The organism is Turicibacter sanguinis (assembly GCF_013046825.1).
Lineage (GTDB): Bacteria > Bacillota_I > Bacilli_A > MOL361 > Turicibacteraceae > Turicibacter > Turicibacter sanguinis.
Window position 1 is genome coordinate 390,515 of the sequence record NZ_CP053187.1, and the last position, 230,686, is coordinate 621,200.

Genomic DNA, 230,686 nt, shown 5'->3' on the forward strand with positions numbered 1-230,686 from the left:
AAGGTGTTCGTTAATGTATCCACATCTTGCTTCGCTTTAATCTCATTCGATAAAGCTTTAATTCGAGATTGCTTCTTGAAAATAATACAAATAAGAACTCCTACACCCCCAACCAATAGGGTACCTATTATACTCACGATTAATTTCATCATGATCTGATTTTGTTTAATCTGATCTAATATCATCTCATAAAATTCACTAATATTAAAGGAATCATTTTTAATATCAGTACTTTTAAAATTGCATAATCTTTCATTTAGATATTGATATCCTAATTCATAATTATTAATCTCAATACTCTGTTTAACCACCTGCTCCAATAAATTGATCTTAGCTGTGACATAAATTTCTGAATCAACAATTTCTTTATATAATTGGTCATATCTATCTGCAATTTCTTGATTTCTTATTCCAGTTTGCACTAAATAATCTAATTCAACTTTCTCTTTCCAAAGATACAATGTTGTCTCTTGCAACTCCTCGTTACTTGTATAAACTTTATCCAAGTGTTGAATAAGGTCATTTGCTTCTGCAACTTTTCCTTCATTAATTGCTAAACTAGCACGAATCCATGTATACCAAAAGTCTAACCATTCTGATGATTCAACAGATAATTGACTCACATAATCATTCAAAAATTCAATTGCTTTATCGTATCCCTGAACCACTCGATAAGATTCTACAAGCTGAGGAATATATGAGATAAAATCGTCTTTTTTGTTTCTTGGAAAAAGACTTTCTAAAATTGAAATAGCTTGTTCATAATCCCCATTTAAAAAATAAGCTTGTCCTAGCTTAATTGAAACTTCCTCTTGAATAATTTTATAATCATTCCATACACTCACCTTATATGCATCCAGTAAGTACATGATACTCTTTTCATAATATCCACTAAGCAGATAAACATTAGTTAATAAGCGATGAGCTTCTAAATAATCATACTCATTCACATTTTTATCTATCACAAATTCTAGTAGTGGGATACTAGACTGAGGATTACTAGAAAACTCAACGATTCCTTGAGAAAAACGTCGATAAAGACTTGATTTAAGTTTTATCATATAAAATTTTGAAACATTTTTTTCTGCTAATTCAAAATAATAATTAGCACTTTCTTCATCGTTTAAAGCTAGGGCATTATAAGCCAACTCTTTGTATAAATTAATACAAATAGTTGAACTTGAATCTTCCCCAATACTTAAGGCTTTTAAATAATAATGAGTTGATTCTTCAAAATTCCCATCTAAAGCCTCTAAAAAGCCAAGTGCATAAAATCCTTTTTGAAGATCTGATCGCCTTGTCATCTGTGATAATTCAGCTAAAATCTGAGACTTGTATTCCTCGACTTGATTTTCTTCCCATGAATAAATAGAAAAATGATCAATTTGATTAACGACTTCCTTTGTAACTGTTGAACGGTTCCATTCTATCAGCATAAAGACAAAACATAAGCATAAAAGTGCAGTCATTATTTTAATTGATCCCTTTAAATATTTTATCTTCAATCAAACACCCCCTTCTCAAATGTCAACAATCCCATGAGCACATCACACCTAGCTTCGCTAGGATGGGGACATTTTAAATTCTAATGATACTGATCTATAAAAAGATGCACATGGAGTTAAAAATTGACATGAACTTAAGTCTCATTGCTTTCCTCCCCTAATAAATCAGATTTCAAATGATTTAATTCCATATTGCCTGTTATATTTATTACAAAATTATACAAAAAACATCTTTTATTATCTTAACATTTCTAACAAAATACATCAATATGTGTTCCTAATTTATTCCATTTTAACATCAATATGGATACTTTTTTAAAAAAATCGGGTAAATGATTACATTAAGCCGATTTTATCCATTATTGTGGCTTTTCTAATGTAATTGAAAATACAAATTGATGTCGACACTCATCATAATCAAAATATGTACTTCCATTATACTTAGCCACAGCACGTTTAATATTTTCAACTCCATAACCATGCTGACCCTTTTGAATCTTTGTACTTTTCAATTTCCCCTTCGAAATAATAGGGGCCACATCGCAACTATTCACCACTTTGATGATGACATACGTCTGATTAAAAGACGACATCGTAAATTGAATTTCCTTTTGTTCACTTTTCTCACAACTCTCAATCGCATTATCAAGCATATTCGTCAAAATAATCGTCATCTCTTTAAAATCCACAAAATCTAGTGACACGTGTTCAATCCGTTTCGTAAAGGTAATGCCTATTTTCTTCATCTGAGAAATCTTATCATTCAAAATAATATCTACCAATCGATTTCCCGTAATCACAATCGACGACAACTGATTCAAATCTTCATAAACACTATCAATATAATGACTTGCCTCTTCCGGTGTCTGTTGATTAATAAAACCTTTTATACAAATAAGATGATTTTTAATATCATGAGCTAGCTGATTAATTTGATCATTCTTTCTTAATAGTACCTTGTTGTGCTCGATAATCATCCGATTTTGTTCACGTTCGTTCTCAATTTCCTTTGATTTCATGTACTTAAATGTTGCAATCCCACCTAATATAGCGATGATAAATGAAGCACACGCAATTCCTATTGCAACATGAATCTGGGTTTCAAAATTTTGTTCAAAAGCCTTAAATTCAGACATTGTTTGCCGATAAAAATCTTTCATGGGGGTACTAGTTAACACAACTAAATCATACGGAGCATACAACTCAGCATATAACATATCCTGATTGTCATTGTTTTGAACATAACCAAAATAAGTTCCATTATCCTTTAGCCCCCCTAGCATTTCTTCTAAAACATAACGTCCCCTATCATCTTGATAGGTTGTATTAATATAGCATCCTTGTCTTGCACAACTTGGTGAGACACTTATCCCTTGAATGACTTTAGCAAATTTATCTCCACCTTTATAATCAACAATTTCGATTAAGGTGTAAATCGATGTTAAATTAGGATTTTCGTCGAACGCGTCTTTTAACATTCCTTTATACATTGTCTTTAAATCGGAATCTGAAATCCCAATAATTACAATATACCGATCCTCTCCCACCATATGCTGCCTCCATAGTGCAAGATCAAAGAATAAATCACTATACAGGATATCCTGTGCAAGTATCATATTATTTTGTTTAAATTCAGCTACCACGGTTTGATGGTGTTGATCGTAGACCCTAATTTGTAAATCTTTGTAGACAGAAGTTAAAAAAATAAACATCTCCATAATATCCTTGTCTTGTTCAGATTTTTCAATGATATATTCATGGAGGATTGAATCGACAACATTTAACGATTTATTATAATCTTCAATCAGATAATCAAAATCAATATTCACTCTAATCATCAACTCATTAACATCATTTTTCAATTTACTTTGTTCCACTTCAATTAAAGATTGCGTTAAACAATTAATATTGTTTTGATAAGCCACCTGCATAATCCTAATATAAATCCATATTAAACCAAAAACGACGATCCCAATAATAAGAATAGCATTAAGGTAAATTCGCTTTTCCGAGTTGTTTTTTTGCATTCTTATCATCCTTTCTAAATAAAAAAAACGCCCATTGCTCTCAAGGGGCGTTTTTATTAAAGTTGACTAATATAACGAACAAAACTCGTTTTAAAACCTTTATATTTCCTTAATGACATATAAACTTCTTCACCTGTTGTCAATGTCACTTTATCCCGAGCAACTAATTTTACATATTTTAAATTTACTAAATAACTTGAATGGGTATATTCAAAATGATGAATCGCTAAACGATGATACCAACTATTTAAATTATAGCTACTTGTATAGATTGCTTCAGGTGTATGAATTAAAACTTTTCGACCTGATATTTCTAAATATGTGATATCCTCAATTAATACTTTCTCTAATGCCCTTTCACTACGAGCAGAAATATATTTTTTTGCAGTATTTAATTCTTCAATTAAGGAAGTCAACGCTTCAGTTAATTCATCCTGCTTTAACGGTTTGATTAAAAATCTTGATGCCATGACCTTATATCCTTCTGGCCAATAATGTTCATAAGCTGTAACAAAAATGATTTTACTTTTAGGACACGTTTTTCTAATTTCTTTGGCCACTTCTATCCCATTAATCCTAGGCATCTCAACATCTAGAAAGATGACATCATATTCAAAATAATTTTTTTCTAAAAAATCTTCACCACATTCAAAATAATCAATCTCAAACTTAATTCTACACTCACTTCCATAAGCCTTTAAACTGTCAATTAACTCAACTGCTTGAATTCGCGAATCTTCACAAATTGCAATTTTATACATTATTTCACCACCATTAATCCGCAAACTCTCCTAAGTTAACATTTTAACAAGCAAACTATACCTAATCCAAGTTTAAATCGTCAACCTATTTTTTCCTTTTTCTTTTGAGATTAAGACTAAATCCTGTGCTTTTTTTAGATATTTATCTAAATTAATCGATGAATCTAAATTACCACAAACAATTCCCACACTTAACGTCATACGTAAATCTCTTAAATTCGTCACATGTTCAATATTTAAAGCATATGTTTTATCAATCAATTGTTGTGCACGCTGTGCTGCTCTCATTTTATCATCTTGTGTCACAATAATAAACTGTTGTCCATTATGTCTCGTCAACAATCCTTCTTTAAACTCACTCTTAATTAACTCAAATACTTGCTCAATCACCTGATCTCCAGCAATATATCCATATGTCTCATTGAACTTTTTAAAATTATCTAAATCAACAACAAAAACACTTCCATTTGGATATTTCTCCGAGCATTGATCATATAACTGTTGTAACGTTAAAGCTTCCATCTCTTTATCAGGTAAGTCTTGTTTTTTAGAACGTAAACTTTTTCGTTTTTTATTATAACAAACAAACAAAATCGTTGCGAGTAATCCCCCAACAAGAATCCATCTGCCTATTATTAAGGATGGATTCTTATCGTCAACTTTATCACTCATCGTATTTTTAAGATTTTCTTCAATCAAATTAATTTGAATCAAACTTTCTGATTTTAATGGGGTAGGGATTTGACTTGCAAAGTAAAAAGCTTGTTCATAATTTTCTAACTCAAGATTTTTTTGAATGATATCCTTTAACAATAAAATTCTTAATACCGAATCAATATCCCCTTTCATTACCTCTTCATAAAAATCTGTATAAAAATCAAGCAGTTCTTGCCCCTCGAACTTAATGTCACCATAGAGCTTATTTTTAAAAACATTTAGAGACTGAATTTCATAGTTCCCCTCCGCCTCAAATTCGGCTGCCAATAATTGTTCTAATGCTTTTTCCTTTTGTCCATCCTCAATATATAACTTGGCTCTAATGAGTGACTTGTAACCCTCTTCATACTCACTCTCTTCTAATACTGAGTTAACTCTTTCATCTTCAATCAACTCTAAGGCTTTCTCAATCCCGTGCTCGTTAGCAATACTATAAATATACGGCCCGAACATATAAAAAGGAATTTCCTCTTGCCTTGCCACAATTAAATCTTCATAGATCGAAATCACATTCGTATAAGATTCATTGACATACTCATTAATAACTAAACTACTAATGCCACAACTTAGTAAGTCTTCATAGCCATAAGTTTGAGCCAGTGTGATAGCTTTTAGGGCATACTGATTCGATAAATCTATCTGTAAAGTTCCTAAATAAAGATTCTTTAAGATTAAGCAACTCATAATATTTTGATAAACATCTGAACTAAGTTCTATAGACTCTTGTAATAATTGGACTGCTTGATCAGTATTCACAAGTAGATTAATGTAATCTTTAGCTCGCATCTGATAAATCAGCGATAACAACTGATCATTCTCACTCTCAATAGCAAAAGATTTAGCGTATTCAAAATACTCATCTGATTTAGGATTATTCTCAAGATATAAATAATTTTTAGAAATCCCCATCAATACGATTGCTTCTACTTCTTCAGGTTGATTTTTTCCAATAGATAATTCCTTTACAAAGTAATTATTTGATTCTTCATACTCTCCTTGATAAAAGTTCACATATGCTAGATAAGAATAAGCTTTTTTTAATTCATTCCGATTTTTACTGTCATCGAGCCTCTCAATGACCTCTTTCTCATAGCTTACTAACACATCTGGGGTTAGACTCATGAGCTGATGATCTAAATTCTCAATAAACTCACTTAACTCTAACGATTCTGTTGTTTCCTTATGATGAATACCGATTCCAACGAGTGTTCCCAAAAGGAGAAGGACGAATAAAATCCTCTGCAAAATGATCCACCTCAATATATAAATTTTAGACAACCATCCCCTGTTGTCTACGTCTCTTAGCTTCTAAAAAGTTAGCACTAAATAAATAGGTCTTTTAAAATTGTAAGTTATGATTTAAAAGATAGTTTATCAAAATAAACACCTAAAATGTAACTCCCTACTCTGCTACAATAAATTATATTCCCCACCATCATATCACCATAAAAAAAAACAAAACAACAATTCACGTAATAATGTCATAAAAACCGACAAAAAAGAATGTATTATTTCAATTAAGATATAACGCTTTCCCAACATATATCATATTAGGATTAGTGATCCCATTCAACTTCACTAATTCGGAAACCGTTGTACCATATTTAGTCGCAATCGCCCACAACGTATCCCCTGCTTTCACTGTATATTCAGTCGCTTCAACTCCACTCAATTCACCTGGCATTTGTAATACTTCCCCGACATAAATCACATTAGGATTACTAATATCATTCAATTTCACTAATTCAGAAACCGTTGTACCATATTTAGCCGCAATCGCCCACAACGTATCCCCTGCTTTCACTGTATATTCAGTCGCTTCAACTCCACTCGATTCACCTGAAATTTGTAATACTTCCCCGACATAAATCACATTAGGATTACTAATATCATTCAATTTCACTAATTCAGAAACCGTCGTACCGTATTTATTCGCAATCCCCCACAACGTATCCCCTGCTTTCACTGTATATTCAGTCGCTTCAACTCCACTCGATTCACCTGGCATTTGTAATACTTCTCCGACATAAATCACATTAGGATTACTAATATCATTCAACTTTACCAATTCAGAAACCGTCGTACCGTATTTATTCGCAATCGCCCACAACGTATCCCCTGCTTTCACCACATAATCAACCGTCGTCTGTGGTTGAGACGGAATCTCAGGTTTTGAAACCTCAACTGAAGATAAGAAAATACCATCCGTAAAATAATCTAAATCAACTGAATTCGTTTCAATCCCATTAACTTCTCCTGCATCACTATATTGAAAACCAACCCAGTTGGACCATTTTCCATTATCCTGTGGCTCAGATCCCCCGTAATCTGCTACCCATAGTGGATAGCTGGCTATCTCATCATTCCAAATGTTAATCGCATTATAACTATCACTATATACGACGACCTCTTTCCCACTCAAAGCTTCAACCTCTTGAATAAACGCTAATCCAACCTCATTAATCTCCTCATTATTCAACAATCCAAACGACTCAAAATCCATCGCTAACCGGCAATCATATGAATAATCTTCAACAAGTGACACAAAAAAAGACGCCTGATTCTTTGCTTCCTCCACACTCATCGCTGTCACATAATGATAAAAACCAACTTTTAACCCTGCTTCATTCGCCTTCTTGGCATTTGCCTCAAACTGCTGATCCACATAATCAAAACCCTCACTACTTCGAATATACACCACCTCAACCCCAGATTCCTTAACTGCCTCAAAATCAATATCACCTTGCCACTCACTCACATCAATTCCATTATATTTCAAATCACTAGACGGAGACAAAGCTAATGCCTTTATATCAGAGCCTAAGATAACACTCACCATCACCACAATAGATACCATCCACTTTTTCAACTAAAAACACTCCTTTCAATGATTAAATAGATACTATAACTTATGACAACAACAAAAAAACGGTCCTGCTTACGCAGAACCGCTATCTTAAATAACGCATTTAAATGTTTGTTGAGTGACCGCTAACTGTTCTCTTGCCAAGAAATTAACCATCTTCACATCATTTATTAACTCATGTAATTGAATATATGATAAGAAATATTTTTTTCCCCAAGCGCGCACTGCCGTAAACAACTCGTGACCATAATAATTTAAATCAAGCTCAGGCACAATATAAAAGGACATCAAATCCAAATACTTATACTTCACGCTTCCGGGAACCGAATACGTCTCCTTAATTTCAACTAAAGCCATTCCCTTAATCTCGTTATCAACCTCTAATAAAATATAATCTCGATAACGAGTTTTAATATTTTCCTCAATCCATTCCTCATCCATACTTTTTCCTTGATAATTCGTTGGTTGTAAACTGTGACGATGACGATTTAAGGCAAAATGCAGATTATGTAAAGTTTCTACATCTTCAAGCGTTGCCATTCTAATATTCATATTTCATTCCTCCTACTTCATTCAAGGTATTACTAACCTATGAACGATAAGTAATCAAATATGAACGAATCGACAAAAGCTCTTAAATAAACTGTCCCTCTTTCAAAATAAAAATCCAAATAAACATCGTGAGGACCGAAAACATCGAGCCAAACACAACAAGTTGTCCTGCCAAATCTGCATCGCCATCCATTTGCTTCGCCATACTAAACGACGAAACCGCCGGAGGAGATCCAAAAATCGCAAGTAAGATTGCTAAACTCGTCCCTTTAAGATCAAACATAATCGCCAGGGGTAAAAAGATAACAGGTGCTAACACCAATTTTCCAAGTAATCCAATGCACAAGTTTCTTAAATTGCCTCGAACGCTCGAAAACGTAAATGATGCTCCTAAAATAACGAGTGCCAATGGCGTTGTCACCTTTGATAAATCGCTAATTGTTTTCTCAATAGCCGATGTTAACTTAATGCCTATAGCCAAAAATAACAGACCGAGTAGCGACCCGATAATTAATGGATTCGTGACAATTCCTCTTAGAATTTTCCTCACATGGATGCGACTTCCACGAAATGTTTCGAGGGTGATGACCGCTAAAATATTAAATAACGGCACAATAACTGCAACTAATAAAGCAGCTGCTCCTGTCGATTCAGCCCCACATAAAGAGGTAGCAATTGGAATCCCAAAAATCACAAAATTACTTCGAAAAATAGCCTGAATCAAAACACCACGCTTAGGATTTTCTTTCTCAATTAAACAAATAATGCCCCAAGTGATTAAGAAAATAAGTATCACACTGAAAATCGCAAACAACATGAGTTTTAAATTAAAAACTCCTGCGATGTCTGTTTGATACACATTAATAAATAATAACAATGGTAAAAATACTTTGAAAACTACCGTATTCATTCCATTAATCGTATGTGTGTCCCAAATCTTTAAAACCTTTAATACATATCCTAGTACAATCATTAAAAACAGTGGTAGCACTACGTTTAATGATAAAATTAAATTCTCCATACGTCTCCCCTACAAACTCCCTTTAGTTTGAGTACTCTCCTTTTAATGTGAAGCAATCTAAAATATGACCGTCCATCGCACGATAAAGCTCGTTCATATAAAATCCTGGTTTCAAATCAAGTAATGTATCTAATGCATAAACATGTGTCTCATAAAGATGAGGGGCATTGGGTGGAGCCATTCCTCCATAGTAACTAGAGGCTTCAATACTTTGATTATCTCCTTGAATGCTAATCCAACTATTGACACCTTGAATAAAATCAGTAGCTGTTTGAGATTCACCTGCTAATAACTCATCGCGCGTTAAGTTAGCGACTAACCAATGAATCCATGAAAAACCACAAACTGGAACTGCGTCTTTATCTTCCATCACAATGGCAAAAGACTTCGTACCTTGTGGTGCATCTTCAATTTTTAACGGTAACGAATATAAAGGCATCTCATTCTCATTAAATTGAGTCCCTTTTGCTCCATACTCATCGGCAATGATTCCATCAATAATACCTGTACTTGTCACTTTCATTTAATCATCTCCTTTTAAATACATTATAACGTTTTCCACATCAAAAAAATAGGGAGATTCCCAATCATTGTATTAGGATTCTCTCTATTTTTATCTGAACACCCACTTTTTATGCGATTAAACTAAAGGACGAACATAACGCTCGTCCTTTTTTATCTTAAAGTTGTTTGATACCCCGTATAAATCATGCCCACTAACAAAATAAGACAGGCTAAAATAATTAAATATGTCATCCGATCCGGGCGATATGCACGCTGTTCTTTGACTGCCTTTTTCACACGATTTTGTTCTAAAAATAGGCCTACCATATTTAAAAAGATATACGGTAAAATAAACAAAACTAATTGACCTGCTTCTACTGTATTGTTACTAATATTGAAAGCTAATTGAGTCACGATTGTTGCAATCACCATAATCATAATCGAACTGACAAATACAAGGACAATCCACATCCCAACTCGTGCTTCTTCTTGTTCAGATGGCTCTACGAATATCTCTTGACGATATTTAACATTAATCAATAAAATTCCACCGATAAATTGAATCATAAAGACAACGATTAACAACATAAAAAGCCAAGAAATCTCTAACTGCATCAAACTTAGGATGATATAAATCAAACTGTAACTAAGCGTCGTAAAGAGACAATAAAACTCAGTGATATACGCCATTTTTTTTAAACTTGAATCATGATAATGAACTCGTTTATCGTATCCGGCCACTAAGGTATAATCACCTGTTTTAATGCCATGTGTAAACACAAAATAAATGCTAGTTGCCATCATTAAAAAAGTTAACAAGATGATGAGAATACCAGAAACTTCATACCTTGGACTAAGTACAACAAAGACGAAATAACCAATCAAAGAAAACAGCTGTGTTAAGTACATCCACTTCATAGGCTTTAAATTTAACTCAACGGGTTCTTCTTTAATATCTGACTTTATGCCCATTAATCCATCTAAATCTGTTTCAAAGATAGCCGCTAACTTCATCAACATCTCAAGATCAGGCTGCGTCATACCTCGCTCCCAATTTGAAATGGCCTGCCTCGTCACACATAGTTGGTTTGCCAACTCTTCTTGAGACATTCCCCTACGTTTTCTTAATGTTGCAATCTGAGTTCCTAACTGATGATGCTCCATTTCTCCATCTCCTCTTTGTCTCTATCTGATGATATCTTACTAAATTCTACATCAGTATGCTACTTTTTATGCGCTGCAGTCACGCAATAATCTGTTGCCTCTCTCCTTTGTGCATTTAATAAAGTGTCAGGCTTTAAAAGTGGATGATCCCACTAAGCCCACCCCATCAAATGAAGATGGCTAATATAACAATCTTCGATTGTTCTTCTTAGCATGGGGGCTGCACCCCTTTTCCTAGGAAATATTTTGAGATATTTTGTTGGTGTGATGTTGAAAAACAGTGGATGAAAAAGAGAAATTGTCATAGTTAGATAAAATATGTTAGTTAGTTATGAGTTTTGATTTAATGTGTCTTTTTGACTGTTTTTATTGTAGATAAAAATAAAAGACAAATCGATGTGATTTGCCTTTTTAAAAGAAATGAGACCCTATATTTAGAATCAAATAAAATAAACTATATGCACTAATTAAACCAATCAAAAGCCTTCGTGATAATCCACTATCCATCCGAATCAACCCCTCATCATTTCATTATACGGATAAATTAAACGGAATATGTCAAAATTATAGATTAACTTAATAAAATGACGTTATTTTTTAAACAAGATGATTTAAAGGTCCACGACCATGCCCTAAATCAAGATTAGCCTTTAACGCTTTAGTAATATACAACTTCGCATTTTTTACACTCGTTTGAACATCATAGCCTAATGCTAAATTACTCGTAATCGCAGAAGAAAGTGTACATCCCGTTCCATGTGTATTAGGATTTTCAATCTGCTCTCCTAAAAACCATGTCACTTCTCCATCAACGTACAATAAATCATCTGCACAATCATCCAAATGACCACCTTTAATTAAGATATGTCCTTTATAAAAGGATGCAATCTTTTTAGCGGCTAAAACCATTTCTTCTTTTGACTGAATGTTAAATCCACATAAACACTCAGCTTCTTGTAAATTTGGCGTAATCATTGTAGCCAGTGGCATCAATTTTTTAATTAAGACGCTCATTGCTTCTTCATTTAATAAGCGACTTCCACTCGTAGAAACCATCACAGGATCAAGAACAATAGAAACAGCTGGATACTCCATTAACTTTTCGACAATTGCTTCAATAATAACTGAAGATGAAACCATTCCAATCTTTACACTATCCGGTACAATATCCGTAAAAATAGCATCCAATTGAGCACGTACCATCTCAGGGCTCACTTCTTCAACCATTGTAACTCCTAATGTATTTTGCGCTGTTAATGCCGTAATCGCACTCATTCCATAAACACCGTGTGCGCAAAACGTCTTTAAATCCGCTTGAATTCCAGCACCTCCACTACAATCTGATCCCGCAATACTTAACACTTTTTTCATAATACCCAATCCCTTTTTAAGTTTTTTGCAGCTTGCGTTATATCATCTGACGCTAAAATAGCTGATACGACTGCGACTCCACAAATTCCGCTACCAGTTAACTCGTCCACATTATCTTCATCAATTCCCCCAATCGCAACGACTGGAAGATTCACAGCCTCGCAAATTTCTTTTAATACCTGTAGGGGAACATGTTTCGCATCCTTTTTGGTGTCAGTAGAAAATACAGCACCAACACCTAAGTAATCCGCACCTTGTCTTTTGGCAATTTGAGCTTGTTCAACAGTTTGAACTGATACTCCAAGTATTTTTTCTTCACCTACTAACTTTCTAACTTCATCCGCAGGTAAATCATCTTGGCCAATATGGATTCCATCTGCATCAGACTGAATCGCCACCCAAACGTTATCGTTAATCATAAAAGGAACTTTATACGTTGTAGTCAATTCCTTTAACTCTAAAGCTTTTAATAAAAACTCTTCATCGCTTAAATTCTTTTCTCTTAATTGAACCATGGTCACACCACCTTTAAGTCCTGCTTCAACTTGTTCAACTAATGATTGATCTTTAGTCCAATGTCGGTCAGTCACTAAATATAGACTTAAATCTTGCTTATTTAGTTTCAATCTTCATTCCTCCTTCAAGAATGGTTTCATTTAATGTGCTCATTGCATCAATTAAATGCATTTTAAAACTTGAAGTTCCTTCACATTTGGTTGCTGCGATTTCTCCACATAATCCCATTGCACAAATTGCAGTAACTGTTGCCTCTATTACCTGATTTGGATTAGCTCCACAATATGCTCCAATCACCGCAGTTAACATACAGCCTGCCCCTGTAATTTTAGACATTAACGGATGCCCATTTCGAATCATAAAAACTTGGTTTATATCTACTACTAAATCAATAACACCACTGATGGCAATCACAGCACCTGTTTTTTCACTTAATGTTCTCGCCATTTCGATTACTGAATCTATGTTTTTATCAGTGACTAAATCGGCTGCACTAGCATCTACCCCAAGTGTCTGACCTGTTCCAGCCGCTAACGTCTTAATCTCAGAAATATTCCCACGAATAACTGAGAACTTCACCTCTTTAATCAATCGTTCGACTGTTTCAGTCCGAAGTGTCGATGCTCCAGCCCCAACTGGATCTAAAATAACCGGATGATTTAATTGATTTGCTTTTTTACCAGCCGTAATCATTGCCTCAATTGTACGCGAATTTAAAGTTCCAATATTAATGACAAGACTTTGACAGATCGTCGTAATCTCTTCAACTTCAGTCATTTCATCTGCCATGATTGGAGATCCACCACAAGCTAAAATAATATTGGCACAGTCATTAACGGTCACATAATTCGTGATATTGTGTACAAGTGGTGTTTGGTTTTGAACATTCTTTACGATTTTTTTTAACATTAAAATTCCCCCCATCATCAAAAAAGGGATGGACCATAGGCCCATCCCTTACATCAAAACGATATACGTTAAAATTCCAGTACATTCCCTACGTTGGCATTATCCAAATCAGGTTATAGGTCGACGCTCCATTTCGCATCCTCTCAGCCGGCTTGGGCCAGCTCCCTTTCCATATTTAATTATACTTAACTTTATCATACGACTTAAACTCCGTCAACAACATAACTCTAAAAATCAAAATGAGCATCAGGTTCAGTCCAATGGTGACTAAAACGAACATACTATCCTTTGGCTCCGACGAATAAAATACAAGATATAAAAGAGGGAGTTGCAACACATATAAAGGAAGTGAAAGTTGCTTCACTAACTTAAATACCTTTGATTTGAATTGAACCTTCATCAACACGACCATAATGCCTAGTACACTAGCAATCGGTAATAAAAAGTTCCAACTAATAGAAAGCAACAATAAAATCCCACAAATTAAACTCAGATTTAATAAATGCTTTCTTAATATCATAAATACAACTTTTTGATAACGTGCAACCCACATCCCAACCATAACAAAGATCCCTGGCCACCCAGCTAACAAACCAAATAGACTCAAAATTTTTATATTTTGTGTGAATCCCATTAATAAATAAAACACAAACAACGTCACAATCAAAGACGCCTGACTTCCATCTAAAAACTGTCCCATTATCGTATGCTGTAAGATTTTAAACAACGAAACTTCCTCACCAAGATAAACCTGAACCAATCCCATTAAAACGTTACCTGATACAAACATCAAAAACAAGCGTATTGCCCTTTGAAATATTCTCTTTTTAATCAATCGATTTGCTTGAATTGAAAAATTCCTAAATTCTACCCCCACCAAAAACAAATAAACAGCTAAAGCGCCAGTTCCTAGGGTTTGAAGAAACTGAAGTATTAAATCAGGATGGCTCACTCGTTCAATCACTTGGTGAAACAAAATTAAAATCAGACAGACGCCTTGAATACATTCAATATTCGATTTATTTAAAAATGCATAGCTTCCGCGGCCATAAAAATATGATTTATATGCCAAAAGCACTGGCATCAAAAATGCTACAAACATAACTAAAATCGTTGAGCTACTTATATTTAGAACCATAATCCACCTCTTTTCTCACATTATATAACGAACAAAAATTATTGTAAAAACAATCTATCCGACAAAAATTATTCAAAACAAAAACCATGTCGAGCGACATGGTTTTATTTTAATGTTGATAATATTAGTTATCCTTTAGGGTTATGCCTTGGTTTAGCGTCACTCTCAGCCTTTTATTTAATCCAGCTTCGAGCGACAATCTTTCTATAAAGTCTCCTAATGCTACTAAACTCATAAACCGAGTTTTGAGCATTAGCTACGACTTTTACGCAAGATTACCCGTCACTCTCAGCTTTTTATTTAATCCAGCTTCGAGCGACAATCTTTCTATAAAGTCTCCTAATGCTACTAAACTCATAAACCGAGTTTTGAGCATTAGCTACGACTTTTACGCAAGATTACCCGTCACTCTCAGCCTTTTATTTACCTGATGATCCGAGTGCTCCTGTTCCGCGTTCTGATTCGATTTTTAATAAGTCTTCGTAGCTGATTTCTTCAATCGCCATTTTCGGAACTTCAACCATCATACACTGTGCAATTGCTTTTTCATATGGATAAACGATGCAATCTTCAAAGTTTTGTGCGACACTTTCCTTTGCGATCACTAGACGTTTATTATTATGATTCGTCATCGGAACGAACCATTCTCCACGGTATCCAGAATCTACCACTCCGCAGCGCTGTCCGATTCCTTTTGTTCCTGTTGAGCCGCGTTCTTTTAAAATTGCCACATAATCTGTTGAGAATGCTGATGCTAATCCTGTTGGGACTAACTTCGTTTCATGCGGTTCAAACGTGATAAAATCTTCTTCAAAGCACGCATACACATCAAACGCACCGTCTTCTAGGCGTTTTGATGGAATGATTGCGGATGGTTTTACCTTCGCAAAATTAATTTTTAACATGTAAATTCACTCCTAAAAATCTTCTAGCAAGCACACTTGCCCCTTTTCCAATGACTGTGCAACATTAATAATGCGTTGGTTGCTACTACCACGGAACCTAAGTTTTAAATTTTTCAACTCTTGAATAAATGGACCATCGACTAAAACATCGCAATACATAAGGATTGCCTTTGTTTTAGGATGTGCCATAATTTCCTCAAATGTATATCCTGAATAAATCCAAATATTTTGATTTGTTTCAGATTTTATACGTTGAATTAAATGCAACAAATCATTATCGCGCACCTGATCCATCGGCTCTCCGCCTAAAATCGTCACACCCGCTACATTTGGATTTTTTAAATGCTTAATAAAATCATCCTCAACTTCTTTCGTCCAAGCATGACCATACTTAAAATGTTGATAATCTCTATTAAAACATCCCGGACAACCATGAGTACACCCTGATACAAATAAACTCGAACGAATCCCTACACCGTTAGCTGTATCAAACTTTCGAATCTGTGCATAGTTCATTCAATTCACCACTTTTCAACAAAATTTAATCTGTTATTAGTGTATCACAATATTCATTATACTAATAATTATGTACTCTTAAAAGGGGATGCCTTCAAAAGACATCCCCTCTCATTATTATTCTTCACAAATTAACTCAAATATTTCTTCTTTTGAACTAGCATTTAATAATTTTTCTCTAAAGTCCTCGTGAATGAGTTTTCGCGAAAGAGCGGCTAGTGCCTGAAGATGTAAATCGGCTTCATGTCCTTCAATGGCTAGCATAAAGATTAAATGAACCTTTTCTCCATCAATCGCATCATAATCGATTCCCTGTTTCGATACTCCTATCCCAATGCAACACTGCTTCACATACTTTGATTTCGCATGAGGAATTCCGATTCCAAATCCAATGCCTGTATTTCCTTCAGATTCACGTTTATATAAATCTTTTTTAAATTTTTTAACGTTTTTAATATAACCATTTTGATTTAATTGTGTTGCCATCTCTTCAAATAATTCATCTTTTGTTTGAGCCTGTAAATCCAAATTAATGTTCTCTAACTTAATTAACTCTGCTAGCATCGCTTTTCTCCACCCCTATTATTTTTTTAACAATCGTTGACGATATCCTCCATAGATAATAGCTCCCACTAATGAACCAATAAAAATAGCTAATACCCATTGGAAAGCACCTGTTACGACTGGTAAAACTAAGAATCCACCATGAGGAGCTGGAACTTGTACTTTCATTAAATAAGTTAAAACAGCTGAGATAGCAGAACCAAACATTAACATTGGAATCACACGTAATGGATCTTTGGCTGCAAACGGAATGGCACCTTCTGTAATATGAGTAAATCCTAGAATATAGTTAACGAGTCCAGCTGCTCTTTCTTCTTCATCAAATGCATTTTTAAATAAGGTTGTTGCTAAAGCAATCACAAGTGGTGGTGTAATACAAGCAGCCGAAACACCCGCCATAAAGTAATAATTTCCTTGGGCTAAAAGCATGGTTCCTGTTACATAAGCCGCTTTATTAACAGGTCCTCCAAAGTCAAAAGCACACATACATCCAATTACAATTCCTAAAAGAATGGCATTACTATCTTGAAGATCTGCCAACCAACTCATAACAGCATTATTAATTGCTGCGACTGGTTCCCCTAAGAAAAGCATTAACATTCCCGTTAACAATACCCCAATAATCGGTAAAATAAAAATGGATTTTAAGCCTTCAAATTGGCGTGGAAGACCTTTTAATAAATGGATTAAACCAAGAACTAAATACCCAGCAAAAAACCCAGCCACGATTCCTCCAATGAATCCGGCACCCGTATCATTTGCAATCATCCCACCAACAAACCCAGCAATTAACCCTGGGCGCCCAGAAATTGAAGACGCAATATACGCTGTAAAGACTGGCACAATAAATCCAAACGCAACGCCCCCAATTTGTTTTAGCATCGCCGCGAACTGGTTATACGTTTCATGAGTTGGATCCGCAGAATGGATTCCCCACAAGAATGAAATAGCAATTAAAACACCACCTGCTACAACAAGTGGTAGCATATGAGAAACCCCGTTCATCAAATGTTTATAAATACTGTGTCCAACGCCTTGCTTTGCAACAGGTTCTTCTTTACTTGAATGAGTTGGTTTACTTCCACCTTTAATCGGAGCAGTTTCCGCTAAAATTTGTTCAACTAAATATTTCGCTTTATGAACTCCATCTTTTACAGATACTTCGATGACACGTTTTCCAACAAAACGATCAACTCTCGCATCCTTATCACAAGCAATAATAACGCCAACTGCTTCTTCGATATCTTGAGGTGTTAACTCATTTTCAACGCCAACTGCTCCATTTGTTTCAACCTTAATTTCTACTCCTAATTCTTTTGCTGCCTTTTTCAACGCTTCTTCCGCCATATAAGTATGCGCAATTCCCGTTGGACATCCTGTAACAGCTACAATTTTCTTCATACACGTACCCCTCCGTATTTTAGATTTATATTTTAATAGAGACTCCTTTTCACAACGATTAAACTTTGTGAGATTATCTCTAAGTAATGCCTTGACTCAGTAAAACGAATTTTTCCCCACTAGAGGAGAATAGCTAAGAGCCTTTTGGCTACTTAGCATGGGGGCCCGCCCCATTAAAGGATGATAACTAAGAGCCTTTCGGCTACTTAGCATGGGGGCCCGCCCCATTAAAGGATGATAGCTAAGAGCCTTTCGGCTACTTAGCATGGGGGCCCCACTAGTATCTGCGTAACATTTATTTCTTTCATGTAAGCTTTATATTCATTAAAATCACCTAGTCCGTAAGACTGTGCAACATTCGCTCCTACGGCCGATCCTTTTTTCAAAGCAAGCTCAACATTCGTCTTCCACTCACTCAAAAACGCCGCCAAACAGGCATCTCCTGCACACGCCGAGCTCACAAGTTTTACCGGTTTTGCTTCACAGAAATACATTTTTTCACCATTGAAAAAATACATCCCCCTCTCACCAAGCGTCAGTAAAATATTTTGAGCCCCTTCTTGGTATAAAAACGTCAAAGCTTCTTTTATATCGTTTTCCGTCTCAAGCGTTAATCCAAAAATATCTGCTAACTCTTCATCATTTGGCTTAATCAACTTAGGTCGATACTTCAGTAAATCTTTTAACTTCTTAGAACTGATATCGAGTACGACCTCAATATCTTGAGCCTGACAAAACTTTATAATCTCATCATAATAACTTTCATCAATACTTGGTGGTAAACTACCACTAATCACAAGCGTCTCGCAATCTATTGCATATCTAAGTTCCTCTAACAACTCCTGTTGGACACCCAAATTAATAAAAGGCCCCTTATTCACAAACTTATACTCTCCATCAGGCACTGTAATAAACGTATTAATTCTTGTATTTTCTTCAATCCAACACGGTCGAACTACAATCTCTCTTTTCTTTAATTCATCCACAATATAACGTCCTGTAAACCCTCCGAAGAAACCTAAAACAGTACTATCAATGCCAAAATACTTTAAAGTCAAACTGACATTAATGCCTTTTCCATTCGGTGAATATACAATATCAGATGTGCGATTCACTTTATTTAAATCCGATGTCTGCGATAAAAAATTCATATCAATAGCTGGATTCGCAGTCAATGTATAGAGCATCATTCATCCCCCTTTTTTTAAATCTTACCTTCTCTCTTACACTTTCATTGTACGCCAAACTCTCACGAAAATGTTTTCTTTATTTAGCGCTTACAAACTTAAATCTTTCTGATATAACCACGCTTTTTAGATTTTCAATATTTTCAAAAAAATAGCTACCTCTTCGAGATAGCTATTTCTTAATAATCCTTATTTCTCTAATAATTAGAGATTGTGCTTCATATCGCCCCACTAAAGGAGGATAGCTAAGAGCCTAACGGCTACTTACCGCGGGGGCACACCCCACCAAAGGAGAATAGCTAAGAGCCTAGCGGCTACTTAACGCGGGGGCACACCCCACCAAAGGAGAATAGCTAAGAGCCTAGCGGCTACTTAACGCGGGGGCCTGCCCCAACAATTGAGGATTTCTAAGAGCTCTTTTCATTCGCTACTTAGGTTGGGGTCCCCATATTCAATTAAATAATCTATGATGACTCGCGAGATGACTTGGAGTGGGATTCTTGAGGTGACCTCGAATTCTTTAATTGAAATATCGCGATGCTTCTCTCCAACAATCATGATATCTGCTAATGAATTTAGGGTACTATTTTTTTCACAACAACATCCTACTACCTTGACGCCATTTTCTTTAGCATTTTTAACAGCGTCTATAATCGATTCTGTTTCTCCCCTTAATGAAAAAACGATCACTAATTCATTATACTTAATGTTCTTAGCCAGCTTCACCATAATATTTGGGTCATTAATTAAAAAAGCATTATATCCCATTAACTTAATTTTTGCATCAAATTCCTGTGCTACTAATTCACTTAATCCACGCGCAAATAGATAAATACGTTTCGCTCGATCAATGGAATTCACAACTTCTACTATATCTCGTAACGAAATGTTTTCAATCGTTCGGCTAACTTCAATCAACGATTTTTCTAAAATTCGGTTCACGCCTTGATAAGCCATGATTTCTGTATCTTGCTTATTTTGATTTAATAACCGATATCTTAATTCAGTAAATCCATTCATCCCAATTTTTCGAATCGTACGACTCACCGTCGCAGGTGAAGTAAAGGTTAAATCTGCAATATCGACAATGGACATATTCATTAGCTTTGATTCATTGTCATTTAGAAAATCAACAATAATTTTTTCACTTGTCGTCAATTTTTCTTCTACCTCTTTTACTAGTTCAATTAACACCGAAATCGCCCCCTAGTCAAATATATGCTTAACGTTTACAAATTATAAAAGTAGGAATGATATTTAATCGTTCGAACGAATATATTGATAATAACTAGATATGAAACGAGGTGTTTATTATTAATTGGCGAAATGTAAATTCAGTTAAAGAATTGAAAACTCTTGGAAGCTTTAAAGAAGTTAAAGAATGTATTAGATTGGATACTAAACAAAAAATTACTGCCCGTGGTTGGGATGATCTTTTCAAAAAAATAAAAGAAATCACCACACCATCAGAGCAATACTTTATCTCTCCGTCAATCGAATACATTTTCTACTTAGTTGAACTAGATGGCGAAATACGAATGAACAAGCTAAATATTACAAGTAAACTATTTAAAGACAAAAAAGAAGCTAAATCATGGCGAGATAAAATCTCAAAACTGATCCATCCAGACGTATGCCCTCATGCAAAATCTAGTGAGGCTATGATGAAACTCAATGAACTTTATCAACAAATGACAGGAAGGGAGTAATTCATATTAGTAATGATCTGATTCCTTATAAAACAGGAAAGGACTTAAACTATAACGAGCCTGAACTATCAGATAAAGTCACCCCTAAAATGAAAACAGAAATCTCAAATGCTTGGAAAAATAGTGTCCTAATAGATGGAAAAGGATGGATATGGGTTAAAAAGGAAAAGCTACATAGCATTTTAAGAACAACAAAGGATAACATCAACTTTATTGTGATGAAAATGCCTGATGAATACAAACGAACTTATGATGGTAAACTTTACATCAGAGGATTTAAAGTTATGGAGCAAATTATTAAATCTGAAGAAGAAAATGGAACTGGAACTAAGGGAATTAACCTTCAAGCCTCTAAACAATATTACGAACAAATACACATGTGTGATACCGTTAAAATGTTACGGCTTGATTATGATAACCAGCTGAAAAGCGATCGCTCCAAACTTAAGAAAAAACGTCGTAGTACCTATAAAATTACGCACGACGAGCTAACTGGTGAAAAACTAAAAACAAATTATGAATTTTCTCATATTCGTAGTTATTCTATGTTTCGAGAAATTGCCAACAATATTGATAACGGTCTACTCGTTAACAAGGACATCCATCGCCAAATTACTGAGCGGGGAATTAATAACGAAGATCAACTATTAAAATTCTGTGAAGAGCACGGCTACAAAACCGACTGGTATCTTCCCTATAAAAAACTATTTCCATAAAAAAAATGGCGAGGACTTACGTCCACGCCATTTTTTTTATTAACTTTTCAAAAACGTTTGATTTCGCCTTTTTTTACTCAATCTAGCTTCCTCATGCATCCTGGCTATCAAATTCGATAAATCTCTTTGAACAAAAACGTTCAATTGGCTTTCTCTTCATTTGTACGCCAGGATAACCGCATGATTCAGCCTTTTATATTCAATCCAGCTTCCTCAAACAGAAGCCCTATAAAGTTTCTTTCCCCTAGATGACTAAAAAACAGCCATCTGTGAAAGTTCACTTTTACGGGCTTCTAAGCGTTTGATTCAGCCTTTTATATTCAATCTATCTTCATCAAACAGAAGCTCTATAAAGTTTCTTTCCCTAGATGACTAGAAAACTGTCATCTGTGAAAGTTCACTTTTACGGGCTTCTAAGCGTTTGATTCAGCCTTTTATATTAAAGATGCATAACACGACATTTAATTTCCGCTGTTTTCCCTTTATTCCAGAAATTGTCTCCCAAATAACCACAGGTACGACGAATAACATTCATCTTCGCTTGATCCTTATTATGGCAATTCGGACATTCCCATGATAAGTCATCATTTAACGTAATTTCACCTTCAAAGTGACAAACATGACAGCAGTCAGACTTCGTGTTAAATTCAGCGTATTGAATATTATGATAAATATAATTTACTAATTGTTTTAATGCTTCTAAATTGTGTTGCATATTTGGAATCTCAATGTATGAAATGCATCCACCTGTTGAAATCGGTTGGAATTGAGATTCAAATTGTAACTTACTGAACGCATCGATTTCCTCACGAACATCGACATGATAAGAATTTGTATAATATCCTTTATCAGTAATATCCTCGATTTGACCAAATTTCTGTAAATCAATTTTTGCAAAACGATAGCACAATGATTCAGCCGGAGAACCGTATAATCCAAATCCAAGACCTGTTTCAGCCTTCCACTTCTTCGTTGTCTCTTCTAATCGTTTCATTACCTTAAGTGCAAACGCCTCACCTTTAGGATCAACGTGAGAAACACCTGTCATTAACTTCGTCACTTCATATAACCCGATATATCCGAGTGAAATGGTTGAATATCCATCCATTAATAACTTATCAATCGTCTCACCTTGTGGTAAACGAGCAATGGCTCCATATTGCCAATGAATTGGAGATTCATCTGCTAACGTTCCTTTTAAGGCATTGTGACGGCACATAAGTGCTTCAAAACATAAGTCTAAACGATTATCTAGTAAATCCCAGAACTTCTCTTCATCTCCTGCCGCTACAATTCCGATTTGCGGTAAATTTAAGCTGACAACCCCTTGGTTGAAACGTCCTTCAAATTTATACTCACCATTTTCATCTTTCCATGGTGATAAGAAACTTCTACACAAACGAGGGTATATTTCTATACTGGTTACTCGCTCTGACTATATCTTCGCTCAGGACTCCCACATCCGTCTACGCGCCCTGCACTTCCAGTAGGTGCATCCCCTACTGTACTCTACTCGCTTCTTCACTCAATCACGTTGAGCTATGCTTTCGATAGTCGATTGACTTTCTATATAATCTTCATAATATTTAAAATAATAACCCCTATAATCTGATTTTGTTCTTCCTCTACATCGGTTACTTACCATCCCTAGTGTTGTCACATTAAAATGATTTTTTAGCTCCAATAAAGTATCAAATATTGACACCTCGTTTGTGAGCTTAGATATTGCAACACATTTTCTAGCAGATGGAGTTTCTTTACCTCTTTTTCCAAACATTCCATTTCTTGAACCTCTTAAACCGCCGTTCCTTCTCATCGGATTTTTATCTCCGATTTTACTCAGTCTAATCTTCTCTGAAATGGCAGTTTTATTAGGATGACTAGATAATGTATCGCCGCCGCATTTCCCTTTACTTGATTTTGTATTGTATCCCTTATTTACAGCATCAAAATAATTAATCCAATACAGTTCCTTTTCATCAAGTTCTTCTTGAGTTACAGCAACATCAATTTGCTCAATACAAAATTTATCTGGCCCATATTTCCTTATTGCCCTATAAAATTTTGTATCATGCTCATCCTTTTGATATCCAATATGACGACTAAATCTCTTTTCAAGAGTTTCACTTGTTTGGCCAATATAAATTTTTTGATTTGAAGTACAAGTTATTTTATATATTATGATTTTTATCACTCCATTTTGATGGAGATTATATAGCTTAGCACTGGATTACCATATGCCATAGCACTTAGGCTTCCCAGTTAGCACACTCTCAAACAGTCATTTCCTACTGTTCCAAATAAAATTGTAGAATGCACACCTGTTACGCACATAACAGTTCACAAGGTTTTACATGAGCCGAGAATTGACCCATTGGGCTAAATACATTTCCTTCATAAATCTTACGCATTTCTTTAGCAGAAATATAATCCGGATATAAACGTTTAGAACTACATTCAACCGCTAACTCCGTAATATAATCATACTTACCACCCTCTAAACAGTTATGCTCATGTAACACATAAACTAATTTAGGGAACGTTGGCGTCGTATAAATACCTTTTTCATTCTTAATTCCTTGAATACGTTGTTTCAAGATTTCCTCGATAATTAAAGCAACCTCTTCAGCATACTCATCATCTTCATTTAAATTTAAAAATAATGTAACAAATGGGCTCTGCATTACCCTCCGCCTTATTTCTAAGGGGACTGACTATCTCTTCATCCGGTCTGGATGGGTGGCGCTTCGGAAAAAGGACTTTCACCTTTAACCTACTCCCATTACGGGATAGTCGATACACCTTTCCTTGATCAAATAACATCACCTTTATTTAATCTAGCTTTCCCATATATTACAACTATAAAATTAGATTAACCCAATATGAGTAAAAAACACTCATACCGGCTTTCTCTTCATTTTTACGTCGCAATATTCGCATGGTTCAACTTTTTAGGACTTGGCACGATATTGGCATATTACTCTATAACTTTAAAATAAACTCCTCTATAACAACACTCTGTTTTACCCTTCATACATCGACATAAACTTCCATTAGATTTTCCATTTTTAGAAACTGAAATTTCTGCAAGTTTCATTGAGTCAAAAACCTCACCGGTATTTAAATTAATTATTTTTTTCACCTTTCTTTTTGAAGGTTTTTCTGGCTCGATAATATTATTATTCTCATCTAACCATCTAAAAACCAATCCCCCTGTACTCCCTCGTGTACCTCGACATACAGCGGAAATATGTGAAAAATTTAAATCAAGTATTTTAGAACACTCCATTGCAGACTCATAAATCTGATTATTAGTTAAACAAATAATTGGTTTAGAAGTAGGACTCAACTTTCCCGTCTTTCCATACGCATGATTCAACACACCTTTTTGAGACTCACCAATTTTACGTTTAGTTTCTTCTGAATGAGACCCTATAGAATCTCCTCCACCTTTAACATTGTATCCCCATCCACCTTCAATTAAAGAATTATATTTTTGAATATAACCTAATTCTTTTTGATTTAATTCTTCAACAGAACTAGCTATATCTATTAATTCTTTATCAAAGTTATCCCATCCATATTTTTTAATAGCTCTAGCAATAGGATAATCTTTAGTATGTTTAAAGTTTGGTGAGTTTTTATGAGCTAATAATCTTTTATTTAAATCTTTTAACGTTTGACCTATATAAACTTTATTATTTAATTTATTGGTAAGTTTATAGATATACATTTGAATATTCCTTAATGAGTTATTATAGAGTAACTTAGCGTTCATCGTTAGCATTTCTATACGAAACACACCCTACATTTGTAGGTTCACCACCTGTTCATCTTATTATTCCTAATAAGCGCGGCCAATTTTAACCGTTTGTTGTCATTAATGTATTAATTTGGTATTGAATTGTTTGTACTCCAGATGCGAGTTCTTTTTTCATTAAAGCCTCTACCGTTTGGTCAAGCTCTACTTGTGATGAGATACACTCTTTTAACATATTATAATACTTCATCTTACTACGGCGCAGATACTTACCTAGATGGCGAATATCAATTGACTGTCCACCATATTGACTGCTTGCTACTTGAGCAATAATCTGAGTCATTACTGTACAAGCGACTTGGAATGACTTAGGACTTTCAATCATACGCTTATTAATTACAGTTCCGTTATCTAACATATCTTTGATATCGATTAAACAGCAGTTAAAAATAGATTGCATGAAATAATCCATATCATGGAAATGAAGAACTCCCTCATCGTGAGCTTGAACGATACGAGCCGGCAACTTCTTACGACGTGTAATATCTTTTGAAACTTCCCCTGCAATTAAATCACGTTGAGTTGAGGCCATCATTGGATTCTTATTCGAATTCTCATTCATAACCTCTTCGTTATCTAATTCAATTAAACTTAAAATACTATCATCCGTTGTATTTGTTTCGCGCTTAAATTGTTGAATCGCACGGTAACCTTCATATGCCTTAGCTGTTAACTCATGTCCATTTTCAATTAACTTTAAATAGACAAACGTTTCAATCTGAAAAATCGTTGGAGTGGTATTTAATGTATCAAAAATTAAATTAATTTCATGGGCAATCTTCTGTGCTAATTCTTCATCAACTACCCCGCTTCCAAACTTCATTGCTTTTAAAATGGCTTGATAAATTTTATTTTCATCAAACACTACATGACTTCCATCGCGCTTAATTACCTCACGCATTAGACCATCTCCTATACCATTAGACATAAAAATCTCCATCCCTTCGTTTGTCCAATATGCTCGAAAAAAACAAAAAGATGAAGATTTAATATCTCATATAATACTAGAAAAAAACAGATTATTCAAGCAAGATGTTTATGTAAATTCAGGACATTATTTTCATTAAATTTGAAAACATTTACTCCTTTACTTTTAAGAAATTCATGTTATAGAGCTAAAACAAATAGCTTAAATTTTATGTTTTTTTAATCTAGCTTCAAGTGGCAACATCCTGGCAAATTCTCGATAGTCACTTGTGCCTATGCCACTACGGACTCTCATCAAATTTCAGCGGATGTTAATCGCCTCTTTCAGCCTTTTTTTTGTAATCTAGCTTCAAGTGGCAACATCCTGGCAAATTCTCGATAGTCACTTGTGCCTATGCCACTACGGACTCTCATCAAATTTCAGCGGATGTTAATCGCCTCTTTCAGCCTTTTTTGTATAATCTAGCTTCCACAACCTAACGCTTGAGAAAAATCGAAAGCAACTTAGGTTTCACACATCGAAACCCTATTTACTTTCTTGCATTTTTTCAAGCATCAAAACGGTTGTCTCAGCTTTTTTTGTAATCCAGCTTCAAGTGGCAACATCCTGGCAAATTCTCGATAGTTACTTGTGCCTATGCCACTACGGACTCTCATCAAATTTCAGCGGATGTTAATCGCCTCTTTCAGCCTTTTTTGTATAATCTAGCTTCCACAACCTAACGCTTGAGAAAAATCGAAAGCAACTTAGGTTTCACACATCGAAACCCTATTTACTTTCTTGCATTTTTTCAAGCATCAAAACGGTTGTCTCAGCTTTTTTTGTAATCCAGCTTCAAGTGGCAACATCCTGGCAAATTCTCGATAGTCACTTGTGCCTATGCCACTACGGACTCTCATCAAATTTCAGCGGATGTTAATCGCCTCTTTCAGCCTTTTTTGTAATCTAGCTTCAAGTGGCAACATCCTGGCAAATTCTCGATAGTCACTTGTGCCTATGCCACTACGGACTCTCATCAAATTTCAGCGGATGTTAATCGCCTCTTTCAGCCTTTTTTGTATAATCTAGCTTCCACAACCTGACGCTTGAGAAAAATCGAAAGCAACTTAGGTTTCACACATCGAAACCCTATTTACTTTCTTGCATTTTTTCAAGCATCAAAACGGTTGTCTCAGCTTTTTTTGTTAAACGGATAAACTGGGATGAAAGTTGCTACTAAAATAAATACTACTCCAACCATAGCCAGTCCGATATATCCTATATTAAAAACGGCTGGATATTGTTCAGACACGCGAAATAGTGTTAATTTTCCTAAATTCATGATTTCAAAGAAACCTTGATTGGCTAACCATCCATAACTTATTGAAAATAAGAAAGCTCCAACTAGTCCACCTAGAATGGCACTGATTGCTTTTTTAAATCCACCGGTCATCGCACCTGCAACACAAGTTCCAGGACACGTTCCAACTGATCCAAATCCAAGCCCAAAAATTAAACCACCGATTACAACGCCTAAATGAAGTGGCTTAACACTTAAATGAGAAACATCAAACCATCCGAATCCATAAAAAATAGATAATAAAACACTCGCCAATCCAATTGCAAACACAATAATTTTCATCAAAGTTAAATTTTGAAAACTCAACATTGAAATTAGATTATCCATATTAGCTGCTCCCACTTTATATAACGCAAATCCAAAAAATCCACCTAATAAAATAGCTAAGACAATCATCATCTTACAGGCTCTCCTTTCTTTGACGTAATCGAGTCACAATCAGTGCTGTCGGTATGGCAACCACAAATACTGAAGCCGCAAAAGCATAACCACTCACACTTCCTTGCATCATCCCACTCATCATATGACCACTCGTACAACCGCCTGCCATACGCGCTCCATATAACAATAAGATTCCACCAATAAACGGTAGCACATAAGTACGCCATACATTTTGCTTCACTGAACAAGAAGCGTCCTTTTTAATCTCACGACGTTTTGAATCTAATCGATAACCTATATATCCTCCCACCGGAATCGCTAATACAAACACAAAATTATAGTTCCAGGGATGTTGAATTTCCTCTGCAATCTTCCCATTGTCCTTTTGATAGTATGCATTTTCCTCTAAGGCGTCAGGATTAATCGCGGTATGAATGATTCCACTTAGTACACTAAACTGAGTTGAAACCCCGACTGGCTTTACCAACCAAATCGCTAAGAAAAACGATAAAGCTAAAATTATAGCTGCCTTCATCCATTTTGGCATCTTCATCACTCCTTTATGAATCTAGTATATACAAAATAAAAAAAACATTCCGTGACAAAGTCACAGAATGCTCTCCATCTCTAGTACCACAATTTTTCCACGCTCTAGTTGAATCAATCCTTTACGCTCCATCGCTTTTAACGTCCGACTCACGACCTCACGTGACGTCCCAATATCAAATGCAATCTGTTCATGCGTCTTATAAAACGTCACACGCCCCGATTGCTTATGACTATTTTGCTTCAAATAACCAAGTACCCGTTCCTCAACGCTTGAAAAACTAATCTGCTCAAGTGTCGTGACCACACTCGTAAACTTGCCATATAAATTTTGAAATAAAAACTGTAAATAAGTCGGATGATTCATTAAATACTTCTCAAAAATCGGCATTGGAATAATCGCCAACTCACAATCTTCCTCCACCTTCACATACGCATATGTCTGTGATTTAGCTAACGCACAAATCACGGTCATAAAACAACTATCCCCTTTTTCTAAACGATAAAGCGTCACCTCACGCCCTTCCTCATTCAATCGATAGACACGAAGCTTCCCACTTAGGATAAATGAAAATCCCCAACAAGCCTGACTTCCATTGATTAACATCTCACCCGCTTTAAATTGACGTCCGTTAAGATGTTTTTGAATTTGGTTTAGAGCCTCTTCATCTAATTTCTTTAAAAATGGATAATCCTTTTTTAACAACTCTAACATCTCGACCCCTCCTAAACAAAATAGGATTGCACCTTGCAATCCTATTATATACCTTTTATTGATAAACTAACACTTCACCGACTTCATCTTTAACCGTTATACTGATGACATCTAAATACAAATAATCCCTGTACTCTCCTTCCTCTATTCTTGGCGTTCCAATCACTTCAATCCAATCATCCACTGCTGGCCACTCTCCCTCATAATTTAAAAAGAAGCCACCCCAGCCATCATCCCCACAACAACCAGGTCCGAATCGATACACAACATGAAATTCTGGTTCATCACTATCATAATCAACACCATAAAGACCTTCTACCTTGACAACACGATCCTTATACAAATCAAAATTAAAGAAAATATCAGAAATCTGAAGTAAGAAATACTTTTCTCGAATCTCTAAAATTCCTTTTTCCTCAACCTCAGTTCCTAAAGTTAAAGAGTCAGCTTCTAATACTTCTGGCTCAACAAATTCAAGTGTCTCAGTTATATGACTACATCCTGAGCAACTAATCATCGTCAACATTAAAAATAAAACCAATCGTTTCATTACCTTTTCACCCCTTTACTCACAAAAGATAGTAACGAATAAATAAAGAACATCACAATATTCATCGCAACTACACTAGCACCTGGCGGTGTTGCGGCTAAATAAGACATCACTAACCCTAAAAAGAAACAAATAAATGAAATAAAAATCGAATGAATCATGACCCATTTAAATGAACGACATAATCGCATCGCTGTTAAGGCAGGAAATACAATTAAACTAGAAATCAACAAATTTCCCATCAAGCGCATCCCAAGCGTAATCGTTAATGCTGTTAACACAGCAAGTAACATTTTATAAAAGCCAACCCTAATCCCCGTTGCCTTCGCGAATGTTTCATCAAACGTAATCGCAAACATTTTATGATAAAACAAAATAAATAAAAGTAAGACTAAAGCTGAAAGAACCATACTCAAATAGACGTCTGACTGTGTCATTGCTAAAATGCTTCCAAACATATAATTACACACGTCTAAATTCATCCCCGTCGTTAAAGACATCACCAAAACCCCAATAGATAATGAGCCTGTTGAAACTAATGCAATCGCAGCATCGCCTTTGATTAAGCTATTTTCATTCATTCGCAGCAAGAAAAATGCTGCCGCTACCACAACCGGAATCGCAAATGATAAGGGTGCCACATTTAAAACAGAGGCAACAGCCAACGCCCCAAATCCAACATTCGATAATCCATCCCCAATCATCGAATAGCGTTTCAAAACTAAGCTTACTCCAAGCATCGCACAGCAAAGTGAAACCAATAGACCGACAACCATCGCCCGTACTAAAAAGGGATACGAAAACATCTCAACTAAAATCTCAATCATTTAGAATTCCCCCTTTTTCAGATGAACGACCTGTGTTGCATGCTCTATTTTGTTTTCTATATCATGGGACACCATCACAATTGCAATCTTATTTTCTTGATTAATTCGATGCATTAAGCGATAAAAATCTTGCGTTGCCTTCGGATCTAAATTAGCTACCGGCTCATCTAAAATCAATAATTTCTTCGTTGCACATAACGCCCTTGCTAACAAGACACGTTGTTGTTGTCCGCCTGATAATTCACGATAACAACAATCACGCAACTCATAAATTCCTAACTCTTTCATCCACTTTACAGCTCGCTCTTTATCTGATTTCTTATACAGCGGTAGCCATCCACACTGATTCAAACATCCTGATAAAATAATCTCCCAAACACTAGCCGGAAACTCTTTTTGAATCACGGTTTGTTGAGGTAAATACCCTACTTCAGATTGTTTTAATGTCTCATTAAATATAATCTGCCCACTACTTGGTTTCTTTAAATTTAATAACCCCTTTATCAACGTACTTTTCCCTGTTCCATTTTCTCCAATCACCCACACATAGTCACCTTCATGAACTTTAAAACTAAGATTTTTAATGACTGTATACTGATCATATGAAAATGAAACACCTTCAACATGTAATAATTCCACGTGTCTAATACCTCCCTTTTTAATCACATTTATCAGTTTAAAATCATGCTCACTTTAGCATCTTGACTTTTAATGTAATAGGAGTAAAGACTTTGATAAGTTGGTTATCTATAGTCCCCCTCATCAGCAAGAAATAAACAATGAGTAGCGTAACCCTTAGAAGAGGATTTGGGGGCAGTAGCGATTCCATCTTATCTTTTGTTAAGGAGCAGACCACACAAGTGACTTCCTCACAGTGGTGATTTGGTTCAATAGACAGATGTAAACTCACCATTAGATAAGAAAACAAAACAAAAAGACATATTAAAAACGCCCATCTGTCTTTATATTGTCTCATCATAAGCTCTCCCCCCCTTCATAAAAAAAGGATTGCCCTTTAAGGGCAATCCTTTTATATACGTTTTGTTACCCATCCTATCAATGAAAATAGAATAAATACAACGGCATTCACAATGACAACACTCGCTCCTGCTGGGAGTGAGTATAAAAATGACAATGTCATTCCAATAAAGAAACAAACAACTGAAACAAATCCAGCAGAAATAATCACTGACTTAAAACTATTAAACACACGCATTGAAGTTAAAGCTGGGAAAATAATAAGCGAAGAAATCAACATTGTTCCCATAATACGCATGCCTAATACGATTGTAATAGCCGTTAAAAAAGCAATCAACATATTATAAAGTTCTACCTTAACACCTGTTGCTTTAGCAAAGTTTTCATCAAATGTCGTTGCAAAAATACGATCATAAAATACCACAAACAAAATAAATACCACTGCCGATAACACAATACTAATATTTACATCATTCTTCGTCATTGCCAAAATACTTCCGAACATATAGCTATTAATATCTGCATTCAAACCAGTTGTTAACGACGTTACCGTTACCCCAATCGCAATGGATGTACTCGAAATCAATGCAATGGCTGCATCCCCTTTAATCTTACTATTTTGACTAATACGAAGTAAGAAAAAGGCTGCCACGACCACAACCGGTACTGCTATCTGAAGTGGCGCTAAATTCATCGCCATTGCGATGGATAAGGCTCCAAACCCAACATGCGATAATCCATCACCAATCATTGAATAACGCTTTAGCACCAAACTCACCCCAAGTAAAGCTGAGCATAGTGCCACCGCGCTCCCAACAATAATCGCACGAACCATAAAACTATACGAAAACATTTCCTGCCAAATACTAATCATGCTTAATATCTCCTACATGACGGCACGCATTCGTGTGACACAAATACTCTGCCGGCGTCCCATAAAATAATACTTCTTTTTTCAATTGTAAAATCTTTGTTGCATGATTAAGTCCACTATTCATATCATGTGTGACCATAATAATACTCATGCCATACTCTTTATTCAATTCCTCAATCAATTGATACAAATTCGCGGTGGTGATTGGATCAAGTCCCGTCACCGGTTCATCAAGTAATAACACTTTCTCAGAAGCACAAAGCGCCCTTGCAATTAAAACACGTTGCTGTTGACCTCCTGATAAATCGCGGTAACACTTATTCTTTAAATTTTCAATCTTCAATTTCTTTAAATTCTCCATCGCGCGTTGCTTATCTGCTTTTGAATAGAAGGGACGCCATCCGCGCTTATTTAAACAACCTGATAACACGACTTCATAAACTGATGCAGGAAAATCACGTTGTACAATCGTCTGTTGTGGAAGATATCCAATTTCATTTTGCTTTAACGAAGAACTAAACTCAATACTTCCTGACTTAGGAGAAACCAATCCTAAAATTGATTTCATTAACGTACTTTTACCAGACCCGTTATCCCCAACAATACAGAGATAATCCCCTTCATTTAATTCAAAACTGACATCTTTTAAAGCTTGTGTTTGATCATACGAAACATTAAGCTCTTTACAGGTTAAAATACTCATCTTAATCAAGTCCTACTTTTAAATTTTCAATATTTTGTTGCATTAATGAGACATACGTTACCCCATTATTAAAATCTTCTTTTGAAACATTATGCGTAGAATGAAGTAATAACAACTGCGCACCTGTTTCTTCACTAATCATCTGACCAATCTTTGGATCAATTAATTCTTCATAATAAATAGCCGGAATATTATTAGCTTTAATCTCACTAATCATCTGAGCTACTAATGCTGCACTTGGTTCTGCTTCAAATGGAGCTGATACATAATCAATTCCATAGTCTTTCATTAAATACTGCAGGGCAAATCGTCCTGAATGATAAATCGTTGTACGTTTAGCATTCGCTACTACATCTTGTAACTCCTGGTCTAATTTATCTAATTGTAATTGATAAGCCTCTGCATTTGTTTCATAATAATCTGCATTCTCTGGATCAATCTCACATAAAGCTTCTAAAATATTATTTGCCATCACTTTTGCATTCTTAGGACTTGTCCAGATATGTGGATCATACGTATGATTATGTCCATCATTTGCCGTATGTTCTTCTTCCTCGTGATCGTGATCTTCTGCTTCATGGTCATGATCATCTTCTTCCTCAATTCCTGTTCCAAGTAAAGTCACACCTTGTGAAACATCTAAAACATAAACATCCTGACTGTCAATACTTTCAACAATTTTATGAGCCCATGTCTCCATCGATTCCCCTGTATAAATAAATAAATCTGCCTTATTGATTTTAATAATATCCGCCGGTGTCGGTTCATAAGAATGGGACTCCATCCCTGGAGGTAATAATAATGTTACCTCTGCTTTATCACCCGCAATTTGACGCGCAAAATCGTACTGTGGAAATAACGTCGTGACAATTTGTAATTGATCAGTATCTGATGTTGACGTGGTTTTAGACTCTCCACTACATCCGACTAAAATTAAACTCATCATGATAGACATCATATATATCAATTTCTTCAACTTTAAATACCTCCTAAAAAAAGTCATACTCTCTATGTTATGTCTATTATAGCATAACTTCATTCAAATGATAGACATTATCAATTAAATGAATATATGTGCAATCACTCATACAACGTCAAAAAAACTAGGAAATTAGCTTCCTAGTTTGAAACAGAAATATTTTTTTACCGATGAAATAGATAAGTCGCGTTAATTTTTCAAAGTGTCCAAAACTAATCTGGGCTTATATCATTTTAAGTTTTCTTAATAAAAGAATGATGACATTTTGGACAAGTAATCTCAATTTTTCCTTTTCCTTTTGGAACACGTAATTCTTGTCCGCATTCCTTGCATTTATAATATCGATACTGACGCTTTGTTTTAAATTGGCGGTATTTATTTATCATTTTCGTCTGAATCGGATACCAATATCTTAAAAACAAGATATTTTCTTGATGTCTCTTCATTTTATTTTTAGATAACATACGGTAATAACAATAAACTAATGGAATCCAAGCTAAGATGATTAGCCATTTCCATCCTAATAATTGACCAATTAATGTGATAAAAATACTTAAAAACAGTAGTCCAATCGAGAAATGATCAACCCCTGTTCGTCCTTCCATAAATCGTTTAAACCACTCCACAATAACACCTCACTTTATTCACTTAAAATCATTATACACCTATCATGTTAAAAAAACCGCGATTTTTTTCGCGGTTTTAATTTTTATTCAGTCAAGCTCTCGCCATTTGTGGCAATCACTTCTTTATACCAATAGAATGATTTCTTTTTATAACGTTCTAACGTTCCTGATCCATCATCATGACGATCCACATAAATATATCCGTAACGTTTTTTTAGTTCAGCAGTTGAGGCACTGACTAAATCAATACATCCCCAAGATGTGTAGCCCATTACCTCTACTCCATCTTCGATGGCTTCACGTACTTGAACTAAGTGATCGTTTAAATAATTAATACGGTAGTCATCCATAACTGTTTTATTTCCATGTTCATCTTCAACTAACACATCGACTGCTCCTAATCCATTTTCAACAATGAATAATGGTAATTGATAGCGGTCGTAGAATTGGTTTAAGACATAGCGTAATCCTTGAGGATCAATTTGCCATCCCCATTCAGATGCTTTAAGGGTTGGATTTGGAACTCCCCCCATAATATTTCCTTTACCAGCTACCTTTTTGGCTGGATCAGCGGTTTCGCAGATACTCATGTAGTAACTAAATGAGATAAAGTCCACCGTATGTTTAAGGATTTCTTCATCACCTTCTGCAAACTTAATTTCGATATTATTTTCACGGAAATAGCGTTTCATATAACCTGGGTATACCCCTCGCACATGAACATCTGAGAAGAAATAGTTCATATGTTCTGCTTTCATCACCGCAATCATATCATCTGGATTGGGTGTCAGTGGATAAGTTGGCATACTCAAAATCATACATCCAATTTTAAAATCTGGATTGATTTCATGACCAATTTTCACGGCTAAGGCACTAGCCACTAATTCGTGATGCACGGCTTGGTATAAATCTTGTTTTGTCAATTTTGATTTATCTGTGTAAATTCCACCACTTAAGAATGGCGCATGTAACACGGAGTTAATTTCATTGAATGTTAACCAATACTTTACTTTATCTTTATAACGTGTAAAAATCGTACGAACATAATTTTCGTAGAAACCGATTAAATCACGACTCACCCATCCATCGTATTTTTTTGATAAGTGTAATGGCGTTTCGTAGTGAGAAATAGTGACTAATGGTTCGATTCCGTACTTCGCTAATTCATCAAACACGTTATCATAAAATTGTAATCCCGCTTCATTTGGCGTTGCCTCATCCCCCTGCGGAAAAATTCGCGACCAAGCGATTGATAAACGGAAGGTTTTAAATCCCATTTCAGCAAACAGTTTAATATCTTCTTTATATCGGTGATAGAAGTCTATTCCCACTAACTTCATATTATCAACAGTTGGCTCTTCTGTAATCGGCCCCATGATTCCTTTAGGTGCGACGTCTTGTGTTGAAAGACCTTTTCCGTCTTCGTTATAAGCTCCTTCAAATTGGTTAGCAGCTGTCGCTCCTCCCCATAAAAACCCGTCTGGGAAACGTTTCGTCATGTCTGACACATCCTTTACTTTTGTGATGCTTCCCTTATATCACACCCAATTCCTTCGTTTCAATAGATGTCAAAAGACCTGGTTGAATGATTCAAAATCATCAACTAAATAGGATTTAAAACTGAAACAGTGTTACAAAAACTTTTTGTATAAATCGTGATATTCATTAATCTCTTCGTATCTTTTATTTTGTCTGATACTATTTTCAAAATTTTGCGAAAAAAGAATCGCAAATAATAACTCAAAAATATATTCAGCTGACGTTTGAAAAAGTAAAGTTCCCATATCTGAAAAACGGTGAACGTTATACACATAAAGGTGTTCAGTGCTTAAACCCGCTAATGTTGAATTTTTAGATTCTGTTATCATGATGATTGGGATATTCTTTTCTTGAAGAAGTTTTGCTATCCGAGCGAGCATGACGTTTTCTCCAGTCCGACTGATCATCATGGCAACATGACCTTCACTTGACACCATAGCCTGCATGAACTGAGCGTTACTTCCGTCTTGAATCGCGCTATTTTTCCCTGCATAAAGAAAATTGGCAGCTGCATATTTTGCTAGATGCAAGTTGTTATCAAAAGCATAAAGGTCGATAAAAGTTGAGTGATTTAAAAGTTTAGCCACTCGTGTCAATTGATCAAGGTCAATTCCTTTTTTGGTTTCTTCGATAGCGGTCATTTTTAAGGCGGCTACTTTGTTTAAAATAGTATGAATGGACTCATTTGAGGTAATTGGATTTTCTCGATTAATGTGTCTTGGGGTTTGACTAATTTCTTGAAGGTATTTTAATTTAAATTCCCCATAACCACTCATGCCGACTTTTTGACAAACTCGAACAACGGTTGCAGCTGAGGTATGCGTTAAAGTGGCTAATTGACGTGATGATAGTTTAGCAATTTCTTGTGGATAGTCAAGGAGGTAATCGACCACTTGAATTTCGGAGTTCGTTAGTTTGTTGAGTTGCTTTAGTTCTTTTAATTCCGTTACTAGCTTCATGATTTCACCCGTTTCTTTTCTCTCTTTATTTTAACTGAAATGATGACTGGCTGACAACGTTATCTCATCTGATATCTGTTTACGGGAGTCTTAAGTTTTGCTATAATATCTTTCCATAAGGTGTTAATTTTCAATAGTTTCAACCAATTAAAGAGGAGTTGAATGAATGAGAAAAACATTAAGAATATTACTTGGACGTGTTGGCTTTTGTGGGATGCTGATCGCCCTACAAGCCTTAATCTTAATCGTTGTGATTTGGCGGTTCCAAGAATACTTTGTTTACTTTTATGCTTTTTGTGTCTTACTGAGTGTAGTCGTTGTGATGGGAATCTTAAATAATCGTTTAAATCCAGCTTACAAAATTGCTTGGATTATTCCAATTATGCTGGTTCCGATTTTTGGGGGATTATTTTATATTCTCTTTAGTAGTGATCAAACTCGTAAAAAGTTTTTAAATGAAATGAAGCCTATCAATGAGAAGATGAGAGAATGTTTAATACAGGATGCTGACATTACTGAAAAACTTAAAACTCTTGATAAGCGGGCCTTTAATCAATCCAGATATATTTTGGATTATGCACAGGGGCCTATTTATGAAAACACCACAACTGAGTACCTTACACCCGGAGAAAAAAAGTTTGAACGTTTACTTGAAGAATTAAAAAAAGCAAAACATTATATCTTCCTAGAATACTTCATCATTGATGAAGGGATGATGTGGGATACGATTTTAGAGATTTTAAAAGAAAAAGCGGCGCAAGGGGTTGATGTACGCGTCGTTTATGATGATTTCGGTTGTTTATTTTTACTTCCTTCTGGCTATGATAAAAAGCTTGAAGCAATGGGAATTAAGTGTTGCGTATTTAATCCATTCGTTCCGTTTTTAACACTTCGTATGAATAATCGTAATCACCGTAAAATTGCGATTATTGATGGACATACTGCTTTTACAGGCGGCATTAATATTGGAGATGAGTATATTAACGGCTATGAAAAACATGGGCATTGGAAAGATGCTTCGATTATGATTAAGGGCGATGCGGTTTGGAGTTTTACCGTCATGTTTTTAACGATGTGGGATTTCCTTCGTAAAACGAATGAAGATTACGAACCTTTCCGTCCTCATATTCATCACAAAGAATCGTTTGAAAGTGATGGATTTGTTCAGCCGTTTACGGATAGTCCACTAGATAATGAATCGGTTGGGGAGACCGTTTATTTAAATTTAATTAATTCGGCTAAAGATTATGTTTATATCAATACGCCTTATCTGATTTTAGATAATGAAATGATTACGGCTTTATCACAAGCCGCTAAACGTGGAGTCGATGTCAGAATTGTGACTCCGCATATTGGTGATAAATGGTTTGTTCACGCCGTAACTCGTGCTAACTATGCTTTCTTAATTGAAGATGGTGTGAAGATTTATGAATATACACCTGGATTCATTCATTCTAAAACATTTGTGGTAGATGGCGAGTATGCCGTTGTTGGAACGATTAATCTTGATTACCGCAGTTTATACTTACATTATGAGTGCGGAGCTTGGTTATATAAAAATAGTAGTATTAAAACCATTTACGATGATTATGTTGAGACCTTGAAAGTCTGCCAATTAATCACGTTACAAGATTGCCATAATATTAAATGGTACAAAAAGTTCATTTATGCTTTCTTACGAATTTTTGCCCCATTAATGTAGGAAAAGGAGTTCCGATTTGGAACTCCTTTTTTTATGAATCCTCTTTAGATATATTTTAAGATTTCTTGGTATTGTGTTTTAAGTTCTTCATCTTTTATTCTGCGATTAGCAGGGCTTGGAGATGGGAGCACGATACAAGGAATGTTTGTTTTAGGGTAACAAAATTTTGTATAGAATTCGGCTGCTTTTTTTCCGGTTGTAAAGACGGCGTGAATAGGCGCTTGTTTTAGGATCATGCTTAAATCATTTGGAATTGGATTTTTAATGCTAGCATCAGAGGCTCCTTCTATGTCACAACTTTTTAATACGTCCCAAAGGGCAATATGGTGACGATGTAGGAAAGCTAGTCTATCTTCATTGGTAAGTGGTAATTCTTCATGAAAGATGTCTGCTAGGACAGGCCAAAATCGATTTTGGGGATGACCATAGTAAAACCCATTTTTTCTAGACTTTGGAGAGGGCATGGTCCCTAGTATTAAGACTCTTGAATTTTCATCATACACTGGCTTAAAGATATGTTCGACGACTGCCATCTAGTTCACCTTCTTCATTAGAAATTTCTTTTATTATAGCATGTTTTCTAATGAATTTTTTTAAGGTTAAGGCTTCATCTATCATGAAGGCACCGCAAATGAAAGGACAGATGACGAACCACGAAGAAAAGTGTTGATTGATAAATGGATCGACGAGCATTGGTTGAAAATAGTTAACTCCGATAAATGTGAGAATCATCCAACAGATTGAAAATTGAGGGCAGATTAGTCCTTGTAAATTGAATTTTAGCATAGAGTAATCCCAGTAGTCCTGATGAAAAATATGACGCGTCAGAAGTCCTGATAAATATTCAACCGTTGTTGGTACGATAAGGCACAGTATTAAAATGGAAATTGGCGATAGTAAAAACGTATCTTTCATTAAGATGAGCAAAGCCATTGCGATTGCATACATCGGTTTGAAAGGTCCATATAAAAAGCCATCTTTTTTCATTTGTCCTGTTAGCATATAAGAATAAAATTGTTCGATCATCCATCCAATGACACCATATAAAAAGAAGTTAAATAAAAAGTACCATGCGTAATACATACTAGACACCACCTGTTTTTAGTGATAGTTTGTTCCCTCTCCCCTAAATTCATACTCCACCTCTTTTTATTTTTTCCTTTTATCGTTAAACTATAAATAAATTGGAATTTTATTGTAACAAATAGTTTTTTCCACTCATTAAAAAGAATGGAAGAAGGTTAACAAATATGGTGATTAATAAAAAAAACATCTATTCAAGTCACCTTGATAGATGTTTTTTAGTGTGTGTGCTTATGTTTTAAATTAGATTAATGATCTATATAACCCAATAATATCTTCAAGGCTTGCCTCTTTTGGATTTCCAGGAGCACAAGCATCAGCTACTGCTGATTCAGCTAAGAACTGAATATCTTCTTCTTTCACGATTTCTTTTAAATCGGCTGGAATATTGATATCTGCTGATAATTGACGAACAGCATCAACTGCAGCTTGGCGATACTCATCTTGTGTCATATGATCAACACCCTCTACTCCCATTGCACGTGCAATTTCACGGTATTTTTCACCTGTTGCATCTGCATTAAATTCCATAACTGTTGGTAATAAAATTGCATTTGCAATCCCATGAGGTGTATCATAAACAGCTCCCAATGCGTGAGCCATTGAATGAACAATTCCAAGACCTACGTTTGAGAATCCCATTCCTGCAATATATTGTCCAAGTGCCATTCCTTCGCGACCTTCTTTTGTATTAGCAACTGCTCCACGTAATGATTTAGCAATGATTTCGATGGCTTTTAAATGGAACATATCCGTCATCTCCCAGGCTGCCTTTGTAATATATCCTTCAATCGCATGTGTTAAGGCATCCATTCCTGTTGCTGCCGTTAAACCTGCTGGCATTGAAGACATCATTTCAGAATCAACAATTGCAATGACTGGAATATCATGTGTATCGACACATACAAATTTACGCTTTTTCTCAACATCTGTGATAACGTAATTGATGGTCACTTCAGCCGCTGTTCCAGCAGTGGTTGGAACGGAAATAATTGGGACACTTGGATTTTTAGTTGGGCTGACACCTTCTAAACTACGAACATCCAAAAACTCTGGATTATTAATAATAATTCCAACTGCTTTGGCTGTATCCATTGATGATCCTCCACCAATCGCGATGATATAATCAGCTCCTGATGCCTGATACGCTGCTACTCCATGTTGAACATTTTCAATTGTTGGATTTGCTTTAATATCTGAATAAATTTCATAAGGTAATCCTGCCTCATCTAGAACAGCTGTGACTTTACCTGCTACCCCAAACTTAATTAAATCTGGATCGGTACAAACAAATGCCTTTTTAAATCCACGGCGTAACACTTCATCTTTAATCACTTGAATAGATCCTGCCCCATGGTAAGATGTTTCATTCAAAACAATACGATTTGCCATTTTCCAATTCCCCTTTTCTCATCAGTAGCCTCTCGCTACTTAAAATAATACTTAGCAACTTCATTATGCTTTAATTCTATCACTAAGATAAAGTTATCCCTTCTTTTTAGTTAATAAAGTCCATATTCAAGTCATCAAAATCTATCACCTTATCAACTAAAAGCAAGACTATTATAATGCTTTCTCAGTAAAGAAAATCGTCAAAAAATAAAGGAAACATCCGACTTTATTATTTTAATCTCTTTTTAAATGAATCAAATTGGAAAGGTTAAGAAATGAACCTGTCATTCATTTAGACGTATCGCTCTTCGAGTGAATTAAATTAATAGAACCTACGTACTCAGTCTTTCTCGGATAAAGCCTAGATTAGAAAATATATCAAGAAAATTAAGCTAATAAAAATCCTAGTCACAAAGCGACTAGGATTTTTATTTAATTGGAATCACTTATTGGATTTTAAAATTTAATTAACCTATCGTTATTTGTTCTTCGGGATAATTAAATCTTGGTGCTGCTGTTTGATAAGCCCATAAGCAGGCAATACTAAATGGACCTAAACGCCCAATAAACATGATGATACACAAGATGAGTTTGTTCGCTATATTTAAGCTCGGTATAATTCCAGTTGATAATCCGACTGTTCCTGTTGCGGCAATCACTTCAAATAAAATACTCTGAAGTGATAACTCAGGTTGAATCAATAAAATAAAAAACGTTCCAACAAATACAACTGAGATTGCTAGTAAAAAAACACTAAATGCCTTAATAATACTTTCAGCTGGAATTCGGCGATAAAAGGCTGTAACAGGACGATTAGTGGCAAAAGATTTAATAGTTTTTATAATGGTAAATAACGTCGTTGTTTTAATTCCACCACCGGTCGAACCAGGAGATGCCCCAATAAACATTAAGACCATTAAAATAAGAAGTCCAGCTTGTGAAAAATCATCAATAGGAATGGTAGAAAAACCAGCTGTACGTGCCGAAATACTATGGAAGAAGGCATCAAACCAACTAAAGCCTTCTGATAATTTTAACAAAATGGTTCCGATGATTAATAAAGAGGCTGTTGTTACCATGACAATCTTTGTATTCATACTACATTTTTTGAAATTTCTTTTATGATAGATATCAAGCATGGTGACGAATCCAATCCCTCCTAACCCAATTAGAGTAGCTGTTGTCAATAGCAACACATAATGATGTCGGTATGGAATTAAATTCTGTCCTCCACCTAAAATATCAAATCCCGCGTTATTAAAGGAAGCAATCGCATGAAAGGCACTGATTCCTAAAGCTTCCCAAAACGGATAATGTTGAATGAATGTAAAAAAACTAAGAATCATGCCTACTAACTCAATCACCAGAGTTAATTGTAAGACCGATTTAACTAATCGAACCACTCCACTCAACGAATTAAAATTCAGCCCTTCCATCAATAATAATCGATGATAAACTCCAAATTTCCTTTGCATCACTAAGATAAAAATAGCACCTACTGAGGTTACCCCTAACCCACCTATTTGAATCAGTAATGCAATGACTAGACGACCAAAAGCATTAAACTGTTCAGCTGTTTCAATGGCAATCAAACCGGTCACGGTAACTGCACTGGCTGAGGTAAATAAAGCATCGATATAACTGACATAAGTCCCTGGCATATGCGCAATTGGCAAGGCAAGTAAAACAGATCCTATTAGAATAACTGACATAAAACCTAAAGCAACATATTGAGTCGGTCCTAAACGTTTAGTCCGTAACACAAATCTTCCCTCCAACTTATACTCTCTTCTCTTTTATGATAATATGACACTATTATAACTCTGACAAATGTCGAAAATAACCAAATTTTTACTAAATTCATTTTTTGTTATCATATCATGGACCTATAAAAAAAGCTAGAATGTATACCTCTAGCCTTTGAAAAATTTTATAAATAGTTAACTGAGTTTTATCTTTTACTATCTTCTCGCGAAATCAACAAAAATAAATTTATCCGGTCGATGGCGAGATTCAGTATATTGGAACAAGCTTGTATCCACTAAATAGGTATAACTTCTAACAACCGCCACCATATCAAAGTTTTTTAAATCTAAGTACTTTCGATCCTCATCGGTTGCCATTTGAACTGTGATTTCTTTATTAGCATATGCCACTTTCAAACCAAGTTCACCTTCAATATATTCATATAATGAATCTTGACAGGCTTCCTCTGTTAAATGATCAACATATTTGCAAACCACATAATCTTTATCTAAAATAACCTTTTCGCCATCAATGGTTCTAGAACGGACAATTTTCCACACAGGTTCTTCAGCATTTAATTCCAAGTTTTTACGAATCGATTCTCGTGGAATTTGTTTCTCTAAAAGTTCAACAGTTGTCTTTGCATTACGACCTGAGCGCTCGGTAATTTCTTTAAAACTGACAACTCCCGAAACTGGGAAATTTAATTTATTTATATCAAGTACAAAAGACCCTTTTCCTTTTGTCTTTTGTATATATCCATGTTGTTCTAACATACTTAACGCTTTACGGACGGTATCTCTTGAGACTTGATAGTGGTTAATTAAGTTTTTCTCAGAAGGTAACATACTTGTTGGCTCATAAATACCACTTTCAATTTGACTTACAATGTCATTATAGACTCTTAAATATTTTTTATCCATCGTCATCACCGTAAAACATTTTAACACATATACGGATAAGATAAAAAGCAGTAAAACTTTTTCAAAGAAAAAATTTACTGCTTTTTGTGGGATAACTCATTGTTTCTTATTAAAATTCTATCGAAATGACTTATTATTTTTCTAATTAGTTTTCAATATAGTAAGCAATTGATTCATATGGACGAAGTGTGATTTTTTCTGCTAACTGCTGGCTATCTTTGTAGTTTGAAATTAAAATTTTAGCATCACTCACTAACTCAGCTGGCATTTCAACTTCTGTTTCTTTTCCATAGTAATTATTTAAAACAATTAATTTTTGATTATCTAAGGTACGCATATAGGCTAATACTTGTGGATGATCCATTAACATCATTTCAATATTACCATCTGAGATAATGTCATACTCTTTACGTAAAGTAATTAATTTTTTGTAATGATAGAAGACTGAATCTTGATCTTTTAAAGCTGCTTCTGCATTGACTTCTTCGTATGATGCACCCACTGGAATCCAAGGTGTTCCACTTGTAAATCCAGCATTCTCTGTCGCATCCCATTGAACCGGCGTACGAGAATTATCACGTGATTTAGCACGTAAGATTTCTAAAATTTCTTCTTCTTCAATTCCTTGCTCTTTTAAAATATTGAAGTAATTAATGGCTTCGACATCACGGTATTGTTCAATTGTTGTGAAATAAGGATTTTTCATTCCGAATTCTTCACCTTGATAAATGTATGGTGTTCCACGCATTAAGTGAATCGTTGATGCTAACATCTTAGCACTTTCCTTATGATAATTCACGTCGTCTCCAAATCGTGAAATCGCACGTGGTTGATCGTGGTTACACCAGAAGACTGCACTCCATCCATTTCCAGCTTGCATACCTTCTTGCCACTCTTTGAAGATATCTTTTAACATGGCAAAATCAAAGTCCATTAATGTCCACTTATCTCCATCTTTATAATCCACTTTTAAGTGGTGGAAATTAAACACCATTGATAATTCTTTTTCATCTGGATTTGAATATCTTATACAATTATCAACAGATGTTGAAGACATTTCCCCTACTGTAATCACATCAGGATGTTTACCAAATGAGTTTTCGTTTAATTCTTTTAAGTACTCATGAATTTTAGGTCCGTCTGTATAGAAACGACGTCCATCTCCGATTGTATCATCTTCAAAAACTTCAGGTTTTGAGATTAAGTTAATAACATCTAAACGGAATCCTTTAACCCCTTTTTCTAACCAGAAGTTAACTACTTTATAAATTTCTTGGCGTACTGCTTCGTTTTCCCAGTTTAAATCACCTTGTGTGACATCGAATAAATGTAAATAGTATTGATCAAATTCTTCAACGTATTGCCAAGCAGATCCACCAAATTTAGAAATCCAGTTTGTCGGAGCTTGCCCCTCTTTTCCGTCTTTGAAAATATAGAAGTTTTTATAAGTTTCATCACCTGACATCGCCTTTTTAAACCATTGATGCTCAGTTGAGGTATGGTTAAATACCATATCAAGCATAATCTCAATTCCACGAGCTTGTGCTTGTTCCACTAATAATTCGAAATCTTCCATCGTTCCAAAACGTGGATCAATGTTGTAATAATCAGCTACGTCATATCCGTTATCTTTTTGTGGCGAGATATAGAATGGAGTTAACCAAATGTAATCGACTCCAAGTTCTTTTAAATAATCTAATTTCTCTACTACCCCAATTAAATCCCCGAGTCCATCTCCATTCGAATCATTAAATGATTTTGGATAGATTTGATAAACAACGCTTTGTTTAAAGTTTTTCATGATGTAAGCCCTCCTATTTTTCATGAGAATGCGAGAAAAGGGAACAACTTCTTAAAGAAGTGAACCCTAAACCCAAAATTATTTTCTTATAATATTATTTCATACCCGAGTATTTCCTAGCTAGTAAGGATTGTACCTTTCCATATCAAGAGACTCGATTTTTATTTTTTTAATTTACGTTTTGCTAGTACAACAGTTAAGATGAATGGAACAACAATCGCAACCACCATTGCTACTGCAAACATTAACATGTGTGCTGGTTGAATTGATAAGATACCAGGTAATCCACCAATACCTACCGAGTTAGCCATAACACCTGTTGCAACTGAGATAACTGCTGCAATTCCCGAACCGATCATTCCGGCAATGAATGGGAATCCGTATTTCATATTGATACCGAAGATAGCTGGTTCAGTTACCCCTAAGTAAGCTGAGATACAAGCAGGAACTGAAACTTGTTTTTCTTCTTCATTTTTGCGATTTACATAAATCATACCAAGAACAGCTGAACCTTGAGCAATATTTGATAAAGCGATCATTGGCCATAACATTGTTCCACCAAACTCAGCAACTAACTGTAAGTCGATTGCGTTTGTCATATGGTGTAATCCTGTAATAACTAATGGTGCATAAGCAAATCCAAAAACTCCAGCAAATAACCATGAGAATGATGATGTTAATCCAGCATATACAACACCTGAAATCCAAGAACCAATTGCCCATCCAATAGGACCAAGTACTGTGTGTGCTAATAATACAGTTGGTACTAATGAGAAGAATGGAACAATAATCATTGAGATTGAATTTGGTGTAATTTTTTTGAAGAATCGCTCTAAGTAAACTAAAGTAAATCCGGCTAACATGGCTGGGATAACTTGTGCTTGATATCCAATCATATTAACTTGAGCAAATCCAAAATCCCAAACTGGAGCGACTGCATCTCCACCAACTGCGTAAGCATTTAATAACTGTGGTGAAACTAATGTAATCCCTAGAACAATACCAAGAATTTGTGTCGTTCCCATTTTCTTAGTTACAGCCCATGTAATTCCGACCGGTAAGAAGTGGAAGATTGCTTCCCCAATTAACCATAAGAAGCTATGAACACCTGACCAGAATTGTGAGATTTCAACTAATGTCTTTGTTCCATCTTCGAACATTTTAATGTCACCAATGACATTTCTAAATCCTAAAATTAACCCACCAATGATGATAGCTGGAATTAATGGTGAGAAAATTTCAGCTAAGTTAGCCATTAAACGTTGAATCCAACTCATATTTGATTTAGCAGCTTCTTTTACATCTTCTTTACTTGCATCTTGAATACCTGCTACAGATTTGAATTCATTATAAAATACGGCAACGTCATTTCCAATAATAACTTGGAATTGTCCTGCTTGTGTAAATGTTCCTTTTACGCATGGTAAAGCTTCAATTTTTTCTACTTCAGCTTTTTTTGGATCATTTAAAACAAATCGCATACGTGTCATACAGTGTGTGACAACGGCAACGTTTTCTTTTCCACCAACAAATTGTAAGAGTTGTTGAGCCTCTTGAGTAAATTTCCCCATAATGTACCTCCTTAAATTTTTTATTATGAATCGTTCATGTCCTTCATCCCCAAACATGTACGTATATGTTTGTTGCTACACACTTATTCTAACCTGTACGTATATGTTTGTCAACACACTTTTTACACCGTTTACATTTTTTATGTATACATTTTCAAAAAAAAACTCCTTCGACAAAACACGACAAAACCATTGATATTATCACGCTTTCATCATCTTTATTTTTATTATTTTTCCCTAAAAATTTTTTTAAAAAATAAAAAAATCATCAGCATAAACTGATGATTTTAACTATAATTTTTTTAAATCTTTCGCTATCTCATTCATACAATCTTCTGCTTGCGGATAAACGCCACACTTATCTAAAAAGGCATGATCCATCCCCTTATACTGAATATACCTAACTTCAACTCCGGCTGCGTTTAAACGATTAACGTATGCCTCATCCTGTAAACGTAAAAAATCATACTCTGCACTCACAATCAAAGTTTTTGGAAATTGACTCAAATCCTCTACCATTAATGGAGATAATTCTGGATGAACAAGTGGTATTTCATCACGAACATATAACTCATTGATTAACGGCATGCAATTTTTTATACTATGAATCGTACGCTTAACTAATTCATCATCAGACTCAAATGTATACTGATCTAAACTAAATTGATAACCTTCTTCTGATAATGAAACAACTGGATATAATAAAGCCATATACTTAATTCTTCTTAAACTTTTGACATCTCTTAATACACAACCTGCAGCCAAATTACCACCTGCACTATCACCCGAAATTCCAACACGATTGGAATCAATTCCTAAATCATTAGCATGATTAAAAATATAATTTACAACAGTGTCACAATCATTTAATCCATGTGGAAAAGGAGCCTCAGGAGATAAACGATAATCAATTGAAACAACGACTACGTGCGCTTTTTGAGCCATTGCTTTACATGGATTTTCAACTACATTTAAGTCTCCACCATAAAATCCCCCACCATGAATAAAAATAAGCGCTGGTAATAACCCTTTATGATTGATAGGATAATAAATTCGAACTGGGACACCATCTAAGATTTCATGTTTTACGATAATTCCTTCACTGATATCCAAGTTATCAAATCCCATTCCCTGTCTGATACGACCAATTTCAATTCCTTCAAATACCGTATCATCAACTTTTGAGAATTCTACTTTTGGTTTTAATCGCTGAATCTTTACACGTGGGTCAAGTCCCTTCGTTAATTCCGGTACTTCTTTTATTTGTGTTGGTACGCCATTAATCGTAATCATTTTAATTTTCGATAATTTGTCTAAGCATTGTTGATAATTTAAAATCATGATGGCCTCCTAAAAATAATCATCTATAATGTATACCTATCTTTATATTTCCGTTAGTCTAACATGTAGATAATTAATTGTCAACGATTTCAAAAAAGGAGCTATTTCTAGCTCCTTTTACTATGTCGTAACTAAATCTTTTAACTGACTTATCTCCTGAGATGCATTTGGCTGGTTAGCAAAATTTGAAGTTTCCTTAAGATTCTCAAAAGCAGTTGAAATCATTAGTTTGATACGATTCAGTTGATTGACCTCACTCGCACCAGGATCATAATCGATAGCCACAATATTAGTTCCTGGATACAGTCGTTTAAGTTCTTTAATCATTCCTTTCCCCGTCACATGATTTGGTAAACAGGCAAAAGGCTGCATACAAATAATATTTTTTACATCCATTTCAATCAGTTCAATCATTTCCCCTGTTAATAGCCAACCTTCTCCTGTTTTATGACCTAAAGAAACAACAGATTCAGCACCTTGTGCTATTTCTTTAATGGTTTTAGGTGGTTCAATCAAGTGACTATTTTTAAGAGCCTCTTTCATTAGACGTCGGTACTTCTCAATGACCTGAATGACTGATTGTCCCAAGAGCTTAGACCATTTTGATTTCAATAATAATTTATCTTCTTTGGAATAGGAACAATATAATAAGAAATCAATGAGTCCTGGGACTACAGCTTCTGCTCCTTCAGCCTCAACCAATTCTACAACATTATTATTAGCCGTTGGATGAAACTTTACTAAGATTTCTCCTACTAATCCAACACGTGGCTTTCTAATACGACGAATTGGTAAAGCTTCAAAATCTTTAATCATATCCTCAATATTTTCTTTATATTGTGTTTGATTAGGTGCCATTAAAGCCGTACTACAAATCTGTTCCCACTTTATATATAGTTGATTAGCTGACCCCTTAACGATTTCATACGGACGTGTTCGATATAATAAACTCATTAATAAATCACCGTAAACTAACGCCATTAAAGCACGGTTAATCAGTGGCCAACTTATTTTAAATCCTTCATTTTTTTCAAATCCTTGGGCACTTAATGAAATAACTGGAACTTGTTCAAAACCTGCATCCTGAAGTGCCTTTCTTAAAAATCCAATATAGTTCGTTGCGCGACATCCTCCACCTGTTTGCGTAATTAATAAAGATGTCTCATTTGGGTTATACTTACCAGATTTTAAGGCGTGAATCATTTGGCCAACAACTAAAATAGCGGGATAACAGGCATCATTATTTACATATTTTAACCCCTCATCAACCGCTTCATGGTCAAGAGATGGAAGAACTTCTACTTGATACCCTGATGCTTGAAAAGCAGCTTGTAAGAGGCCAAAATGAATCGGTGACATCTGAGGAGCTAAAATAGTATGTGTTTTTTTCATTTCTGTTGTAAATTCAATCGGATGATAAGTATTATCCACTTTAAGACGTTTAAAATGATTTTTTTCTCTCTCAAGCATCGTTGCTTTTAAAGAGCGTAATCGAATTCTTGCAGCCCCTAAATTATGGCCTTCATCAATTTTTAATGTCGTGTAAACTTTTGAATGAGCAGCTAAAATATCATGTACCTGATCTGTTGTCACAGCATCAAGTCCACATCCGAAAGAATTTAATTGTACCAATTCTAAATCATCTCTAGTTGCAACATAACTTGCGGCATTATATAAGCGAGTATGGTAAGTCCACTGATCCATTACACGAAGTGGTCGCTCTACTTCACCTAAATGAGAAATTGAATCCTCTGTCAATACAGCCATTCCAAGTGAATTAATCATCTCAGGAATTCCATGATTAATATGCGGATCAACATGATAAGGACGACCTGCCAATACAATCCCTTTCATGTTATGGTCCTCTAAATAGGCCAGTGTTAATTGACCATTTTCACGAATATCTCGTTTAAAATTCTCAAACTCTTTCCATCCCTTATCAACACTTTCACGAATTTCTTTCCAGGGGATATTAAAATCTTTAAAAACTTCGTGCAATCGTTTAGCTAATTTATCTTTTTGATCAAATGGCAGAAAAGGTTTAAGGTATAAGATATCTTTTTCACGTAAGACGTCTAAATTATTTTTAATCACTTCTGGATATGAAATAACAATTGGGCAGTTGTAGTGATTATCTGCCTTTTTATCTTCTTGTTTAGAATAAGTTAACGATGGATAAAAGATAAAATCCACCTTTTTTTCAACGAGGTTCATGATATGACCATGCACGAGTTTTCCAGGATAACAAACCGATTCAGATGGAATGGTCTCCATCCCTTTCTCATAAAGCTGATTAGAAGAAGGATCGGATAAAATCACACTAAAGTTTAAATTTGTAAAAAAGGTGACCCAGAATGGATAGTTTTCATACATATTTAAAACACGTGGAATTCCAACAGTTCCTCGTTTCGCAACCGATGGTTCAATGGTTTTGTAATTAAATAAACGATTATATTTATAACGAACTAAGTTAGGAATAGGACGTACTTCTGCCATTTTACCGGCCCCTCGTTCACATCGATTTCCCATCGTAAAACGTTCGCCATCTTTAAATTTATGAATAGTCAGTAAACAGTTATTTGAACATAATCCACATCTTGCACTTCGACTAGTTAACTCAAAATGTTCTAATGATGCTTGATTAATTAACGTTGAGACTTCCCCTTCTACATAACGCTCTTTTGCAATTAAAGCAGCTCCAAAAGCACCCATAATTCCTGAAATATCCGGTCGAATAGCTTGACGATTTGATAACTTTTCAAAAGCTTTTAAAACAGCATCATTATAAAAAGTTCCACCTTGAACCACAATTTTTTGTCCCAATTCTTCAGGATTTCTAAGTTTAATCACTTTAAATAGAGCATTTTTAATAACTGAATATGAAAGCCCTGCAGAAATATCCCCTACTTTGGCACCTTCTTTTTGTGACTGCTTGACTCTTGAGTTCATAAAAACCGTACATCGCGATCCTAAATCAACCGGATTCGAAGCATTGATAGCAGAATTCGCAAAGTCTTCGATGCTCAAATTCATTGATTTTGCAAAAGTATCTAAAAAAGACCCACAACCTGAAGAACAAGCTTCATTTAATAGGATACTTTCAATATTTCCATTTTTAATTTTTAAACATTTCATATCCTGTCCACCAATATCTAAAATACAATCGACACCCGGACAAAAGAAATCTGCCGCCTTATAATGGGCAATCGTTTCAATTTCACCAATATCCACTTTTAAGGCAGCTTTTAATAAGGCCTCTCCATATCCTGTAACAGTAGCTTTAACAATATGAGCCTCTAAAGGGAGTTGGTCATACAATGTTTTTAAAACACTAATCGTTGATTGCAAAGGACTGCCTTCATTACTTCCATAATAAGAAAAACAAAGGTTCCCGTCTTCATCAATGAGGGCAACTTTTGTTGTCGTGGACCCAGCATCAATTCCTAAAAAACAGTTGCCCGTTAAAGTAGATAACTCTCGTCGTCCTACTTTGGCCATTTGATGACGTTTTATAAAAGAATCATACTCATCATCTGATTCAAATAACGGTGTTAATCGAACCGATTCAGACGTGTGAACCTCTTTAATCGTTTGTAAAGAGTTCATAAACTGAGAAAAAGAGATCACTTTAGAATCCATTGAGGATAAGGCAGCTCCTTTTGCTACATATAGTTGAGAATCATTAGGAAGAATGACCTCCTCAGGCTTTAATTCCAGAGTTTCAATAAATCGATTTCTTAATTCTGATAAGAAGTATAAAGGTCCCCCTAAAAAGGCAACATTTCCACGAATTGGACGTCCACAGGCAAGCCCACTAATCGTTTGAATGACAACAGCTTGCAAAACTGAAACAGCAATATCTTCTTTTGCGACTCCTTCATTGATGAGAGGTTGCACATCGGTTTTAGCAAACACCCCACAACGGGCAGCAATAGGATGAATGACTTTATAATGTTTTGCAAGTTCATTTAACCCAAGGGTATCAACTTGTAATAACGATGCCATTTGATCAATAAATGCGCCGGTTCCACCTGCGCAAGTTCCATTCATGCGTTGTTCAATTCCATCTTTAAAATATGTGATTTTAGCATCCTCTCCCCCAAGTTCAATTGCAACATCAATTTGAGGATAGTAACGTTTTGTCACTTTTGTTGAAGCCACAACTTCTTGAATGAACGGAATATTTAGATGTTTAGCTATTGCAATTCCACCAGAACCTGTCATATTCACCGTAATATTATAATCTTTAAACTGTTCATACGCCTGTTTTAAAACAACGGTTAATGTTTTTAAGATGTCAGCAAAATGACGCTCATATGAACTAAATAGAAGCTCTTCTTTTTCATTTAAGATAACGGCTTTTACCGTTGTTGATCCCACATCAACCCCAATATGAATAAGTTTTTGTGTCATACTTACGCAGCTAACCTGCTCCCCTCCTTTATTGATACAACTTTTCCTTAACTCCTTTTTATCAATTTTCGATTCATATTTTCCATTTACAGTATATGGATGGTTTTTTCAATTTAGACTAAAAAAAGCTAACTCAAGATTTGAGTTAGCTTTTTTATATTTTTACTATAGGGTATTTTTAGACATGTTTTTTTGTAAAGTTTAAAACTATATTATTTGTTTTGAATATATTGTGCAGCATTTTCTCCTGCAATACGTCCTGAAGTATAAGCAAATCCACATGCTAATCCTTCATATGGAGGATAACTTCCGTTTGAATAATATCCACCTGCTGAAGAACCAACCACATATAATCCTGGAATAGCATTATAATCTAAATCAATGACTTCTAATTTTTCATTGACTTTAACTCCACCTACTGTTCCCAAATAAACAGCACGTGCTTCAAACGCATAGTAATTTCCTTCAGATACTTCATAAACTAATGAATCTGCTGATTTACCGTAGTCAGTATCTTTTTTATTTTGAACCATTGTATTATAGCGTGCAACAGTTTCTTCTAATTCTTCAACTTTCATTCCAGTTGAAGCTGCTAATTCTTCTAATGTACTTCCTTTGAATGCTGAACCAGCTTCTACAGCTGCATCTGCCATAGCAACGAAGTCTCCCGTTCCTGCTGTATATCCAGGTCCTGCGTCAGATAATTTAATGTTTGCTCCATTTGAGAAATCTTCTAATGTTGCTTCATCGACAATGATGTAGTAACGTCCACCTGCTGAATAGGCAACATTTGACCAGAATACTGTATCATAGATAGCATCTTCATTTCCGATACGTGTTCCTGAGGCATCAACCCATAATAATGGTGCCATTAAAACTTGTGTTAATAAGTCTTCAGAATGTCCTTGAGCTCCTGTTGAAGAGTTTGCCAATTGAGCGGCATGTAATAAAGCAGTTGATGAATCCCAAGGAATTCCTCCTGCTTCAATTGCAGCATCAATTCCTTCACCAAAGTTGGCAACACCTAATGAATAAACTAAATCTGTATGTAAGTTTTCATATACTTTTTCAGTATTTGCTCCATATCCACCAGTTGCAATAATAACAGCATCCGCATTAACAGTTAAAATTCCACCATCTTCTTTAGTTGCTGTGATTCCTGTTACAGTTCCATCTTCAGCTTGTAAAATTTCATTTAAGCTTGTATTCGTACGAACTTCAGCTCCCATTTCTTCTAAATGAGTATAGAAATTCTCAAATCCTGCTTGTGAATCAACAAACTTGTGATAAGCTTTCCATTTGTATAAGTTATCTTCATGCGCTGCTTGAGTTGTTGTTGACGGTAAATAGAACTCCATTCCATATGACTCTAACCAATCAACTGTTGAAGCAGATTTTTCAACAATAGCACGTGTTAATGGTCCATTTGATAAATATTGATTAAATTCTAAAAGTTGAGAAACAGCTTCATCAACCGTTAAGTTTAATCCTTCTTCTTTTTGTAAAGTTGACTCAACCGCAAACATTCCTGATGCTAACATTGAGTTTCCACCAACTGAGTTAGTCATTTCAATAATTAAAACATCAGTTCCAGCCTCCGCAGCAGCTAAAGCAGCAGCGGTTCCAGAACCACCTGCTCCAACAACAACTAACTCAACTGTTACTTCTTCATCAACACCTGTTTTTGTTACTTTACGATTTTTCATTAATTCTACATCAAAACCAGCTTGTCCTAACGCATCTTCTACTGCAGTTAAAACACTGTTACTCGTTCCAGTGGCACCTGAAATCGTATCAACTGCAAGACTTTGATGTTCAACGATCGATGCTGCTAATTTAGGTGCAGCTGCTCCCCCAATCGTTGGTGTTTCTCCTGATGCATCAACGTCAATTGAAAGAATTGTTCCTTCATCGTCAACCTCAACTGTTGCGACAACATCTCCTCCAAACCCTGCTGCCGTTCCAGTGTATGTTCCTGCAATCACATTAGCTGTTGTTGCACCTGTTGTAGCATCATTCTGTTGCTCTTCCGTTACATTATTTGACTGACATCCAAATAAAACTGATGCCGCTAACATGATAGACATCAAGCTAAATGTCGTCTTTTTGAAAGCTTTGTTCATCATTAAGACGAACCCCCTTAAATATGTTATTTTTTTCACGATTTACACAGATATTATAACAAAATTTCACAATGTGGTAAGTTGAGTCTAATAAGTAAAAAAGTGGTTTATTTTAAGAAATGTTGTTTAATTTAGTTTGATATTGTAGAATGAGGGGGCGAAAGGATGAGATTGATTTGATCATTAACAACGAGACTTTTATACCATTTCATAAAGCATTACAAATAAAAAACCATCAAGGTTTTACTTTCAATGAATCAAAAAATATTTATACCAAAAAGAATTCATTTAATAAGTTATTTCATTATCAAATCTGCACGATACCTGATGATATCTCATCAATTATAGCTAAATCATCCTGTTTTACCATGTTGATATTTTTCAATAAATGTAAACTTATAATTGGTAATGAAACCATTATTTGCATGCCTTATTCCATTATGTTTATAAAAAAAGGATGCCATTATAAACTTCAAAAAAAACAGTCAACTGACGTGGTTTTTATCTTTGACTGTCATGAAGATTTTTTTGATAACTTCATTGTTTCACAAATTGCAGACTGCCCTATTTTTTACGATTTATTAAATTTAACAGATGCAAAAAATGAGTATCTATTATTTGATTATCAAAAAGATTCATCCATTCTCTCAACCCTTCATTTGTTCTTAACTGAATTGACACAATATAAACAGGCTGTGCATTCCGCTAAAAACTATAAACTGTTGTTAGTGATTCTAATGTCACAACTCGATCGAAATCATATTCCCTACCTCGTTATTCATGACTCCAGTATGATGCAATGCTATGATGAAGGGAAAATTTTAAAATATTTAAGTGATAATTTTTGCACCGCAACGCTATCTTCAACAGCTGAATATTTCAATTTTCATCCGGCCTATTTTTCAACATTATTTAAAAAGCTTTTCCACCAGTCCTTTTCGAAAAAACTTCTCTCACTTAAACTTGAGCATGCTAAACGGTTATTAATAACCACTAATTTAACAACAACTGAAATCATGCATTGTGTTGGCTTTAATGATAAAAGTTATTTCTTTAAATCCTTTAAAACTTACTATCAAATCACGCCTTTACAGTATCGAAAAACGTATTCTTCTTTATATCAAAACAAAAAAAATCCTACTGAGTAGGATTTTTTTTATTCATCAAAATAATTAAGATACTTATAACCACTAAAGCAACTTATCGTTTTAATGCCTGTAACACATTAGCGTAATTCGGTTCTTCTGTGACTTCTTCACAGTACTCTACATAAGTAATCGTATCAGTTTCATCTACAACAAAAACAGCACGAGTTAACAGTCCTAATTCTTTAATATACGTTCCAAACTTCATACCAAAGTCATGTTTTTTATAATCAGATAAAACTTGTATGTTATCAATTCCAGCCGCTCCACACCATCTAGCTTGTGCAAAGGGAAGATCCATTGAAATGACATAAACACTTACATTATCAAGCGCTGCTGCTTCTTGATTAAACCGACGAACCTCTGTATCACAAACGGGTGTATCAATGGATGGAACACTAACATAAACCTTCTTACCTGTAAAATTTTTAGATTCAACCGCATTTAATTCTTGATCAGTCACAACAAATTTCGGAGAAGGGTGTCCTACTTTAACATGAGTTCCTTCAAGTGTCACATAATTTCCTTTAAATTTAACATTCATACAACTACTCCTTTATTTAAACTTATCTATCTTAATATGGCTAAAAAAACTGTTTTTAATGTTACCTTTTTTTATTCTTTGTATATTTTATTAAGAGATACGTTAGGACAATGTCCTGTAGGAGGCGATCTATCATGGTGACTTCACATCATCCTTCATCATTTGCTAAAGGATTAAACTTTTATAAGCTTTTTTGGCTTTTTTTTGTCGCATCCTTCTTAGGAGTCGTCATTGAAACGATATGGTGTATGATAACCCGTGGTGTTATTGAGAGTCGAACTGGCTTAATTCTTGGGCCTTTTAATCTAGTTTACGGATTAGGTGCTTTATGCATGACCGCTGGCCTCTATCCTTTAAGAGAAAAACCAGACCGAATCATCTTAGCAGGAGGATTTGTGATTGGAAGTATTTTTGAATATATTTGTAGCTATTTTCAAGAGCAATGTTTTGGGACTATATCTTGGGACTATAGTAATTTTTGGTTCAATTTAAATGGTCGAGTTAATTTACTTTACTCATTATTTTGGGGATTATTAGCCATTGCTTGGATTCGATATATTTTCCCGAAAGCTTCTATCTTAATCGAAAAAATCCCAAATCATATTGGTATTCCATTAACTTGGATATTGGTTTTCTTTATGGTGTTCAATACATCGGCATCTGCTATGGCTCTTTACCGTCAATCTGAAAGAAGATTAGAAATACCTCCAAGCAATAGAATTGAAGCATTTTTTGATGATTATTATCCTGACGAAGTCATGGAAAAAATTTATCCTAATATGGTTTATATTGAATAAAAAAATGCTCTATAAAAGAGCATTTTTTTATTAGATACGTCAGACTAAGACCTATTTAACAGTCAAAATAATTTTGGAAATTAGACATTTGATCATCTCCATCTGATTCTATTTCATGTTTTTTATGATGTGCACGTGATAAAACTTTCAAGACAATAAATAAAAGAAAACAGCAAAGTAAAATAGAATATTTTGAAACGAGATGAACTAGAAATGTCCCGCAAAATGCACCTATACAAAATGATCCGATAATCGCATAGTATCGCCCACTAATTCGACCGGATTCCTTATCCTTCGTGGATAAATACTGAAATAAATGGCGTGTAGCCGAACGAAGATTTCCGGTACAGGTCATTGTCACATAAGATTGTCCAACTAAGTTTTTAAAGGTGCATCCCTGCATAGCAGAAATAAATGAAATTGAAACATTAATGATACTTGATGGAAATAAATCAGCAGTAAAAGCAATGATTGCTAGTAATATGATTTCAATGGTTAACATGCGCATACGCCAAATCCCTGGACCGATTGCCTTATAGTGTTTTCGAATCGCTTCGGTAACTAAAATTCCAATAAAATATGATAAAATCGGTGCTAGATAATATAAGGCATCTAACCAAAGTCCTTCTGCTAAAAGTATACATAAAAGGACGATATTTCCAGTCTGGGCATTCGCAAATACATGCCCCTCCAAAAGATAGGTATAAGCATCTAAAAATCCCCCAACAACAGCTAGCATCATGCCTACTTTTAATGTTTGATGAATAGGGATATACACTTTTTCTTCCATCGCCCTCCCCTCCTTTTATTAGATAAATCCAAATATTTTTAAATGAGTCTTAGCAGTTCAATCTTGTTGATGAAGATCATAATTGTCCTCAACCTAAAAGTTTTTATACAGATAAATTCTTTCTAGACTCATCTATATATTCTTGTTTTATCATATGCTGAAGTAAGAGACTAAAAGCATTATAAATCGCTAGAAAAATAAAAAAAGGAGCTATCTTTTTTCAAGATAACTCCTAAAAATAACAATATCCAAACTCAATTTTTTAAATAAATCCAAACATTTTTTATCAACTTATTCCATATAGACCCGTCGTTGGATCTTGAAATAGTGGGATATGAATCGGATTAAAAGTGAACCAAATAAAAAGTATCACAATGACTGCAATCAAAAACAAAGCAATCATTTCATGAATTCCTTTTCCATATTTATAATTTCGATATCCAACGTACTGTCCAACTAGAAAAGCTAAAAAGACGATAAAGATATCAATTGCCATATTTTCAATACCAAAGGCACCAGTATAAAAGTAATACATAACCGGAACAGCAAGTATTGCAACGACTAAAGAGATAAATTGGCTCGTAAACCATTTCGCAGCATCAATTCGATACGTATGACGTTTTACAAAATAATAAATGGTCCACCACAAAATAGTCGGCCATAAAATAACCTTACAATGCTCCCATGTACTTTCATTCACTGGTGAGAAGATTCCCGCTACCATATTTTGTCCTGTTAAATCATAGATAAAATGAAATCCAACTGCTAAAACAAATAGCCCGATAATCCCTTTTAAAATCCATTTTTGAGGGGGGACAGTATCAAAGTATGACATGAAATCACGACTCCTTTAAACAAGGTATTTTTGAGTAATTTCTTTTAATTGTTCTTCATTTTGCTTAATATAACTTTCAAAGTCTAGTCCTGACTCTTCAACTAAAAGAGCTAGTTCATATAAAAATTCTGGAATACGTGTTTTTTGAATTTCACCAAAGACTTCACCAAGACGAGTTTTTCCTACTTCATATTTACCACCAATCCATAATGTGAAGCATTCTTCTACAGTAGCACCAACCTTTTTCTTTTTACCCGTAAATCCGATTCCACTAATTTGATGTACTCCACAAGAATTTCCACACCCTGAAAAATGAACAGCGGGAAGTAATTCTGTTTTACATTGTTTTTCCTTAAAATATTCCATTGTCTGTTTTAATACACCTTGACTATTACATAATCCAATTTGACAAGTTGGAATTCCGATACAAGCAACACTATGCTCAAACGGAGTGTCTCCTCCCATCGATTCAGTTAATTCTAACAATCCTTTTGCTTCTTTACCCGTTAAGTTTCTAAAATAAACACCTTCGGTCATAGCCAAACGAATGTCTACCCCTTCAATATTAGCTAAATAATCTAAGATTTTTTTCAAATCTGCTACTTCGAATTGTCCACCAATCGGGTGAAGATAAACACTATATAACCCTTCTTGTTTTTGTGCAAAAAGGCGTTTTGATTCTACGTCACACTCACAACCAATTTTATGAATTTCTTGTGGTGTAATATTTAATTCTAAACCACCTTTATTTTTTGCCTCATCTAAATGCTTTTGATAAGCTTCAATAAAAGCTTCTTCACCCATTCGTTCTACGATATATCGAACACGGGCCTTATTACGATTTTCATAATCACCTTCAGCTTTAAATAAATTAACCATTGCTTCTAAATGATAAAGAACATCATTTGGATTAATTAACGTTGGATATTTAACTGCTAGTCTAGGATTTTGTCCAAGACCCCCACCTAAATAAACTTCAAAATAATGCTGACCTTCCTGAGTTACCGCTAAGAAACCTAAATCTTGTACGGTACAATGTCCCTCATCCGCATTACTGCTTGAAAAAGAGACTTTTAATTTACGAGGTAAATGATACGTATAAATTTGTTTTAAGAAGTAATCACCTGCGGCCCATGCATACGGTGTCACATCAAAAGCCTCAAGTGGATTTACACCAGAGAGTGGAGAAATAGCAACATTTCGTGGAAAGTTTCCACCAGCACCTCGTGTGTAAATATCATGGTCAAGTGCTTCTTCCATTAAATCACATACTTCATCAATTGATAAACCATGCAGTTGAATGGCTTGACGTGTTGTTAAATGAATTCGTTCCATATGATATTTTGTAGCCAGATTATAAACTGTATTCAACTGATCAAATGTTAACATCCCAGAAGGAATACGAAGTCGAATCATGAATTCTTTTCCACCTTTATGGGCATAGACCCCAAATCCTCCTGAGACATGTTTAAATTGCATCATATTTAGTTCACCATTAACAAATTGATGCCCCTTCTCACGAAAAACCTTCATTTCGTTACGAAGCACTTCTTTTAACTGACTCATTCTACTACCACCTTATTTTTTTATAATCTACTTTTAATTTGTCTCAATAGAGGAATTTTATTCCTAGCACGTTGAGAAAAAAGCACCTTATCAGGTGCTAGACAGGTAAATCTCTTTTCGTAAATAGATATCCCCCTAATGCATATAGAGCCAGTGCAATCATCAACAAGATGCACATAAAACCATATGCACTTTTTTCACCTGATGCTATTTGACTAGAAGGGTATAAACTAAAAATCGTAAAATATTTAAAGATTTCTAACTTTTCTCCAACATTAGATAACATCTGGATTAAGAAAAATAAAATAGGCACACCGGCTCCTATTGAATAGGATAATTTAATTTCATTGCTGATGCAAGAGGCAAAAAAACAAATTCCGCTAATAGCTAAATGTAGGACGTATAAACCAATATTCATCCTAAAAAGAATCATCATATCTAACTCTCCTGGGAACATCAACTGTGCAAAACCTATCTCACCAAGTGTTATTAACATAATTAAAGCACCTAGACTTGTCCACATCACAGTTGCTTGAGTTAAGATAATTTTTCCTCTCGTGAGAGGAGAGGCTAATAAATAAGCCATTGATCCTTGATCAACATAACGCGCAACCAAACGATTGGCCAAAATGATTTCAAAAATCATGGGGAAAACGAGAAACAAAAATCCATAAAGGTACGAAGCTAGAAATTCAATTAACGTTGTTCCAGGATTCGTCATTCCAAAGGCACTCATTAACTCTGGCATTACCTGTGTAAATTGTTCTAGCACTTCTCCAAGTTTTGGATCAAACATTCCTGTAATAATCCCTGTATACATCATTAAGACAGCAAAAATAATAAGAAAAACTTTGTAGCTAGCTTTAAGTTCTCGTTTAAACAAGGTCAAATTTATCACGTTCTATCCCCTCCCATAAAAATGTAAAAACAATTCTTCTAGTGTTGGTGTTGTTGTATCTAAGTCCATAATTTTATACTCTGAGATGAGTTTTAAAAATGGAGGTAGCGTCCCCTGATAATGAACCTTAACTTTTATAGGCGAGATAAGCTTTGCATCTGTCACGTCAGTTGTGAATCTGCTAGCCTCTTCTTCTGTTGCAAATGTTAAGACATAGGATTTATGCTTTGATGCCTTAATTGAATTCACATCCTCAACCGCAATCAGATGTCCATCTTTAATCATTGCCGTTCGATCACATGTTCTTTCTATTTCTTCAAAAATATGTGATGACATAAAAATTGTTTTCCCTCTTTCTTTCTCTGACAAAATAAGTTCAATAAAACGATTTTGCATAAGAGGGTCTAGACCACTCGTCGGTTCATCTAAAATTAAAATTTCTGGATCATGCATAAAAGCACAAACAATCCCAACTTTTTGTTTCATTCCTTTAGACATCTTTTTAATTTTTCCACTCGCATTAAGCTCAAACATTTCCATTAATTCATAGGCTCGGCTTAAATCTTTCATTCCCCGTACACTAGCCGCAAATTTAATAAAGGCGATTCCTGTCATATCATCCATAAAAGCAATTTCCCCCGGAAGGTATCCCAACTTTTTTTGAATACGTGATCGATCTTCCATACAGTCTAATCCATTAATTTTACAACTCCCTGAATTACCATGAATAAAACCCATTAAGTGACGAATAGTCGTCGATTTACCAGCTCCATTTGGTCCTAAAAAACCAAAGACCTCACCCTTAGATACTGATAATGACACATTGAAGATCCCACGTCCTCCCCCGTAATCTTTCGTTAATTGATTAATTTCAATGACACTCATGTTCTTCCCCTCCTGATAAAAATCACCTTCTTAATTGCCTTTTATTCCTAAGGAAATTATATCCTCCTTAAATAGACTGGTCAACCTTATCACAGTCATTTAGACTCTATCTTCTCACTTTTAAAAAAATTATTAATCATCAAAAAATCAGCCAAATTGTCTTTGATTAAGATTACTAACACAAGACTTAAAACACCACTACAAATCCAGACTGCATAAATACTTAAATAACTAATCAAAGTTGAACCCATAATAGCACCAAAACAAAAAGAACCAATAATAATGATATAACTCAAACATTTTATTTTAGATTCTTGATGATGGTGCAAACAGTAAGCTGTCAAATTTTCCGCTGCCGAACGAAGATTCCCCGTACAAACCGTTGTCGCATAAGCAAAACCATGAAGTTTCTTAAAACTACTAATTTGCATCGCACAAATAAAAGATACCATTGAATTAACAATGATTGGAGGATAACTTAACGGATATAAGCCAACGCCAAATAACAGAATAATCTCAATCACTAAAACATATTCATGCCAATAATCATGCTTCTTTACAATTTCTGTTACAACTGCTCCCATAAAAAAAGCAATAATTGGGACAAGATAATAAAGAGCTTGAACAAAATGTCCCTGAGAAATTTGTAAGGTCAATAAAACCATGTTCCCTGTCTGAGCATTAGCAAAAACGCCCCCTCTTAATAAATAAGTATACACATCCAAAAAACCTCCAACAAAAGCTAATAAAATTCCAACTCGCATTGTTTCATGCATTTTTACTTCCTGATTCATAAATCCCCCTCCTACCTATATACAAACAGAAATGTATTTCACTATTATAAATGAGTCTCAATATTGAAGTCTTTTTGATCCTTAGGCGTCACTATAGTCCAGTTAAAAGTTTTTCAAGTGTGAAAAACTTTTAACTGGACTTATATATATAAGTTATGAGACAATATACATCAATTTTCTCAGAACACGTTTTCAATAACAAAAAAGAGGATGACTTTTAACAAAGTCTCCTCTTTTTATTCTTATTCTTCTATCTTTTCAAATCGTTTAAACCTTTGACCATCCCTTGTAATAGTCTCAGTCCACATGGGGCCCCCTGCCTTTGCGAACAGCAAAGGTATCCTCAATTACTGGGGTTATTCTTCTATCTTTTCAAATCGTTTAAACCTTTGACCATCCCTTGTAACAGTCTCAGTCCACATGGGGCCCCCTGCCTTTGCGAATAGCAAAGGTATCCTCAATTACTGGGGTTATTCTTCTATCTTTTCAAATCGTTTAAACCTTTGGCCATCCTTTGTAACAGTCTCAGTCCACATGGGGCCCCCTGCCTTTGCGAATAGCAAAGGTATCCTCAATTACTGGGGTTATTCTTCTATCTTTTCAAATCGTTTAAACCTTTGGCCATCCTTTGTAACAGTCTCAGTCCACATGGGGCCCCCTGCCTTTGCGAATAGCAAAGGTATCCTCAATTACTGGGGTTATTCTTCTATCTTTTCAAATCGTTTAAACGTTTGACCATCCCTTGTAATAGTCTCAGTCCACATACTAGCCGGACGTACCCAAGTACCAAATTCACCATATAAGGCTTTATACACAACCATTTCTTCAAGAGTTTCTGAATGTTTAGCAATAGCTAATACTTCATACTCCTGCCCTTTAAAATGTCTATACTTTCCTAATTGAATTGTCTGTGACATCTCTATGCCTCCTAATACATTTATATTTCTAATAATTTTTCAGCAAACTTATTCATAAACCATCGAATACCTGACCCTACAACTACTTATAAACGAGAAACTCCCCTAGTCGTAAAGAATTTTTAAAAACTACATTCATTTTTCTTTAATATCATTTCAGGCCTTCATTTTTTATTGCCCCTCTATTGTGGATACATAGCCTCTCTAGGATGGGGCTATGAAGCCCTAGCTATTGAGGATTGCTAAGAGCTAACGCTTCTTAGTCTAGGGGATTCACTTTTGTAAATCTAGTAATTCATCTACGCGTTCGATCATATATCGCTGCGCATCTTCTAACCCTTTATTATAAAAATGTGGCCCCATTGTATCAATCAAAAAATCGAGCATTAATTCTGCCGATAAGTGTCCTAACTCCTCATCACGTTCTTTTAAAAAATAGGTTTGAAGCTTTGAAATCATTTCCTCTTTTTGTTTCTTACTTATACAGTCCTTCATAAAAAAACCTCCCTTATCACACTCTAACCAATAGTATATACCCAATCAACCTTATCCTTTTAAATCATTTCATCTTAAATCTTCAACTTTCTTATTCTATTTATATCATAAAGTATTCATCAATTACCAGTTCTACTTTTGACAGGGCCTTTGCTCCCCTCTAAAGCTCAAGTTTATAAAGAAGGTAAAAATCATAAAGAATTCGCCGATAATCGGTATAAAAGTCACGATAACTGACAACTATCAATTAGCATAAGAATACACTATCATTAACAAAGGAGGGTCAGTACAATGAAAAAAGCCTATACTTTTATTTTAATTGGAATGGTCTTCATTTATCTTAATCTACCATTGGTTGGATGGCTTGTTAACATAGCAGGTTACTTATTAATCGTGACTGGAACCCATCTCTTGACTCAACATAAACAAAATAAAGGTCTTGAACTGTCTAAATATCTCTGTATCGGACTAGCCTGCTTTGAACTGTTACAACAAGGATTTTATAATTTAATTGGAAACAACTCTACATACGCTTATATACTGATTATCGCTCTACTACTCATTCAATTTTTTATCTTCTACCTGATTATAAAAGCAGCAGCTGATGAAACTGAATCGCTCGATATTCAAACATACCAACAAGTTTACTTAATCATAGCAATCGTTGGGCTTATCTTATATATTCTCACTTGTTTCTTCTCAGGATTTTTTGCCTTACTCATGGGATTACAAGTCATTGAATTTTGTTTTCTCTGTTATGTCTTCCAATATTTCCGAACACACATCAAATAAAAAATCAACCAGTAACTGGTTGATTTTTTATATCTAGTTATAAATTGCTTTAATTGGTTCTAAATTTGCAGCTTTACGGGCTGGAACAATTCCAAATATAATTCCGATAATAATCGAAGTTGAAGAAGCCCCAACAAAGGCAGATAGTGATAAAATTGGAGTAAATGGTAAGAATAATCCAACGATCTGAGATAATACAAAACCAGTTAAAATCCCGATAATCCCACCGATTAATGTCACAAACATTGCTTCAAATAGAAATTGTAACAGAATAGAATTTGGAGTTGCTCCAATGGCACGACGAATTCCAATTTCTCGTCTACGTTCTGTTACCGAAACGTACATGATATTCATGACACCAATTCCACCTACAAGTAATGAAATCGCCGAAATAAAAGCAATAAACAGGGTAATCGCTGAAATCATCTCATTCATTTCTTTAACCATATCACCTGGATTCCAAGATTCATAGCTTCCATTAATTCCTTCATGCGCTTCTTCAAGTGACTTAATAACCTCACTGATTACGGCATCGTAGTCAAAACCATTTTCGATATAGATATAGGCACTTCTAGGCGCAAACTCTGTCTCATCCACTAAAGTAACAGGGGTTCGATCAAGTGAAGCCTGTTGAACTAAATCATAACTCCAATCAAAGATACTAGCTGGTTTAGCTTGTACACCGATAATCTCATACATAGTTGAATTTATATCGATAGCGACTCCAATAGCCTCTTCTGGACTACTAAATAAACTTAATGCATTTTGATAAGTAATGACGATAACATCATTTAAAACATCACTACTCTCAAAATATCTTCCTGCCGCAAGTTCTGGCTCTGGATAATTTTCATATGCTTCGGCAAAAATCGATGTACTTTGTCCAAAGATACTAGCCGATCCTGATAGGTAAGTAGGAGAACTATCTGAAGAAGATTCTCCATAAAAATCTTTATTAATTTCAGCTTTGCTAACACCTTTAATTTCTTCAATCATAAGGATATCATCATCTGTGATTGGCTTTATCGTTGCCAAATCGTCATAATTATTCGGATAAAAACTGACTTCAATTTTATTTCCCCCAAGTTCAGATGTCGTCTCAGCAAAGTAGGCCTTTACCCCATCACCAATTGCTAAAATAACAACAACAGAACTAATCCCAATAATAATTCCAATCATCGTCAAGAATACGCGGACTTTATTCGCCTTAATATTAATCAAAGCTCCTTGAATAATATTAATTAAATTCATGACATCACCTCTTCATTGAATACCCCATCACGCAGGTAAATGACTTTAGAGGCATACTTCACTAAATCAGGGTCATGTGTCACCATGACGATTGTTTTTCCTGCTTGATTTAAATTATATAAAATGTTCATAATTTCATTACTTGTATTTGTATCTAAAGCCCCTGTTGGTTCATCTGCAAAAATTAGTTGTGGTTCATTAATTAGGGCACGAGCAATCGAAATACGTTGTTGCTGTCCCCCCGATAATTCATGTGGATACTGATTTATTTTTTCTAAAAGGCCGACCATTTGAAGTTGGTGTTTTACTCTCTCAAGTCGCTCTTTTTTTCCAAGTCTGTTGTCGTACTGAAGCGGTAATTCGATATTTTGTCCAATTGTTAACGTTCCAATTAAATGAAACTGTTGAAAGATAAATCCAATATTTCGATTTCTAAAATGAGATCGTTCAACTTCAGTTAAATGCGTGACATCTTTACCATCAAAGATATACTCACCTTCCTCAAATCGATCTAAAAGACCAAGGACATTTAATAACGTCGACTTCCCACCTCCTGATTTCCCCATAATGACAACAAAATCACCTGTTTCAATGTTCAAATTCACTGACTTTAAAACATGTAGCTTATCTTTTCCCACATCATAATACTTTTGAATATTTCTTAATTCAATTAAATTACTCACTAGTTTCACCTTCACTTGGGTTGATTAAAATCTCATCCTTCTCTTTTAATCCAGATTTAACTTTTGTATAGCCTTGTTCTTCTCCTGCAACCTCAATCTTTTGTTTGGCAAACTCTCCCCCATTTTCTACATAAACATAATGACTATCACCCTCAACTACAATCGCCTCGGTTGGAATACTAATTAATTGATCGGCTAATTTGATAGAAACTTGAGCTTGATACCCATTCACGAGTTCAGATTGATCATCTAAACTAACTTTTACAAGATACGTCGATGATGTTGAAGTACCTGAAGTATTTGTCGCTTGAAGTGGATCTTCATCAATAAAGGTAATTTTGCCACTCACCGTTTTATTCGTCGCAATTAATAAGGTCTCAGCTTCCATTCCAACACTGATCTTCGCATAATCCTTTTCTCCAACTGATGCTGTGACATAAAAATCAGGGCTCTTTAACTTTAAAACAACTGGATTTTCTGAACTTGAATCTTCAACAAGTGAAACAACACCACTAAATGGAGCAACTTCTTTGATATATTCTTTTTCTTCAAGTTTTGTTTTTTCTTTAACTAGCGTGTTAATTTGCTCGTCTAAATTATTAAATGTTTCTTGATCTTCATCACTTAGCTGACTTCTTAAATCACTAATCTGTGTATCAAATTCTGCTACCTGTCCGGGTAAATTATATTCTAATTCATTCTTTTGAACATAGCAGCTTTCAATTTGAGCGTCAAGGTCTGCCACTAATGCGGCATCATTCTCATCATCTGGGTTTAACTCATTTTTTTGTTTTACTAATTCATCAAGTTTCTTTAAAATCTGATTCACTTGAGATTTAGTTTCTTGTTGTAATTTTGACTTTTGGTCCTCAATCGATTTAATTTGTTTATTCACCGACTTTGCTGCAGGTGTCCCTTCACTCGATAATTTTGCTTTCTTAGCATTCAATGTCGCAATCTGTTCATTTAAATCATTAATTTGACTCGTGATTTCAGCATTATGATAAGTGATTAACACATCACCAACTTGAACTGAATCTCCATGACTCACATTAATCGTCATTTCTTCACCTTTCGTCACATCCTTTGTGAACGTCGTATATTGTGATGGAATCACACTTCCTGATAAAATAACTTTCTTTTGATTTGGAACAACATATGTATTTTGAAATTGCATTTGCGGTTCCACTTCTGGTTGTGAATTAAATTTCATAACGCCTACTATTAGCATGAGTGTAAGAAGACTAGCTCCCACCCCAATAACGATTTTTTTCTTCTTCAACATCATAACCTCCACTTTATTCTCTAATTAACTTCGAAAGTAATTCTTACTTTTTTTGTACCTTTATCTTAACAAAATAATCTTAAGATATTACCTAAGAAGTTCTTAAGATTATTGTATTTTCTACAAAAAAATCCTCTAGTCGCAATGCCACCTATCATTGCTTAACTAGAGGATTTTAACTTATTCCATCATTGAAAGTAATTCTTCAATCTTTTCGACAACACCATTCTCATCATTACTTTTCGCCATGAATCTTGAAACTTGTTTTAACTGTTCGTGAGCATTTGCCATCGCAAAACTATGGTAAACACTTTGCATCATCTCTAAATCATTCAAGTAATCCCCAAAGGCGGCCGTTTGTTCATGCTCTAACTTAAATAATTTTTTAACGTGTTCAATCGCATATCCTTTATTAGCACCTTTAGCAGTAATATCTAACCAGATTTCGCCCGATACCGACACCTGTTGGGTTTCATAATAATCTTTATAATATGGATACGCATTTTTTTCTGAGCCTGAGAAGTCGCAAATCGTTACTTTTAAAATATCATCGTCCACTTCATCAAAACTCTTCACGACTTGACGACTTTCATAATATTTTTGAACTTGTTCCACAAATCTTTCATCTGTATTCTCAATATAGGCTGCCTTTTTTCCGCAGACAATAATATAAGCATTATCAATTTGACGTCCCACTTCAATTAATTCTTTGGCGACTTGTTTGTCTAAAGCGTTAATTAATACCTCTTCACCTTTATACATCACAAACGTTCCATTCTCTGCGATAAACATTAAATCATCCTTTAATTCTTCAAAACGTTTGGCTAGGTTATAGTATTGGCGTCCACTTGCAATCGCAAAAATAATATCTTTTTCCTTTAACTTTTTAAATGTTTCATAAAATGATGGGTGAATTTCATTTTGACTATTTAATAAAGTCCCATCCATATCAGTCGCAATAAATTTAATCATAATCCCTCTCCTATTCACAGCTAATGTTAAGACCTGTTTGTTCTAACTTTTCTTTAATACGCCCTTCTAACTTAGCATCCGTCATGAGATGCGTAATATCTTGTAACGTGGCAAATTGATAAGATCCATCACGGTTAAACTTTTCATTTTCTATTAGGACGAAAACTTCCTTAGATGATTTAATAATGGTTTTCTTCGTTATCGATTCTTCCGCATTAAAATTGCTAATAAAGTTCTCATCCACATTAATTCCACCAACACCGATAAAGCTTTTATCGAATTTACACATCGCAATTTGCTCATTGGCAAGGGCCCCAATCATCCCACCAAGTGTCGCATTATATTGACCACCAACCATAATAACTTCAACAAATATGTTAGCTGAAAATAAAGGGGGGATTTCAATCATATTTGTCACAATCGTTAAACGTTTATTTAATTTAGATAATTGTTTAGCGAGAGCAAAGTTTGTACTTGAAATATCTAAAAAAATAACTTCTCCTTCATTAATAAATGGAATCGCACGTTTAGCAATTAGCTCTTTTTTATCTAAATCATGATGCATTCGAGTATTAACTCCCTGATCGTGAACGAGTGGACGGATGCTAATAGCACCTCCGTATGTTCGCTTTAAACGCCCCTGTTTTTCAAGCATTTGCAAATCTTTTCGAATCATGCTTTCTGAAACCTTAAATTGTTCACTTAAATCTCGAACTAAAACTTTTCCCTCAATCAATAATAGTTCCTCAATTTTATCTAATCGCTCTTGTAAAAACACTATCTCACCCGCTTTCATTCCCATTTCATATCATTTATTATCGATTATTATTATAAAATATCTTATCTGTTGATACAAGTCCTAATATTGAAAATAAATTTAATAATATCAACCTATTTATTTAGTAATATTACGAATTTATTTTAGTAGATAAACTTAGCTATATATGGTAAATTAAAGATGATAGCGTTTTTAAAATGTAAGAGGGGGAAATCAAGTGTACTTACTAAATAAGAGTAAAAAAGTAATGCTAGCTGCAATCTGTAGTACATCTATTTTTGGTATAACAGCCTTAGCAGAAAATGATTTAGTTAGCAATTCAAGCTTCAATGATGCTTTGAACAACTGGCAAATCGAGGGGGATTCTACGGCTGCTAGTATTAGCAACGCATGGGGATACAACGACTCATCAAGTCTAAATTATTTCTCAAATCAGGATTATGAAGTTCGCACCGAACAAACAATCACTGGACTTGAAAATGGATTTTATCGTTTAGAACTTTATTCTTCAAGTAGTGGTGGTCAAGAAGAACACTATGTTTACGCCAATAATGGTGCAAGAACAAGCATTCCTGTCTCTGATGACTTTATTAAAGTTATATTAGATTTTGAAGTTTTAAATAATGAAGCAACCATTGGAATTTACTCAAATGGTCTACCAGGCACTTGGTCAAACTATGATGAGGTATCCCTACAGAAAAAGGATACTGAGTATCGCATGTTAAAAGGCGGAGACCTGACAATGGTTAACTTTATTGAAGATCTCGGAGGAGAATACTTTGATGAAGATGGAAATGCACGGGATGTTTTTCATATTTTAGCTGAGAATGGATTTAACTTCGCCAGGCTCCGTACTCATAATAATGTCGGACGTGATTTTTTATCACAATCAAGTCCTAGATACTATCTACCAGATGGGTATCAAAATACTGAAGATTTATTAAAAAGTGCAAAACGTGCAAAAGACGTTGGTATGGCAATTGAAGTGACATTAAATTACAGTGACTGGTGGCCAAATGCTGCAAATCAAGAAATTCCTGCCGATTGGCGTGAAGCGATTGAAGGAATGTCAGATAAAGAAGCGGTTGATAAATTAGAGACGTTAGTTTATGACTATACAAAAGAAGTGATGCAAGCGTTAGCGGATCAAGGGACGACGCCTGAATATATTTCACTTGGAAATGAGATGCAATATGGAATTTTATATCCGTATGGGAATGTTGTTAATTTTCAAAATCTAGCGCGCTTTCTAAATGCCGGCTATAAAGCTGTTAAAGAAGTCTCGACAAATACACAAGTCATTCTCCACTTAGACGAGGCAGGAGATGACGATCGCTATTTTTATTTCTTTGATGAGTGTGAAAAATATGGGGTGAACTATGATATTATTGGTTCATCATACTACCCATTTTGGTCAGAGGTAACGGTTGAAGATGTGATGCCTTGGTTTGAGATGCTCGGTGAAAAGTATCAAAAGAAAATTGTGATTATGGAGACAGGATATAAATGGTACCCTGTTACGGCCGATAAAAAACCAGGACAATTAATTACAAATGGGCCTGAAAGTCATGATGCCTCACCACAAGGACAAAAAGAATTTTTAGATGAATTATTTAATGGAATTCGAAACATTGAAAATAACTGGGTGATTGGAGATTTATACTGGGACCCAGTGATGATTAATCATGAGGGTGTTGGCTGGGCAATGATTCGCGGTGCCGCAGAAGATGGAAGCCAGGACATGTCTTTAAACAACGTTGTTTCAAACACGACTTTATTTGATTTTGAAGGAAAAGCACTGCCTGCTCTAAAATCATTTAAGGATACATCTGAAGGAAGTACAGAAGGGATGATTTCAGGTATTGTCTATGATGAAGAAGGCAATATTTTAACGGATGCGACCGTTATCCTAACCGTTGGAAAAGAGAAAGTCACTCGCTCAACTGACAAGTATGGACGCTTCTTCTTAACAAATGTAGAAGCTTCAACAACTTCAGAAGTAAAAGTAAGTAAATCTGGATTCAAGTCCGTCATTACAGCAGTTGATGTCCTCCCAAGTGAAACAACAACGATTGAGTTATCGCTTGAAGCATCGTCAGGAATTATTCCAATTGTGATTGGCGGTATCGTTTTAGTTCTTGCTGTTTTAGGGACGATTTTCGTTCAATTAAAAAAGAAAAAATAACTAATTCTTCAAAAAAATGAAACCCACCAAATTTTAAGTTTGGTGGGTTTCATTTTTTTGAATTGACGGAAGATTTATCAAAATGCTTGTCCCTATTCCAACTTCGCTTTGAATTTTAATTCCAAAGTCATCCCCATATAACAATTTAATTCTTTCATCGACATTATTGATTCCAATACCAGTAAAATGATATTTTTTTCGTCCCATCACCGTATCTGAGCATTCCATCCCAATTCCATTATCAATAATTTCAATATTCAATACTCCATTATACTGATTAATATATACCGTTATTGTCCCACTGTCTAAACCAGCAAAGCCATGGAAAAAGGAATTTTCAATAAACGGCTGAATAATTAATTTAGGAATCATAAATTCTTTACAGTCCTCTGAAATTTGGTAATTAACCTTAATGCCATCCCCATATCGAACTTGATTAATATAAACAAAATACCCTAAATTTTTGATTTCATCGCGAACCGTTGTCATCTCATCAGCTGTTCCAATCACATTTTGTAAGATAGAAATGAGTGAATGAATGGTTTCATCAACCTCGTCGATTCGTTGCTGCTTCGCTAAATATTTAATTGAACTCAATGTATTATATAAAAAATGAGGATTAATTTGCATTTGCAATGCGGTTAATTCAGCTTTACGACGCTGTTCTTGCTCTGAGATGAGATTCGTTACATGTTTATTAATATTATCTAACATCGTATTATATGCTTCTGTAATGAGCTGAATTTCCTCACTTCCTTTATTATCTAAAATATAGCTCTTAAAATCATGTGTTTCAGTAAAAGTCATGTGTTTAGCTAAATGTCGCAACGGATTCGTAATATATCTAGAAAAAATAAAAACAAAAATTCCAGTCAAAATTAATGTTATAAAAATAATTAAAATAATATAATCTCTCAAATATTCTAATGATGAAAATACAATTTCAGGATATATTTCTCCAATTAAATAAGCATCATAAAATGGAAGATACAAACCAATGATTGTCTTATCTACGGTTTTCAATAACTTAATAGGACTTGTTTCAGTTTCATCGATCTCATCTATGGTTTCAAATAGCTCTAATTTATTCAAATATAATTGCGACTTATCACTGCTCGAGAGAACAACTCCACCTTGTGTAATTAAAGAAATTGTCATTCCATCTGTTACATAATCTTCATAGGTTGATGCCACATATGCTTCATCAACAATAACAACTATATAACCTATCAACTGATCTTTTGGATTATACAATGGTTTGGTAACCATTATATTATTCAAATATGGGGATGACTCTTCAAATAACCCCTTTTGCGAATGATAAACTATCTGATTAATAACTTTTCCGTCTTTCATTAGATATTTTTCAAAAAAATGATTAGGAATCGTATCCCATTTTGATGGATTGCTCGTATAATAACGCCCCTCGTTACCCAATGCACTCGACACAATATAATAAGATGATTCTGGTGTTATATACTCCTCATAATCATCTCTAAAATGTCCTATATCCGTCACTAAATTAAATGACTCTAACGTAGATGGTTCGGATGCTAAGATATAATTTTTAAATTCATTACTACTTGAAATTTTACTAATTGCTATCGCAATCTTTGAGTTATAATCTAATAAACCTTTTTGAGCTTGTGTAAAATTCCGCTTAGCGATACTAATGACTTCATCTAACAAGACATGTTTTGAAATAAATAAACAACTAAACCCAATTGTAATTAGAGATACAAAAATAGCAGGTAGCATAATACATAGAATTCTTAAAAAAATCGTGTTATACTTTTTCATTTTTTAAACCAACCTAATTCTTTTCTACGATACATCGATGGGGTCATGCCGACATGCTTTTTAAATACCTTTGAAAAGTAATTATGATCTGAAAATCCAACAATTTTACTAATTTCTGCAATCGTATCTTGGCTATCTCTTAAAAGTTTCTGAGCTTTCTCAATTTTAATTCGGTTAATATAAGTCGTTAGATTTTCACTTGTTTGATTTTTAAAATAGGTGGATAAATAATAATAATTGATATGTAATTTATCTGCAATATCAGATAAGGTAATATCCTCGTTGTAATGTTCTTCGACATACTGGATAACTTTTTCTAAAATAATAGAATTTTTTCTTTCAATTTGCTGATTCATCAGGTCTGATATTTCATTTAATAAAACATTAATTTTATTTAGGATGTTATTAACATCGTGACATTGATCAATTTCTTTAAATAATTTAATTTTTCCCCTATTAATGTGACTAACATCAAACCCTAATGTACTGCTTGTGTTGATAATATTATAAATAATATTTTGAACTAATCGTTTAAAATCATATTCATCGTATAATCTTCTAAATTTAATATTCTCAAAATAATATTCAATATATTTCTTCGCCTCATCCATATGAAATCCTTTAATTAATTTGATGAGTTGTGACATATCAAATTCAAATTCTCCCTGAATACCATCGTTAATTTTAACCGTTTTTTCAAAAACAACAGATTCATTCCAAAAATAAAATAATCGTCCTATTTTACTAGTCAGTTGTTCATTTATTTTTTCTAATTCCTGAACTGTTTTAAACGTTGAACTCACAATAAATTTAATTGAATTTAACTCCTTGTTAAGGGCATCATTTAATATGCTAAGTGAAGCATAAAGATCATCTTCTACAGTGGGTGAGATATTAACTAATAGATAGTATTCACGATCACTACAAACCTCAATATACTGATACCTATTTAAATGAGCCTCCACTATCTTCGATAACTTATCTTTAACATTTTCTTTTTCTTGCTGTGGGATATTTTGTAGTGAACTCTTTATCAATATAAAGATAGATTGATCCATATAACTTGATAACTCTTCAAGATCCCCATGCGAGTTGTTTTTATCAATCAAAATAGATTTCAACAATTGTGATGGATTAAATGGAAGTCGTTGGGAAAAATCATGTTCTCTTAATTCAGTACTAATTTTCGTTAATAAATTAATCAACTGTTCACTTTTTAACTGAGGCTTTAACAAATAGTCTACTGCACCATATTTAAAAGCTTCTCTGACGTAATCAAATTCACTGAAACTACTTAAAATAATGACTTTAATGTGCGGATATCGCTCCTGTACCACTTTCGTAAAATCTATTCCATTCATGAGTGGCATCACAATATCCACAATCACAATATGAGGATTTAATTCTTCAATTAGCACCAAAGCTTCTTCCCCATTAGCTGCTTCCCCTACTATATTAAAACCATAGCTGTTCCAATCACATAAATATTTAAATCCATTTCTTAAAATCAATTCATCATCGACAATAAGCAATTTGAACAAATCTTTCATTGTCATCCCCCACCTCTATTTATTAAAATTGCATCTAATCACTAATATTTTATACTTTATAAAATTATTACTCTATTTCTAATTCTATCAGAAATCGCTTCCAAATATAATCCTATTATTGGTAAATTTTTTACTATAAACGCTTTCTTCATTCTGATAGTATACAAGTATAAGTTAATTATCATATAGGGGGACTTATCAATGAATAGAAAGAAATTATTTACTTCATTAACTACTTTATTTTCAGTCGTGTTATTATCAACCACTGCGGGTTGTAGTTCTTCAAATAATACATCTGATACAACCACCTCATTGAATTCAAATAAAGTAACGGTTTGGTGTTGGGATCAATCTTTTAACGGAAAAGCTTTATCATTTGCCGAGGAGATTTATCAAAAAGATCATCCAGATTTTGAATTAGAAATCATCGATCTTTCAAAAACTGACTTAGAACAAAAATTAACAACTAACCTAGCTTCAGGTATAACGAATTCATTACCAGATATCATTCTTGTTAACGATACAAATGCTCAAAAATATGTTGAATCATATCCAAATACATTTGCTGACTTAACAAACGCTGTTGACTATTCTAACTTCGTTCCATATAAAGTAGCAAGTGTAACAGTTGAAGACAAAGTATACGGAGTTCCATTTGATGTTGGGGTTGCTGGATTATTCTATCGTACAGATTATTTAGAAGAAGCAGGATTTAGTGCTGAAGACTTACAAAACATCACATGGGATCGCTTTATTGAAATTGGAAAAGTAGTCTATGAAAAAACAGGAAAATACTTATGTACAATTAATCCTAATGATGAAACATTAATTTCAATTATGCTTCAGTCAGCAGGTTCTTGGTTTATTACCGGTGAAAATAAAGGAAACTTCACAGACAACCCTGTTATGGATGAATCATTACAAGTTTATTATGAGTTAGCTTCATCCGGTATTGTAAAACCTGTTACAGGTTGGAGTGAATTTGTAAATAGCTTCAACAATGGAGATGTAGCAACGGTTATTTCTGGAGTATGGCAAATTGCAACAATTATGGATGGTACAGATCAAAGTGGTAAATGGGGAGTTGCACCGATTCCAAGCCTCGATGTCGCTGGGGCAACAAATGCTTCAAATGAAGGTGGATCAAGTTGGTTTGTTTTAGATAATGCTGCAAATAAAGAAATTGCCATTGATTTCTTATCTTCAACTTTTGGAAACAATACTGAACTTTACGAACAATTTTTAACAGAATGTGGTGGTGTGGCATCATACTTGCCAGCATTTGAAAGCGATGTTTTTGCTCAACAAGTAGAATTCTTTGGTGGACAACAAATCTATAGCTTATTCTCTAATTGGTTAACTGAAGTACCTAGTATTTCTTTTGGAACTTACACACAAGAAGCTAAAGATGCACTAAAAAATGAATTACCTAGCATTATTAATGGTTCATCAATTAGTGATTCTCTAGAAAATACTCAAAAATTATTCACACAGCAAGTTCAATAGTTTTACATTGTAGAAAGACTGCTTTGAGTGAGTCGCAAAGACAGCTTAAAGCAGTTTTTCTTTAAGTTAAATAGAAAGCTTAAGGTGATTATGATGAAATTAAAGAATTCTAAATTTAGTAATAATTTAACGGGATGGCTATTTATCATCATTCCAACACTATTGATTTTCATTTTTTCGTTTTATCCAATGATTCAATCATTTATTTTATCTTTTTATTCGGGAAAGGGATTAGTAACAAGTTTTGTTGGAATTAATAACTACATTCGATTGTTCTCAGATCCAATGTTTTTACAAGCCGTATCAAATACATTCCTATACTTAATTATTCAAGTTCCAATCATGCTAATTCTTGGATTAGTGATTGCAAATCTGTTAAACTCTCCTAAATTAAAATGTCGTAGCTTTTACCGTACAGCTATTTTCTTACCATGTGTGACATCACTCGTTGCCTACTCTATCCTATTTAAAAGTATCTTTGCATTAGATGGCGTGATTAATAACTTCTTACTATTTATTCATGTCATCGATGAACCCATTGCTTGGCTTCTAGATCCTATTTGGGCAAAAGTTGTTATTATCATTGCCATCACATGGCGATGGACAGGGTATAATATGATTTTTTATTTAGCTTCTATGCAAAATATTGATTCAAGTGTTTATGAAGCTGCTGAAATTGATGGTGCATCAAAGTTTCAACAATTCACCAAAATTACAATTCCTTTATTGAAACCAATTATTTTACTAACAACGATTATGTCGACAAATGGGACCCTTCAATTATTTGATGAAGCCATGAATATTACCAATGGTGGACCAGGTAATTCAACCATGACAATTTCTCAATATATTTATAACTTATCCTTTGTCTATACACCAAACTTTGGTTATGCTGCAACAGTCTCTTACGCCATTGTATTTATGGTGGCGATATTAGCTATTATTCAATTTAAATTGGCGGGTGGTAAAAATGAATAAAATCAGAACAGTTTGCACACATGTATTTCTTTCAATTGCTTCTTTTATTTCAATCTTCCCATTCTTTTGGATGATTGTCGGAATGACGAACTCTTCAACCGATATAGTTAAAGGTAAATTAACATTCGGAAGTGAACTTATCACTAATATTTCAAATTTTTTATCTTCAGTAAATCTAGGTAGTGTCTTATGGACCTCTATTAAAATTTCCGTTTGTGGGACATTTTCAACACTCTTACTTTGTTCAATGGCGGGATATGCATTTGAAATCTATAAGTCAAAATTTAAATCTCGATTAATGGCTTTATTAATGCTTTCAATGATGATGCCTTTCGCAGCATTAATGGTTCCACTCTTTAAAATGTTTAGCGGACTAAACTTAATGAATACAGCAATTGCAGTTGTTTTACCATCTGTCGCAACAGTCTTTATGATTTTCTTCTTCTTACAAAACACGAAATCATTTCCAACTGACCTATTACAATCTGCACGCGTTGATGGCCTAAATGAGTTTCAAGCATTCTTTTACATCTTTATGCCAACGATGAAATCAACTTATGCAGCCGCAGCTATTATTACCTTTATGAGTTATTGGAATAGTTACTTATGGCCTTTAATTGTATTACAAACTCAAGACAATAAAACAATGCCCCTAATTATCTCTTCTCTTGCATCTGCCTACAGTCCTGATTATGGAATGATTATGGTCGCTATCGTTATAACAACAATTCCAACGCTACTTATCTTCTTCTTAATGCAAAAACATTTCGTTGAAGGAATGGTTGGAGCAGTTAAGTAAAATTCACTTTAAGTTAAAATTCCATCTTACTTTCATGCAATTTTTTCATCTCATATTTATTATTTTTAATCTTTTATTATTCAATTTTCTGTAGTCAATAAATCTTCAAGCGTTATTTTTTTATCTACGACGAATTGTCAATACAAATGCGACAGTTTCTCATGAAATAGCTCGAATGAAGTTTTCCACCCTAAACATTTTCGTGGTCGATGATTAATGAGGCAGAGTGCCTCATTAATCTCTTCGTCACTGACTCGTGCTAAATCTGTCTTCTTCGGGAAAAACTCTCGAAGAAGACCATTGGCATTTTCATTACTTCCTCTTTGCCAAGACGAATAGGCATCTGCGAAGTAAACAGGAACCTTTAAATCAGCTTCTACTTTGGAATAACAAGCAAACTCTTTTCCTCGATCAACCGTATAAGTTTTAAAGGTGTCTTTAGGAAAGAGTTTATATAACTCACTAATCGCTCGGTACATTTCTGTTGCTGAGCGATTTTCTATTTTAATGGCCACATAAAAACGTGTTTGACGTTCAACAAAGGTCGCCAAGCAACCTTTACTCTTTCCACGACTTGAAACAACCGTATCTAATTCCCAGTGCCCAAACGTTTCACGTCTTTTTACTTCTTTGGGACGTTGATGAATCGACGTTCCAATGTTAAATCGTCCGCGTGTTTCTCGTGGTTTTCGTCGCTTTCCTTTTTGTCTTAAACAACTTAAATCTCCTAACAAAATGGTTTCATCATAAATCCAACGATAAATGGTTTTAAATGAAAGAACACCCTTTAAAACGGTATTAGAAATTTGTTCAGGCGACCAGGTTAACTTTAAATAATGTTGGATGGTCTGAATGACTTGTTCAGATTTCTTCTCTGGACAACGACAACTTAATCGACGTTGTCCAGCTAATTCTTCTGCTAACTCAGCCTGATACGTCTTTTGAGTATTTCGTTTCAGTTCACGAGCAATCGTTGAATGATGGCGATTTAGTTGTTGAGCGATTTGTCTCGTTGAATAGCCCATTTTTGAAAGAACTTCTATACGTGTGCGCTCAAATGTGTTAAGATGTTTATAACTCATAAATAGATCTCCTTGTTAAGAATTTTGTGTGGTAACTTCATTCTATAACAAAGATCCTATTTATGAGTTTTTTTTTGTGTCGCACTTAATATTACAATCTATCCTACTAAAAAAAATATTTTTTTACTCAATTTTACTTTATTTAATCGCTTTCATCTGATAATATGAGGATGTTAGGTTAACATTTAAGGGGGGACTTAAAAATGGAATCAAATAAAATGAATGTTGCTAGCTTCTTACACGGAGCAGATTATAATCCAGAACAATGGTTAGATCGTCCTGATATCTTAGCTAAAGATATTGAATTAATGAAAGAAGCGAACTGTAATGTCGTTAGTATCGGGATGTTCTCTTGGGCAATGCTAGAGCCAGTTGAAGGTGTTTATAACTTCGATTGGATGGCTAATGTCATTGATCGTTTATATGAAAATGGAATTTATACAATTTTATCTACACCAAGTGGAGCACGACCTAACTGGTTAGCACAAAAATATCCAGAAGTTTTACGTGTTGAAAAAAATCGTGTCCGTAACTTATTTGGACTTCGTCATAATCACTGTTACACTTCACCTATTTACCGTGATAAAGTGGCACAAATTAATGGAGAGTTAGCAAAACGTTTTGCCAATCATCCGGGTGTTATTTTATGGCACTTATCAAATGAATACGGTGGTGAATGTCATTGTCCACTTTGCCAGGAAGCATTCAGAAATTGGTTAAAAGAAAAATATAAAACATTAGATGCTATTAATGATGCCTGGTGGACAACATTCTGGAGTCATCGTTATACATCTTGGGATCAAATCGAAAGTCCCGCACCACATGGTGAAATGATGGTTCATGGTTTAAACTTAGATTGGAATCGTTTCGTTAGCGATCAAACAATCGATTTTATTCGTCACGAGCGTGATAGTGTTAAACCATTTAATCCAAAATTACCAACAACCATCAACATGATGTATTATTTCTTTGGAATTAATTACTTCGATTTAAAAGATGAAATTGATATCGTTTCTTGGGATAGCTACCCGGTTTGGCATAAAGCAACATCAAGTGATTTAAATATCAGTTGCGATACAGCCATGATGCATGATATTATGCGCTCAATTAAAAATGAACCTTTCTTATTAATGGAAAGCACGCCAAGTATGACAAACTGGCAAAATGTCGCGAAACTAAAAAAACCTGGTATGCATATGCTTTCTTCTATGCAAGCTGTTGCTCACGGTTCAAACTCTGTTCAATACTTCCAGTGGCGTAAGAGCCGTGGATCATCGGAAAAATTCCATGGTGCGGTAGTCGACCATTATGGAAAAAGTGATACACGAGTATTCAATGACGTCAAAGAGCTAGGGGCCCGTCTAAAAGGATTATCAGATATTTTAAAAACCAATACTCATCCTGAGGTTGCCATTTTATTCGATTGGGATAATCGCTGGGCAATCGATGATATGCAAGGACCTCGTAATATCGGAATGCACTATAAAGAAACGGTTCAAGAACACTATAAGGCATTCTATGAAATGGGAATTCCAGTTGATTTCGTGGATATGAGCTGTGATATCTCAAAATATAAAGTATTTGTCGCTCCGATGATGTACATGCTTAAATATGGATTTGAAAATAAAATTAAAGAATTCGTTGCAAATGGTGGAACACTCGTGACTACTTACTGGAGTGGCATCGTGAATGAAACTGATCTTTGCTTCCTTGAAGGAACCCCTCACGGTTTAATGGAGGTTGTGGGTCTTCGCAGTGAAGAAATTGATGGATTATTTGATGGAGAAACCAACAGTGCTTCTTCTATCTCATCTCATTGGTTAACAGAAAAAGACTGCTACACCTCATCAGAACTTTGTGACTTAGTCATCCCAAGTACCGCACAAACGTTAATGAAATACAATGAAGACTTCTACAAAGGAATGCCTGCCCTAACCTTAAATCATTTCGGTAAAGGACAAGCGTTCTATATCGCAACTCGTTTTGAAGAATCATTCTACCATGACTTCTACTCTCAATTAGTACAGGAACTTGAATTATCAACGATCCCTGATTTCAATGTTCCTAAAGGAGTTATCGTTTCAACGCGTGATAACTATCGATTCATCCAAAACTTTAACAATCATGAAGTAGAAGCGGAGGCTTTACCAACTCATTACACTGTCGTAGATACTGATAAAGATATCCACCAAAACTTTATTTTAAAACCATTTGAAGTTTTAATTGTAAAAGGCTAAATATCAAAAGGCTAGTTACCTATCCCTGTGGTAACTAGCCTTTTGATTAACTTTCAATATTTAAAATAGTTAATACCTCTTCAAGAGATTTCACACGATAATCTGCTTGCAATTCAGGTTCTCTATTTCCACTTTCATAAAAACAAGTTTTAACCTTGGCCTTTTGTCCTAGAAGAGTTTCAATTTCTCTATCTCCAACAATCATCGCTTCCTTTGGATGAATCTGATACTTGTCTAGTAAGTAATATATTGCCTCAGGATCTGGTTTTCGCGCAAATTGATTATCTTTTGTCACGATCTCTGTGAATAATTCGACCATTCCATTCTTTCTTAAAATGTCGTAAGTAGTACTCCCTCGATGCGTCAAAATGTAATTATATCTTCCCGCCTCTTTAATTCTTTGACAAACCTCTTTAGCATATGGAAATGGTAACATGTTTGATAAATCAATGTGACTTTTTTCATCTTGATATACCTCAGTTAATTCTTCACCTAATAAAAACTGATTTTGATAATATTGAACGGCTGTTTTTTCAGAATTCAAAAATAGCTTTAAAACCTCATCATACTCAGCTTCAATTTCATACTTTTTTAATGCTCTTAAAAAGGCATTGACCATTCCCGGATAGGAATCAAATAGTGTGCCGTCAAAATCCCAAATAATATGTTTAATCATCATCATGGTCCCTACTCATTTATCCTTAAATTAATTCAATATGATTTAAATCTAATTTATATTTAACATCCTTACGCTCCACAATCACATTAATTTTTTCTTTTAATTCAGGATCTTCCATTAGCTTCATCATTAATTCTTTTGTTGGATTAATCGCATATGGTGTTCCAACATGATGGAACATTGTTAAATCCCCTGTCGTATCTCCATAGGCGTAGCTTTGGCTTAAATCAATATCATACTTTTCAACTAACTCACGAAGTGCTTTTTGCTTACTAACCGCATCCCACATTGGAATCACTTCACCATTATATCTTCCTGCTTCATCCGTTTCATAAATCGTTCCTCTGAAATCATCCATTTTATATTTAGCCGCCATTTTACTAACTAATTCAATTGGCGAACCTGAAATAGCAATCACAATATGACCTTGCTCCTTGTGCCATTTCATACGCTCACGAGAAAATGTATAAATACGATCACCTTTTTGGTTAATGACTTTTTGTGCAACGTGATCGATATGTTCTTTACTAACTCCTAAAATAGCTTGTTTATAAGCATCGACCATCTTCAATAAGTACTCATCATAGTCTCCTTCACGTCGGTCCCATTTTAAATAGACGGGCTTGATTTCGTTATGCCAAACATCTTCTTCAATTAATTCATATTTAATAATTTTTTTAAAAACCTCCGTAATTAAACCTTCTCGATAAATCGTTCCATCTATATCAAAAAATGCTGCAATTTTAGTCATAAAATGACCTCCTATCTTTTTAATTATATTTCATTTTAGTACTAGTCTTCCCAAGGTATTTCGACTATTATAACAAAAATGAATCAATAATGAAACCTTTATTTCATGATACGTTTATCTCCCAAAAATTTTTAAAAATTTCACCTTTAACTTTAAAACGCTTACATAAAGTGTATCATATTTTATAGATGAAGAAAATAAAAAAAATCTCCTAACACTTTATTTTGAAAGCTATAGGAGATTTTTTTATTATGCACTAATTTTTTCTACCGATTCAGGAAGTAATACCTTTACTTTCTGGATACGCATTTCTTGAATCTGATCAATTTTAAAGACAATATTTTGATATTCGATCACTTGGTGATCTTCTTCCGTTGGGATATAACCGATTAAATTAATCAATAATCCACCTAACGTATCATAATCTTCACACTCTTCGTCTAATTGTAAATGTAATCTTTCATTTAAATCCCTAATACTAATCAATCCATCGACTAAATACGTTTCATTATCAATTTTTTTGATGTCAGGTTCATCTTCATCGTATTCATCGTTTATATCCCCCATAATTTCCTCAATTAAATCCTCTATCGTAACAATTCCTGAGAAACCACCATATTCATCAATTAAGACAGCTAAATGATGTTTAGATTTTTGAAGTTCTTTGAATAGCTGATCAATATTTTTTCGTTCTGGAATCAGATAAGGTTTGTGCATAATCTGTCTAATATCCACATTTTCAAACCCTACTTTGTAAGCTTCCATAAAAAAGTCTTTCATGTACAAGACACCAATAATATTATCGATATCTCCTTCATAAATCGGAATACGAGAATACTTTTCTTCTAATAATTCATCAATATAAGTTTCGAGAGGTTGGTCGATATTAATTAAATAGACTTTGGTTCGAGGAGTCATGACTTCTTCAGCTAATTTATCATCAAACTCAAAAATACTATTAATCATTTCTTTTTCAATTTCATTTATGACCCCATGCTCCTGTCCCGCTTCAATTAATGACTTAATTTCTTCACGAGAGACATTTTCCTCAAGGTCATCACTATTCATTCCGCTAATTCGAATTAAACAATTAGTGGATAACGATAATAGCTTAACAAACGGTCTCGTTAGCTTAGAAATCATAACAATCGGTTTAACAGCGAACATAGCAATCGCTTCTGATTTTTTTAGTGCCACCCGCTTTGGATATAACTCTCCAAATACTAGCGTAAAATAAGATAAAATAAGCGTCACCACAACCAAAGAAATTTCCCCTGCATAAGGAATTCCTATCTGCATCAGCTGTTTTCCCATTATATCTGAAATTCCAGTTGCAGCTGAAGCACTAGAAAAGAATCCAGCTAACGTAATTCCAACTTGAATCGTGGATAAAAACTTATTTGGTTCATCTAACAACCCTAGTAATAATTCTGCTTTTTTATTTCCTTCATCTGCGAGCATTTTAATCCGATTACGATTTAAAGAAACAATCGCCATCTCAGCTGAAGCAAAAAAAGCATTTAAAGCAGTTAACACTCCAATCAAAATAAACTGTGAAATTAAATGACTCGGTTCCGGGTCCATCTCTATACTCTCTCCTTTAGATTTAAAATTTATAGATATTCTAGCATGTTTGAATCTAAAAATTAAGATATAACCCATTAAATTCCACAAAAATTACAAAAAGACTATCTTAATTTCGCATCAATTCTATTTTATTTTATGAGCTCAACTTCCATAATGTAACGAGTTTTTCCTATCGCTTTTATCACTTCAAAACCAAATGATTGATATAAAGAAATGGCTCTCCTATTTTGAGAAAACACATATAAAAAAAGATTTCGTTTTCTCTGTTTTGATTGTGTCAAACAATCTCTTAAAACTTGACTTCCAATTCCCTGTCCACGATAAGTTTCTAAAATATATAAATCATCTAGCTCCATTTTGCCATCTTTATCATGCAAATAAAAATACCCCACTTTATTCGTTCCTAAAAAAATAACTTGGTAATCTTGAATATGGGTTTCAATCTTTTGATATACCCACTTTAAAACCTGCTCATAATCAATGATTTTAATATCCTCATATTGATCGATTAATTGTTTATTTAACTCAAAAATGGAGGGAATATCTTCCTCTTGCGCTGCCTGATAAATTAACTTCATTTTAATCTCCCCCTATCCAATTTCTGTTACTGGTGGCTCAACATATTCAACAAACTCCCAAGTCATTCCTAAATCATTTGATTTAAATTTAGCCATTAATCGTCCGCCTTTATAATCACTATCTGGTCCTTGTCCAACCATTAAATATAATTCATCATTTTCAAAGTATGGAATTTCAGGTTGAACAAATGGTGTAAGTCCATCAACTTCAATGACAGGTAGATTAATTTCACTGTATATATAACCATTATCCGTGCGATAAAAGTTTGTATCAGCTCCCTCTACAACAGGATATGTAAAAAATCCAATCGTTTCGGTAATAAATCCCGCTGCTTGTAATAAACTCGTGCGCGGAGTAGAACCAAAATATTCCCACGTTATACCACCATCTACTGTTTTAAAAATAGCTTGTGCCTCCTGAGACATTGTTCTTCCAAAAGCCGCCACAACATATCCAACAGATGAAGTCGGAAAACTTATAAATTTCACACGAACACCTGAAACCTCAGAACTTATGACACTCGTCTGCCAAGACTGTCCTTGATCATTCGAATAAATTAATTTTAATGGAGAAAATCCTTTTTCCTCTGCGTTATAAGCTCCTCCAAAAACAAAAGCTGTTTTATTTGGAGAAATCAAATAACTCCCCTCTTGGAGCTTATTATAAGATGAATGTCCATCCGAAACCTTAACTAAAGTTTCTAAATCTATCGGTACCTCTACCCACATCTGCCCTCCATCATAACTCACATAACATTTTTCATTATCAATTTTGTACGTATACATGGTTTGTGTATATGGAATCTCCTCAATAAATTCTTGCTCATACTCATCTTTTTCCTGTTCTCCACTTTCATAGTAAATCTCGGCATCATATGGTGCCCGACGTCCAACTCGAGTGATGATATATGTCTCCTCTTGTGCTACACTTTCCTTCAACCATAAAACCCACTGACAATGAATCTCACCCTTTTCTTCAAATCCTTCAAAGGCTAATGTTAAATCCTGATTCTTTACTCTTGGAGAAATAGTGAAATCAATTTGCACGACCGGGTTATCTCCAGTCTCTAATGTCGTATACGACTTAACTTCATATCCCTTAATCTGTTGTTTAACAGGAATTAAAAAAGATTCATACCCTTCCATATATGATTTAAACCAGACTTGAATCATCGATTCTAGATTATCCCCTCGATGAACGACAATCTCAGTGCCTACAGGTTCTATCATCGGCACAGTTCCCCAAAAATAAAACCCAATAGCACTTAATATTAAACATCCAACTAACCCGAGCGCAACCACAAGGCCTTTATCTTTGTGCCATAAATTTTTAAACATCTTTCCACCCCTTTACAAAGTAATCATATCGCTAAACTTAACCTGATTCAATCATTACTTTTTATTCCTCTCTAACAGGAAAAAGATTATTGATATTTTGAGTATGAGACTATTAAGCAAAATCCGTTCCTCACCCAAATTTCTATATTAGCGTGAAACGTTTAGCCACCAAAAATTTAATGCCATTTATATATATAATAAACGTTAAAAATGACTCAAAGAAAAAAGGAGATATTCCACTCGATATCTCCTTTTTCTTATTCTCCATTTAATGAAAAAGATGCTCAAATTGATTTATTTCGTTCTACCTAGTGGTTCGACTGGAATCAGTCTTTCATAACGTTTGGGGTTTGACTTTGAGCCTTTCATCAACTTCACCATCTCAGACTGAGCGTGTACTTGATGTAATTCATCCTGAACTCTCACATAACTTCCATCTGCTTGGAGTTCATAAGCCTTCGTATTATCTTGAAGATATAACTCTAAAATCTTCTTCATTTGTTCCAAAATTTCTTTATCTTCAACAATCCCCATTGTCTCAACCCGTTTACTTAAATTGCGATACATCCAATCTGCACTCGAAATATAAACTTCTTCATTTCCATCATTATAAAAATAATAAATACGACTATGCTCTAAATATCGACCCACGATACTTCGTACCGTAATATTTTCACTTAACCCTGGAACTTGTGGACGAAGTGAACAAACACCACGCACAATCAACTCAATTTTCACACCTGCCTGTGAAGCCTCATATAGCTTTAAAATCGTTTGCTTATCATATAGCCCATTCATCTTCGCAATAATATTAGCCTCTCTCCCCTTTTTCGCATGTTCAATCTCACGATTAATTAACTGCTCAAACTTAAGACGAAGCTTATGAGGGGCAATCGTAATTTTTTTCATCTCATGTGCAGATGCATAACCTGATAACATATTAAATAAAATAGACGCATCTTCCCCAAACTGCATATCAGATGTCATAATCCCAATATCCGTATAGAAATTAGCCGTTACATCATTATAATTTCCTGTTCCAAAATGAACATAGCGCATCAATCCTGTTTTCTCTTTACGAACGATTAATAAAATCTTACAATGTGTCTTTAATCCAATCATTCCATAAATGACATGACATCCTGATTTTTCAAGTTTCTTTGCCCAATGGATATTATTTTCTTCATCAAAACGCGCTTTTAACTCTACTAAAACAGTCACTTGTTTCCCATTCTCAGCAGCTCGTGCTAATGCTTCAACAATCGGTGAGTTTCCACTGACGCGATATAGCGTTTGTTTAATGGCTAAAACTTTCGGATCATCTGCTGCCTTTTGAATCATCTTAACAATAGGATCAAATGATTGAAAGGGATGATGTAACAAAACATCTCGTTCCTTCAGCACTTGAAATATATTCCGTTCCTTTAATTCAGGAATATAAAGAGGTTTTAATTTTTCAAATTTTAACTCTTCATAACCTTTAATTCCAGACAATTTAGATAAGAAGGTTAAATCAATTGGCCCATCAACACGAAACACATAATCCTCTTCAATCTCTAACTCACTTTCTAAAATCTCAATCATTTCTCTCGGAGGAGCATCCTCTATTTCGATTCGAATAATCTCACCCCACTTACGTTGCTTTAAAGATTGTTCAATGGTCTCTAATAAATCTTCAGCATCCTCTTCATCTAAATGCATCGCTGCATTTTTAGTAATTCGGTAACATGATGAATGTAAGACATAATGACTACTAAATAATTCAGACAGTTTTGCCTTAATCAAATCTTCTAATAATAAATGATAAATGCCCTCTTCACTTGGTACCCTAACAAGTCGCGGTAATACAGATGGAACCTGAATGGTTGCAAAAACTAAATCACCATCTAGTTTCTCTTTAAGTAACAATCCAATATTCAATGTTTTATCTGAGATAAGTGGAAATGGTCTTGCTTGATCAATCACCATCGGCGTCAAAACAGGATAAATTTCATGACGATAATAGTCATCCATCTCTTTTTTAGTCTTTTCATCTAACTGTTCATACGTCACTAGATAAATTCCTTTATCTTTTAAACTTTCCATTAACAAATCATAGGTTTCATATTGTTCTTTTACTAATTGCCGAGTCTTTTCTAAAGACTCTCTCAATGTCTTATAAGGTAATCGTCCTGAAATATCTTCACTCACAACACTGGCTTGACACAAATCATACAAACCGGCAATCCGAACCATAAAAAATTCATCTAAATTAGAACTGACAATAGATAAAAATTTAATTCGTTCTAATAAAGGATTTTGAATATTTTTCGCTTCTTCTAATACTCGCTGATTAAATTCAAGTAAACTTAACTCTCGATTTAAAAAATGACTCGGTTGATCCATCATCAGTGTCATCTCACTACCTCCCAATCATATCGTGATTATTATTCATTCCTAGACAGACATTACTACTAAATATGACATTAAATGTTAATTATCTGTTATATTTTTGTCTATTTTTCATTAATCATTCACCTTAATGAGTTTTGACGAAATCTTTCGCAAATATTTGTTATAATATATAATCATCAGACAATTAACTTCATTAAAATCAAATAAAAAAGGTGTGATTCATTTGAAAAAACTAGGTATTATGGATATTGGATCAAACTCTATCAAATTATTAATTGCCAATCTTTATTCTGAGCGTTATTTTGATATTACTTATGAAGAAAAAATTCAGTTTCGAATGGGTCAATTTATCGATTCCAAGAAAGATTTAACAACTGAGGGATTTTATAAATTAAGAGATATTCTAAGCTACTTTAAACACATTTGTGAAGTAGAAGAAGTAACTGATATCAAAGCAATTGCTACTGAGACAATGCGTCGATTAAAAAATTCAGAAAACATCATTCATCAACTTCAACATCAGCTCCATATCACGATTGAATTAATACCTGGTGAACTTGAAGCCTACTATGGCTATTTAGCGACTCACCACACCATTGATTTATCAGACTATCTACAAATCGATATTGGCGGTTCAAGCATGGAAATTGTTCTCGTTAAACAAAAACAGCTCATCCATGCGATTAGCCTACCGCTTGGAGCAATCATCACCACTAAAAATTTTGAATTAGATTCATCACTCACCAAAGATAAAGAGAAATTATTTAATGCTCATATGAAACAAACCTTTGAGGAAATTAGCTGGTTAAAAGATGCCATCCATCTTCCAGTCATCGGAATTGGTGGTACCATTCGTACCATCAGTAAACTCTATCGAAATCGAATAGGAGATTCTTTAAAGTTACAACATCAGTATCACCTATCTGACACTAACCTTGAAGAAATGTATCAGTTATTAGCTCCATTAACTTTAAAAGATCGTCAAGAGTTAAAAGGACTTTCTAAAGATCGAGCTGATATCGTATTAGGATGTTTAATGACAATAAGATCACTTTTTAATTACATTGATTCAAAATCATTAATTATTAATCGCTACGGTATTAGACAAGGTGTTATCTTTAATCAACTGAACATTCCACCACAGTCAGTCCTTGATTACTCACTATCAAATCTTTTATATCACTATCGATTGCCAATTCATCATAATGATCGATTAAAGCAGTCATCCATCACTTTAGCGAATCAACTTCAGATAAACGATTTATCATCCACAAACATTTTAAAAGCCAGTAGTAAATTGTCTGACATCGGGCAAATTATTTCATACCAAAACAATTCAAAACATACCTTTTATCTCTTGATGAACATTAGCATCAATGGACTCAATGTCAAAGAACAATTAATGACAGCTTACACAATACGTGCAGGCGAAAAATATAATCTTAAAATAGAACCTGAACATCAAATGTTACTATCAACTGAAGAATTTGAACACTGTAAAAAACTAAGTTTGATCGTTCAACTCTGTTCTTACTTAAATGCACTTAAATCAGAATTTAATTCAATCGATGTATCAGAAGAGACTATCAGTATTAAATTTTCTAAAACCATTCCAAGCCCATACTTAATCCGATTAAATCAATTATCCACACTATACCTTGAGCAATTTAATCGACCATTAAAATTAATCATAATTTAACCTTAAAAGAGAAGCCTCTGATGAGTGCTTCTCTTTTTTTAGTCTTATTGAAACAAAAGGAGCTATCTTCTAAGAAGATAACTCCTTTTGGCTTTAGTTAAGAGATTAGATAACTGGAAATAAGAAAGATTGGATTAGAACATTTAATAAAAGTAAATCTCAATAAAAAGATTGAGGTTATTTTTCACTTTATAGCTTCAAGACGCAACTCCTCTAGAAAGTTATTAAAGATAATTTCTACTAAGTATCTAGACTTTATCCCCCAGCAATTGAGGAGTGTTCGCTTCCCTCACTGCTGGCCCCCCCATCTTATCCTGCGTTATTAATATTTCAATCCGAGTAATCGAGGATTAGAAATATTTAATGCAGGGTTATCTATCAATCTAGCTTCAAAACACAACTCCTCTAGGAAGTTATTAAAGATAACTTCTACTAAGTACCTAGACTTTATCCCCGGCAATTGAGGAGTGTTCGCTTCGCTTACTGCCGGGGCCCCCCATCTTATCCTGCATTATTAATATTTCAATCCGAGTAATCGAGGATTAGAAATATTTAATGCAAGGTTATCTATCAATCTAGCTTCAAGACGCAACTCCTCCATATATCGCCCCAACTTAGTACGTAGAAATCTCCCCATCTATAGTGGAAACCTGCTTCGCAGGATGGGGCCCCCCGCGTCTTTTAGCTTTTTAGATGGTCTAATTGAATGATATGAAATTTAGACCATCTTATCCTGCATTATTAATATTTCAATCCGAGCAACCGAGGATTAGAAATATTTAATGCAGGGTTATCTATAAGATGTTTTTAGTGCATTTTTTAGTACTTTTGGGTTCTTTTTGAATGGTGTTACTGGACAGATTTCTTTTTCGTGATAGTTCATTAGTGTATAAACGGCCATGCGTGCAGCACGAACTGAGAATTCCTCTGTAAAGACCATATCTTCTGGAATTTCAACATATTGACTAATCATTGCAAAGTTAGTTGAGCCTACTGGAACAACTTGAGGACGATCAGTCATTTTACGTGGTTGGAATTGTGAAACGATATATGGCATCATACATGGAATGACATTCACGACTGAATCCATAATTTCATCCATTTCATCTTCAAAATGTAAGTGGTGAATTAATTCATATAATATCTCTTCCCCTGTACACTCGCGCATTGGTTTTTGAACATAATCTCCAACTTTATCTGTGTATAATCCATATCCCCAGAAAATTGTTGTATCCATTGGTTGATTTTTAAAGTGTGGTTGTGCAGCCACTACAATACTCATTAGCCAGTTTGAATCTTTAAATGTCATTAAAGCTCCGCTACCTGGAATATTTCCTGAGAATTTCTCAATCATTTTCAATAATTTATTCCCTTTACATGTAACCGTAAAGCTTTCCCAATTTGTCTCTTCAGGATTTCCAAAGAAAGGTTCTGGATTTCCAAGACCCGGTTTTTTATCTGCAATTTTAGACCATAATTCACCTGAAATTGGGTTTTGTGGTGCATATTCTGGAGCAGTATTTAAATCACCAAGCGTTGCGCAATCTGTCATACAACCATTTGTCATAATACATAAATCCTCAGGTTTTAACTCAATCACTTCTTCACCATTTGCCGTTTCAATATGAATTGCTGTAGCAGTAATACCTTCTCCTTTAGCGAAATCAATATCGGTTACCACAGCATTGATACTGAAATCAACGCCATGTTCTTCTAAGTAAACTTTAAGTGGTAAAATAACTGATTCATATTGATTATATGGCGTACGTGTTACCCCTTCTAATGTTTCAATACGTGAAAATTCAAAAATCATACGTTCCATATATCGTTTGAATTCAAATAAGCTTGACCATTTTTGGAATGCAAATGTTGTCTGCCACATATACCAGAAATTCGTTGTAAAGAAGTGTGGTGTATGAGCAAACCATTCTTCAATTGTCATATCATCTAACGCTTCTTCTGGTGTTACCATTAATTTACCAAGCGCTAATCGGTCTTCCGTATTGAATCCCATACTTGTGACATCTAAAATCGTTCCTTCTTTATCAATTAAACGGGCCTGAGCATGCGTTGGATGTAAATGATCAAAATTTAAGATTTCTTCTGTCACACTCATATGAGGCATATCAAGTGATGGAATTGTTGAAAATAACTCCCAGAAGTTTTCATACGTTTCCTCATTTAACATACGCCCTCCACGGCAAATAAATCCATTACTAACATCACCGGCTCCATCATTACTTCCGCCTAAAATATGCATTCCTTCAATAATATGAATGCGATTACCTGGTAACTTGCAATCTCTAATTAAATAAGCAGCACCTGCTAAAGAGGCGAGTCCTCCACCGACAAAGTAAACGTCACGATTAACATCAAGTTCTAAATTTGAACGATTACCTTCTTGTTTCATTTCATAATATTTTCTAGCACCGTAAATAGCAGCTGAAGCGGCACCAGCAAATGCTGCCCCTTTGACTAAATTAGATTTTTTACTCATGGATTATAACCCCCAGTATTTGTTTTGTTCACACTGTTAATGTATCACTAAATTTCTAAAAATAAATTAGACAAATTAACCGTTTTGTCCAAATACTAGACATCCATATAACATTGTCTAAATACTAGACAGATAGGCCCTTTTGTCTATATTCGTAATCTCTAATTTTTCATAAAATAAATTATAAAATTCATTTAAAGTAGGCGATATCATGTCCTTAGATCAAAAAATAAAACAACGTTTATTCGAAACAGCTTTCAAACGTTTGAATCGCCATCAAATAAAAAAAACAGATCGTACAGCTCGCAATATTCTTGAAGCCTTACAATTGCTCTGTGGAAGAGAAATCACAGAGCCTGACTTAAATTTAATATACCATGAATTACGCCTTCGCCTTCAACATCATGAAGCACCTGATGTTACACTAGCGTGGTTACTTCACTTATTAGAGGCCTATCAATCCTAATGATTTACTTTTTTAAAATCGATTTTCTCTTTAACTAAAAAATAGTTCTTGAAATCTCAAGAACTATTTTTTAGTCAGATGCGGCACTCATATAACGATGATAAGCCAACTTTTCACAATTAATGGCAATATATTTCAAATTCATGGCTACTATTTTAGGATCTTCTCTCATTCCACTTTTAACCCAAGAAATAATGGTACCACATACCCCGTGGGCAAAAAAATGAGAAATAAACGTTTCATCTTCCGGCTGTACGGTATGAGACTCATCTAATTTTTCAATTGCTTCTTTAAATAAAGTCGCCGTAATATTAAATAGATACTCTGTCATACCACGCTCGTCACAACTAATGGTGCTATAGTAAAACGATTGCTCTTTCTTCATCAACACTAATAAATCCTCAACTTTTAAATACCAATTTTCAAAAGTCACCCCTTCCATTAAAGGTGCAAATCCTTCCTGATAATAAATCCAATTCACTAACTCATACTTATCTTGAAAATGATAATAAAAAGTCTGACGATTAAGTCCACATTTTTCCGTAATATCTCGAATGGAAATCTTATTAAAAGGCTTCTCATCCACCAGTTCCTTAAGGCCCGTCGCAATGGCTCTTTTTGTAATTAATGCATCTGACATCTTTAAACCTCTCCACCATAGACTCTTTTTATTTATCATAACATCAATTGACATTTTGATAAATATTAAATATACCTCATTATCCCTTGTCTGTGTATCAGCAACAAGGAGATTAACTGCAGCTTTTAAATGATTCATCAATTTCTTTCTATTAAATTACAGACCCAATAAAAAGAAACACGCTCCCATCATTTTTTAACCTTTGTAAAACTTGTTCAATAGACTTCTTTTTTAAAGAAATAAAAAAAGCTCAGAAACCATCTGAGCTTTAAAAATCTGTTGTATCTAGATTGCGTGAATAGCCGACACATCCTGTTAAATTTGCAATCAGTTCCATATCATAAGAATCGAATTTAAAATCAAAAACTTGCGCATTCTCATCAATTCGAGCATAATGAACCGACTTAGGTAATGGTAAAAATCCCATTTGCAAACTCCAGCGAATACAAATTTGCGCGACACTTTTTCCATACTTCGCTGCCAACTGTTGCCTCTCATGAACTTCAAAAATTTTTCCAGTCCCAAGCGGACTATAAGCTTCAAGTAATATTCCAAGTTCACGACAATACTTCACAACCTCCTCTTGAGTATCCCCAGGACACAATCGAATCTGATTGACCATCGGCACAATCGTTGCTGTTTTTAATAACTCCTCAATAGGGTGAGGAAGAAAATTACTAATACCAATGGCACGAATTTTCCCAACAAGGTAGAGCTCTTCAAATGCTTTCCAAGTCCCAACATTTGCTTCTTGTCAATAATGACGATGTATAATGGGATTAGCCAGTGTATTAAATATAAATCTAAATAATCAAGCTCCAATTCTTTCATCGTTTTATCAAAAGCTGCCAAATTTTCTTCGTACCCATGATCAAAATTATTAAGTTTACTCGTAATAAATAAGTCTTCTCGTTTAATACCACTGCGTGCAATAGCAGCTCCGACACTATGTTCATTTCCATAAGCTGCTGCCGATAACCTAAATGAAGGGCTGTTGTAACAGCATCTGCTGCTTCTTTCCCACTTTTAGCTTGCCATGTTCCAAAACCAATGCACGGAATGAATCCCCTGGCGATTGCTAAAAGCAATCTAATCCTCCGCTACTAGGGTATAAAACACCATTAGATAACGTGTAACAATCAGTTAATGATTCCATAAATATCCTCCTCAATCAAACTGTCCTTAGTTTAACCACATGATAAAAAATTATTTTGTTGCTATTTAAAGGCACAAGTCATGGATCCTCTATCATATCCTATAACATAATATTCCTTTTAATGGAGAGACGAGGGATTTGAATGACCAAAAGAATTGAAGAATATGAAACTCTGATTCAAAAATATAATGCTTTACAACGACTCATCGACGAAGAATTCCTAGAAGCAATAGATGAATTAGATTCAGCAATCTCCCATATGGAATCAACTACAAATTACATTAGAGCTCAAAAAGTCATCCGTTCAAAAATCAATTGCTGGTTACATGAATATGGTGACATGTATGAATTTAACCAAAAGTGCTCTCGTTGTGTGACACTTGCAAATAAAATTGAATGCTTAACTAACGAGTTAATGGCTCTTGATTTTCAGGCACAGTGTATCAGTCAAAAGACTAAAAAAATGCTCAAAAAAGCTCAAAAAATAAATGTACAATTATCTAAATTGAAAAAGGAATATCAATGTTGTATTGAATCTAATCCACCCCATTCTTCCCCCCACAACGAATAAATCTAATAAAAAATCCCGTAAGATTTACCTTACGGGATTTTTTGACTTTACTTATTCACATTTATAAATCTTTTGAACGCTCTATTGCACGTTTTGCAAAGTTTTGCATTTCATTTTGAAGTGACGTTTTAATCTCTGTCTGATTAAAAATTGATTGTTTCTCTTTTAAAACGGATACCCCATTAATCCAAACACTGTGGACATTAGATGAATTGGCACTATACACAATCGCTGAATAAGGATCATAAATTGGAAACATATTTAAAGATTCTGTTTCAATTAAAACAATATCGGCCTGTTTTCCAACTTCAAGTGAACCAATTTTATCATCCATTTTTAAGGCACGGGCTCCACTAATCGTTGCTAGTTTTACAATTTCCTCTGCTTTAAATAGTGAACGATCCTTATAGTGAGTCTTTTGTGCATAAACTGCTGTTTTCATTTGCGTAAATAAGTCTAACGTATTCCCACTACTCGGCCCGTCTGTTCCAAGACCAACAGTTAACCCATGCTCAATCATTTCTTTAACAGGGGCAATTCCTTTTCCGGCTTTCATATTTGATCCAATACAATGTGCAACTTTTACGCCACGGTTTGCCATTAATAACATGTCATTTTCATTCACATGGATACAATGAGCAGCCACTAATCGATCACTTAAAACACCAATTGAATCTAAATATTCTACTGGTGTCATATCATACTTTTCACGAAATTCTGTCATCTCATAATCCATCTCTGCAACATGCATTGAAATTAACGTGTCATATCTAACCGCAATCTCATGAGCATCTTGTAGTGCTTTTGTATCATTAGTATTGGTTGCATGTGGTGCAATGATTGGCGTCACCAACGGATGATTGCTCCATTTACTCATAAACTGTTCACTATAAGCTAACCCTCCATAAGCTTCTTCGCAATCACATGTCGGAAAATTAATAACTGTCTCCCCAAGTACTCCACGCATCTGCATCTCATCACATGCACGAGCTACTTCTTCTTCAAAATAGTACATGTCTAAAAAAGTAGTCACCCCACTACGTTGCATCTCTAAGATTCCATAACGGGCAGCCTCATAGACTAATGGTGCTCTCATACATTCAATTTCTAGAGGGAAAAGGTAACGACGAAGTCGATCTGGACAATCATCTCCTAATGAACGAAATGGAATCATTGAAACATGAGCATGTGTATTGATCATTCCTGGAATCAAGATACCACCTGATGCATCAATCACTTCATCCACATACTTTTCAATATCTGAATCATACTCACCGACATACGAAATCTTATCATCTTCTATGACTAACATACCTTGTGGATAAGTTGATAGCGTTTTATCCATTGTTAAAATCCAAGCATTTTTAATTAACGTCTTCATGATAAACCTCCGCAATTAATGGCACAATTTCCTGTGTTAATGTATTAATCATTCCCATATCAGTTACCTTTAACTGTGGGGATACCGGTAATGATAATGTCGAGAATGACATAATTTCATTATCATGAACATATCCGAGTTCTTGCATAGCAGATCGAACGTCCCTAAGTTGTTGTGCTAATACTTCAATTGGCTGTGCACTAACAATACCACCAATTTCTAAATAAGCTTTTGCTAAAACTTGCCCCTCTTTTACAACGACATAGCCCCCTTGCATTTCACAAATCATCTGTTGAGCGAGCATCATATCTTCTTTATCATTTCCCATCACCATGACATTATGATGATCATGAGCCCAAGATGTTGCAATCGCTCCTCTCTTTTTAATCGGGGTATCTAACAAAGCGTGAGCGATATTACCATTCTTTCCATAACGCTCATAAACCGTTAATAAACATAGATTTTGTGATTCATAATCAAGTATTCCATTTTTAACCGGAACCTGTTTTTGAATATGTTTAGTAAATGTTGAGTGTGGTTGTGTTTGAATAATGTTACATAACACTTTATTCCCTGAAATCTTAATATCAAAATCTTCAGGCTCAGCCTTTTTACATTTTATTGAGTGGTAGAAATGGTCTGGGAATATTTGATTATGATTTTCTTGATGCGATTCCCTATCATTAGCTACGCAACACCCACCCTTGTAAACGGAATGAATCTTAAAGTTATCCACATCAGTCAGTAAAATAAAATCTGCTAGACGGCCAGGCGCAATCATTCCGCGATCTTCTAAATGCATTCGACGAGCTGGCGTATAAGTCGAACAATAAATTGCCTTCTCAACTGGCATTCCAAGTTTAACGGCATATTTAATAATTTCATTTAAATGACCCTTAGGTAACTTGTCTCCCATGACATCATCTGTGACAAATGCAAAATAATCATAAAAATGATAATCCATTAACGTTTGAATGGTCTGTTTAGTCATCGATTTTTTTTGAATTTCTAAAAACATTCCACTTTTAATTTTTTCAATAATACTTTCAGGTGTTTGCTGAGTATGATCTGCTGTAACTCCTGCTGCAATAAAATCTGCTAAATCTTTACCACTAATTTTTGGACAATGACCTTCAATCGGTAAGGACGGTCTAAATTCTTGACATAGTTTAATAATATCTTTAATAGTTGAGCTTTCTTTTTTGCATAAATCTTGAAAGTTCATCACTTCTCCCAAACATAAAATATTTTGATGATTGAGAAGTTCCTTCACTTCATCTACTCCAATCAACCCACCTGTTGTTTCTAAATGTGGGGATGTTGAAGGAACAGACGATGGAATTCCATAAAAAATATCCAATGCAGTTGCATTGGATAAAAATGATTGAATTCCTTCGATTCCAAACACGTTTGCAATCTCATGTGGATCTGCAACAACAGTTGTAACCCCATGAGGCAAAACAGCCTGTGAAAAACGCGAAGGTAGAGTCATAGAACTTTCAATATGCATATGAATATCAATTAATCCTGGTACCATATATAGACCAGTTCCATCAATAACTGTTTCTTCTGTTACCGATAAAGAATCTGCGATCTGTGCAAATCGACCATTTTTAATGAAAACATCTTTTATTTCAAATTGTTGAGTAAATGTTTGATACACTGAAATATTTTTAATGATCATATCCATATTGAGCACCTATCCTAATTAACGGTTAACAATACGGTTCCATTGATCAATCCAATTATTTAATAATGGATTAACAAATGAATAATCAATTGTTTTAGCATTTGCTGCAACTTCACCATATGTTTTGTTTAATGCTGTTTCTTCATCTAAAACAACATCTTTATTAGTTGGAGCTTCATTTAAAGTAATCGCTGTTGAGCTTTGTAATTCTTGGCTTAAACGGAAGTTTACATATTCGTAAGCTAACTCTTTATTTTTTGAGTTTTTATTAATATCGATTGTATTGAAGTTTGCGTAAGTTCCTGATGCTGGTACAACGAATTTCACATTAGGTTGAGCTTGTTCAATCGTTGGGATTCCGAAATCCCCCACAACAGCAACAGCAATCTCACCAGATGCAAACATATTAGCTAAATCACTTGATTTTGAATAAGTTTTAACAATGTTCGGTTGTAATTCTGCTAATGCTTTGAATGCTGCTTCACCTTGATCTTCTTTAATATCTCCATTTGCATAATCATTTGCTACATAAACCATAGCAGGCCCAAATGTTGTTGAGATATCTGGAATTGAAATTTTACCTTTTAATTCTTCATTCCATAAATCTGACCAATCATTAATTTCAAATCCAACCTCATCTGGATTGTAAATAATTCCGATACTATTTACTGTGTAAGCAGCCCCGAATCCATTTTCAGCTAATTCTGCTGCAGGCTCAATTAATGAAGAAGCATTTGAAATCTTTGAGTAATCAATTTGTTCAAATAATCCTGCCTCATATCCATTTGCTGCCGCTGATTGTGATAATTCAATAATATCAACCTCTGAATTTGGATTATTAGCTAATTTTGTATAACGATCATTTGTTCCACCTGTATCTAATACTAATTCACAGTTGTACTTTTCTTCGAATGGAATTTTCACTTCTTGTTCCCAAACATCTTGACTTAATCCCCATGTTGAAACAACTAGTTTTTGTTTCCCTGAATCTTCAGAACCTGTTGAACATCCTGTAACAAGGGTTAATGCCATTGCAGCACCTAATGCTAATTTCCATGATTTTTTCATATTCTTCGTCTCCTTTTTGCCTGTTTAAACTAATACGATTTTATTTGCTGGTAAATGTAATGTTAATTCATCATTAATTTCATATACATCTGCACCGTCATGATTTACAACGATTTTCCCTAACTTTGTTTCAACTTCATATTGATAACTCTTACCTAAGAACGTACGAACACAAACTGTTCCACTGACACAGTTTTCTTGCGAGCTTTGAACAATCTCAATATCATCTGGACGAATAGTTCCTAATGTAATAGTCGTATCAGGTAATTCATCAACACTAAATGTTAAATCATCACTTAAGAATGTATTTCCTGATTTATGTTTCATTGGAATGAAGTTTTCGAACCCAATAAATCTTGCAACGAACTCAGTTTTTGGTTTAGCATAAATATTTTCAGGTGTATCGTATTGCTCGATAACGCCTTTATTCATAACTGCAACACGGTCTGAAATCGCAAAACATTCCTCTTGATCGTGAGTAACAAAGACAGTTGTAATTCCTAACGCTTTTTGAATTCGTTTAATTTCAACACGCATTTGGATGCGAAGCTTTGCATCTAAATTACTTAATGGTTCATCAAGTAATAATAATTTAGGCTCAATTACTAAAGCACGTGCTAATGCGACACGTTGACGTTGACCTCCCGATAATTGCTTTGGTAAACGATCTTTATACTCTAGTAATCCACAGACTTCTAACATTTTATCGACTTTTTCTTCAATTTGTTGTTTATCCATTTTACGTAGCTTTAACCCAAAGGCTACGTTATCCTTTACAGTTAAATGTGGGAATAAAGCATAGCTTTGGAAAACCAAACCGAAGTTACGTTTATGTACAGGAATCTTAGTAAAGTTTTCATTATCTACTAAGAAGTCTCCGTCAGCTATATCAATAAAACCAGCAATGACACGTAAAGTTGTTGTCTTACCGCATCCACTTGGACCAAGTAATGACACTAACTCACCTTCATGCATCTGTAAATTTAATCCCTTTAAAATATCATTTTTTCCATCGTAAGTTACACGAATATCATTTAATTCTACGAATGCCATGGTGTCTCCTCCTATTTTGCTAATGAATTAATTCCAAGTGTCTTTTCAACAACAAACATAATAACGATTGTTGCAACCATTAATAAAACTGATACAGCCGATACGGTTGGATCATAATAATATTCAATATAGTTCATTAATGCTGTTGGTAAGGTTGTGACTCCTGGACCCGTTAAAAACATTGAAACTGGAATATTATTAAATGAATTAATAAAGGCTAATAAGAAACTTGAAATAATCCCGCTAGAGATGTTTGGTAAAACAATCTTAAAGAATGTCTGGATTTTATTACACCCTAAACTCCACGCTACTTCTTCAATCGAGAAATCAAATTGCTCAAGTGAAGCCCCAACAATGCGGATAATATAAGGCAATACAACTAAGAAATGCCCAAATAATAATCCTTGAAAAACTGGAATACGTAATTTAATCACTAAGAATTGGAATAATGCATATCCAATCACGACTCCAGGAACAATGGTTGGAGATAAGAAGAAACTTTTTAATAATTTCTTCCCTTTAACTGAGTAACGTGACATTCCATAAGCTGCTGGAATCCCAATGACTAACGCAATTAAAGTTGATATTAATGCTAATTTAAAACTTAAAATGAAAGAATTCATAAATGTTTTTGACGTTAATGCCTTCACGAACCAATCAAATGTAAATCCTTTAATTGGGAACGAGATTGTATTTTCAGTTCCAAAAGCCGTCACTGTAATAATTACTAATGGAAAGAAAAGAAAAGCAAAAACGAACATTGATACCAATGTTAGCATCTTATGTTTACGCATCTAGTTCACCTCGCTTATCTACTTTTGCTGCAATGAAGTTTAATCCCTTCATGACAATTAAGGTCGTCACAATCATAATGGCTGCGATAACACTTGCTCCCGTCCAATCATTTAAAGTCATTGAACGTTGATAGATTAAAGTTGGTAAAACTAATGCTTTATTTCCACCTAAAAGCTGTGGAGTTGTATATGCTGTTAGAGATCCAGTAAAAACAAGAACTGCTCCCGTAATAATACCTGGAATACTCATCGGTAAAACAACTTTTATAAAAGCTGTTAAACGATTTGCCCCTAAACTCTCAGCTGCCTCCATCATATCGTTATCGATATTATCCATCACTCCAACTAACGTAATAATCATAATTGGCAAGAATAAATAAATCGTTCCGACTAAAACGGCAAACTCAGTGTACAGCATACTAATTGGTTGCTCAACGATTCCCATATTCACTAATAAATTATTGATTATTCCATTTTTACCTAAAATATTAATCCAAGCAAAACTACGAACAACAGAATTCGTTAATAACGGGAAAATAGAAATAGCAATTAATAGACCTTTCCATTTTTGTGAACAACGCGAAATAAAATAAGCGGTCGGCACTCCAAACAGTGTACAAACCAAGGTAGCAATCAAGGAGATTTTCAGCGTTCGATAGAAGATTTCTAAATAATACTCATCTTGGAAAAATGAGATGTATTGATTTAGAGAAAATCCATCATTAAAGACCGTTGGCCATAATATTGAACATAATGGCAACATTAAAAATAATAATAATAGTACAAATCCTGGAACCATTAAAACATAAGCTGAATTTTTTTTCATGTCGTTACCTCCTTGCGATAGAACGAATGGCCTTGTTCTATCTCTTCTCATAGTCCGATTTTTTACGGAAATCGGGTAGAAACTTACGCACCATATTTGCGTTATATATGAAAATAACCTTGATAACCACCGTCATTATACCAAAATTTTATAGATTTTACCTCATTTTTTTGTAAAAATATGTCGTTTTTTAACTTAAATATATAAATATAAAAAGTGATAAATTTTTACATTTATCACCTTTTATATGCTTAATATCAATAACCTGATTTAATGAGCACTGCTTCCTCTTACTAGAGCTCTCAATTAAGGTTATATTAAAATATTGTTCTAATCGCTTAATATGTAAACTCATAGCTAGTTAAGCTAAATACAGTTTATATCCTACCTTTATTTGGACTCCTTAAATAAAGAATTTTAACGCTTCTAATCCTCACATATAATCGATCTTAACATTGACATTTCTAATCATGAAATGTGATTTTGAATCGGATGCTCCAATGAGTACCATTGAGGTTTCTTCTCTCATGGATTGAAAATCTTTTAACGTAAGAAATTGGACTTCAGCATATCCCCAATCATCTACTAATGTCGAAGGCACAACTTGCTCAAATTCTTTTTTCGTTGTTCCATAACTAATACTTAAAGATTGTCCAGAGAGATTAAGGTATTCACAACTTACGGTCACAACATCCCCTTTATATAATTGAGGTAGATTAATTTCTAATGTTGCAGGTGCTTGTTTTGTTCCTTGCATTTCAAAAATATGACTCTCATCATGCCATTTAAAAGTTCCATCTTGAATTATATTCCCATGGCTCTCAATTAAAAATGGATTTAAACATCTCAAATAATCAATTCTATTTTTCATGCTATAACTTTCACACTTCCCATTACCCCTAATACTTTGACGGTACAGTAAGCTATTAGTTGTAATAAAGTCAGTTCCCATCTCAATTAAGTTAACCATTTCTTTTGCTTCATCGACTGTCCAGACGTTCACCAAAACACCAACAGAATGAGCGTAATCAATCAAATCCTTTGTGACATTTTTTTTATGACAATCGATATTCATTTGATGCTTCGCACAGTAATCAATATTTTCTTTTGTTAAATCAGCAAGCCATTGAAGGCCGATATTTTTATCTAGCTTCCTAATTTCAGTGGCGACCTCTTGATGAAACGTAATGATGATACAATTAGAAAGTAGCCCCCATTTTTCAATCTGATTTAATAATGTCGCAATACTTTGGATTCCAATTCGCTTCACCTCAATGACAGGAACAAGCCCCTGACATTTACATACGTTTAAATACTCCTGCAACGTTGGGATTTTTAGATGTGGATAGGTCGAATCTGCAATTTGAAATGCCTTGAGCTCATCTTTCGTATAATGACTCGGACTCCCTGATCCATTTGTCATTCGATTAATCGAGTCATCATGCATCAAAATGAATTCACCATCCGCCGTCTCATGAATATCGCATTCTGCCCCAAAGTATCCATACTTCCCAGCCAACTCATAAGCCGGTAACGTATTTTCAGGTGCGAGTGCACTAAGTCCTCGATGTGCAATCATGCGGATTTCTGTTTTGTGGAATAGGCCCTGTGGATTTTGAACTAAATTCCGATTCATAACCTCTTCTTTTTTCTCAAATTCAACCTCAAAGCTCGTTGTAACTCGCAGCAATTCCTGTTGATAAATATTTAATTGTAACTTAGAATCCTTATTCATTGAATCAAGTATTTTAATTAAAATCGTACCCATTCTATCTTTTAAAATTTCAACACTTTCTTGAGAAGGAATAATTTCGACCTGACAATGACTTAAATTAATCGGTTGATTATTTTCAACCAATAAAACTTCAAGATATCGACTAGTCTCATTGGATGGCAATTTACATTTTCCTCGTTGTTTCAAAACATCTAATAAAAAATATTTTTTATACATGTCCTCACCTCAAGACAGTATAATCTTAAAACGCTGAGAATATGTTTTCTGCTCTTTAGAAACAAAATGTTTTTACATTTTTTGAGTCAGACTCAGTATCTAAAATTTTGTCATATAAAAGCTAACAACTATGAAAAACAGGCTAGTAACTAGCCTGTTAAAGTAAATCTTCTAATGTATAGTTTGAGAATTCTTCAATAAATTTTTGTAAAGCATCTGAAGTAATACTTTTTAGTTTGCAGCCACTTGATAATAGCGGGCACCCAGCTGATTTATTAAAGCATTCTAAAATATTTAAATTATCTTCCGTAATTTTTAGAATCTCACCTAAGTTTATCTCTTGAGGCTCACAACCAAGTCGAAGTCCACCTCCACGTCCCTTTATTGAAGTGACATAAGGCGTTTTACCTAACTTATGAATGACTTTTTTCATATGTTGTTCTGATGTATTTAGATTCATTGATAATTCTTCAACGGTACACAGTTGGTCACGATGTTGTGCTAAATAAATAAGTGCACGAAAGCTATAATCACTGAATTTGGATAGTTGCATCGAAATCCCACCTTTTTTAACTTATTCTTATTATACAACATAAAGTATCTATTGTTTTGACTATTTCTTGGTGATTATTGATTGTTATCTTCACGATTTAATAGATGGCTACTAAATGATAATCTCTATAAAAATTTATTAAAAATAAGACGAGACGCTTTAAATGAAAACTTTTCTCATTAACATTTTCTTCTGTTATCTTTGTTCTTCCGCAGTCAAATCTTTAAATTCATGTTTTTTTAAAAAAAATAAATGTGCATATTATTTGAACATTATATTCGATTTATGATATAGTTACCTCAACAAACAATAAGGAGAGATGATTATGTTAGATCAACAAACAATTGAAATTATTAAAAGTACAGTACCTGCTTTAAAATCACACGGTATTCAAATTACAACAACATTCTATAAAAATATGTTTGAACAAAATCCTGAAGTGGCACCACTCTTTAATATGGAGCGTCAAAAATCAGGTGAACAACCAAAAGCTTTAGCTCTGACTGTTTTAGCTGCTGCTCAAAATGTTGATAACTTAGGGGCAATTATGCCTGTTGTTAACAAAATCGCAGTTAAACATTGTGATTGTGGCGTTTTAGAAGAACATTACCCAATCGTTGGAGCGCATTTACTTGGGGCAATCAAAGAAGTTTTAGGAGAGGCCGCAACTGATGAAATCATCGAAGCTTGGGCTAAAACTTATGATGTAATCGCACAAGTTTTCATTAATGTTGAAAAAGAAATCTACGCATCACGCGCTTAATAAAAAAATTCCTATGACCAATGAGGTTATAGGAATTTTTTTATTAAAATGATAAATAACCAAGTGGTTCACATGACATATACTAATATTACGATTTGGATAAGGGAGGAGACTCATTATGAATAGTGATTGTACTTCTGAAGAACAAAAGGAAACACTCACAGAACAAAAACTTGCTATTATTCAGCTAGGGCGTTTTGCAACATGGATTTTTATTATGGGGTCTTTTTTCTATCTTTATGGTTTTGATGAAGAAGAAAAATCGCTTTTCTCACCTACTACAGCAGAAGCAAATTTTCATCAAAAAACTGCATCTAATGTGATCGTAGAGGGAAGTAGTTTATTCTTAGTTGCTATTATTCTCTTAACCCTTATGACTTGGGAAAAGCTATAAATTTTAATGACTACCTCAAATTCAAACAATGAGATGATAGAGGGTGAAATGCCTGTTTTTAAATCTAATCTGATAAAAATTGTAGGTTTCTTAGGCGCAACAGTTGGTTATATTGATATCGCAGATGCAACTAATCATCTATCTGATTGAACTTTTTGCGAGGTATAAATTCCACTTTTCCCCGCAAATACATAACTAATGACACATGTAATAAAAAGGTATTTAAGATTACCTCCCCCGAATAATTCAAGCCCCATCGCAAAGGAAGCGAGGGGAGTTTTGGTTCCACCACAAAATACACCAATCATTCCAAGTCCCGCTACAAAGGACAGTGGCAAATTAAATAAGGGAGCTAAAAAGTTGCCAAATGTTGCTCCTACAACAAACAGCGGCGTCACTTCTCCACCTTGAAATCCGGTTGCAAGAGTAATAGATGTTAACAATAATTTAATCAAAAATGCATACCCCACAACTGGTGATTCAAATGCTTCTTTTAATAAAGGTAAACTTAATCCTAAATACATTCGATTTCGTATCATTAACATTAATCCAATGATGATTAATCCACCAACGAAACTTTTGACATAACTCTTTTTAAGTTTATCAGAAAATATCTTTTTTAAATAATGCGTTAACTCAGCAAATAATTTGCTCATTAATCCAAATAAGATTGAACACGCCATAACTTTATAAAATAAAAAAGGATTCTGTGATGATAAAGTTTCCATTTCGTAATGACTATGACTCACGTTAAATAGAGTTGAAACATAGGTTCCGATATAGCTCGATAACAAGCAAGGAATAATGGATTCATATCTCATTTTTCCAATGGTACTCACTTCAAGACCGAATATCGTTCCGGCTATTGGCGTTCCAAAGACAACACCAAATCCACTACTGACGCCGCTAATAATCAAAATAGTGGCATCTTCTTTGTTTAAATGAAGGAAATGACTAAGTTTTGAACAAATACTGGCACCAATTTGAACGCCTGTTCCTTCTCTTCCGGCAGATCCCCCAAATAAATGAGTCACAACGGTTCCTAAAAAAACAAGGGGGGCCATTCTAAAAGGAATCTCTCCCACTCCTTCGTTGATTCGTTCGATAATTAAATTATTCCCTTTAGCAGAATCCTTACCAAATTTTAAATATAAATAACTAACGAAGGCTCCGCCAAATGGTAGTAAATAAAGAAGCCATGGTCGGTGTTCACGTAAGTTTGTAACATACTGTAAACTATTTAAGAAAAACGAAATAAAAATTCCAACAAGGGTGCCCGAAACAATAGCTAATAAGAACCATTTCAAAAAATGTCTTGCAACACTTGCAATGTCTTTAACGTACTCTTGTAATAAATCCATTTCATCACCTCTTGATATATGATTTCCAAAAAAACAAGAAAAAACTCCTCAGATAGGAGTTTTAAAAGTCTTCTGATAACAAATGATTTAGGAAATAATCTCGATTATTAATAAACATCTCAGTGATTTGATAAACTGATGTTTCGGTATAATCACAGGGTTCAATGGTTCCATGATCAAATGATAAAATACTTGCTTCTGGAATAGCCAAAAGAATGGGTGAATGCGTTGCAATAATAAATTGAGCACCACGTTTTGCTAGACGATGTATTTCAATTAATAAGGTGAGTTGGCGTTGAGGAGAAAGTGCGGCTTCTGGTTCATCTAAAATGTAAATTCCATCTGCAGATAATGCCCCCTGTAGAAGGGAAAGAAAACTTTCACCATGTGATTGTTCATGAAATGACTTTCCACCATATCTATCATAGTAAATTTCGATTGGATCATTCCCACGATATTCTTCAGCCTGACTGGCCACATTATAAAAACTTTCAGCTCTAAGAAAATAACTATTTTTCGGACGTTTAATGCCTCGAGTAAAAGAAATAGCTTTATGTAATTCAGAATGTGATTCATACGTAGAGAAGTTATAATTTCGTGTTCCACCTTCTGCACTAAATCCATAGGCAACAGCAATCGCTTCGATTAAAGTCGATTTTCCTGAACCATTCTCTCCTACAAAAAATGTAATGTTGTGATTGAAGGATAGCTGATTAAGTTGATTTAATGCTTTGATATGTCTAACATAACTGTCTTCACCGATCTGACTCCAGTCAATCTTAATATGATTAATAAATCGCTCTTTCATCTTAACATCCACATCCTCGTTTACTTATCTACTGTCATTATAACAAAAAAATCCCTCAAACGATTGGTCTGAGGGATTTAAAAAGGATTTTATCACGATAGTCACTAATAGGGGTCTTATGTTAGGTTAAGTTTTAAAAAAGTTATTTCTATTCAAGTCCTCTAACTTGAATTTCATAAATACGTACAGCTGAATCTGAGTTTTGTGTTGGTTTGATGGCACTAACTCTTACATATTGAGCCTCAACAGCTTTGAAGGTATCAACGGTTGTCGCCGCAGAATTTCTTGTGATATTCACCACTTCTTCAAAGTTTTCTCCATCTTGACTCACTTCAATTGTATAAGCTTTGGTGTTCATTCCATCACTTTCTCCACCCGCTTCGGCATGAGCCATGTACACTTCACTGATTGTCTTTAATTCTCCAAGATCAATCACAATCCAGTGTGGCGCAGTCCCTGTTGCACACCATTTCGTATCAAGTAATCCATCAACCGCAAATTGAGGCGCCTCATTGTTATTTACAAATCCTGACGCTTCTGTCGCTTTTCCTTCTGATAAATTCACAAGTTCTGTTGCAGCATTAGAAACGGTAATAATTTCTTCTTTTGTGACACTGACTTCTCCTGATTTATTTTTAGCAGTTAATGTAACAGTATAGACACCTTCTTCTGCAAAATTGATCGTCGGTGTTACATCTGTACTACTTTCAATATTAGCACCTTTAAATTCCCATACAAATTCTTCAGCATTTTGAGATGAAAGATTTGTAAACGTCACATCATCCCCTGGTGCAACTAATGTTCTTGAAACACTGAACTCAGCTTTTGGCATACTGTTATCAGGCCATTCCATTGTTGCTTTTGCACTTGTTCCTTGCTCTCCTAAGTTATTAACTGCTACAACTTCAAAGTTCGTTTGATTTGACTCACCCTCGCGTGGAAGTGCGTTATAGAAGAATGCAGTTGTTGCAGACGTTCCTAAGAATGATTTTGTTCCATCTTGGTTAATTTGATAAATTTCATAATGTCCATTTGAATCAGCATTTCCTTCCCAAGATAACTTAACTCCAGCATACATTGCATCTTCATCAAATAAATAATCTTCAACTTTTAAATTGCTAGCTGTTGCATTTGTTGCATCAGACTCTCTTGCAATCGTCATATTACCGATGCTTAGTCTTAATCCGCTCACTTCTTCTTTTGAAGAGATAGCATATGAAATATTTTTAATAGCTTTTCCTGATAACTTAGACACATCATAAGATAATGTTGTCCACTCATCCACTGATACTTTTTCTTTAGATTTTAACGTTTCAGTTGTTCCATCATGGAAATCTAACACCAAATCAAAATCAACATTTTCAGATGACTTAATCGCTGTTGTAAATGACACCTTATCTTCAAGTGTTAAATCGGCACTAAATAATTTAATTGTAGATTTTTTTCCTGCTTCCATATTTCCAAGGAGTTTGATTGAGTTTCCACCATAAAAGGCATTTGCGTAATCAATATCGGCACTTAAAGTATTCGCCCCTTCGTTTTCAATCATCCAGCGGTAAGTAGGTAAAACATCTGCCATACTACGGTTATTCCAATCTGTTTCAGACACTTTTTCACCATCAATGAAGAAATTATACCCATGTCCTAAATTGAAGTTCGTCATAAATGGTAACGAATTAACAACGCTTTTCTCAACAATATATGTTGAAACTCCTCGCCATTCACGATCAGTTGCACTTGTTGAAACTGACGGATCTCCATTTTCATTTACCCATAAACGATTTTCTTTGGCATGGAAATCATCAATTGAACTAGCAGAAGCATATGTCCAACTTGGGCAATATAAACCTAAAGATGTATTTCCTGCCTCAAATAATTCCCAGCGAATTGGTGTATTAACTCCATTGGCTTGAACATCAATTCCGGCATAAATAACATTTGGATTAATTCCTAACTCTTGTGCTTTTTGTGTTGAAGCTTCAAGTAAATTTTCTGGTGCTAATGTGTCTGTTGTCCACCAGAAGTTTAAGAACATACTATCGGCAATCATTTCTTGGTTATCACCAACTAAGAAGAATTCATTTTCTTCAGTTAAAGCATTTTGCCAATCCATTTCCCCCTCTTTAGTCATTGAATCATACCACATGATTTCAAGACTATCCCCTGCTTTTGCTTTAAATTCAACAATTAACTCTTTCATTAACTGTGCATGTTCAGGTGTCAGAGGTGTTTCTTCGTTTCCTTCTGTTTCTTGATTGATAAACCATCCATCAAATCCATAAGACTGTGCGACTTCGATTAATTTATCAACAATCGGGAAGCTTCCATTTTCATCTTTTGTTAAGAATTCATCTAACCAAGCCATTTTTCCACCATGTGCTTCCATTGGGAAAAAGACTGTTCCAAGAACCGGAACTCCATTTTTATGAGCAGCATTTGTAACATCAGCCGTTGGAGGAACAATTAACCCCTCACCTGAAGATCCTCCCCAATAAACCATCTTGTCAACATATTGCCAATATGAGAAGACATTTGAAGAAATTTTATTACTTCCTTGAGATGGATTTCCACTTGTACTATTATTCATAATAGAAATCGCAACAACTTCACGCTCTTTGTCTTGCGTTGCGTTAACTGTCTCTAATCTATCTTTACTTACACGGTCTGCTAAGGCGACTGTACTTCTATTATATTCAAAATGCTTATCACTACTTGGCGTCCATTCTAATAATTCAGCTGGGAACCAATGAGGAGCCGTTGCTAAGTTATTCATAATTAATTCTGTGTTTGCAACTTCTGGACTAATGGTATAAATACTTTGAGGTTTTATTTCATGAACTTCCTCAGTTGTACTTTGTCCTTGCTCAACTGAAGCACATCCTACTAGTGCAGTCCCAACCGTAAATGTTAAAAAGACAGGCATTAAAACTTTTGATCCAGTTAGATTTTTCTTTGAAGACTTTTTAATTCTTTTATAACGTGTCATAATGTATTCCCCTTCAAGTATAAATTTAAAAGTTAAAACAAAACATTAAGTTGATTAATCTTTCCTTAATTTAATGCTTGATACTCTACAAGTGCTAAAGCAATTGCACCGACAACGCCAGCTTTTCCACCTAATTGTGCTTTTTCAATTTTACAGTTTTCACGAATAGGTGCAAGGCATCTTGCATTCATTTCTTCATTAATTTTTTCAAAAACGATTGGCCCTCCGTTTGTAACCCCACCGCCAATCACAATTTTATCCGGATCAAAAATATTAGCGCAGTTAGCAACTGCAATTCCTAAATACGATAAAGTTTCAGAAAGAATTTGATTAGCAACTGCATCACCATTTGTTGCTTCAGTGAAAACTTCTTTAGCTGTCACGGTTTCATACTTACTTAACGTTGTTTCCATTCCTGAACTAACACTATCCCTAGCCATTTTTTCAATATAAATTCCTGAACTCATCGATTCGACACATCCACGATTTCCACACCCACATGCTCTACCATTACGATCAACTGTCGAATGTCCAACTTCAAGTGCATTAGATGTACTTCCTCTGTACAGTTTTCCATTTAAAATAGCTCCGCCACCAACACCGGTACTTGCTGTAATATAAACCATATTTTCGCATCCTTTACCAGCTCCGAAAATATATTCACCAAGAGTTGCAGCATTCGCATCATTATCTAAAAAAGTAGGTATTTGAAATTCATTTTTAATCGCTTCAACGACATTAAAATTTCTAATTGGTAAATTAGGAGGTGAAACAATTAATCCATTTTTCACATCTAGTGGACCTGGAGATCCAATTCCAATCGCCTTAATTCTATCTAAATTAATACCTGTTGAAACTTTTTTAATCGAACTAATCATTTTCTCAATAATTTGTTCCGGTCCTTTACTTGCTTCAGTCGGAACAACTTCTTCATTTAAGATTTCCCCGCGTTCATTAGCGATAGCCGTATAAATTTTAGTTCCACCTAAATCGACACCAATATATAGTGGCTCCATATAATCCCCTCACAAATCACATTTTATTTACTTTCTAAGTTATTCGATTGATGTTCACTTATAAAATTAGCTAATGCTCCTATTAGGTTTGCATCTCCTTTATGGGTACAAGCCCCTAAGACAGGTTTAACTTTAGCAATTTCAATTTTTTCTAATAAATAATCGATTTTTTCGTTAATCTTTTCGATGAAATCTTCTCGTTGTGAAATAGCTCCACCGATTAAAATAATTTCTGGATCATAAAAGTACTGCATATTAAAAATTCCTTTAGCCAAGTTTAAATAAAATCGGTCTAAAATATTTTGACAAAATTCATTTCCCTTAGTGGCTTCTTCAAATACTTTAATTCCATCATAGCTATCATCTTGAAAATGGGCTCTGGCTTTTCTAACAAAAGACATTGTTGAAGCAACATTACTGAAATTATAAAACTCTCCATCTCTTTCTTCCATTAACATATAGCCAAATTCTCCACCATGAAGGTTTTTTCCATGATGAATTTTTCCATCATGAATAATAGCTCCACCAAGTCCTGTCCCACAAACTAAAAATAAAACATCACTAAATGATTGACCTGAGCCATTAAACACTTCGGCAAGTGCTGCACAATTCGCATCATTTTCTATACTGATTGGTAAGTTTGTCGCTTCCCCCATAATTTTTTTCCAATTATGACCATGAATGCATGGGATGGCACTTGAACCATTTACCATGCCAGTCTTGGAATCAACAGCGCCTGGTGAACTAATACTAACTCCCGTAACCTTATACTGTTGTTTAGCTTCTTCAACAAAGCTTACTAAACTATTAATCAAACCATTAAAGTCATGATTTACTTCTAGAGAAGTTTTTTCTACTATCTTCCCCTGTAAGTCTAAAACACCAACTTTGATTGCTGTCCCTCCGATATCTATACAAGCTATCACGACATGCTCCTCCTCGACACATTTTGCATGAACTACTTTTTAAAAAGGAGATATTCTCATATCTCCTTTTTATTTTTTAATCCTTACTTAGAAGCTTTCCATTCATCAATTTGTCGTTGCATTTCTTCAATGATTTTATCTAAACCTTGTTGTTTTAATTTAGTATTTAATTTTTCTAAATACTCATCTACATCCACTGATCCACTGTAGATAGTCGCTTTAAACTCTTCTAAAACGTTGTTAACAGCCGCAATTTCTGTTGAAACTGATTTTGAATTGAATTTGAATCCAAGTGCTGGTGATGATTTTGCAGCATCATTGAAATCTTGGAATTCATCCCATTTAGTTTCAGGTTCGTTTTCTGTTACATAAGTAATAAATAAGTTTCCTAAAGAGAAGTAAGGAACGTCATATCCTTTTTTATTAATTAATTTGATTTGATTATCTCCAATTTTTTCATAGTGAACACCTTCAAGACCATAGTTAATCATATTACGGATTGTTGGGTCAGTATTTAATAAGTTTAAGAACTCAATTGCTTTTTCTTTATTTTTTGAGTTAGCAGAAACAGCAACCATTGATCCAGTTGTTGAACCATTTGTAATCCAAGTGTTAGTAATAGGTGTAGAAACAACTCGGTAACCTAAGCTTTCACTCCAGATTTCATCTGCATATGGTTGACCATCCGCTTTTGTTACAAGACGTTTGATTGATTTATCATCTTGAGCTGTTGCAGCATCAGCGTTGATATATCCAGCTTGATAGTATCTTCTTAATGTTTCTAAATCACGTTTCATTTCATCTGTTTCAAACATGTTCATGACTTTTAATTCACCATTGTCATCTAAAGAAATTCCAACAGGATCTACTAATTGATCGAAGAATACTGTATATGAGAATCCTTTTGTGATGTATAAAGGTACAACATCAGGTTCATTTTCTTTAATCACTTTTAACCATGGTTCTAAATCTTCTAACGCATGAATTTCATCGACTGGAATATCATACTTATCAACATACTCCTGAGTGAACACCCACATCGGTGCTACTCCTAATTCTTTTTGAGTTGGAACAGCATAAGTTTTTCCATCTACTTTAGCTCCATCCCAGAATCGTTGGTCGATCGCTTCTTTCATATCTTTTCCTATTGTATCTAAATAAGGATCTAAGTCTAAAAAGGCACCTTTACGAGCATTTCCCAAATAATCTCCTGCCCATGAACATGTGAAGGCTAAGTCAAAATCTTCACCAGAGTTCACGATGACAGACATTTTTTGACTGTAATCATTGAAATCAATGAATGTCATATCTAGATTTACCCCGATTTTTTCTCCTAAATATTCATTCGCTTTTTCAATAACTTGAGCGTAATCTTTTGGTTCCCCTCCAATAGTGTAATACTTTAATGTGGTGATTTTTTCACCATTAGATGAAGTTGAAGATGATGATGATGTTGAGTTTCCACTACATCCAGCTAATAATGCAGTAGCAGCCATCATGCAGGTTGTAAATGAAATAAGTTTTTTAAATTTCATAAATTACTATTCCTCCCCGAACAATATTTAGTAACGCTTACAATTTAATTTTAGTATATATCGCTTTCATTTCATAGTGTAGATTTTCCACATTTACTTAAATAAATCTCACTATTGAAATACAGATTTCATACTTTTAGGGTACCGTTTACACAAACGGATAAAATACTCTATATTCTTCGCAAAAATTTACATAGATATTTAATCACTTCACTAATACGGATTAATTCACTTTCTTTATTTCTTTCCCTCCAAATAATCTGATACTCATAAAACCATCGCTCTATTTTTAGTGCCAAATTGTTAGCTTCACTCACAGGATCAGCATCCTCACGATTAAATTCATGTCTTAACAAATACAAAGAAAAATCATTTAATAGCTCAATGCCTTGAGCTGAAATTAAAAATTCTCTAAAATCTAACTGATTTTCTGATTTGATTTTCGGTAAATAAGTATTAATTTTTCGATAAATTTCTTGAGCCTTTAGAACATCTTCTCTAATTTGTTGTGGATTAAAACGAGTATACTCCTCAATGATAATATCTCGCATTGGAGTATTAAATTTCTCTTTCCACTTCACAATCTCATACCATGTCATCTGCTGACACTCAGATAAATCCGCTAATAATGAAACAATACGACACGATTGATCTCGGTACTCTAATAAAGAAATAGCTTTAAAATGCTCGTCTTTACTTCTTTCATCTAATGGATTCCAGCTAGTGGCAGCTGCATAAATCATCAATGGCATCGAGTTTGCAAATAAATTAAGATGTCCATAATCTCCCCAATCTGTTGTTAAGACCCCCTCGGCTTCATATTTAACCGCATAAGTTACCATTCTTCTAATGTTCTCATATCCTTTGTTCATTAAATTCATTAAATGGTTCCATCCCGCTACACCAGGGCAGACATACTGTGGCATCCCACTTTTTGCAATTTTTTTCGTATCTGTTTCTTCCACTAAATAATCATAATTCCAATTCAAACAAGTTGGGTGTGACTCAATTTTAGATAGTAAATGCTCATACCTTAAAACCACATCTCCCCAAAATAAAACATCTTTATCGTGATTTTTAGCAATTTGAATAATCTTGTTTAAAAACTCAACATAAAGTTCACCATCATTCAATGTATTTAATAAATGATGACTCTTTCCCTTCCCTAAATCAAAGGTTTCATCACAGCCAATATTAAACTTCTTCGAACTAAACAGCGGTAAAACATCCGCCATCATCTTTTCAACAAGCTCTAAACTAGCCTCATTACTCACATCAAGCGTATGATGTGCCATACGATCATAAAACGAAAACTCAGACTCATCATCTAGCTCACATAAATGCTTGTAACTCTCACTTCGCAATACCTCATACAAATGCCCAAATAACGCAAATGATGGCACCAATTCCACATGTCGCTTTTGACAATAATCATCTAACAAAAGAATTTCCTCAGCCGTTAACGGATCTTTATCATACCAAATCTCACTAAACCCGGTGAAGGCAAAACTATGCTCAATATAAAGCTGAAGCTGATTTATTTTATAGTGGGCCAGTTTATCAACCAATGACTTTAACGTTTCTAAAATCGGAACCTTCCCTCGCGTCACATCGTGATAAAAACCACGGTTTCTAAAATAAGGGCAGTCCTTAATTTCAACACCTGATAATTCTACACCCTCATTCTTAATGATTTGGAGCAACGTTTGAGTCCCATAAAATAACCCTTTTGATGTCGTTGCCTTAATCTCAATATAAGTTTCTTCAATAATTAAATCATATGCTTCTTCCTCTAATTCATCTACTTTAATGAATCGAATGGATGGCGTACTATAATTTCTTTCAAAACATTTTGTCACGCTCAAACGAAACCCGATTAACTCATGAAGTTGTTGCTGTAATAATAAAGCTGACTCTAAATCCTGACTATTACACTGACTCGATAAAATGATTTCAGTATTCGTCCCTAAAAAGAACTTCGTTGCTTCCTTTTTCACATAACTTCTTGGCATTGGTTGTAAATACAAATGACTCATCCCCTTTTATAAAATTGAAATCTGATCCACAAATAAGAATGTTGGCCCCTCACCTGGCAAAATGCTCCACGGTGGACACACTCTTTGATTTTTAGCAAAAACTCTAATATACCTGTAATTCATTGCTTTTTGAACCTGAATATTTGTGACGGCAATCTCTTTTCTTTCAATCGATTCATCACAATTAATCATCTCGATTATCTCAAAGTTTATCCCATCAAGTGACCCCTCGACTAAAACATCTTTGGGATAATAAATCCAGGCACGAGTATCTTGTAAAAAGCCTACTGTTATTTGATTAAACTGTGTTGCCTTTTCTAAATCTACCACAACATCTAAATCATCATGATAGCCAAGCCATGCACCGTCTCGATAATCCTTTGTTCCTTTTTTACCATCAATTAACGTCTCTACTCCATTTGGATTATATTTCTTTATCTCCACCGGTAATGTTTGTCCTTTAATCTTTTTAATCGGTTGAGACTGGAAATAGCCCGCATCTTCTTCCACACTTTCCTTCATTCCATCAACAAAGATTTTAGCCCTAATCTGCCCTTCCTGTGTTAAAACAATCGGTTTTTGATAAAGTAAGGACTGTTTGGTTGGAGGTGTCCCATCTAACGTATAATAAATTTGACCTTCATTATTAGGATTTTTAATCCTAAAAACTTCCGATTCATAAATTCCTGTTAATGATACTTTAGGATCAATGACCGGTTTGAATGCTCGTTTCATAAAATGATTTTGTTTATTTCGAGGCGTATAATCCTCAATCATATTTGAATTTAAAAAAGCTTGCGATACTAAAGACTGCTGTTCACTAAATCTCATTTCTAACCCTTCATTTTCTGAGGCAATGGCTAAATCAAAGTCAGCTAAATTTAAAATTTCACCTTGATCTACAAACAAAGAATAATCAAATTGTTCATGTGTGAAATTGAAAACATTGTTTTTAATCCCTTTTAAAACTGGACAATATTTCATGGCTAATAAAATTCTTGAATGTTCAAACGCCTGATTCGTTTTAATCTGAAGCTTATTTTCTTCACACGTAATCAAGACGCTTATGCCATTATTTAATAGCCAGGTGATTCGGTAATCACAATCATTTAATTTCTCGAAACGAATTGGATTCCCTTCAAGTTCCGTTAGTAATCCTTGAGACTTGAGCTCAAAGAACTGAATTTTTGCTCGAACGTCATCTGTACTAAATTGATGCCCATCCACAACAGGTAGCGTATCAAAAATACTTTCTTCTTCCGTTAAGACGTCTTCATAATAGCGTGAGCGATAGTTTTCATTGAAGAGATGTAAATCTCGAATAATTAAGCTGCCATTTTCAAAAAGGAAACTTAATCGATAAAAACGACTATTATACCAAAGGGTTTTTAAATTCTCTTCGGTATTCCAATCTTTTGTGGCCGCATAGGTTGTGACCGGTGTTAGCTGATATTTTCGTTTATACCAAGCGGCGCTTTCAGCTAACGTTTGAATTCTTAACTGATAAGGTTCTTCAATTTCAGCTAGATGTTTCATTTGAAGCTCATATCCTTTTGACATCGTATCCCATAAAAACGTATTTTCTTGTCCTGTTTGAACATATGAAAATCCAATCGTACTTTCCATCACTTGCCTTTGAAAAAACCACTCCACCCAATCTCTATTTTGAGCAATGGTAGCAGCAGGCTCGAGTGTATAAACACCACAGACTGATTTTCTGATTCCATCTTCAAAGGCATAAATCGGATCAGCGCCTAACAATCTGAATATTGGTAAATCTAACTGATGCTCCTTCGTTTGAGCTGGCATGAATTCATTAAATAAACTTGGATAATAGGCCTGGTTATAATATCCTCCTGATAACGTAAAACCATCAGTCCCAATTTGATCGCGACAAATCGCTGCCCCTTCAATCTGATACTTGTCTTTAAAATGTTTTAACGTGACAATATCTATTACCCAAGATCCAACTGTTTTCGGATAATAACCAAAGATAGATTTAAAATCTTCCATGTAAACATCAACCATTTTAATACGTTCTTCTTTTGTATAGGCTAATGAATAGCCTTTATTCACATGGTCATCAACTGGTGTTTCACCTTTCCATTTAACCGAAGCTTTACTGGCTAGTGATTCATCGATTTCCCACCAGCAGGCGATTTCATCAAACTCATCTAAGTTATCTTTTAAGAGCGCCACATAGTTTTCATCCATCAATGCATCATACTTTAACGCATAAGTGGCCGAAAAGCCATAACGTTTCGTTTCTTCAATCTCATACAAAACAGTTTCAAGCTCCTCTTTCACAAACTGGCCTGATGGATAAACTGTTTTTCGAATAAAATTATAAATATTAACAATGGCTACATGCTCCATACAAACTGATTCCCCTCAATTCTCATGATTTTAAAAATAGAAGTATTTCTTACTTGAAATACTTCTATTTTTTAATGTCATTATGATAAATGTGCGAGTGTTAAAATTTCTTTTTTATGTAACTTCATTTCACTTGTAGTTTTTTCTAAGTGTTCTTCTTCTAATAAATCCGTTTTGTATAAGGTATCCTCAGTTTCTAATTTTAGCATCGCTTCTTCATTCGAAACGTTATACCATCTTGTAATGAGTTCATTATTTGAAGTTGAAACCTTTAAAGCAGATGGAACAACCTCTAAGTATTCTCCTTTTAAAAACTGATAGGTTGATGATAATGCCCCCTCTTGTACTGGAAGGCCTGCGCTTAGCCAATCTACTTGATATTGGTAAGCCTCTGTATAAGATTGATAACGTGACTTAGCATCTCCATGAAGAATAATTGCAAATTCTACTTCATGCTCTCCTAAACATTGAGCATCTGGTGTTAAAAATACTCCCCAGTCACCTAATTCACGAACACCACGATGTAATGTCACAGCAATCGTATTAGATTGTTGACCTAACACTTCATATTCATTAAGTCCCTTATTTGCAATCGTCACTCCGGCTGTTTCATCGTGAACATTAATAAAGGCTTGTTGATGTTGAGCATTGCATGGATTCTCCCATACAGCATGTGGGAATGTTTCACGTTTTGCAACCTCAAAAATTGAGTCTGCATAGTGATATGGTGTGTCAATATTCGTTTCAAATAAGACGCGTAATCGATGATCAAGGGCTTGATTATTGAATTTAGTCACAGCTTTAATCACACGATTTTGACGTTCAATTGTGTATAACGTTTCGATTTCAAATGGAATCAGTTCTTCTCCTCGTGAGGCTTTACGGTATTTGAATTCAACTAAGTCTTGAATTTCTTGATCTAAAATTTCATTTGCTTTTGATGGAATCATTAACGTGTGACTAACTTTTACTACCGTACGATAAGATTGATCTTCAACTACTTCAATATTTGCCACACTCTCGCGTGTTGTAATTGGCGTATCATCTTTTGGCATGAAGTGAATGTATTCATTTCCAATATCTCCACAATCTTCAAATATTCCGAAGTTATCATATGTTTTTTCTGTTGCTTTATCGAAAATACGTAATGATCCATTTTCATTAAAGTGAACCGTCATAAATGGTGTTTCAACTGTTAAATTCTCTTGGATTAAAGAAGATTCTCCTTCTTTTACTTCTTTTGTCTCTACAAGTGCGAAACTTTCATATCCAAATGCCGGAATTTCTTGAACTTCTAAGGTCACTTTGACACGTTTTGCAATGTATGGTTGGCGGAAACGATCTTTTGGTAAGTCGTAATTAAAAGCATTCGGTAAAACTTCAATGGTAGCTGGAATTTTATTTCCATGCACATCGACCACTTCATACGTTGGAAGTTGGCGTTCATGCATTTGTTTGACTACTTCAACAACTGGTCCCTCGCTAAAATACATTTTAGCGACTTCAAGTTCTGTTTCAACAACGCCTGAACGATTCCATCCGCTTGTATTTGCAATGACAAATGGTTTAACCTCTTGATTTTCTTTTTTGAATGCCATTGTATTTATTTGGCTAACTAAATAATCCATGCTTTCATCGATGATATGTTTAGCAACCGACTGCACTTTTTCAAAACGAGTCACCATTTCACGATGTACCTCATCGACACTACATCCACAAATACTATCATGAGGATGATTTTCCATTAGCAATTTCCATGCGTATTTAAATAAATGATGTGGATATGGTTTTCCTTCTTTATGCGCAATCGTTGCTAACGGTTCAGCCATTTTTTCAAGCATCATTTGGCACTTAGCATTCATTTGTTTAATATAAATGCGAGCGGAAGCAGTATTAGCTAATGTATACCATCCATCCGTTTGTTGACTACGTAGCTCTCCTGTAATCGTCGTCATATCATCTGCTAATTTTTCATGAAGTGCCTCAATATATTCTTCAAAATTCGAATGCTTGAATTCTACATCTGGATAAAGTTCTTGAGCCGTTTTAATTGCCTGTGATAAATCCGTTTGAACCGGTTGATGGTCACATCCATTCATAAATAAAAGATGTGGGGTACTTGCATATTTCGTTGCGTCTGCTAATTTTTTTTCCCAATATTTTTTAGCTTCTTCTTTATCAACCGGAACTTCAAGCCCATTACTGTACCAGTTCGCAAATAAAATAGCTAATACTTTTGAACCATCCTCTGATTCCCAATACATTTCCGAATAAGGTGATTCATAAGCATCATTATCACTGACCTCATTGTTAAATCCTGTTGGTTTAACACCTCGCCCAAAAACTGCTGTTTCAATTCCAGCCTTTTTTAAAATTTGTGGCGCTTGTCCCATATTTCCAAAAGAATCAGGGAAATATCCAACTTTACAAACTTCCCCATACTCGCGAGCTAAGTCATGCCCCATTTGTAAGTTACGAATATTTGCTTCACTACTTGTTAAAAACTCATCTTGAAGGATGAACCAAGGTCCGACATGAATACGTTTAGCTTCAATTAATTTTTTTAAACGTTCTTTATTTTCTGGTCGAACTTGTAAATAATCTTCAATCAGTAAGGTTTGTCCATCTAAATGGAAACTTTTATAGTCGGGATCCGTCTCTAATGTATTAATTAAAGTATCCATAAATTCAATTAATAACATGTGATGCTTTTCATATGGTAAATACCATTCACGATCCCAATGACTATGTGAAATAATATGCGCTGTTTTCATAACGTTCTCCTTTTTATTCAATCCCTATTTTGTTTTTACTTTATATCCACAATAATCTAAAACTAATTCGCAGAACATGGCATTTGCCCATGAGAACCATTCACGTGTATATTCATTTGGATTATCCACATTAAATCCTTCATGCATTAAACCTGTTCCACCATCCGTGCGCTTAATCACTTCCAATAATTCTTTTTTATAGGCTTGATCTTCACATGTAAGAGCCTGCATTGCTAATGAAATATGCCAAATATAATTAATCGGTGTATGTGGACTTCCAATTCCTTGTGCAGCTGTTCCCTTATAGAAGTAAGGATTCGCTTCACTTAAAATCATTCGACGTGTATTTTGATAGACCTCATCCTCTTCACTCACATAGCCGATATAAGGCATTGATAATAAACTTGGTAAATTCGCGTCATCCATTAAATTGTATTGTCCAAATCCATCCACTTCATAAGCATAAACTTTTCCAAACTTGTAATGTTCAATCGTTCCATACGTTTCAATTGCTTCACGAATTTCAACCGCTAAAGCTTTCGCTTCTGCTGCTAATTTTTCATCATTTAAAATTTCAGTTGCAATTTCAACTAAGTAATTTAGAACAACAACCGCAAACATGTTAGATGGAATTAAATAACCATACATACACGCATCATCACTTGGTCTAAATCCTGACCATGTTAAACCAATGTTTGACTTAACTAATGCCCCTTTACCATCACGTGATAATGTATCTGTGTAGTAGCAATCTTTTCTAACAAAGCGATAAGGCGATTGATTTTCATGATCTTGCTCTGTACGCCAAACTTCAAGAATTTTATAAGCTGCTTCTTTGAATGTCTCATCAAAGTGAGAAGTTGTTCCAGTATTTTTCCATAATAGATACGCCATTTGTAGCGGGAAACATAATGAATCAATTTCGTATTTTGCTTCCCAAATCCATCCTGACATATCAGTTTCATCTTGTTCCCAACAATTCCCGTTATCAGCCTCATTAAAAGCGTTTGCATAAGGGTTTAATAAAATATACATCATTTGACGGCGAACTAATCCCTCAATTAATTTTGTAATTTCAGGATCTTCTTGCGCTAAAACATAATAAGGACGTAATTGACAAACTGAATCTCGTAACCACATGGCCGGAATATCTCCTGTAATAACGTACGTCGTTCCATCATCCATCTTTTTAACTGTCGTATCTAACGTATTCGTATAACAGTTTTTAAACATTTGAATTAACTGTTGATCATCCCCTAATTTCTCTTCCACCTGTTTAATTAGATTTTGCATTGATTGTGGTAATTGTTTTTCCATCCTACTCTTCCTTTCCTATATTTAAAGTTTTCATCTTTGCTAATAGCGAATTTCTATCACCTGAAATAGCCCCTCTCACATGAAAACTTTTATCTTTATCTTCTTTAATCTTCTAGTTAGACAATAACACCGCTATCATTTATTTTCAACTTGCTTTATTCTACATATAGTGTACAAAACATATATTAGTCTAAATAAGCTTTTTACACGTAGAAGACTTCTAATCCATCTTAATGATAAAAGGGATTAAATATAAATTTATGAATTATTTTTCTGTTTGTATGAGATTCCAATGTCTGAAATTTAAAACTGAATAAAAAATATTAAATGGCTGGATTACACAATAGACTAGTACGTAAAAATCCTTTCCTAACCATTTCATTTATCTATGAAGCATCATAAAAGTTAGAATATTAAAAATTAAAATCCTAGTGGCTAAGCAACTAGGATTTTAATTTATCATGCTATTTTAAACAGGGCGATTTAATGTATTTGACTTCTAACTATTCTTTTACTGCCCCTACTGTAAGTCCACTTACGAAATATTTTTGGAAGAATGGATACGCAAATACGATTGGTAATGTTGTGATTACAACAATGGCCATTTTTGCTGTATCTTTTGGTAAATTGTTAGCTACACTTACCCCATCCGTTCCAAGCATAGCAGCATTATTAGCTAAGAATTCCATTGTTCCCTCAATCTTAATTAATAAATATTGTAGCGGAACTAATGCACTTCTATCGATATAAAGCATCGCATTGAACCAGTCATTCCAAAATCCTAGTGTTAAGAATAATCCAATTGTTGCAATGGCTGGAAGTGATATTGGTAATACAATTCGTGTAAATACCGTAAGTTCTGAAGCCCCATCAATTTTAGCTGATTCAACAATAGCATCTGGAACTGTTGTTTTAAAGAACGTTCTTAAAATGATAATGTGGAATGAGCTAACACAAATAGGTAGGATTAATGCCCATAACGTATTTTTAATTCCAAGGAATCGTGTATTTACAAGGTATGAAGCTACCATCCCCCCTGAGAATAACATTGGGATGAAAATTAGTTTTGTAAAGAATTTTCGATAAGCGAAGTTCTTTCTTGATAAAGCATAAGCAAAACTTGTCATAATAACAAGACCAAGTAAAGTCCCGCTAATGGTAACTAAAATTGTAATTCCATATGCTTTAAATATTTGAGGCCCTGTTCCTCCAGCTCCAAAGATATATTTATAAGCATTTAAGCTCCACTCTTCTGGCCAGAATTTATATCCATTCATTTGAAGACTTTGTTCACTGGTAAAAGAGATGATGATAACAAATATAAATGGAATAATACACATTGCCGCAAGCGCCCCAAATAAAATATTTAGCGCAATATTAGCTGGTTTTGAAATTGAATTGAATTTATTTTTCTCCTCATCTTTTGCTAAAAAGATTCTTTTGAAAAATGATTTTTTTTCTTCAAGAACTACCTCTTCTTGTTGTTGAAATTTATTTTCTTTGATAATCTCCATCTTTAATACACCACCTTTTTTAGAAGAATGCATTCTCTTCGTCTACTTTTCTAACAATAGCATTTGTTCCAAGAATTAAGATTAATCCAACAAATGACTGATATAAAGCTGCAGCTGAACTCATACCGATATTTCCTAAGTTTGTTAATCCACGATATACATACGTGTCGATAACGTTTGTAACAGGATATAACGCCCCTGAGTTTTTAGGTAATTGATAGAACAATCCAAAGTCTGATCTAAACATTCCACCTACTGCTGTAATGAACATGATAATCATAACTGGCTTTAATAATGGAATGGTAATGTATTTAACCTGTTGCCATTTTGAAGCTCCATCAATCATTGAGGCTTCGTATAATGATTTATCGATTCCACAAATTGAAGCTAAATAAACAACTGTTCCATATCCAATTCCTTTCCACTGACTCATAAAGATAATAATGAACGGCCAATATTTCGCCTCAGTGTACCAAGAGATTCCGTCTTGTCCAAATGATCTTAACATCGTATTTACTAATCCTTTTTCAGGACTTAAGAATGTGTATAAACAGTAACTTACGATAACCCATGATAAGAAATATGGTAAGAACATCGCACTCTGATAAAACTTAGATAATTTTTTATTTAGTAACTCTTTAAGTAAAATAGCTAACGTTACTGGAAGTACAATCCCTAAAACAATGAAAACTAAGTTATAAGCTACTGTATTTCTAGTAATAACCCATGCATCAGTACTTTTAAATAAGAACTCAAAATTCTTTAATCCTACAAATTCACTCTTAATTAAACTTTCAAAGAATCCACCATGAATTCTCCAATCTTTAAATGCTATTAAGATTCCGAACATAGGTAAGTAAGCAAACGCTATAAACCAAAGTGTTCCAGGTATTGTCAAGCCTAATAACTCCTTGTTATCTTTGAACTTTTTCCATCTAGAGTTTTTCTTTTTAACTTTTACTTCATCGGCCATACTCTATCCCCCTCCTATGTAAACGCTTATCTGGCTTGATTAAAATATACCATATATAGAATTTAGTTTAATAGATGAAAATTCTTAGGTTTAATGTACTAATTTTAGTTCGTAACAAATTTGATTAAAAAAAGCTAGAGATTTTAACAAAGCAAAAAATTGAATTCCTTGCCTCTAAAACCTCTAGCTTTATTTATTAATAGTTTTTCATTTCCCTTAACGTCGATGGTGAGACACCAAAGAACTTTTTAAACTTACGATAAAAATAACTTGAATCTGTATAGCCAACTTCCTTAGCAATATCATTAATTTTCATATTCGTTTCTAAAATGAGCTCCTTAGCTTTCATATTCTTCGTTTTATTCAAATAATCCGAGAATGAACATCCAACTTCCTTATTAAAAATTTGTCCTAAATAAGAGCTATTAATGTTATATTGATATGCCAATGTTTTTAAGCTTAGTTCTTCATAGTATCTCTCATTAATCGTATTCACGATTTGTTGCACAACAGGACTATACTTTATCGTATCCTGTGTCATCACTTCCATAAACTCGTCTAACTCACTTAAAATAAATGTCTTAATACTTTCTCGCGTATTCTCATGACATAACTCAATAATCGTATCACTCAAACTTTCTCGTGTGTATTTTTTATCCACCTTAAACTCTTCTTTAACCTTATCCATCAGCAAAACAACCTTAATTGAAAAATCATAAATATTCTTAGGCGTTAATTCTTTATTCTCAAAAACTTCATCAACGTAAACTTTTAACGCTGCGCTATTTTTTTCAATCATTAACTTATTGATTTGCTCGATTTCATCCCTAAACTTCACATCTTTATGTTTAATAACCGAAATCATCTTTTCGTTAACAACACGATTCATCCCTTCAGTCAACATATACTTCTTCAACTTTTTAGCCACCATATAACTTTTGCGTAAATCATCAATCATATTGACACTTGATCCTACTGAAATGAAAATATCATACTTTAGCTCAGTTTGCAGTAAATCTCTTAGTTCTCGATACTCCTCTAAGATTTCATCATCAGTCTTCTCTTTATCCCAGCTATTAATCACTATAATTTGCCCATCAAATTGATACAACACTTCACACTGACTTTTAAACACTGACTCAACAATCGGATTAATATTAATATATACCTCTTTATCCTTTTTACCATTAATGAAAATATTCGTGACCGTATATTTTTCTTTATAAAAATCAACATACATATCATCTTTTATTCCAATGACTTCTTTCACATCATACTTTCCATTTAAAAAGGCTAGTAACTTTCCTGTTTTATCTAACCCTCTATTAATAAATTCTTTCTCCTTCGCGATATTATCTACTAATTTTTTTAACGCTACTTCTAATTCTTCTTCATCAACTGGTTTTAAAAGATAATTTTCAACCCCATATTCAATTGCTTTTTTAGCATAGGCAAATTCATCATAACCACTTAAGAGAATGAATTTTACCTTCTTGCCCATCTCATTAATTTCTTGAACTAACTCTAAGCCTGTTTTAACTGGCATATTGATATCTGTTACAATAATATCGACTGGATTATCTTTAAACTTTCTAATCGCTTCTTCACCATTTTCAGCAGATTGAACGACTTCAAGCCCTAGTGCTTTCCAATCAATAATTGACATTAATCCTTCCGTAATAAAAATTTCATCATCAACTAACATAACTTTTTTCATACATTAGGCCCCCTTTTGCAAGGAATCATAATGACGACCCTTGCACCCTTACTATTATTATCTAATTGAACTCCATAACCTTCACCATATGCTCCAACGATTCGTGCATGAGCATTAATAATTCCTATGGATTGATTCGCTGTATTTCTGCATAATTCACCTGTCAGACTTTCATTGAGCTGTGTTAACTTCTCTGGTGGGATTCCTTTTCCATTATCATCAATGATAACTTTAATATTCTCAGATTCTTTACTGACATTAATCTCAATAAAATTATTAGTCTCTTCCAATTTAATTCCATGCATAAAATAATTTTCAATTAAGGGTTGTATCGCAAATTTGATCATTTCATTATCTAGTAATTCATCTGGACAATTAATCTTAAAATCAAATTTCTCACGATACCTAAACTTAAAGATTTCCATGTAACGAGTACAATACTCAAGTTCACTTTCTAAAGTGATAAAATTATGATCTTTAACCTGTTTTCTAAATAAAAAGGATAAATTATATAACATTTTCCCGACATCTTTATCCCCATTACAAACAGCCTTCATCCGAATACACTCTAGCGTATTATATAAAAAATGGGGATTAATCTGATTTTGGAGAGCAATCATCTCCGCTTTCTTTTGATTAATTTCAGCTAAATAACTTTTATTAATATAGCGATCGAGCTCACTACACATCTCATTAAAATTCTGTGAGATATAGCTAATTTCATCCATTTCATCTCCAATTGGAATTTTAACTTTAAGATTTCCTTCTTTAACTTCCTCCATCACCTCTAGGATAGCATCTGTCCTTCTTGTCAATTTTTCTAATTTCCACTTTAAAATGACTGCACTAACAAAGATTAAAAATAAATCAAGTAAAAGTATCGATGAATAAAAAATCTGTGGCGCTTCAATTAAGTTTTGCATTGAGATTGCCGTAATGACACTTAACTCATCAGAAAATTTAGTTTTAAATAAACTTTGATGATTTCCGGGAATTTTATATTCTTCTCCTTCTTTTAAGTCGCTCAAAGCTAATAAACTTTCCTTTGATGGCTCTTCTGACTTGTCTTCAGGGAGATAGGCCGTTTGATACTGTTCATCATAAATACAAAGATTATAATTAGCTCCATACTTCGCAACAATATTATTCACTTCAGATAAATCGTAAACCACAATTAATTTTCCTTCTTCTACTAATGTATCTGGATTATTAATTGAGTTCACGTGATACAGTTTATTTTCCGAGAAAAAAAGTTCCGGTAACTTCTGAATCACTGTCTCATAATTTTCTATTTTTTCAATATAAATCTGATTATCATGATTAAATGATCTAACTTCATTCAGTTTTTCACTTAAAAATATAATATTTTCTACCTTATTATTCGAAATAAATGCACTGGCCACAAACCTTTCAACACCATTATAGGTAAAATGATTACTGCCTGAGAAACTATCTAATTTATTTTTTAAATAATCATTCGAATGATTATTTAGAAAATAAATGATATCATTCGATAACATATAATCGTAATACATTGAACTGACAATGAATTTATTAGAGTTTTCAATCTCTTTGAGTAGTTCATTGGCGTTATATCCAAGCTGTTCCCCTAATGATATTCGGTTACTTTTACTTTCAGACACCACATAATTAATTAAATAAAGATCGAACCCCCCTATCAAACAAATGATAACTAATGAATAAGTTAAAAATAAGTTATTGTATAGCATCGATTTTTTAGCTAGCATATCTCCCCCTCCTTTATATGCTTTTAGCTATACCTAGTGGTACCCAATTTATATTTTAAAGATATTCTATCTATTTGTCATCCTTTTTTTGTATGCGCTATTTTTTCCATTATCTAAACATTCTATAATTTTTAAATCAAAAATATGAAAAATACACTATTAAATTCTACGATAAATGAGTATATTTTTCCTATGACAGTATTGAAAACGTTTGATTTTTTTTTACAATACTGATTATGGTGATGATTAAAAGGGGGATTAACGATGTCAGAATACTTCAACTTTAATAAATTGTTTGATATTTGTAATTATATTTTTTCATTCCTTGTCTTGAACTTACTTTTTATGCTCTTAAATATACCTATTATTCTATTTTTCTTATTGGTTGGAATCAGCAAGATTTCCACTTATCTACCTTTATTTTTACTCTGCTTAATTCCAACAATGCCTGCATTTAACATTCTAGTTTACTGTATGCGTAAACTATTAAAAAATAAAGGATTTAATCTCCTATCTGATTTTAAAAAAGGGTTCTTGCTTAACTTTAAACAAAGTTTACTCATTTGGTTTGTTGAGTTAATTTTTATCTTTGCTTTATACTCAAATATTGTTTTCTTCAAGTCAGCTTATAATAATACCATTGTTAGTTGCTTATTCTTAGGACTCTTAATTATCCTATTATTAATGACACCGTTTATTTCATTACTCATTAGTCTATTTTCAAATAATGCATTAAATATTTTAAGAAATGCACTCATTCTTATTTTTAAAAAACCACTACTCGCCATAACCAATATTCTAATTTTCCTTGCTGCGCTAGTTTTATTTGAAATCAGCCCTGCTGTGACTTTCTTATTTATTACTAGTTTACTTGCTTTCTTATTTGTCTTTTCAAATCGATTCCTAATAGAAGAATTAGAAACCATCTCTAACAACTAAATTTAAAAAAGCCTTGATTCTCATTTCTAATCAAGGCTTTTTTGGATTCTCTAATAAAAATGGGACTGAAAGCTAATCATTTTCAGTCCCATTTTTTTAACATGTTTTAATTAATTCTAAGTTACCTTCAATTGTATATTTAATTCCTTTTGGTAAATAGACTGTTTCTTCTGGATTTAATATAATCGTTTGATCATCAGTTTTCATTACACCGCATCCTTTAGTTGCTGTATAAGTATAAAAATCACCACATACTTCATCAGAATATTGTCCATCAACAATAATTTTTTCAACATTGAAATATGGAGTTTCTAACTTAGTGAAGTTTTCGATTTTACCACCATTTGTTTCTGGGTTATAATCGATGACTTCTAATGCTTTTTCGATATGCATTTCACGGTCACGTCCCCAATCATAAAGACGGTAAGTGACATCGCTACTTTGTTGGACTTCAAGTAGTTTTATACCACCTTTAATCGCATGAATGGTCCCCGCTGGAATATAAATCATATCTCCAGCTTTTACACTGATATCTCCTAAGTAATCTGCTACGCTTCCCTCTTCAAGGATTTTAGCGAATTTTTCTTTGTTTAATCCATCTTTAATTCCACAGATTAGTGAAGCTCCTTCTTCTGCTTCTAAGATGTACCAGCATTCTGTTTTTCCGTTGTCATTTTCATACTTACGTGCAAACTCGTCACCAGGATGAACTTGAACTGATAATGATTCATCTGCTTTAATGATTTTGATTAAAATCGGTAAATCTTTCTGTAAATAATCATGTAAATTTTCGTTAGTATCTACTAAAGTCGAGCATCCGTTACGATGTGTAGAGAGATTCCATTTTTCATAACCCCAAACTTTTTCGCTATAAAATGGATTTAATTTTATAATTTTTGTCATACTAGAATCCCCCTTGTTCAGATAATTGCTTAAACCAGTGACCACTCTTTTTAATCGTCCGTTTTTGCGTCGTTAAATCCAGTGAAATTAATCCATATCGGTTTTTATACGAATTACACCATGACCAGCAATCAATAAACGTCCACAGATGATATCCTTTGCAGTTGGCCCCCTCTTGAATCGCTTTATGTAACCATGCTAAGTGATCCTGAATAAACTCAATACGGTAATCATCCTCAATCATTCCATCGGCATTTAGAAATCGTTCTTCCCCTTCAACTCCCATCCCATTTTCAGATATATAAAATGGAATATTACCATAATTATCTCTTATATTAAGACAGATATCATAAATCCCTTTTTCGTAAATTTCCCATCCACGATGAGGATTCATTTTACGACCTGGCATCTTATAATAGTCAAAGAACCAATCTGGCATAAAGATGTCTTTATTAACTTCACTTTCTTTTGCTTTAATTCGACGAGGTTGATAATAATTTACCCCTAAATAATCAACTGTGTTATGTTTAATAACCTCTAAGTCTTCTGTTTCATATTGAGGTAATACATCATGTTCCTTTAATAATGAAACTAAATCTTTTGGATACTCTCCTTTAACTGATGGATCTAAGAAACTATTATTAAAGAATAAATCCGCAATATGTGCAGCTTTAACATCATCAGGATTTTCAATCGAACGTGGATAAGACGGTGTTAAATTTAAAACAACCCCGATTTGGCCATCTAAATTTAAGCTTTTATAAACTTCTATTGCTTTTGCACTCGCTAACATCGTATTGAAGGCGACTTGAATCCCGCGTTTTCCATCCATGACATTTGGATAATGCCAATTATATAAATAACCCGCTTCAACCGGAACAATCGGCTCATTAAATGTGATCCAGTGTTTAACACGATCTCCAAATAATTCGAAGCAGACCTTAGCATACTCAGCATAAGCCTCTACAACCGCACGATTTTCCCATCCACCCATTTCTTGCATAGTGGCTGGCATATCAAAATGATATAAATTCATAAATGGCTCAATACCATTTTCAATTAACTCATCGATAACATTATTATAAAAATCTACTGCCTTTTGATTTACTCGACCAATCCCATCAGGAATTAAACGACTCCATTGAATCGATGTTCTAAATGAGTTATGCCCCGTCTCTTTTAATAACTGAATATCATCTTTATAGTTAGCATAAAAAGTCGATGTATCTTTTGGTCCAACTTGATTATGGAATTTTTCTGGTTCAATTTGAAACCAATAGTCCCAAATAGATTGCCCTCTTCCATCTACATCAGCACCTCCCTCACTTTGCGGTCCTGAAGTTGCCGTTCCCCACCAAAAATCCTTGGGAAATACATACTTTAAACTCATACTAGTCCACCTCTTTATCCTTTAATTAGTTCTCCATAAAAGACTAACCCTATGTTAGCTAGCATCATTATAGCACTTTCATTTTTAATTCTTTAGTGAACAAATCTCATAAACAGTGGACTTTTATTAGACAGTTTTATAACTAATAACAACAAAATAAACCCGATTAAATCGATGGGGATTTAATCGGGTTTAAACGTTATTTATTCTACAATTTTATAGTATGTTTTAGCTGTTAAATTAAAGATTAATGCATAGATACTAGCAAAGATGACAATCGTTCCAATCGTAGCTGCTAAAAAAAGTTGGGTATTCATCAATCCGAACAAAGCGAGTAACTTTGTAATAATCGGGAAGGCAAACGCAATATGAATCATCATGAAGATAAGTGGTAAGAAAAAGACCATTAAAATTTGAACACGAATCGTTTTTCTAATCTCTTGTTTACTCATCCCCACACGTTGCATAATTTCAAAACGCTCTTTATCATCGTAACCTTCTGAAACCTGTTTATAATAAATAATCAACACAGTTGCCATTAAGAAGAGTGTTCCGAGGAAAATTCCTAAGAAAAATAATCCGCCATAACTCATCAAAAAGTCAGCTCGACTCGATGCTGCCCCTGAAACATACGCATCAATGGAATTCAATCTAAATTCAGTGTTTAGGGAATCTACAAACTCTACTGATACTTCATCTGTGTTATCCACATTAAATCCTACACTATAATACACATCCTCTTCGCCAAAAATTTGAATATCATTGACGATTAAAAGATAGACTGGAAAAAGTGAATTTTCTTGTTTGGGTTGAAAACTGACTTCATCAAATTCCTGCTTAATCTGATATACCTGATTATTAATCATTATTGAATCTTTTCCATACGTTCCCGATATTGAAAAGATTAGAACCTCATCAACACTCAACTGAATATCAGTTTGTTCTAATCGATTAAAATCATCGATTGAGATAAATCCAAATGAATAACTATCAGAACTTATATTTTGGCCTAAAGCATAGTTTCCGTCTTTTAACGTCGCCATCATCGATTTACTTTTATAATGAAACTCATCTTTAAGCTTTATCTGATATTCATTAACTTTATCATCTAATATTTGATTTATACGATTAATCTTTTCATCATTGACATCATTTCCTCGAAGGAAAACATCCTGTGGATATTGAGTATGTAACGATTCTTCCATCCCAACATACAGTGAAACCGTTGTAGATAACATGACAATCACAGCCGTACTTAAAATACAAATATTCGCTAATCCTTTAGCATTTTGTTTCATACGATACATCATGCCTGATATCGCAATAAAGTTATGTTTTTTATAATAGATTTTCTTATTTTTTCGAAGTAGTTTTAACACCACAATACTTCCAGCTGTAAATAGTTCATACGTCCCAATCATGACAAAGATAACAGCGACTAAAAACAAAGGAATAGCAGCAAGAGGCGTCTCAACAGATAAAGCAATCCCATATCCAATTCCTAACGAAAGAACACCAATGATGGCACTAATCCATTTTGTTTTCGGTTCTTTTTCCCCAACCTGTCCACCTTTTAATAGCTCAATTGGTTTAGACATCCAGATTTGAACTAAGTTACAAATCAACGTCAGAATGAAGATAAGACTAAAACATTGCGCTGTAAATTCAATAGATGCCATATCTAGTTCAAAGCCTAGTGGAATATCAAATTTTAATAACCTTAGTAGTAGGACGAACATTAATTTATTTAAAATAATCCCCCCGAATAATCCAAATGCTAAACTAATCAACGAGGTAAAGAGGGTTTCGAAAAACAATACCCAAGCAATATGTTTTTTCTCCATCCCTAGTACATTAAATAAACCAAGTTCTTTCTTACGTCGCTTAATTAAAAAACTATTCGTGTACAGTAAGAAGATAACTGAAAAAATGAGGATGACCACAACGCCCATTGATAAAATACTTTGTAAAGACATAGAATTTGGCATATTAAGTAATCCATCATTTAAAGAAATGGCATGCATCACATAGAACATCATCATTGTGCCAATACAAGTCAGAATATATGGCATATACGTTTGCTTATTTTTCTTAATGTTCATCCAAGCAAGTTTAGGATAAAGAAACTTATTCATGAGTTCGCCCCCCAGTAGTCATGACCGTTAGGGAATGAGAAATTTTCTCAAACATCTCCTCGTTTGACATTGAACCTTTATATAATTGATGAAATACCTCCCCATCTTTAATAAACAATACACGATTTGCATGGCTTGCTGCTTTCGTACTATGAGTTACCATGACAATGGTTTGACCAGATTCATTAATAGTCGTGAATAAGTCGAGTAACTGATCCGTTGATTTCGAATCAAGAGCCCCTGTCGGTTCATCTGCTAATATAAGTTCTGGATTTGTAATTAAAGCACGAGCAACTGCCGCCCGTTGCTTTTGCCCACCTGATACTTCATATGGGAACTTTTCTAAAAGTTCTGAAATTCCAAGTGTGTTGGCAATGGGTGTTAATCGTGCCATCATCTCCTTATAGTGAGTTCCTGATAACACAAGGGGTAAGAAAATATTATCTTTTAATGAGAAGGTATCCAGTAAATTAAAATCTTGAAAAACAAATCCTAAATGTTCACGGCGAAATGCCACCATCTGTCCCTCTTTAATCCCAATAATATTTTTTCCATTTAATAAAACCTCTCCGCTACTCGGTTTATCAAGTGCCGCCAAAATATTTAACAGCGTTGTTTTCCCAGAACCAGACTCTCCCATAATGGCTACATACTCACCGTATTCCACTGAAAAATTAACATCCTTTAACGCCTCAACTTGGTTTCCCCCAAAACGTGTTGTGTACACCTTTTTTAAATGATTCACCTCAAGTAATGACATTGCACGTCCTCCTTTTCTAAACTCGATTATAGTTTTATTATAAGAAAAAAGGAAATGCTCTGCCATTTCATGGTCTTACATTTCCAACTGCTAACCTTACATTGATGTAAGGTTGCTTATTCATACCTTGATTCTTTGCGACTTAAATCAATCATTACCTTAGTTCCAACACCTATTTCAGATGTCACCTCAACATTATGACCTAGTTTATTCAAGATTTTGTGACACAAATAAAGACCAATTCCCGTCGCCTTTTTGTCCATTCGTCCATTATATCCCGTATAGCCTTTTTCAAAAATACGTGGCAAATCCTCTTCGGCGATTCCAATTCCAGTATCTTCAATGACCAACATTTTTGGATTAATAAAATCCATATAAATAGAAATCGTCCCCCTGTTTGTGTACTTTAAAGCATTTGACAATAATTGTTCAAGTACAAACACCAACCACTTTTCATCAGTAATAACAATAGTCTCCATCTCTTGAAACTCAAGCTTTATATTTTTTCGAATAAACTGACTTGCATACTTTCGAATCACCTGCTTCACAAGATCAGACAGCCGATATTTTTGTAACATTAAATCAGCTGACATTTCATCGATTCTTAAATATCCAAGTACCATATCAACATATTGCTCCATTTTAAAAATTTGCTCTAGTAACTCCTTATTTACAGAACTTGGTTCTGTTTGAACTAATAATTTCATCGCTGCAATTGGTGTTTTAACCTGGTGTGCCCACATTGTATAATAATCCATCATCTCAGTTTGCTTATTATCAAATTGAAGTTTAATCTTTAATCGTTCCTCTTGCAGAAGACACAATGCTTGTTGATAATCCTGTTCAATCAATCGATTGGATATAGGTAGCGTCGCTAAATGAACCTCAATTTCCTTTTTGATAACTTGTAATTGCTGATGCTTTTGATAGTAGTTAGAAAAATCAAAGAGACTATAAATAAAAGCGACAAATAACCATAAAAACATGACGTAAAAGATAGCTTCAAAATGAAGATTATAAAGCATAAAAATAATGCATGCGCTGATTAAAAAGGAAACATTCAATAAAATCAGTTTCAACTGATCTTTTATATATGCCACAAAAATTTTCCATTTATTCATCTCTTACTCCTTCTTCAACCACTCATTCCTATTATTTAGAAATACTTATCTTTTATCATCCTTCATCTATTCCACCATATAGCCAATCCCTTTTTTCGTTTTAATAAAGTTTTCTAATCCGATATCATTTAACCTTTTTCTTAAACGAGTCACATTAACGGTTAAAGTATTATCATCAATAAAGCTATCACTTAACCACAGGCACTCCATGATTTCTTCACGACTGACAATTTTACTTTTGTTTTCTAAAAGTAATTGTAATATTTTAAATTCATTTTTGGTTAGTTCAATTTTAATCTGCTGATATTCAACTGTTGCATCATTCAAATTCAAAATAACTCCCTGATGCTCAATCACATTCAATGTTCCTGAAAAAGAATATGATCGTCTAAGTAAAGCCTGTATCTTCGCCACCATAACCGTTAAATCAAAAGGTTTAGAGATGAAATCATCGCCTCCCATATTCATTGCCATGACGATATTCATATTATCGGACATCGATGAAATAAAAATAATCGGGATTTGAGATAACTTACGCATTTCAGCGCACCAGTGATACCCATTAAAATATGGAAGTGATATATCTAATAAAACAAGATGAGGATTAAAATTGATAAAGTCGTTCATAACCTCTTTAAAATCTGTTACACACTTCACATCATAATCCCACTGAGTTAGCACCTTCTGAAGTGACATAGCAATGGTTTCATCGTCTTCAACAATTAACACTTTATACATAACCGTAACCCCCTTCGATAGTCTAATTATACACAAGTGTCAACAACTTTAAACTAAAACTTCTAGATTTATCCACATTTTAATTCTACCTATAAGTCTATCCCTCATTTTCCTAACATTAGGCTATAATAAACTTATTAAATATCCTACTCTTTACCATCACTATAATAAGGTGAACATAATGAATCTGAATGAAAAAATTATAGAAGAAATTAAAATCGTTGCAGCAAATTACGATAACATCTCAAAAATTTTACTTTTTGGATCACGGGAACGCGGAGATAATCATTCACAAAGCGATATCGATTTAGCAGTGTATTCAACAGACTCCATTTCTTTATTTGTTGAAGAAATTAATACAAAGGGCAATACACTTCTAGAATTTGATGTAACTCTTATTTGTTATCTCAAGTACTAAAAGAAGGTATGATAATCTATGAAAAAGTTACAGTATAAATTTACAAACTTGAAAAAAGCGTATGCTCGATTAATAGAAGTTTCTTCTTTTATCTGACGGAAACAATAATATCTTTAATTCAAAGATTTGAATTTACTTATGAACTAACACATAAAACACAACAAGACTTTTTCAAATACTCTGATATCACGTTAGAAGTGACTTTTCCACAAATGATTTATAAAAAATCATACAGTAATAACCTGATTGATGATGAACAACTATGGATTAGACTGCTAGAAGATAAAAATGCAACCTGACGTCTTTATAGTGAAGATGCAGCAAATGATATTGCGAATCGTATTGTTTCTGACTATGTTGAGGCTATTGATTGTTTAATTCAAAAGTTAAATAACTTAACTGAAATTGAGAAATAAAAAATTCCCTTAGAGATTAACGCTCCGAGGGAATTTTTTTATTATAATTAGGTTAAATTACTAATTCATTTTTCGTTTTTCAATTAAATATTTTTGAATAAATAATTTATTGGCTAATGAGAGCACAACAGATTGTGCGATTTCTCTTTCAAGAGTGACCGGATCTGGTGTTGAAAGCTCTTGATCACGACGACTAAAAACATATTTTAGAGCATCTTCAAGTTCATCACAGAATAAATCATATGCCACCTCTGTCGGGCAGCTCCCAATTTGATTTTTTATTAACTCACAAATTTCCGTCAGGCTATAGACTTGTTTTAACAAGCACACAACAATTAAATAAGCTAAATGCTTTTCATTGTATCTTCGATTCAATGGCGGAGAAACAACTTTTTGTTTAACATAATTATTGAGCATGGTTGGTGTTAATAATTTTTCTTCTGGATTTAAATTTAAAGGTTTTAACGTCTCTTCGATATAAAGAATCACTTGATCTTTATAAAGAGCAATGCTCGGTAATTCGTTATATCTCGGACAATGAAAATCTAAAATATCTTTTAGCTCAGTTTCTTCAATATACATTATGATAACTCTTCCTATCTCTTAACCTAAAATTTCATATTTTTTAATAACTTGAATGGCAACACAGTTTGGTCCACCTTGAGTTGTAAACACTGGGGTTAACATCATGATTTCTGTTTCAACATTTTCAATATTTTTAATTATAACGTCTTTAGCTATATTTGCCAACTCTTCATTGCAAGCATGCGTAATATAAATTTTATACTGTTCATTTACCTCCATTTCTTTGTAGCAATCACAAATTTCTTGAATAGCTTTTTTGAAGGTGCGTTTAGTTGCGAACTTATCTAATCGCGTACTATCTTCTGATAATGTCATAACAGGAACTAATTTAATTAATCCACCGATTTTTCCTACAAGAGGAGATAAACGTCCCCCTCGTACTAAATAATCAAAGTCATTAGGAATTAAGAATGATTTTGAAGTTTGAATTAATTTTTCTAGTTCTTCTATAATTTCTGCTTTTGTTTTATTTGCCTGTGCTAATTTAACCGCCACTTCAACTAAGTAACGTTGTGGTCCACAAAGTGTTCGTGAATTAATGACAGTAATATTTTCAGCATGATCAACCATTGTACGTGCTGTACAAGCTGAATTATAAGTTCCTGATAATCCATCAGCTAATGTAATATTGATAATTTCATCTTCAGGATATTGATTATAAACATCCACCACTTCTCCAATTGATGGTTGTGATGAAATAGGTAAATGTCCTTCATTGATAATTTTAACAAATTCCTCTGTTTGAATTTCAACTAATTCTTTGTAGCTTTTATTATTAATCGTTACACTTAACGGTGTTACATCAAAGTTGTGTTTTTTTGCTTCTTTAACTGAATAAAGTGTTGATGAGTCTGAAATAATTCTAATCATATTCTGTTCCTCCAAATTAAAAAGTCACACTCTCTAAAACATATAGTATTAAATACTATATGTTTTAGAGTAACACTTTAAATTAAGTTTGTCAATCAAACTATTGAGGAGATTCTGTAAAATATAAAGCGTTGTCAAATATAAACAAAAAAGGGCGAAATAATTTCACCCAGGATGTTGATAATAACGACCGTCATTTTTTTATTTAGATATATTGTAATTTAAATCCTTATGAATCTGTTCTTTTACACATTTTAACATAAGTTATCAGCACTATTAATTGTTTTAATTTTAGAATATTGTACAGTGAGTTTATACTCAATTACTTAACAGAATGATAAATGGATAGAAGGTTCTTCTATATAATCTATCCTCTCTTTCGATCGTCACTTTATCCAATGTTGAATTTTATCAAAACTTCGCCATACGCAACACTAATAGGCTACTTACAAGGTCTAGATTCGTAAAGAAGATGATTTATTTGAACTGGTATACCGATCAATTGTTTCAAATTTATACCCTTTTGAAATCCACAACGGTATAACATCTTTTAATGCCTCAATCGTGTGAATTGGAGCACGATTCTTTCCCCTTCCATCATGTAGACAAATAATATCGTTTGCTCTTGTTCTTTCAATTAATTTAACTTTAATCATTTGACTTGTATTTTTCTTTCGCCAATCCTCAGCCATCACATGCCAGATGATTAGTCGTAATCTATAGCGATGTAATTGCACTAACGTCATCCAATTAATTAATCCCCATGGTGGCCGATAATACCTTACATTAATACCTAAATCTTTCATAACTTCTATCCCTTTATCAAAATCTTTCTTCATATAAGATGGTGCTTTCCATAAAGCATTTTTATGTTCATAAGAATGAAAACCAATTAAATGTCCTTCTTGTTGAATCCGTTTAATTAGATCATGATTTTCTAAAGCAAACCGTCCTACTACAAAAAAAGTAGCTTTTACTTGATACTTTTTTAATAGATCTAATAATTGTGGTGTATAAAAATGATCTGGTCCATCATCAAACGTTAAATAAAGTGTATGCCCATTTGTTTTCTTAAAAATTAATCTTTTCATTCTAACCCAAATAGATGGAATAACACCATACCCCAAAATACCTAATAAACCTATCCAAATGACTTTTTTTCTCAACATCTTCACCTCTATTTTGGATATATTAAAGGGGACTAGAGTTGATAAAATGGTTTTTAATATTTTTCATATTATCTTTCATTCTTTGTTGATCTTCCCTATTTTCGAGTAACTCTAAGATGTCTCTAGTAACCTCTTGTCTCTTACTTGACCATATAACTCTTCCAATACGGGCCTCTTCAATATATTTTGCATTTTCAATCTCCTGTATTAAAAAAGGATTAATAATATAAAGTGGTGTTTGTGTATGAATGGCTTCAAACATCGTAATCCCACCTGACTTCGTCACTAATAAATCAGCACGTTTCATATAATCTGCAACATGATTGGTAAAGCCAATAACTTCAATACTCGGAAACTTTTTTTCACTCTACTACAAAGTTTTGTATTATGCCCTGTAATCATGGTTAATTTAATATCTTCTCGCCTTGATAACTGTTTTAAAAAATGATCTGGTGATGAAATCAATCCTAGTCCCCCACCCATAATTAACACTTCACGTTTTGCTAACCTCTTGTCTTTTTTCTCTTGTGAAGGGCCTTTAAAGCATTGCTTAACCGGAATGCCACAAACCTTAATTTTTGAAGCTGATACACCCTTTTGAAGTAAATCTAATTTAGTTTTTTCTGCTCCTACAAAATAAAAATCTGTTTGAGAGGCTATCCATTCTTCATGCACCATGATATCTGTTATATACGTATAGAGTGGAATATCATCTTGCTTCATCTCTTTATATGTTGAAATATATTGCGGACATACTGGGCAAGTCGTAATAATAAAATTAGCTTCGTACATCTTTAACATCTGCTCAATCTTATGCGTCATAATAGTCTTAAAAGGCATATGACTATATCTATCTGTTATTTTGTTAAACATATTATAGATGAAGGCACATTTCGTGACCATAAAGTTAAATCCACCATAAATCCATTTATTGAGATGAGGGAATAAATAGTCAATAACATCTACGACATGAATCGTTGCATGAGGATACGTTAATAAAATTTCCTCTCGAATAGCTTCTGACACCGAGACATGTCCTATTCCAAACTTGGCTGTTAAGATTAGAATATTCAAACTATCACTTCCCTTCAATCGATACGATATATGTAAGTCCAGATAAGTTTTATACACCCTCAAAACTTTTATTTTCCCTACTAGTGGAGGAAAGCTACGATTCGCAACCTCATCCGTAGCGCAGGGGACCCATTCCCTACTAGTGGAGAAAAGCTACGATTCGTAACCTCATCCGTAGCGCAGGGGACCCATTCCCTACTGGTGGAGGAAAGCTACGATTCGCAACCTCATCCGTAGGGCAGGGGACCCATTCCCTACTGGTGGAGGAAAGCTACGATTCGCAACCTCATCCGTAGCGCAGGGGACCCATTCCCTACTGGTGGAGGAAAGCTACGATTCGCAACCTCATCCGTAGCGCAGGGGACCCATTCCCTACTGGTGGAGGAAAGCTACGATTCGCAACCTCATCCGTAGCGCAGGGGACCCATTCCCTACTGGTGGAGGAAAGCTACGATTCGCAACCTCATCCGTAGCGCAGGGGACCCATTCCCTACTGGTGGAGGAAAGCTACGATTCGCAACCTCATCCGTAGCGCAGGGGACCCATTCCCAAAAATATGATGGACTGTAACTGTTCTTAGATATGTAGATTTCCTAGCGTTTTGCGTACAAAACACTCCTCAACTATTAGGCAAAAACGTAGATTAAACCTAATAAAGAACGTTGCAAAAGATGTGAGGAACTAAACTTTTGTATTAGTTTTTCCAATCTATTCTTTATTTAAGCGCAAAAAACAAAAAAAGACGACTCTTGTCGAAATAACAAAAGTCACCTTTTAAAATTTTTATTCTGCTTTTATTAAAGAAGCTTTAACTTCAAGTGTATGCTCCACATAATCTGTAATAATATTATCTACACCTAATTCCATTAAACGCTTCGTTTCATTTAAATTATTAACGGTCCAAGCAAAAACTAATTTTCCATGACGGTGAATATCTGCAACTAAATCAGCTGTAATAAAACTTGATTGCAGACTAAATACATCTGCATACTTCATCTCACTCACATCACCGTAAAGAGCTGATGTAATATATCCTGTCATAATTTCGTTATTATATTCTTTAACTCGTTTTATTGCCTCATAGTCGGCTGCTGTAATCACAATATCCTCAAGCATGTCATGGCTTGCTACCATATCGACAACCAGTCTTCCTAAATCCTCCTCAGACGATTTCAATTCAATATTTAGTTTGGCACGACCTGCACATAACTCTAAAGCTTTTTCAAGTGTTGCGATATGTGTTCCCTCGAAAATATCATCAAATGATGCTCCAAGATCAATCGTGGATAACTCATTATATGTTAAATCACTTATTTTTTTCTTTATTCCTGCCATTCTTTTGAGTGTTCGGTCGTGAAAGAGTACTAACACCTCATCTTTCGTTTTTTGAACATCAACTTCAATATAATCTGCCCCATGCTCAATTGCTAACCCAATCGCGGGCATTGTATTTTCAGGCGCCATTGCTGAATAACCACGATGAGCTGTTATTTCAGTCTGTCTGATAAGGGATAATGTCTCAAACGTATCTTTATAAATATTAGACCCCATCATCAATCCAGCACCAATGAAACAAAAACAACATAAAATAAAGATACTCATTACTTTTTTGGAAGAATCTAAATTTATATTCCTCCAACCTGGCACGCCAATTCTTTTCTCATGTAACCAATGATAATAGCTGGCACTTATTTGACAATACTGGGCTGGAATCAAAAAGATGGTCATTAATAAAATTAAACTCATAAAAACAATAATCTTGACTGTAAAAATCCAAATAGAAAACTGATTTAAAGTTTCAGTTAACAAAGCCATCATACCAAATCCAACTGTTTCAAGTAATAAAACGGACACAATGACGGTTGCATACCATAAAATTACCCTTACTACACTATTTAAAAATCGATGATGTGTCATTTTAACGCTCGCCTGAATAGATGAGCTTAAACTTAAATCCGATAAATTGTACCAATGAGGACAATACATCCATCTTACACATCCGATTGAAAACAACACCCCAACAATCAAAAATAAAATCATCCATAATCGATTCGAGACAATATAGTCATTTACCACACCCGTCAGTGTTAATTTTGGAAAATAGCTTCCTCGAATATTAAAATAAAACATTAAAATTCCCATTACTGCAATCAGTGCTATCACCAGATTTGTTTTAATTAACTTGAAAAGTGACTTCAAGGATAAATAAAATAGATCAAACCACGATATTTTTACCCGGTGATACGATGCATGAAAAGCGTACACTAAACCACTAATTTCACAAAACAACAGTAATGTAAAAAAACCAAGCAATAAAAAAATAATAATCAAAGTAGATGGTCGTAATAAATACGACATAAAATTTTCAACTGTAATAAATCCATAACCACTCATATAAACTGATAACCTAAATAAAAGAAGTAAAATCGGTGTATAAATCATCCATGACATCAGCTTAAATAGCAGTTCAAATAAGAGAATCCCTTTAAAATTATACTTAAATAAAGCAAATGCATTCTTGAGTTCTAGCCCCATTGTTTCAATCCCTCTTTACCTAATAAACTATAATTTCAATGACTATAATAAATAGTATTAATTAACAAATATCACAAATGATGTAATAAGTAAAATAAATTTATGATGATCCTCTTTACTTACACCAAACCTGTATGATTTGACATGAAAATAGTAACTGATTGACCACCGCATAATCATCCAAATCTAAATGAAAGAGCTCTTTAATTTTTAATATCCGATAGTTAATGGTATTACGATGCAGATACAGATAATTTGAGGTTGCTTTTATACTTTGTTTCATTCTTAAATAAACATTTAGTGTATTTAAATAGTCTGTTTCAAACTTTTTATCATATTCATAAATGTTTAAAACTGTTCGATGACAAAAATATAGTAATTCTTCTCTTGGAATCTGCCTTAGTAAATCATAAATTTTAACCTGTTCATAAAACACATATCTATCAAAATCATCTAACAAATACTTACGATTCTCATAAGCACTAATCGCCTGATTCTCATACCGTTTAAACTCAAATAACTCATAAAAAACATCGCTAATGCCAAGAATCAACTGTTTAAACTTTAAATAATCATTTAGCTCCTTATTAAATAAGCCCGCCCTCTCCTCCACCAAAATAATCAAAATTTTATCCACAACAATAATGGTTGAACCCGGAAAATGGGATAAAAGTTCATGCTTAAAATCATCTTCATCTGCATTATAGGATAAAAAATCGTTTAAATCTGAGCATAATACTCGATATGTCGACGTCATTTTTAAATGACTAAATTGAACCCGTTCATAAAGATGAATACGATTAATATAGTTGTCACGTCGTAATTCTAATAAAATATCTTCATTTTGAAGCCGATCACTTGGTGGCATTAATTTTTGTTGGATTAGAAGTTCCTTTGCTAACACTTGGCTAACGAAGTAGTAACATTCCTCATCTAAATCATCAAAATCATGTTTTACTTCCGTAATATTAAGATACCCTAGTAATTGATGATTAATCTCAAGTTTATAAAAACGACGTCTTCGTTCATTGATTTGATCAACCGTCATGCATTCATATTTTCGATTCTTATCTTTTAATGTGTGCCAATGATTTAACGTCGTGGCAAATTCAAGGGTAATATAACCTCTACTAACTGCATTGTTCCAAATCAAATCATCTATTTTAATACAGGAAGAATGAGCAATAATATTGTAAGAATTATTAATAATAACCAGTGGGTTATTTAAATACTTCGCAGCTTTATCGACCACTTGTTCAAACGATTCTCCTTGCAAAATGGATTGTATTAATTCCTCTTTCACATTCTCTCTCCTTTGTGCTAGTAGCCTAATACCTCATCTACTTTCTAGGCTATGCTCACATTTTCCGTTTATGCCTTCAGTGCTATAATGTTAGCGTAAGTTAATTAATGATTTTTTTCACAAAAATGAGGGGGGCTTGTAAAATGTTTGATTTCAAAGGTAAAACAATCTTAGTAACGGGTGGAGCTCAAGGAATTGGGAAAGAAACTGCAAGAGGAATTGTTGAAGGTGGCGGACATGTCGTTATTTTAGATATTAACGAGGCAGTCGGATTAGCAACGGCAGAGGAACTTGGAAATGCTTCTTTTTATAAAATCGATCTTGGAGACTGCGATAATATCCGTTCAGTTATTTCAACTGTCTTAAATGATTTTGATCGAGTACACGGTTTAATCAACGTCGGAGGTGTGATTTCAAAATTACCATTTCAAGAAATTAGTGATGCAGAATGGGAAAGAACCATTCGTATTAATTTGACCGGTACTTTCACCACTTGTTCAGCTATTTATCCTTATTTTATTGAGAAAAAAGGGGGACGCATCGTTAATGTTTCATCTGTAGCTGGAAAAATTGGAGGGGGATTGCTTGGAACAGCAGCCTATGCTTCTTCAAAAGCTGGGGTTAATGGCCTAACAAAGGCTATCGCTAAGGAAGGTGGAAAATACGGAATTAGTTGTAATGCTGTTTGCCCATCATTTACTCATACGGCAATGACAAAAAGTTTATCTGAAGATGCACAGAAAAATGCAAAAGTTATTGGTATGATTCCACTTGGGCGTGCTGCTGAACCCGTTGAGATTGCTCAAATGATTTTGTTCTTTGCTTCTGATGCAGCAAGCTTCGTTAACGGTGAGATTGGGGACTGTGATGGTGGTATTGTATTAGACTAATCGGAGGGGATCATAATGGCAAAACTAAAATACAAACGATTTCCGGGAGACACGATTGTTGTCCCAATGCTAATTGGCGTTTTACTAAATTCATTCGTTCCTCAAGTTTTAGAAATTGGGGGATTCTTTACAAATGCTGTGCATGGAACAGGTGCTTTGGTTGGAATCTTCCTATTCTTTTTAGGAGCCAGTATTGATATTAAAAGTACACCACGCGCTATAAAAAAAGGGGCCGTTGTCATTGTCACTAAAGTATTAATGTCAGTTTTGTTAGGGCTTGGGGTGGCCTTCCTATTCAATGACAATTTCTTAGGATTGTCAGCTTTAGCTATTATTAGTGCCATCTCTGTTGCAAACAACGCACTTTATTCAGGGATTGTAGCACAGTACGGTGACGATTCTGACAAAGGGGCTGTAGGAATTACATCTTTAAGTGTCGGACCTACTGTTACGATGATTGCTCTAAGTTCTGCTGGCCTTGCAAGTATTTCAATCTGGCCAATCATCGGATCGATTTTACCGCTTATCCTTGGATTAATTCTAGGAAGTTGCTCGCCATGGCTTAAGAAAAATCTAAGCGCTGGGGTGACTCCAAGTATTATCGTCGTTGGATTTGCACTTGGTTGTGGAATGTCGATTCAGCAATTATTCCAAGGTGGGTTATCTGGAATTTTACTTGGATTAATTACGGTCTTTATTGTTGGGGCTATTACAATTGGAGCTGATAGATTAACAGGTGGTTCAGGAATTGCCGGAGCTTCAATTTCAAGTACTGCAGCCAGTGGCGTTGCTAATCCTGCCGCTTTAGCAGCGGTTGATCCAACTTATGTCTTAATTGCTCCTGTTGCTACCGCTCAAGTTGCTGCTTCAGTCATCATTACAGCCTTTTTAACACCAATGCTCACAAGCTTTGTTGCCAAACAAAATGAGAAAAAAGCTCAAAAGACGGTTTAACAACCGTCTTTTTCAATGCAAAAAAATAATGATCAACAATAGCAATATTCATGAAAGACTTGGACATAATAAAGTTGATATTATATCAGGAGGTTTCATGATGAATAATAAACAAGCTCAATTTTTAGACTATATTTTAAAACGCGTTCAAGATGGAAAAGTCGATGAAGCTCAAAAATTAGTCAATGAATGTTTTAAAAAACAAGAAGCAGGAACATTTACACGTGCCGATATTGGTGCCTTTATTCCTCAAATTACAGTCTTAATAAAACCAAACCATGTAGATGAAGTCCACAATGTCTTACATGAATTTGCAGCAAGCTTTAAAACAAATCAAGAATAATCCAAAAAAGTTCAAGACGCTTAACGCATCTTGAACTTTTTAACTATATATAATCACATTTTCTTCACTTCTCTACTTTCATGCTTTCTACGTATTAATTAGTAATAAAAATATTTCAATAACGATAAAAAAACAAGTTATGCGTAAACTAAATGGTATCTAAATATACTAAAGATAGGAGGATTATCATGAACGATAATAAGATAAAGTAATCGATAGAAACTCTGAGTGCAGGATGTAGCGGGCTATCTTGGATTAGTGAGGATCAAAAACATTTTTGGGGGAGAAACTTCGATTTCAATCGCATTGCATCAAATAGCAAAATAACCTTTGTTCCAAGTGGCACAACTTTCTACGCTTGTGGAACAGCTATTGAAAAAAATCTAGATGAATCAACCAAGTTAACCTCTTCATATGGTGTGTTAGGAATGGGATCCTTAATCTTAAAAACAACTCCAACTTTTTTTGAAGGCATTAATGAGAAAGGATTAATGGGGGGCAACTCTACTATCGTGAGTTTGCTAAATATGCTGATGAAGTGAAGGAAGGAACCATCCCCTTACAACCTATCTTTGCCGTTACTTACTTCTTAAGTATGTGTGCTACCGTCGAAGAAGTCATTTCAAAATTAGAAAATGATGTTACACTTATCGCAAAGCCTGTCTTCGGGGATATCCGTAATACTCACTGGATGTTTAGTGACCGTACAGGAGAAACCATCATCATTGAACCTGATGTAGATAAACTGAAGATTCACCGACATTCAATGGGCGTCTTAACAAATAGTCCAAATTACGATTGGCATCGTACCAATTTATTAAATTACTGCAATATACGAAGTCTCGATTATTCAAGCGTTACACTGAATGACGATACGATTGAAGCCTGTTTCTCAGGGAGCGGAGCAGCTGGACTGCCAGGAGATTTTAGCTCGCCATCTCGATTTACACGTTTAGCCTTCCTCAAAAATTACGCCTGCAAAGGAAAAAATGAAACCGAAGCTGTTACCTATATGTTCCAAACATTTAAAAACGTTCAATTTCCAATGGGGATCGTTGAAGTTGGCGAAGATAAAACCATTACGGAGCATGATAGTGGCGTCGTTTTATTTGATTACACGATTTACACTGCCGTTATGTGCTCTGAATCTCTTCGCTATTACTGGGTAAGCTACCAAAACATGCGTATTCAATGTGTGGATATGAACCCATTAATTGAGAAAAAACAAGCTGTTCAATTCGAATTAAATCCTATAAATGACATCAAATATCTTAATTAATACAAAAAGAGCCTCTTTAGACAATCCTAAGAGGCTCTTTATTTGTTTAAAAGATTTCAAGACTCTCAAATCTTCATCGATAAATTTTTCTCATGAGACATACCTTATTCAAAATTATTCAATAACGCCACCTTCAACCACAATATTATCAGGCGTTGCCGCATCACCATAAACTGGCGCTAATGTTTCTTCATAATCGGCATGGAAGAAATCCTCTTTTCCAAGCTCTACAATCTCATTATTTAACCACTCTAATAACTCATCATTGCCTTTTTGGACAGCTGCTGCAATCGTATCAATACTTCCTAATGATTCAACTCCAACACTAAATCCTTCATTTTCAAGTGCCCATGCTAATACTTCTGTATTATCAGTCGAAAGAGCATCTCCACGACCATCGAGTAGCGCATTATAGGCTTCACTATATTGATCAAATTTTAATAAATTTACATTTGGATAATTTTCAGTAAAATAAGTTTCTGCTGTTGTTCCTTTACTAACAATGAGCGTTTTCCCATTTAATTGTTCGACATCTGTAATTAACGCATCATCTGGAGAAACAACTCCTAGTGCCACTTTCATATAAGGTAAAGTAAAATCTACTTTTTCTTTTCTTTCCTCAGTCACTGTAAAGTTTGCCAAGATAATATCCACTTTATTAGACACTAAATATTCAACACGACTTGCCGCTTCAACGGGTACGTACTCAACTTCTACGCCAAGGTCTTGTGCAATTCGATTCCCAAAATAAACATCATAACCTTGATAATCCCCATTCGAATCAACATAACCAAACGGTTTTTTATCACTAAAGACACCAATAATAATTTTTCCACTCTCTTGAATCTCTTCAATACTTCTCGCTTCTGATTGACTAGTATTTGATTCACCGCATGCCCCTAAAACTCCTAACGTTAATAAGAAACTCATGAAACATAAAAAAACTTTTTTCATTCTAAATTCTCCTTTCATTCAAACGTGAACAGATTTAAAAATTGTTTAGCCCGATTCGTTTTAGGATTCGTAAAAAATGTTTCTGGATCACTTTCTTCAATAATCTGTCCTTCATCTAAAAAAATAATTCGATCTGCAATCGCACGAGCAAACTGCATTTCGTGAGTTACAATGACCATCGTACTTCCCTCTTTAGCAAGTGAAAGCATCACATCTAATACTTCTCGTACCATTTCTGGATCAAGCGCAGCCGTCACCTCATCAAATAATAAAATTTCTGGTTTCATACAAAGTGCCCGAACAATGGCAACACGCTGTTTTTGACCACCTGATAGTTGGTGTGGATAAGCATTTTTCTTTTCTAATAACCCCACCCGTTCTAATAATTGCTCTGCTTCTTTCACCACCTCGACCTTATCCCGATTTTGTGCTTTAATAGGACCTAACGTAATATTTTGCAACACATTCAAATGTGGAAATAACTCGTAACTTTGAAAAACCATACCAATTTTTTGTCTAACTAAATGCATCTTTTTATGCTGATTGCTAATCACCTCATCTTCTAATAAAATTTCTCCTGCTTGAATACTCTCTAATCCATTCATACATCGTAGCAATGTACTTTTTCCACAGCCAGAAGGTCCTAAAACGACGACGACCTCCCCTTTTTTTATCTCTAATGACAAATTAGAGAAAATAATCTGATTATCATAACTTTTTGTAATCTGGTCTAGTTTTAATATCGTTGAGCTCATCTCTTCACCTCACTCCTCCCAATGCTTTTCTAGTTTTGTTGCAGCCAATGAAATCGGATAACAGATTAAAAAATAAAGTAGAAAAATAACCCCATATATCCAAAGAGCTGCCGTCGGAACTGTTAGTCGTGAAGCCTCAATAATTTGTTGTCCTACCTTTACGACCTCAACGACTCCAATTAAAACAATTAATGAAGTCGTTTTGATAATACGCGTCACTAAATTAATCGTTTGTGGAAGTAATCGTCTAATCGTTTGTGGAATAATAATATATTGATAAATTTGACGCTGATTCAATCCAATCGCCAACGCTGTCTCATACTGATGTTTCGGGATTGAATCTAAAGCCCCTCGTACTAAATCTCCCATTTCAGCAATTCCCCAAAAAGAAAACACTAAAATAGAGGCCACTTCTCCTGATAAATTAATCCCAAAAGATTTACTCAAACCAAAATAAGCTAAAAACAATAAGACTAACTGTGGAACAATTCGAACCGTATTTAAATAAAGACGACAGATTAGACGAACGACCTTTGTCTTCACTCTCATGAACATCCCCATTACAAGGCCCAAAACAACTGAAATCATCACAGAAATCAAAGAAATTTCTAATGTCACTCCTAGTCCTTGTAACAATCGAATGAAATTTTTTCCTTCAAATAAAACACTAATTCCCCACTCCTCCATAACGCACCTTCTTCTCAATAACACTTAAAATTAATGAAATAGGTAATAACAGTACTAAATACGCAACAACTAACATCAACAAGGACTCGTCAGTTTTATAATAAAGCCCGATTAATCCTTTTGCTACATACATTAAATCTGCTAATGCAACGACACTAAAGACAGATGTTTCCTTGATTAAAAAAATCACATTTGCACTAAAAGCAGGCAGCGAGACTGCTACTGCTTGAGGAAAAATAATATAACGTAAGACTTGCCATTTGGTTAAACCAAGGCTCAATCCCGACTCCATTTGAATGTCAGGAATGGACTCGAGTCCACTTCGAAAAGCCTCAGCCATATAACTCCCACCTAAAAAAGTTAATCCAAGTACTCCACATGCATATGAACTTAAAAAGATCCCTAACTTCGGTAATCCAAAATATAGAAAAAACAATTGAATTAATAACGGTGTATTCCTTGAAAGTTCTATATACATCCCAATCACACGTTGTAAAATTGGAATCTTATAATATCGAATTAAACAGCAGATAAATCCAACTAAAGTAGACAATAAGATTCCCAAAAGAGCGATACTCATGGTTAACTTAGCAGCCTCTACATACATCGGTGCATACGTTTTTATAAATTGAAAATCCATTATCTCCCTCCTAACTATAATCCTCTTGATATATAGTATATTAAGCCCAGAAAAATGTTCGTTAAAAATAAGAAAGTATTGAAATTAATCTACAAAAAAGCTCTCAAGAACAATCTTGAGAGCTTTTTTCATTTTTTAAAAGTAATCTGAAAAATAAGGTGTCTGTTGCTCAATCGCATCCTCTAACATATCTAATGTCTTTGAACTACAACTCAAACGACCAATCTTATGAAGATAATCAGGACGCTTATATCCCAGTAACATCGTCGTCATGGTTTGGATATCAATGCGATCCCCTGTTTTCACACTGGTACGTTTGATTTTACCGACACCCTCCGTATCAATACTTAGCGTAAAAGAGCCTTGATTCCACGAAAGAAGCGGATCATCCATTGTAAAAGTCCACTCCCTTGCAATCGTATCTGGCTTAAATGGATATTGTTCAATAAATTTTTCTAAGTCAACAATTCGTGCCATAAAATACGGTGAAATGGTCTCTTTAATATCGGCATCCTCAAGTAAAAAAGCTAATGGTTCATCCGTATACGTATTTCCAATTACTTTTTTTATCATTGAAAAATGGGCACTAATAAAATTCCAAAGTCCCGTCCTTGCTTCCTCATTTATAAAAATCATATCTTTAATATTAAAAATTTCGTCCTTAATAAAATAAAGAATATACCCATCGGCAAACCCTGCTTCATTATAATAAATAGCCGCCATTAAATCGTCACTATCCCATAGAAAATATTCATTCCATGCTAAATCATCACGAAGTAAGGCACCATGAGTTTGATAAGCAAAGCGTTCATATGCTTTTTTAATTTCTTCACTTTCAGCATCCACACGTTCAACTTCCCCACTCACGCGTCGATGCTTAGGCAATTGATAATCATTAATTTCATACACAATCTTATCTGATACAATCTCCCATCCTTTGCGTCTGTAATAAGGAATAGAATACGGATAAAGATAAGAAATAGGTTGGTTATGATTTTTCATATGTTTTAACGCTTCTATTAGTAATTTATGCATCAGTCCTTGGTTCGCATACTCAGGATAAGTTCCAACCCCTGTCACGCCCCCCATATCATATGTCTGATTAAAAATACGGACACGCATCGGATAAATCGCAACTTGCGAAATCAATTGGTCCCGATCAAACCAGCCAATCACATCTGCTCGCTCAAGCGTTGGGGATTTAGCTCGAATCATTTCTTTTTCCTGCCATCCAATTTCTTGAAGTTCTTGGTCTGTCACCTGAAATACATATCTCAGTAATTGATTGTACTGCTCTAAATGCTCTAATCCAACTTTACTCATTTTCAACTGTTTTTTTCTACTCATAAATCCGTCTCCCTTTATTTTTTACTATCTAAATAGCTGTTTAGTCATCCTTATAAATCGTTTTAATCTTTTTAAAATAAAACAATACGATAATCATATTTGTTAAAGGAAAAGCTAAGAACATTCCCTGTTCTGCTGAAATATTAAAAATATTAAATCTTGAAAAAAGAACCGAAAAAACAATAACTAAAGGAATGAGTAAAACAATTTGCCTTACCACCTCTAACTGGCTAGCCTTTGCTTCTTCTTTCGATACTTGCATAAACGTAATCAATGTATAAATGATTCCCATAAATGGAAATCCCGCTACCATAATTCTAAGGATCGGAATCGCAGACTGGATTAAACTCTCATCACTCGTAAAAATCATTAATAACGGTCTCGTCCATAAGAGACTGACTATCGTGATTACCAAAGCATAAATTAAACTATAATTCACAATTTTTTGTTTCGCTATTCTCTCAGATTGATGGTTCTGACGCCCATGGAAATACGCAATAACAGATTGACTCCCCTGTATTAACCCAATTAATGGTAACAAAATCACCGTATTTATATTATTACAGATGGCGAAGGCTCCAATTGACGAAACATATCCAAGTCCAATTAAACGACGATTAATAACAAAGCCACTGACACTATTAAGAGCTTGCATCAAAAACTGCACAAATCCAATTTTAATAATAGAAATCAAAATCTCTTTCGATGGATTAATAGTTAAATGGACCTTCTTCATCCACAGTTTTTTGTGCATTAAAAATAAAACGGCGCAACTAAAGTAGATGACACTACTTGTTAGTGTAGCAAAGGCAATCCCAATAAATCCAAGTCCTAAAATAAACGTAAAGAGCACGTTAAAGAACACATTACTGAGCGTTGAAATAACCCCGATAATAATTTCCATTTTAGGATAACCAAACACCCTAATCATATTAACTAACATATAACCGAGCGAATTAAAAATATTGAAAATTAGTGCCAAATTTAAATACTGTAAAGCATACCGTCTAACCTCACCACTCGCCCCTAAAACAAATAGCAACGGATCTTGTAATAAAAAAATTAATAGTGAAATAGCAATGCTAAACACTCCACAACCATAAAATCCAATCGTAAACGTTTCATTTACCTTTTCTTGATTCTTTTCACCTAATCGTTTCGAAACGACAATACTTGTGGATACCCCAAAAATCAGTTGAGCTGCTAGTAAGATTTGTAAGATAGGTGTTAAAAGCCCCATTGCTGACAAAGCAATACTACTCATACTTCCAAGGTGCCCCGCAAATGCTGTATCAATCATTGAAACGAATGACTCCAAAACTAAAGAAAAAATAGTTGGAAATGAAAATAGAACAATCAAATGTTGAATTGACTTATTTTCAAACAACTTTTCATGACTCATTGTATAACCCCTTTTTTTGCTAGAAAACTAAAATGCTCACTTTCTAATAATATTATATTCACTGTATTTTTTATTACCAGTTTTTTGACATCTATCATAAAAATCCCACTGACATATCTTTTCAGTGGGATTTTTATTTACTTTTCCTCAACTACTTTACGACCAACAAAATCAGCATATTGTGGTGTTCCTAAATGATAACCACCTGATACCTCCATAATATCCCCCGTTACATAAGAAGAATCATCGCTAGCGAAAAATAGAACCGCATTCGCCATGTCTTCAGGTGTTCCCATGCGATTTAAAGGAACATGCGATAAGAAAGACTTAATAAATTGTTCTGGCATATTATCAAGAGCTGCATCGGTTGCTGTTAAACCTGGTAATACCGCATTACATCTTATATTATAGCGCGCATACTGCATAGCGATTTGTTGAGTTATATTGTTAACGCCTGCTTTTGAAACACCATAACCAATACGAGAAATATCTGGGACCGTTCCACCAATCGATGAAATATTAACAATGCTTCCTTTTCCTTGTTTAATCATATGAGGAATCACCAGTTTAGAGATACGATAAACTGATCCGATATTCGCTTCTAAAATATCAAAAAAAGCTTTCTCATCTCCACTAACTAAATCTAAATCTACTTCCGGTCTTCCAGTTCCAAAATTATTAACTAAAATATCAATCTTACCTTGTTCCCTAATCACTTCTTCTACCATCGTTTCATAAGAATCAATGTTGTAGGCGTCAAAAAAGACAGGCTTCATTTTCAAACCCTCTTTAGCCACTTCATCACAAATTTCTTGAGTGACCTCTAAACGACGAACTCCCATATAAACAATGGCACCCTCACTCGCTAATTTTTTAGCACACGCTAACCCAATACCTCTTGTTGAAGACGTGACAAGAGCTATTGCATTCTCTAATTTTCGCATAAAAAAACCTCCAATCTAATCATTATAATTGATATTATGGAGGTTTTTTATACTCGATTTTTTATAACGTTACTTATATTGACTATCTCATTTCGCAAAGATACAAACTCAGGAGTGATAATAGCTTACTTCGTAGAGCGAGTCATTTACTGAGGACCACTTCGCGTAGTAGCTCATAACCAATCAAGTTTCACCTGTAGCTCACTTTCTTGGATGAACCTTGCATGGAGTGCGCTTATCCACACCAAAATTTCTTCTAATATTGGTCTCACGCAAGTGGCTTCATGCCATTTAGATTTCGCTTTTCAGCTCATCTTCATGGTGAAACTATTGCATAGAGTAGTGCTAACTGCTTACACGTTTTTACGTGTAAGCAGAGCCACTACTTCTACGTGACTTGTCTGAGGGAACATATCTACAGGTTGTGCGACTTCTAGTTGGTATCCACCGTCTACTAGAATTTTAACGTCGCGAGCTAGTGTTGATGAATCGCATGACACGTAGACGATGCGTTTTGGTGCTGCTTCTAGCATTGTGTCTAGTAATGTTTTATCGCATCCTTTACGTGGTGGATCGACGACGATGACGTCTGGAACGATTCCTTGTTCGATCCAAGCTGGAATAACTTCTTCTGATTTTCCTACTGCAAATTCTGTATTTTCGAATCCATTTAATTTAGCATTCATGTTTGCATCGGCAATGGCTTCAGGAATGATTTCAACCCCGTAAACTTTTTTGGCATGTTGTGCTAAGAATAATGTAATCGTTCCGATTCCACAGTAAGCATCGAATACGATTTCTTCTCCTGTTAGTCCTGCAAATTCAACGGCTTTAGAGTAAAGTGTTTCGGTTTGAACAGGGTTAACTTGATAGAATGAACGTGGTGAAATGGCGAAACGAATTCCGTTCATTTCATCATAAATATATCCTTCACCGTAAATGATGTTTGTTTTCTCACCTAAAATAGCATTTGTTACGTTTGGATTAATATTTTGAGCAATAACTTTAATCTGAGGGAATTTTTCTAATAAGCGTGACACAATACGATCCATATTAATGATTTTCTCTTTACGTGTCACTAAAATAACCATAATCTCATCCGTCTTAAATCCTGTGCGCACGATGACATGGCGTAAAATACCAGTATTCGACTCCTCATTATACGGACTTAGTTTTAAATCACGACAAATTCCACGCATCTCATGAATAATTTCATCTGAAATTTCAGTTTGAATTAAACAATGACGCATATCAATAATCTCATGGCTTCGTTTTTGATAGAACCCAGCCACTACATCACCATTAGCTAAACCAAATGGCACCTGCGTTTTATTACGATAACGCCAAGGTTCCTCCATTCCGATGGTCGGTAAAATATTCGCATCTTCAATATGACCAATGCGTTTGAACTGATTTACAACTGTATCATATTTCATTTGAAGTTGTCCTGGATAATTTAGATGCTGAACTTGACATCCACCACATTGTTTATAAATTTTACATGGCGGCGTCACACGGTCAGGACTCTCGACAAATAAATCAACTGCACGTCCAATGGCATACGTTTTTTTAACTAATGTTACTTTCATATTAACTTCTTCGCCTACTAGTGCATTTGTCACGAAAATAGGGAAACCATCAATTTTAGCAACACCTAAACCGTCATGTGTTAAACTTTCAATTTTTACATCATAATATTCATTTTTTACTACTGGTACACTTTTTTTCGACATTTTTCTATCACCTTTATTCACAAAGAGAGGGAGACTAAAATAAGCCTCCCCTGCCTTTTACTATTTCCAATCATATTTTCCTGTCTCAGGATTTAATGTTCCCCAACTTGGGTACTCTGCAATACTTGAAGGTTTAATTTCTTTATCTACTTCTAGCGTTGGAATTTCACCTAATGCTTCTTCTTGTTCTGCAGTTAACTCTGTTAAAGCATCCACACGTTTTTGAAAAGCGGCTGCTTCTTCAGGATAACTCGTTTGCATATAAGCGATATTTTTGTTAGCACGCTCAATATTAGCTACTGTAGGATATTCTTCAGCATATCCTACAACTTGCTCAACAATTGCAACGTCATGTTGTTTAATATAATCTAATTCTTCTGCACGATTTGTATCAACTAATGTCTTAGGATCTTCATTTGCCACAACTAATTGGAAGTTATAGGCCTGTGAAGAATTTGCATTAGCTTTATCCATTGCATCGATTAAATAATCTGAAATCTTCTCAGTGTTTGCCTGAGCAGTCGTAAGTGCTGTTGTTGAATCAACACGAACATCAATATAAACAATCATTCCTTCAACCGTAATATTAACAGATTGTACACCGGATAGACCACTTCCATAAGACTGTGCATCATTTATAATTGATTGATCAATTGTCACTAAACCATCTAAACGGTCACCATATTGCGGTTTTCCTGCTGCTTTAGTGGGTTCAATATAAAAATAACTGATGACATTGTAAGCAAATAAAACCGTTACAACCGCTAAGACTCCAATAAAACTATATAAGGCAATCTCATTTTTACTACGAGCTTTCTTTCCTTTAGACGTCTGAGTCTTTGGTTTTTCGTTCGTTGTGTTTTTCTTTTTCTCTGTTGCCATACGATCACTCCCTTTTCATGATTTGTTTATAAGTATCATCTTAGGATGTTATGATTTTTTTCATTTACAACTTATTATACCACACGTCGGCTTAGCATTCTGCAAAATGTTTTGCAAGACCACCTTGTGCTGTTTCACGATACTTCGCCATTAAGTCGTGACCTGTCTCTTTCATCGTTTGCATCACTTGATCAAGTGTAATTGTATGATATCCATCTGTTAACATGGCATATTTAGCTGCATCATAGGCACGTTTAGCCGCAACCGCATTACGCTCAATACAAGGAACCTGAACATAACCAAAGACAGGATCACATGTCATTCCTAAATGATGTTCAAGTCCAATTTCTGCTGCATACTCACAATGTAAGTTTGAAGCCCCTTTTAAATAAGCAACAGCTGCTGCTGCCATTGAACAAGCAGAACCTACCTCACCTTGGCATCCAACCTCTGCTCCTGAAATTGAAGCATTTGTTTTAATTAAGTTTCCAATTAATCCTGCTACTGCTAATGCATCAACTAATTGATCATCACTATATCCTTCAAATTGTTGAAGCGCAAATAAGGTTCCCGGAATGACACCAGATGCTCCACAAGTTGGAGCCGTTACAACAACATCTCCACTCGCATTTTGTTCAGACACGGCTAAAGCATAAGCATAAATTAAAACTGATAAATCTTCTGGCATTGATTTAGCATGCTCATGAAACTGTTTAGCACGACGTGGATAATTTAGTTTTCCAGGTAAATTTCCCTCAGCCTTTAAACCATTCTCTAACGTTTCACGCATCACCGTTAAAATCTCAACTAAATAAGGTTTAATATCCGATTCATGCTCATAGACATAGTCTGCTAATGTCCAATTTTTCTCTTCACACACTTTTAAAATATCAGCCATTGTTGAATCTGGATAAGCCGCTACTACTTCATTGCGCCCTTGTCCTTCCTCAATAATTGATCCTCCTCCAACAGAATAAACAGTCCAATCTCCTAATGCCTCACCTGCCTCGTTATACGCAATAAATTGCATGGCATTTGGGTGGAATGGACGGAAGTCTTCTGGACGCCATGTAATTTTAACAGGCTTTGGATCCATAGTTTTAATAATGATATAGTCAGTTAGGTGCCCTTCACCTGTTGCCGCTAAACTTCCATATAAAACTGCCTCATAAGATGAAGCCTCTGGATAACGTCCCATAAAAACTTTTGCTGCACGTGCTGGACCCATTGTATGAGAACTCGATGGTCCATTTCCCACTTTATATAATTCACGTAAACTTTCCATATCTTTACCTCTTTCCTTACTAAATGTCCGACAATGTTGTATACCTCAAGGTTTTCTATACCAATAAGACGTTAACAAATTCTTCCTCATTATCTTATTATAAGCCTAATTCAATTTTTAATTCAAGCATTGCATCACGTAACGTTGCAGCTGTTTCAAAATCAAGTGCTTTAGCAGCTTCCTTCATTTCTTTTTCTAATTTAGCCATCAGTTTTTCTTTATCTTTACGCGACATTTTCTTATCATATTTAGCTTCTTTCTCAACAACCTCAGTCGCTCGAATCACATCTCGAACATCTTTACGAATTGTCATTGGAATAATGCCGTGTTCTTCATTGAAATTCTCTTGAATTTCACGACGACGACTGGTTTCTTCAATCGCACGTTGCATTGAACCGGTCATCTTATCTGCATATAAAATAACACGACCATCTGCATTACGCGCAGCACGTCCAATCGTTTGGATTAATGAGCGATCACTACGTAAGAATCCTTCTTTATCTGCATCTAAAATAGCGACTAAGGATACCTCTGGAATATCAAGTCCTTCACGAAGTAAGTTGATTCCGACTAAAACATCATAAGTTCCAACACGTAAATCACGAATAATCTCAATACGCTCAAGCGTCTTAATTTCAGAATGTAAATAAGCGACTTTAATTCCAAGTTCTTTTAAATAATTCGTTAACTCTTCTGACATTTTAATCGTTAATGTTGTCACTAAAACACGCTCATTTTTTTCAATACGTTTATAGATTTCACCCACTAAATGATCAATTTGTCCACGACTTGGATGAAGCTCAATAATTGGATCAAGTAATCCAGTTGGACGAATAATTTGCTCAACCACTTTATCTGTACGGGCTAACTCATAATCACCTGGTGTTGCAGAAACATAAATCGCCTGATGAATTTTTTCTTCAAATTCATTAAATTGTAACGGGCGGTTATCAAGAGCTGAAGGTAATCTAAATCCGTGATTCACAAGTGTCTCTTTACGCGCACGGTCACCATTGTACATTCCTCTGACCTGAGGTAGCGTCACATGTGATTCATCCGCTACTAACAACCAATCATCTGGGAAGAAATCAAGTAAGCAATACGGAGTTGCTCCACGTTCACGAAGTGATAATGGACCAGAATAATTCTCGACTCCAGAGCAGAATCCCATCTCAGCCATCATCTCTAAATCGTAACGCGTACGTTGCTCAATTCGTTGCGCTTCAATTAACTTTTCTTCCGACTTAAAATATTCAATTTGTTGCTCTAATTCTTCTTCAATATTCTTAAGAGCGATTTTCATACGCTCTTCACCTGTTACGAAGTGAGAAGCTGGGAAAATGACAACATGTTTACGTTCACTTAACACTTCACCCGTCAACGTATCAATTTCACGAATACGATCAACTTCTTCTCCAAAGAACTCAATACGAATCGCATTCTTCTCTGTTGCAATCGGTAAAATTTCTACGATATCACCTCGAACTCTAAACGTCCCACGGTGGAAATCAATATCATTACGCTGATACTGAATACGAACAAGCTCTTTTAATAAATCATTACGTTCCATTTCCATTCCGACACGAATCGAAACCATCATACTCTTATATTCTTCAGGATCTCCAATCCCATAAATACACGAAACTGAAGCAACTACAATTACATCATTTCGTTCTAATAAGGCAGCAGTTGCCGAGTGACGTAATTTATCAATTTCATCATTTGTCTTCGCATCTTTTTCAATAAATGTATCTGAAGATGGAACGTAGGCTTCTGGTTGATAGTAATCATAATAACTAACAAAATACTCAACCGCATTATTTGGGAAAAATTCTTTTAACTCACTATACAGCTGACCAGCCAATGTTTTATTATGCGCCAGTACTAAAGTTGGCTTATTAACAGCTTGAACAACATTTGCAATCGTAAATGTCTTACCCGTTCCAGTTGCTCCAAGCAAAACTTGTTCTTTAACTCCATGCTCAATATTCTCAACTAGTTGCTTAATTGCCTTTGGTTGATCACCTGATGGAGAGTATTTTGAAACAATTTCAAACTTATTATTTGGCATTAAACGTCACCTCACATTATCCCCATTATATCATACCTAAAACACACGTACTATCTCTATATACAAGACGATAAACAATTCATAGTATTAAAACGACTTACTCCCCTAATCCTTTTAATACTAAGTCATCTATGCTATGGAATTCATGTTTTTCCGTAACTGATAGGAAATAAGATATTCTATCTTTATACTAAAAATTTTTAACCTAGCAGTTAAAAATTATTTAACAAACAAAATGCTAACGTCCAGTATTCAAACACAATCCCTTTATCTCATTATTAAATCTTTCCACTTTTAACATTACTTTAAACCTTTTTCGTTAACAAAAAAACTCACCACTTTTATGTGGCGAGCGTCCTTGTTATTCTTGTATTAAAACTTCAAGTGCTGTTTGTAATTGAGTATCATATTGTTTATCACGAACTTTATTACGTAAAGCTAATGTTAATTCACTTGCTGTTTTATTATCAATAATTCCTGTGACTAGAATTTCATTATCTGCTTGGAAGTTTTCAACAGCTGATACTGTTGATTTATCATAATATCCATCATGGCGTCCAACTTGATAACCTAAGGCTGTTAAAATATTTTGTGCATTCGCTATAGAACTATCTACCATGTCATACTCTAAAGATTTTCCATCTGTTAAGTAGACTTGATAGTAGTAATAAAATTCTGGCGCTTCAACAACTAGAGTAGGTTCTACCCCTACTTCGTTAATCCAATTTCCATCTGGTGTTTTCCAAACTTGTGTTGTTAATTTTAATGAAGAATGATCATCAAGTGGCATTGAAACTTGAACGGTTCCTTTTCCATATGATGTTGTTCCGATAACGGGATATCCGCCTGCCTCTTTCATCGCAGCGGCAAATATTTCGGATGCAGAAGCACTTCCTTCGTTAATTAACGTAACAACTTCATAATCTTTCCCCTCAGAACTTGTCATATATTGAGTTCCTTTACCTTCACGATTTTCAATCGTTGTAACGACTTTGTCTGGCGGTAAAATATAATCAACCATTTCAACAACACTTGTTAAATATCCTCCTGAATTGTTACGTAAATCAACAACTAAGGATTCCATTCCTTGATTTTCAAGTGACTCAATTCCTTCTTTAAATTCATTCGCTGTATTTTCACCAAATGTTGTCACCTGTAAATATCCAATCTTTTTATCTCCAATGGTCATTAATTCAGTTTTAACTGTTTCTTGTTCAATTGCGCGTCGTTGGACTTCAATATAAATTAATTCCGGATTATCGTTACGTTGGATACCTAAAGTGACCGTTGTATCCACAGGGCCTTTAATCTTATTAGTTACTTCTTGTAAGTTTTGTCCTACAACGTTCTCGCCATCAATTTCAACAACTAAATCATTGGCTAAAATCCCAGCTTCATCTGCAGGAGAATCTGGAAATGGTGACACAATCATTGTATAACCATTAATACTTGTTACTTCACAGCCAATACCTGAATAAGTTTCTTCTAGATGCTCAACAAAGTTTTCGTAGTCACTCATCGTAAAATACGTAGAGTGTGGATCATCTAATGAACTAATCATTCCAGAAATAGCCCCATCAATTAAAGCTTGATCATCACCATCATAAAAATAATAATATGTTTTCAATGCGTCATAAACTTGAGTAACTGAAGATGTTTCACCGTAATTAGAAGGTGAGACAATCGTTTGTACTTGCGTAGCAGGTTTAAATACTAACGATAAAATTAAAGTTACGACTACACCTAGACTAAAGCTTCCAATGATGAGAAACGTTTTATTTCGTTTCATCATATCACTCCTTTTCCATTCAACGGAACGAATATAACCTCTATAGTATTTCCCATCTATTCCAAATAATGTAGACTTTATCGGTTTATCTTTATTTTATCAATTTTTAGTAACATTGTCATGACTATAAAATGGAATAAATTAGATTAAAATGAGGAAAAGACGTATAAAAAGACTAAATCTCCATTTATAAACACATTCTTATTTAATAGTGTAAAAAAAAATGAGCCAATTGGCTCATCTTTTCGTTACCATCTAGATGGGAAATTAATATACTTACGTGGATTAACCGCATAAGGATAATTATAATAACCATCATACATTTCAAAGTGTAAATGGGCCCCAAAGGAGTTACCAGTGTTCCCCATGGTTCCAAGTTGCGTCCCTTGATTTATCTGTTGTCCGACAGATACTAAAGGTTTTGAGTGCATATGTGCATAAACAGTTGTAATTATTTTTCCATCCATATTATGTGAAATCATAACATGCCATCCATAAGCTGCATGCCAGCCTGAACGAATAACTGTTCCAGATGCTGCTGCTAAAACTGGGGTTGATGTATCACCTGAGTTTCCTAAGTCAATTCCAGTATGATTTGAATAACACATAAACTCACAACTTACATATCCTGTTTTTAATGGAATAATAAATCCGCCTGATGTCTGAGAAACTAATAAATTCTTTTGTTCTTCTGCAATTGCAATAATTTCAGCTTGAGATAAACGTTCACTCTCTAATTCTTGAATTTGCTTTGCAATAGCTGCCTTCTGGCTTTGAAGTTTTTCTTCGTAAGCCTCTAAATTTGCACGCTCTTGTTCTAAACTTGCTTTGCTTGCAGCTAATTCTTCCTTTTGAACTTTAAGAGAAGATAATAAGTTTTGTTGTTCTGACACTAAAGATTTTAATTGATCCATTGCCTCTGCATCACTTTCAGCAAAGTGTGTCACAACACGTAAGTTTTTAATAAAATCAACGATACTTGTTGATTGAGAAATAACTTCTAAAATCGTATTTGTACGAGATAATCGTTGTGAAACTCGCGCACGCTCACCTACAATTTCTTTCAATTCAGAAATTTGACCCTCTAGTTGCTCAATTTGATTCTCACTAGTCGAAATCTCACTTTCTTTTTGTTTAATTTGTTGCATATAAGAAGAAATCGCATTCTCTGTCATCGAGATTTTATCAAGTATTGCCCCAATATCTTCTTGAACGGCATTCAATTCCTGCTGTGCATCATTTTGTTGATTTTTAATATCTGAAATTTGACTTTGGGCCTGGTTAATTAATGCATCACATTCTTCAGTTGTTGTACATGTTGTTGTTGCCTCGGCAGTTAAATTCTGCTTAGGTGCAAAATGCAATGCCGTTAACACGGTTAAGCTAATTAAAAGTTTTTTAACCACGAAAGTTCCTCCTTCCTCATTTAATCATTAAATTTTTAATGAGTAACGAATTACGGCGAAGAAACTTCCGATTAAACTAATAGCAATTGAAATAATTCCAATTCCAAATGATAAAGTATACACTAACGGAAGTGGTGCAGTTAATTGGAACATTGGAATGACTAAGACTCCACCAAATAATTCATATAAGTATTGATATCCAAAAACTGTAAACAAAATCGGTCCAATAGCTCCAAGCACCCCAATAATTAACCCTTCTACTAAGAATGGTACAGTAACATGAGTAGCAGAAGCCCCGACTAACTTCATAATCTTAAGCTCATTTTTACGAGCATAAATTGTTAATTTGATTGTATTTTGAATTAAAAAGACTGCTAATACTAATAATACTACTACAATCCATGAGAATGATTCACGAATCATTTTTGTAATATTAGCAAAAGCTGCTAATGATGATTCTTCACCATAATCGACATAGCTAATATTAGACATCTCTTTAATTTCTTTAGCAACTTGATCGACATGATTAACAGCGTCGGCTGATACAACTAATGTCCCAACTAATGGATTTTCATCGCTTGTATTTTCAAAGAAAACAGCTAACTCTGGATCATCGTTACCAATACGATCGATAAAATCTTGATAGTTTTGCTCTTTAGTTGTGTACTCAACATCAACTACATAAGAGTTTTGTTCTATCGTGTCAATTGTAGATTGAATTTGTTCTGGTGTTGCCACTTTATCAAATTCAACAAAGATTTTAATTTCATTTTCTAATTGCTCTGTAAATTCATTTGAATTATGAGCAAATAAAACAAATAATGAACATAAACTTAAAGTAATCGTTAACGTAAAGATTGAAGAAATCGACATAAATAAGTTACGCCAAATATTCTTTAATCCATCACGAATATAACGGAAAAGTTGTCTAATTAGCATCATAATATCCCTTCACCTCATCACTAAAAATTGTTCCATGATCAACGGTTAGGACACGACAATCTGATTCAAAAATCAACTCATGATCATGCGTCGCCATAATAATCGTTTTACCTTCGCTATTTAATTTTTTAAGAATAGAAACAATTTGTTCAGAATTTTCAGGATCTAGGTTTCCTGTTGGTTCATCGGCAATAATAATCGCTGGATTATTGGCAATCGCACGAGCAATTGCAATACGTTGTTGCTCTCCACCAGACAACTGATTTGGATAGAAACGCATTTTACTTTTTAATCCAACTAATTCGATTGCTTTAATTGCTTTTTCACGCACCTCATTTGCTGGAAGACCAATGGCTTCTAAAGCAAATGCAACATTTTGATAAACCGTTAGTTTCTGTAATAATTTAAAATCTTGGAATACGACTCCAATTTCACGACGTAATTTTGGTACTTTGAATCGACTTAACTTTGTCACATCATGACCATTTACTATAATTTGTCCACCTGTAGCTTGTTCTTGACGATTAATCATTTTCAAGAATGATGACTTACCAGCACCACTTGGTCCGATTACAAAAACGAACTCGCCACTTTCGATATTTATATTAATATTATGAAGTCCAATAACTCCATTCGCATACTTTTTATTTACATTTATAAATTCAATCATAATCTCCCCACCTATCTCTTGTAGAATCGAATTTATTATAACATACTAATCGACACTTACATTTTTTATACGACAATTGCCAACAAATAACAAATGTTATCCACATCTTTGTAAAAAAATAATAACAATAATAATATTTTAGCATACAAAGAGAGATAATAGTATAATATGTCGACGATTTCCCTTCAACTTTTACACTGTTTACATATTATCTTTATCTGTTTAACCATAAAGAGTTTTTTTTTGGAACAAAAAAGCATCTTTTCCTATTTGAAAAGATGCTTTTTATATTAAGCTGGATAAACTAAGTTCTCTTCTTTAATAACATTTAATGTATTTTCAAGGAATTTTTGGGCCTCATATTTAGCCATTGGCAAATTCATATCTAAATAGTTTCCACAGTCACGAGCACTTGCTCCTGGAACTTCACCTTCATAAGTCGCAACAAATTCAAAGGTTTCCTTAATTAAATCTACAACGTCACCTGATTTTAAATCACCTTTTAAAATTAAATAAAACCCTGTACGGCATCCCATTGGGCCAAAATAAATGGTTTGCTCAGCTGCCGTTGCATGGTTACGTAAAAACGTTGCTGCTAAATGTTCAATTGTATGAATTTCAGCATTATTCATAACAGGCTCACGGTTTGGTAATTTTGTACGAATATCAAAAGTTGTCACAACTTCTTCTCCAATGACATCTTGACGTGAAACATAAATTCCACGTAATAAATCTTCATGATTTACAGTAAAGCTAGGAATTTTCTTCATTTAAAACACACTCCTTTGACTAACACTATCTCATTGAAAGACTTAACCCCCTCTGAACTTCATTAGTTAAGAAGGGGTTATTCTTATTAAATTATTATGCCTCATCTACTATACTTTCGTCAAATCATGATGAAGTATTAAATTGAATATCGTAAATAAGCATCAATAAATCCATCTAAGTCTCCATCCATGACTGATTGAACGTTCCCTACTTCATATGAAGTACGGTGATCTTTAACTAGTGAATACGGGTGGAAAACATATGAACGGATTTGACTTCCCCATCCAATCTCTTTCACTTCACCACGGATTTTTGCTAACTCTGCTTCTTGTTCTTCAAGCTTACGTTGATATAATTTTGATTTTAACATCTCCATCGCTGCTTCACGGTTTTTAATTTGTGAACGTTGATTTTGACACGTTACAATCGTATTCGTTGGAATATGAGTAATACGAACAGCTGAATCAGTTGTATTAATATGTTGTCCACCAGCTCCACTGGCACGATATGTATCGATTTTTAAATCTTCTGCACGAATTTCGATATCAATATCCCCTGAAAATTCAGGCATCACATCACATGAACAGAATGAAGTATGTCGTCTCCCTCCTGAATCAAATGGTGAAATACGGACTAAACGATGAACACCACGCTCTGCTTTAAAGTATCCAAATGCATTTGTTCCTTTAATTTTAATCGTCACACTCTTAATTCCGGCTTCTTCTCCGACAAGGTAATCAAGAACCTCGATTTTAAATCCTTTACGCTCAGCATATCGAGTATACATACGATATAACATCTCAGCCCAATCTTGAGATTCTGTTCCACCTGCCCCTGGATGTAACTCTAAAATTGCATTATTAGCATCATAAGGTCCACTTAATAAAATTTCTAATTCAAATTTGTTTAAATGTTCCGAAACTTCTTCAATTTGTGATTCTAATTCAGCTTGTAAATCAGCATCCGGTTCTTCTAAAATTAATTCAAATGCCACGGCCAACTCTTCTACTTCGCCTTCTAACGAGTAAAATGTATTAACTTTATCTTTAATTGCATTCGCTGCATTAATAACTTCTTGGGCCTTACGTTGGTCATCCCAAAATCCTGCTACCTGCATTTGATCATCATACTCTTTAATTTCCGCTTCTTTTTGCTCAACGTTCAACGAATCTTTAAATTGATTGATACGCTCAGACATTTTCTTAATCTCTGATCTTATTTCATGAATTTCCATTATCGTCACCACTTCTTCATGTCAACTTTTATTAACTTATGCATCATTTAAGAAAACTTTAATGAGACTATAGTTCTACTTTATATCAAATTATTTGAATAACCAAGACTATTCTTCAATCTCTATCTTATTAATCGTTTGGTAGATAGTAATTCCTTCTTAAACGAAAAACAAGTTCAACTGATATTTAAAACATCAGTTGAACTATGATTTCAATCTATCCAATTAGTGTTCTTGTCCACAACATTGTTTATATTTTTTCCCACTACCACATGGACACTCATCATTGCGTCCCACTTTATCAGCTTGACGTGTTACCGGGCGTTTTTTCTCTTCTTTTCCACTATTTGTAGCTGTTGGTTTCGCTACTTCCTCACGTTGTAAGTTTTGGCGAATCTCAGCACGTAAAATGTAACGAGTGACATCATCTTCAATACGTTCAATTAAACGATTGAACATTTCAAACCCTTCAGATTGATACTCATGAAGTGGATTAATTTGTCCATAAGAACGTAAATGAATTCCTTGGCGAAGAGCATCCATTGCATCAATATGATTCATCCAATGCGTATCAACAACACGTAAAACAATAACTTTTTGGAACTCATGGAAAATTGATGGATCAATTGATTCCTCTTTTTGACGGTAATTATCCTTCACAAGAGTTGCAATATATTCAATCATCTCACTTGTTGATTTTCCTTCAAGCTGAGATTTTTCTACATGATCAACTGGGAATAAGTTTGTATTTAAGTAGTTTAATAACCCTTCATAATTATACTCAGTTGATGATTTAGCATCAGAGGCTTCCGCTGGAGCAAATTGTTCTACTAAACGTGTGATTGAAGAATCAATCATCGCAAAGATTACTGATGTTAAATCTTCAGTTTCTAAAATATCTTGACGTTGCCCATAAATCACTTCACGTTGACGACGGATAACATCATCATACTCTAATAAATTTTTACGCATATCATAGTTATTACCTTCAACACGTTTTTGTGCAGATTCAACGGCTTTTGTTACCATTTTACTTTCAATCGGTTCATTTGGATCCATTCCTAATTTATCAACCATTTCGTGCATGCGATCAGAACCGAAACGACGCATTAATTCATCTTGGAATGATAAATAGAAGCGTGTATATCCAGGATCTCCTTGACGTCCAGAACGTCCACGTAACTGATTATCAATACGACGAGACTCATGACGTTCTGTCCCGATAACAGCTAATCCACCTAAAGCCTTAATTTCATCTGTTAATTTGATGTCAGTCCCACGACCTGCCATGTTTGTTGCAATCGTAACAGCACCTTTTTTACCAGCATCCATAATAATTTCTGCTTCACGCTCATGGTTTTTCGCATTTAAAACGTTATGAGGAACCCCTTTACGTTTTAACAACTGAGAAATATATTCTGATGTTTCAACTGCAACTGTTCCAAGTAATACAGGTTGTCCTGTTTTATGACGATTTACGACTTCCTCTACTACCGCGTTGAACTTTGCATTGACATCTTTATAAACTAAATCTGGTGCATCAATACGCGCGATTGGACGGTTTGTTGGCACTTCAACAACCATCATATTATAAATGTTACGGAATTCTTCCTCTTCTGTTTTAGCAGTCCCTGTCATCCCTGATAACTTATTGTATAGACGGAATAAGTTTTGGAATGTAATCGTTGCTAATGTTGAAGTCTCTTGCTTAATTTGAACATTTTCTTTAGCTTGAATCGCTTGATGAAGACCTTCTGAATAAGCACGTCCTTTCATCAAACGTCCTGTAAACTGGTCAACAATTACGATTTCTCCATCTTGAACCACATAATCAACATCACGTGTCATAACAAAGTTTGCTTTTAATGCATTATTAATATGGTGTAATAATACAGCATGTTTAATATCATATAAGTTATCAATGCGGAAAGCACGTTCTGCTTTTTCAATCCCGCCTTCATTTAACTGAATATTTTTCGTTTTAATATCAATATTATAATCTTCTTCATCACGTAATGACTTAACAAAGCGGTCAGCTAAAACATAAAGATTGGCTGTACGTTTTTGTCCACCTGAAATGATTAACGGTGTACGAGCCTCATCGATTAAAATTGAATCGACCTCATCGACAATCGCATAATTTAATTTACGTTGACACATTTGTTTTGCATAAAGCACCATATGATCACGTAAATAATCAAATCCTAACTCATTGTTCGTTGAATACATGATATCACATGCATATTGAGCCTTCTTCTCTTCAGAAGACATTCCAACTAAATTTAATCCAACAGTTAAGCCAAGCCAACGGTATAACTCACCCATTTCACGAGCATCACGACTCGCTAAATATTCATTGACAGTAATGATATGAACCCCTTTACCAGATAACGCATTTAAGTAAGCTGGCATCGTAGAAGTTAATGTTTTTCCTTCCCCAGTTCTCATTTCTGCAATATTACCACCATGTAATGCAATTCCCCCAATAATTTGCACTTTAAATGGTGTCATACCAAGCACACGTGTTGAGGCTTCACGTACAACAGCGAAAGCTTCAACTAATAAATCATCTAATGATTCACCTTTTTCAATTCGCTCTTTAAACTCTAATGTTTTATTTTGAAGTTGCTCATCTGTTAATTGTTGCATATGTGGTTCTAATGCAATAACCTCATCTGCTAATTTATCAGCACGCTTTAATACTTTGACACTTGGGTCTAACATTTTTTTAATTGCTGCAATCATCATCATCGCTCCTTGTTTCTATATCGTCACTAAAAAATTAGCTACATACCTTTAAATATAGTATTAAATAAGTGTAAAAAATATCATTTGAAAATAATTTATTAACTTGTATATTGTTTACAATTATTTTATTAACATAATGTTACCACTTTTAAGAGAACATGTACATAAAAAATCACCCCCCCATTTGGGTAATTTACGTACAGAAATATGATTATTTCAACTAATAACATACTTTAATTAATGAAATACATACTAAAATGAGAATACACACCCATTTTATCACTAAAATTAACTTAAAAAGCTGCCTCTGGCAGCTTTTTAAGCATCTTTTTAAATCAAATTTTATATGCACATCAAAGAGACTATCTAATTAGATAGCCTCTAAATTATTATCGAAAATTAATTATTTGTTTCAATGACACCGTACTTACCATCTTTACGACGATAAACCACACATACGGCATCTACTGCCATGTCACGATACACATAGAAATCGTGTCCTAGTAAATCCAATTGCATAATCGCTTCTTCTACATCCATCGGTTTTAAATGAACATTTTTCACTTTATAAGGGACTTCATCCTCCGCTTGATGAGTGACTGGTGTATCATCAACCGTTACAAAGTAATCGCTGATTCCTTCACGTTCACGAATTTTTTTATTAGCTTTTGTTTTATTACGGCGAATTTGTCTTTCTAATTTATCTACAACCAAATCAATTGCTGCATATAAATCATCATTTTCTTCTTCAGCACGTAAAATGAACTGATTTCCTGGAATCGTTACTTCAACTTTTTGGATGACATCATAGATTTTAATGTAAACACGGGCTTCTAAATCTTGATTATTTGGTAAGAAACGTTGTAAGCTACCTACTTTATCCTCAATGTAATTTTTAATAGCCTCTGTTACAACGAAACGATTAGCTCCCCTGATTTGAATTCTCATTAGAATCACTCCTATCTATCTGATGTACCTTTATTATACTACAAACATTTGGAAAAAGAAAGCGTTTTAAAAAACTTGTCTATTTGTGTAACGATTTTTTTATCAGATGTTTGTAGCCCTTGTCGAATCACTCTTATCGAATCATCAAACACTGCTTTAAAACACCATTTGTGTCTAAAAGTGACTTATATAATTGTAAGCATTTATAGGCAAAAATATTCCAAAAACCTCTCACAAAATACTAATAAATCCTTCTTGTTCTATTTTTTCAGGTATCATAGATGTTATTTTTATAGTCTTTCCCCCCTCTCCTTTAAACTGTAATGCTTCTAGTAAGATTTCACTTAACTGATCGTCTACATCATAAGCGATTAACTCTTTAATATCTGATTTAAATTTTAGAAGCCCTTGATGAAGTGTTGGAAGTATGACTTCTAATAACACAAAATCACCAAGATTAAGACGTCTTATTAATTCACGCATAAATTCATTATCTTCATACATTTGAAGGGGAAATGCGATTAATTTATTAGGAATCATCTGCTCATGACATCTTTGACAGAGTTTTGGTTCTACATGGGCAAACACCATCGAAAAACTATTAATGACAATTAAATTTTTACAAATGAGGCACTTCATCTTTTAATAGTCCTCGCTCTCTTGCCTTTTTATTCATCATTTTAATTTGCTCCCGGGCATCATCCATTGCTTGAGTTACGCCATAATGAAAAAAGACGATTTCACCATGAGGAAACTTAGGAGAACGCCCGACCCGACCACTAATTTGAACTAATGCACTTTCTTCAAAAACTTCGTGCTCTGCACCTAAAATGGCAACATCAATATCTGCAATCGTCACTCCACGCTCTAAAATCATCGTCGTAATCAAAAACTGTCCATCCCCTTCTTTAAATCGACGAACTTTATCTAACCGATTAGAATCACCCGAATAAACAAATTCAACCTCAATTTTTAGTTGCTTCTTGAGCGCCCTAGCTAACTGATGTCCCGCTTCAATAGTTGGTACAAATAATAAAGCACGTCGTTTCATCTCTATTTTTTGAAACATCCACTTTTTAACTGATAAAGGTAGCCTTTGACGTGAAATCTTCTGCTCAAAATGACCACACCATTTGAATTTTGGAATATCCAATGGATACAAATGATACCGTGCTGGAATGAGACAACACTTTAAATCACCCTTTTTAATCCGTCGTTGATCTTGCTTTGAAGGAGTTGCAGATAAATAAATCGTGGCACACCCTGGCACACAAGCTTTATTGGCAAGCCTTGGCAACATCGCATCAAACGTATAGGGGAAAGCATCCACTTCATCAATAATCAAAAACTCAAACGCCTGATAAAAGCGAATCAACTGATGGGTCGTTGTAATCACGATATCTCCATACTTATCTTTTTCATCTGAACCTCCATGCAATCCAACGACCAAGGCATTAGGAAAAGCCTGACGCAAACGTGGTACTAATTCAACAACGACATCCGCCCTTGGTATCGCCCAACAAACTCGCTTTCCCTCTTTCAACGCACAAGAGATTGATTCAAACATCATTTCTGTTTTACCTGCTCCACAAACCGCCCAATTCATACCTATATAACCTTTATTTAGTATCTCTTGGCTAAAATTCGAACCCTCCTGTTGCAAGGTCGATAATTGAAAATCAGCATTCAAAACATGCGCATTATGAGTGATCGTGGCCTTCCTTTTCGAACGATACAACAAACTATGTTGATTAATCTGCTTAAAATCCAAACACTCCCGGCAATACGTCAATCGCTCACCACGATACACATACTGACCAAAGGATTTCTCATTTAAGCACCGTGAACAGAACCAATGTCCGTCACGTTTTTCAAGGCCTTTGATTACCTCAAGTTCTTCTTTATCTAAGCGTCTATCATTCGATATCGTCTCATATTCCTGCGCTGTCCACTCACGGCCACACAAATCTTGCATCAACATCACTCCTTACCTTAACATACGTCAACCCTTCTTTAATTCCTTTAAAAAAGTGAGGATAAAAATCCTCACTTAATAGTCTCAACTTCACATCGTGGTAATAACTCTTCATAATCCTTTAAAATAACGTGTGCCGTTTCAAATGTCATCGCATTCGCACTCGATAAAGCAATCGCTTTTTTTAACATCACTGCCGGCTCATCACCTTCATCAAACGAAATACACATAGAAGCAACAACCGTATCACCACAACCTAGCGTACTTTTAACATCAACATCAGGTGCCAATCCTTTCCATACACCCTTTTGTGAAACTAGCATGGCTCCCTCTTTTCCAAGCGAAATCAATACATACTCAATCCCTTCTTGGCAAAGATGTTGTGCAAACTCAATCATTTCTTCTTGCGTTGCTGATTTCACTCCCATTAATTCAAACATCTCATCTTTATTCGGCTTAATAAGTTTAGGCTTTTGCTTAATCGCAACCTTTAATAAAGCTCCTGATGCATCTACAATAACCGTATGACAATTTGCTTTTGCAAGTTGAATCAACTCCGTAAAATAAGCTTCATCAACTCCACGAGGGGCACTACCACAAATCGCCACAACACTACTCACCTTAGCAAGCTCCTCTACTTTATGAATCAATGCCTCTTTTTCAGCAGAACTCACCTCAGGGCCCTTCTCTAAAATTTCCGTTCGTTTCCCTGACTTATCAAAAAGCTGAATATTTGTACGAGTCTGCCCTTCAATCGCAATAAAATGATCATTAATTTTCTCATCTTCAAAACACTGTTTAAAAATAGGGGCTACAATTCCACCTAAAAAGCCTGTTGCATTAACTTCACGTTTAAAATCACGTAAAACTTTCGCCACATCAATTCCTTTTCCTGCAGCTGAACTATTTAAAATATCGGCACGATTTGTTTCTCCAACCTGAAGACTTTCAGATTCCATCAATTTATCTAAAGCTGGATTTAAAGTAATCGTCGTAATCATAGTTATCACACTCCTTCAGGTTTAGTATATTCCAAACAGAGTAAATCATTTACTAAAAAGACTGACTCTTTCGAGTCAGTCTTCAAAAATTATTTTACTTGTTTTTTATCATTCTTATTTCTTTTAATATAAGAAACAAAAGCAAGTAATGTTGAAAAAACACCTAACGTCATCCATCCCATTAACGTATAACCTGTTGCAGGTTTATTAGTCGTTGTTGATGATTGAGTGGTTGAATTAGTATTTTCTTCTGGTTTTGGTGTTTCAGGTTTTGAATCATCTGGTTTTGATGTATCCTTTATGAAAGAATTCAAATAACTAATCACATCGCTTTGATTAGTGTCCACAGTTAAAATTAAAGAAATACTTTCATTAGCACTTGTTAATAAAACTGAATATTGAACTTCATTACTTCTAGTTTTCAACATAGATACACTTACTGTAAAATTAGATAATTTCTCAAACATTGATTTAACATCTGATAAACTTGCACCTGTTATATCTAAAATTAACGGTTTATTAACGACTCCTGTTCCTGTTACTGGTTTAATAACCGTTGAATCAATCGCATCTTTAATTGAATCTGGGATGATATAATTTGGTTTTTCAGGTACAACTGGCTCTTCAGGTTTTGGTGTTTCAGTTGAACCATTTGAACTAATCTCGGTTCCAACTGTAATAACAGTTGGCTCTGTTTTATTTGTTGCCATAATCCCTAAAAACTCTTCGCTTTCAAGCAATAAGGTTTCTAAACCATTAAAATCAAATCCACCCTTTTCATTAATCGTTGGATAGTTTTTCATATCCACATTTTCAAACCAACTAGATGGAACAGATTCTCCATTAATATTTTTACCATCAAGATAGTTAGTTTCACTTGCTAAACTTGACTGTCCAGTCAACTTAATATCATCTACTTTACCACCGTTATAAGAAACAAAGTGATCTAACTTATAGTTTGTTTCTTTATAAGATGTATATAATGAAAGGTTTGTTCCACCGTTATTAAATGAGACAGTATTATAAACTTGAACGTCTGGTCCGCTGTTACTTGTAACTCCTTTAGCATAGTTGTTGAATGAAATACTATTTATTAGAATGTGATTCCCCGGCATACTTTCTCCACCAAGTTTAAATCCATTTCCTTCACCCACCACTGTTTTCTCAGGATCTGTTGTCAAGTATCCATTTTCATACGCAATTGAAGACTCAACAACAACTTGTCCGATGCTTCCTGATGTTGATTTAGCATATAAATCCCAACCATCATCAATATTGTTATGAGAAATACAGTAACGGAAAATATTCCCAATACCTGCCGTGATTTTAGCTGCAAACCCATCTGCATCATTAGCATTAGCATCCATGTTGTCATAAGACTCAACACTTTGTACTAAGTTATAGCTTGGCCACATACTCTTATCTTCAGAAGCCGAGCCACTAATTTGTACTCCTGTCGTTCCATTTTTATAGACTTTCAATTGTTCAACAATATTATGATTCCCTTGAATTAATAATGGTTTTGCATTATCTTTTGAATTACAAATTTCAAATCCAAAGAAGTGCCAATAGTCAGCATTAATAGTAAATCCACCTTTTGGTGATTGTGATAAATCAATCACCACACGTTTACCAGGTTCGGCCATTAATGTAATCATCTCATCAGCTGTTCCGTCATGTCCACGGTCAATCGTAATGGCTTCTGTCAAATAATATGTTCCTTCAAGTAAGACAATTTCCTGTCCCGGTTGAGCATACGCAACTGCCGTATAAATATCCAGTGGATTTTCTTGACTTCCCTCTCCATTTTTGCTTCCTGTTGTTGAAACATATAATGCATTTTCGCTAGTTCCAAATGACTGATAATCAACACTTACATTTAATGATATTGGTTCTAATGACGAAATTTGTTGATGACTTTCAAACGTCGGTTGGTCTATACTTGGTACAAATTCTACTGAAAACTTATTCGTTCCTTTATCTAAAGTTAATTCTTTCAAAATACGTTGTGAACTTTCTAATGAAATATTTTGATATAGAATATTTCCTTTCTCATCTTTAATCGTTGCAGTTCCGGCTACATTTGAACGTAATGATAAATCATAATCTGCTTTTGATGTTGTTTTCGTTGTATCACTAGAGATAGTCGGTGTAATATACTCAACCGGTCGCTCAAGTGCTGCATCATCTTTATCAGGAGATATAACTGTTAAGTTAATATCTGAAACCGTGACTTGAACTCCTCGTGATGCCATGACTCCAACATATAAAGTATCCTCATTTTGTACAGTTAATAGTTCATTATCATAATCATAATAAATGACTTCATTCGTTGTATCATTATTCAAAATAGCATGATATCCCGTATTTGATTTACGAAGAGTTAATGTGTAAACATCCCCTGCTGTATAGTGAGGCTTAGATGGATCTGGGAATTGATTCTGATTAAAGTTCCAATCAAAGACTGACGTATTAATTAACTGACGATTACTTGATGGTACTGATGCTCCTTCTTCATAACCTGTAACAAAACGTCCCCCTGGAATTCCGTTATATGTCGTTGTACCATTCTTATAACGCGCAAACACAGCTCCAGCAGAGTTATAATAACGTGCACTTGAATTCCCTGTCACAAGACTATCCAGGGCTATAACTCCAAATCCAGATTGTCCATCATAAGTTTTTCCGCCTACAGTTGTTGCATCAACTTTAAATGTAGCCGTAAATGTGAAATTTTCACTAGTTGGTAATTCAGTGTAATAGAAAGTCATTCCATCTTCACTATCTGCAATTTTACCATTTGAAGCTGCAATCGTCACACTTCCATCTGTATTTTGAGTGACAGTTCCTGATGCATTTGATCCTACGTTCCCACTTTTCCATTCAAATTGTTGTTCTGGAATTTCAGTATCATTCTTCACTTCATAAAGTTTATAAATATTATTTTGTTGATTTTCATCAATTGGATTCCAGTCACTAGTATAAGCATCTAATCCTTCTACGGTTTTAGCTGCACCTTTTGCAAACACGGTTTCAATACCAATAGATGTAGCCTCTTCAGGTGTTAATAAAGAACGAGTATCTGATAATTCAAATCCTGGTCCATAATTTCCAAATTCATAAAATCTTGAATCCTTCGCTAATGAAGTTGAACTCATATCATCCCACCCTTGTGTTGTGATATGACTACCTAAATAATTATTAATATAAATAACTGATGGAGTTACTGTATAAGTCGCACTACTTGGTCGCCAAGGTCTTCCTAAAGAAACTGATTCATCACGAATATCATCTAATCCAATTAATTTTGAATTAATCACTAAATAACCATATTCATCTCTATCCCAGGTACTGGCTGCTGTAACATAGCCATTACTTACACCATTCGGAGATTGACGATTATAAGATGCAATTTCACAACTATTAAAAATAGCTTGTGCACGTCCAAAGATAAAGTCTACGTCACCTTCAATATAGCAATTATAATAATATTGACGCGCTGCAGATTCTTGACTACTCGTGTTAGCTAATAGTGTATCTTGATTTCCGATAAATCGAACATTAATCAACATACTTTGGTCAGCTTGATTATGAAAAGCTACTGCTTGTTCATTAGCCTCACCTTTTTCAACAAATGAGTTTTCAATTGTAATATTTTCTGCACTGAATCCAATCGCCTTTGCTTTCACAGTAACACTTGCACTACCACTAGTTCCATATTTAATTCCTGTTTCAGGATTAATTGTTCCATGAGCAGCATCATATGTCCAAATTGTTTTTTGTGCATCTTCTCCGATAATACTAATATAAGGGGATTCAATGATTGCTTTTTCTTTGTATACTCCATTTTTAACAAAAATAGTGACACGTTCTTGATTACTAGATGAAACAGAATTTACAGCTTCTTGAATACTGCCATAAGTTGCAATTCCATTAACCTCTTGACCTGCTACACCTTGAAAAGAGGCATCAACGACTTTGTCAATATTTTCTTCAGTAAGATAAACAAGATTATATGTTTTCAATGTTGTTTTACCATCTGATGTTGTGTGGTAAATCTTAATCTCATTTCGACCGTAATCTAGTTTGAAGATTTGCTCAAATAACTCACCTGCTGCTTTTGAAGCAGAGTCAACTAAAACCTCACCATTTTGTTCAATCTTAATTGTTCCATCTAAATTAGTTGATCCTTCTAATGTAATATGTGATGTAAACACGGTATCATTTGGTTCTTGTACCATATTAAATTGTGCAGCATCTTTTCCATATTGAAGATTCAGAGGATTACTGTTATTTGGTAAGCCTGCAATAGCTTGTGAGTCATGCCCCGCTCCTACTGCATTTTTTGCCGCTATCTTATAATAATAGGTAACAAAATTTTCTACATTAGAATCTGTGTACATTAATTCACTCGATTCAATAGTTGCAATTTCTTCATAGATACCATCTTTTTCATTTGAACGCTTGATTATATAATGCGTGGCTTCATCAACAGCATTCCACGTTAACGTAACATGTTGATCACCACTCATTGCTTGAACATTTTCAACTGTTTCAACAGGCATTTCAATCAATTCAGAATCATAGTAAACTTTCTCAGCTGTGGAAATCTTCACATGATCAAATGTTGCTGTAGCAGGCGTGTCACTTCCCCCATTGGCAACAAACATTCCGACATACCATGTATCTGCAGTCATAGAAACAGTTTGTCCTTTAAATACAGTGTTATCACTTGGGAAAGTTGGATCCTGTGAAACATAGTATTTAAAAGAATTACCGCTTTTTTCAATCTTAATATACAACTCTTTATTACTACTATTTAAATCGTTAGAAATAGCTGAAGCTCCTGTTTTCCCGGCTTCCCCATCACGATATCCATAACGATATTGATCTTTACTATGATCTAAATAAAGTGCAAAGTAATCTGCATTAGCACTTGTATTATCCGCGCGTACGACTAATCCAGCTTGCCCCTTATTAGCATTAGTCATATCAAAATCTGCAAGACGTGCAACAATCGTGACGTCACCTTTTACTTCAAAATTAACAAACTGATAACTATCTGTTGCACCCAAATCCTTTCCAATCACATTTCCTGTTCCTGTAATGACAAATTGTTTTAACTCTTTATTAAATACGGCATTTCCATTTCCGTCCGTACTATTAATTACCGTATTATTAAATCCTGTTGGTAAAGAACTAGATTCTAAATTTACAGTTGGTAGCACTTCTTCAAAAACTTCTTCTTGAGTTGAATTTTCTAGAATATCAGATGCAATCTCTACTTCAATTGATTCTTCTACATCAATTACAATTTCATCTTCCTGTAGAACTTCAATTACTTCTTCAGTCTTATCTTCTACCTCATTATCAATCATTTCATTTTCAATAGTTTCACTATCTGTCTCCTGAATGATTTCATCTGCTCCCAGATTAATACCTTCATCGGCAGTAGCTTCAACTCTAATAGTACTTACCTGAAAGTTAGATGTTAAAATTGAAATGGCAAGTATCGCTGATGTTCTTTTTTTAGCTGTTTTCAAATTCACGAATAATTCCCCCCGGATTCACTACTTAAGTAGCATCGTTCATTTTACGAATAGTTTTTCATTTCCTTCTTAATTAACCGATTAAAATTCTTTACTCCCTCCATTCTAATTTCACATTAATTCACAAGATAATAATGCCACACTGTAAACGGTTACGTTGTCGAACCATGACAGAAAAGAGGAAAAAAATTCGCTTTAACGTGCGGCATTCGTATTTCCGAATATAGTAGTTTTCCTAATACACTTTAACCATATTTTGAAGACAGAAAAGTCTACTTTCTTTTATCTTGGCGAAAAAAAGACTGACCCTTTGGAGTCAGTCTTTTAAATTATTTTACTTCTTTTTGACGTTTATTATAAATTACGTATGCTACATATCCAGCAACGATAAATGCAATACCACCTAACATCCATCCCATTACTTGATATCCTGTTTCGGGTTTACCTGTTGATGGGTTTGAAGTCGTTGAATGATTTGTTGAGTTGTCGTTTGAATTATTGTTGCTTCCATCTGTGTTTCCACTATGATTTCCACCTGAATTAGAACCGCCACCTGAAGTGTTAATTAATGAATTTAAATAATTTACAACTTCAGTTTGAGATTTTGAAACTGTTAAAATTAATGAAATAGTTTCACCACTTCTTGTATTTGGAATTAATTGAATAGAATACTGGAATTCATTTGATGCTTCCGCTAATAAAGTGACTTTAACCGTATATCCTTGGAATCCATTTATCATTTCTTCAACATCTGTTAAAGTTGCACTTGATGCATTTAACATTAATGGACTTTCCACTGATCCATTTCCTGTCATTGGTTTAATCACAGCTGTATTAATTGCCCCTAAAATTGAATCAGGAATACTATATTCAGGAACCTCTGGATTTGGAATTTCTGGCGTTTCATCATCAATAACCACTAATTCATCAGTATCGCGAACACGAATACGTGATCCTTCTGGGTCCTCTGCTGATAATCCAACAGCATATAACGTATCTCCTACTGAAATACGTGATTTCCATGAATCAATCTCATCTACTTTACTTCCACCAATATATCCATTGATGAAGACACGAGCTTCTCCACTTCCATCATTAACAAAGATATTTCCTTTTTCAGTATCAATTCGAGTTACTGTTCCTTTCACGGCTACTAATAAACCTTCAGTTTCTTCTAACATACTATCTGCAGTTGACATGAATGTTGGTTTCACTAAGTTAATTGACTCATCAAGAATTTCAACATCTAATGCTTCATTCACATTTCCTAATTGAGTATCACCTTCATAAGCTCCAACCACACCTGTAATACGTACTTTTTGTCCAAGTTTTAATTTTAAATTTGAAATTGGGTGAATCGTAATCCCACCGGTTTCATCTTGTACATAAATAACATCAAAGAACGTTGTTTTTGAGTTAGAGTTCCCAGCAGTCACATAACCTTCGATTGTACGAGTTTCACCTGCTAAATCTGGCATATTATCCCCATCTAGATCAGTATGAAGTTCTTTAATAGGGGTGATTTGCGCTTCTTTCGCTGGCGCTAAATCATTGATTAAATTTGTTACAATCGTACGGTTTGAATAATCATTCTTTGGATTCATTTCGAAATCTGAGAAGAACGTTACACCCGACGCTACTACTTTAGATCCATTTGGTAAAGTTTCAACTGCTAACGCAACCATGTCACCTGGATTTAATGGAGTATAATCGCCTTGTTTATCCGCGTCATCATTCGTTGTAGTCTCATGCCCTTTTACCACAACATCAACATTTGTTGCATCTGCCGGAACTAAAACTGAATTTCCACTATAGAAACTAAATTTATAATCCGTATTTTTTGAATTACCTTGCTCTATTTTTCCAAAATCAATTCCTTTTGTATAGGGACTTTCTTCATTATAATCATCGAAGTATAAACGGTATGCTTGCCCACCATTTTCAACTGGATCTACAACCTGATCATCATTGAATCGAATCGTTGCACCGATTGCCTCTAAAACTTTATTTCCTTGAGCTGCGTTTCCAAACTGACCCGTTTGATCTTTATAATCAGCTTTAGATGTGACGATTAAATCCCCACCTGCTTCAACAAAGGCTTTAATTGCTACGACCTCTTCATTACTGTAAACAAAATCATTTTCTGGATCTGTAATAATTAAAACATTGATTCCAGTTAAAATTTCAGATGTAATTGTTTCAGTATTAATCTTAACAACTCCACCTTCTTGGCCTACTAATTCAGTTACATAGTTCATGTTTCCAGCATAGTTTCCGGTTACGTATCCATTCATCTTACTTCCATCAATTAAAACATGGCTTACTTCACTTGAATCAAATGCTGTAATTTCAATACGCTCTGTATATTCACGAACAGCACCATTAATCGTTAATGTGAGCACTGCTTCGATCACATTTTTCCCTTTTTTCGTAATTGGGAATGTTGCTTTTAAAGAACCATTATTTGATGCTTCAATCATAGCTAATGAATCTGTTGCAACAGCTTCTGTTGATCCATTTACATAATATTCTACTTTAGCATTGGTAATAGCTTTACTTTCATTATTAAATACAACTGTTTCAACCGTTACCTCATCTCCTACTAATAATTTAGATGAGCTTGCTTCAACGTTTGAAATACCTACATTTTCTTTTTCCCCAATCCAGACTGGAGCGGTTACCGCGATATCTTTATCTCCTTGAACCACTTTTACATAATAGTAAGTTGATGATGCATCTGGAGTAAATGTTAACTTCCATTCTTTTTCAGTCGCATTTACATTTGTAACCTCATGAGCAACGCGCCCACCATCTGTGATTAATTGAATTTTATCAATCGTATCTCCAGCATCAGGATCTAATACTGTTACCACTACATTAGCTTCTGATTGCTCAGATAAAATAGACCCCATTGTCGCACCATTTAACTCATATGAAATCTCTAAATTCTCATCTTCTGTTGAATAAACACGACGTTCACGAATCGCTTCATATAGGCTTTCACGTGTTAACTCTTCCGCTTCAATTACAGTACGCGCTGTATTTGCATTTCCCCATAACCCTTTATGGTTATCTTGGTTATTTGTTGGAGCAACGTGCCATCCTTTATCTAACGCACGAGTATAATACTCATAAGATGGGAAATGTCCACTTCCACGAATCGGTCCATCACCATTCCCTACTTCAATCAATGTAATTAATTCATCCACTTGTTCATCATAGAATCCAAAGTCTACGAAATCACCAAATGTTGTTCCAGGATGGTTAAATTGTGAAACTGATTGTTCTTGCGTTTTTAAGGCATTATAATACGATTTTAAATCCATTGCTGCATTTGTACGCGTCTCAAACCCTGGTGTATTGAACGTATTCATATGTCCATACTTCCCAGTACCCGCTGACCAAGTCATTTCATAAGCATATAATGCTGTAAACACACCATCTTCATTATACTTATCAGCCGCTGCTAATCCTGTATTCCACTTCGTACTCATTGATCCATCAGCAATACTCGCTTGTGTATCATTATCAAATGAGTTTGAATGATCAGTTACCGCTAAGAAATCAACTTTTGCTTGATTTTTAGCATACGTATAAGCTTCATCGATTGTTCCTTGACCATCTGATAAATTTGTATGAGAGTGTAATTGTCCAAAATATAAATTTCGAGCAACATCAGCAACTTTAAAGCTCCACTCTTTTTCGACGGCATTTCCTACTTTATCTTCTAACTGTAACTTAATCGAATAAGTTCCATTTTCTAATTCTTTTTCAACTTGGTACGTTACCTCAGTTTCAGTAATTGTTGCCTTTTTAGTTACTTCTTCACCATTTAAGAATAACTTCACTGACTCTGTGTTAATTCCTGAACGATCAGAATATTTAGCAGAAATTTTAGGTGTTTTATTTTTACCTAAGTTTGCATTATCTGCTGGAGATAGACTCGTAATAAGAGGCGCAACCTTATCTAAATCAGAAATTTTAACCTGATATGTATCAGTCTGTGCTTTATTTCCTTCAGCATCTACTGCTTCAATATAATATTCCATTCCATCTGTTGATAAATCAGACTTAGAAATCGTGCCTTCATATAAACCGTCCACTAAAGCCATCTCAATTGTTCGGAACTTTTCAGTCCCTGCAACACGATAATTTAATGTTACTTTAGCAAGTTTACGATTATCTGATACATTGGCTTTAACCACTAAATCATAATCAAGATTTCCTTCTGCTAGGGCCGTATGTTCAATAACAGGTAATTCTGTATCAGGTTCTTTATCCTTTAATGAAGTAGCTACTAATTTTAAGTCATCTAATGAAACATTCATTTGACCTTTAGTCGTTACAACAACTTGTAAACGAGTCGCATTAGCTGGTACCTCTAACTCATGCTTCACAGCACTTCCAGTAATTTCACTAATCTCTGCTAACGTATGCCAAGTAGTTCCATAATCAGATTGATATTGAACCGCTAAAACTGTTGTTCCTGAAGCTTGAGAAGAATTTCCCTTCACAGTTAAGTAAAACTTTGCAGTATCACCAAGTCCAAACTCTTGCGTTTGAATAAAATGATCCTTTTGGTTCATCTTCAGTGCAGGTCCACTATAAGTTTCAGTTACATTTGTACTCCAACCATCAGCTAACGTTGGGAAAGAAGAAAATCCTTCATCAAAAACAACGATTTCTTCCACAACTGGCGTATTTTCTACAATGATTAATTTTTCAGCTACTAAACTTGGGTTAGCAGTTGATGTTGCCGTTAACATTGAACGTCCTTCAGCATGAGTTGTTATTTTTCCTTCAGGTGTTACAGTAATAACATTCTCATCAGTTGAAGCATACGTTACTTCTGTTTGTGTTGTATTTTCTGGTTGATACTCAACTTTTAACGTTGATTCAACCCCCACAGCAAGCTTAGAAGCTCCTGTTAGAACTAAACCTTCTAACGGAACAACATCTGGTGTTGGCTCACTTGGTAATTCTGCATCAGTAGAAGTAGATGTTGTTGTGACTTTAACATCATCAATCATCACATTCCCAACCACTTTATTAATCATAAATTGAACTTGTGTCACCGTTTGGGCAAGCTCAAAAGTTAATGTTTGTTTATCTTGAGAAATAACCTCTGATAAAATAGTTTCCCAAATCCCATTATTAAGAACTTTAACAACAAGCTCTGAAGAAAAATCACCATTATTTCCATTACCTTTTGCGACAAAAGATAACGTTCCTACATTATCTAATACAAACATCGGTGTTGTTAGTGTTTGTCCATTACTTCCAAGTTTAACAGATGGCGCAGCTAATCCACTATTTGAGATGTTATTATAGTTTGGACGTTGTCCATACGCATTTTCCTCTAACCACCCACTCGGCATTTCATTTATATAGTTATCAAAACCTTCTGATAAAACTACTTTCTGTACCGCCACTTCTTCCGCATGAACAAAATATTTCGGTGTAGGGATTACAAATCCCGTTGTTGCGATACTAACAGCTAACACACTGTTTAATACCTTTTTAAAAATTGTTGTCCTCATAATATCCTCCATATTACTTATTTTCTGAAAATAAAAATGGCCTTTAATATTTTCAGATTTATTTCCATTATAACAATTTTTTGGAAAAAAATAATTAATTTATTGTTAAAAATATAAAAATTTTGTCATAATTTAGTAATATTTGTATAAAAAAGTTGATTATCTCTAATCAACTTTTTTCATTTTACATAAATATGCCGTCACAACCACTGTAATGGGAACCGTTATAACAATTCCAATACTTCCTGATAATCCTTGAATTAATTCTGTGCCTAACACATCTAAGTTAACTAACTGTTTTTCACTAATTGATGCAGTAAAAATCAAAATCATCGTTGTTAATGATCCACCTGCTAAAGCTAAAATTAACGTATTCGTCATTGTACCAATCATATCAGTTCCAACATTCATTCCGCTTCGGACTAATTCTTTAAATGTTAATTGTTCATTTACTGAGATTAATTCAAATAACGATGAAGAAATTGACATCGCAACATCCATGACCGCCCCTAGCGATGCAATTAATATCGCTGCTAACATTAACCCTTTTATTTGAAGTTTACTAGTCTCTGACACATAGAGTAAAGCCTCTGTATCTTGCATCGTTCCACCTGATAAATGCGACCAATTTCCAAACAAATAGGCAATAAGAGTTGCAATTAAGACACCTGATAACGTTCCAATAATAGCAGCCAATGTCTTCTTATTAATTCCTGAAACAAGTCCTAATGTTACAAAGGTACTTAAAAAGACTATAATGGTTGCCGCTAATACTGGGTTCATTCCGTTTAACATTAACGGTAGCATTAAAAAGATAACACAAGTCCCAGTAAATAATAATGAAACAATCGATTTTACACCCTTTAACTTTCCAATCCAAGCAACTAATACAAAGAAAATAATCGCCAATATCACAATGACATGACTACGCTTATACGTATTTGTTGTTAAATCCATAATTTCGCCATCTTCTAGATAAGCTCCAACTATAATATCTGTACCTTTTTTAACCACTGTATTATATAGACGGCTTACATAATTTTTAAAAACATGTTGTTCTCCCGAATATGGCCCTTCGGTAATCTGAACCCGTATATTTTGTAATCCGACTGTGAATTCTCCTGTATAATTATCAGGTCCTAACTCTTCATCTATCACTTCTAAAACCGTTGCTTCATAATACTGAATATCCCGATTTAATCGATTAGGTAGATATCCTCCTTGAAAAATAGAATCCGATACAACGACAATGACAAAGCATGCTAGCAATGTCAAAATAATGGGCATAATCTCTTTCACCAATTTCTTCACAATTAATCCTCCTAGCTATAATCCTCACATACCTCTCCATAAAAAAAGGAATGTTGTTCATAATCATTATACAACATTCCTTTTTTTTAACAAAATATTACATTATTATACAATTTTTTTATTCAGCATTTAACCACTTATCATTTTGCATGAAAATTGGTTTACTTCCACCATCGAATACATGATTCCCATAAAGAGCCGTTAAATAGGCTTTGAATTCATCTATATTGCTATATTTTGAAACAATGTAGGGTTCCATTGAGGCCACCTTTTCTAAAAATAAATATCCATCATCTGTTTTAATTAAAACACCCGTATGCCCAATAAATAGTGATTTATCCTCGTTGTAATTTAAGAAAACACTGATAATTGAAATATTATCGTCCGTCTCAAACTTTATCCCACGATTTTTCCATTCCTTTTGAATTTGTTTAACATGAAAACTTTGATCAGTCGTCTCTTTTGTTGAAATCGCCGTATAAAAGTTATGATAGGCACTTGCTTCTTCATCTGTAAACTGAATATTAGGATTTTCTTTAATAATCTCTTCATCAAATATTAAATTATTCATTTCGTCTGAGATAACGTCTTCTGTATCTATTTTAATTAGTTCCTTCATTAAGTTAAAAACTGTTAATCGGCAATTTTGATCTAAATAATCTGTTTGATTATCCCATTGTTCTTGAATATATGCATAATCAATCGATAAGTCAAAAAGATTAATTGTTTCAAATCCTACCTTCGTGTCTAGCGTATCCACAGCTAGTTTATTAAAATGATTGACCGATGTAAAAAATGAATTAATAGCTGACTGAGAAATACCATTTTCTAATAATAAAGCCGAAACTTTATGTTGAGTCTCGTCATCATTTAAGAATGAGTATGTAAAGGGGATAGATTGTTGCACTTCCGTACTTTCTTCTGATATTGATTCTAACTCTACTTTTTTAGAACTACATCCTGTAACTAATACAATAGCTGTTCCTACTAGTAAGAAATATTTCTTCATACTAAAATCCTCCACTTATTTAAAGTCTGTTTTATTATTTACCTATTAGACGCAAACATCAAGAAAAAAGTTTTAAAATACTAAAAAAGATTACTGAAATCAGTAATCTTTTTTTAGTATTATTTATGTTTTACCCAACCAACGGCAACTGCTCCTGGTCCCCCATGAACAGCTACTACTAATGAAATTGAATAGATATTAATTTCATGATTTGGATAAATTTCTTGTAATTCTGTTTGAACTGTTTTTGCAGCCTCTTCATTCCCAATATGCATCACAACTAATTGATAATCTTCTGTTAACTGTGCCTCTTTTGAAATTTCAATTAAACGCTTTAATGCCTTTTTAAACGTGCGAATCTTTTCAACAGCTTGGAATGTTCCATCAGGTTGAATTTGGCAAATAGGTTTAATTTGTAGTAAGCTACCTAATGCTGCTTCAACATTTGATAAACGTCCACCTTTACGTAAATTAGTTAAATCATTAATAGCTGCGTAAAATTGATTATTTTCACGAATCATTTCTAAGTATTCTAAAATTTCTTGAGCTGACGCTCCTTCTTTAGCTTTCATTGCTGCATAAACAGCAAACATACCTTGTGTATAAGTAACAGTACGTGAATCAAATACGTGAATATGCTCAGGGTTAACCATTTCTGCACATGTTAAAGCTGTTTGATGACTACCACTTAATTGACTTGAAATGTTAATATGAATAATATCTTCATACCCTTGTTCAAATAATGATTCATATAAAGCTATCGTTTGTCCTGGAGATGGTTGTGAAGTTGTTGGTAACCCGTTGTAATTGGCACTACGCTCAAGAAACTCCTCAGGAGACATATCAATAAATTCTCGATAAGACTCAGTTCCAAAAACCACCGAAATATAGTTAACATAAATATCTAAAGCTTTTACAGTCTCTGCAGGAATACAACCTGTACTATCAGATACAATCGCGACTTTTGCCATATCATTTTCCTCCCAAATCTAGTTTGCTAATTAAATTTTATATTGATCTGGCATCCAGCAAGCTCCTACGCCTCCGCGACCAAAGTGAATCGCCATAACTGGGCCAATTTCATTTCCTACATGAACTTCTGCTTGATCACCGCAAGCTTCTTCCATTAATTTTTTCAACTCTTGTGCTAACTCTAAATCATTAGAATAAGTAAGGCGAACAATCTGCTTACCAGACTTTTCGATTTCCTCTTTTAAATGTTCTACCATCCATTTTAATACACGTTTTTTTGTACGAACTTTATCCAAAACATCAAGCTGGGCATCAACTAACCCGATAATTGGCTTAATATTTAATAAATTACCGATACTTGCTGCTGTTTTAGATAAACGCCCCGTTTTAACTAACGTATTTAAGTCATCAATGACTAAACAAAGTGTTGTATGATTACGATAAAATTCAATCACTTTTAATAATTCATCTAATGATTTTCCTTCATCGATTAATTGACAAACTTTAATAATAATATTTTCTTCCCCAATTGATGCGGTATTTAAATCGATAACCGAAATACGTCCTTCTAATCCATCTACCATTGTACTAGCAATACGTGCCGCATTAACTGTTCCGCTTACTTTTGGTGTACAATGTAAACTTAAAATATAATCATACTCATCTTTGATTTGCTCATAAATCTGAACAAACACATCAGGTGATGGCTGTGATGTTGAGTATGATGCACCACTATCAATTAGATTAAATAACTCTTTATTATTGATTTCTTTATGCTCTACATAAGTTTGATCATTTACAATAACATTTAAATATCCATAATAAACATATGGATAGCGTTCTAAATCAGATGTCGTTAAATGCGTAAGACTATCTGTTACAATTGCAATTTTCATAATCCACCTCATTATCTTAACTATCAATATTATAACATATTTTATAATGACTCAAATATTCGACTTCATCTTAACGAACGAAAAATAGTTTTATTTTCAAAGCTTTCTGTTCTATTTTAACTTAAATCAAAAAAAAGTCAACTTTTTAAATACTAATCCTCTACTATAATATGAACTTTTCCATTATATTCATGCATTATATTAGAAAATACAAATTCCCTAAATAGTTGGTTTTTAATCTAGAATTCGATATAATTAAACCAAAGAACATGAGGTGATTACATGGAACGTTATTTAATGGTCGCACAAGATGGGGAAAATGAAATCATTGTAGATAAATCTCGTTTTATTTGTCACGTGAAACGTGTTTATAATGATCAAGATGCGATGGAATTTATCAAAGAAATCAAAAAAATCCATTGGAATGCCACACATAACTGCTCAGCCTATCAAGTTGGAGACTTCAACGAAATTCAAAAAGCAAATGATGATGGCGAGCCAAGTGGAACAGCTGGCGTTCCAATGCTTGAAGTCCTTCGAAAACAAGGAATCAAAAACTGCGTAGTCGTCGTCACACGTTACTTTGGTGGAATTAAACTTGGAGCTGGCGGCCTAATTCGTACATATGGAAAAGCCGTGTCAGAGGCGATTAAAGAACTCGGAGTCGTTGAGCGTAAAACAATGAAAACCATGTTCATCAATGCCGACTACACCCTACTTGGTACGATTCAAAATCGCTTAGAAGGAACAGACTACATCTTAAGTCAAGTTCATTATACAGATAAAATTTCAGTTGAAGTTTTAATCGATGTAGAAGCAGAAGAAGCATTTAAAAATTGGGTCATCGACATGACAAATGGAAAAGCAGACGTTATAGCTGGTGAAACATCATTCAGAGAAATTCCCTATCAACGAGAAAACTAAAAAAGACATTATCCACAAACTGGATAATGTCTTTTTTACTTCTGTTTTATAAAATTTTGATACCCAACAAATCCCTGTTCAATCTTATTCGCCCCTGCGTGATAATACGTTTTATCTTTTAAGCGATTCGGTAAATACTGTTGTTTCACGTAATGATTAGGATAATTATGAGGGAATTTATATTCTGTTCCAATTCCCAAATCTTTTGCCCCACCATAGTGAGCATCACGTAAATGTTTAGGAATGTCACCTACATTTCCTATTTTTAAATCTGCTAATGCCTCATCAATCGCAGAAATAGCAGAATTCGATTTCGGACTATTGGCAAGTAAAATAACCGCCTGAGCTAATGGAATACGTGCCTCAGGGAACCCTAGCTGCATCGCAGCATCCGTACAACTCTTAACGATCGAAACAGCTTGTGGATAAGCTAACCCAATATCTTCTGCTGCAATCACCAATAATCGTCTACAAATAGAAGTTAAATCACCTGCTTTAATCAAACGGGCTAAATAATGAATAGCAGCATCAGGGTCACTTCCACGAATCGATTTTTGAAAAGCACTTAACGTATCATAATGTTGATCGCCAAATCGATCATAAGAAAAGCCAGCTGTTACAGTACACTCTCTTGCAACTTCTAAATTTAGAACAAATCCTTCTGTCCTACAATTTGGATACAACGCAATCTCTAATGCATTTAAGGCCCGACGTAAGTCACCATTGGCTACATTTGCAATATAATTTAAAGCTTCCTCTTCTACCGTCAGTGGATACAAATAAAACTCTGACTCTACTAATTCAACCGCTCTCTTCAATCCATCTACAATCTCTTCAGGTGTTAAAGACTTAAACTCTAAAATTGTAGAACGACTTAAAATCGCACTAAAAATCGTAAAATAAGGATTCTCTGTTGTACTCGTAATTAATGTAATTTGACCTGTTTCAATATATTTTAGTAACGTTTGTTGTTGCTTCTTATTGAAGTTTTGAATCTCATCTAAATATAAAAAGATTCCATTCATTCCTTCCAGTGTATTCAAACTACTAATAATTTGTTTAATATCTTCAGTCTTTGCATCCGTCGCATTTAACTTATAAATCTTTTTATTCGATAAACTCGCAATAATATTTGCAATCGTCGTTTTCCCTGTACCAGAAGGACCATAAAAGATTAAATTTGGAATATGATTAACCTCTATTAACTTTCGTAAAATCTGCCCTTCTCCAATTAAGTGCTGCTGGCCAACTACCTCATCTAAAGTCCTTGGACGTATTAAATCTGCTAATGGTTTCATCATGAATTCCCCCTTCCCTTGTATTATGGTTAAATAAACTACAAATTTTCAAATATATAAATTCAGATTATCTTTTCACTACATCCCTCCCTACTAATAGAGGATAAATCTGTAGAAAAAAATCCAAAAATAAAGAGTACTTCAACAAATATAGATTCACTAATATTTTACTTACAAAACAATCATCAACTGCTAGTCAAAAATAATTTTGTTTCGCTATAGAAAAAAAAAGCTTCGGAAACCTCCGAAGCTTTTAAATGTTTTAACGACGACGAATCTTATCAATATGATCTAACATAATTCCTGTTCCAACTACTACACAGTGTAATGGATTATCTGCTACAAAGACAGGAACATGTAACTCATCAGCTAATAAGCGGTCAAGGCCATGTAATAAGGCTCCACCACCTGTTAAGACGATACCTTTATTCATGATATCAGCTGATAATTCTGGAGGAGTTTGTTCAAGAACATTTTTCGCTGCATGAACAATAATACGTACTGATTCACGTAAAGCTTCTTCTACTTCAGTTGATGAAATAGTAATTGTACGAGGTAATCCTGATACTAAGTCACGTCCACGAACTTGTAATTCTTCTTCGCGACCTTCTGGATAAACTGTCGCAACACTGATTTTAATTTCTTCAGCTGTACGATCCCCGATTAATAATTTATAATTTGTTTTAATATAATCAACAATGTCTTGATCAAAACGGTTACCTGCAATTTTAATTGAAGCAGATGTTACGATATCCCCAAGCGATAAAACAGCGATATCTGCAGTTCCTCCACCAACGTCGATTACCATGTTACCAGATGGTTTAGAAATATCCATCCCCGCTCCTAAAGCAGCAATTTTTGGTTCTTCTTCAATGAATACTTCACGTGCACCACATTTTTCAGCAGCTTCACGGATAGCATTTTTTTCAACTAAAGTAATGTTAGTTGGGCAACAGATCATAATACGAGGTTGTGAAAGCATTCCTTTAATGTTTAACGAATTGATAAAATGTTTTAACATCATTTCAGTTGCCTCAATGTCAGCAATAACTCCATCTTTCATTGGACGAACAACTTCAATTTTACCTGGTGTACGACCAAGCATTTGACGGGCTTCTTCTCCCGCTGCAATCATACGACCTGATTGAGCATCAATTGAAACTACAGATGGTTCTTCAAGAACGATTCCTTTACCTTTTTCATATATTAAGACGTTAGCAGTACCTAAGTCGATTCCTATATCTTTAGAAAATAGCATACTTTCCTTCCTCCAAACTAATTTTTCAGTATTAGTATGTCTAAATAATTCATCACTATTTTATATTTTAACACAAATATATTGAACCGACTACAACTTTTCCTTCTCCTCTTTAGTTTTTTCAACAAAAAAAGCACTAATGCTCATTAGTGCTTTTTTCGCTTTTATAAATCACTTAATTTTTTATTAATAGCAGATTGTGGGTCAATTTTAACTTCATCTTTCATAATTTCAAAGTGCACCACATTTCCTGCGTCTGGTTCAAGTTGTGAAAGTCCAGTTGTTCCTAATACATCTCCTTGAGAGACTGAATCTCCAACGCTTACCTTAACATCATAAACACCATTGTAAATCGTTTTCACTCCGTTAGCATGTTCAATTGTCACAATCGTACCTTTTAAGATTTCATCTTTTACCGATGTAACAGTTCCTGTAAGAGATGCTACAACATTAGCAACTTCATCATTTGAACTTTTGAAACTCATACCTTTTGATTCATGGCTATACATTGATTGACCAACAGGATAGTAGAAGAAACTTTGAGTTTGAACATCAGTTTCAACTGTGTCACTATAATAATATTTTGTTACCTCAATGTCTTCACTATCTAATGGAGAACTAATAACTTCACCTAATGCAGCGGCATCTACAGCCTCTGATTGATTATTCATCGTTTGTAATTCTCCATTGTCTGTATAGATTAAATCATTGTTATTCCCATTAGCTGGATTTTGAACTGTTAAGTCTTCCGATGATTGGTTCACATATAATTGAACTCCGGCAAATACAGCAGATGCTCCTAATAAGACTACAAGTGCTAAGCTAATAGGGTCAATACGTTTAAATAATTTTTTGTTTTTTACATTTGTCATTTTTTCTTTTAATTTCATAGTCATCACCTCACCGTTATGATGACCACTTTTTTACTAACTTATTCAATTTTAGGAATTTTTTTCAATAATATTAACATTTTGGTAATAATATTGGAGTATTTCTTGATAGTTTTTCCCTTGTTTAGCTAGTTGATTAGCCCCATATTGGCTCATTCCGACCCCATGACCGTAGCCATATGTCGTAATAAACACTTTATTGTCTTTAAATTCCAAAGAAAAATCACTTGATCTTAAACCTAGTTTTTCTCGAAATTCACGACCGCTATAGACAGTATCACCTACTGAAATCTCCTCTACATTACCTCCATATGTATAACTTAAGATTTTAAAATCATTTTTTGTAAGACTTGAATCATTAAACGTATTACGTAATGCTGTTAAACTAAATTCAGTCACTTGCTCGTAAGTGGGGGCTGTTAAATCCCACTGACTACTGACACTTTTTAAGTATGGATATTCAACTGACCAATAATCTTCAGCATTTTCTGTATATCCATTGCTAATAGAAAAATAAAATGGAGTAATCATCTCACCATTGTATTCAATGATCTCTCCTTCCGTTTCAAGTACAGCTTGCTTCACTTTAGAATAGTATTTATCAAACTCATCTCCCCAACGTTCACGCATTTGAGATTCATCAAAATAAACTTGATGTTTAACTGTATCATGCATGTAATCTTCAGATTGTAGTTGATTGAGTGTATAAGTCCTTGCGGCAACTGCTTGAGCCTTTAAAGCTTCTAACTCATAGGCAGCTGGCATTTCACCCGCGACAACACCCACGATATACTCTTCAAGCAACAACTCTTCATAACTATTACTCTCTTCACGAAAAACAGTCACAACATTTTCTTTTGAGGCTTCAGTTTCTTGTGAAGAATCTACATTTTGAGTAGGGAGATGCATAACTTTCTCTACAACAGTTTGAGTTGAACAATAGATAATTTGAGATAACATCGGAATTATAACTAGTAATAAGATAAAAGATAAAATTAGAGCTGGTATTTTTTTCATATTCATCACCTATCTATTATGAATCAGTATTTGGTGTACTATTCAACTCTATGCATAGGCGATAAAGATATGACTAAACCATCAGCTTTTTATTAAAAAATTGATTTAAGTAATGTAAAGATATCAATAAAGTAATCAATAAATAATTTTGAGATACTTACGGTTAATACAATATACAAAATAATCACATCATTACGATGAGTCCCTCTTTTAAATAATTTTTCTAGTTGTAAAGACATTAACATCTTAAACACAATGGGTAAGACTAAGATGTACCATATAATCATAAAATAAGCTTGAACATTCATAAAATCCCTCCGATACTAGTTTACACATGCTCTAGTAGTGATAAAAAATAAAAACTATAAAGAAGCTTATAAAAATCATTTTACATCCTATCTGAGTTTATTTAAATCATTTTAATAAATTTCCCGAGATAAATGTAAAAAAATCCCACAATTCAAAATTGAAATGTGGGATTTTTTTATTTATTCAGAAATTCTTTTTTCACCAACTCGTATTTGGTTAAGAAGTTTAACGATTTCCATTTCAGATTTAATTAAATCTTCACGTGTTTTAGCATTTTGTTTTTGACGTTCAGTACGTTCAAGATCCATTTTAGCACGTGCAACATCAATGTCTTCAGCCATCATTGCATCATTTGATAAAACATTAACATGGTTATTAGAAACCTCGAAAATACCATTATCAATTGCAATATATGAACTTTCCCCATTCATATCAATACGTAACTCTCCAACACCAAGTGGTGTCATCATTGGAATATGATTGTATAAAACAGCAAAATCACCGTCAATACCACGTGCAAAGATGCGTTCTGCTTCTCCATCGAATACAAGTTTATCTGGTGTTACTACGCGAACCGTCATTACTGACACAGTACCACCTCACACTATTTCATCTTATTAGCTTTTTCGATTGCTTGCTCGATTGTTCCAACTAAACGGAATGCTTCTTCTGGTAAATTATCATGTTTTCCATCTAAGATTTCTTTGAATGCGCGAACTGTTTCAGCAACTGGTACATAAGAACCTTTTAATCCTGTAAACTGTTCTGCTACGTGGAAGCTTTGAGATAAGAATAATTGAACACGACGTGCACGGTGCACAACTTTTTTATCTTCTTCACTTAACTCATCCATACCTAAGATAGCGATGATATCTTGTAACTCACGGTAACGTTGTAACATCATCTGTACACGACGAGCTACATCATAGTGTTCTTGTCCTACGATGTCTGGTGATAAAGCGCGTGAAGTTGAAGCAAGTGGGTCTACCGCTGGATAGATACCCATTGCAGCAATACGACGCTCTAAGTTTGTTGTCGCATCTAAGTGGGCGAATGTTGTAGCTGGCGCTGGGTCAGTATAGTCATCCGCAGGAACGTATACTGCCTGAATAGAAGTGATTGATCCTTCTTTAGTTGATGTGATACGCTCTTGTAATTGTCCCATCTCAGTTGCAAGTGTTGGTTGGTAACCTACCGCTGAAGGCATACGTCCTAAAAGGGCAGAAACCTCAGAACCTGCTTGCGTGAAACGGAAGATATTATCGATGAATAATAATACGTCTTGTTTTAACTCATCGCGGAAATATTCAGCCATTGTTAAACCAGTTAAGGCAACACGTAAACGTGCTCCAGGTGGTTCGTTCATTTGTCCGAATACCATGGCAGTTTTATTGATTACTCCTGATTCAGTCATTTCATGGTATAAGTCGTTCCCTTCACGAGTACGTTCTCCTACACCGGCGAATACTGAAATCCCACCATGCTCTTGAGCGATATTGTTAATTAATTCCTGAATTAATACTGTTTTCCCTACTCCGGCACCACCGAATAAACCGATTTTACCACCTTTGATATAAGGTGCTAATAAGTCTACTACTTTGATTCCTGTTTCAAGGATTTCAACAGTTGTTGATAACTCTTCAAATTTAGGAGCTTCTTTATGAATTCCTTCATGTGGTGTTCCTGCTGGAACCTCACCTTTATTATCTACTGGTTGACCTAATACGTTGAAAATACGTCCTAAAGTTGCTTCTCCTACTGGTACGCTAATTGCATTTCCTGTATCCACAACTTCTAAACCGCGGACTAACCCGTCTGTTGCATCCATTGCGACAGTACGTACAACACCATCACCAAGTTGCACTGCAACTTCAAGTGTTAATGATTTACGTTCCCCACCAACTTCATAATCAACAGTTAAGGCATTGTAAATAGCAGGAAGATGGTCTAAACCAAACTTCACGTCTACTACTGGTCCGATTACGGCTACAATATGACCTGTTGCCATTTGTAATGACCTCCTTTTATTCTAAGGCTGAAGCTCCACCGACAATCTCAGTGATTTCTTGAGTAATTGCTGCTTGCCTTGCTCTATTGTAAACTAACTGTAAATTCTTAATGATTTCAACTGCATTATCAGTTGCATTTTGCATCGCATTCATACGAGAGGCATGCTCTGAAAGCTTAGCTGTAATCGCAACACCATAAATAGTTCCCTCTAAATATTTCGGTAAAATGGCATTGATTACATCTTCTTCTTTAGGTTCAAATGAATATTGAGCCTTTGATTTCTCTGCTTTCTTTGACTCTAAAGGTAAAATTTGTTTTGTCATAGGTTCTTGAGCGATTTTTGAAACGTAATGGTTATAAACCACTACGACCTCACTAATAACTCCAGCCATATAATCTCCGATTACTTTATCCACAACCGGTTTAATGTCTTGATATACAATGTCATCTGGAACGAAAACAAATTCATTCTCAACGACTAAGTTAGAACGTTTTGCATAATCAAATCCTTTGCTACCAATCATATAAAGTTTAGATTGATCGCTTGGTTTTGAATCAATTTGTTGTTGCAAAAGTTTTAAAACATTACTATTATATCCACCTGCAAGACCACGATCTGAAGTAATAACTAAGTATCCAGTACAATTAGCTTCACTTTTTGATTTAAAGAAAGGATGGTGGCTCATGCTAGATGAGTTTGAAATATTTCGCACCATATCCTCTAACGTTTCCATGTAGTGGTGATAGTTTTTAGTTTTAGCTTCTGATTTCGTTAACTTCGCCGCTGAAACCATTTGCATGGCTTTAGTAATCTGACTCGTATTTTGAGTCGAATTGATTTTATCTTTTATATCACGCATTGATTGAGCCATACTAGTTCACCGTCCTTATTTATTAATTGAAAACGGCTTTAAAGCTCTCAATTGCTTCGTTTAATAAATCTGTATCTGGTAAATCTTTTGTATCACGAATATGTGCAAAGATTTGTGGACGTTCATTTTCTAAGAATGTGTATAATTCTTTTTCAAAACGAGCGATATCTGCTAATTCGATGCTATCTAAGAATCCATTAACTAATGCGTAGATGATACATACTTGTTTTTCAACCGCAACTGGTTGATTAACACCTTGTTTTAATACTTCAACTGTGCGTTCCCCGCGAGCAAGTTTAGCACGAGTTGACTCATCTAAGTCAGATCCGAATTGAGCGAAGGCTTCTAATTCACGGTAAGAAGCTAAATCAAGACGTAATGTCCCCGCAACTTTTTTCATTGCTTTGATTTGAGCAGATCCCCCTACACGTGATACTGATAACCCGGCATCAATCGCAGGACGGATACCAGAATGGAAGTAATCTGATTTTAAGAAGATTTGTCCATCTGTAATCGAAATAACGTTTGTTGCAACGTATGCTGATAAGTCACCAGCTTGTGTTTCAATGAATGGTAAAGCAGTAATTGATCCTGCCCCTAACTCATCATTTAACTTCGCTGCACGCTCAAGTAAACGAGAATGTAAGTAGAATACATCCCCTGGATATGCTTCACGACCTGGTGGACGTTTTAATAATAATGATAACTCACGGTAAGCAGCTGCTTGTTTAGATAAATCATCATAAATAATTAATACGTGTTTACCAGCGTACATGAACTCTTCTGCCATCGCAACACCTGAATATGGTGCAACGTATAACATTGGAGATGGTTGAGAAGCTGATGCAGATACAACGATTGTATAGTTCATTGCATCATGTTTCTTTAATGTTTCAACTACTGAGTTTACAGTAGATTCTTTTTGTCCAATAGCAACATAAATACAGATAACATCTTGACCTTTTTGGTTTAAGATTGTATCAACTGCGATTGCTGTTTTACCAGTTTGACGGTCACCGATGATTAACTCACGTTGTCCACGTCCGATTGGAACTAAAGCATCAATCGCTTTGATCCCTGTTTGTAATGGTTCATGAACTGATTTACGAGCCATTACTCCTGTTGCTTTTGCTTCTGTTGGACGATATTTATTCGTATCGATTGGACCTAATCCATCGATTGGATTTCCTAATGCGTCTACAACACGTCCGATTAATGCCTCTCCTACTGGAACAGACATGATACGTCCTGTACGTTTAACTTCGTCACCTTCACTAATTGAACGGTACTCCCCTAAGATGATAACCCCAACGTTATCTTCTTCAAGGTTTTGTGCCATCCCAACAGCACCTGAGGCAAATTCAATAATTTCCCCAGCCATGACATTTTGAAGACCATGAACACGAGCGATTCCGTCCCCAACTGTTAATACCGTACCAGTTTCAGTTACATCTAATACTTGCTCATAGTTTTTAATTTGCTCGCGCAAAATTGCACTAATTTCTTCCGGTTTGATGGCCACCAATGCTCACCTCTATTCTATTTTAACTCAACGTTCATTAGATTTTGTTTTAAGTTTTTTAATTGTAACTTAATTGTGTTGTCATAAACAACATCTCCTAAGTTTACTTTATAACCACCAAGTAATGATGGATCAATAACTACGTTAAGCTTAACTTTTTGGTTTAATTTTTTTGTAAAAACATATGTTAACTGATTTAACTGAGCATCACTCAATGGAACAGCTGAATAAACAGTTCCTTCAACAATGCCGAAATGCTCATTAACCATTTGGTTAAAGGCAACCACAATTTCATTTAATAAATCGATACGGTCTTTATCAATTAATACCATTAAAAAATTAACTGAAATTTGTGGAGTATTTGATGAGAAAATAGATTTAATTAATTGTTTTTTCTCTTCTTTATCTAGTTTTGGAAGTGTTAAAACATTTAAGAATTGTGGTTGTTCTTTTATAGATGAAACAATCACATTAAAATCATTTTTAACTTCTTCTAAAACATTTTCTTCTAAAGCAATATCATATAAAGCTTTAGCATAAGTAGAAGCAATTTTACTCATGGCTTCCACCTACTTTAGATACGAATTGATTAAATAATTCATCGTGTGCTTTTGCATCGATTTCTTTTTCAATCATTTTTTCTGCAGAACTTACTGCTAACTCAACGATATCCTCACGAATACTCGCATAAACAGCCTTACGTTCTTGTTCGATATCGGCTGATGCTTTCGCTAATTTTTGTTGAGCTTCCATGCGAGCACTTGTCACGATTTCATCATGAATATTTTGTGCTTGTTTCTTAGAATTTTCAACGATTTCACGTGCTTCATCGCGTGCAACTTGCACTTGCGCTTCTGCAGATTGTTTTAAAGCAATTGCATCTGCTTTTAACATTTCTGCATGATTAATCTCTTCAGAAACTAACTCTTGACGCTTACGTAAGAATTCTTTCATAGGAGCCCATGCAAAATGCTTAATGACAAAGAATAAGACTAGAGTCGACAAGATTTGTAACGTGAAGTTGATCCAGTCTGGCATGATATAGATTTGCAAGTAGGTTGCCCCCTTTCTTATCAGTCTTAGATATAATTAGTTAGTTTATATGAATTATAATTGACCGATGAATGGGTTGATGAATAATAAGATGATTGCTACTACGAATCCGTAGATTGCTGATGTTTCCGCGATCGCTTGACCTAAGATCATCATTTGCATTACATCACCTTTTGCTTCTGGTTGACGTCCAACAGCTGCAGCAGCTTGACCTGCGGCATTACCTTGCCCGATCCCTGTCCCGATACCTGAACATACTGCGATTCCAGCTCCAACAGCTGACATACCTAATACGAATGCTTCATTTGAAATTGTTGATGCAACAGTTTGTAAAAACATAATTAAATTCCTCCTAATAACTTGTTATTTTAATTTTTTTAATTTTTGGATTACTCCATTGCCCCTTGTGTCCAAATCATGGTTAACATGATAAAGATGAGCGTTTGAATAACTCCCGCAAAGATATCAAAATATCCATGCGCAAATGGAGCGATTAATGGTGAGAACCATCCAAGTGCTTGATATACAAGTGACATAATAATACCACCACTTAAAATATTACCAAACAAACGGAAAGATAACGAGATTGGTTTCGCAAGCTCTCCAGTAATATTTAAAGGTAATAAGAATGGGAAGTCCCCAAGATATGTGTCGTATAAGTAACCACCAATACCTTTAGTTTTGATCCCTGATCCAACCATTAAGACAATAGTCATAACAGCCAAGGCTAATGTGACGTTGTAATCTGATGTTGGTGCTGTTAATCCAATAAGCCCCAATAAATTGGCACAGACTAAATACACAGCTAAAGTTCCAATATATGGGGCAAATTTCATATGCTTAGTCCCCATTGTTTGATCTACTAATCCTTCAATACCTGTAATCAGTATCTCTAAGAATAGGACAACACCCTTCGATGGTTTCGATGGATCTGCCTTTTTAACTTTGCTACCAAACCAGATAAATAGTACACATAACACAACGACCAATAAAACTGAATTGGCAACCGTTGGATTAACTAATGTTTCTCCATTAGAATTTTCAACAACGATTTTCATTAGTAATGGACTCATTCTTAACCTCCTTTCTTAGAGATTCATAGAAAATGAATCAATATTTTACTTTTTAATTCTTACCCCTAAAACACACATAATCTGTTTTAAGTTTTGGCTCTAGTTTGTTAAAAACAATCTATTGAGCTATATATTCAACGATGATTACTTTTTGTTTTTTCCATAGCCAAACGTAAAGAAACCATCAGTTTGAATCGCAAATCGTACCATTGAAATTCCAATAATTGCTGCAATAAATGCATGAGTTCCAAACTGAACTGCTAGAACAAGTGTTGCGGCATAAATGACTAATCGAATAACTAAATTCGACATCATCGATGACCTAGCACCCTTTTCTTGACGATCTAGTGCATTTTTAGCACCAATAACAATTAATCGGAAATTAATAAGGTTAACAATAACTCCTAGCCAGTACCCGATTATCATATTTACCATTGGCCACTTAAATACCATTGCCACAATTGCAATTAAAAAAGTAAAAACCAATGCCAATTGAATAACTCTTTTAGGTACGACTCTAATTGGATCATTCTGTAATTGACTCAAGACTTATCCCTCTTATCTATTTTAATTATTAACAGATAAACACTTTTAATGCCGCTGAAGAACCCGATAAAGATAAATAATAATAAAAATAACGGAGATGTATGCAACCACTGGTCAAGATATTTACCGATAAATAAACCAACCATAATATTAGCTACCATCGTAATTCCAACCTGTGACATAAGCGTCATCCACTTCATGGCTTTTACAACTTTAGGTGATTCACTCATTTATTTCGTTCCGAAAATTCGGTCTCCTGCATCTCCAAGACCAGGTACAATGTAACCTTTTTCGTTCAATTTCTCATCTAAAGATGCTAAGTAAATTGTTACATCTGGGTGAGCTTCATTAACTGCTTTAACTCCTTCAGGTGCACCAACTAAACAAACAAGTTTAATATTTTTAGCTCCGCGTTTTTTAATTGAATTGATTGCTGCAATAGCAGATCCCCCTGTTGCTAACATCGGGTCAACAATGAAAATATCACGTTGATCAAGTCCATCTGGGAACTTTGCGAAATACTCAACTGGTTGTAATGTCTCTTCATCACGGAAAATTCCAATATGTCCAATACGAGCAGATGGAATCATTTGTAAGATACCGTCAACCATTCCAAGACCAGCACGTAAAATTGGTACAACAACCATTTTTTTACCTGCAATAACATTAGCCTTAGTTGTTGCAACTGGTGTTTGAATTTCGATTTGTTCTAATGGTAAATCACGCGTAATTTCATAAACCATTAATCCACCGATTTCATTAATCATTTGGCGAAATTGAGTTGTCGATGTTTCCTTTTGTCGGATTTGTGTTAGCTTATGTTGAATTAACGGATGATCTAAAATATTAACTTTAATCACGTCGGTCACCTCTTTTTTTTCTATAATTTTTCATAATTCATTTAGTAATTCTACAACTTTTTAACTATCATTTCAATCAATAAATAGTATAAATCGTGAATACATTTACATGTTTCTACAAAATTTTTACGTTTATCATTTTTTTCAACAACATTATCTATTGTACACACTCTATCAGTTTGAACGAATCTTACTATTTATATGTTTAACAAAAAAAGAAATCCTATTTCAGGATTTCATAAGCGTTTTCATATTTTGATATTTTCTCAACACGTGCAGTATGGTGTGCACCCATAAATTCCGTTGTTAACCATACAGAAACGATTTCACGAGCAAGACCCGGACCAATGACACGTCCTCCCATTGCTAAAACATTTGAATCGTTATGTTCGCGAGTTGCTTTTGCAGAAAATAAATCATGAACTAATGCACAACGAATTCCCTTAACTTTATTCGCTGCAATACTAATTCCGATTCCAGTACCACAAATTAAGATTCCACGATCAAATTCTTTAGCTGCAACAGCTTCTGATACTTTAAACGCGTAATCTGGATAATCTACCGCACAATCATTATAACTTCCAAAGTCCTCATATTGTACATTCATATCGTTTAATAAAGCTAAAATTTCTTGTTTTAACGCAAATCCACCATGATCACATGCAATAGCTACTTTCATGAATATACACTCCTTCTTACCTGTCAAAATCACATCCATTTTATTATATCATAAAATTTAGGTGATAAATAAAACTATCCTTCAAAATTTTCCCACTTTTATCTTCCATTTTTATCTAATCATTTCCATTTATCTAAAATTTAATACTCATAACACGCATCTGATCATCTTTAAATAAATCTGATTCCCCTAAATTAGTTGGTTTCTTCACCTCAATAAATCCTAGTAATTCAAACAACTGGTAAGCATATGGTTGATTAGCCATTGAAATCAGTTGATTAATTCCCGCTGCCTTAGCACTAGCGTACAATTCAAAAAACATATTAACTAATAAATCGGGATTAATTTGATGATTATAAATGAAATAACGAATAATCCCTAATCCATCAAACTTTTCGTAAGATACCATCCCAGTCACCTCTTCGTCATTCTTAATTAAAACAGAATGGGCGATAATTTCCTCATTTACTGTTTCAATCCCTGATGCTCTTTTTACAAATTCACATACTAAATCATAATCTTCACTTGTATAACGTTTCACACTTGCCATAATCTACTCCCCCTCCTATATACATAACGATTCATAACCTGGATAATGAAAGTTGGTCTGAGTTATTCAGATACTTGATAATCAAGTCCAACTATAATCCCGATAAAAGTTTCTTTCTATATATCTACAGAAATGTTTTACACACTTTCGAATTAGACTCGATTGATGATATAAACACTAACTAGACGGGTCGCCTATTATTTTCAAATAAAATGACCTTCTATTAATAGGGCAATCAACTAATGTACAAAACTTAGCAGACTGATATAGAGAAAATTAATCACAGTTATATATCTAAATCTATATTCGCTATCTAGCTAAATTATTAATAAAATACTTAAATAACAAAAAAAGAATAACAAAGCAATTGCTGCTTCATTATTCTTAACTAGATAAAAGGAGTTGAATGGGAGTGTTTGTTTTTATAAGCAAAGAATATTTTAATATTCATCCTCATATAAATACCAATTTGCTTTTGCTGATTGATCTACCTTTGCATAAGTATTCTCATTTACTTTAGTGTCACGCCCACCAAAAAGAGTTTCAAACACTTCACCAAAATATGATTTAAATTGTTTAGTTTGAAATGCCTCTTGTGTTGTCTCCATTGCTGTATATTGAGCATTCCAATGATCGTCTGATTCCTCAGCTTTAGTTGCACTTGGACCTAAACAAAGATCAGGGTTCATAAAACACCACCAATTGTTACCAAGACCATCACCGATTGTAATAACTAAACTTTCATAGTAACCTGCATCATAAGTTGCTCCGTTGTATTGTTTTTCCGGAAATAAATGTGCACCATATGAAACCTCGAACTCTTCATCATAATTGATAGTATCTAAAACATAAGCTACTGTTTTTTCAATCTCACCAATATTTTCAACAATAAATTGTCGAGTTGAATCAATCGTTTCAAAATATGTTTTATTGTTTGCTAAATATTCATCAATAGCAAATCGAACCATTTTCTTAGCTTGTTGATCTTCATATTTATTTGAATTAGGAATAATACGAATTCTAATTGCTGTATCATTCACTGTCACAGTTTCCTCTGCATATGTTGTTTTTGTTTCAGTTTTTCCTATTTGGTATACTACTACCATCATAATTAAAGTTATTGCTACGATAATTTTTGTTTTGTTTGTCATCTCAAACACCATCCCTTTCGCTGATAACTCAGTATGGATGATTTTTTTAAAATTATACATCTAACTTTATTTTTTTAAAACTTTTTTTATTTCTTCTTCTGAAATAGCACCTTGGCGTAAAATAACTATCTCACTTTGCGTGCAATCTAAAATAGTAGATGGTACTTTCTCCATCGTCTCTCCATCATCAATAACAAACTTCACACGAGAGATAACTGGATTCGAAGTTTCTATCATTGTCGGACTAGGTTCTCCAGAAATATTAGCACTCGTTGTAGCTAAGGGCCCGACCTTCTCTAGCAATTCAAGAGCCACTGGATGATTTGGAATACGTAATCCAATTGTCGATTTTCCACGTGTAATCTCATCTGCTAACTCCAACTTTGTATTCAATATTAGCGTCAATCCTCCAGGTAAAAAATTATCCACAAGCACCTTAACCTGTTGATCTAGTGGTCCAACAATCTCCTCCATCTGCATAACATTCGCACATAAAATAATCAGTGACTTATCTGTCGGACGATTCTTCACCTCAAAAATCTTATTCAAAGCAATGGGAGAATGAATATTAGCCCCAATTCCATACACCGTATCAGTTGGAAAAACAATGACATCATCTTCATGAAGTTGTCCTATTATTTCAGATAGCTGTTCCTTTTTAAAAATCATTCATATTCCTCCTACAAAAAGGAGGATGTCTAAAGACATCCCCATTCTATACATTACTTACTCTATCATCATAATTAAAGATAGTATTCTCTCTTTGCTAATAATAACTAAGAGAACATTTGATTTATTTCATCTTAAGCAAGGTTCACCCCCGCCCACTAGCGGAGGAAAGCTAAGAGCTCTCTTCGCTCGCTTTCATCTTAAACGAGGTTCAATCTCTTACTTTATATCTCCCCAGTGGTTGAGGAAATCTAGCTTCGCTAGCCTGGGTCCCCCCGCCCACTAGCGGAGGAAAGCTAAGAGCTCTCTTCGCTCGCTTTCATCTTAAACGAGGTTCAATCTCTTACTTTATATCTCCCCAGTGGTTGAGGAAATCTAGCTTCGCTAGCCTGGGTCCCCCCGCCCACTAGCGGAGGAAAGCTAAGAGCTCTCTTCGCTCGCTTTCATCTTAAACGAGGTTCAATCTCTTACTTTATATCTCCCCAGTGGTTGAGGAAATCTAGCTTCGCTAGCCTGGGTCCCCTCGCCCACTAGCAGAGGAAAGCTAAGAGCTCTCTTCGCTCGCTTTCATCTTAAACGAGGTTCAATCTCTTACTTTATATCTCCCCAGTGATTGAGGAAATCTAGCTTCGCTAGCCTGGGTCCCCCCGCCCACTAGCAGAGGAAAGCTAAGAGCTCTCTTCGCTCGCTTTCATCTTAAACGAGGTTCAATCTCTTACTTTATATCTCCCCAGTGATTGAGGAAATCTAGCTTCGCTAGCCTGGGTCCCCCCGCCCACTAGCGGAGGAAAGCTAAGAGCTCTCTTCGCTCGCTTTCATCTTAAACGAGGTTCAATCTCTTACTTTATATCTCCCCAGTGATTGAGGAAATCTAGCTTCGCTAGCCTGGGTCCCCCCTACTTATTTATAATAATTGTCATACGGTCTTTTCCGTTTAGGTCTTTTAATGTTTCAAATTCTGCATTTGGGAAGTGTTGTTTCACAAGTTCAGCCATGGCTTCTTTGTGATTATAAGCATGCTCAAATGCAATAATATTTTTCTCATTTACCACTTTATGAGCATCTTTTAAAATTTGACGATAGAATTTTAATCCATCTTCTCCACCAAATAAAGCTAAGTGTGGTTCATTATCTTTCACAAGTGGATCCACATCTTCAGTTAATGGAATATATGGAGGATTTGAAACTAAAATATCAAACTTTAATCCACGTTCAATTAAAGGTTGTAACATATCCCCTTGATAGAACGTCACATTAGCTCCTAAATTAGCAGCATTTTTCTTTGCCACTTCTAAAGCTGCCTCAGAAAGCTCAGTTACTGTCACTTCCATATTTGGCTCTTCAACCGCTAAAGTAACACCAATTGCACCACTACCTGTTCCAACATCAACGAGTTTAACTGCTGCCCCATCAAACACATCATCATATGTTGATAAAACATTAGCTACTAACTCTTCCGTTTCAAAACGAGGAATTAATACGTCATCATTTACGATAAATTTATGACCAAAGAACGTTTCATAGCCCATAATGTGTTGCACAGGGATATTTTGCTCCACATACGTTTTAACACTACGTTCAAATTCTTCAACTTGTTCTTGTGGCACTTCCATATTCATATCAGCTAAAATTTCGTAACTCTCTTTCCCAGTTACATGCATTAATAATAATTTAACAGCTGAATCTTCTTTTCCATTTTCAAGGGCATAATCTTCAGCCCACTTTAACAATTCGCGCATTGTTTTCATTTTTATCACCGTCTTCTTAAAATCAATCCCATTTTACTCTAAATTCTATAAACATGCAAATCATTTATTTATCCCAATTCAAAACATCCTGATTAATCAGATCGACCATTCTCTATCAATACGCACTATTTTCTCTATATTTATTCACTTCTTTATTCAAATAGCCTTGTGTATAAATGACTCTATATCTTTTAAAATATTATTCTCTTCATTTCTCTAAAATCTTTATCCTGGCCATCACCATTTCATTCGCCTAACATATATTATATTAGATGCAGCAATAAATGCAGTATTTAAGCATTATTGGAACCATATTTTAGAATTACTAAAAAAATATCTTAAAAAAACTTATTTTTTTTACACAATATACGTTTAAAATTCACAGTATAGGTTCATACTATAATTGTCCGTAAGACGAGAAACTTACGGGTATACTCTTCCCCCCATATAAAACTTTATTTCATTACTCATTTCTCTCCCCAATTTTTAAAGTTTTATTTTTCATACTCTCTCCTTATAATTCTCTCCCAAAGTATTTTAATACTTTAAACTCCCTCGTGAAAGCAAAGACTTTTTCCGAGCTTCCCTCTTTTCCCCCAAAGAGGTTCGAGGGATAGATGAGAATTTACTCCCCCCAGTGAATTCTCATCACTTGAACACTGTAGAGGTCTCCCCCCCTCTACAGTCTCCTAATTTTAAAAAAGCGCCCCTCCCCCGGGCGCTTTTTTAATACTTATTTACATCAAAAAGTATTATTTTAATCCAATATAATTAAATTTTAAATTTTTTTGTATTTAATGTTTAAAAATAATTATAACTGCCTATACTATAATTGTCCGTAAGACGAGAAACTTACGGGCATACTCTTCCCCCCATATAAAACTTTATTTCATTACTCATTTCTCTCCCCAATTTTTAAAGTTTTATTTTTCATACTCTCTCCTTATAATTCTCTCCCAAAGTATTTTAATACTTTAAACTCCCTCGTGAAAGCAAAGACTTTTTCCGAGCTTCCCTCTTTTCCCCCAAAGAGGTTCGAGGGATAGATAAGAATTCACTCCCCCCAGTGAATTCTTATCACTTGAATACTGTAGAGTCTCCCCCCTCTACAGTTTCTCTCCTAATTAAAAAAGCGCCCCTCCCCCGGGCGCTTTTTATTATGTCAAAATAAAAGGGTACTTTAAACTTAGAGTACCCTTTTATATATAAAAACTATTCTTGATGAGCTAATTTACGTTTTTGTTCTTCCGTAATTAACGCTTCAATAACTGGTTCTAATTTACCTTCCATAACGCGATCTAACTGTTGAATAGTAAATCCAATACGGTGATCTGTTACACGGTTTTGTGGATAGTTATATGTACGGATTTTTTCTGAACGCTCTCCAGTACCAATTTTTGAACGACGCTCTTCACCTTCAGCTTCTAAACGCTCTTGTAAAATTGAATCATAAATACGAGCTTTTAATACTTTTAATGCATTCGCCTTATTTTCATGCTGAGATTTTCCATCCTGACATGATACAACGATTCCAGTTGGAACGTGAGTTAAACGTACTGCAGATTTCGTTGTATTTACAGACTGACCACCAGGCCCTGATGAACAGAATGTATCAACACGGATATCATTCATACTTACTTCAATATCTACATCTTCTGCTTCTGGCATAACTAATACAGTTGCTGTAGATGTGTGGATACGTCCTTGAGATTCAGTTGCAGGAACACGTTGTACACGATGAGCTCCTGATTCATACTTCATGTGAGAGAACACACTTTCACCTGAAATCATAAACTCAACTTGTGACATCCCTCCTGATTCAGAATAGTCAACGTTCATAACTTGAATTTTCCATCCTTTTAACTCAGCATACTTCGTATACATACGGTATAAGTCTGAAGCGAAAATATTTGCTTCATCTCCACCTGCTGCTCCACGAATTTCAACGATAACGTTTTTCTCATCATTTGGATCTTTAGGAATTAATAAAATTTCTAATTGTTGCTCAAGCTCTGGTAAACGAGGTTTTAATTCCTCTAATTCCATTTCAGCCATTTCACTGATTTCTGGATCAGAATCTTTAGCCATTTCTTTTAAATCTTCAATAGAACTTGCAATATTTTTATATTCATTATACACATTAACTGTCTCTTCAAGACCACGTTGTTCTTTTGATAACTCAGTTAATTTTTTAATATCAGTAACGATTGCAGGATCTGCCATCATCTCATTAATTTTTTCATAACGCTCTAAGATTGCCTCTAAACGTTCAAACATAAGTTGAATCCTCCTCTATATATAAACAAAAATGTTTTCTAGCCATAAAACATCAGCCTTAGTTGCTAAATCTTTTTGGTGCCAAGACATCCTATAGTCCAGCCAAAAGTTTTCAACTGCACAAAACTTATCTAGAATTATATAATTATCCATTCCTAATTATAATATAAGTCTTTGCTATCGTCAAAATGTGTTATAAATGTACAACGTTTTTATTTACAAATAAAAGTCAGAGTTAAAAAACTCTAACTTCATAGTATCTATATTTAATCCATATCTTTAAACAAGGTTATATTACAAGTCTGGGACACTTGCTCCTTCTGGTACAAAGGCTAGATTTTCGAAGCGGCTGATTTCTTTTCGGAATGCTAATTTAATTGTTCCGACAGCACCGTTACGGTGTTTAGCGAAAATGACTTCGACGATATTATCATTCGTTTCAGGATCCTTTTTATAATAATCTTCACGGTATAAGAAGGTTACGATATCGGCATCCTGCTCGATACTTCCCGATTCACGTAAGTCAGACATCATTGGTCGTTTATCTTCACGACTTTCAACCTGACGTGATAACTGTGATAAAGCGATAACCGGAATTTTCAATTCACGGGCCATCTCTTTTAACATACGCGAGATTTCCGATACCTCTTGTTGGCGGTTCCCACCATTAGATTTACTTCCCGATAATAACTGTAAGTAGTCAATAAGGACTAATCCAAGACCTTTTTGTTGATGTAGTTGACGACATTTAGCGCGTAACTCCCCAACTCTGATACCAGGTGTATCATCAATATAAATTCCAAGACCACCTAATACATCAGTGGCGATTTTTAATGAGCGCCAGTCAGCACCTTCTAAGTTCCCCGTTTTCAAACGGTGTGCCTCAATTCGTCCCTCAGCACTGACAAGACGAGAAACTAACTGGTCGGCCCCCATCTCCAAACTGAAGATAGCGACATTTACATTATTTAATTTTGCCACATTTTGTGCAACATTTAAGGCGAAGGCTGTTTTCCCCATCGCCGGACGTGCTGCTACAATAATTAAGTCATTATTTTGTAATCCTGATGTAATATCATCTAAGGCCGTATAGCCGGTTGTTAACCCCGTTACCTCTCCAGTTGATTGTGATAACTTTTCAACATTTTTAATAAAATCGACTAAGACATTATTAATCTCTTTAAAATCAGACCCTTGATTCAAACGAGAAAGGCCTGAAAACTTTTGTTCTGCTGCATCGATTAAATCCTGAGTCGATGTCTCAGGACTATAACCTTGTTCAATTAATTCTTGGGCTCGATTAATAATTAAACGTGAAATCGACTTTTCAAGAACCATATCGATATAATGATCGGTATGAGCAGTCGTTGCAACACTCTCATAAATGGTTAAGATATACTCAACGCCACCAATTTCTGAAATACGCTTATGATCCTGTAAAAAAGCCGTAACAGTTGTTACATCGACCCCTTTATTTTGCTCAAGCAACGTTAACATCGCTTCATAAATAATGCGATGACGATGATGATAAAAATCATCGGGCTGTAACTTTAACTTTACATCCTCACATACCTTTTCATCAAGTAACATCGCACCAAGAATCGCTTGCTCAGCATCAGTGCTATGTGGCATGTGTCGGTTTTGCGTTTCTAGCATAGACGTGACCAACCTTCATCTTCTAATTATTTTTCTTTGATTTGAACATTAATTGTTGCTGTTACTTCTGGGTGTAAGTGAATTGGAACTCGTGCCATTCCTAAACCACGAATTGGTTCCTCTAAATCCATTTTACGTTTATCTAATTTAATTTTAAATTGTTTTTCAAATTCTTCTGCAATTGCTTTAGTACTAACAGATCCAAATACACGTCCGTTATCTCCAGCTTTTACTTTAACAATAACTGTTTTTTGTTCAAGATCCGCTTTTAAAGCTTTCGCTTCTTCTAATCTTAATTCAGCCTGTTTTTCTTCTTCAGCTTGTTGTTGCTTTAATTTATTCATATTTGCTGGTGTAGCATCAACAGCTTGTTTATTTTTAATTAAAAAGTTTGCAAACCCATTAGGGAAATCTTTAACTTCTCCACGTTTACCTTTACCTTTAACATCAACTAACATAATTACTTTCATGCCTAGTCACCACTTTCTTCTAATTCTTTTTCAATTGCATCTTTTAACATCAACACAGCTTCTTGAGTATTAATCCCTTTAATCTGAGTTGCTGCATTATTTAAATGGCCACCGCCACCTAATTGTTCCATCAAGAGTTGAACATTAATATCTCCAAGTGATCTCGCACTAATTCCAATATGTTGATCATCAATACGCGAAATCACAAATGATGCCTTAATATTTTGAACATTTAATAACTCATCTGCAGTCTGAGCAATTTGAACTTTTTCAAGTACCATCTCATCATCTGCTGGCGCGATAATAAACACATCTTTGAAAATCTCCGCACGTTCGATTAAATGCGCTTTACTATAATAATTTTCAAGCGGCGTACGTAGAAGCTGTTGTACTAACTTCTCCTCTGCCCCTTTTTGTTTTAAAATCGCAGCCGTTTCATAAGTTCGACGTCCCGTATGATATGAAAAACGTCTTGTATCTACAATAATTCCCGCAAGCATAATCGATGCTTCAAGCGACGACATCTTAATTTTTTGCGAGTAATAATCAAACATATCCACTACTAATTCAACAGTTGAAGATGCGTATGGTTCTGCAAACGAGAGCACAGATTCAATCACATCGACCCCTCTACGATGATGGTCGAATACCGCAATTTTCTTCGCACGTTGTAAAAGTAATGGTTCAATTACCATTTTTGGATCTTGCGTATCGGCAACAACAAGTAACGTATTTTTCGTCATTAACTCTAGCCCCATCTCAGATGAAATAAAATAAGGCCTTAACTTCTCATCTTGCATAATGGCAGCGACGAAATTTTTAGCTGTTTTATCTAATTCTTCTTCTTTTAAAACAATATACGCTTCTCGTTTCGAGGCAATGCTCATACGAAGCAATCCAATACTTGCTCCAATTGCATCGACATCTGGATAACGATGTCCCATAATAATCACACGTTCACTATCACGAACCAAACGTTCATAAGCTTGTGCATTAACACGCGCTCTTACACGATTACGTTTTTCAACTGGATTTGTTTTTCCACCATAGAATAAGAACTTATCGTCACTTGCAATTTTAATAGCAACCTGATCACCACCACGACTTAAGGCTAAATCTAGCATATAATTCGCACGCTGACCAAGCTCAGCAAAACTTTCATAGCCTGTTGCTAAGCCAATACTAATAGTTAACAACATCTCTTTTTCTTTTGCCGCTTCACGAACCTTATCTAAAATAGCAAACTTCTTATCACGCAATTTCTGCAACACTTCAAAAGACATCATCATCACAAAACGGTCACTTGAAACTGTTCGAATATAAATATTATTTTCTTCAGCCCACTGCATAATAATAGAAACTATTTTTCCATAAAATTCACTTTTTTCTTGTTCTTTTAAATTATGGATAACTTCATCGTAATTATCCATAATGAGTACCCCAATAACCGGTTGTTCATTCACATACTTCTTACAAAGATCTGTGAACGGTGTATTATCCGTTAAATATAACAAGCGCTCATCACGATGATGTTCTACTAAATATGTTTTATCTTTAACCGTAATTTCAAAAACAGCGCTCTCCCCTAAAACCTTATCATACAAAGCTTCACTCATCGTTTGTAAAGGAAGATCATGTAAATCTGCACCGAAAATTTGTTTTGCAAAACCATTAAACCAGACCACTTCATGAGCTTCATCATATAATAAAACTCCAATTGGTAATTCATTAAAAACAATCTCACCTGCATGCTTCACACGATAGCTAACTGCTTCAATTCGCTTTTTAGTATCTAACTTATAATGATAATACGCATTAATCTTATAGATAGCGTCTCCTACAAAGTACAAGAAGATGATTAGTGAAATCACATCTGACTGAAAATAAGCATAAACTCCTGAAACAAGAATAAATAAGCTCGATACAGTAATATAGCCAAGGTGTTCTTGATATTCATCCAACCATTTCCGAACCTTCTTCACTATCGATACACCACCTTTCACTATACCCCTTTTATCTCAAAACGTTTTCGATAGTCAAACAATGCATCCATCATTCCAATCAATGAAACAAACATAACTAAGTTTGATAAAATGGCGAATACAACAACCATAATGCCTAAACCTTTTTGATTTCTTGATTTAAAGAACTGAATAGCCACAATAATTCCTTGAATCATAAATAAAGTGTTTAAAAGCATTACCACGTTTAATAAAACAACTGTCACACCACTATTTCTAACAAAAGCCATCGCAAACTGTGAAATAATCAATAAAATAGCAAGCTTTGCTCCAAGTTGAAACTCAGAAATAGGCTGTGAAACTGGAGTTTGAAGATGCATGCGTTTTAACACAAGAGTCGAAACCTTGTCGCTTAAAAAAGCTTGAATTGCACCCATAATTAACAGCAACGTTGGCATTACCATTGGAATAACCGTCTGCATCATCTCTTGCATCGAAGTCAATTGCTCCATACTTCCTTCAGGCATCACACTTCCAACTTGATCAAAAACACTAAACATCTCATTCATCGTCTGTAAAAACATTTCCGAAATGCTTAATTTGGTTAAGACATAAGTCATTAATGGCATAACTACAACAAACACAATTGATGCATTCAAAATACGATTCCAATAAGGCCACTTTTTAACAATTCCAATTCCTAAAAGAGCACCTGTTATACCATAAAGAAGCGTTGTCATTAAACCATAAACAGATCCAATCAAGTACGTTCCAATCGTACATCCAAGCAACAATAATAGAATATCAGACACCTTCTGACTAACCACGCTATAGATAATGAGGGGAATAGGTAACAGAAGTGTCATGATACTTGGTAAAATTCCGACATTATATAAAATAAAAAAAACTAAGTAAATGGCCATCATCATTGCTGCATTTACTAGCGACTTTGTCTTCATCAAAAGACCCCCTTCTAAACGTTGGCTATCATGAGTATTATACCACATAACCCAAATTTTAAGAATTATAAAAATACGTTACTCCTATTATGGCCTTTTTACCGATAAATCAAGCACTTTAAAAATAATACACACTTTTTTAAAAAAATATAGAGAACTATTCCTTTTGCTCATGCAAAAAAGATGCTCTAGAATAAACTATTATTGTGATAAGGAGTTAGAAAACAAGAAAACAACTTATCACACCACTAGAATAGCAATCATCGAAGCACTACACTAATTCTTATAACAATAGCCATCAGCAAAATATTTGATGCACCCTATCAACTCGAATCTTAATATTAAGCCTAGTGATTTATTGATGAAGAACAAAGTGTCGCTAGTACCTCAAATAATTTTATTAACAAATATATTCCTATCCATTACTTAACTTTAAGTGCGACATCTTACTAATTACTTAACCTCCATCCATTCCAAACCCTATATCCTTTCATTCAAAAAATTCCTTTAACATCTTTCCTTTCAACTAAACTACAGTCTTTTAAAAACTATCGCGCTTAGTTCTCATCAACCTTCAATATTCTAAAAGTTTGTCTCATTGCACTATAGTTTCACTAAACTCATTCATATCAAATTATCAACTCCACACTATTTATTCATATACATTCTTAACCTCCATCCACTACACCATTTTAAGCACCATTTAATTTCCAATCATCACACCACCCTTCATTACTCACTCACACTCCACCTATTCATCATCCCAAACTCCTAGTATCACATCCATTACATCTAATACCTTTCATTCTAATATCCTTTCAAATTCCATCCTTCATACAAATCCCACTACACACCATCCACTACATTTTTTTAAGCACCATTTAATTTTCAATCATCACACCACCATTAATTAATCGCATCCCCCCTATACATCCACTAAGCTCCTAGTATCACATCCACTACATCTAATACCTTTCATTCTAATACCCTTTCAAATTCCATCCTTCATACAAATCCCACTACACACCATCCACTACATTTTTTTAAGCACCATTTAATTTTCAATCATCACACCACCATTAATTAATCGCATCCCCCCTATACATCCACTAAGCTCCTAGTATTACCTCCACTACATCTAATACCTTTCATTCTAACATCTTTTAAAATTCCATCCTTCATACAAATCCCACTACACACCATCCACTACATTTTTTTAAGCACCATTTAATTTTCAATCATCACACCACTATTGATTACTCACATCCCACCTATACATCCACTAAGCTCCTAGTATTACCTCCACTACATCTAATACCTTTCATTCTAACATCTTTTAAAATTCCATCCACTATATCATCCCATTCACTAACATCCTTTTAACATCATTATAAATTTGTCCCAACTCATTTATCACTACTTCCTAAACTAACTTTGATAGATCCTCCAATACACATCCCCAAACATTAAAATAACTATTCTAAAAAAATCCCATCATTGCAGTAAAACACCTACCAAAAAATAGCTTCCATCTCCTAACATCATCCATCCATTCATCCAACAAAAAAATTGCTTACTAGTCCTAATCCATCTACCAATCATCAAAACAACATAGTCCTATTAATAAAAACATTACACAAAAAGAATTCCATCATATTCATCATAACGTCAAAACAAGCATCGACCCATTCGAAACAACTATTTTAAACTCAACTTTACCACTCACAATAACTCCGTAGCATTAAATCTAACATCATCTAACTAACACATTGCAACATTCAAAAAAAACTCTTTATATCTACACATCATTCTAAAACTACCACCATCTAATAAATACATTCTAAACATAATCATACTCCAAACGTACCACTAACCCTACTACTTCAACTACACCCTTTCACTCCAATCGCTCAGTTATAAATGTATAAAAAAACACTCTCTCCTTTCATCCTAACGGTCATCCTATTCCACACATATTGATTCAAGCTTTTAGATTAATTTTTTAAAAATAAACCTTCTTCTTACTATTTACCTACACATCCTAACCTAACTTAAATAATAAGAAGATCCCTTTATCAAAACATTATTCCACGTAATATTCCTACACCTATCATCCCTATATTTCACTTAATAACTAACATTTTTCTAATAATAGATAAGGCTCCCTTTATAGGGAGTCTTTATTATTTATTTTTATAAAAATAATAACGCTAAGCAACATTATGATGTATAATAAAAAGGTAATAACGTTTAAAATTTAAATATTCTAGGAGGGTTTTTGTATGTCAGAGAAAAAATATAATCCATTAAGTTTATTAAGCGATGCTCACTTATGTGAAGATATGAGTTGCTGTACAGACACTTACTTATTAGATCGTTCAACGATGAAATATGAACCAATCCAAGAAGTAGCAAATAAAGAAACAGAAAAAGAAGAAGAAAAATAAAACAAAAAGAACATCATCTAAAACATAGATGATGTTCTTTTCTTTATTCACAATAACAAATCCACACCTTTAACCTATCTACCCTAACTAAGACGCTACTCACTTAATACAGATGCACTCTTTTAATATCACCTTTGGTTATGCCTCGACTATTAATTGTTATGTCCCGCTAACTTTCACTCTGTGAAACAAGCTGGGCTAACAATAACTCCGCTAACCCGAATTTCATTTAATACAGACATCTTCTTTCAATATGGGTTCGGCTTACGCCTCACCTATCATCCGCGGAATCGCCTCTCTTCGCTCGGCATATAGATGAACTAACGCGATAAAATCGCGAGTTCATCTAACAAAAAAAGACTGCCTCCTATTAAGAGACAGTCTTTAAACTTAAGAATATTAAGTTTTTGGGCCCTGATGCAAATATCTCATTTGAGATGCCACTAGAAGAAACAGGTTGTTTCTTTTACATCACCTAGTGGACAATAAAGGTTTGTTTGTGTGTGTATATGTTCTGAAAAAAAATGGCGCTTAAATTGCGCCACTTTTTAAACCATTACTATTCAGCAGAGAATGGTAATAATGCCATGTGACGAGCACGTTTAATAGCAACTGTTAATTCACGTTGATATTTAGCGCTTGTTCCTGTTACACGACGAGGTAAGATTTTTCCACGATCAGATACGAAACGTTTTAATAAATCTACATCTTTATAGTCGATTTTCGTAATTTTGTTTGTAGTGAAATAACAAACTTTACGACGACGACGTCCTCCACGACGGAATTGAGCCATGTTAGTTCCTCCTATTCATAAACAAAAGTATTTATTTTATTTTTTATTTAAAAATTAAAATGGTAGATCATCATCTGAAATGTTAATAGTAGAACTGAAATCAGGTCCATTATTGAACGAAGGTGATGAATTGCCAAAGTTTTGATCTGGACTTGGAGCTCCTCCAAATGGGTTTCCACCAAAAGCATTGGAAGATTGTTGTGATGGGAATGATGGCGCACCACCATATCCTCCACCGAATCCACCAAAGTCTTGTGATGGCTGAGAACCAAAGCTTCCACGATCAGCAGATGCAGAGCGTGGTTCTAAGAACTGCACGCTATCGCAAACAACGTCTGTTGTATAGCGAGTTGATCCATCCTGAGCTTGATAGCTACCAGTTTCAATACGTCCTTCCACTCCGATAAGAGATCCTTTACGTAAAAACTTCGCCATATTCTCAGCTTGGTTACGCCATGCAACACAGTTGATAAAATCTGCTTGGCGTTCTCCATTTTGACTAGTGAAAGTACGATTAACCGCGATGCTAAATCTCAAGTTAGCAATACCATTAGTGGTATACTTTAACTCAGGATCACGAGTTAATCGCCCTACTAAGACTACGCGATTAATCATTTATCTCACCCTCACTTAGTACTGATTAATATTATTCTTCTTCTTTAATAGCGATGTAACGGATAACATCTTCGCTGATTCCAGCTAAACGATCGAATTCGTTTTTAGCTTCGATTGAAGAGTTAACAGTTAATACTACATAGTAACCTTTAGTGAAATCTTCGATAGCATATGCTAAATCACGCATACCCCATTCTTTCATTTCAACGATTTCAGCTCCCATGTTAGTGAACATAGTGTTGAATCCTTCAATAACAGCTTTGCGTCCTTCTTCTTCTAAGTTAGGACGAACGATGTACATAATTTCGTATTTTCTCATTATAGTGCACCTCCTCTTGGTCTAGACGGCTCTTACCGAGCAAGGAGTAATCTTCAATTACTCACAGTCATATATTATAGCACAGTGTGTCGTACTATGGCAAGTCAAAAAAAACTAGACTCACCATTTCACAAATAAAAATAAGCACGTTTAAAACGTGCCTATTTGTTAAAATCATCACCTAATTCTAGTTGCAATTATACAATGTACTAGATGATGATTCAAATTTATTATGGTTATATAACTTAAACCTTATTCAATCATTATAAAATTTAACCACGTGCTAATTTCGTACGTAACTTAGTAGAAATAGTTTCAACAATTAAAACTAAAATAATAATCCCAAGTAAAATAGCTCCTGCTTTTGACCAGTTAAAATCGTTCATCGCAAAAATTAATGGTGCACCAATTCCACCTGCCCCAACTAATCCTAAAGTAGAAGCATCCTTAATATTGATTTCAAAACGATAGATAACCGTTGAAGCGAAATCAGTAAATAACTGAGGTAAAATGCCATAACGAATTTTCTCAAAAGTATTGCATCCTGCGGCATCTAATGATTCTAATATTCGCTTATCTAAATCTTCAATCGCCTCAATATATAACTTTGAAATCATACCAATCGAAACAACAGATACGGTTAAAACACCAGCGAAAGCTCCTGGTCCTGTTACACGAAGAAACATTAACCCATAAACAAAGGCTGGGAATGTACGAATTGCAGCAATAAAAGTAAGAGCAATAAAATTAACCCATTTTGGTGCAATATTACGAGCTGCTAAGAACGCTAATGGTAAAGCTAAAATGGCTCCAATAATTGTTCCGACAAAAGCGATGGCGATAGTTTCTAGTAATAAGGCCGGTACTCCTAATTTAAAATCAAATAAGAAATCAACATCAGGCTGAAATAATGAGCTCACAATATTAGACATGATTGTAAATCCATTTTCTTTAATCCCTGTAAAAGTTATCGTCCCCATCGCCCATGCAATGATAACGAAAATAAAAGCGATGGTTAGGGATTTATGAATCCATCGATTTGGTTCTTTTCTTAATTGTTGATCAATAGTTAATTGCATATTACCCCAACCTTTCTCGGATATAACGACTAATATTTTCAATCACGATAATAGTCACAAATAACAATAATAATATCATTCCAACTTGATCATATTGACGCCATCCTAATTTTTCTTTTAATAATAATCCAATCCCACCTGCCCCAACATATCCTAAAATAGTGGCAGCACGAACATTAATTTCTAACGTATATAAGCACATTGAGAAATAGTTAGGTAAGATTTGAGGTGTAATAGCAGATTGAAAAGCTTCTAATTTTGTAGCTCCAACAGCTTCCATTGCCTCAAATGGTCCCATATCGATTGTCTCAATTTTTTCATATAACATTTTAACGACAATACCAAATGTAAAAATAGAAATTGCAACGGTTCCAGCAAATGTTCCTAACCTAAACACATAAGTTGCAAATAAAGCAATAATTAAGGTCGGAATCGTACGAACAATACTTAGGATAAATCGCATAATCCATAATGAGCATTTTGATTTATTAATATTTGAAGAAGATAAAATAGCAACTGGGAATGCTAATAAACTACCAATAATTGAACCTAAAATAGACATCTTAATCGTTTCCACTAATGGGGGAATAATTTGATCAATAATTGACCAATCTGGGGATAGCATATCTTTTAAGATAATAAAGAATTGATTTCCACGTCTCATTAAGGCATTAAAATCAAATCCTGTAATCGTAGCAGCCCCCCATAATGCAAGTGCTAATCCAATTAAAATAAAGGGTGCGACTGAACGAGGTGGCTGAATCTCTTTCCCGTTATCTAACGTAATTTTTTTGGGTTGAAATAAATCTCTCATTCGCTTCATTCTTAAGCCTCCATTAATTCATCAGCTGCTAATTCGCGACCATAGATTTGTTTTAAGATTTCACTATCTACCATATTTGACGGACCATCATAGACAATTTCTCCTGCTTTGATTCCAATGACACGAGTTGCATATTTTAAAGCTAAATCAACATGGTGAATGTTAATTAAGACTGAAATCTTCATTTCTTCATTAATACGTTTAAAATCATCCATAACTTGAGTTGCAGTAATTGGATCTAATGCCGCTACAGGCTCATCTGCTAAAATAATTTCTGGTTTTTGGGCAAGTGTACGAGCTAACGCAACACGTTGTTGTTGCCCTCCTGATAATTGATCTGCACGAACATAGGCCTTATCTAAAATTCCTACTTTATCTAATGCCTCTAACGCAATCACTTTATCCTCTTTTGAAAAGACACCAATCATTGATTTATAAAATGGCATATCAGGAACACGTGATGTTAAAACATTATTGATAACTGTTGTACGAGTTACTAAGTTAAATGATTGGAAAACCATTCCGATATGACGACGGAATTTACGTAATGATTTTCCTTTTAAATCATTAACATTTTCACCATTTACAATTAATTCTCCGTCTGTAATATCATGCATACGATTAATCGTACGTAATAACGTTGACTTTCCCGCTCCAGATAATCCAATAATTGCAACAAATTCACCCTGTTCAATCTCTAAATTAATATTTTTTAACGCATGAAATCCATTTGGATAAACTTTATTTACATTATTAAACTTAATCATCGACTTCTTTCTCCTTATCTTCTACATGAAAGAAATGAGCCCAATTAGGACTCATTTCTAATAGATTGATTATTTATTTGATTGAACTAATTCGTTTGCTTTACGAGCACCATCATAATCTTCAGACGTTCCAATTTGGTATCCTTTATGGCTATAGATTGAAATAATTTCTTTACCTACTTCAGTATTTCCAATGTTGATAAATGCCTGTTGGATGGCTGCTTTTAATTCAGGTGTCATCACTGGATCTTTAGTTACTGAAATCGTATCATTATAAATTCCTTCTGTTACCCCAATAACATTTGTTTCTTCCCAGATTGACGATTCACGACCAAAGTCATTTACCCATTGATTTTCAAAATCAAGACGAGCATCTGCATAAGTAACCATAATATCGATTTGACCATTAGCTAATTGTGATAGAGCTGTTCCATATCCGTCTAAAGCTACTTTATTTGGTAAATCTAATATTGAGATGCCATAGTTATCTTGTAACCATAAAGATGGGTAAATATATCCTGCTGATGAAGAAGTACTTCCTTGCACTCCCCAAACTGCTGATTCTAAATCTTCTTTTGTTAATGTTTCACCATTATTAATCTTAGCCGCTAATTCTTGACCTTTTGCAGATGGTCCAGCAATAATTAACGCACGATAATAAGTAACTTGGTCTTCTGTATTTGCAGTTGGTGCTGTATTCCAATCTACCGGATTTTCAGAATCATGATTTAATCCAAAACGTGTTGCTGTTAAGGCAACATCTACATCATTATCATATAGTACGTAAGTTCCACCAGGAATAAATCCAACTTGAGCTGTACCTGAAGCTAATGCTTCTCCAACAGCCTCGAAACTTGTTCCAACTGTAATTTTAATATCTTCAAATTCAAATCCTTGAGCTGCTAACTCTTCTTTTAATAATCCCTCTAAAGGTTCTGTTGCTTTCTCAATTTCCTCTGCATTACGTGATGGAACGAAATATACCACTAACTCGTTTAAGTCTGCCGAACTTGATCCACACCCAGCTAATGTTAAAAATGCAATCATCATAACCGAGAAAAAATTCAATAATTTCTTCATTTTGGTAGTACTCCTTTCACTTTTTAAATACCTATCTAAAATATCTAAAAAATAATATCATTTTTTCGACTTTTTTCTACAATTATTGTTAATACGATTTAAAATCATACAAAATTCCCACAGACTTCAACTGAGTATAAAAAAAAGAATTAAGTAAAGTTTACTTAATTCTTCTAAAATAATTGATTTAACTAAACATTGAAACGGAATAACATAACATCCCCATCTTGTACGATGTACGATTTTCCTTCTAAACGGTACCGTCCTGCTTCACGTGCCGCTAACTCAGAACCATATTTTACTAAATCATCAAATGAAACAGTTTCGGCACGAATGAATCCGCGTTCGAAATCACTGTGGATAATTCCAGCACATTGTGGAGCTGTCATTCCTTTAATGAATGTCCAAGCACGAACTTCTTGCACTCCAGCTGTAAAGTAAGTCGCTAATCCTAATAAATCATAAGCTTCGCGAATTAATTGATCTAATCCACTTTCTTTGATTCCTAACTCTTCTAAAAATGCTGCTTTTTCTTCTTCCTCTAATTGAGAAATTTCTTCTTCGATACGAGCACAAACTTTAATTACTTTTGCCCCTTCACGGTCAGCATATTCAACTAAAGCTTTAACATATTCGTTATCTTCACCAGCCATTAAATCATCTTCACCAACATTAGCAACATATAAAATTGGTTTTAAAGTTAATAATTGTAAATGTTTGATAGCTGCTTTATCGTCATCTGATAAATCCATTGCACGTGCAGGTAATTCTTGATCGAATCCTTCTTTTACTTTTTCAAGTACTGCAACTTCAGCTTTTGCATCTTTATCTCCAGATTTAGCTTGTTTTGCTAAACGAGTTAAACGACGATCAACTTGCTCCATATCAGCTAAGATTAACTCTAAGTTAATAACTTCAACGTCACGAACTGGATCTACTGAACCTTCTACGTGAATGATATTTCCATCTTCAAAACAACGAACCACTTGAGTGATTGCATCTACTTCACGGATATTGGCTAAGAATTTATTTCCTAATCCTTCTCCATTACTTGCCCCACGTACTAATCCCGCGATATCTGTAAATTCGAAAGTTGTTGGAACTGTCTTCTTAGGACTAACTAATTCCGTTAATTTATTTAAACGTTCATCCGGAACCTCAACAACCCCAACATTTGGGTCAATTGTTGCGAACGGATAGTTTGCTGCTTCAATTCCAGCTTGAGTAATTGCATTGAATAAAGTTGATTTCCCGACGTTTGGTAAACCAACAATTCCAGCCGTTAATGCCAATGTCTTCACGTCCTTTTTATCTAACTGTATAATATCTTTTTTATTTTACACTATTTTAGTCCTTTTAGCAAAATCAACTCGAGATAATCACAAAGATATCGACTAAAAATGCGCATCCTAACTTCCATTAAGTTGGAATTTTTTTATTTCATTCCTCATATAATGAGAAAATAAATCGTTATTTGACATCACCTTGAAAGGATGTGGATTCATGACTCAAATTAATTTTTCAGTAAAAGGATTAATCATTAAAGACCATCATTTTTTAGCTTTACACAAAAGCAATGCCAAAAATAACTTCTTAGACTTACCTGGTGGAAAAACACATATGAAAGAAAGTGCTGAGCAAGCATTACTTCGAGAAATCGAGGAAGAGACTAACCTTATTGTCTCACCCAAAAAAGTATTAAGCACCTGGCAGTTCGTTAATGATGATTACCTCATTATGGGCGTTTTATATCTATGCGATTTAGTTGGGGGTGATCTAGTTCTTTCAAGTGAACATAACTACTACGAATGGTTACCACTTAATCTAGACTCAGCTACACGACTAAATCCTTCATTATCTGACGCAATTTGTCAGTTAGATTTTAAAGCACTTTGAGGTCTATTTTTCATCTTTTCGCATATGCTATAAATGTATTGGTTTTTCCTTTACACTCTTTCAAAAATTTTAACACTTATCCATTAAAAGATAGCCCAGGCAAAATGACCTGGGCTTTTACTATGCCTTTGTTAACCACATCTTCACTTCTTCATTCCATATTGATAAAGGAATGTCTTGATAATTTAAGATTTCAAACAGTGAAAATTCTAATTCTTGTTCTTCAATCTGACGCTCAATGATTTGTTTAAACTGACATCTTAACATAATCTGTGGATGAGTTAACAATGGGATTTCAACTTCAGTAAACCCGTGCTTTCCTTTAACTAAGAAATAATGATAATTAAAATTTTCAATATTCAAGTGATCATTTTGTGTGCTCACCACCTCTAAATTCAAATCGACTCGAGGCAATGTTCTTGAAAACTGACGATTTTTTTGACGTCGAAATCTAATATTTCGTTCAATATCATTATAGATACTTTTATCCACAATTTCGCTCGGTAAATGCGGGACACGATCATATAAAATCTTAATTAATTCCTGATAATTTTCTTCAGATATTTCATTTACTTCAAAAACATACCGATAGGTGTCATCTGAATCCACACGAATTAATTTCCCTTTAAATGAAGCCTGATAGTCTTCTCGAGTTAAACTAATCGGATAAATCTGATCACTTGGAATCAAGTATGGAAAATCTGATTGTACAGCAATTCCTTTTTCTGAAATATCATAGGTTTTTAACGATTTTAATTCATGGTCCACTTCAATAGTTACATCCGTCTCAATTTTAAATCGATCGCTCATCCGATAGACAGGGCGACCTAAAACAAAGAATAATGCCATTAATAATCCATAACTATTTGTCGCTAACCAAAATAAAGCAATGACGTATTCACTTCCATCGCCTAAAAACAAATGATAAAATGAACGGATCATTCCAATGAATGTCAATGCTAGTAAAATAAAATGAGGAATAGCCAGCTTTAAAATATCAGAATTTTTATGAACGACTTGTTTATCCTTACGTGTAACTTCAAATTTTTTCATACTTAAACCGATTGACTCTAATAAAACAGCTGGAATTAAAGAGGGCATCATAATAATTTCATAAACATTCGTCCACTTAATACTTCGAACATTTCCCGAAAAGCGACGAAGTGTCATTCTAATCATGACATACATTGGCAACCAAAAAACAATGACTTGAATTAAGTTTGCTTTGACAACGACCACATTAAAGACTGTAAACATAATCGGTGCCGACAAATAAATGATTCGCTTTAAACAGTTATACCAATAAAAAATCGCATTTGTATAGTTGATGCGTTGTTTCCATGTTAGTCCTTTTAAAAGTAATGGACAGTAACGACGAAATGTTTGAATACATCCACGGGCCCAACGATTACGTTGTTTCAAAATCCCCTCTAAATCATGTGGTGATAATCCAGATGCTTGAATGGAATCTACCGCATATGAAAGATATCCTTTACTTTGAATCAACATCCCCGTGGCAATATCTTCGGTGATAATTCCTGTGACGAATCCCCCTATTTCATTTAAGGCCTCTCTTGATAAAATGGTGTTACTTCCACCATAAATAACAGAGTTACTTTCATTTTTTCCAAGTTGAATATCTCGATAAAAATAATCCTGTTCATTCGGAATCCGATCTTCAGAGAATAAATAATATTGGAAAATGTCTGGGTTATAAAACACCTGCGGAAGCTGAATAAATCCAAGCTTTTGGCTTAAATTCTTTTCTTCAATCCCTCTTTCACGTTCTAACTGACGTTTTTGCTCATTTTCAATGAAAAATGGAATACTCTCAAGTAAAAAATGCTTCATCGGTATCATATCTGCATCTAGTGTCACCACATAAGGGGATGTTGTAAGGCTTACTGCATGATTTAAATTCCCTGCCTTTGCGTGTTCATTATCCACTCTACTTATATAATGTACACCTAAATGCTTGGCTAACTGTTTAACATTCGGACGATGTCCATCATCTAGTATATAGATATGAACCTTTGATAAATCCGGATACGCCATATTCTTACATCCTATAATGGTTTTATATAACAGTTCCTCGGGTTCATTATATGTAGCAATATAAACATCAACATGTGGATAAAGCTCTTTATCTACCACTTCCGGTTTTACGGGCACAATCAGTTTAGTTACATTTAAGAAATGAATAAAACATTCACTCATCCCTAGTAACTCAACAATTAACAAAATAAGTCCGCAACTAATAGAAAACCATCCGTATCCAATCGGAATCGTAAAAAAAATTCGCCAAATAAAGTACACTGTTGAAAATAAAACATAAAATAACAGCCACTTTCGATGGCTTCTTATTTTTTTTGTTTCCATCGTTACTCTCCTTTCGAAAAGTTAAAAAATTCAGGAACTAAATTTGAAGGACTGACTGAAACTAA

200 protein-coding genes and 2 riboswitches (2 of these 202 cut by a window edge) are annotated in these 230,686 nt (G+C 34.4%); of the genes, 27 read left to right on the forward strand and 173 right to left on the reverse strand.

Annotated elements, in window-relative coordinates; translation table 11 throughout:
• The 19 genes from HLK68_RS02060 to HLK68_RS02150 all read right to left on the reverse strand — a co-directional run.
• On the reverse strand, window positions 1-1,505 hold the 5' portion of the coding sequence (locus tag HLK68_RS02060) for a tetratricopeptide repeat-containing diguanylate cyclase (protein ID WP_132942833.1). Its footprint begins 448 nt before the window's first position; 1,505 of the gene's 1,953 nt are visible here — the first part of the coding sequence; the start codon lies at window positions 1,503-1,505; its stop codon lies off the left edge, out of view.
• A 359-nt stretch (window positions 1,506-1,864) separates the two neighbouring features.
• Window positions 1,865-3,532 (reverse strand): sensor histidine kinase, encoded by a 1,668-nt coding sequence (locus HLK68_RS02065; protein WP_132942832.1) that lies wholly within the window; start codon window positions 3,530-3,532, stop codon window positions 1,865-1,867.
• A 56-nt stretch (window positions 3,533-3,588) separates the two neighbouring features.
• The gene (locus tag HLK68_RS02070) at window positions 3,589-4,293 is read right to left on the reverse strand and encodes a LytR/AlgR family response regulator transcription factor (RefSeq protein WP_132942831.1); all 705 of its coding nucleotides are present in this window, start codon (window positions 4,291-4,293) and stop codon (window positions 3,589-3,591) included.
• Window positions 4,294-4,365: 72 nt separating this feature from the next.
• Window positions 4,366-6,255 carry a GGDEF domain-containing protein gene (locus HLK68_RS02075; protein ID WP_132942830.1) on the reverse strand — a complete coding sequence of 630 codons (1,890 nt, stop codon included), beginning with the start codon at window positions 6,253-6,255 and terminating at the stop codon, window positions 4,366-4,368.
• A 268-nt stretch (window positions 6,256-6,523) separates the two neighbouring features.
• The gene (locus tag HLK68_RS02080) at window positions 6,524-7,879 is read right to left on the reverse strand and encodes a LysM peptidoglycan-binding domain-containing protein (RefSeq protein WP_132942829.1); all 1,356 of its coding nucleotides are present in this window, start codon (window positions 7,877-7,879) and stop codon (window positions 6,524-6,526) included.
• Between the two features lie 87 nt (window positions 7,880-7,966).
• On the reverse strand, window positions 7,967-8,428 hold the full coding sequence (locus tag HLK68_RS02085) for a hypothetical protein (RefSeq protein ID WP_006785859.1): 462 nt from the start codon (window positions 8,426-8,428) through the stop codon (window positions 7,967-7,969).
• Window positions 8,429-8,510: 82 nt separating this feature from the next.
• Window positions 8,511-9,449, reverse strand: a complete 939-nt coding sequence (locus HLK68_RS02090; RefSeq protein ID WP_132942828.1) for an AEC family transporter — start codon at window positions 9,447-9,449, stop codon at window positions 8,511-8,513.
• Between the two features lie 22 nt (window positions 9,450-9,471).
• Window positions 9,472-9,972, reverse strand: a complete 501-nt coding sequence (locus HLK68_RS02095; protein ID WP_006785857.1) for a YbhB/YbcL family Raf kinase inhibitor-like protein — start codon at window positions 9,970-9,972, stop codon at window positions 9,472-9,474.
• Between the two features lie 152 nt (window positions 9,973-10,124).
• Window positions 10,125-11,117, reverse strand: a complete 993-nt coding sequence (locus tag HLK68_RS02100; protein ID WP_132942827.1) for a helix-turn-helix domain-containing protein — start codon at window positions 11,115-11,117, stop codon at window positions 10,125-10,127.
• Window positions 11,118-11,714: 597 nt separating this feature from the next.
• Window positions 11,715-12,488 carry a bifunctional hydroxymethylpyrimidine kinase/phosphomethylpyrimidine kinase gene (gene thiD / locus HLK68_RS02105; protein ID WP_132942826.1) on the reverse strand — a complete coding sequence of 258 codons (774 nt, stop codon included), beginning with the start codon at window positions 12,486-12,488 and terminating at the stop codon, window positions 11,715-11,717.
• On the reverse strand, window positions 12,485-13,114 hold the full coding sequence (gene thiE, locus HLK68_RS02110) for a thiamine phosphate synthase (RefSeq protein WP_132942825.1): 630 nt from the start codon (window positions 13,112-13,114) through the stop codon (window positions 12,485-12,487). The genes thiD and thiE overlap by 4 nt, the downstream gene beginning before the upstream one ends.
• Entirely contained in the window at window positions 13,101-13,913 is an 813-nt protein-coding gene (thiM, locus tag HLK68_RS02115) for a hydroxyethylthiazole kinase (RefSeq protein ID WP_006785853.1), read from the reverse strand. Before thiM ends, thiE begins: the two co-directional genes overlap by 14 nt.
• 67 nt (window positions 13,914-13,980) lie before the next feature.
• A riboswitch (TPP riboswitch) is annotated at window positions 13,981-14,091 on the reverse strand.
• Window positions 14,089-15,051: a hypothetical protein gene (locus tag HLK68_RS02120; protein ID WP_132942824.1), complete on the reverse strand. Its 963-nt coding sequence runs from the start codon at window positions 15,049-15,051 to the stop codon at window positions 14,089-14,091. (Overlaps the previous riboswitch by 3 nt.)
• Before the next feature lie 419 nt (window positions 15,052-15,470).
• On the reverse strand, window positions 15,471-15,956 hold the full coding sequence (locus HLK68_RS02125) for a dUTP diphosphatase (protein ID WP_006785851.1): 486 nt from the start codon (window positions 15,954-15,956) through the stop codon (window positions 15,471-15,473).
• Window positions 15,957-15,968: 12 nt separating this feature from the next.
• Complete coding sequence (gene nrdG, locus HLK68_RS02130; RefSeq protein WP_132942823.1) at window positions 15,969-16,472, reverse strand: anaerobic ribonucleoside-triphosphate reductase activating protein; 504 nt, start codon at window positions 16,470-16,472, stop codon at window positions 15,969-15,971.
• Between the two features lie 117 nt (window positions 16,473-16,589).
• On the reverse strand, window positions 16,590-17,036 hold the full coding sequence (locus tag HLK68_RS02135; protein WP_082410054.1) for a PTS sugar transporter subunit IIA: 447 nt from the start codon (window positions 17,034-17,036) through the stop codon (window positions 16,590-16,592).
• Between the two features lie 18 nt (window positions 17,037-17,054).
• Window positions 17,055-18,437: a PTS fructose transporter subunit IIC gene (locus HLK68_RS02140; RefSeq protein WP_006785848.1), complete on the reverse strand. Its 1,383-nt coding sequence runs from the start codon at window positions 18,435-18,437 to the stop codon at window positions 17,055-17,057.
• 260 nt (window positions 18,438-18,697) lie between these two features.
• On the reverse strand, window positions 18,698-19,624 hold the full coding sequence (locus HLK68_RS02145) for a 1-phosphofructokinase family hexose kinase (protein ID WP_170837659.1): 927 nt from the start codon (window positions 19,622-19,624) through the stop codon (window positions 18,698-18,700).
• Window positions 19,625-20,044: 420 nt separating this feature from the next.
• Window positions 20,045-20,818, reverse strand: coding sequence for a MurR/RpiR family transcriptional regulator (locus tag HLK68_RS02150; RefSeq protein WP_006785846.1), 774 nt, complete (start codon window positions 20,816-20,818; stop codon window positions 20,045-20,047).
• 110 nt (window positions 20,819-20,928) lie between these two features.
• On the opposite strand from HLK68_RS02150, the gene HLK68_RS02155 reads away from it, so the two are divergent.
• Window positions 20,929-21,333 carry a hypothetical protein gene (locus tag HLK68_RS02155; RefSeq protein WP_006785845.1) on the forward strand — a complete coding sequence of 135 codons (405 nt, stop codon included), beginning with the start codon at window positions 20,929-20,931 and terminating at the stop codon, window positions 21,331-21,333.
• An 89-nt stretch (window positions 21,334-21,422) separates the two neighbouring features.
• A complete protein-coding gene (locus HLK68_RS02160) occupies window positions 21,423-22,049 on the forward strand; it encodes an HNH endonuclease (RefSeq protein WP_009606513.1) in 627 nt (208 codons plus the stop codon).
• A gap of 439 nt (window positions 22,050-22,488) precedes the next feature.
• On the opposite strand, the gene nrdD (HLK68_RS02165) is transcribed toward HLK68_RS02160, so the two are convergent.
• The 17 genes from nrdD (HLK68_RS02165) to HLK68_RS02245 all read right to left on the reverse strand — a co-directional run bounded on the left by nrdD (HLK68_RS02165) (window position 22,489) and on the right by HLK68_RS02245 (window position 37,813).
• Window positions 22,489-23,448 (reverse strand): anaerobic ribonucleoside-triphosphate reductase, encoded by a 960-nt coding sequence (gene nrdD / locus HLK68_RS02165; RefSeq protein WP_006784258.1) that lies wholly within the window; start codon window positions 23,446-23,448, stop codon window positions 22,489-22,491.
• Window positions 23,449-23,574: 126 nt separating this feature from the next.
• Entirely contained in the window at window positions 23,575-24,243 is a 669-nt protein-coding gene (locus HLK68_RS02170; protein WP_132942822.1) for a GIY-YIG nuclease family protein, read from the reverse strand.
• A 130-nt stretch (window positions 24,244-24,373) separates the two neighbouring features.
• Window positions 24,374-24,733, reverse strand: a complete 360-nt coding sequence (gene nrdD, locus HLK68_RS02175; RefSeq protein ID WP_006784256.1) for an anaerobic ribonucleoside-triphosphate reductase — start codon at window positions 24,731-24,733, stop codon at window positions 24,374-24,376.
• A gap of 293 nt (window positions 24,734-25,026) precedes the next feature.
• Entirely contained in the window at window positions 25,027-25,827 is an 801-nt protein-coding gene (locus HLK68_RS02180) for a GIY-YIG nuclease family protein (protein ID WP_157753420.1), read from the reverse strand.
• 85 nt (window positions 25,828-25,912) lie between these two features.
• A complete protein-coding gene (gene nrdD / locus HLK68_RS02185) occupies window positions 25,913-26,770 on the reverse strand; it encodes an anaerobic ribonucleoside-triphosphate reductase (protein ID WP_006784254.1) in 858 nt (285 codons plus the stop codon).
• A 1,198-nt stretch (window positions 26,771-27,968) separates the two neighbouring features.
• Window positions 27,969-28,535: a YeeE/YedE thiosulfate transporter family protein gene (locus tag HLK68_RS02190; RefSeq protein ID WP_132942820.1), complete on the reverse strand. Its 567-nt coding sequence runs from the start codon at window positions 28,533-28,535 to the stop codon at window positions 27,969-27,971.
• Window position 28,536: 1 nt separating this feature from the next.
• Window positions 28,537-29,070, reverse strand: coding sequence for a YeeE/YedE thiosulfate transporter family protein (locus HLK68_RS02195; protein WP_324249878.1), 534 nt, complete (start codon window positions 29,068-29,070; stop codon window positions 28,537-28,539).
• A gap of 54 nt (window positions 29,071-29,124) precedes the next feature.
• Window positions 29,125-29,778: a Crp/Fnr family transcriptional regulator gene (locus HLK68_RS02200; RefSeq protein WP_006784250.1), complete on the reverse strand. Its 654-nt coding sequence runs from the start codon at window positions 29,776-29,778 to the stop codon at window positions 29,125-29,127.
• A 55-nt stretch (window positions 29,779-29,833) separates the two neighbouring features.
• Entirely contained in the window at window positions 29,834-30,328 is a 495-nt protein-coding gene (locus HLK68_RS02205; protein WP_132942818.1) for a TIGR03943 family putative permease subunit, read from the reverse strand.
• The gene (locus tag HLK68_RS02210; protein WP_132942817.1) at window positions 30,328-31,155 is read right to left on the reverse strand and encodes a metal ABC transporter permease; all 828 of its coding nucleotides are present in this window, start codon (window positions 31,153-31,155) and stop codon (window positions 30,328-30,330) included. The genes HLK68_RS02205 and HLK68_RS02210 overlap by 1 nt, the downstream gene beginning before the upstream one ends.
• Complete coding sequence (locus tag HLK68_RS02215; RefSeq protein WP_006784247.1) at window positions 31,156-31,794, reverse strand: metal ABC transporter ATP-binding protein; 639 nt, start codon at window positions 31,792-31,794, stop codon at window positions 31,156-31,158.
• 391 nt (window positions 31,795-32,185) lie between these two features.
• The gene (locus HLK68_RS02220) at window positions 32,186-33,007 is read right to left on the reverse strand and encodes a metal ABC transporter permease (RefSeq protein ID WP_009607198.1); all 822 of its coding nucleotides are present in this window, start codon (window positions 33,005-33,007) and stop codon (window positions 32,186-32,188) included.
• Window positions 33,000-33,710, reverse strand: coding sequence for a metal ABC transporter ATP-binding protein (locus HLK68_RS02225; RefSeq protein WP_006784245.1), 711 nt, complete (start codon window positions 33,708-33,710; stop codon window positions 33,000-33,002). The genes HLK68_RS02220 and HLK68_RS02225 overlap by 8 nt, the downstream gene beginning before the upstream one ends.
• A 1-nt stretch (window position 33,711) precedes the next feature.
• Window positions 33,712-34,686, reverse strand: a complete 975-nt coding sequence (locus tag HLK68_RS02230; RefSeq protein ID WP_129821591.1) for a metal ABC transporter substrate-binding protein — start codon at window positions 34,684-34,686, stop codon at window positions 33,712-33,714.
• 236 nt (window positions 34,687-34,922) lie between these two features.
• Window positions 34,923-35,315: a hypothetical protein gene (locus HLK68_RS02235; RefSeq protein ID WP_009607200.1), complete on the reverse strand. Its 393-nt coding sequence runs from the start codon at window positions 35,313-35,315 to the stop codon at window positions 34,923-34,925.
• A gap of 83 nt (window positions 35,316-35,398) precedes the next feature.
• The gene (locus tag HLK68_RS02240; RefSeq protein ID WP_132942816.1) at window positions 35,399-36,814 is read right to left on the reverse strand and encodes a glycoside hydrolase family 1 protein; all 1,416 of its coding nucleotides are present in this window, start codon (window positions 36,812-36,814) and stop codon (window positions 35,399-35,401) included.
• A gap of 132 nt (window positions 36,815-36,946) precedes the next feature.
• Window positions 36,947-37,813: a MurR/RpiR family transcriptional regulator gene (locus HLK68_RS02245; RefSeq protein WP_006784241.1), complete on the reverse strand. Its 867-nt coding sequence runs from the start codon at window positions 37,811-37,813 to the stop codon at window positions 36,947-36,949.
• A 166-nt stretch (window positions 37,814-37,979) separates the two neighbouring features.
• Here HLK68_RS02245 and cls point away from each other — a divergent pair, with 166 nt between their 5' ends.
• Window positions 37,980-39,515: a cardiolipin synthase gene (cls, locus tag HLK68_RS02250; protein ID WP_132942815.1), complete on the forward strand. Its 1,536-nt coding sequence runs from the start codon at window positions 37,980-37,982 to the stop codon at window positions 39,513-39,515.
• A gap of 44 nt (window positions 39,516-39,559) precedes the next feature.
• Here cls and HLK68_RS02255 read toward each other — a convergent pair whose 3' ends face one another.
• The 10 genes from HLK68_RS02255 to HLK68_RS02300 all read right to left on the reverse strand — a co-directional run bounded on the left by HLK68_RS02255 (window position 39,560) and on the right by HLK68_RS02300 (window position 55,911).
• Window positions 39,560-40,048: a DNA-deoxyinosine glycosylase gene (locus tag HLK68_RS02255; RefSeq protein ID WP_006784239.1), complete on the reverse strand. Its 489-nt coding sequence runs from the start codon at window positions 40,046-40,048 to the stop codon at window positions 39,560-39,562.
• Entirely contained in the window at window positions 40,023-40,598 is a 576-nt protein-coding gene (locus HLK68_RS02260) for a putative ABC transporter permease (RefSeq protein ID WP_006784238.1), read from the reverse strand. Before HLK68_RS02260 ends, HLK68_RS02255 begins: the two co-directional genes overlap by 26 nt.
• Before the next feature lie 243 nt (window positions 40,599-40,841).
• Entirely contained in the window at window positions 40,842-41,990 is a 1,149-nt protein-coding gene (gene fucO / locus HLK68_RS02265; RefSeq protein WP_132942814.1) for a lactaldehyde reductase, read from the reverse strand.
• Window positions 41,991-42,457: 467 nt separating this feature from the next.
• On the reverse strand, window positions 42,458-43,753 hold the full coding sequence (locus tag HLK68_RS02270; RefSeq protein ID WP_006784236.1) for a TrkH family potassium uptake protein: 1,296 nt from the start codon (window positions 43,751-43,753) through the stop codon (window positions 42,458-42,460).
• A gap of 198 nt (window positions 43,754-43,951) precedes the next feature.
• A complete protein-coding gene (treR, locus tag HLK68_RS02275) occupies window positions 43,952-44,659 on the reverse strand; it encodes a trehalose operon repressor (RefSeq protein ID WP_006784235.1) in 708 nt (235 codons plus the stop codon).
• 145 nt (window positions 44,660-44,804) lie between these two features.
• Window positions 44,805-46,460, reverse strand: a complete 1,656-nt coding sequence (gene treC / locus HLK68_RS02280; RefSeq protein ID WP_132942813.1) for an alpha,alpha-phosphotrehalase — start codon at window positions 46,458-46,460, stop codon at window positions 44,805-44,807.
• A gap of 161 nt (window positions 46,461-46,621) precedes the next feature.
• A complete protein-coding gene (gene treP / locus HLK68_RS02285) occupies window positions 46,622-48,031 on the reverse strand; it encodes a PTS system trehalose-specific EIIBC component (protein ID WP_006784233.1) in 1,410 nt (469 codons plus the stop codon).
• Window positions 48,032-48,322: 291 nt separating this feature from the next.
• A complete protein-coding gene (locus HLK68_RS02290; protein ID WP_009607205.1) occupies window positions 48,323-49,372 on the reverse strand; it encodes an alpha/beta hydrolase in 1,050 nt (349 codons plus the stop codon).
• A gap of 120 nt (window positions 49,373-49,492) precedes the next feature.
• Window positions 49,493-53,785, reverse strand: a complete 4,293-nt coding sequence (locus HLK68_RS02295; RefSeq protein WP_006784230.1) for a 2-hydroxyacyl-CoA dehydratase — start codon at window positions 53,783-53,785, stop codon at window positions 49,493-49,495.
• A 212-nt stretch (window positions 53,786-53,997) separates the two neighbouring features.
• Entirely contained in the window at window positions 53,998-55,911 is a 1,914-nt protein-coding gene (locus HLK68_RS02300) for an FAD-dependent oxidoreductase (RefSeq protein ID WP_132942812.1), read from the reverse strand.
• Between the two features lie 437 nt (window positions 55,912-56,348).
• On the opposite strand from HLK68_RS02300, the gene HLK68_RS02305 reads away from it, so the two are divergent.
• A complete protein-coding gene (locus tag HLK68_RS02305) occupies window positions 56,349-57,056 on the forward strand; it encodes a helix-turn-helix domain-containing protein (protein WP_238843627.1) in 708 nt (235 codons plus the stop codon).
• Window positions 57,057-57,108: 52 nt separating this feature from the next.
• Here the strand turns inward: HLK68_RS02305 and tpx are convergent, their stop codons facing one another.
• Complete coding sequence (gene tpx / locus HLK68_RS02310; protein WP_006784155.1) at window positions 57,109-57,597, reverse strand: thiol peroxidase; 489 nt, start codon at window positions 57,595-57,597, stop codon at window positions 57,109-57,111.
• 134 nt (window positions 57,598-57,731) lie between these two features.
• Here tpx and HLK68_RS02315 point away from each other — a divergent pair, with 134 nt between their 5' ends.
• Complete coding sequence (locus tag HLK68_RS02315; RefSeq protein WP_006784156.1) at window positions 57,732-58,394, forward strand: putative ABC transporter permease; 663 nt, start codon at window positions 57,732-57,734, stop codon at window positions 58,392-58,394.
• Between the two features lie 55 nt (window positions 58,395-58,449).
• Here the strand turns inward: HLK68_RS02315 and HLK68_RS02320 are convergent, their stop codons facing one another.
• The 8 genes from HLK68_RS02320 to HLK68_RS02355 all read right to left on the reverse strand — a co-directional run bounded on the left by HLK68_RS02320 (window position 58,450) and on the right by HLK68_RS02355 (window position 65,574).
• Window positions 58,450-59,184 carry a YoaK family protein gene (locus HLK68_RS02320; RefSeq protein WP_009606960.1) on the reverse strand — a complete coding sequence of 245 codons (735 nt, stop codon included), beginning with the start codon at window positions 59,182-59,184 and terminating at the stop codon, window positions 58,450-58,452.
• Between the two features lie 286 nt (window positions 59,185-59,470).
• A complete protein-coding gene (locus HLK68_RS02325; protein ID WP_006784158.1) occupies window positions 59,471-60,019 on the reverse strand; it encodes a DUF6512 family protein in 549 nt (182 codons plus the stop codon).
• A 15-nt stretch (window positions 60,020-60,034) separates the two neighbouring features.
• Window positions 60,035-61,585, reverse strand: a complete 1,551-nt coding sequence (locus tag HLK68_RS02330) for a nitrite/sulfite reductase (protein WP_006784159.1) — start codon at window positions 61,583-61,585, stop codon at window positions 60,035-60,037.
• Between the two features lie 97 nt (window positions 61,586-61,682).
• The gene (locus tag HLK68_RS02335) at window positions 61,683-62,483 is read right to left on the reverse strand and encodes an ABC transporter permease subunit (protein WP_006784160.1); all 801 of its coding nucleotides are present in this window, start codon (window positions 62,481-62,483) and stop codon (window positions 61,683-61,685) included.
• 3 nt (window positions 62,484-62,486) lie between these two features.
• Entirely contained in the window at window positions 62,487-63,368 is an 882-nt protein-coding gene (locus HLK68_RS02340; protein ID WP_006784161.1) for an ABC transporter ATP-binding protein, read from the reverse strand.
• A 95-nt stretch (window positions 63,369-63,463) separates the two neighbouring features.
• A complete protein-coding gene (locus HLK68_RS02345; protein WP_006784162.1) occupies window positions 63,464-64,162 on the reverse strand; it encodes a YoaK family protein in 699 nt (232 codons plus the stop codon).
• Between the two features lie 698 nt (window positions 64,163-64,860).
• Entirely contained in the window at window positions 64,861-65,079 is a 219-nt protein-coding gene (locus HLK68_RS02350; RefSeq protein ID WP_055163793.1) for a DUF1653 domain-containing protein, read from the reverse strand.
• 273 nt (window positions 65,080-65,352) lie between these two features.
• A complete protein-coding gene (locus tag HLK68_RS02355) occupies window positions 65,353-65,574 on the reverse strand; it encodes a DUF2164 domain-containing protein (RefSeq protein ID WP_006783278.1) in 222 nt (73 codons plus the stop codon).
• A 291-nt stretch (window positions 65,575-65,865) separates the two neighbouring features.
• On the opposite strand from HLK68_RS02355, the gene HLK68_RS02360 reads away from it, so the two are divergent.
• Window positions 65,866-66,366: a hypothetical protein gene (locus HLK68_RS02360; RefSeq protein ID WP_006783279.1), complete on the forward strand. Its 501-nt coding sequence runs from the start codon at window positions 65,866-65,868 to the stop codon at window positions 66,364-66,366.
• Between the two features lie 33 nt (window positions 66,367-66,399).
• Here HLK68_RS02360 and HLK68_RS02365 read toward each other — a convergent pair whose 3' ends face one another.
• The 5 genes from HLK68_RS02365 to HLK68_RS02385 form a co-directional block, all read right to left on the reverse strand.
• Window positions 66,400-67,617, reverse strand: a complete 1,218-nt coding sequence (locus HLK68_RS02365; RefSeq protein ID WP_006783280.1) for an ABC transporter permease — start codon at window positions 67,615-67,617, stop codon at window positions 66,400-66,402.
• Window positions 67,614-68,300: an ABC transporter ATP-binding protein gene (locus HLK68_RS02370; protein WP_006783281.1), complete on the reverse strand. Its 687-nt coding sequence runs from the start codon at window positions 68,298-68,300 to the stop codon at window positions 67,614-67,616. The genes HLK68_RS02365 and HLK68_RS02370 overlap by 4 nt, the downstream gene beginning before the upstream one ends.
• Complete coding sequence (locus tag HLK68_RS02375) at window positions 68,293-69,585, reverse strand: biotin/lipoyl-binding protein (RefSeq protein ID WP_132942811.1); 1,293 nt, start codon at window positions 69,583-69,585, stop codon at window positions 68,293-68,295. Before HLK68_RS02375 ends, HLK68_RS02370 begins: the two co-directional genes overlap by 8 nt.
• Before the next feature lie 180 nt (window positions 69,586-69,765).
• A complete protein-coding gene (locus HLK68_RS02380) occupies window positions 69,766-70,557 on the reverse strand; it encodes an HAD family hydrolase (protein ID WP_006783283.1) in 792 nt (263 codons plus the stop codon).
• A gap of 10 nt (window positions 70,558-70,567) precedes the next feature.
• Window positions 70,568-71,335, reverse strand: coding sequence for a DeoR/GlpR family DNA-binding transcription regulator (locus HLK68_RS02385; protein WP_009607640.1), 768 nt, complete (start codon window positions 71,333-71,335; stop codon window positions 70,568-70,570).
• Window positions 71,336-71,552: 217 nt separating this feature from the next.
• On the opposite strand from HLK68_RS02385, the gene HLK68_RS02390 reads away from it, so the two are divergent.
• Window positions 71,553-73,520: a glycosyl hydrolase 53 family protein gene (locus HLK68_RS02390; protein WP_132942810.1), complete on the forward strand. Its 1,968-nt coding sequence runs from the start codon at window positions 71,553-71,555 to the stop codon at window positions 73,518-73,520.
• A 33-nt stretch (window positions 73,521-73,553) separates the two neighbouring features.
• Here the strand turns inward: HLK68_RS02390 and HLK68_RS02395 are convergent, their stop codons facing one another.
• Complete coding sequence (locus HLK68_RS02395) at window positions 73,554-75,320, reverse strand: sensor histidine kinase (protein WP_132942809.1); 1,767 nt, start codon at window positions 75,318-75,320, stop codon at window positions 73,554-73,556.
• On the reverse strand, window positions 75,317-76,870 hold the full coding sequence (locus HLK68_RS02400) for a response regulator transcription factor (protein ID WP_170837660.1): 1,554 nt from the start codon (window positions 76,868-76,870) through the stop codon (window positions 75,317-75,319). Before HLK68_RS02400 ends, HLK68_RS02395 begins: the two co-directional genes overlap by 4 nt.
• Before the next feature lie 201 nt (window positions 76,871-77,071).
• Between HLK68_RS02400 and HLK68_RS02405 the strand changes: the two genes are divergently transcribed.
• The 3 genes from HLK68_RS02405 (at window position 77,072) to HLK68_RS02415 (ending at window position 80,153) form a co-directional block, all read left to right on the forward strand.
• Window positions 77,072-78,376: an ABC transporter substrate-binding protein gene (locus HLK68_RS02405; protein WP_006783288.1), complete on the forward strand. Its 1,305-nt coding sequence runs from the start codon at window positions 77,072-77,074 to the stop codon at window positions 78,374-78,376.
• Between the two features lie 93 nt (window positions 78,377-78,469).
• A complete protein-coding gene (locus tag HLK68_RS02410; protein ID WP_006783289.1) occupies window positions 78,470-79,354 on the forward strand; it encodes a carbohydrate ABC transporter permease in 885 nt (294 codons plus the stop codon).
• Entirely contained in the window at window positions 79,347-80,153 is an 807-nt protein-coding gene (locus tag HLK68_RS02415; protein WP_006783290.1) for a carbohydrate ABC transporter permease, read from the forward strand. The genes HLK68_RS02410 and HLK68_RS02415 overlap by 8 nt, the downstream gene beginning before the upstream one ends.
• Before the next feature lie 137 nt (window positions 80,154-80,290).
• Here HLK68_RS02415 and HLK68_RS02420 read toward each other — a convergent pair whose 3' ends face one another.
• Window positions 80,291-81,235, reverse strand: a complete 945-nt coding sequence (locus HLK68_RS02420; protein ID WP_055164393.1) for an IS30 family transposase — start codon at window positions 81,233-81,235, stop codon at window positions 80,291-80,293.
• 203 nt (window positions 81,236-81,438) lie between these two features.
• On the opposite strand from HLK68_RS02420, the gene HLK68_RS02425 reads away from it, so the two are divergent.
• The gene (locus HLK68_RS02425; protein ID WP_132942559.1) at window positions 81,439-83,472 is read left to right on the forward strand and encodes a beta-galactosidase; all 2,034 of its coding nucleotides are present in this window, start codon (window positions 81,439-81,441) and stop codon (window positions 83,470-83,472) included.
• A 46-nt stretch (window positions 83,473-83,518) separates the two neighbouring features.
• Here the strand turns inward: HLK68_RS02425 and HLK68_RS02430 are convergent, their stop codons facing one another.
• The 6 genes from HLK68_RS02430 to HLK68_RS02455 form a co-directional block, all read right to left on the reverse strand.
• Complete coding sequence (locus tag HLK68_RS02430) at window positions 83,519-84,151, reverse strand: HAD-IA family hydrolase (protein WP_055163969.1); 633 nt, start codon at window positions 84,149-84,151, stop codon at window positions 83,519-83,521.
• Between the two features lie 22 nt (window positions 84,152-84,173).
• Complete coding sequence (locus HLK68_RS02435; RefSeq protein ID WP_055163807.1) at window positions 84,174-84,902, reverse strand: HAD family hydrolase; 729 nt, start codon at window positions 84,900-84,902, stop codon at window positions 84,174-84,176.
• Window positions 84,903-85,151: 249 nt separating this feature from the next.
• On the reverse strand, window positions 85,152-86,486 hold the full coding sequence (locus HLK68_RS02440) for a hemolysin family protein (protein WP_055163810.1): 1,335 nt from the start codon (window positions 86,484-86,486) through the stop codon (window positions 85,152-85,154).
• Window positions 86,487-86,617: 131 nt separating this feature from the next.
• Window positions 86,618-87,067, reverse strand: a complete 450-nt coding sequence (locus HLK68_RS02445; protein ID WP_006783296.1) for a GNAT family N-acetyltransferase — start codon at window positions 87,065-87,067, stop codon at window positions 86,618-86,620.
• 12 nt (window positions 87,068-87,079) lie between these two features.
• A complete protein-coding gene (locus HLK68_RS02450; protein WP_006783297.1) occupies window positions 87,080-88,405 on the reverse strand; it encodes a WD40/YVTN/BNR-like repeat-containing protein in 1,326 nt (441 codons plus the stop codon).
• Window positions 88,406-88,699: 294 nt separating this feature from the next.
• Window positions 88,700-90,802, reverse strand: coding sequence for an RNA degradosome polyphosphate kinase (locus HLK68_RS02455; protein WP_132942560.1), 2,103 nt, complete (start codon window positions 90,800-90,802; stop codon window positions 88,700-88,702).
• A gap of 211 nt (window positions 90,803-91,013) precedes the next feature.
• On the opposite strand from HLK68_RS02455, the gene HLK68_RS02460 reads away from it, so the two are divergent.
• On the forward strand, window positions 91,014-92,498 hold the full coding sequence (locus HLK68_RS02460; RefSeq protein WP_238843629.1) for a Ppx/GppA family phosphatase: 1,485 nt from the start codon (window positions 91,014-91,016) through the stop codon (window positions 92,496-92,498).
• A gap of 790 nt (window positions 92,499-93,288) precedes the next feature.
• Here HLK68_RS02460 and HLK68_RS02465 read toward each other — a convergent pair.
• A complete protein-coding gene (locus HLK68_RS02465) occupies window positions 93,289-94,995 on the reverse strand; it encodes an oleate hydratase (RefSeq protein WP_006784259.1) in 1,707 nt (568 codons plus the stop codon).
• 211 nt (window positions 94,996-95,206) lie between these two features.
• Between HLK68_RS02465 and HLK68_RS02470 the strand changes: the two genes are divergently transcribed.
• Window positions 95,207-95,461: a hypothetical protein gene (locus tag HLK68_RS02470; protein WP_132942562.1), complete on the forward strand. Its 255-nt coding sequence runs from the start codon at window positions 95,207-95,209 to the stop codon at window positions 95,459-95,461.
• Between the two features lie 70 nt (window positions 95,462-95,531).
• Here the strand turns inward: HLK68_RS02470 and dhaS are convergent, their stop codons facing one another.
• The 4 genes from dhaS to HLK68_RS02490 form a co-directional block, all read right to left on the reverse strand.
• Complete coding sequence (gene dhaS / locus HLK68_RS02475) at window positions 95,532-96,101, reverse strand: dihydroxyacetone kinase transcriptional activator DhaS (protein ID WP_129821577.1); 570 nt, start codon at window positions 96,099-96,101, stop codon at window positions 95,532-95,534.
• A gap of 268 nt (window positions 96,102-96,369) precedes the next feature.
• Window positions 96,370-96,798, reverse strand: a complete 429-nt coding sequence (locus HLK68_RS14550) for an aldo/keto reductase (protein WP_081448228.1) — start codon at window positions 96,796-96,798, stop codon at window positions 96,370-96,372.
• Window positions 96,744-97,034: an aldo/keto reductase gene (locus HLK68_RS14655; RefSeq protein WP_081448229.1), complete on the reverse strand. Its 291-nt coding sequence runs from the start codon at window positions 97,032-97,034 to the stop codon at window positions 96,744-96,746. Before HLK68_RS14655 ends, HLK68_RS14550 begins: the two co-directional genes overlap by 55 nt.
• Entirely contained in the window at window positions 96,929-97,189 is a 261-nt protein-coding gene (locus tag HLK68_RS02490; RefSeq protein ID WP_039931100.1) for a hypothetical protein, read from the reverse strand. Before HLK68_RS02490 ends, HLK68_RS14655 begins: the two co-directional genes overlap by 106 nt.
• 210 nt (window positions 97,190-97,399) lie before the next feature.
• Between HLK68_RS02490 and HLK68_RS02495 the strand changes: the two genes are divergently transcribed.
• Entirely contained in the window at window positions 97,400-97,828 is a 429-nt protein-coding gene (locus HLK68_RS02495) for a hypothetical protein (protein ID WP_009607643.1), read from the forward strand.
• A 61-nt stretch (window positions 97,829-97,889) separates the two neighbouring features.
• Here HLK68_RS02495 and HLK68_RS02500 read toward each other — a convergent pair whose 3' ends face one another.
• From HLK68_RS02500 to HLK68_RS02535, 8 genes are all read right to left on the reverse strand, one after another.
• On the reverse strand, window positions 97,890-99,209 hold the full coding sequence (locus HLK68_RS02500; protein WP_055163825.1) for an amidohydrolase: 1,320 nt from the start codon (window positions 99,207-99,209) through the stop codon (window positions 97,890-97,892).
• A complete protein-coding gene (locus HLK68_RS02505; RefSeq protein WP_132942563.1) occupies window positions 99,193-100,899 on the reverse strand; it encodes an adenine deaminase in 1,707 nt (568 codons plus the stop codon). The genes HLK68_RS02500 and HLK68_RS02505 overlap by 17 nt, the downstream gene beginning before the upstream one ends.
• 18 nt (window positions 100,900-100,917) lie before the next feature.
• Complete coding sequence (locus tag HLK68_RS02510; protein ID WP_006784265.1) at window positions 100,918-101,967, reverse strand: ABC transporter substrate-binding protein; 1,050 nt, start codon at window positions 101,965-101,967, stop codon at window positions 100,918-100,920.
• A 24-nt stretch (window positions 101,968-101,991) separates the two neighbouring features.
• Window positions 101,992-103,020 carry an ABC transporter ATP-binding protein gene (locus HLK68_RS02515; RefSeq protein WP_006784266.1) on the reverse strand — a complete coding sequence of 343 codons (1,029 nt, stop codon included), beginning with the start codon at window positions 103,018-103,020 and terminating at the stop codon, window positions 101,992-101,994.
• A gap of 11 nt (window positions 103,021-103,031) precedes the next feature.
• Complete coding sequence (locus tag HLK68_RS02520; protein WP_006784267.1) at window positions 103,032-103,814, reverse strand: ABC transporter permease; 783 nt, start codon at window positions 103,812-103,814, stop codon at window positions 103,032-103,034.
• Window positions 103,807-104,640 carry an ABC transporter permease gene (locus tag HLK68_RS02525; RefSeq protein WP_006784268.1) on the reverse strand — a complete coding sequence of 278 codons (834 nt, stop codon included), beginning with the start codon at window positions 104,638-104,640 and terminating at the stop codon, window positions 103,807-103,809. Before HLK68_RS02525 ends, HLK68_RS02520 begins: the two co-directional genes overlap by 8 nt.
• 30 nt (window positions 104,641-104,670) lie before the next feature.
• A riboswitch (purine riboswitch) is annotated at window positions 104,671-104,771 on the reverse strand.
• Between the two features lie 302 nt (window positions 104,772-105,073).
• The gene (locus HLK68_RS02530) at window positions 105,074-106,591 is read right to left on the reverse strand and encodes a glycerophosphodiester phosphodiesterase family protein (protein WP_006784269.1); all 1,518 of its coding nucleotides are present in this window, start codon (window positions 106,589-106,591) and stop codon (window positions 105,074-105,076) included.
• A 157-nt stretch (window positions 106,592-106,748) separates the two neighbouring features.
• Window positions 106,749-107,144 carry an RrF2 family transcriptional regulator gene (locus tag HLK68_RS02535; RefSeq protein WP_006784270.1) on the reverse strand — a complete coding sequence of 132 codons (396 nt, stop codon included), beginning with the start codon at window positions 107,142-107,144 and terminating at the stop codon, window positions 106,749-106,751.
• 325 nt (window positions 107,145-107,469) lie between these two features.
• Here HLK68_RS02535 and HLK68_RS02540 point away from each other — a divergent pair, with 325 nt between their 5' ends.
• Both HLK68_RS02540 and HLK68_RS02545 read left to right on the forward strand, forming a co-directional pair.
• Window positions 107,470-107,907 (forward strand): globin domain-containing protein, encoded by a 438-nt coding sequence (locus HLK68_RS02540; protein WP_006784271.1) that lies wholly within the window; start codon window positions 107,470-107,472, stop codon window positions 107,905-107,907.
• A 118-nt stretch (window positions 107,908-108,025) separates the two neighbouring features.
• A complete protein-coding gene (locus tag HLK68_RS02545; protein WP_006783993.1) occupies window positions 108,026-108,301 on the forward strand; it encodes a hypothetical protein in 276 nt (91 codons plus the stop codon).
• Window positions 108,302-108,435: 134 nt separating this feature from the next.
• Here the strand turns inward: HLK68_RS02545 and HLK68_RS02550 are convergent, their stop codons facing one another.
• The 14 genes from HLK68_RS02550 to HLK68_RS02615 all read right to left on the reverse strand — a co-directional run bounded on the left by HLK68_RS02550 (window position 108,436) and on the right by HLK68_RS02615 (window position 131,388).
• Window positions 108,436-109,662 carry a voltage-gated chloride channel family protein gene (locus HLK68_RS02550; protein ID WP_132942564.1) on the reverse strand — a complete coding sequence of 409 codons (1,227 nt, stop codon included), beginning with the start codon at window positions 109,660-109,662 and terminating at the stop codon, window positions 108,436-108,438.
• 61 nt (window positions 109,663-109,723) lie between these two features.
• Window positions 109,724-110,470: an AAA family ATPase gene (locus HLK68_RS02555; RefSeq protein WP_006783991.1), complete on the reverse strand. Its 747-nt coding sequence runs from the start codon at window positions 110,468-110,470 to the stop codon at window positions 109,724-109,726.
• 148 nt (window positions 110,471-110,618) lie between these two features.
• The gene (locus HLK68_RS02560) at window positions 110,619-113,456 is read right to left on the reverse strand and encodes an endo-beta-N-acetylglucosaminidase (RefSeq protein WP_006783990.1); all 2,838 of its coding nucleotides are present in this window, start codon (window positions 113,454-113,456) and stop codon (window positions 110,619-110,621) included.
• Between the two features lie 65 nt (window positions 113,457-113,521).
• Window positions 113,522-114,472 carry an ROK family protein gene (locus tag HLK68_RS02565; protein ID WP_006783989.1) on the reverse strand — a complete coding sequence of 317 codons (951 nt, stop codon included), beginning with the start codon at window positions 114,470-114,472 and terminating at the stop codon, window positions 113,522-113,524.
• Window positions 114,473-114,495: 23 nt separating this feature from the next.
• The gene (locus HLK68_RS02570; RefSeq protein ID WP_006783988.1) at window positions 114,496-115,398 is read right to left on the reverse strand and encodes an ROK family protein; all 903 of its coding nucleotides are present in this window, start codon (window positions 115,396-115,398) and stop codon (window positions 114,496-114,498) included.
• Window positions 115,399-115,481: 83 nt separating this feature from the next.
• Entirely contained in the window at window positions 115,482-116,933 is a 1,452-nt protein-coding gene (locus tag HLK68_RS02575; RefSeq protein WP_006783987.1) for an ABC transporter substrate-binding protein, read from the reverse strand.
• A 170-nt stretch (window positions 116,934-117,103) separates the two neighbouring features.
• The gene (locus tag HLK68_RS02580; protein ID WP_009606252.1) at window positions 117,104-118,960 is read right to left on the reverse strand and encodes a beta-N-acetylhexosaminidase; all 1,857 of its coding nucleotides are present in this window, start codon (window positions 118,958-118,960) and stop codon (window positions 117,104-117,106) included.
• A gap of 15 nt (window positions 118,961-118,975) precedes the next feature.
• Entirely contained in the window at window positions 118,976-121,345 is a 2,370-nt protein-coding gene (locus tag HLK68_RS02585) for a chitobiase/beta-hexosaminidase C-terminal domain-containing protein (protein WP_006783985.1), read from the reverse strand.
• A gap of 80 nt (window positions 121,346-121,425) precedes the next feature.
• A complete protein-coding gene (locus tag HLK68_RS02590) occupies window positions 121,426-124,119 on the reverse strand; it encodes an alpha-mannosidase (RefSeq protein WP_006783984.1) in 2,694 nt (897 codons plus the stop codon).
• Between the two features lie 24 nt (window positions 124,120-124,143).
• Window positions 124,144-125,436, reverse strand: a complete 1,293-nt coding sequence (locus HLK68_RS02595) for a glycoside hydrolase family 125 protein (RefSeq protein ID WP_006783983.1) — start codon at window positions 125,434-125,436, stop codon at window positions 124,144-124,146.
• Window positions 125,437-125,939: 503 nt separating this feature from the next.
• Window positions 125,940-126,950: a carbohydrate ABC transporter permease gene (locus tag HLK68_RS02600; protein WP_006783982.1), complete on the reverse strand. Its 1,011-nt coding sequence runs from the start codon at window positions 126,948-126,950 to the stop codon at window positions 125,940-125,942.
• Window positions 126,951-126,969: 19 nt separating this feature from the next.
• The gene (locus HLK68_RS02605; RefSeq protein WP_006783981.1) at window positions 126,970-127,923 is read right to left on the reverse strand and encodes an ABC transporter permease; all 954 of its coding nucleotides are present in this window, start codon (window positions 127,921-127,923) and stop codon (window positions 126,970-126,972) included.
• Between the two features lie 196 nt (window positions 127,924-128,119).
• Window positions 128,120-129,640 carry a response regulator transcription factor gene (locus HLK68_RS02610; RefSeq protein WP_006783980.1) on the reverse strand — a complete coding sequence of 507 codons (1,521 nt, stop codon included), beginning with the start codon at window positions 129,638-129,640 and terminating at the stop codon, window positions 128,120-128,122.
• A complete protein-coding gene (locus HLK68_RS02615) occupies window positions 129,637-131,388 on the reverse strand; it encodes a sensor histidine kinase (protein ID WP_009606251.1) in 1,752 nt (583 codons plus the stop codon). The genes HLK68_RS02610 and HLK68_RS02615 overlap by 4 nt, the downstream gene beginning before the upstream one ends.
• A 264-nt stretch (window positions 131,389-131,652) precedes the next feature.
• Between HLK68_RS02615 and HLK68_RS02620 the strand changes: the two genes are divergently transcribed.
• Window positions 131,653-132,327, forward strand: coding sequence for a DUF624 domain-containing protein (locus HLK68_RS02620; protein WP_006783978.1), 675 nt, complete (start codon window positions 131,653-131,655; stop codon window positions 132,325-132,327).
• 96 nt (window positions 132,328-132,423) lie between these two features.
• On the opposite strand, the gene HLK68_RS02625 is transcribed toward HLK68_RS02620, so the two are convergent.
• The 6 genes from HLK68_RS02625 to HLK68_RS02650 all read right to left on the reverse strand — a co-directional run bounded on the left by HLK68_RS02625 (window position 132,424) and on the right by HLK68_RS02650 (window position 139,374).
• Window positions 132,424-133,230: a type I phosphomannose isomerase catalytic subunit gene (locus HLK68_RS02625; protein WP_132942565.1), complete on the reverse strand. Its 807-nt coding sequence runs from the start codon at window positions 133,228-133,230 to the stop codon at window positions 132,424-132,426.
• Between the two features lies 1 nt (window position 133,231).
• A complete protein-coding gene (locus HLK68_RS02630; RefSeq protein WP_055163845.1) occupies window positions 133,232-134,620 on the reverse strand; it encodes a glycoside hydrolase family 1 protein in 1,389 nt (462 codons plus the stop codon).
• Window positions 134,621-134,823: 203 nt separating this feature from the next.
• On the reverse strand, window positions 134,824-136,755 hold the full coding sequence (locus HLK68_RS02635) for an FtsX-like permease family protein (RefSeq protein WP_055163848.1): 1,932 nt from the start codon (window positions 136,753-136,755) through the stop codon (window positions 134,824-134,826).
• Window positions 136,748-137,515, reverse strand: a complete 768-nt coding sequence (locus HLK68_RS02640; protein ID WP_132942566.1) for an ABC transporter ATP-binding protein — start codon at window positions 137,513-137,515, stop codon at window positions 136,748-136,750. The genes HLK68_RS02635 and HLK68_RS02640 overlap by 8 nt, the downstream gene beginning before the upstream one ends.
• Before the next feature lie 116 nt (window positions 137,516-137,631).
• Complete coding sequence (locus HLK68_RS02645) at window positions 137,632-138,636, reverse strand: sensor histidine kinase (protein WP_009607505.1); 1,005 nt, start codon at window positions 138,634-138,636, stop codon at window positions 137,632-137,634.
• A gap of 66 nt (window positions 138,637-138,702) precedes the next feature.
• Window positions 138,703-139,374 carry a response regulator transcription factor gene (locus HLK68_RS02650; RefSeq protein ID WP_055163851.1) on the reverse strand — a complete coding sequence of 224 codons (672 nt, stop codon included), beginning with the start codon at window positions 139,372-139,374 and terminating at the stop codon, window positions 138,703-138,705.
• A 181-nt stretch (window positions 139,375-139,555) separates the two neighbouring features.
• On the opposite strand from HLK68_RS02650, the gene HLK68_RS02655 reads away from it, so the two are divergent.
• Window positions 139,556-139,792: a nucleotidyltransferase domain-containing protein gene (locus HLK68_RS02655; protein ID WP_132942567.1), complete on the forward strand. Its 237-nt coding sequence runs from the start codon at window positions 139,556-139,558 to the stop codon at window positions 139,790-139,792.
• A 116-nt stretch (window positions 139,793-139,908) separates the two neighbouring features.
• Window positions 139,909-140,091, forward strand: coding sequence for a nucleotidyltransferase substrate binding protein (locus HLK68_RS14780; RefSeq protein WP_350022281.1), 183 nt, complete (start codon window positions 139,909-139,911; stop codon window positions 140,089-140,091).
• A gap of 177 nt (window positions 140,092-140,268) precedes the next feature.
• On the opposite strand, the gene HLK68_RS02665 is transcribed toward HLK68_RS14780, so the two are convergent.
• The 7 genes from HLK68_RS02665 to HLK68_RS02695 form a co-directional block, all read right to left on the reverse strand.
• Window positions 140,269-140,790, reverse strand: coding sequence for a DUF1836 domain-containing protein (locus tag HLK68_RS02665; protein WP_055163856.1), 522 nt, complete (start codon window positions 140,788-140,790; stop codon window positions 140,269-140,271).
• A gap of 21 nt (window positions 140,791-140,811) precedes the next feature.
• Window positions 140,812-141,663, reverse strand: coding sequence for a DegV family protein (locus HLK68_RS02670; protein ID WP_132942568.1), 852 nt, complete (start codon window positions 141,661-141,663; stop codon window positions 140,812-140,814).
• Between the two features lie 455 nt (window positions 141,664-142,118).
• A complete protein-coding gene (locus tag HLK68_RS02675; protein WP_230311880.1) occupies window positions 142,119-142,832 on the reverse strand; it encodes a polysaccharide deacetylase family protein in 714 nt (237 codons plus the stop codon).
• Window positions 142,833-142,854: 22 nt separating this feature from the next.
• A complete protein-coding gene (locus HLK68_RS02680; RefSeq protein ID WP_006784649.1) occupies window positions 142,855-143,139 on the reverse strand; it encodes a glycosyltransferase in 285 nt (94 codons plus the stop codon).
• The gene (locus tag HLK68_RS02685) at window positions 143,136-143,906 is read right to left on the reverse strand and encodes an MGDG synthase family glycosyltransferase (RefSeq protein WP_055163862.1); all 771 of its coding nucleotides are present in this window, start codon (window positions 143,904-143,906) and stop codon (window positions 143,136-143,138) included. Before HLK68_RS02685 ends, HLK68_RS02680 begins: the two co-directional genes overlap by 4 nt.
• A 783-nt stretch (window positions 143,907-144,689) precedes the next feature.
• The gene (locus HLK68_RS02690; protein WP_132942570.1) at window positions 144,690-146,441 is read right to left on the reverse strand and encodes a glycerophosphodiester phosphodiesterase family protein; all 1,752 of its coding nucleotides are present in this window, start codon (window positions 146,439-146,441) and stop codon (window positions 144,690-144,692) included.
• A 115-nt stretch (window positions 146,442-146,556) separates the two neighbouring features.
• Window positions 146,557-147,744: a PucR family transcriptional regulator gene (locus HLK68_RS02695; protein ID WP_006784646.1), complete on the reverse strand. Its 1,188-nt coding sequence runs from the start codon at window positions 147,742-147,744 to the stop codon at window positions 146,557-146,559.
• Window positions 147,745-147,887: 143 nt separating this feature from the next.
• Between HLK68_RS02695 and HLK68_RS02700 the strand changes: the two genes are divergently transcribed.
• The 5 genes from HLK68_RS02700 (at window position 147,888) to HLK68_RS02715 (ending at window position 151,210) form a co-directional block, all read left to right on the forward strand.
• Window positions 147,888-148,634, forward strand: a complete 747-nt coding sequence (locus tag HLK68_RS02700) for an SDR family NAD(P)-dependent oxidoreductase (protein WP_009607116.1) — start codon at window positions 147,888-147,890, stop codon at window positions 148,632-148,634.
• A gap of 15 nt (window positions 148,635-148,649) precedes the next feature.
• Window positions 148,650-149,588 (forward strand): 2-keto-3-deoxygluconate permease, encoded by a 939-nt coding sequence (locus HLK68_RS02705; protein WP_006784644.1) that lies wholly within the window; start codon window positions 148,650-148,652, stop codon window positions 149,586-149,588.
• A 100-nt stretch (window positions 149,589-149,688) separates the two neighbouring features.
• A complete protein-coding gene (locus HLK68_RS02710) occupies window positions 149,689-149,931 on the forward strand; it encodes a hypothetical protein (protein ID WP_229040062.1) in 243 nt (80 codons plus the stop codon).
• A 224-nt stretch (window positions 149,932-150,155) separates the two neighbouring features.
• A complete protein-coding gene (locus HLK68_RS14785) occupies window positions 150,156-150,473 on the forward strand; it encodes a linear amide C-N hydrolase (RefSeq protein ID WP_408058025.1) in 318 nt (105 codons plus the stop codon).
• Window positions 150,419-151,210, forward strand: a complete 792-nt coding sequence (locus HLK68_RS02715) for a linear amide C-N hydrolase (protein WP_262942066.1) — start codon at window positions 150,419-150,421, stop codon at window positions 151,208-151,210. The genes HLK68_RS14785 and HLK68_RS02715 overlap by 55 nt, the downstream gene beginning before the upstream one ends.
• A 114-nt stretch (window positions 151,211-151,324) precedes the next feature.
• Here HLK68_RS02715 and HLK68_RS02720 read toward each other — a convergent pair whose 3' ends face one another.
• From HLK68_RS02720 to HLK68_RS02855, 28 genes are all read right to left on the reverse strand, one after another.
• On the reverse strand, window positions 151,325-152,164 hold the full coding sequence (locus HLK68_RS02720; protein WP_006784641.1) for a cysteine ABC transporter substrate-binding protein: 840 nt from the start codon (window positions 152,162-152,164) through the stop codon (window positions 151,325-151,327).
• 14 nt (window positions 152,165-152,178) lie between these two features.
• The gene (locus HLK68_RS02725) at window positions 152,179-152,919 is read right to left on the reverse strand and encodes an amino acid ABC transporter ATP-binding protein (RefSeq protein WP_006784640.1); all 741 of its coding nucleotides are present in this window, start codon (window positions 152,917-152,919) and stop codon (window positions 152,179-152,181) included.
• 9 nt (window positions 152,920-152,928) lie between these two features.
• The gene (locus tag HLK68_RS02730) at window positions 152,929-153,606 is read right to left on the reverse strand and encodes an amino acid ABC transporter permease (protein ID WP_006784639.1); all 678 of its coding nucleotides are present in this window, start codon (window positions 153,604-153,606) and stop codon (window positions 152,929-152,931) included.
• Window positions 153,587-154,246, reverse strand: a complete 660-nt coding sequence (locus HLK68_RS02735) for an amino acid ABC transporter permease (RefSeq protein WP_006784638.1) — start codon at window positions 154,244-154,246, stop codon at window positions 153,587-153,589. The genes HLK68_RS02730 and HLK68_RS02735 overlap by 20 nt, the downstream gene beginning before the upstream one ends.
• Before the next feature lie 135 nt (window positions 154,247-154,381).
• Window positions 154,382-155,593, reverse strand: a complete 1,212-nt coding sequence (locus HLK68_RS02740; protein ID WP_006784637.1) for a GNAT family N-acetyltransferase — start codon at window positions 155,591-155,593, stop codon at window positions 154,382-154,384.
• 40 nt (window positions 155,594-155,633) lie between these two features.
• Window positions 155,634-156,995, reverse strand: a complete 1,362-nt coding sequence (locus HLK68_RS02745) for an MATE family efflux transporter (protein WP_132942571.1) — start codon at window positions 156,993-156,995, stop codon at window positions 155,634-155,636.
• Window positions 156,996-157,132: 137 nt separating this feature from the next.
• A complete protein-coding gene (hdhA, locus tag HLK68_RS02750; RefSeq protein ID WP_132942572.1) occupies window positions 157,133-157,939 on the reverse strand; it encodes a 7alpha-hydroxysteroid dehydrogenase in 807 nt (268 codons plus the stop codon).
• Between the two features lie 353 nt (window positions 157,940-158,292).
• Window positions 158,293-159,672 carry a 23S rRNA (uracil(1939)-C(5))-methyltransferase RlmD gene (rlmD, locus tag HLK68_RS02755; protein WP_132942573.1) on the reverse strand — a complete coding sequence of 460 codons (1,380 nt, stop codon included), beginning with the start codon at window positions 159,670-159,672 and terminating at the stop codon, window positions 158,293-158,295.
• Between the two features lie 60 nt (window positions 159,673-159,732).
• Entirely contained in the window at window positions 159,733-160,554 is an 822-nt protein-coding gene (locus HLK68_RS02760) for a hypothetical protein (RefSeq protein ID WP_006784633.1), read from the reverse strand.
• Window positions 160,555-160,645: 91 nt separating this feature from the next.
• Window positions 160,646-161,839: an L-serine ammonia-lyase gene (locus HLK68_RS02765; protein ID WP_006784632.1), complete on the reverse strand. Its 1,194-nt coding sequence runs from the start codon at window positions 161,837-161,839 to the stop codon at window positions 160,646-160,648.
• Window positions 161,840-161,936: 97 nt separating this feature from the next.
• Window positions 161,937-163,910 (reverse strand): excinuclease ABC subunit UvrB, encoded by a 1,974-nt coding sequence (gene uvrB / locus HLK68_RS02770; protein WP_006784631.1) that lies wholly within the window; start codon window positions 163,908-163,910, stop codon window positions 161,937-161,939.
• Between the two features lie 361 nt (window positions 163,911-164,271).
• Window positions 164,272-165,699, reverse strand: coding sequence for a S41 family peptidase (locus tag HLK68_RS02775; RefSeq protein ID WP_006784630.1), 1,428 nt, complete (start codon window positions 165,697-165,699; stop codon window positions 164,272-164,274).
• A gap of 248 nt (window positions 165,700-165,947) precedes the next feature.
• Window positions 165,948-167,105, reverse strand: a complete 1,158-nt coding sequence (locus HLK68_RS02780; RefSeq protein WP_006784629.1) for a murein hydrolase activator EnvC family protein — start codon at window positions 167,103-167,105, stop codon at window positions 165,948-165,950.
• Window positions 167,106-167,132: 27 nt separating this feature from the next.
• A complete protein-coding gene (gene ftsX / locus HLK68_RS02785) occupies window positions 167,133-168,047 on the reverse strand; it encodes a permease-like cell division protein FtsX (protein WP_006784628.1) in 915 nt (304 codons plus the stop codon).
• Complete coding sequence (ftsE, locus tag HLK68_RS02790) at window positions 168,034-168,717, reverse strand: cell division ATP-binding protein FtsE (RefSeq protein WP_006784627.1); 684 nt, start codon at window positions 168,715-168,717, stop codon at window positions 168,034-168,036. Before ftsE ends, ftsX begins: the two co-directional genes overlap by 14 nt.
• Before the next feature lie 290 nt (window positions 168,718-169,007).
• Window positions 169,008-169,487: an S-ribosylhomocysteine lyase gene (locus HLK68_RS02795; RefSeq protein ID WP_006784626.1), complete on the reverse strand. Its 480-nt coding sequence runs from the start codon at window positions 169,485-169,487 to the stop codon at window positions 169,008-169,010.
• A 137-nt stretch (window positions 169,488-169,624) separates the two neighbouring features.
• Window positions 169,625-170,722, reverse strand: a complete 1,098-nt coding sequence (gene prfB, locus HLK68_RS02800) for a peptide chain release factor 2 (RefSeq protein WP_006784625.1) — start codon at window positions 170,720-170,722, stop codon at window positions 169,625-169,627.
• Between the two features lie 225 nt (window positions 170,723-170,947).
• Window positions 170,948-173,470 (reverse strand): preprotein translocase subunit SecA, encoded by a 2,523-nt coding sequence (secA, locus tag HLK68_RS02805; protein WP_006784624.1) that lies wholly within the window; start codon window positions 173,468-173,470, stop codon window positions 170,948-170,950.
• Between the two features lie 399 nt (window positions 173,471-173,869).
• Window positions 173,870-174,418, reverse strand: a complete 549-nt coding sequence (hpf, locus tag HLK68_RS02810; protein WP_006784623.1) for a ribosome hibernation-promoting factor, HPF/YfiA family — start codon at window positions 174,416-174,418, stop codon at window positions 173,870-173,872.
• 231 nt (window positions 174,419-174,649) lie between these two features.
• Complete coding sequence (locus HLK68_RS02815) at window positions 174,650-175,057, reverse strand: hypothetical protein (RefSeq protein ID WP_009606116.1); 408 nt, start codon at window positions 175,055-175,057, stop codon at window positions 174,650-174,652.
• The gene (locus tag HLK68_RS02820; protein WP_132942574.1) at window positions 175,038-176,393 is read right to left on the reverse strand and encodes a DEAD/DEAH box helicase; all 1,356 of its coding nucleotides are present in this window, start codon (window positions 176,391-176,393) and stop codon (window positions 175,038-175,040) included. The genes HLK68_RS02815 and HLK68_RS02820 overlap by 20 nt, the downstream gene beginning before the upstream one ends.
• 71 nt (window positions 176,394-176,464) lie before the next feature.
• The gene (gene pfkB / locus HLK68_RS02825; protein ID WP_009606140.1) at window positions 176,465-177,394 is read right to left on the reverse strand and encodes a 1-phosphofructokinase; all 930 of its coding nucleotides are present in this window, start codon (window positions 177,392-177,394) and stop codon (window positions 176,465-176,467) included.
• A gap of 89 nt (window positions 177,395-177,483) precedes the next feature.
• Window positions 177,484-182,943: a pectinesterase family protein gene (locus HLK68_RS02830; RefSeq protein ID WP_132942575.1), complete on the reverse strand. Its 5,460-nt coding sequence runs from the start codon at window positions 182,941-182,943 to the stop codon at window positions 177,484-177,486.
• 329 nt (window positions 182,944-183,272) lie between these two features.
• Complete coding sequence (locus HLK68_RS02835; protein ID WP_009606110.1) at window positions 183,273-188,483, reverse strand: CehA/McbA family metallohydrolase; 5,211 nt, start codon at window positions 188,481-188,483, stop codon at window positions 183,273-183,275.
• Between the two features lie 165 nt (window positions 188,484-188,648).
• Window positions 188,649-189,794, reverse strand: a complete 1,146-nt coding sequence (locus tag HLK68_RS02840) for a YibE/F family protein (RefSeq protein ID WP_006784618.1) — start codon at window positions 189,792-189,794, stop codon at window positions 188,649-188,651.
• A 118-nt stretch (window positions 189,795-189,912) separates the two neighbouring features.
• Entirely contained in the window at window positions 189,913-190,803 is an 891-nt protein-coding gene (locus HLK68_RS02845) for a DUF4300 family protein (RefSeq protein ID WP_006784617.1), read from the reverse strand.
• A gap of 119 nt (window positions 190,804-190,922) precedes the next feature.
• Window positions 190,923-191,774: a DegV family protein gene (locus tag HLK68_RS02850; protein WP_006784616.1), complete on the reverse strand. Its 852-nt coding sequence runs from the start codon at window positions 191,772-191,774 to the stop codon at window positions 190,923-190,925.
• A 30-nt stretch (window positions 191,775-191,804) separates the two neighbouring features.
• Complete coding sequence (locus tag HLK68_RS02855) at window positions 191,805-192,671, reverse strand: DegV family protein (protein WP_006784615.1); 867 nt, start codon at window positions 192,669-192,671, stop codon at window positions 191,805-191,807.
• A gap of 282 nt (window positions 192,672-192,953) precedes the next feature.
• Here HLK68_RS02855 and HLK68_RS02860 point away from each other — a divergent pair, with 282 nt between their 5' ends.
• Entirely contained in the window at window positions 192,954-193,595 is a 642-nt protein-coding gene (locus HLK68_RS02860; RefSeq protein WP_006784614.1) for a YigZ family protein, read from the forward strand.
• A 35-nt stretch (window positions 193,596-193,630) separates the two neighbouring features.
• On the opposite strand, the gene HLK68_RS02865 is transcribed toward HLK68_RS02860, so the two are convergent.
• The 26 genes from HLK68_RS02865 to HLK68_RS02990 form a co-directional block, all read right to left on the reverse strand.
• Window positions 193,631-194,893 carry a replication-associated recombination protein A gene (locus tag HLK68_RS02865; protein ID WP_100068696.1) on the reverse strand — a complete coding sequence of 421 codons (1,263 nt, stop codon included), beginning with the start codon at window positions 194,891-194,893 and terminating at the stop codon, window positions 193,631-193,633.
• Window positions 194,894-195,155: 262 nt separating this feature from the next.
• Complete coding sequence (gene mreB, locus HLK68_RS02870; RefSeq protein ID WP_006784612.1) at window positions 195,156-196,151, reverse strand: rod shape-determining protein MreB; 996 nt, start codon at window positions 196,149-196,151, stop codon at window positions 195,156-195,158.
• Window positions 196,152-196,315: 164 nt separating this feature from the next.
• Window positions 196,316-197,041, reverse strand: coding sequence for a M23 family metallopeptidase (locus HLK68_RS02875; protein WP_006784611.1), 726 nt, complete (start codon window positions 197,039-197,041; stop codon window positions 196,316-196,318).
• 51 nt (window positions 197,042-197,092) lie between these two features.
• Window positions 197,093-198,058: a stage II sporulation protein D gene (spoIID, locus tag HLK68_RS02880; protein WP_132942576.1), complete on the reverse strand. Its 966-nt coding sequence runs from the start codon at window positions 198,056-198,058 to the stop codon at window positions 197,093-197,095.
• A 92-nt stretch (window positions 198,059-198,150) separates the two neighbouring features.
• Window positions 198,151-198,366, reverse strand: a complete 216-nt coding sequence (locus HLK68_RS02885) for a hypothetical protein (RefSeq protein WP_006784609.1) — start codon at window positions 198,364-198,366, stop codon at window positions 198,151-198,153.
• A 180-nt stretch (window positions 198,367-198,546) separates the two neighbouring features.
• A complete protein-coding gene (gene atpC, locus HLK68_RS02890; protein ID WP_155062175.1) occupies window positions 198,547-198,948 on the reverse strand; it encodes an ATP synthase F1 subunit epsilon in 402 nt (133 codons plus the stop codon).
• Between the two features lie 23 nt (window positions 198,949-198,971).
• Complete coding sequence (gene atpD / locus HLK68_RS02895; RefSeq protein ID WP_006784607.1) at window positions 198,972-200,375, reverse strand: F0F1 ATP synthase subunit beta; 1,404 nt, start codon at window positions 200,373-200,375, stop codon at window positions 198,972-198,974.
• A gap of 16 nt (window positions 200,376-200,391) precedes the next feature.
• Complete coding sequence (gene atpG, locus HLK68_RS02900) at window positions 200,392-201,249, reverse strand: ATP synthase F1 subunit gamma (protein WP_132942577.1); 858 nt, start codon at window positions 201,247-201,249, stop codon at window positions 200,392-200,394.
• Between the two features lie 22 nt (window positions 201,250-201,271).
• Window positions 201,272-202,771 (reverse strand): F0F1 ATP synthase subunit alpha, encoded by a 1,500-nt coding sequence (atpA, locus tag HLK68_RS02905; protein ID WP_006784605.1) that lies wholly within the window; start codon window positions 202,769-202,771, stop codon window positions 201,272-201,274.
• A 17-nt stretch (window positions 202,772-202,788) separates the two neighbouring features.
• The gene (locus tag HLK68_RS02910; RefSeq protein WP_009606119.1) at window positions 202,789-203,331 is read right to left on the reverse strand and encodes a F0F1 ATP synthase subunit delta; all 543 of its coding nucleotides are present in this window, start codon (window positions 203,329-203,331) and stop codon (window positions 202,789-202,791) included.
• Window positions 203,324-203,824 carry a F0F1 ATP synthase subunit B gene (gene atpF, locus HLK68_RS02915; protein ID WP_006784603.1) on the reverse strand — a complete coding sequence of 167 codons (501 nt, stop codon included), beginning with the start codon at window positions 203,822-203,824 and terminating at the stop codon, window positions 203,324-203,326. The genes HLK68_RS02910 and atpF overlap by 8 nt, the downstream gene beginning before the upstream one ends.
• Window positions 203,825-203,878: 54 nt before the next feature.
• Window positions 203,879-204,163 (reverse strand): ATP synthase F0 subunit C, encoded by a 285-nt coding sequence (atpE, locus tag HLK68_RS02920; protein ID WP_006784602.1) that lies wholly within the window; start codon window positions 204,161-204,163, stop codon window positions 203,879-203,881.
• Between the two features lie 50 nt (window positions 204,164-204,213).
• Window positions 204,214-204,897 carry a F0F1 ATP synthase subunit A gene (gene atpB / locus HLK68_RS02925; protein ID WP_006784601.1) on the reverse strand — a complete coding sequence of 228 codons (684 nt, stop codon included), beginning with the start codon at window positions 204,895-204,897 and terminating at the stop codon, window positions 204,214-204,216.
• Between the two features lie 144 nt (window positions 204,898-205,041).
• On the reverse strand, window positions 205,042-205,443 hold the full coding sequence (locus tag HLK68_RS02930) for an ATP synthase subunit I (protein WP_006784600.1): 402 nt from the start codon (window positions 205,441-205,443) through the stop codon (window positions 205,042-205,044).
• Window positions 205,440-205,673, reverse strand: coding sequence for an AtpZ/AtpI family protein (locus HLK68_RS02935; protein ID WP_006784599.1), 234 nt, complete (start codon window positions 205,671-205,673; stop codon window positions 205,440-205,442). Before HLK68_RS02935 ends, HLK68_RS02930 begins: the two co-directional genes overlap by 4 nt.
• A complete protein-coding gene (gene upp, locus HLK68_RS02940; protein ID WP_425598129.1) occupies window positions 205,674-206,300 on the reverse strand; it encodes a uracil phosphoribosyltransferase in 627 nt (208 codons plus the stop codon).
• Window positions 206,301-206,526: 226 nt separating this feature from the next.
• Window positions 206,527-206,982, reverse strand: coding sequence for a ribose 5-phosphate isomerase B (rpiB, locus tag HLK68_RS02945; RefSeq protein ID WP_132942578.1), 456 nt, complete (start codon window positions 206,980-206,982; stop codon window positions 206,527-206,529).
• 133 nt (window positions 206,983-207,115) lie between these two features.
• Window positions 207,116-207,532 carry a hypothetical protein gene (locus HLK68_RS02950; protein ID WP_006784596.1) on the reverse strand — a complete coding sequence of 139 codons (417 nt, stop codon included), beginning with the start codon at window positions 207,530-207,532 and terminating at the stop codon, window positions 207,116-207,118.
• A 440-nt stretch (window positions 207,533-207,972) separates the two neighbouring features.
• The gene (locus HLK68_RS02955; RefSeq protein WP_006784595.1) at window positions 207,973-208,683 is read right to left on the reverse strand and encodes a stage II sporulation protein R; all 711 of its coding nucleotides are present in this window, start codon (window positions 208,681-208,683) and stop codon (window positions 207,973-207,975) included.
• 66 nt (window positions 208,684-208,749) lie between these two features.
• The gene (locus HLK68_RS02960) at window positions 208,750-209,352 is read right to left on the reverse strand and encodes an L-threonylcarbamoyladenylate synthase (protein WP_132942579.1); all 603 of its coding nucleotides are present in this window, start codon (window positions 209,350-209,352) and stop codon (window positions 208,750-208,752) included.
• An 896-nt stretch (window positions 209,353-210,248) separates the two neighbouring features.
• Complete coding sequence (gene prmC, locus HLK68_RS02965; RefSeq protein WP_006784593.1) at window positions 210,249-211,100, reverse strand: peptide chain release factor N(5)-glutamine methyltransferase; 852 nt, start codon at window positions 211,098-211,100, stop codon at window positions 210,249-210,251.
• Between the two features lie 1,212 nt (window positions 211,101-212,312).
• Window positions 212,313-213,377 (reverse strand): peptide chain release factor 1, encoded by a 1,065-nt coding sequence (gene prfA, locus HLK68_RS02970; RefSeq protein WP_132942580.1) that lies wholly within the window; start codon window positions 213,375-213,377, stop codon window positions 212,313-212,315.
• A 294-nt stretch (window positions 213,378-213,671) separates the two neighbouring features.
• A complete protein-coding gene (gene dnaB / locus HLK68_RS02975; protein ID WP_006784591.1) occupies window positions 213,672-215,033 on the reverse strand; it encodes a replicative DNA helicase in 1,362 nt (453 codons plus the stop codon).
• A 26-nt stretch (window positions 215,034-215,059) separates the two neighbouring features.
• The gene (gene rplI / locus HLK68_RS02980) at window positions 215,060-215,503 is read right to left on the reverse strand and encodes a 50S ribosomal protein L9 (protein ID WP_006784590.1); all 444 of its coding nucleotides are present in this window, start codon (window positions 215,501-215,503) and stop codon (window positions 215,060-215,062) included.
• Between the two features lie 2 nt (window positions 215,504-215,505).
• Window positions 215,506-217,485: a DHH family phosphoesterase gene (locus HLK68_RS02985; protein ID WP_009606137.1), complete on the reverse strand. Its 1,980-nt coding sequence runs from the start codon at window positions 217,483-217,485 to the stop codon at window positions 215,506-215,508.
• A gap of 20 nt (window positions 217,486-217,505) precedes the next feature.
• Complete coding sequence (locus HLK68_RS02990; RefSeq protein WP_006784588.1) at window positions 217,506-218,423, reverse strand: DUF2232 domain-containing protein; 918 nt, start codon at window positions 218,421-218,423, stop codon at window positions 217,506-217,508.
• Between the two features lie 2,282 nt (window positions 218,424-220,705).
• On the opposite strand from HLK68_RS02990, the gene HLK68_RS02995 reads away from it, so the two are divergent.
• On the forward strand, window positions 220,706-220,870 hold the full coding sequence (locus HLK68_RS02995; protein ID WP_006784587.1) for a hypothetical protein: 165 nt from the start codon (window positions 220,706-220,708) through the stop codon (window positions 220,868-220,870).
• Between the two features lie 559 nt (window positions 220,871-221,429).
• Here HLK68_RS02995 and rpsR read toward each other — a convergent pair.
• The 8 genes from rpsR to ychF form a co-directional block, all read right to left on the reverse strand.
• The gene (rpsR, locus tag HLK68_RS03000) at window positions 221,430-221,663 is read right to left on the reverse strand and encodes a 30S ribosomal protein S18 (RefSeq protein ID WP_006784586.1); all 234 of its coding nucleotides are present in this window, start codon (window positions 221,661-221,663) and stop codon (window positions 221,430-221,432) included.
• A gap of 54 nt (window positions 221,664-221,717) precedes the next feature.
• Window positions 221,718-222,278: a single-stranded DNA-binding protein gene (locus tag HLK68_RS03005; protein WP_006784585.1), complete on the reverse strand. Its 561-nt coding sequence runs from the start codon at window positions 222,276-222,278 to the stop codon at window positions 221,718-221,720.
• 31 nt (window positions 222,279-222,309) lie between these two features.
• Window positions 222,310-222,597, reverse strand: a complete 288-nt coding sequence (rpsF, locus tag HLK68_RS03010) for a 30S ribosomal protein S6 (protein WP_006784584.1) — start codon at window positions 222,595-222,597, stop codon at window positions 222,310-222,312.
• Between the two features lie 272 nt (window positions 222,598-222,869).
• A complete protein-coding gene (gene phnE, locus HLK68_RS03015) occupies window positions 222,870-223,676 on the reverse strand; it encodes a phosphonate ABC transporter, permease protein PhnE (RefSeq protein WP_055163895.1) in 807 nt (268 codons plus the stop codon).
• Between the two features lies 1 nt (window position 223,677).
• Window positions 223,678-224,499 (reverse strand): phosphonate ABC transporter, permease protein PhnE, encoded by an 822-nt coding sequence (phnE, locus tag HLK68_RS03020; RefSeq protein WP_132942581.1) that lies wholly within the window; start codon window positions 224,497-224,499, stop codon window positions 223,678-223,680.
• 2 nt (window positions 224,500-224,501) lie between these two features.
• Complete coding sequence (phnC, locus tag HLK68_RS03025) at window positions 224,502-225,266, reverse strand: phosphonate ABC transporter ATP-binding protein (protein ID WP_006784581.1); 765 nt, start codon at window positions 225,264-225,266, stop codon at window positions 224,502-224,504.
• 69 nt (window positions 225,267-225,335) lie between these two features.
• Complete coding sequence (locus HLK68_RS03030; protein WP_009607374.1) at window positions 225,336-226,346, reverse strand: phosphate/phosphite/phosphonate ABC transporter substrate-binding protein; 1,011 nt, start codon at window positions 226,344-226,346, stop codon at window positions 225,336-225,338.
• 191 nt (window positions 226,347-226,537) lie between these two features.
• Complete coding sequence (gene ychF, locus HLK68_RS03035) at window positions 226,538-227,638, reverse strand: redox-regulated ATPase YchF (RefSeq protein ID WP_006784579.1); 1,101 nt, start codon at window positions 227,636-227,638, stop codon at window positions 226,538-226,540.
• 211 nt (window positions 227,639-227,849) lie between these two features.
• On the opposite strand from ychF, the gene HLK68_RS03040 reads away from it, so the two are divergent.
• Entirely contained in the window at window positions 227,850-228,242 is a 393-nt protein-coding gene (locus HLK68_RS03040) for an NUDIX hydrolase (RefSeq protein ID WP_006784578.1), read from the forward strand.
• Between the two features lie 120 nt (window positions 228,243-228,362).
• Here the strand turns inward: HLK68_RS03040 and HLK68_RS03045 are convergent, their stop codons facing one another.
• Window positions 228,363-230,621: a glycosyltransferase gene (locus tag HLK68_RS03045; RefSeq protein WP_132942582.1), complete on the reverse strand. Its 2,259-nt coding sequence runs from the start codon at window positions 230,619-230,621 to the stop codon at window positions 228,363-228,365.
• Between the two features lie 2 nt (window positions 230,622-230,623).
• On the reverse strand, window positions 230,624-230,686 hold the final stretch of the coding sequence (locus HLK68_RS03050; protein ID WP_132942583.1) for an alginate O-acetyltransferase AlgX-related protein. The gene runs 1,086 nt beyond the window's last position; 63 of the gene's 1,149 nt are visible here — the last part of the coding sequence; its start codon lies off the right edge, out of view; it ends in the stop codon at window positions 230,624-230,626.

Excerpts from the sequence above, each read along its gene's own strand:
- HLK68_RS02065 (WP_132942832.1), bottom strand. The coding sequence starts at position 3,532 with ATGCAAAAAAACAACTCGGAAAAGCGAATTTACCTTAATGCTATTCTT.
- HLK68_RS02070 (WP_132942831.1), bottom strand. The coding sequence starts at position 4,293 with ATGTATAAAATTGCAATTTGTGAAGATTCGCGAATTCAAGCAGTTGAG.
- HLK68_RS02085 (WP_006785859.1), bottom strand. The coding sequence starts at position 8,428 with ATGAATATTAGAATGGCAACGCTTGAAGATGTAGAAACTTTACATAAT.
- HLK68_RS02090 (WP_132942828.1), bottom strand. The coding sequence starts at position 9,449 with ATGGAGAATTTAATTTTATCATTAAACGTAGTGCTACCACTGTTTTTA.
- HLK68_RS02095 (WP_006785857.1), bottom strand. The coding sequence starts at position 9,972 with ATGAAAGTGACAAGTACAGGTATTATTGATGGAATCATTGCCGATGAG.
- HLK68_RS02100 (WP_132942827.1), bottom strand. The coding sequence starts at position 11,117 with ATGGAGCATCATCAGTTAGGAACTCAGATTGCAACATTAAGAAAACGT.
- thiD (WP_132942826.1), bottom strand. The coding sequence starts at position 12,488 with ATGAAAAAAGTGTTAAGTATTGCGGGATCAGATTGTAGTGGAGGTGCT.
- thiM (WP_006785853.1), bottom strand. The coding sequence starts at position 13,913 with ATGTTAAAAAAAATCGTAAAGAATGTTCAAAACCAAACACCACTTGTA.
- HLK68_RS02120 (WP_132942824.1), bottom strand. The coding sequence starts at position 15,051 with ATGGTTCTAAATATAAGTAGCTCAACGATTTTAGTTATGTTTGTAGCA.
- HLK68_RS02125 (WP_006785851.1), bottom strand. The coding sequence starts at position 15,956 with ATGTTAAAAATTAATTTTGCGAAGGTAAAACCATCCGCAATCATTCCA.
- nrdG (WP_132942823.1), bottom strand. The coding sequence starts at position 16,472 with ATGAACTATGCACAGATTCGAAAGTTTGATACAGCTAACGGTGTAGGG.
- HLK68_RS02135 (WP_082410054.1), bottom strand. The coding sequence starts at position 17,036 with ATGCTAGCAGAGTTAATTAAGTTAGAGAACATTAATTTGGATTTACAG.
- HLK68_RS02140 (WP_006785848.1), bottom strand. The coding sequence starts at position 18,437 with ATGAAGAAAATTGTAGCTGTTACAGGATGTCCAACGGGAATTGCGCAT.
- HLK68_RS02145 (WP_170837659.1), bottom strand. The coding sequence starts at position 19,624 with ATGCTCTATACATTGACTGCGAATCCAGCTATTGATATGAATTTTTTA.
- HLK68_RS02160 (WP_009606513.1), top strand. The coding sequence starts at position 21,423 with ATGAAAACAGAAATCTCAAATGCTTGGAAAAATAGTGTCCTAATAGAT.
- nrdD (WP_006784256.1), bottom strand. The coding sequence starts at position 24,733 with ATGCAGAGCCCATTTGTTACATTATTTTTAAATTTAAATGAAGATGAT.
- HLK68_RS02180 (WP_157753420.1), bottom strand. The coding sequence starts at position 25,827 with ATGAACGCTAAGTTACTCTATAATAACTCATTAAGGAATATTCAAATG.
- nrdD (WP_006784254.1), bottom strand. The coding sequence starts at position 26,770 with ATGCGTGAGGTAATTAAGCGCGATGGAAGTCATGTAGTGTTTGATGAA.
- HLK68_RS02190 (WP_132942820.1), bottom strand. The coding sequence starts at position 28,535 with ATGATGATTGTCTTAGCTATTTTATTAGGTGGATTTTTTGGATTTGCG.
- HLK68_RS02195 (WP_324249878.1), bottom strand. The coding sequence starts at position 29,070 with ATGAAGATGCCAAAATGGATGAAGGCAGCTATAATTTTAGCTTTATCG.
- HLK68_RS02200 (WP_006784250.1), bottom strand. The coding sequence starts at position 29,778 with ATGTTAGAGTTGTTAAAAAAGGATTATCCATTTTTAAAGAAATTAGAT.
- HLK68_RS02205 (WP_132942818.1), bottom strand. The coding sequence starts at position 30,328 with ATGAAACGATTGGTTTTATTTTTAATGTTGACGATGATTAGTTGCTCA.
- HLK68_RS02210 (WP_132942817.1), bottom strand. The coding sequence starts at position 31,155 with ATGATTGAGATTTTAGTTGAGATGTTTTCGTATCCCTTTTTAGTACGG.
- HLK68_RS02220 (WP_009607198.1), bottom strand. The coding sequence starts at position 33,007 with ATGATTAGTATTTGGCAGGAAATGTTTTCGTATAGTTTTATGGTTCGT.
- HLK68_RS02225 (WP_006784245.1), bottom strand. The coding sequence starts at position 33,710 with ATGAGTATTTTAACCTGTAAAGAGCTTAATGTTTCGTATGATCAAACA.
- HLK68_RS02240 (WP_132942816.1), bottom strand. The coding sequence starts at position 36,814 with ATGACGAAACGTTTCCCAGACGGGTTTTTATGGGGAGGAGCGACAGCT.
- HLK68_RS02245 (WP_006784241.1), bottom strand. The coding sequence starts at position 37,813 with ATGAAGCTAGTAACGGAATTAAAAGAACTAAAGCAACTCAACAAACTA.
- cls (WP_132942815.1), top strand. The coding sequence starts at position 37,980 with ATGAGAAAAACATTAAGAATATTACTTGGACGTGTTGGCTTTTGTGGG.
- HLK68_RS02255 (WP_006784239.1), bottom strand. The coding sequence starts at position 40,048 with ATGGCAGTCGTCGAACATATCTTTAAGCCAGTGTATGATGAAAATTCA.
- HLK68_RS02260 (WP_006784238.1), bottom strand. The coding sequence starts at position 40,598 with ATGTATTACGCATGGTACTTTTTATTTAACTTCTTTTTATATGGTGTC.
- fucO (WP_132942814.1), bottom strand. The coding sequence starts at position 41,990 with ATGGCAAATCGTATTGTTTTGAATGAAACATCTTACCATGGGGCAGGA.
- treR (WP_006784235.1), bottom strand. The coding sequence starts at position 44,659 with ATGGATAAAAAATATTTAAGAGTCTATAATGACATTGTAAGTCAAATT.
- treC (WP_132942813.1), bottom strand. The coding sequence starts at position 46,460 with ATGAAAAACTTTAAACAAAGCGTTGTTTATCAAATCTATCCAAAATCA.
- treP (WP_006784233.1), bottom strand. The coding sequence starts at position 48,031 with ATGGGGAAATTTACTCAAGAGGCTCAACAACTCTTACAATTTGTTGGT.
- HLK68_RS02290 (WP_009607205.1), bottom strand. The coding sequence starts at position 49,372 with ATGATTTTAAATTATCAACAATGCTTAGACAAATTATCGAAAATTAAA.
- HLK68_RS02295 (WP_006784230.1), bottom strand. The coding sequence starts at position 53,785 with ATGACACAAAAACTTATTCATATTGGGGTTGATGTGGGATCAACAACG.
- HLK68_RS02300 (WP_132942812.1), bottom strand. The coding sequence starts at position 55,911 with ATGATGAACAAAGCTTTCAAAAAGACGACATTTAGCTTGATGTCTATC.
- HLK68_RS02305 (WP_238843627.1), top strand. The coding sequence starts at position 56,349 with ATGTTTATAAAAAAAGGATGCCATTATAAACTTCAAAAAAAACAGTCA.
- tpx (WP_006784155.1), bottom strand. The coding sequence starts at position 57,597 with ATGAATGTTAAATTTAAAGGAAATTATGTGACACTTGAAGGAACTCAT.
- HLK68_RS02315 (WP_006784156.1), top strand. The coding sequence starts at position 57,732 with ATGGTGACTTCACATCATCCTTCATCATTTGCTAAAGGATTAAACTTT.
- HLK68_RS02320 (WP_009606960.1), bottom strand. The coding sequence starts at position 59,184 with ATGGAAGAAAAAGTGTATATCCCTATTCATCAAACATTAAAAGTAGGC.
- HLK68_RS02325 (WP_006784158.1), bottom strand. The coding sequence starts at position 60,019 with ATGTCATACTTTGATACTGTCCCCCCTCAAAAATGGATTTTAAAAGGG.
- HLK68_RS02330 (WP_006784159.1), bottom strand. The coding sequence starts at position 61,585 with ATGAGTCAGTTAAAAGAAGTGCTTCGTAACGAAATGAAGGTTTTTCGT.
- HLK68_RS02340 (WP_006784161.1), bottom strand. The coding sequence starts at position 63,368 with ATGAGTGTCATTGAAATTAATCAATTAACGAAAGATTACGGGGGAGGA.
- HLK68_RS02345 (WP_006784162.1), bottom strand. The coding sequence starts at position 64,162 with ATGAATCAGGAAGTAAAAATGCATGAAACAATGCGAGTTGGAATTTTA.
- HLK68_RS02350 (WP_055163793.1), bottom strand. The coding sequence starts at position 65,079 with ATGTCACAGACAATTCAATTAGGAAAGTATAGACATTTTAAAGGGCAG.
- HLK68_RS02355 (WP_006783278.1), bottom strand. The coding sequence starts at position 65,574 with ATGAAGGACTGTATAAGTAAGAAACAAAAAGAGGAAATGATTTCAAAG.
- HLK68_RS02360 (WP_006783279.1), top strand. The coding sequence starts at position 65,866 with ATGAAAAAAGCCTATACTTTTATTTTAATTGGAATGGTCTTCATTTAT.
- HLK68_RS02365 (WP_006783280.1), bottom strand. The coding sequence starts at position 67,617 with ATGAATTTAATTAATATTATTCAAGGAGCTTTGATTAATATTAAGGCG.
- HLK68_RS02375 (WP_132942811.1), bottom strand. The coding sequence starts at position 69,585 with ATGTTGAAGAAGAAAAAAATCGTTATTGGGGTGGGAGCTAGTCTTCTT.
- HLK68_RS02380 (WP_006783283.1), bottom strand. The coding sequence starts at position 70,557 with ATGATTAAATTTATTGCGACTGATATGGATGGGACTTTATTAAATAGT.
- HLK68_RS02395 (WP_132942809.1), bottom strand. The coding sequence starts at position 75,320 with ATGAAAAAGTATAACACGATTTTTTTAAGAATTCTATGTATTATGCTA.
- HLK68_RS02400 (WP_170837660.1), bottom strand. The coding sequence starts at position 76,870 with ATGAAAGATTTGTTCAAATTGCTTATTGTCGATGATGAATTGATTTTA.
- HLK68_RS02405 (WP_006783288.1), top strand. The coding sequence starts at position 77,072 with ATGAATAGAAAGAAATTATTTACTTCATTAACTACTTTATTTTCAGTC.
- HLK68_RS02410 (WP_006783289.1), top strand. The coding sequence starts at position 78,470 with ATGAAATTAAAGAATTCTAAATTTAGTAATAATTTAACGGGATGGCTA.
- HLK68_RS02415 (WP_006783290.1), top strand. The coding sequence starts at position 79,347 with ATGAATAAAATCAGAACAGTTTGCACACATGTATTTCTTTCAATTGCT.
- HLK68_RS02420 (WP_055164393.1), bottom strand. The coding sequence starts at position 81,235 with ATGAGTTATAAACATCTTAACACATTTGAGCGCACACGTATAGAAGTT.
- HLK68_RS02425 (WP_132942559.1), top strand. The coding sequence starts at position 81,439 with ATGGAATCAAATAAAATGAATGTTGCTAGCTTCTTACACGGAGCAGAT.
- HLK68_RS02430 (WP_055163969.1), bottom strand. The coding sequence starts at position 84,151 with ATGATGATTAAACATATTATTTGGGATTTTGACGGCACACTATTTGAT.
- HLK68_RS02435 (WP_055163807.1), bottom strand. The coding sequence starts at position 84,902 with ATGACTAAAATTGCAGCATTTTTTGATATAGATGGAACGATTTATCGA.
- HLK68_RS02440 (WP_055163810.1), bottom strand. The coding sequence starts at position 86,486 with ATGGACCCGGAACCGAGTCATTTAATTTCACAGTTTATTTTGATTGGA.
- HLK68_RS02445 (WP_006783296.1), bottom strand. The coding sequence starts at position 87,067 with ATGAAGTTAATTTATCAGGCAGCGCAAGAGGAAGATATTCCCTCCATT.
- HLK68_RS02450 (WP_006783297.1), bottom strand. The coding sequence starts at position 88,405 with ATGTTTAAAAATTTATGGCACAAAGATAAAGGCCTTGTGGTTGCGCTC.
- HLK68_RS02455 (WP_132942560.1), bottom strand. The coding sequence starts at position 90,802 with ATGACACTGATGATGGATCAACCGAGTCATTTTTTAAATCGAGAGTTA.
- HLK68_RS02465 (WP_006784259.1), bottom strand. The coding sequence starts at position 94,995 with ATGAGTAAAAAATCTAATTTAGTCAAAGGGGCAGCATTTGCTGGTGCC.
- HLK68_RS02470 (WP_132942562.1), top strand. The coding sequence starts at position 95,207 with ATGTCCTTAGATCAAAAAATAAAACAACGTTTATTCGAAACAGCTTTC.
- dhaS (WP_129821577.1), bottom strand. The coding sequence starts at position 96,101 with ATGTCAGATGCATTAATTACAAAAAGAGCCATTGCGACGGGCCTTAAG.
- HLK68_RS02495 (WP_009607643.1), top strand. The coding sequence starts at position 97,400 with ATGACCAAAAGAATTGAAGAATATGAAACTCTGATTCAAAAATATAAT.
- HLK68_RS02500 (WP_055163825.1), bottom strand. The coding sequence starts at position 99,209 with ATGAAGACGTTAATTAAAAATGCTTGGATTTTAACAATGGATAAAACG.
- HLK68_RS02505 (WP_132942563.1), bottom strand. The coding sequence starts at position 100,899 with ATGGATATGATCATTAAAAATATTTCAGTGTATCAAACATTTACTCAA.
- HLK68_RS02510 (WP_006784265.1), bottom strand. The coding sequence starts at position 101,967 with ATGAAAAAATCATGGAAATTAGCATTAGGTGCTGCAATGGCATTAACC.
- HLK68_RS02515 (WP_006784266.1), bottom strand. The coding sequence starts at position 103,020 with ATGGCATTCGTAGAATTAAATGATATTCGTGTAACTTACGATGGAAAA.
- HLK68_RS02520 (WP_006784267.1), bottom strand. The coding sequence starts at position 103,814 with ATGCGTAAACATAAGATGCTAACATTGGTATCAATGTTCGTTTTTGCT.
- HLK68_RS02525 (WP_006784268.1), bottom strand. The coding sequence starts at position 104,640 with ATGAAAAAAAATTCAGCTTATGTTTTAATGGTTCCAGGATTTGTACTA.
- HLK68_RS02530 (WP_006784269.1), bottom strand. The coding sequence starts at position 106,591 with ATGTATAAAAAATATTTTTTATTAGATGTTTTGAAACAACGAGGAAAA.
- HLK68_RS02535 (WP_006784270.1), bottom strand. The coding sequence starts at position 107,144 with ATGCAACTATCCAAATTCAGTGATTATAGCTTTCGTGCACTTATTTAT.
- HLK68_RS02540 (WP_006784271.1), top strand. The coding sequence starts at position 107,470 with ATGTTAGATCAACAAACAATTGAAATTATTAAAAGTACAGTACCTGCT.
- HLK68_RS02545 (WP_006783993.1), top strand. The coding sequence starts at position 108,026 with ATGAATAGTGATTGTACTTCTGAAGAACAAAAGGAAACACTCACAGAA.
- HLK68_RS02550 (WP_132942564.1), bottom strand. The coding sequence starts at position 109,662 with ATGGATTTATTACAAGAGTACGTTAAAGACATTGCAAGTGTTGCAAGA.
- HLK68_RS02555 (WP_006783991.1), bottom strand. The coding sequence starts at position 110,470 with ATGAAAGAGCGATTTATTAATCATATTAAGATTGACTGGAGTCAGATC.
- HLK68_RS02560 (WP_006783990.1), bottom strand. The coding sequence starts at position 113,456 with ATGACACGTTATAAAAGAATTAAAAAGTCTTCAAAGAAAAATCTAACT.
- HLK68_RS02565 (WP_006783989.1), bottom strand. The coding sequence starts at position 114,472 with ATGGAGCCACTATATATTGGTGTCGATTTAGGTGGAACTAAAATTTAT.
- HLK68_RS02575 (WP_006783987.1), bottom strand. The coding sequence starts at position 116,933 with ATGAAATTTAAAAAACTTATTTCATTTACAACCTGCATGATGGCTGCT.
- HLK68_RS02585 (WP_006783985.1), bottom strand. The coding sequence starts at position 121,345 with ATGGAGCATGTAGCCATTGTTAATATTTATAATTTTATTCGAAAAACA.
- HLK68_RS02590 (WP_006783984.1), bottom strand. The coding sequence starts at position 124,119 with ATGAAAACAGCGCATATTATTTCACATAGTCATTGGGATCGTGAATGG.
- HLK68_RS02595 (WP_006783983.1), bottom strand. The coding sequence starts at position 125,436 with ATGGAAAAACAATTACCACAATCAATGCAAAATCTAATTAAACAGGTG.
- HLK68_RS02600 (WP_006783982.1), bottom strand. The coding sequence starts at position 126,950 with ATGGAGATTATCAAAGAAAATAAATTTCAACAACAAGAAGAGGTAGTT.
- HLK68_RS02605 (WP_006783981.1), bottom strand. The coding sequence starts at position 127,923 with ATGGCCGATGAAGTAAAAGTTAAAAAGAAAAACTCTAGATGGAAAAAG.
- HLK68_RS02610 (WP_006783980.1), bottom strand. The coding sequence starts at position 129,640 with ATGAAAAAAGTTATGTTAGTTGATGATGAAATTTTTATTACGGAAGGA.
- HLK68_RS02615 (WP_009606251.1), bottom strand. The coding sequence starts at position 131,388 with ATGCTAGCTAAAAAATCGATGCTATACAATAACTTATTTTTAACTTAT.
- HLK68_RS02620 (WP_006783978.1), top strand. The coding sequence starts at position 131,653 with ATGTCAGAATACTTCAACTTTAATAAATTGTTTGATATTTGTAATTAT.
- HLK68_RS02625 (WP_132942565.1), bottom strand. The coding sequence starts at position 133,230 with ATGACAAAAATTATAAAATTAAATCCATTTTATAGCGAAAAAGTTTGG.
- HLK68_RS02630 (WP_055163845.1), bottom strand. The coding sequence starts at position 134,620 with ATGAGTTTAAAGTATGTATTTCCCAAGGATTTTTGGTGGGGAACGGCA.
- HLK68_RS02635 (WP_055163848.1), bottom strand. The coding sequence starts at position 136,755 with ATGAATAAGTTTCTTTATCCTAAACTTGCTTGGATGAACATTAAGAAA.
- HLK68_RS02640 (WP_132942566.1), bottom strand. The coding sequence starts at position 137,515 with ATGTCATTACTTGAGGTGAATCATTTAAAAAAGGTGTACACAACACGT.
- HLK68_RS02645 (WP_009607505.1), bottom strand. The coding sequence starts at position 138,636 with ATGAATAAATGGAAAATTTTTGTGGCATATATAAAAGATCAGTTGAAA.
- HLK68_RS02650 (WP_055163851.1), bottom strand. The coding sequence starts at position 139,374 with ATGTATAAAGTGTTAATTGTTGAAGACGATGAAACCATTGCTATGTCA.
- HLK68_RS02655 (WP_132942567.1), top strand. The coding sequence starts at position 139,556 with ATGAATCTGAATGAAAAAATTATAGAAGAAATTAAAATCGTTGCAGCA.
- HLK68_RS02665 (WP_055163856.1), bottom strand. The coding sequence starts at position 140,790 with ATGTATATTGAAGAAACTGAGCTAAAAGATATTTTAGATTTTCATTGT.
- HLK68_RS02670 (WP_132942568.1), bottom strand. The coding sequence starts at position 141,663 with ATGATTAGAATTATTTCAGACTCATCAACACTTTATTCAGTTAAAGAA.
- HLK68_RS02675 (WP_230311880.1), bottom strand. The coding sequence starts at position 142,832 with ATGTTGAGAAAAAAAGTCATTTGGATAGGTTTATTAGGTATTTTGGGG.
- HLK68_RS02680 (WP_006784649.1), bottom strand. The coding sequence starts at position 143,139 with ATGAAACGTGCTGATTTATTAGTGACGAAGTCAGGTGGGATTACGATG.
- HLK68_RS02690 (WP_132942570.1), bottom strand. The coding sequence starts at position 146,441 with ATGGGGCTAGAACTCAAGAATGCATTTGCTTTATTTAAGTATAATTTT.
- HLK68_RS02700 (WP_009607116.1), top strand. The coding sequence starts at position 147,888 with ATGTTTGATTTCAAAGGTAAAACAATCTTAGTAACGGGTGGAGCTCAA.
- HLK68_RS02705 (WP_006784644.1), top strand. The coding sequence starts at position 148,650 with ATGGCAAAACTAAAATACAAACGATTTCCGGGAGACACGATTGTTGTC.
- HLK68_RS02710 (WP_229040062.1), top strand. The coding sequence starts at position 149,689 with ATGAATAATAAACAAGCTCAATTTTTAGACTATATTTTAAAACGCGTT.
- HLK68_RS02720 (WP_006784641.1), bottom strand. The coding sequence starts at position 152,164 with ATGAAAAAAGTTTTTTTATGTTTCATGAGTTTCTTATTAACGTTAGGA.
- HLK68_RS02725 (WP_006784640.1), bottom strand. The coding sequence starts at position 152,919 with ATGAGCTCAACGATATTAAAACTAGACCAGATTACAAAAAGTTATGAT.
- HLK68_RS02730 (WP_006784639.1), bottom strand. The coding sequence starts at position 153,606 with ATGGAGGAGTGGGGAATTAGTGTTTTATTTGAAGGAAAAAATTTCATT.
- HLK68_RS02735 (WP_006784638.1), bottom strand. The coding sequence starts at position 154,246 with ATGGATTTTCAATTTATAAAAACGTATGCACCGATGTATGTAGAGGCT.
- HLK68_RS02740 (WP_006784637.1), bottom strand. The coding sequence starts at position 155,593 with ATGAGTAGAAAAAAACAGTTGAAAATGAGTAAAGTTGGATTAGAGCAT.
- HLK68_RS02745 (WP_132942571.1), bottom strand. The coding sequence starts at position 156,995 with ATGAGTCATGAAAAGTTGTTTGAAAATAAGTCAATTCAACATTTGATT.
- hdhA (WP_132942572.1), bottom strand. The coding sequence starts at position 157,939 with ATGCGAAAATTAGAGAATGCAATAGCTCTTGTCACGTCTTCAACAAGA.
- rlmD (WP_132942573.1), bottom strand. The coding sequence starts at position 159,672 with ATGTCGAAAAAAAGTGTACCAGTAGTAAAAAATGAATATTATGATGTA.
- HLK68_RS02760 (WP_006784633.1), bottom strand. The coding sequence starts at position 160,554 with ATGGCAACAGAGAAAAAGAAAAACACAACGAACGAAAAACCAAAGACT.
- HLK68_RS02765 (WP_006784632.1), bottom strand. The coding sequence starts at position 161,839 with ATGGAAAGTTTACGTGAATTATATAAAGTGGGAAATGGACCATCGAGT.
- uvrB (WP_006784631.1), bottom strand. The coding sequence starts at position 163,910 with ATGCCAAATAATAAGTTTGAAATTGTTTCAAAATACTCTCCATCAGGT.
- HLK68_RS02775 (WP_006784630.1), bottom strand. The coding sequence starts at position 165,699 with ATGAAACGAAATAAAACGTTTCTCATCATTGGAAGCTTTAGTCTAGGT.
- ftsX (WP_006784628.1), bottom strand. The coding sequence starts at position 168,047 with ATGATGCTAATTAGACAACTTTTCCGTTATATTCGTGATGGATTAAAG.
- ftsE (WP_006784627.1), bottom strand. The coding sequence starts at position 168,717 with ATGATTGAATTTATAAATGTAAATAAAAAGTATGCGAATGGAGTTATT.
- HLK68_RS02795 (WP_006784626.1), bottom strand. The coding sequence starts at position 169,487 with ATGAAGAAAATTCCTAGCTTTACTGTAAATCATGAAGATTTATTACGT.
- prfB (WP_006784625.1), bottom strand. The coding sequence starts at position 170,722 with ATGGAAATTCATGAAATAAGATCAGAGATTAAGAAAATGTCTGAGCGT.
- secA (WP_006784624.1), bottom strand. The coding sequence starts at position 173,470 with ATGATGATTGCAGCAATTAAAAAAATGTTAGACCCAAGTGTCAAAGTA.
- hpf (WP_006784623.1), bottom strand. The coding sequence starts at position 174,418 with ATGAGAATTCAAATCAGGGGAGCTAATCGTTTCGTTGTAACAGAGGCT.
- HLK68_RS02815 (WP_009606116.1), bottom strand. The coding sequence starts at position 175,057 with ATGAAGTGCCTCATTTGTAAAAATTTAATTGTCATTAATAGTTTTTCG.
- HLK68_RS02820 (WP_132942574.1), bottom strand. The coding sequence starts at position 176,393 with ATGCAAGATTTGTGTGGCCGTGAGTGGACAGCGCAGGAATATGAGACG.
- pfkB (WP_009606140.1), bottom strand. The coding sequence starts at position 177,394 with ATGATTACGACGATTACTTTAAATCCAGCTTTAGATAAATTGATGGAA.
- HLK68_RS02835 (WP_009606110.1), bottom strand. The coding sequence starts at position 188,483 with ATGAGGACAACAATTTTTAAAAAGGTATTAAACAGTGTGTTAGCTGTT.
- HLK68_RS02845 (WP_006784617.1), bottom strand. The coding sequence starts at position 190,803 with ATGAAGAAATATTTCTTACTAGTAGGAACAGCTATTGTATTAGTTACA.
- HLK68_RS02850 (WP_006784616.1), bottom strand. The coding sequence starts at position 191,774 with ATGGCAAAAGTCGCGATTGTATCTGATAGTACAGGTTGTATTCCTGCA.
- HLK68_RS02855 (WP_006784615.1), bottom strand. The coding sequence starts at position 192,671 with ATGAAAATTGCAATTGTAACAGATAGTCTTACGCATTTAACGACATCT.
- HLK68_RS02860 (WP_006784614.1), top strand. The coding sequence starts at position 192,954 with ATGGAACGTTATTTAATGGTCGCACAAGATGGGGAAAATGAAATCATT.
- HLK68_RS02865 (WP_100068696.1), bottom strand. The coding sequence starts at position 194,893 with ATGAAACCATTAGCAGATTTAATACGTCCAAGGACTTTAGATGAGGTA.
- mreB (WP_006784612.1), bottom strand. The coding sequence starts at position 196,151 with ATGCTATTTTCTAAAGATATAGGAATCGACTTAGGTACTGCTAACGTC.
- HLK68_RS02875 (WP_006784611.1), bottom strand. The coding sequence starts at position 197,041 with ATGAAATTAAAAGAAAAAATGACAAATGTAAAAAACAAAAAATTATTT.
- spoIID (WP_132942576.1), bottom strand. The coding sequence starts at position 198,058 with ATGAAAAAAATACCAGCTCTAATTTTATCTTTTATCTTATTACTAGTT.
- HLK68_RS02885 (WP_006784609.1), bottom strand. The coding sequence starts at position 198,366 with ATGAATGTTCAAGCTTATTTTATGATTATATGGTACATCTTAGTCTTA.
- atpC (WP_155062175.1), bottom strand. The coding sequence starts at position 198,948 with ATGACGGTTCGCGTAGTAACACCAGATAAACTTGTATTCGATGGAGAA.
- atpD (WP_006784607.1), bottom strand. The coding sequence starts at position 200,375 with ATGGCAACAGGTCATATTGTAGCCGTAATCGGACCAGTAGTAGACGTG.
- atpG (WP_132942577.1), bottom strand. The coding sequence starts at position 201,249 with ATGGCTCAATCAATGCGTGATATAAAAGATAAAATCAATTCGACTCAA.
- HLK68_RS02910 (WP_009606119.1), bottom strand. The coding sequence starts at position 203,331 with ATGAGTAAAATTGCTTCTACTTATGCTAAAGCTTTATATGATATTGCT.
- atpE (WP_006784602.1), bottom strand. The coding sequence starts at position 204,163 with ATGTTTTTACAAACTGTTGCATCAACAATTTCAAATGAAGCATTCGTA.
- atpB (WP_006784601.1), bottom strand. The coding sequence starts at position 204,897 with ATGAGTCCATTACTAATGAAAATCGTTGTTGAAAATTCTAATGGAGAA.
- HLK68_RS02935 (WP_006784599.1), bottom strand. The coding sequence starts at position 205,673 with ATGAGTGAATCACCTAAAGTTGTAAAAGCCATGAAGTGGATGACGCTT.
- rpiB (WP_132942578.1), bottom strand. The coding sequence starts at position 206,982 with ATGAAAGTAGCTATTGCATGTGATCATGGTGGATTTGCGTTAAAACAA.
- HLK68_RS02950 (WP_006784596.1), bottom strand. The coding sequence starts at position 207,532 with ATGGCAAGTGTGAAACGTTATACAAGTGAAGATTATGATTTAGTATGT.
- HLK68_RS02955 (WP_006784595.1), bottom strand. The coding sequence starts at position 208,683 with ATGACAAACAAAACAAAAATTATCGTAGCAATAACTTTAATTATGATG.
- HLK68_RS02960 (WP_132942579.1), bottom strand. The coding sequence starts at position 209,352 with ATGATTTTTAAAAAGGAACAGCTATCTGAAATAATAGGACAACTTCAT.
- prmC (WP_006784593.1), bottom strand. The coding sequence starts at position 211,100 with ATGAAAACAATGCGCGAATTGTTAAAGTGGGCTGAAGATTATGCCCTT.
- prfA (WP_132942580.1), bottom strand. The coding sequence starts at position 213,377 with ATGTTTGAACGTTTAGAGGCAATCTTAGAGCGTTATGAAAAAATTAAT.
- dnaB (WP_006784591.1), bottom strand. The coding sequence starts at position 215,033 with ATGCTAGAAACGCAAAACCGACACATGCCACATAGCACTGATGCTGAG.
- rplI (WP_006784590.1), bottom strand. The coding sequence starts at position 215,503 with ATGAAAGTAATTATGTTAGTTGATGTTAAAGGTAAAGGTAAACGTGGA.
- HLK68_RS02990 (WP_006784588.1), bottom strand. The coding sequence starts at position 218,423 with ATGAAGACAAAGTCGCTAGTAAATGCAGCAATGATGATGGCCATTTAC.
- HLK68_RS02995 (WP_006784587.1), top strand. The coding sequence starts at position 220,706 with ATGTCAGAGAAAAAATATAATCCATTAAGTTTATTAAGCGATGCTCAC.
- rpsR (WP_006784586.1), bottom strand. The coding sequence starts at position 221,663 with ATGGCTCAATTCCGTCGTGGAGGACGTCGTCGTCGTAAAGTTTGTTAT.
- HLK68_RS03005 (WP_006784585.1), bottom strand. The coding sequence starts at position 222,278 with ATGATTAATCGCGTAGTCTTAGTAGGGCGATTAACTCGTGATCCTGAG.
- rpsF (WP_006784584.1), bottom strand. The coding sequence starts at position 222,597 with ATGAGAAAATACGAAATTATGTACATCGTTCGTCCTAACTTAGAAGAA.
- phnE (WP_055163895.1), bottom strand. The coding sequence starts at position 223,676 with ATGCAATTAACTATTGATCAACAATTAAGAAAAGAACCAAATCGATGG.
- phnE (WP_132942581.1), bottom strand. The coding sequence starts at position 224,499 with ATGAAGCGAATGAGAGATTTATTTCAACCCAAAAAAATTACGTTAGAT.
- phnC (WP_006784581.1), bottom strand. The coding sequence starts at position 225,266 with ATGATTAAGTTTAATAATGTAAATAAAGTTTATCCAAATGGATTTCAT.
- HLK68_RS03030 (WP_009607374.1), bottom strand. The coding sequence starts at position 226,346 with ATGAAGAAATTATTGAATTTTTTCTCGGTTATGATGATTGCATTTTTA.
- HLK68_RS03040 (WP_006784578.1), top strand. The coding sequence starts at position 227,850 with ATGACTCAAATTAATTTTTCAGTAAAAGGATTAATCATTAAAGACCAT.
- HLK68_RS03045 (WP_132942582.1), bottom strand. The coding sequence starts at position 230,621 with ATGGAAACAAAAAAAATAAGAAGCCATCGAAAGTGGCTGTTATTTTAT.